General features: G+C 59.6%; 203 protein-coding genes and 4 pseudogenes (1 of these 207 running past the window's edge). 123 read left to right on the top strand and 84 right to left on the bottom strand.

Going from position 1 to position 210,934, the window contains the following annotated elements:
* From AC13RC_RS20295 to AC13RC_RS20280, 4 genes and pseudogenes are all read left to right on the top strand, one after another.
* Positions 1–311 (top strand): annotated as a pseudogene (locus AC13RC_RS20295) (ABC transporter substrate-binding protein); the annotation flags it as partial.
* A gap of 96 nt (positions 312–407) precedes the next feature.
* Positions 408–1,313 carry a carbohydrate ABC transporter permease gene (locus tag AC13RC_RS20290; RefSeq protein WP_371864856.1) on the top strand — a complete coding sequence of 302 codons (906 nt, stop codon included), beginning with the start codon at positions 408–410 and terminating at the stop codon, positions 1,311–1,313.
* Complete coding sequence (locus AC13RC_RS20285) at positions 1,303–2,157, top strand: carbohydrate ABC transporter permease (RefSeq protein WP_488558270.1); 855 nt, start codon at positions 1,303–1,305, stop codon at positions 2,155–2,157. The genes AC13RC_RS20290 and AC13RC_RS20285 overlap by 11 nt, the downstream gene beginning before the upstream one ends.
* An 18-nt stretch (positions 2,158–2,175) precedes the next feature.
* Positions 2,176–3,243, top strand: a complete 1,068-nt coding sequence (locus tag AC13RC_RS20280; RefSeq protein ID WP_488558269.1) for an ABC transporter ATP-binding protein — start codon at positions 2,176–2,178, stop codon at positions 3,241–3,243.
* Between the two features lie 65 nt (positions 3,244–3,308).
* Here the strand turns inward: AC13RC_RS20280 and AC13RC_RS20275 are convergent, their stop codons facing one another.
* A complete protein-coding gene (locus AC13RC_RS20275; RefSeq protein WP_488558268.1) occupies positions 3,309–4,412 on the bottom strand; it encodes an LLM class flavin-dependent oxidoreductase in 1,104 nt (367 codons plus the stop codon).
* A 126-nt stretch (positions 4,413–4,538) separates the two neighbouring features.
* Between AC13RC_RS20275 and AC13RC_RS20270 the strand changes: the two genes are divergently transcribed.
* Positions 4,539–5,096 carry a winged helix DNA-binding protein gene (locus AC13RC_RS20270; protein WP_488558267.1) on the top strand — a complete coding sequence of 186 codons (558 nt, stop codon included), beginning with the start codon at positions 4,539–4,541 and terminating at the stop codon, positions 5,094–5,096.
* Positions 5,097–5,102: 6 nt separating this feature from the next.
* Here the strand turns inward: AC13RC_RS20270 and AC13RC_RS20265 are convergent, their stop codons facing one another.
* From AC13RC_RS20265 to AC13RC_RS20250, 4 genes are all read right to left on the bottom strand, one after another.
* Entirely contained in the window at positions 5,103–6,389 is a 1,287-nt protein-coding gene (locus AC13RC_RS20265; RefSeq protein ID WP_488558266.1) for an ABC transporter permease, read from the bottom strand.
* Positions 6,386–7,072: an ABC transporter ATP-binding protein gene (locus AC13RC_RS20260; RefSeq protein ID WP_488558265.1), complete on the bottom strand. Its 687-nt coding sequence runs from the start codon at positions 7,070–7,072 to the stop codon at positions 6,386–6,388. Before AC13RC_RS20260 ends, AC13RC_RS20265 begins: the two co-directional genes overlap by 4 nt.
* A 4-nt stretch (positions 7,073–7,076) precedes the next feature.
* Positions 7,077–7,541, bottom strand: coding sequence for a hypothetical protein (locus AC13RC_RS20255; protein WP_113350711.1), 465 nt, complete (start codon positions 7,539–7,541; stop codon positions 7,077–7,079).
* Positions 7,542–7,615: 74 nt separating this feature from the next.
* Positions 7,616–9,370, bottom strand: coding sequence for an alkaline phosphatase (locus AC13RC_RS20250; protein WP_488558264.1), 1,755 nt, complete (start codon positions 9,368–9,370; stop codon positions 7,616–7,618).
* 292 nt (positions 9,371–9,662) lie between these two features.
* On the opposite strand from AC13RC_RS20250, the gene AC13RC_RS20245 reads away from it, so the two are divergent.
* The 8 genes from AC13RC_RS20245 to AC13RC_RS20210 all read left to right on the top strand — a co-directional run bounded on the left by AC13RC_RS20245 (position 9,663) and on the right by AC13RC_RS20210 (position 16,169).
* Positions 9,663–10,142 carry an Lrp/AsnC family transcriptional regulator gene (locus AC13RC_RS20245; RefSeq protein WP_488558263.1) on the top strand — a complete coding sequence of 160 codons (480 nt, stop codon included), beginning with the start codon at positions 9,663–9,665 and terminating at the stop codon, positions 10,140–10,142.
* 140 nt (positions 10,143–10,282) lie between these two features.
* The gene (locus tag AC13RC_RS20240) at positions 10,283–10,999 is read left to right on the top strand and encodes an SAM-dependent methyltransferase (RefSeq protein WP_145319123.1); all 717 of its coding nucleotides are present in this window, start codon (positions 10,283–10,285) and stop codon (positions 10,997–10,999) included.
* 169 nt (positions 11,000–11,168) lie between these two features.
* Positions 11,169–12,152 (top strand): TerC family protein, encoded by a 984-nt coding sequence (locus AC13RC_RS20235; RefSeq protein WP_488558262.1) that lies wholly within the window; start codon positions 11,169–11,171, stop codon positions 12,150–12,152.
* A gap of 68 nt (positions 12,153–12,220) precedes the next feature.
* The gene (locus AC13RC_RS20230) at positions 12,221–12,532 is read left to right on the top strand and encodes a hypothetical protein (protein WP_113329502.1); all 312 of its coding nucleotides are present in this window, start codon (positions 12,221–12,223) and stop codon (positions 12,530–12,532) included.
* 48 nt (positions 12,533–12,580) lie between these two features.
* On the top strand, positions 12,581–13,210 hold the full coding sequence (locus AC13RC_RS20225) for an exopolysaccharide biosynthesis protein (RefSeq protein ID WP_488558261.1): 630 nt from the start codon (positions 12,581–12,583) through the stop codon (positions 13,208–13,210).
* Positions 13,211–13,385: 175 nt separating this feature from the next.
* Positions 13,386–14,102, top strand: coding sequence for a hypothetical protein (locus tag AC13RC_RS20220; protein WP_488558260.1), 717 nt, complete (start codon positions 13,386–13,388; stop codon positions 14,100–14,102).
* A gap of 373 nt (positions 14,103–14,475) precedes the next feature.
* Positions 14,476–14,814, top strand: coding sequence for a hypothetical protein (locus AC13RC_RS20215; protein WP_285772581.1), 339 nt, complete (start codon positions 14,476–14,478; stop codon positions 14,812–14,814).
* A gap of 347 nt (positions 14,815–15,161) precedes the next feature.
* Entirely contained in the window at positions 15,162–16,169 is a 1,008-nt protein-coding gene (locus AC13RC_RS20210) for a hypothetical protein (RefSeq protein WP_183808840.1), read from the top strand.
* 481 nt (positions 16,170–16,650) lie between these two features.
* On the opposite strand, the gene repC is transcribed toward AC13RC_RS20210, so the two are convergent.
* The 4 genes from repC to AC13RC_RS20190 all read right to left on the bottom strand — a co-directional run bounded on the left by repC (position 16,651) and on the right by AC13RC_RS20190 (position 21,257).
* Positions 16,651–17,958 (bottom strand): plasmid replication protein RepC, encoded by a 1,308-nt coding sequence (gene repC / locus AC13RC_RS20205; protein ID WP_488558259.1) that lies wholly within the window; start codon positions 17,956–17,958, stop codon positions 16,651–16,653.
* A 155-nt stretch (positions 17,959–18,113) separates the two neighbouring features.
* Entirely contained in the window at positions 18,114–19,115 is a 1,002-nt protein-coding gene (gene repB / locus AC13RC_RS20200) for a plasmid partitioning protein RepB (protein WP_488558258.1), read from the bottom strand.
* 4 nt (positions 19,116–19,119) lie between these two features.
* Complete coding sequence (gene repA, locus AC13RC_RS20195) at positions 19,120–20,313, bottom strand: plasmid partitioning protein RepA (RefSeq protein ID WP_069610191.1); 1,194 nt, start codon at positions 20,311–20,313, stop codon at positions 19,120–19,122.
* A gap of 467 nt (positions 20,314–20,780) precedes the next feature.
* Positions 20,781–21,257 carry a ProQ/FINO family protein gene (locus tag AC13RC_RS20190; RefSeq protein WP_113329495.1) on the bottom strand — a complete coding sequence of 159 codons (477 nt, stop codon included), beginning with the start codon at positions 21,255–21,257 and terminating at the stop codon, positions 20,781–20,783.
* A gap of 922 nt (positions 21,258–22,179) precedes the next feature.
* On the opposite strand from AC13RC_RS20190, the gene AC13RC_RS20185 reads away from it, so the two are divergent.
* Both AC13RC_RS20185 and AC13RC_RS20180 read left to right on the top strand, forming a co-directional pair.
* The gene (locus AC13RC_RS20185) at positions 22,180–22,716 is read left to right on the top strand and encodes a hypothetical protein (RefSeq protein ID WP_488558257.1); all 537 of its coding nucleotides are present in this window, start codon (positions 22,180–22,182) and stop codon (positions 22,714–22,716) included.
* A 264-nt stretch (positions 22,717–22,980) separates the two neighbouring features.
* Positions 22,981–23,364, top strand: coding sequence for a hypothetical protein (locus AC13RC_RS20180; protein WP_488558256.1), 384 nt, complete (start codon positions 22,981–22,983; stop codon positions 23,362–23,364).
* Positions 23,365–23,622: 258 nt separating this feature from the next.
* On the opposite strand, the gene AC13RC_RS20175 is transcribed toward AC13RC_RS20180, so the two are convergent.
* The 4 genes from AC13RC_RS20175 to AC13RC_RS20160 form a co-directional block, all read right to left on the bottom strand.
* The gene (locus tag AC13RC_RS20175) at positions 23,623–24,048 is read right to left on the bottom strand and encodes a DoxX family protein (RefSeq protein ID WP_488558255.1); all 426 of its coding nucleotides are present in this window, start codon (positions 24,046–24,048) and stop codon (positions 23,623–23,625) included.
* Positions 24,049–24,124: 76 nt separating this feature from the next.
* A complete protein-coding gene (locus AC13RC_RS20170; RefSeq protein WP_488558254.1) occupies positions 24,125–24,565 on the bottom strand; it encodes a hypothetical protein in 441 nt (146 codons plus the stop codon).
* 141 nt (positions 24,566–24,706) lie between these two features.
* The gene (locus tag AC13RC_RS20165; protein WP_488558253.1) at positions 24,707–25,582 is read right to left on the bottom strand and encodes an ornithine carbamoyltransferase; all 876 of its coding nucleotides are present in this window, start codon (positions 25,580–25,582) and stop codon (positions 24,707–24,709) included.
* 93 nt (positions 25,583–25,675) lie between these two features.
* Positions 25,676–25,858 carry a hypothetical protein gene (locus tag AC13RC_RS20160; RefSeq protein WP_145634858.1) on the bottom strand — a complete coding sequence of 61 codons (183 nt, stop codon included), beginning with the start codon at positions 25,856–25,858 and terminating at the stop codon, positions 25,676–25,678.
* On the opposite strand from AC13RC_RS20160, the gene AC13RC_RS20155 reads away from it, so the two are divergent.
* The 3 genes from AC13RC_RS20155 to AC13RC_RS20145 all read left to right on the top strand — a co-directional run bounded on the left by AC13RC_RS20155 (position 25,851) and on the right by AC13RC_RS20145 (position 28,905).
* The gene (locus AC13RC_RS20155; RefSeq protein ID WP_488558252.1) at positions 25,851–27,017 is read left to right on the top strand and encodes a GGDEF domain-containing protein; all 1,167 of its coding nucleotides are present in this window, start codon (positions 25,851–25,853) and stop codon (positions 27,015–27,017) included. The two genes, AC13RC_RS20160 and AC13RC_RS20155, sit on opposite strands and share 8 nt — an antisense overlap.
* A 99-nt stretch (positions 27,018–27,116) precedes the next feature.
* Positions 27,117–27,818: a GntR family transcriptional regulator gene (locus AC13RC_RS20150; protein ID WP_113350726.1), complete on the top strand. Its 702-nt coding sequence runs from the start codon at positions 27,117–27,119 to the stop codon at positions 27,816–27,818.
* A 124-nt stretch (positions 27,819–27,942) separates the two neighbouring features.
* Entirely contained in the window at positions 27,943–28,905 is a 963-nt protein-coding gene (locus tag AC13RC_RS20145; RefSeq protein WP_488558251.1) for a dihydrodipicolinate synthase family protein, read from the top strand.
* An 86-nt stretch (positions 28,906–28,991) separates the two neighbouring features.
* Here the strand turns inward: AC13RC_RS20145 and AC13RC_RS20140 are convergent, their stop codons facing one another.
* Positions 28,992–30,029, bottom strand: a complete 1,038-nt coding sequence (locus tag AC13RC_RS20140; RefSeq protein ID WP_488558250.1) for an Ldh family oxidoreductase — start codon at positions 30,027–30,029, stop codon at positions 28,992–28,994.
* Between the two features lie 301 nt (positions 30,030–30,330).
* Between AC13RC_RS20140 and AC13RC_RS20135 the strand changes: the two genes are divergently transcribed.
* The 3 genes from AC13RC_RS20135 (at position 30,331) to lhpI (ending at position 33,500) form a co-directional block, all read left to right on the top strand.
* A complete protein-coding gene (locus tag AC13RC_RS20135; protein ID WP_156090750.1) occupies positions 30,331–30,489 on the top strand; it encodes a hypothetical protein in 159 nt (52 codons plus the stop codon).
* Positions 30,489–31,730: an NAD(P)/FAD-dependent oxidoreductase gene (locus AC13RC_RS20130; protein WP_488558249.1), complete on the top strand. Its 1,242-nt coding sequence runs from the start codon at positions 30,489–30,491 to the stop codon at positions 31,728–31,730. The genes AC13RC_RS20135 and AC13RC_RS20130 overlap by 1 nt, the downstream gene beginning before the upstream one ends.
* A gap of 72 nt (positions 31,731–31,802) precedes the next feature.
* Entirely contained in the window at positions 31,803–33,500 is a 1,698-nt protein-coding gene (gene lhpI, locus AC13RC_RS20125) for a cis-3-hydroxy-L-proline dehydratase (protein ID WP_488558248.1), read from the top strand.
* 46 nt (positions 33,501–33,546) lie between these two features.
* Here the strand turns inward: lhpI and AC13RC_RS20120 are convergent, their stop codons facing one another.
* From AC13RC_RS20120 to AC13RC_RS20100, 5 genes are all read right to left on the bottom strand, one after another.
* On the bottom strand, positions 33,547–34,308 hold the full coding sequence (locus AC13RC_RS20120) for an SDR family NAD(P)-dependent oxidoreductase (protein ID WP_488558247.1): 762 nt from the start codon (positions 34,306–34,308) through the stop codon (positions 33,547–33,549).
* A 13-nt stretch (positions 34,309–34,321) separates the two neighbouring features.
* On the bottom strand, positions 34,322–35,134 hold the full coding sequence (locus AC13RC_RS20115) for an ABC transporter permease (RefSeq protein WP_145319173.1): 813 nt from the start codon (positions 35,132–35,134) through the stop codon (positions 34,322–34,324).
* Complete coding sequence (locus AC13RC_RS20110) at positions 35,134–36,000, bottom strand: ABC transporter permease (protein ID WP_488558246.1); 867 nt, start codon at positions 35,998–36,000, stop codon at positions 35,134–35,136. The genes AC13RC_RS20115 and AC13RC_RS20110 overlap by 1 nt, the downstream gene beginning before the upstream one ends.
* Positions 36,001–36,087: 87 nt before the next feature.
* The gene (locus AC13RC_RS20105) at positions 36,088–37,251 is read right to left on the bottom strand and encodes a polyamine ABC transporter substrate-binding protein (protein ID WP_069610179.1); all 1,164 of its coding nucleotides are present in this window, start codon (positions 37,249–37,251) and stop codon (positions 36,088–36,090) included.
* A 22-nt stretch (positions 37,252–37,273) separates the two neighbouring features.
* Positions 37,274–38,365 (bottom strand): ABC transporter ATP-binding protein, encoded by a 1,092-nt coding sequence (locus tag AC13RC_RS20100; protein ID WP_113350733.1) that lies wholly within the window; start codon positions 38,363–38,365, stop codon positions 37,274–37,276.
* 187 nt (positions 38,366–38,552) lie between these two features.
* Here AC13RC_RS20100 and AC13RC_RS20095 point away from each other — a divergent pair, with 187 nt between their 5' ends.
* Entirely contained in the window at positions 38,553–39,365 is an 813-nt protein-coding gene (locus tag AC13RC_RS20095) for a helix-turn-helix domain-containing protein (RefSeq protein WP_488558245.1), read from the top strand.
* Positions 39,366–39,378: 13 nt separating this feature from the next.
* Here the strand turns inward: AC13RC_RS20095 and AC13RC_RS20090 are convergent, their stop codons facing one another.
* Both AC13RC_RS20090 and AC13RC_RS20085 read right to left on the bottom strand, forming a co-directional pair.
* Entirely contained in the window at positions 39,379–39,657 is a 279-nt protein-coding gene (locus tag AC13RC_RS20090) for a hypothetical protein (protein WP_488558244.1), read from the bottom strand.
* Entirely contained in the window at positions 39,657–40,454 is a 798-nt protein-coding gene (locus AC13RC_RS20085; protein WP_488492683.1) for a DUF899 domain-containing protein, read from the bottom strand. The genes AC13RC_RS20090 and AC13RC_RS20085 overlap by 1 nt, the downstream gene beginning before the upstream one ends.
* A gap of 119 nt (positions 40,455–40,573) precedes the next feature.
* On the opposite strand from AC13RC_RS20085, the gene AC13RC_RS20080 reads away from it, so the two are divergent.
* From AC13RC_RS20080 to AC13RC_RS20070, 3 genes are all read left to right on the top strand, one after another.
* Positions 40,574–41,794 carry a helix-turn-helix domain-containing protein gene (locus tag AC13RC_RS20080; protein ID WP_488558243.1) on the top strand — a complete coding sequence of 407 codons (1,221 nt, stop codon included), beginning with the start codon at positions 40,574–40,576 and terminating at the stop codon, positions 41,792–41,794.
* A gap of 48 nt (positions 41,795–41,842) precedes the next feature.
* Positions 41,843–42,475 (top strand): Vgb family protein, encoded by a 633-nt coding sequence (locus tag AC13RC_RS20075; protein WP_488558242.1) that lies wholly within the window; start codon positions 41,843–41,845, stop codon positions 42,473–42,475.
* Positions 42,476–42,834: 359 nt separating this feature from the next.
* Positions 42,835–43,116, top strand: coding sequence for a hypothetical protein (locus AC13RC_RS20070; protein ID WP_488558241.1), 282 nt, complete (start codon positions 42,835–42,837; stop codon positions 43,114–43,116).
* Between the two features lie 130 nt (positions 43,117–43,246).
* Here AC13RC_RS20070 and AC13RC_RS20065 read toward each other — a convergent pair whose 3' ends face one another.
* Positions 43,247–44,572, bottom strand: coding sequence for an MFS transporter (locus AC13RC_RS20065; RefSeq protein ID WP_488558240.1), 1,326 nt, complete (start codon positions 44,570–44,572; stop codon positions 43,247–43,249).
* A 390-nt stretch (positions 44,573–44,962) separates the two neighbouring features.
* Here AC13RC_RS20065 and AC13RC_RS20060 point away from each other — a divergent pair, with 390 nt between their 5' ends.
* Both AC13RC_RS20060 and AC13RC_RS20055 read left to right on the top strand, forming a co-directional pair.
* Positions 44,963–46,678 (top strand): sensor histidine kinase, encoded by a 1,716-nt coding sequence (locus AC13RC_RS20060; protein WP_488558277.1) that lies wholly within the window; start codon positions 44,963–44,965, stop codon positions 46,676–46,678.
* Positions 46,675–47,979: a sigma-54-dependent transcriptional regulator gene (locus AC13RC_RS20055; protein WP_488558239.1), complete on the top strand. Its 1,305-nt coding sequence runs from the start codon at positions 46,675–46,677 to the stop codon at positions 47,977–47,979. The genes AC13RC_RS20060 and AC13RC_RS20055 overlap by 4 nt, the downstream gene beginning before the upstream one ends.
* A 559-nt stretch (positions 47,980–48,538) precedes the next feature.
* Here the strand turns inward: AC13RC_RS20055 and AC13RC_RS20050 are convergent.
* Positions 48,539–50,134: a DHA2 family efflux MFS transporter permease subunit gene (locus tag AC13RC_RS20050; RefSeq protein ID WP_113329473.1), complete on the bottom strand. Its 1,596-nt coding sequence runs from the start codon at positions 50,132–50,134 to the stop codon at positions 48,539–48,541.
* A gap of 16 nt (positions 50,135–50,150) precedes the next feature.
* Positions 50,151–51,350 (bottom strand): HlyD family secretion protein, encoded by a 1,200-nt coding sequence (locus AC13RC_RS20045; protein WP_488558238.1) that lies wholly within the window; start codon positions 51,348–51,350, stop codon positions 50,151–50,153.
* A gap of 122 nt (positions 51,351–51,472) precedes the next feature.
* Between AC13RC_RS20045 and AC13RC_RS20040 the strand changes: the two genes are divergently transcribed.
* A complete protein-coding gene (locus AC13RC_RS20040) occupies positions 51,473–52,129 on the top strand; it encodes a TetR/AcrR family transcriptional regulator (protein WP_488558237.1) in 657 nt (218 codons plus the stop codon).
* Positions 52,130–52,185: 56 nt separating this feature from the next.
* Here the strand turns inward: AC13RC_RS20040 and copC are convergent, their stop codons facing one another.
* The 5 genes from copC to AC13RC_RS20015 form a co-directional block, all read right to left on the bottom strand.
* Positions 52,186–52,554 carry a copper homeostasis periplasmic binding protein CopC gene (copC, locus tag AC13RC_RS20035; protein WP_113350745.1) on the bottom strand — a complete coding sequence of 123 codons (369 nt, stop codon included), beginning with the start codon at positions 52,552–52,554 and terminating at the stop codon, positions 52,186–52,188.
* Between the two features lie 135 nt (positions 52,555–52,689).
* Entirely contained in the window at positions 52,690–53,286 is a 597-nt protein-coding gene (locus AC13RC_RS20030; protein ID WP_488558236.1) for an SCO family protein, read from the bottom strand.
* Entirely contained in the window at positions 53,276–53,755 is a 480-nt protein-coding gene (locus tag AC13RC_RS20025) for a copper chaperone PCu(A)C (RefSeq protein WP_488558235.1), read from the bottom strand. The genes AC13RC_RS20030 and AC13RC_RS20025 overlap by 11 nt, the downstream gene beginning before the upstream one ends.
* Positions 53,756–53,819: 64 nt before the next feature.
* Positions 53,820–55,193, bottom strand: coding sequence for a PepSY-associated TM helix domain-containing protein (locus AC13RC_RS20020; RefSeq protein ID WP_488558234.1), 1,374 nt, complete (start codon positions 55,191–55,193; stop codon positions 53,820–53,822).
* A 221-nt stretch (positions 55,194–55,414) separates the two neighbouring features.
* Complete coding sequence (locus tag AC13RC_RS20015) at positions 55,415–55,819, bottom strand: hypothetical protein (RefSeq protein WP_173002473.1); 405 nt, start codon at positions 55,817–55,819, stop codon at positions 55,415–55,417.
* A gap of 215 nt (positions 55,820–56,034) precedes the next feature.
* Between AC13RC_RS20015 and AC13RC_RS20010 the strand changes: the two genes are divergently transcribed.
* Positions 56,035–57,129, top strand: coding sequence for a GGDEF domain-containing protein (locus AC13RC_RS20010; protein ID WP_488558233.1), 1,095 nt, complete (start codon positions 56,035–56,037; stop codon positions 57,127–57,129).
* 159 nt (positions 57,130–57,288) lie between these two features.
* Here AC13RC_RS20010 and AC13RC_RS20005 read toward each other — a convergent pair whose 3' ends face one another.
* The 4 genes from AC13RC_RS20005 to AC13RC_RS19990 are packed head-to-tail and all read right to left on the bottom strand — an operon-like array spanning position 57,289 to position 62,344.
* On the bottom strand, positions 57,289–58,410 hold the full coding sequence (locus AC13RC_RS20005; RefSeq protein ID WP_488558232.1) for an ABC transporter permease: 1,122 nt from the start codon (positions 58,408–58,410) through the stop codon (positions 57,289–57,291).
* A gap of 2 nt (positions 58,411–58,412) precedes the next feature.
* Entirely contained in the window at positions 58,413–59,564 is a 1,152-nt protein-coding gene (locus tag AC13RC_RS20000; RefSeq protein WP_488558231.1) for an ABC transporter permease, read from the bottom strand.
* Positions 59,561–61,321 (bottom strand): ATP-binding cassette domain-containing protein, encoded by a 1,761-nt coding sequence (locus AC13RC_RS19995; RefSeq protein WP_488558230.1) that lies wholly within the window; start codon positions 61,319–61,321, stop codon positions 59,561–59,563. Before AC13RC_RS19995 ends, AC13RC_RS20000 begins: the two co-directional genes overlap by 4 nt.
* Positions 61,322–61,333: 12 nt before the next feature.
* Positions 61,334–62,344, bottom strand: a complete 1,011-nt coding sequence (locus tag AC13RC_RS19990) for an HlyD family secretion protein (protein WP_488558229.1) — start codon at positions 62,342–62,344, stop codon at positions 61,334–61,336.
* Positions 62,345–62,477: 133 nt separating this feature from the next.
* On the opposite strand from AC13RC_RS19990, the gene AC13RC_RS19985 reads away from it, so the two are divergent.
* Positions 62,478–63,176, top strand: a complete 699-nt coding sequence (locus AC13RC_RS19985) for a TetR/AcrR family transcriptional regulator (RefSeq protein WP_488558228.1) — start codon at positions 62,478–62,480, stop codon at positions 63,174–63,176.
* Positions 63,177–63,206: 30 nt separating this feature from the next.
* Here AC13RC_RS19985 and AC13RC_RS19980 read toward each other — a convergent pair whose 3' ends face one another.
* The gene (locus tag AC13RC_RS19980; RefSeq protein ID WP_269244838.1) at positions 63,207–64,535 is read right to left on the bottom strand and encodes a peptidoglycan L,D-endopeptidase MepK; all 1,329 of its coding nucleotides are present in this window, start codon (positions 64,533–64,535) and stop codon (positions 63,207–63,209) included.
* 439 nt (positions 64,536–64,974) lie between these two features.
* Here AC13RC_RS19980 and AC13RC_RS19975 point away from each other — a divergent pair, with 439 nt between their 5' ends.
* The 10 genes from AC13RC_RS19975 (at position 64,975) to AC13RC_RS19930 (ending at position 78,226) form a co-directional block, all read left to right on the top strand.
* A complete protein-coding gene (locus AC13RC_RS19975; protein WP_488558227.1) occupies positions 64,975–67,542 on the top strand; it encodes a winged helix-turn-helix domain-containing protein in 2,568 nt (855 codons plus the stop codon).
* Between the two features lie 98 nt (positions 67,543–67,640).
* Positions 67,641–69,335, top strand: a complete 1,695-nt coding sequence (locus AC13RC_RS19970; RefSeq protein WP_488558226.1) for a hydantoinase B/oxoprolinase family protein — start codon at positions 67,641–67,643, stop codon at positions 69,333–69,335.
* Positions 69,332–71,395: a hydantoinase/oxoprolinase family protein gene (locus AC13RC_RS19965; protein ID WP_488558225.1), complete on the top strand. Its 2,064-nt coding sequence runs from the start codon at positions 69,332–69,334 to the stop codon at positions 71,393–71,395. The genes AC13RC_RS19970 and AC13RC_RS19965 overlap by 4 nt, the downstream gene beginning before the upstream one ends.
* 1 nt (position 71,396) lies before the next feature.
* Complete coding sequence (locus AC13RC_RS19960; protein ID WP_488558224.1) at positions 71,397–72,494, top strand: ABC transporter ATP-binding protein; 1,098 nt, start codon at positions 71,397–71,399, stop codon at positions 72,492–72,494.
* A 48-nt stretch (positions 72,495–72,542) separates the two neighbouring features.
* Positions 72,543–73,715, top strand: a complete 1,173-nt coding sequence (locus AC13RC_RS19955; protein WP_488558223.1) for an ABC transporter substrate-binding protein — start codon at positions 72,543–72,545, stop codon at positions 73,713–73,715.
* A 92-nt stretch (positions 73,716–73,807) separates the two neighbouring features.
* Entirely contained in the window at positions 73,808–74,662 is an 855-nt protein-coding gene (locus tag AC13RC_RS19950; protein WP_488558222.1) for an ABC transporter permease, read from the top strand.
* Positions 74,659–75,459 (top strand): ABC transporter permease, encoded by an 801-nt coding sequence (locus AC13RC_RS19945; protein ID WP_488558221.1) that lies wholly within the window; start codon positions 74,659–74,661, stop codon positions 75,457–75,459. The genes AC13RC_RS19950 and AC13RC_RS19945 overlap by 4 nt, the downstream gene beginning before the upstream one ends.
* A 73-nt stretch (positions 75,460–75,532) precedes the next feature.
* Positions 75,533–75,742 carry a hypothetical protein gene (locus tag AC13RC_RS19940; RefSeq protein ID WP_069610151.1) on the top strand — a complete coding sequence of 70 codons (210 nt, stop codon included), beginning with the start codon at positions 75,533–75,535 and terminating at the stop codon, positions 75,740–75,742.
* 325 nt (positions 75,743–76,067) lie between these two features.
* The gene (locus AC13RC_RS19935) at positions 76,068–76,490 is read left to right on the top strand and encodes a TadE/TadG family type IV pilus assembly protein (protein WP_145319254.1); all 423 of its coding nucleotides are present in this window, start codon (positions 76,068–76,070) and stop codon (positions 76,488–76,490) included.
* Positions 76,490–78,226: a pilus assembly protein TadG-related protein gene (locus AC13RC_RS19930; protein ID WP_183808801.1), complete on the top strand. Its 1,737-nt coding sequence runs from the start codon at positions 76,490–76,492 to the stop codon at positions 78,224–78,226. Before AC13RC_RS19935 ends, AC13RC_RS19930 begins: the two co-directional genes overlap by 1 nt.
* Positions 78,227–78,310: 84 nt before the next feature.
* Here the strand turns inward: AC13RC_RS19930 and AC13RC_RS19925 are convergent, their stop codons facing one another.
* Positions 78,311–79,219, bottom strand: coding sequence for a LysR family transcriptional regulator (locus tag AC13RC_RS19925; RefSeq protein WP_488558220.1), 909 nt, complete (start codon positions 79,217–79,219; stop codon positions 78,311–78,313).
* Positions 79,220–79,477: 258 nt separating this feature from the next.
* Here AC13RC_RS19925 and AC13RC_RS19920 point away from each other — a divergent pair, with 258 nt between their 5' ends.
* From AC13RC_RS19920 to AC13RC_RS19900, 5 genes are read left to right on the top strand one after another with little or no spacing between them, the layout of a single operon-like run.
* The gene (locus AC13RC_RS19920) at positions 79,478–80,284 is read left to right on the top strand and encodes a 5-oxoprolinase subunit PxpA (RefSeq protein WP_488558219.1); all 807 of its coding nucleotides are present in this window, start codon (positions 79,478–79,480) and stop codon (positions 80,282–80,284) included.
* Complete coding sequence (locus AC13RC_RS19915) at positions 80,271–80,513, top strand: acetyl-CoA carboxylase (RefSeq protein ID WP_069610146.1); 243 nt, start codon at positions 80,271–80,273, stop codon at positions 80,511–80,513. Before AC13RC_RS19920 ends, AC13RC_RS19915 begins: the two co-directional genes overlap by 14 nt.
* Positions 80,510–81,895, top strand: a complete 1,386-nt coding sequence (locus AC13RC_RS19910) for an acetyl-CoA carboxylase biotin carboxylase subunit (RefSeq protein WP_488558218.1) — start codon at positions 80,510–80,512, stop codon at positions 81,893–81,895. Before AC13RC_RS19915 ends, AC13RC_RS19910 begins: the two co-directional genes overlap by 4 nt.
* A complete protein-coding gene (locus tag AC13RC_RS19905; protein WP_488558217.1) occupies positions 81,895–82,770 on the top strand; it encodes a 5-oxoprolinase subunit B family protein in 876 nt (291 codons plus the stop codon). The genes AC13RC_RS19910 and AC13RC_RS19905 overlap by 1 nt, the downstream gene beginning before the upstream one ends.
* Positions 82,760–83,731, top strand: coding sequence for a 5-oxoprolinase subunit C family protein (locus AC13RC_RS19900; RefSeq protein ID WP_488558216.1), 972 nt, complete (start codon positions 82,760–82,762; stop codon positions 83,729–83,731). The genes AC13RC_RS19905 and AC13RC_RS19900 overlap by 11 nt, the downstream gene beginning before the upstream one ends.
* 75 nt (positions 83,732–83,806) lie before the next feature.
* Here AC13RC_RS19900 and AC13RC_RS19895 read toward each other — a convergent pair whose 3' ends face one another.
* Complete coding sequence (locus tag AC13RC_RS19895; protein WP_488558276.1) at positions 83,807–84,817, bottom strand: GntR family transcriptional regulator; 1,011 nt, start codon at positions 84,815–84,817, stop codon at positions 83,807–83,809.
* Between the two features lie 550 nt (positions 84,818–85,367).
* On the opposite strand from AC13RC_RS19895, the gene AC13RC_RS19890 reads away from it, so the two are divergent.
* The 12 genes from AC13RC_RS19890 (at position 85,368) to AC13RC_RS19835 (ending at position 97,243) form a co-directional block, all read left to right on the top strand.
* A complete protein-coding gene (locus AC13RC_RS19890; protein WP_488558215.1) occupies positions 85,368–86,441 on the top strand; it encodes an ABC transporter ATP-binding protein in 1,074 nt (357 codons plus the stop codon).
* A gap of 48 nt (positions 86,442–86,489) precedes the next feature.
* Entirely contained in the window at positions 86,490–87,389 is a 900-nt protein-coding gene (locus tag AC13RC_RS19885) for an ABC transporter permease (protein ID WP_145319282.1), read from the top strand.
* A 2-nt stretch (positions 87,390–87,391) separates the two neighbouring features.
* A complete protein-coding gene (locus tag AC13RC_RS19880) occupies positions 87,392–88,237 on the top strand; it encodes an ABC transporter permease (RefSeq protein WP_488558214.1) in 846 nt (281 codons plus the stop codon).
* Positions 88,237–89,001: an SDR family NAD(P)-dependent oxidoreductase gene (locus AC13RC_RS19875; RefSeq protein ID WP_488558213.1), complete on the top strand. Its 765-nt coding sequence runs from the start codon at positions 88,237–88,239 to the stop codon at positions 88,999–89,001. The genes AC13RC_RS19880 and AC13RC_RS19875 overlap by 1 nt, the downstream gene beginning before the upstream one ends.
* A gap of 13 nt (positions 89,002–89,014) precedes the next feature.
* The gene (locus AC13RC_RS19870) at positions 89,015–89,782 is read left to right on the top strand and encodes an SDR family NAD(P)-dependent oxidoreductase (protein ID WP_488558212.1); all 768 of its coding nucleotides are present in this window, start codon (positions 89,015–89,017) and stop codon (positions 89,780–89,782) included.
* Positions 89,783–89,881: 99 nt separating this feature from the next.
* Positions 89,882–91,114 (top strand): ABC transporter substrate-binding protein, encoded by a 1,233-nt coding sequence (locus tag AC13RC_RS19865; RefSeq protein ID WP_113329440.1) that lies wholly within the window; start codon positions 89,882–89,884, stop codon positions 91,112–91,114.
* 78 nt (positions 91,115–91,192) lie between these two features.
* On the top strand, positions 91,193–92,296 hold the full coding sequence (locus AC13RC_RS19860) for an ABC transporter ATP-binding protein (protein ID WP_488558211.1): 1,104 nt from the start codon (positions 91,193–91,195) through the stop codon (positions 92,294–92,296).
* A gap of 32 nt (positions 92,297–92,328) precedes the next feature.
* Positions 92,329–93,210 (top strand): polysaccharide deacetylase family protein, encoded by an 882-nt coding sequence (locus AC13RC_RS19855; RefSeq protein WP_488558210.1) that lies wholly within the window; start codon positions 92,329–92,331, stop codon positions 93,208–93,210.
* A 45-nt stretch (positions 93,211–93,255) separates the two neighbouring features.
* Entirely contained in the window at positions 93,256–93,588 is a 333-nt protein-coding gene (locus AC13RC_RS19850) for a hypothetical protein (RefSeq protein ID WP_488558209.1), read from the top strand.
* Positions 93,578–94,627 (top strand): CobW family GTP-binding protein, encoded by a 1,050-nt coding sequence (locus AC13RC_RS19845; protein WP_488558208.1) that lies wholly within the window; start codon positions 93,578–93,580, stop codon positions 94,625–94,627. Before AC13RC_RS19850 ends, AC13RC_RS19845 begins: the two co-directional genes overlap by 11 nt.
* A 16-nt stretch (positions 94,628–94,643) precedes the next feature.
* The gene (locus AC13RC_RS19840; RefSeq protein WP_488558207.1) at positions 94,644–95,861 is read left to right on the top strand and encodes an ABC transporter substrate-binding protein; all 1,218 of its coding nucleotides are present in this window, start codon (positions 94,644–94,646) and stop codon (positions 95,859–95,861) included.
* Between the two features lie 17 nt (positions 95,862–95,878).
* Positions 95,879–97,243, top strand: a complete 1,365-nt coding sequence (locus tag AC13RC_RS19835; protein WP_488558206.1) for an amidase — start codon at positions 95,879–95,881, stop codon at positions 97,241–97,243.
* Positions 97,244–97,319: 76 nt separating this feature from the next.
* On the opposite strand, the gene AC13RC_RS19830 is transcribed toward AC13RC_RS19835, so the two are convergent.
* From AC13RC_RS19830 to AC13RC_RS19815, 4 genes are all read right to left on the bottom strand, one after another.
* Positions 97,320–98,645, bottom strand: a complete 1,326-nt coding sequence (locus AC13RC_RS19830) for an MFS transporter (protein WP_488558205.1) — start codon at positions 98,643–98,645, stop codon at positions 97,320–97,322.
* Positions 98,646–98,983: 338 nt separating this feature from the next.
* Positions 98,984–100,174, bottom strand: a complete 1,191-nt coding sequence (locus AC13RC_RS19825; protein WP_488558204.1) for an aromatic amino acid transaminase — start codon at positions 100,172–100,174, stop codon at positions 98,984–98,986.
* Between the two features lie 17 nt (positions 100,175–100,191).
* A complete protein-coding gene (locus tag AC13RC_RS19820) occupies positions 100,192–101,409 on the bottom strand; it encodes a dihydrolipoamide acetyltransferase family protein (RefSeq protein WP_488558203.1) in 1,218 nt (405 codons plus the stop codon).
* Between the two features lie 2 nt (positions 101,410–101,411).
* A complete protein-coding gene (locus tag AC13RC_RS19815; RefSeq protein WP_488558202.1) occupies positions 101,412–103,490 on the bottom strand; it encodes an alpha-ketoacid dehydrogenase subunit alpha/beta in 2,079 nt (692 codons plus the stop codon).
* A 118-nt stretch (positions 103,491–103,608) separates the two neighbouring features.
* Between AC13RC_RS19815 and AC13RC_RS19810 the strand changes: the two genes are divergently transcribed.
* The 11 genes from AC13RC_RS19810 (at position 103,609) to AC13RC_RS19760 (ending at position 113,142) form a co-directional block, all read left to right on the top strand.
* The gene (locus AC13RC_RS19810) at positions 103,609–104,088 is read left to right on the top strand and encodes an Lrp/AsnC family transcriptional regulator (RefSeq protein WP_069610127.1); all 480 of its coding nucleotides are present in this window, start codon (positions 103,609–103,611) and stop codon (positions 104,086–104,088) included.
* An 83-nt stretch (positions 104,089–104,171) separates the two neighbouring features.
* Positions 104,172–105,062 (top strand): phenylacetic acid degradation operon negative regulatory protein PaaX, encoded by an 891-nt coding sequence (paaX, locus tag AC13RC_RS19805; protein WP_488558201.1) that lies wholly within the window; start codon positions 104,172–104,174, stop codon positions 105,060–105,062.
* Between the two features lie 299 nt (positions 105,063–105,361).
* Positions 105,362–106,366, top strand: coding sequence for a 1,2-phenylacetyl-CoA epoxidase subunit PaaA (gene paaA / locus AC13RC_RS19800; RefSeq protein WP_488558200.1), 1,005 nt, complete (start codon positions 105,362–105,364; stop codon positions 106,364–106,366).
* A 30-nt stretch (positions 106,367–106,396) separates the two neighbouring features.
* Entirely contained in the window at positions 106,397–106,681 is a 285-nt protein-coding gene (gene paaB, locus AC13RC_RS19795; RefSeq protein WP_028745698.1) for a 1,2-phenylacetyl-CoA epoxidase subunit PaaB, read from the top strand.
* Positions 106,681–107,463 (top strand): 1,2-phenylacetyl-CoA epoxidase subunit PaaC, encoded by a 783-nt coding sequence (paaC, locus tag AC13RC_RS19790; RefSeq protein WP_488558199.1) that lies wholly within the window; start codon positions 106,681–106,683, stop codon positions 107,461–107,463. The genes paaB and paaC overlap by 1 nt, the downstream gene beginning before the upstream one ends.
* 9 nt (positions 107,464–107,472) lie before the next feature.
* Entirely contained in the window at positions 107,473–107,997 is a 525-nt protein-coding gene (gene paaD, locus AC13RC_RS19785; RefSeq protein WP_488558275.1) for a 1,2-phenylacetyl-CoA epoxidase subunit PaaD, read from the top strand.
* 22 nt (positions 107,998–108,019) lie between these two features.
* The gene (gene paaE / locus AC13RC_RS19780) at positions 108,020–109,096 is read left to right on the top strand and encodes a 1,2-phenylacetyl-CoA epoxidase subunit PaaE (protein ID WP_488558198.1); all 1,077 of its coding nucleotides are present in this window, start codon (positions 108,020–108,022) and stop codon (positions 109,094–109,096) included.
* A 24-nt stretch (positions 109,097–109,120) separates the two neighbouring features.
* Positions 109,121–109,876, top strand: a complete 756-nt coding sequence (locus AC13RC_RS19775; protein ID WP_488558197.1) for a Phenylacetic acid catabolic protein — start codon at positions 109,121–109,123, stop codon at positions 109,874–109,876.
* A 70-nt stretch (positions 109,877–109,946) separates the two neighbouring features.
* A complete protein-coding gene (gene paaZ, locus AC13RC_RS19770; protein ID WP_488558196.1) occupies positions 109,947–112,004 on the top strand; it encodes a phenylacetic acid degradation bifunctional protein PaaZ in 2,058 nt (685 codons plus the stop codon).
* A gap of 4 nt (positions 112,005–112,008) precedes the next feature.
* Positions 112,009–112,527: an acyl-CoA thioesterase gene (locus AC13RC_RS19765; RefSeq protein ID WP_488558195.1), complete on the top strand. Its 519-nt coding sequence runs from the start codon at positions 112,009–112,011 to the stop codon at positions 112,525–112,527.
* Positions 112,528–113,142, top strand: coding sequence for a phenylacetic acid degradation protein PaaY (locus tag AC13RC_RS19760; protein WP_488558194.1), 615 nt, complete (start codon positions 112,528–112,530; stop codon positions 113,140–113,142).
* Between the two features lie 9 nt (positions 113,143–113,151).
* Here the strand turns inward: AC13RC_RS19760 and AC13RC_RS19755 are convergent, their stop codons facing one another.
* From AC13RC_RS19755 to paaG, 4 genes are all read right to left on the bottom strand, one after another.
* Positions 113,152–113,748 (bottom strand): TetR/AcrR family transcriptional regulator, encoded by a 597-nt coding sequence (locus AC13RC_RS19755; RefSeq protein WP_488558193.1) that lies wholly within the window; start codon positions 113,746–113,748, stop codon positions 113,152–113,154.
* A 106-nt stretch (positions 113,749–113,854) separates the two neighbouring features.
* Positions 113,855–115,162, bottom strand: coding sequence for a phenylacetate--CoA ligase PaaK (gene paaK, locus AC13RC_RS19750; protein WP_488558192.1), 1,308 nt, complete (start codon positions 115,160–115,162; stop codon positions 113,855–113,857).
* Between the two features lie 104 nt (positions 115,163–115,266).
* Entirely contained in the window at positions 115,267–115,710 is a 444-nt protein-coding gene (gene paaI / locus AC13RC_RS19745) for a hydroxyphenylacetyl-CoA thioesterase PaaI (RefSeq protein ID WP_488558191.1), read from the bottom strand.
* The gene (gene paaG / locus AC13RC_RS19740) at positions 115,707–116,495 is read right to left on the bottom strand and encodes a 2-(1,2-epoxy-1,2-dihydrophenyl)acetyl-CoA isomerase PaaG (RefSeq protein WP_488558190.1); all 789 of its coding nucleotides are present in this window, start codon (positions 116,493–116,495) and stop codon (positions 115,707–115,709) included. The genes paaI and paaG overlap by 4 nt, the downstream gene beginning before the upstream one ends.
* A gap of 114 nt (positions 116,496–116,609) precedes the next feature.
* Between paaG and AC13RC_RS19735 the strand changes: the two genes are divergently transcribed.
* Positions 116,610–116,849, top strand: coding sequence for a 3-hydroxyacyl-CoA dehydrogenase NAD-binding domain-containing protein (locus AC13RC_RS19735; protein WP_488558189.1), 240 nt, complete (start codon positions 116,610–116,612; stop codon positions 116,847–116,849).
* Between the two features lie 189 nt (positions 116,850–117,038).
* A complete protein-coding gene (locus tag AC13RC_RS19730; RefSeq protein ID WP_488558188.1) occupies positions 117,039–117,698 on the top strand; it encodes an acyl-homoserine-lactone synthase in 660 nt (219 codons plus the stop codon).
* Here the strand turns inward: AC13RC_RS19730 and AC13RC_RS19725 are convergent.
* Positions 117,688–118,419, bottom strand: a complete 732-nt coding sequence (locus tag AC13RC_RS19725; protein ID WP_113329414.1) for a helix-turn-helix transcriptional regulator — start codon at positions 118,417–118,419, stop codon at positions 117,688–117,690. The two genes, AC13RC_RS19730 and AC13RC_RS19725, sit on opposite strands and share 11 nt — an antisense overlap.
* Before the next feature lie 515 nt (positions 118,420–118,934).
* Between AC13RC_RS19725 and AC13RC_RS19720 the strand changes: the two genes are divergently transcribed.
* From AC13RC_RS19720 to AC13RC_RS19675, 10 genes are all read left to right on the top strand, one after another.
* The gene (locus AC13RC_RS19720) at positions 118,935–119,378 is read left to right on the top strand and encodes a hypothetical protein (protein ID WP_488558187.1); all 444 of its coding nucleotides are present in this window, start codon (positions 118,935–118,937) and stop codon (positions 119,376–119,378) included.
* On the top strand, positions 119,375–119,803 hold the full coding sequence (locus AC13RC_RS19715) for a hypothetical protein (RefSeq protein WP_145319344.1): 429 nt from the start codon (positions 119,375–119,377) through the stop codon (positions 119,801–119,803). The genes AC13RC_RS19720 and AC13RC_RS19715 overlap by 4 nt, the downstream gene beginning before the upstream one ends.
* Positions 119,804–119,819: 16 nt before the next feature.
* Complete coding sequence (locus AC13RC_RS19710) at positions 119,820–120,419, top strand: TetR/AcrR family transcriptional regulator (RefSeq protein ID WP_246661165.1); 600 nt, start codon at positions 119,820–119,822, stop codon at positions 120,417–120,419.
* Between the two features lie 291 nt (positions 120,420–120,710).
* Positions 120,711–120,884, top strand: coding sequence for a hypothetical protein (locus tag AC13RC_RS19705; protein WP_488558186.1), 174 nt, complete (start codon positions 120,711–120,713; stop codon positions 120,882–120,884).
* Between the two features lie 294 nt (positions 120,885–121,178).
* On the top strand, positions 121,179–122,081 hold the full coding sequence (locus AC13RC_RS19700) for a LysR family transcriptional regulator (RefSeq protein WP_488558185.1): 903 nt from the start codon (positions 121,179–121,181) through the stop codon (positions 122,079–122,081).
* A 122-nt stretch (positions 122,082–122,203) separates the two neighbouring features.
* Complete coding sequence (locus AC13RC_RS19695) at positions 122,204–123,349, top strand: TIGR03364 family FAD-dependent oxidoreductase (RefSeq protein ID WP_488558184.1); 1,146 nt, start codon at positions 122,204–122,206, stop codon at positions 123,347–123,349.
* A gap of 5 nt (positions 123,350–123,354) precedes the next feature.
* Entirely contained in the window at positions 123,355–124,158 is an 804-nt protein-coding gene (phnX, locus tag AC13RC_RS19690; RefSeq protein ID WP_488558183.1) for a phosphonoacetaldehyde hydrolase, read from the top strand.
* A 215-nt stretch (positions 124,159–124,373) separates the two neighbouring features.
* Positions 124,374–124,844, top strand: coding sequence for an MEKHLA domain-containing protein (locus tag AC13RC_RS19685; protein ID WP_488558182.1), 471 nt, complete (start codon positions 124,374–124,376; stop codon positions 124,842–124,844).
* Positions 124,845–125,104: 260 nt separating this feature from the next.
* Entirely contained in the window at positions 125,105–125,251 is a 147-nt protein-coding gene (locus tag AC13RC_RS19680) for a DUF1127 domain-containing protein (RefSeq protein ID WP_083258017.1), read from the top strand.
* A 1,009-nt stretch (positions 125,252–126,260) separates the two neighbouring features.
* Positions 126,261–126,770 (top strand): hypothetical protein, encoded by a 510-nt coding sequence (locus tag AC13RC_RS19675; protein ID WP_488558181.1) that lies wholly within the window; start codon positions 126,261–126,263, stop codon positions 126,768–126,770.
* Here AC13RC_RS19675 and AC13RC_RS19670 read toward each other — a convergent pair.
* Both AC13RC_RS19670 and AC13RC_RS19665 read right to left on the bottom strand, forming a co-directional pair.
* A complete protein-coding gene (locus AC13RC_RS19670; protein ID WP_145319362.1) occupies positions 126,764–127,408 on the bottom strand; it encodes a response regulator in 645 nt (214 codons plus the stop codon). The two genes, AC13RC_RS19675 and AC13RC_RS19670, sit on opposite strands and share 7 nt — an antisense overlap.
* Positions 127,405–128,838 carry a sensor histidine kinase gene (locus AC13RC_RS19665; protein WP_488558180.1) on the bottom strand — a complete coding sequence of 478 codons (1,434 nt, stop codon included), beginning with the start codon at positions 128,836–128,838 and terminating at the stop codon, positions 127,405–127,407. The genes AC13RC_RS19670 and AC13RC_RS19665 overlap by 4 nt, the downstream gene beginning before the upstream one ends.
* 284 nt (positions 128,839–129,122) lie before the next feature.
* Here AC13RC_RS19665 and AC13RC_RS19660 point away from each other — a divergent pair, with 284 nt between their 5' ends.
* Positions 129,123–129,770 carry a hypothetical protein gene (locus tag AC13RC_RS19660; RefSeq protein ID WP_488558179.1) on the top strand — a complete coding sequence of 216 codons (648 nt, stop codon included), beginning with the start codon at positions 129,123–129,125 and terminating at the stop codon, positions 129,768–129,770.
* Between the two features lie 382 nt (positions 129,771–130,152).
* Here the strand turns inward: AC13RC_RS19660 and AC13RC_RS19655 are convergent, their stop codons facing one another.
* Complete coding sequence (locus AC13RC_RS19655) at positions 130,153–130,551, bottom strand: DUF1236 domain-containing protein (protein ID WP_145319371.1); 399 nt, start codon at positions 130,549–130,551, stop codon at positions 130,153–130,155.
* A gap of 265 nt (positions 130,552–130,816) precedes the next feature.
* Between AC13RC_RS19655 and AC13RC_RS19650 the strand changes: the two genes are divergently transcribed.
* Complete coding sequence (locus tag AC13RC_RS19650; protein ID WP_488558178.1) at positions 130,817–131,215, top strand: hypothetical protein; 399 nt, start codon at positions 130,817–130,819, stop codon at positions 131,213–131,215.
* Positions 131,216–131,500: 285 nt separating this feature from the next.
* Here AC13RC_RS19650 and AC13RC_RS19645 read toward each other — a convergent pair whose 3' ends face one another.
* The 3 genes from AC13RC_RS19645 to AC13RC_RS19635 all read right to left on the bottom strand — a co-directional run bounded on the left by AC13RC_RS19645 (position 131,501) and on the right by AC13RC_RS19635 (position 134,134).
* Positions 131,501–131,866: a chemotaxis protein CheW gene (locus AC13RC_RS19645; protein ID WP_488558177.1), complete on the bottom strand. Its 366-nt coding sequence runs from the start codon at positions 131,864–131,866 to the stop codon at positions 131,501–131,503.
* 246 nt (positions 131,867–132,112) lie between these two features.
* A complete protein-coding gene (locus tag AC13RC_RS19640; RefSeq protein ID WP_488558176.1) occupies positions 132,113–132,934 on the bottom strand; it encodes a sterol desaturase family protein in 822 nt (273 codons plus the stop codon).
* 156 nt (positions 132,935–133,090) lie between these two features.
* Complete coding sequence (locus AC13RC_RS19635; RefSeq protein WP_488558175.1) at positions 133,091–134,134, bottom strand: helix-turn-helix domain-containing protein; 1,044 nt, start codon at positions 134,132–134,134, stop codon at positions 133,091–133,093.
* 803 nt (positions 134,135–134,937) lie between these two features.
* Here AC13RC_RS19635 and AC13RC_RS19630 point away from each other — a divergent pair.
* A complete protein-coding gene (locus AC13RC_RS19630) occupies positions 134,938–135,708 on the top strand; it encodes a 2-keto-4-pentenoate hydratase (protein ID WP_488558174.1) in 771 nt (256 codons plus the stop codon).
* 186 nt (positions 135,709–135,894) lie between these two features.
* Positions 135,895–136,134, top strand: coding sequence for a hypothetical protein (locus AC13RC_RS19625; protein WP_113329398.1), 240 nt, complete (start codon positions 135,895–135,897; stop codon positions 136,132–136,134).
* Between the two features lie 110 nt (positions 136,135–136,244).
* Here AC13RC_RS19625 and AC13RC_RS19620 read toward each other — a convergent pair whose 3' ends face one another.
* On the bottom strand, positions 136,245–136,970 hold the full coding sequence (locus AC13RC_RS19620) for an SDR family oxidoreductase (RefSeq protein WP_488558173.1): 726 nt from the start codon (positions 136,968–136,970) through the stop codon (positions 136,245–136,247).
* Positions 136,971–137,376: 406 nt separating this feature from the next.
* Between AC13RC_RS19620 and AC13RC_RS19615 the strand changes: the two genes are divergently transcribed.
* From AC13RC_RS19615 to AC13RC_RS19595, 5 genes are all read left to right on the top strand, one after another.
* Complete coding sequence (locus tag AC13RC_RS19615; protein ID WP_488558172.1) at positions 137,377–138,354, top strand: tagatose kinase; 978 nt, start codon at positions 137,377–137,379, stop codon at positions 138,352–138,354.
* A gap of 184 nt (positions 138,355–138,538) precedes the next feature.
* Positions 138,539–139,264, top strand: coding sequence for an SDR family oxidoreductase (locus AC13RC_RS19610; RefSeq protein WP_488558171.1), 726 nt, complete (start codon positions 138,539–138,541; stop codon positions 139,262–139,264).
* A gap of 11 nt (positions 139,265–139,275) precedes the next feature.
* Positions 139,276–140,049 carry an SDR family NAD(P)-dependent oxidoreductase gene (locus AC13RC_RS19605; RefSeq protein WP_113350811.1) on the top strand — a complete coding sequence of 258 codons (774 nt, stop codon included), beginning with the start codon at positions 139,276–139,278 and terminating at the stop codon, positions 140,047–140,049.
* Positions 140,050–140,379: 330 nt separating this feature from the next.
* Positions 140,380–141,720 carry a class I SAM-dependent methyltransferase gene (locus AC13RC_RS19600; protein WP_488558170.1) on the top strand — a complete coding sequence of 447 codons (1,341 nt, stop codon included), beginning with the start codon at positions 140,380–140,382 and terminating at the stop codon, positions 141,718–141,720.
* Between the two features lie 410 nt (positions 141,721–142,130).
* The gene (locus AC13RC_RS19595) at positions 142,131–142,853 is read left to right on the top strand and encodes a L,D-transpeptidase (protein ID WP_488558169.1); all 723 of its coding nucleotides are present in this window, start codon (positions 142,131–142,133) and stop codon (positions 142,851–142,853) included.
* A 58-nt stretch (positions 142,854–142,911) separates the two neighbouring features.
* Here the strand turns inward: AC13RC_RS19595 and AC13RC_RS19590 are convergent, their stop codons facing one another.
* Positions 142,912–143,808, bottom strand: coding sequence for a sugar phosphate isomerase/epimerase family protein (locus tag AC13RC_RS19590; RefSeq protein WP_488558168.1), 897 nt, complete (start codon positions 143,806–143,808; stop codon positions 142,912–142,914).
* A gap of 177 nt (positions 143,809–143,985) precedes the next feature.
* Between AC13RC_RS19590 and AC13RC_RS19585 the strand changes: the two genes are divergently transcribed.
* The 13 genes from AC13RC_RS19585 (at position 143,986) to AC13RC_RS19525 (ending at position 156,580) form a co-directional block, all read left to right on the top strand.
* Positions 143,986–145,056, top strand: a complete 1,071-nt coding sequence (locus AC13RC_RS19585) for a LacI family DNA-binding transcriptional regulator (RefSeq protein ID WP_113329391.1) — start codon at positions 143,986–143,988, stop codon at positions 145,054–145,056.
* The gene (locus AC13RC_RS19580) at positions 145,020–146,027 is read left to right on the top strand and encodes a substrate-binding domain-containing protein (protein WP_113329390.1); all 1,008 of its coding nucleotides are present in this window, start codon (positions 145,020–145,022) and stop codon (positions 146,025–146,027) included. Before AC13RC_RS19585 ends, AC13RC_RS19580 begins: the two co-directional genes overlap by 37 nt.
* 174 nt (positions 146,028–146,201) lie before the next feature.
* Positions 146,202–147,695 carry a sugar ABC transporter ATP-binding protein gene (locus AC13RC_RS19575; RefSeq protein ID WP_488558167.1) on the top strand — a complete coding sequence of 498 codons (1,494 nt, stop codon included), beginning with the start codon at positions 146,202–146,204 and terminating at the stop codon, positions 147,693–147,695.
* Positions 147,688–148,722, top strand: a complete 1,035-nt coding sequence (locus AC13RC_RS19570) for an ABC transporter permease (protein ID WP_488558166.1) — start codon at positions 147,688–147,690, stop codon at positions 148,720–148,722. Before AC13RC_RS19575 ends, AC13RC_RS19570 begins: the two co-directional genes overlap by 8 nt.
* The gene (locus tag AC13RC_RS19565; protein ID WP_488558165.1) at positions 148,715–149,773 is read left to right on the top strand and encodes an ABC transporter permease; all 1,059 of its coding nucleotides are present in this window, start codon (positions 148,715–148,717) and stop codon (positions 149,771–149,773) included. Before AC13RC_RS19570 ends, AC13RC_RS19565 begins: the two co-directional genes overlap by 8 nt.
* Positions 149,770–151,149 carry an FGGY-family carbohydrate kinase gene (locus tag AC13RC_RS19560; RefSeq protein WP_488558164.1) on the top strand — a complete coding sequence of 460 codons (1,380 nt, stop codon included), beginning with the start codon at positions 149,770–149,772 and terminating at the stop codon, positions 151,147–151,149. The genes AC13RC_RS19565 and AC13RC_RS19560 overlap by 4 nt, the downstream gene beginning before the upstream one ends.
* Positions 151,150–151,189: 40 nt before the next feature.
* Complete coding sequence (locus AC13RC_RS19555; RefSeq protein ID WP_069610444.1) at positions 151,190–151,846, top strand: class II aldolase/adducin family protein; 657 nt, start codon at positions 151,190–151,192, stop codon at positions 151,844–151,846.
* Positions 151,847–151,933: 87 nt separating this feature from the next.
* Positions 151,934–152,209: a ribbon-helix-helix domain-containing protein gene (locus AC13RC_RS19550; protein ID WP_095437326.1), complete on the top strand. Its 276-nt coding sequence runs from the start codon at positions 151,934–151,936 to the stop codon at positions 152,207–152,209.
* Complete coding sequence (locus AC13RC_RS19545) at positions 152,196–152,540, top strand: type II toxin-antitoxin system RelE/ParE family toxin (RefSeq protein WP_488558163.1); 345 nt, start codon at positions 152,196–152,198, stop codon at positions 152,538–152,540. Before AC13RC_RS19550 ends, AC13RC_RS19545 begins: the two co-directional genes overlap by 14 nt.
* 177 nt (positions 152,541–152,717) lie before the next feature.
* Complete coding sequence (locus tag AC13RC_RS19540; protein ID WP_113329383.1) at positions 152,718–153,392, top strand: response regulator transcription factor; 675 nt, start codon at positions 152,718–152,720, stop codon at positions 153,390–153,392.
* Positions 153,389–154,840: a sensor histidine kinase gene (locus AC13RC_RS19535; RefSeq protein ID WP_488558162.1), complete on the top strand. Its 1,452-nt coding sequence runs from the start codon at positions 153,389–153,391 to the stop codon at positions 154,838–154,840. The genes AC13RC_RS19540 and AC13RC_RS19535 overlap by 4 nt, the downstream gene beginning before the upstream one ends.
* A 148-nt stretch (positions 154,841–154,988) precedes the next feature.
* The gene (locus AC13RC_RS19530) at positions 154,989–155,654 is read left to right on the top strand and encodes an ankyrin repeat domain-containing protein (RefSeq protein WP_488558161.1); all 666 of its coding nucleotides are present in this window, start codon (positions 154,989–154,991) and stop codon (positions 155,652–155,654) included.
* An 89-nt stretch (positions 155,655–155,743) separates the two neighbouring features.
* Positions 155,744–156,580 (top strand): bifunctional allantoicase/(S)-ureidoglycine aminohydrolase, encoded by an 837-nt coding sequence (locus AC13RC_RS19525; protein WP_113329381.1) that lies wholly within the window; start codon positions 155,744–155,746, stop codon positions 156,578–156,580.
* A gap of 83 nt (positions 156,581–156,663) precedes the next feature.
* Here the strand turns inward: AC13RC_RS19525 and AC13RC_RS19520 are convergent, their stop codons facing one another.
* Together AC13RC_RS19520 and AC13RC_RS19515 are read right to left on the bottom strand one after the other, a co-directional pair.
* Complete coding sequence (locus AC13RC_RS19520; protein WP_488558160.1) at positions 156,664–157,620, bottom strand: pilus assembly protein TadG-related protein; 957 nt, start codon at positions 157,618–157,620, stop codon at positions 156,664–156,666.
* A 228-nt stretch (positions 157,621–157,848) separates the two neighbouring features.
* Positions 157,849–158,076, bottom strand: coding sequence for a hypothetical protein (locus AC13RC_RS19515; protein WP_488558159.1), 228 nt, complete (start codon positions 158,074–158,076; stop codon positions 157,849–157,851).
* A gap of 193 nt (positions 158,077–158,269) precedes the next feature.
* Here AC13RC_RS19515 and AC13RC_RS19510 point away from each other — a divergent pair, with 193 nt between their 5' ends.
* The gene (locus AC13RC_RS19510) at positions 158,270–159,736 is read left to right on the top strand and encodes a glucosamine inositolphosphorylceramide transferase family protein (protein WP_488558158.1); all 1,467 of its coding nucleotides are present in this window, start codon (positions 158,270–158,272) and stop codon (positions 159,734–159,736) included.
* On the opposite strand, the gene AC13RC_RS19505 is transcribed toward AC13RC_RS19510, so the two are convergent.
* Both AC13RC_RS19505 and AC13RC_RS19500 read right to left on the bottom strand, forming a co-directional pair.
* Positions 159,689–160,831, bottom strand: coding sequence for a glycosyltransferase family 4 protein (locus AC13RC_RS19505; protein ID WP_488558157.1), 1,143 nt, complete (start codon positions 160,829–160,831; stop codon positions 159,689–159,691). The genes AC13RC_RS19510 and AC13RC_RS19505 overlap by 48 nt on opposite strands.
* Complete coding sequence (locus AC13RC_RS19500; RefSeq protein WP_488558156.1) at positions 160,828–162,240, bottom strand: lipopolysaccharide biosynthesis protein; 1,413 nt, start codon at positions 162,238–162,240, stop codon at positions 160,828–160,830. Before AC13RC_RS19500 ends, AC13RC_RS19505 begins: the two co-directional genes overlap by 4 nt.
* A gap of 243 nt (positions 162,241–162,483) precedes the next feature.
* Here AC13RC_RS19500 and AC13RC_RS19495 point away from each other — a divergent pair, with 243 nt between their 5' ends.
* The 3 genes from AC13RC_RS19495 to AC13RC_RS19485 are packed head-to-tail and all read left to right on the top strand — an operon-like array spanning position 162,484 to position 167,389.
* Positions 162,484–164,646 (top strand): GumC family protein, encoded by a 2,163-nt coding sequence (locus AC13RC_RS19495; RefSeq protein WP_488558155.1) that lies wholly within the window; start codon positions 162,484–162,486, stop codon positions 164,644–164,646.
* Positions 164,647–164,672: 26 nt separating this feature from the next.
* Complete coding sequence (locus AC13RC_RS19490) at positions 164,673–165,776, top strand: glycoside hydrolase family 5 protein (protein WP_488558154.1); 1,104 nt, start codon at positions 164,673–164,675, stop codon at positions 165,774–165,776.
* Positions 165,777–165,835: 59 nt separating this feature from the next.
* Positions 165,836–167,389 (top strand): hypothetical protein, encoded by a 1,554-nt coding sequence (locus AC13RC_RS19485; RefSeq protein WP_488558153.1) that lies wholly within the window; start codon positions 165,836–165,838, stop codon positions 167,387–167,389.
* Between the two features lie 70 nt (positions 167,390–167,459).
* Here AC13RC_RS19485 and AC13RC_RS19480 read toward each other — a convergent pair whose 3' ends face one another.
* From AC13RC_RS19480 to AC13RC_RS19470, 3 genes are all read right to left on the bottom strand, one after another.
* Entirely contained in the window at positions 167,460–168,344 is an 885-nt protein-coding gene (locus AC13RC_RS19480) for a GNAT family N-acetyltransferase (protein WP_488558152.1), read from the bottom strand.
* Positions 168,345–168,457: 113 nt separating this feature from the next.
* A complete protein-coding gene (locus AC13RC_RS19475) occupies positions 168,458–169,717 on the bottom strand; it encodes an FAD-dependent oxidoreductase (RefSeq protein ID WP_488558151.1) in 1,260 nt (419 codons plus the stop codon).
* On the bottom strand, positions 169,714–170,523 hold the full coding sequence (locus AC13RC_RS19470; RefSeq protein ID WP_113329370.1) for a WecB/TagA/CpsF family glycosyltransferase: 810 nt from the start codon (positions 170,521–170,523) through the stop codon (positions 169,714–169,716). The genes AC13RC_RS19475 and AC13RC_RS19470 overlap by 4 nt, the downstream gene beginning before the upstream one ends.
* A gap of 635 nt (positions 170,524–171,158) precedes the next feature.
* Here AC13RC_RS19470 and AC13RC_RS19465 point away from each other — a divergent pair.
* Together AC13RC_RS19465 and AC13RC_RS19460 are read left to right on the top strand one after the other, a co-directional pair.
* On the top strand, positions 171,159–171,650 hold the full coding sequence (locus AC13RC_RS19465) for a MarR family transcriptional regulator (RefSeq protein ID WP_183808739.1): 492 nt from the start codon (positions 171,159–171,161) through the stop codon (positions 171,648–171,650).
* Positions 171,650–172,333, top strand: coding sequence for a GNAT family N-acetyltransferase (locus tag AC13RC_RS19460; protein ID WP_488558274.1), 684 nt, complete (start codon positions 171,650–171,652; stop codon positions 172,331–172,333). Before AC13RC_RS19465 ends, AC13RC_RS19460 begins: the two co-directional genes overlap by 1 nt.
* A 26-nt stretch (positions 172,334–172,359) precedes the next feature.
* Here AC13RC_RS19460 and AC13RC_RS19455 read toward each other — a convergent pair whose 3' ends face one another.
* Positions 172,360–172,986, bottom strand: a complete 627-nt coding sequence (locus tag AC13RC_RS19455; protein WP_183808737.1) for a LysE family translocator — start codon at positions 172,984–172,986, stop codon at positions 172,360–172,362.
* A gap of 316 nt (positions 172,987–173,302) precedes the next feature.
* Between AC13RC_RS19455 and greA the strand changes: the two genes are divergently transcribed.
* Positions 173,303–173,785, top strand: coding sequence for a transcription elongation factor GreA (gene greA / locus AC13RC_RS19450; RefSeq protein WP_183808736.1), 483 nt, complete (start codon positions 173,303–173,305; stop codon positions 173,783–173,785).
* Between the two features lie 46 nt (positions 173,786–173,831).
* Here greA and AC13RC_RS19445 read toward each other — a convergent pair whose 3' ends face one another.
* The gene (locus AC13RC_RS19445; protein WP_488558150.1) at positions 173,832–174,851 is read right to left on the bottom strand and encodes a LacI family DNA-binding transcriptional regulator; all 1,020 of its coding nucleotides are present in this window, start codon (positions 174,849–174,851) and stop codon (positions 173,832–173,834) included.
* A gap of 107 nt (positions 174,852–174,958) precedes the next feature.
* Between AC13RC_RS19445 and AC13RC_RS19440 the strand changes: the two genes are divergently transcribed.
* Together AC13RC_RS19440 and AC13RC_RS19435 are read left to right on the top strand one after the other, a co-directional pair.
* Positions 174,959–176,152, top strand: a complete 1,194-nt coding sequence (locus tag AC13RC_RS19440; RefSeq protein WP_488558149.1) for a phytanoyl-CoA dioxygenase family protein — start codon at positions 174,959–174,961, stop codon at positions 176,150–176,152.
* Between the two features lie 6 nt (positions 176,153–176,158).
* Positions 176,159–176,968, top strand: coding sequence for an SDR family oxidoreductase (locus AC13RC_RS19435; protein WP_183808733.1), 810 nt, complete (start codon positions 176,159–176,161; stop codon positions 176,966–176,968).
* 177 nt (positions 176,969–177,145) lie between these two features.
* On the opposite strand, the gene AC13RC_RS19430 is transcribed toward AC13RC_RS19435, so the two are convergent.
* The 11 genes from AC13RC_RS19430 to AC13RC_RS19380 form a co-directional block, all read right to left on the bottom strand.
* Positions 177,146–178,300: an alpha-D-ribose 1-methylphosphonate 5-triphosphate diphosphatase gene (locus AC13RC_RS19430; protein ID WP_488558148.1), complete on the bottom strand. Its 1,155-nt coding sequence runs from the start codon at positions 178,298–178,300 to the stop codon at positions 177,146–177,148.
* Positions 178,287–179,033 carry a phosphonate C-P lyase system protein PhnL gene (locus AC13RC_RS19425; protein WP_113350837.1) on the bottom strand — a complete coding sequence of 249 codons (747 nt, stop codon included), beginning with the start codon at positions 179,031–179,033 and terminating at the stop codon, positions 178,287–178,289. The genes AC13RC_RS19430 and AC13RC_RS19425 overlap by 14 nt, the downstream gene beginning before the upstream one ends.
* Positions 179,034–179,046: 13 nt before the next feature.
* Positions 179,047–179,874 carry an ATP-binding cassette domain-containing protein gene (locus AC13RC_RS19420; RefSeq protein ID WP_488558147.1) on the bottom strand — a complete coding sequence of 276 codons (828 nt, stop codon included), beginning with the start codon at positions 179,872–179,874 and terminating at the stop codon, positions 179,047–179,049.
* Complete coding sequence (locus tag AC13RC_RS19415) at positions 179,874–180,785, bottom strand: alpha-D-ribose 1-methylphosphonate 5-phosphate C-P-lyase PhnJ (protein WP_113329363.1); 912 nt, start codon at positions 180,783–180,785, stop codon at positions 179,874–179,876. Before AC13RC_RS19415 ends, AC13RC_RS19420 begins: the two co-directional genes overlap by 1 nt.
* A complete protein-coding gene (locus AC13RC_RS19410) occupies positions 180,782–181,876 on the bottom strand; it encodes a carbon-phosphorus lyase complex subunit PhnI (protein ID WP_488558146.1) in 1,095 nt (364 codons plus the stop codon). Before AC13RC_RS19410 ends, AC13RC_RS19415 begins: the two co-directional genes overlap by 4 nt.
* On the bottom strand, positions 181,876–182,421 hold the full coding sequence (gene phnH, locus AC13RC_RS19405) for a phosphonate C-P lyase system protein PhnH (RefSeq protein WP_152093026.1): 546 nt from the start codon (positions 182,419–182,421) through the stop codon (positions 181,876–181,878). The genes AC13RC_RS19410 and phnH overlap by 1 nt, the downstream gene beginning before the upstream one ends.
* 2 nt (positions 182,422–182,423) lie before the next feature.
* The gene (locus AC13RC_RS19400) at positions 182,424–182,885 is read right to left on the bottom strand and encodes a phosphonate C-P lyase system protein PhnG (protein ID WP_488558145.1); all 462 of its coding nucleotides are present in this window, start codon (positions 182,883–182,885) and stop codon (positions 182,424–182,426) included.
* Between the two features lie 133 nt (positions 182,886–183,018).
* Positions 183,019–183,819, bottom strand: coding sequence for a PfkB family carbohydrate kinase (locus tag AC13RC_RS19395; RefSeq protein WP_488558144.1), 801 nt, complete (start codon positions 183,817–183,819; stop codon positions 183,019–183,021).
* Positions 183,820–183,827: 8 nt separating this feature from the next.
* Positions 183,828–184,667: a carbohydrate ABC transporter permease gene (locus AC13RC_RS19390; RefSeq protein ID WP_246661738.1), complete on the bottom strand. Its 840-nt coding sequence runs from the start codon at positions 184,665–184,667 to the stop codon at positions 183,828–183,830.
* On the bottom strand, positions 184,664–185,548 hold the full coding sequence (locus AC13RC_RS19385) for a carbohydrate ABC transporter permease (RefSeq protein ID WP_488558143.1): 885 nt from the start codon (positions 185,546–185,548) through the stop codon (positions 184,664–184,666). The genes AC13RC_RS19390 and AC13RC_RS19385 overlap by 4 nt, the downstream gene beginning before the upstream one ends.
* Before the next feature lie 9 nt (positions 185,549–185,557).
* Complete coding sequence (locus tag AC13RC_RS19380) at positions 185,558–186,805, bottom strand: extracellular solute-binding protein (protein ID WP_488558142.1); 1,248 nt, start codon at positions 186,803–186,805, stop codon at positions 185,558–185,560.
* A 222-nt stretch (positions 186,806–187,027) separates the two neighbouring features.
* Between AC13RC_RS19380 and phnF the strand changes: the two genes are divergently transcribed.
* The 3 genes from phnF to AC13RC_RS19365 all read left to right on the top strand — a co-directional run bounded on the left by phnF (position 187,028) and on the right by AC13RC_RS19365 (position 190,006).
* On the top strand, positions 187,028–187,786 hold the full coding sequence (gene phnF, locus AC13RC_RS19375) for a phosphonate metabolism transcriptional regulator PhnF (protein ID WP_069610056.1): 759 nt from the start codon (positions 187,028–187,030) through the stop codon (positions 187,784–187,786).
* 101 nt (positions 187,787–187,887) lie between these two features.
* Complete coding sequence (locus tag AC13RC_RS19370; RefSeq protein WP_488558141.1) at positions 187,888–188,709, top strand: class I SAM-dependent methyltransferase; 822 nt, start codon at positions 187,888–187,890, stop codon at positions 188,707–188,709.
* Positions 188,710–188,839: 130 nt separating this feature from the next.
* Positions 188,840–190,006 (top strand): acyltransferase family protein, encoded by a 1,167-nt coding sequence (locus tag AC13RC_RS19365; protein ID WP_488558140.1) that lies wholly within the window; start codon positions 188,840–188,842, stop codon positions 190,004–190,006.
* Positions 190,007–190,011: 5 nt separating this feature from the next.
* On the opposite strand, the gene AC13RC_RS19360 is transcribed toward AC13RC_RS19365, so the two are convergent.
* Positions 190,012–191,961 (bottom strand): FUSC family protein, encoded by a 1,950-nt coding sequence (locus AC13RC_RS19360; protein WP_488558139.1) that lies wholly within the window; start codon positions 191,959–191,961, stop codon positions 190,012–190,014.
* Between the two features lie 165 nt (positions 191,962–192,126).
* Here AC13RC_RS19360 and AC13RC_RS19355 point away from each other — a divergent pair, with 165 nt between their 5' ends.
* Positions 192,127–193,029 carry a LysR family transcriptional regulator gene (locus tag AC13RC_RS19355; RefSeq protein ID WP_488558138.1) on the top strand — a complete coding sequence of 301 codons (903 nt, stop codon included), beginning with the start codon at positions 192,127–192,129 and terminating at the stop codon, positions 193,027–193,029.
* Between the two features lie 7 nt (positions 193,030–193,036).
* Here the strand turns inward: AC13RC_RS19355 and AC13RC_RS19350 are convergent, their stop codons facing one another.
* Positions 193,037–193,963, bottom strand: a complete 927-nt coding sequence (locus tag AC13RC_RS19350) for a cation diffusion facilitator family transporter (protein WP_488558137.1) — start codon at positions 193,961–193,963, stop codon at positions 193,037–193,039.
* 148 nt (positions 193,964–194,111) lie between these two features.
* On the bottom strand, positions 194,112–194,993 hold the full coding sequence (locus AC13RC_RS19345) for a helix-turn-helix transcriptional regulator (protein WP_488558136.1): 882 nt from the start codon (positions 194,991–194,993) through the stop codon (positions 194,112–194,114).
* 123 nt (positions 194,994–195,116) lie between these two features.
* Here AC13RC_RS19345 and AC13RC_RS19340 point away from each other — a divergent pair, with 123 nt between their 5' ends.
* The 4 genes and pseudogenes from AC13RC_RS19340 (at position 195,117) to AC13RC_RS19325 (ending at position 198,658) form a co-directional block, all read left to right on the top strand.
* Complete coding sequence (locus AC13RC_RS19340) at positions 195,117–196,349, top strand: cytochrome P450 (RefSeq protein WP_488558135.1); 1,233 nt, start codon at positions 195,117–195,119, stop codon at positions 196,347–196,349.
* Between the two features lie 29 nt (positions 196,350–196,378).
* Positions 196,379–196,699: a 2Fe-2S iron-sulfur cluster-binding protein gene (locus AC13RC_RS19335; RefSeq protein WP_152093019.1), complete on the top strand. Its 321-nt coding sequence runs from the start codon at positions 196,379–196,381 to the stop codon at positions 196,697–196,699.
* Positions 196,700–196,993: 294 nt separating this feature from the next.
* A pseudogene (locus tag AC13RC_RS19330) lies at positions 196,994–197,875 on the top strand (ABC transporter transmembrane domain-containing protein); the annotation flags it as partial.
* Between the two features lie 3 nt (positions 197,876–197,878).
* Positions 197,879–198,658, top strand: coding sequence for an ATP-binding cassette domain-containing protein (locus tag AC13RC_RS19325; RefSeq protein ID WP_488558273.1), 780 nt, complete (start codon positions 197,879–197,881; stop codon positions 198,656–198,658).
* 14 nt (positions 198,659–198,672) lie between these two features.
* On the opposite strand, the gene AC13RC_RS19320 is transcribed toward AC13RC_RS19325, so the two are convergent.
* The 3 genes from AC13RC_RS19320 to AC13RC_RS19310 form a co-directional block, all read right to left on the bottom strand.
* Positions 198,673–199,719, bottom strand: coding sequence for an isopenicillin N synthase family dioxygenase (locus AC13RC_RS19320; RefSeq protein ID WP_488558134.1), 1,047 nt, complete (start codon positions 199,717–199,719; stop codon positions 198,673–198,675).
* Positions 199,720–199,937: 218 nt separating this feature from the next.
* Positions 199,938–200,453, bottom strand: coding sequence for a P-loop NTPase family protein (locus tag AC13RC_RS19315; protein ID WP_488558133.1), 516 nt, complete (start codon positions 200,451–200,453; stop codon positions 199,938–199,940).
* A gap of 106 nt (positions 200,454–200,559) precedes the next feature.
* Positions 200,560–201,063, bottom strand: a complete 504-nt coding sequence (locus AC13RC_RS19310) for an NUDIX hydrolase (RefSeq protein WP_488558132.1) — start codon at positions 201,061–201,063, stop codon at positions 200,560–200,562.
* Positions 201,064–201,195: 132 nt separating this feature from the next.
* Here AC13RC_RS19310 and AC13RC_RS19305 point away from each other — a divergent pair.
* A pseudogene (locus tag AC13RC_RS19305) lies at positions 201,196–201,582 on the top strand (VOC family protein).
* Positions 201,583–201,869: 287 nt separating this feature from the next.
* Here AC13RC_RS19305 and AC13RC_RS19300 read toward each other — a convergent pair.
* The 5 genes and pseudogenes from AC13RC_RS19300 to AC13RC_RS19280 all read right to left on the bottom strand — a co-directional run.
* Positions 201,870–202,526: a DUF3313 domain-containing protein gene (locus tag AC13RC_RS19300; RefSeq protein WP_113350849.1), complete on the bottom strand. Its 657-nt coding sequence runs from the start codon at positions 202,524–202,526 to the stop codon at positions 201,870–201,872.
* Positions 202,527–202,594: 68 nt separating this feature from the next.
* Complete coding sequence (locus tag AC13RC_RS19295; RefSeq protein ID WP_488558131.1) at positions 202,595–203,932, bottom strand: ATP-binding protein; 1,338 nt, start codon at positions 203,930–203,932, stop codon at positions 202,595–202,597.
* Positions 203,929–204,672, bottom strand: coding sequence for a response regulator (locus AC13RC_RS19290; RefSeq protein ID WP_488558130.1), 744 nt, complete (start codon positions 204,670–204,672; stop codon positions 203,929–203,931). Before AC13RC_RS19290 ends, AC13RC_RS19295 begins: the two co-directional genes overlap by 4 nt.
* Before the next feature lie 391 nt (positions 204,673–205,063).
* Positions 205,064–205,624: a cytochrome b gene (locus tag AC13RC_RS19285; protein ID WP_488558129.1), complete on the bottom strand. Its 561-nt coding sequence runs from the start codon at positions 205,622–205,624 to the stop codon at positions 205,064–205,066.
* Positions 205,625–205,933: 309 nt separating this feature from the next.
* Positions 205,934–206,218 (bottom strand): annotated as a pseudogene (locus AC13RC_RS19280) (helix-turn-helix transcriptional regulator); the annotation flags it as partial.
* 78 nt (positions 206,219–206,296) lie between these two features.
* Here AC13RC_RS19280 and AC13RC_RS19275 point away from each other — a divergent pair.
* The 3 genes in view from AC13RC_RS19275 to AC13RC_RS19265 are tightly spaced (each overlapping or abutting the next) and all read left to right on the top strand, a layout consistent with a single transcriptional unit that may run on beyond the window.
* On the top strand, positions 206,297–209,218 hold the full coding sequence (locus AC13RC_RS19275; protein WP_488558272.1) for a monovalent cation/H+ antiporter subunit A: 2,922 nt from the start codon (positions 206,297–206,299) through the stop codon (positions 209,216–209,218).
* Positions 209,218–209,556, top strand: coding sequence for a Na+/H+ antiporter subunit C (locus AC13RC_RS19270; protein WP_069610048.1), 339 nt, complete (start codon positions 209,218–209,220; stop codon positions 209,554–209,556). The genes AC13RC_RS19275 and AC13RC_RS19270 overlap by 1 nt, the downstream gene beginning before the upstream one ends.
* Positions 209,553–210,934 carry the 5' portion of a monovalent cation/H+ antiporter subunit D gene (locus AC13RC_RS19265; RefSeq protein ID WP_488558128.1) on the top strand. The gene runs 229 nt beyond the window's last position, so the window shows 1,382 of its 1,611 coding nt (coding positions 1–1,382); it begins with the start codon at positions 209,553–209,555; its stop codon lies beyond the right edge, outside the window. The genes AC13RC_RS19270 and AC13RC_RS19265 overlap by 4 nt, the downstream gene beginning before the upstream one ends.

Genomic DNA, 210,934 nt, shown 5'->3' with positions numbered 1-210,934 from the left:
AGCACAAGGATGCCGCATTCAAGGCGCTGCAGGTGCTGACAGGCCCCAAGGCCGCTGAAATCCTTGGCGCGGCCGGACGCGCACTGCCGGCCCGGCTTGCACAGCAGACCGCCTGGTATGACGGCGCTGCCAAGAATATCAGCGGCACACGCGATACGCTGCAATATATATTTGCCCACACCACACCGTTCCGCATCAACGAGAAATGGAACCAGTTCGAGAATCTGGTGATGCAATATGTGCCGCTCGCGCTGACGGGAGACTCGAAACCCGAAGGCGTATTGAGCGACATTCAGAGCCAGCTGCCATAGACCGGACGTCTCGTCGGCCTGCGGCCGGGCTCATCGCTCGACCGCAGCGCCATCGCCGGAAAGGAGAGGCCCATGATGCTGGGCAAGCATACCGACATGATCGCAAGACCAAGGCCACGCTCGCGCAAATGGTTCAGAGGCGAGGGATGGACGGCACTGTTCTTCCTGCTGCCGGGCCTGATCGGCATCGTCCTGTTTCTCGTCCTGCCGATCCTTGCCTCGATCGCGCTCAGCTTCACCAATTGGCAGCTGCTCGGTACGCCGCGTTTCGTCGGCATTTCCAACTATGTGCGCCTGTTTACGACCGACCCGCAATTCTGGACGGTCTTGCGCAACACCCTCTTCTTCACCGTCGAATATCTTGTACTGAACATCATCATCTCGCTCGGGCTGGCGACGTGGATTTCGAGCCTGAAGATCGGGCAGCGTTGGTTCCGGGTGATCTTCTTTCTCCCGACCTTCACCCCACTGATTGCGGTCGCCATGGTCTGGATGTTGATCTTCACCAGCGGCGGGCTTTTCGACAGCCTGATGGCCTCACTATCGCTGCCATTGTCGGGCGTGCTGAACGATCGCACACTTGCCATGCAGGCGGTCGTCCTCACCTCGATCTGGGCCGGCGTTGGCTACAATACCGTTCTCTTCAACGCCGCGCTCGACATGGTGCCCGCAAGTTACCTCGAAGCAGCCCGCATCGATGGCGCGACGGCCTGGGACCGCTTCTGGAAAATCCGGCTGCCGCTGATTTCGCCCACGCTGTTCTTCGGCACCGTCATGACGGCGATCACCTCGCTGCAGGTCTTCGACCAGATTTTCGTCATGACCAAGGGCGGGCCGGGATCGTCGACCGCGACGCTCGGCTATGCCATCTACCAACGCGGCTTTCAGAACTTCCAAATGGGCTACGCCTCTGCCATCGCCTGGGTGATGTTCGCGCTGATCATGGCGCTGACGGCCCTGCAATTCTGGTTCCAGCGCAAATGGGTGCATTATGACGCTTAAATCCGAAGCCAGAACACGCCGGAAGCTGGTGCTCGATGTCGTCAATCACCTGGCAATCACGCTTGTCGCCATCGCCTTTCTCTTTCCCTTCTTCTGGATGGTATCGAATGCAGTGCGCTCAAATGCCGAGGTGACGGCGATACCCCCACGTATCCTGCCCGATATCTTCGAATGGGGTAATTTTGCCGCCGCCTGGACTCAGCTGCCCTTTGGCCGCTTCTTCCTCAACAGCGCCATCATCGCGATCTGCGTGACAGCGATCACTGTCGTCGTCTCCTGCCTTTCCGGCTATGCCTTCGCGCGGCTGAAATTCAGGGCGCGCGAAACGCTGCTGCTCGGTTATATCGGCACGCTGATGGTGCCGCCGCTGATGCTCATCATTCCGCTGTTTCTGATCGTCAACAAGCTCGGCCTGGTCAACACCTTCCCCGGCGTGATCCTGCCGATCTCCTTCGGCACCTTCGGCGCATTCCTGATGCGGCAGTTCTTCCTCTCCATTCCCATGGAACTCGAGGAAGCCGCCAGGATCGACGGCGCGTCCCGCCTACGGATCCTCGTCAGCATTATCGTGCCGCTATCCATGCCAGCGATCGGGCTTCTGTCACTCTTCACCTTCATCGGGCAATGGAACAACTTCCTCTGGCCGCTGATCGTCATGACCGGTGCCGACAATGCTACCCTGCCGGTCGGCCTCACCCTGTTCCAGACGCAGCAAGGCACGCAGTGGAACTATCTCATGGCGGGTGCGACGCTTTCCATGCTTCCGGGCATCTTCCTCGCGATCATCCTGCAGAAGCTCATCTACAGCAGCATCGCCCTCAATGCGGGCATGGGCGGTCGCTGAATTTTGGGAGAGATATTCATGGCGAAACTGACCATTCGCAACGCCATCAAACGCTACGGCGCGCTTGAAGTGCTGCACGGCGTCTCCGTTGCCGCACAGGATGGAGAGTTCGTGGTGCTTGTCGGACCCTCGGGCTGCGGCAAATCCACCTTGCTGCGGATGATCGCCGGGCTGGAAGGCATCAGCGACGGCGAGATCGAAATCGGTGACCGCATCGTCAACGATCTCGAACCCAATGAGCGCGATATCGCCATGGTGTTTCAGTCTTATGCGCTCTATCCGCACATGACAGTGCGCGACAACATGGCCTTTTCTCTGAAACTCGCGCGCCGCAGCCGCCAGGAAATTGAGCAAAGGGTGAACGATGCCGCAGCGATCCTCGATCTCGCCGCCCTGCTCGACCGCTACCCCCGGCAATTGTCCGGTGGGCAGCGCCAGCGCGTGGCAATGGGGCGCGCCATCGTCCGCAACCCCGCCGTCTTCCTCTTCGACGAACCGCTGTCCAATCTCGACGCCAAGCTGCGCGTGCAGATGCGCACGGAGATCAAGACGCTGCACCAGCGGCTTGGCACCACCATGGTCTACGTGACGCACGACCAGATGGAGGCCATGACCATGGCCGACCGTATCGTCGTCATGCGCGGCGGCCATATCGAACAGATCGGCTCACCGCTTGAGATCTACGACGCGCCTGCCAACAGCTTCGTCGCCGGCTTTATCGGATCGCCGTCGATGAATTTTATCGACGGCCTCGTCACCGACTTAAACGGGACGTTGGGGCTGCAGGACGCGCAAGATCTGCATTGGCCGCTGCCGGAAAGCGCCCGCCGCCATCTCGGCCGATCCGTCCAGCTCGGCATTCGCCCGGAACATATTGCCGTCGATACGGATGGCGTGCAGGCCAAAGTCATCATCATCGAGCCGACAGGCTCGGACACGCATCTGCAATTGCAGGCCGGCGCGCAATCAATCGTCGCAGCCATTAGGGACCGTCCCACCGTGTCACCCGGCCAGCCAATCCAACTGAAGATCGACCCGGCAAAGACACATCTGTTCGATCCGTCGAATGGCCAGCGCTTGCATTGAGAATGCTTCTCAGCTTGTGACGGAAGCCCCCGCAGCAACCTTCTCTCCTGATATCCACGATGGATTTAGACCGTCACATGGGGCACTGAAACCGGCTTGCGAATACCGGCCTGTTCGAGCAGCGGAAGAACCCGATCACGGAAATATGGGAATTCGGCATTGTAATCGACAAATGAAATGGTCGTTCCGCTGAAGCCCGCCTTGTGAAGGGCAAGAATACCCTCCGCCACCTGCTCGGGCGTCCCGATGAGCGGGAAACCACCATGTCCGGCAGCCATCCGGTCCCGGATCAATGCCAGAAGGTCATGCGGAAAGGATTGCGCATGCGCGAATTGCAGGCGCACCAGATTGTCGACCGCCTCCCAATCCGCATTGTCCTTTCCGAAATGCTGCAGATAGTCTCGCGCTTCGCCTTCCGTCGGCCGGCAGACCACATGGGCAAAAGTGAGGACACCCAAATTGCGACCGGCGGCTTTGCCCTGCTGTTTCAACTCCGCGACTTCAGTCGTGGAACGGCTCAGATCTATGGCCGGAGTAAACAGAAAGTCTGCATTCCGCACGGCAAAGGAGCGGCCTTGGCCGGAACCTGCAGCGTTGAGGATAGGTGCGCGATGCCCGGGGCGAGGATCGCCAAGTACATTTCTGAGATGAAAGAATTGCCCATCATAGTCAAAGGCCCGATCTCGCTCCCATAGGCTTTTGACGATATCAAACCATTCCTCCGCATAGGCATAGCGGCTTTCATGATCGGCGGGCAGGTCAAGCCCCAACGCTTCGTATTCCGGCTGGTTCCAACCGGCAACTATGTTGAGGCCGATCCGTCCTCGGCTGATTTGATCGATCGTCGCGATTTGCTTGGCGACGACGACTGGATGGTTCGCGGCCGTGTGAATGGTGGCAAAGACGTTGATGTTGTTCGTGCTGGCGAGCAAGCTCGCCGCCCATGTCATGGTTTCCAGCACATTGCCGTGAAAATTGGTGTCGCCGCCATATCCGATCCATCGGGCGATCGGCAACATGAAATCGATACCTGCTTCATCCAGCTGCTGGGCCAATTTCAGATTGTTGTCCCAGGAATTGACCCAGCGTTCCGGCACTTTGGTAACGCTCATGCCGCTGGAGCAATTGCTGGCGAAGGTGCCGAGCAAAAATTGCCCTGCGGCGAACATGGAGTTCTCCGACATTTCGTTCCCTTTATTTTTTGATATAATTTACGATAGAAATTTTATTTGAAACTTGAAGCTTGTCAACTCTCGCCGTCTTGGCGTCACCCCAATATCCCGCAAAGGAAGCATATGAGCACCGAAACCGAAGACCAGAAGGGCCATCCACGCGGCTTGGATCGAAGCTGGCATCTGGCGCAAACACCGCTGCAAGTGGACCTGACCGAATTGGAATTTGCCCTCATGCGCGCGTTCGAGGCCTTCGGACGCTGGCAAACCGAGTGTCTGGCTTCGGTCATTGGACTGGCAGCAAGCGGCCCTGAGAATGCCATGCTCCATATAATTCGCATGCATGATAGGCCTAAATCCATCAAGGATCTCGCGCGCCTGTCCAATCGAGAAGACATCCCGAACATGCAGTACAGCTTGAGAAAGCTGGTCGGTGCAGGACTGGTGGAACGAAAGGGCAGCGGCCGTTCGGGGGTGACATATTCGGTGACAGAAAAAGGTCGAGACGTCACAGATGAATACGCCGCAGTGCGCTCGACCCTTCTGGTAAAAGCTGTGCAAGGCGTCCCGAACCTGGGCCGCCGTTTGGAGGAAGCGTCCAGCACATTGGACTTGATGACCGGGATTTATGAGCACGTGGCCAGAAGCGCAGCGACGCATCGCCGTTTTACAGACGACTAGACTTGCTTAGGCGCGCAGTGCGGCAGCCGGGCTGGAGCGTAGCGCGCTGAACGCCGGCACGATGGAGATGATCGCGGCAACGGCTGCAAAGCCTCCGACAAGCCAGAGATCATTGAAAGAGAAACCGACGGGCAGGCGCACGGCGGTCGCTGCCGCCAGCCTGACGGAGATAACCAGCGCTGCCGCGTAGCCGAGGGCGATACCGAGCAGGATGCCGGCGGCGAACAGGACGAAGAGCTCGCCCCAGACGAGCGTGATGATCGAGCGGACCGGTGTTCCAAGCGCCCGCAAGGCGCCGATCTGCCGGCGCCGCGAGCCGACATGCATGATGGTGACCAGCACGATCGCGGCAATCACGATCGCCTGGGTCCCAAATGCGATCGCCAGCAGCAGGCTGCGGGCATCGCCGAGCGTTGCATAGAGCCTGGTCAACACCTCAGCCGGGAAAATGCCGAGCGTCGTACCCGTGCGGTATTCCTGCCGCAGGCGATAGGCATCAGCAATCGTCTTCGGCTTGACCAGAACGGCCGGAACGCCGGGCGTCTGCACGTCGAAATGCTCGTCGAGCGGCGCATTGGCATCGACATGACCGTGCTCATGGCCTTCTTCGCGCCCGTCGTCATGCTGATGCGGCTCGGCTGCGACATGCACATTGGCTTCGTCGCCATCATCGTCGTGATGGTCCGCGCCATGCATTCCGTGCAACTGCCAGACGGCACGGATCGGCACCAGGATGGCGCGATCCCAGGCTGTTCCCGTCGGCGCCATGCGGCCGGTGATCTTATAGGCGATGGCCGTATGGGTTTCGCCGCCGGTCTCGGCCGTGCCATGCATTGGTTTGACTTCCGCGCCGGTCGGCAAGGCGACATCCGCGCCAACAACCGCTTCGCCGAGACGCGCGAACATCACCCCCTGCGAGAGCGACGGCGAGAGGGACGAAATGAGGCCCGTGGTCGTGCCGACAATCGGATGTCCGTAGGCGGAATCGCCGAAGCCGACCGGTGCCGCCAGTTCGACACGCGGATCACTGGCAAGGCGAGACAGAACGGCACCCTCCATCAGCGGCAATGGCGCCGGCTGCAGGAAAACGGCGGAAAGCGCCAGCTGCGTTTCACTGCCGGCAGCCCCCACGAGCAAATCGAATTTTTCCGCGGCGCGCGCGCTGCCGAGCCGGACAGCCCGCTCCTGCAGAGTCACCGTCACGCTCAGCGCGACCGACAGGGCGATCAGCACCACGACGGCCAGCGCCCCGCTCCAGAAACGTCTGAGGTCGGCAAGGATGAAGGTGATCATTGCGCGGCAGCCTCCTGGCTGTCTTCCTCGATGCGCCCGTTTGCCAGATTGATGCGGCGGCCAAGGCGCTCGGCAAGTGCAGCGTCATGCGTGACGACGACAAGCGTCGTCCCCTCCTCGGCCGAAAGCTGCAGCAAAAGCTCCGCGACATCACTACCCGCCTGACGATCGAGGCTGGCGGTCGGCTCGTCGGCAACGATGACGCCGGGACGCGACAGCAGTGCGCGGGCAACGGCAACACGCTGCATCTCGCCGCGTGACAAGGTTTCGATCTTCTGCTGCGGTCGGGCGATACCGGTGACAGACAGCAGATAAAGTGCGCGTTCCCGCTCCTTGGCCGTAAGGCGCCGCGTCAGCTTGATCGGCAGCACGACATTCTCGAAGGCGGACAGGCCGGGAAAGAGATGAAAATCCTGCATGATAAGGCCGATATTGCGGGCGCGGAACGCATCGCGCCGGCCGGACGACAGGCGTGTGATCTCCGTGCCGCTCCAGGATATGCTGCCATTACCGACATCTTCCAAGCCGGTAATGGCGTTGACGAACGTGCTTTTGCCGGAGCCTGAAGCACCGGTGATCGCAAGCCTGCCGCCCGCCGGCAGATGGAAGCGGTCGATGGCGAGAACCGGCGCGGCCAGGCCGGGAAACTGCATTTCAAGACCGGAGATATCGAGCGCAAGCATGTGTTCAGACGGTCCTGAACGATGCGTCGCGGAGACGCAGCTGGCTGATGAATCCGGTTTCCGGATCGGTCCACGAGCCAAATTCCAGCACGCCCCGCGCCGTAATCGGCGCGTTGTACTGCACGAATGTCTGCTTGGAAGAGAGATAGACGACCATGATGTTGTCGGGCCAATCGGCATCGGAAGAGCAGAACGGGCAGAGCGACATCGGGATTTCCGTGAGCACGAAGAAAGCGGCCTCGGCCTTCAATGGCGGCGCCATGAAGCCATTGATGGCGACTTCCCTGCCGCTCAGCTGCTTCACCTTGTCGGAAAATTCGAGCCCGAGTGGGCCGAAGCTCTTATAGAGTTCGCCGAAGCCCAATGTCTCGGCGGCATTCGCACGTGCCGCAATGCCCATGACCGGCAAAATCGCGGCAGCGGCCAAGAAGCCCCGACGATTGATGGTGGCGATCCTGTCCCCGGACATCGCATATCCTCATGAAAGGTGAACAGACAGGCGGCCTCGAAGCCGCCTGTCATGGTCATACGATCTGTAACAACTTACATCTTTTCGGAGCCGAACGCGAAAGTATCGGCCAGCACACGGTAGACGTCGCTCTGTTCCATGTAGCCACGGAAGCCTTCGGCGCCGGGACCAGCCGCCTGCAGCACGACATCATCGACGGCGTGGACACCGCTGTCTTCGTCCCGCGGAATGTTGCCCTGCACGAAGACGGCACCGGGCACGTCCTTGTAGGCTTCATTGGCGACGTATTCCTTCTTCTCGTTCTGAACGGCCGGCACGAAAGGACCATCGAGCTTCGGGCGGAAGGTCTCGTAGTGGTCTGGACCGTTGTTAGCGGCCATGAACAAGCGACGCGAAACGTCGACGCGATCCGGATAGCCGTCGCCATCCTTGTCCTCATAGTTCGGGAAGCCGGCAGCCGCATAGGTGCCGACCTTCTCGCGCATCTCGGTGCCCTTCTTTTCGTCATCGACGGTGCCGATGATCGAAACGCCATGCGTGTGGTCGCCGGTGACGACAACAAGCGTATCCGGATTCTTGGCCTGAAACTCGCGGGCGACGGCAACGGCCTTGTCGAACTCGATCGTTTCGACCAGAGCGCGATCCCAGTCGAGCGGATGGCTCATCTTGTCGATGGAGGCACCTTCCACCACCAGGAAGAAGCCTTCCGGGTTCTTGGCAAGCTTATCGAGCGCGACCTTGGTCATGTCGACCAAGCCCGGCTGGTTCGGGAACTTGTCGACGGTGCCCTTCTTCAGGAATTCACGATCGAGCGTGACGTCAAGGTTGCCGGTGTGGAAGAGACCAAGCAGCTTGTCCTGGTTGGAGCCTGCAGCCGTCGCCAGTTCGTTCTTGTCGGTGGCAACCGCGTAGCCGGCATCCTTAAAGAGCGCGATATAGTCCTTGTCGTCCTTGCGCTTGGAGCCAGGAACGCTCTTCGCCAGGAAATAGGCCGAGCCGCCGCCGAGCAGGACATCCGGCTTGACGTCGTACATCATGCCGACGATCTCCGCCTTGTCGCCGCGCTTGCGGGTATGGGAAACGAGCGCTGCCGGCGTCGCATCTTCGACTTCGGCCGTGGTGACGATGCCGAGCGACTTCTTACCGGTGCGGCGCAACGCCTCGCCGATCGTTTCGACCTTCGGGTCGTCCAGGCTTGCCGGCGTACGGTCGGCGTAGACGCCGAGGGCGTTGACGGCCGACTTGTGGCCGGTCATGTAGGCCGACATGGTATTGGCGCTGTCGGTGGCAATCGCAGAGGTCGAGGAGGTGCCGATGAAGGCGACCGGCGGGATATCGTCCATGGCAAGACGGCCATTGGCCTTTCCTTCGGTCATGCCCTTGGACATGATGCGGGCGCCGGTTCGGTGTGCAACAGAGAGGCCGTCGCCGAGCAGGAAGATGATGTTCTTCGCCTTCGGCGTGGCCGACGTGCCATAGACATCCCAGTTGACGGACTTCTTCTCGTCGCCGGCCGAAACCTCAACCTTGTACTGGCCGGGCTTTGCGAGCTTGATGCCGCGCAGGATCAGGGCCGATCCGAGTACCTTGTCTTCAGCGCCCTTCTCTTCTGCGACGAAATCAGCCGCCTTGCCGAAAACCGCGTCGTAGCTTTCGCCGTTGACCGTGACCTTCACGTCTTCCGGCTTGACGACCTTGCTGAATTCCACCTTGAAATCGAACGGAGAGCCGGCGAGTACCGTTGCCCGGTCCAACGGATAGACTGTCGCTGCATGGGCTGCGCCGGACATCAAGGCCGCAGACATCATGGCGAGAAGAAGTTTACGCATTTATACCCCCTGCGTTTGGTTGCTTCCCGCTCCCCACTTATAAAAGCCAGATGACAATCACGTAAAATGGAGTCAACTTTCTCAACCGCTAATTCCAAAACGACGATCGATAAGTAAGATTGATTGTGTGTGCCGCATCTAAAATGCCAGCCGAACCTACGGATCAATTCGACACGATCCGCGCAACCTTCGCCATGCAAGCTAAGCCGACATTCATGATGTCAAACTTGCCATCCTCATAAGATAAGCGAATACTACACACGCTTCGTGAGGATTCTCAGAGTTTTGCGCAATGGATGAACAGCTCGACAAATTGGATCTGCGTCTGCTGGAGGAGCTTCAGAAAGACGGCAGATTGACGAACAACGAGCTCGGCGAGCGCATTGCGCTTTCGCCGTCGCAATGCTCGAGGCGACGCACGAGGCTGGAGGCAGAAGGCTATATTCGCAGCTACCAGGCCAATCTCAACCGGCAGAAGCTGGGGCTGGACATGCTCGTCGTCATCTCGGTGACGCTTGCCACCCACAACAGGGATAATGCCCGCCGGTTTTCGCAGCTCATCAACGGTCTGCCGGAGGTGCTGGAAGCCTATGCGCTGACAGGAGAAATGGACTATCACCTGAAGGTCGCCACCCGCGGGCTTACCGATCTCTCCCGTTTCGTCAACGACGTGCTGCTTCCGCATGAATCGGTCCAGCATGTGAAGACGGCAATCGTCCTCGATACTCTCAAGACCTTCGAAGGATTTCCGATCGCCCTGCCGCAAGGCTGACATGGCGCCGGCGTTCGATGGTCGTCGTTGCGCGGCCCTGCCCCACCCGGGATCAAGGGCAAGTTTTGAGGGCTTGCTTTCGGCGCATGCAGCCTTTCCAATCACGCCAAAGACAATATCCTTGGCGAGGACAGGCTTGCATGACCGGCACGGACGTACAGACGCGGCATTTCGAAGAATTTGCCGAAGTCCTGCTCAGATGTAATCATCTATACCATCCCAGCAACGATTCCATTGCCTTGCGCAATGCTGTCGAAAGCAGGCGCCAGATCGAGATATTCGACTATAGTCGTTCCGCCGATGCCTTCACGCGTGCGTTCGGAATGCGAAATTCACTGAAGTGCCTGCAGGTACTTACCAGCCTCGAAGCAACGGTCCACAAATATAGAAGGGTATGCGATCTCGGCTGCGGCTCAGGCGCCTTCAGCCTTGCCTTTGCCTATCTTGCCGGAAATCCCGAGCTCGAGGTTTACGGGCTGGACATATCCGAACATCAGCTCGCTCTCGCCAGGGAGCTGATGTCAGCGGCTGGCCTGCCGGGACGTTTCCAGTTCGAGCAACGAAGCCTGCCGGCGCAGATCGGCTACCTTCCCGACCTGACGATCTCCTCTTACTGGTTTTGTGAAAATGAGCATGTGATCGATGATCCGCTGCTGTTCGACCTTGTGGCCGGACAGGAGATATTGATCGTCGATTATGAAACGATCATCGGCCGCATCGCGACCTGTCTTCCGAAGGGATTCCATATTCTCGCGCGGCATACCGCCCAGGTCGAAATTCCTCCCGCCCTGGCTGATTTCGTCGCGCAGGAAAGGGCAAGCGTTTACGGCATCCATATCGGTCGGACCAACATTTAGACGCTACGTGACATTGCCGTCTTTGCAAAATGCACGCGAACCCTTGAAACGCCAACGTCGGCTTCCCAGCTATTGGCCAACCCGCTGGTCCGGGCCCCTCTGGTGAGAGCCGTCGGCGCTCTTGCGATGTCGGACCTTTCCGACACCGCGCCGACAGGGGTCTTCCGACATGGAAACGTCTTTACTCTTCGTCGAGTGGCTGGGAAAGCCGCTCTGGATGTGGGTAAGCTTCCTTGCGCTCGTCATTGCCATTCTCTCCTTCGATCTCGGTGTGCTGCATAAGGAAAACAAGGAGATCGGCGTCGGCGAGAGCATCAAGCTCTCCGTTCTCTACATCACGCTCGGCCTCGCCTTCGGCGGCTGGGTATGGTGGTATCTCGGTGCCGATTCCGGCCTGGCCTACATGACGGGCTTCGTCGTGGAAAAGACGCTGGCTCTCGACAACGTCTTCATCATTGCCCTCATTTTCGCTTTCTTCGCCGTGCCTCGCCTCTATCAGCACCGCGTGCTCTTCTGGGGTATTCTCGGCGTCATCGTGCTGCGCGCGATCATGATCGGCGTCGGCGCGACGCTGGTGGCCGAGTTCTCCTGGCTGCTCTATGTTTTCGCCGCCTTCCTCATCATCACCGGCATCAAGATGCTGGTCGTGAAGAGTGCCGAGCCCGATGTCTCGAAGAACCCGCTCGTGCGTTTCATGCGCAATCGCTTCAACGTCACCGACAACCATCAAGGCGAGCGCTTCTTCGTCAAGCAGCCGCATCCGCAGACCGGCAAGATGGTCTGGTTCATCACGCCACTTTTCATGGCACTCGTGCTGATCGAAGTCGCCGACGTGATTTTCGCCGTGGATTCGGTTCCTGCGATCTTCGCGATCACCACCGATCCGTTCATCGTCTATACGTCGAATATTTTCGCGATCCTTGGCCTGCGTGCCCTCTATTTCGCGCTTGCCGCCATGATCCACCGCTTCCGGTACCTGAAGCCCGCGCTCGCCGTCGTGCTCGTCTTCATCGGCTCGAAGATCTTCGTCGCCGATATGCTGGGTCTCGAAAAATTCCCGGCCGCCCTCTCGCTCGGGATCACCTTCGCCGTCATCGCAAGCGGCGTCGGCTGGAGCCTGCTGAAGACGCGCAACAAGACCGAAAGCGCCTGATACCGTGAGGTGCCCCGCTCGGGGCACTCCCCTCCCCGCTTCAAACAGATTTCCGACAAGGTACAGACATGATCTCCAATCTCCTCGCAGCCCTTTTTGCAACTTTCGCCCTTGGCCCGCTTCAAGCCGAAATCGAGCGGCATGCCGCTGCCGCCGGCCAACCTGTCGGGATCATCGGGCAATCGCAGGCATGTCTCTCGTCGGAGGTCCCGGCGCTGGCGCAACGCGCCTCCGAAGACACTTTCTGGACGATTTCCACCGTCATCGGCCTGTCGACCGGCTGGAGCAGCCCTGCCGATCTGCTCGACAAAAGCAATCCGGACTGCGCGCCCGTCATCAGGCTTATCCAGGGAAAGGGCGAAGGTGTCGATGAAGCCTGACGCTTTGTGCAATCAAGAAATTCCGGTGACCTCATCTGGTGATGTCCGATGACAGAACAGACTGCCGATACGACTGGGCATGATGACAGGGCATCCACTCGCCTGCACCATCTTGCCAGGCTCGCCCATGAGCAGGACGGCATCTCCATCGGCGAGGTGCTCAGCGGCCTCGGGCACACGAGCATGGCCTTTGCCATCCTCTTTCTGTCGCTGCCGGCACTGATCCCGATCCCAGGACCGTTCGGCATCGTCTTCGGAAGCGCTCTCGCTCTGGTGGCGGTGCAGATCGCACTGGGTCGCCGGACGATATGGCTACCGGCCTTTCTCAGCCGACGCCGGCTTTCGCCCGCAGTCGTGGAACTCATCGTACGCTACAGCGCGCCGATCCTCGCCAGGGTCGAAACCGTCGTTCGTCCGGGCCGTCTGGCCGCTTTCACGGGCGGCACCATGCAATGGCTGCTGTCCTTTCCGATCTTCCTGCTGGCCGTCGCCATTGTCCTTCCGATTCCGCTCGGCAACTATATGCCGGTCGTTGCCCTCGTAGCGATCTCGGTCGCCCTGATGGCACGGGACGGATTGCTGATCCTTGCGGCGCTGTTCGTCTCAGCACTGGCCTTCGTCGCCACGGCCGGTCTCATCCAGTTGGCTTTCACCGGTCTGAATGCAATCGGATCGTAAGCACCTTATCCGGTGAGGAAGACAGCGGATGATTTTGCGGCCAGTTGCCGCGCTTGTCCGCAATAGCCTTTTCGGGTCTTGCCAATAGCGGCAAGCCTGCCATCTATGCCAGCGGCGCATTTCCCAGCCATTAGGTTCCGGCCTGTAAAATCATCAGTGCAGAGGATTTCATCGCATGCCATCAAAGCCCCCGTCATTCGTCCGCATGATTGCCCTCGGCAGCTCCGTCGCCATCGCGCTTGGCGCGCAGACGGCGGCGGCGCAAGAAATGCCGGCTGCCCCTCAGTGGCCCGACACGCCGACCTCGCGTCTGGAAGCACTGGCGATCCTGCAAACCCTGAATGCCGATCTCCTCAGCAATGCCAGTGCCACGCTGACGCTCGATCGCTGGTGTGCTGCGCATAAGCTTGCACCGGAAGGCTCGAAAATCGTTGCGCAGCGCGTGCGCGGTCAGGACAAGCCGGCCGATGATTCAATCCGGAAGCTGCTCGCGGTCGGACCTGACGAACCTGTCGCCTATCGTCGCGTTCGCCTGGCTTGCGGGGATCGTATTCTGTCCGAGGCGGACAATTGGTACGTGCCGGCAAAGCTCACAGCCGAAATGAACAAGTCGCTCGATACGAGCGACATCGCGTTCGGCCGTGCCGTTCAGGCTCTCAATTTCACCCGCACGAACCTGTCGGCAAAGCTCCTTTGGTCGCCGCTCCCGCAAGGATGGGAAACCGGCGCCGATCTGCCGCCATCCGGGAGCGGGTCTCTCGCCTTGCCTTCCTTTCTTCTCGAACACCATGCCGTGCTGAAGCTGCCGGATGGAACACCATTCAGCGCACTGATCGAAAGCTATACCAGCCGGGTGCTGGACTTTCCCGCTCCCCATCTGCCATCGCGATAGGTTCGATCCCGCGCAAAAGCAAACTAGTCGCCGCTCACTAATGCGCAAACCTTTCTCGGCCTTCCATTGAAAGAAGCTCCTCCCGAGCAGTTTGAAACATTGAAGTAAGGTTTCCTTCGGCCACGATGTAGTAGCTTCATCGGCAATATAGGGTGGCGTGATGGTAGTTTTGGACAATGGTTTTTTCTCAAGCTTCGACTGCAGTCATCGGATGGGCGCGATATTTCTGAGCACCTTTCTGATGCAAGCGGCGGTTGTTGCAAGCTTCACCGCACATGTACGCAGGCCGAACCGCTATGGACCTCCAGTAGAAATACTCGACGAAGGCCCGCTCTTCACCCGCCGGCGGATTATAGTCTGGAGCGTGTGGGCAATGATCTTCACTCTGGTTTCGGGAACGTCCGCCCTTCTGCGAACGGTTACTGCGGTTTTGCTGGATTCAACATCGATCATCGAAACGAGTTGCATCGGGCCTTTCCAGAGCGAATATAGGCTCGATCGCACCAAGCTGAACGTCATTTTTGGCCACGATCCGGACTGGCTCGTCAAACGTCCGCTGGAAACAGGCTATCTAGCGATCACGCAAAGCGAGATGCCGCGGCCGATATTCATTCATTTGAACGGTCGTCCTGGCGCGAAGGAACTTATCGAGCTGGCACCAGAGGCAATGGCCGACTATGCCCGCTATCGACTGAGCCATGGAGCTCGTTAGGATTCTTTACCTTTAGCGTAATATCGCAGGCTTGAACAACCGTCCCTCCGGCAAGCCCAGGGCCTTTCATATGCACAACCCTGCCCGAACTCCGCCATATTTGCGCCGCGATCGCTGAAGAAGGCTGGCGCGAACAGGTGGAGTATATCAACGGCAGGCAACAATTCTCTGTGGCTGCCGCGATTTCCGGCATCTGTTAGGATCTCGTTCAGCAAAGCAGCGCACAAGTATGAGTTCTGGATCTAAGCGTTTGGCAGGCGAGCTTGTGGGGCAGGCAGGCTGTCAACATTGCTTTTGACGGCAGCAGCGAATGCCGACCCAGAATATTTGATAGGAGAACTAATTCCGTGCGGTTGAGATATGCCCTTCGAAGCGTCCCCCAGATGCTCAGCCTTTGCTCCCTCGCCCTCGTCATTCCCGCAACATCGCAATCCCTGGCAGCCACCCGGCAGCCGGACATTCCGGCCTGGCTCGGAGCCTATGTCGGTACCGGCGACGGGCAGATCGCTCAACCAGTCCTGCAAAGAGCCCGCGCGCTCTATATGCGGAAGGTGAGCGAAGGCACCGTCAAGAATCCCTGCTATTTCGCCATGGACGCAACTCGTCCAAACACTCCAAATGACGGCAAGTCCGCGGGCCGCTTTTACATCGTTTGCGAGGCGACACAGACGTTCCGTGTCGTTTCATCCGGCCACGGCAGCGGCCGCGATCTCAAGGGCGTCGTCGATTTCGGCAACGGCCGCATGTGCGCCAAGAACTTCGGTAATGCGATGGACTCGAACCTGACGACGGGCGGTTCCTATGTGACGGAGGAGACGAAGACGACCTTCAAGGGCTACTACAAGCTCTCACAAACCAAGGAAGCTGCCTATCTTCGCACGTTCCTCCAGTTCGATGGCGAAGGCGAGACCGCGAATGCTCGCGAAAGGGCGATCGGCGGACATGCGGCCGCCAAGGTTGCGGGCATATGCATGAAGAAGGATCCGCAGAGCCCCTACGCCAACCGGGACGGATATGTTCCGCTCGGAAAGCTGGTGGAATATGCCGGCGGCCGTAGCGACGGCTGCACCAGTTGGGCGGCATCGGATGCCAATCAGATCATTTCCATGGTGAAGGACAATCCGACGACGCTCTACATCTATCCGGAGTCCTCGGACATCAAGGCGATCGCCAAAGCCGTTGCGGCGGGGCGCTCTCCGGCCCAATCCGGATTGTATTGGAACGACTCCTGCTTGAAGGAGATCGGCACGCCTAAGTTCTGGCCGAAGGAAACCCTCGAACCGATCATCGTGCAATACAAGAAGGACCATCCGGCACCGCCTGCCAAGCCGATCCCGATCTGCGACCAGCCGTGATGGTGGCCGAGAGCTAAATCAGGAAATTTGACAGGTGACGGCCGGGATCATTGCCGCGCCTGTTTAAGGGAGCCGGGATGCATTTCTCCTGTCGCGTCCAAATGCCTGCGCGGTAAGCTTGCCTGTGGATACCACAGTGCCGGATCGACGCGAAAATATATGGACATTTGCCGGTAAAAACGGCATAAAAACTTTAGATCGGCGGACGATAAGAACGTCTCCTATGACTTTTTCGGCTGACTTGGCTGAATTTTACACAATCTCTAGCCGATTGATTTCATTGAGATAAAGCCTCAATCAGAAGCTATCCCTCTCTTTCCTGCCGTTAGCCCTATAGGAGGGCCGTGCGCCGTCTTTCGCATCAACCAAAACCGTGGTCGATGCGTCTCAGCAGACTTCATCAGGTCTGCGTTAAACCAGCGCTCCGTATCGAGCTTAGGCGGATCGGATATCGATCTTTCCACATGGAAATTGAAACCGGCTAGGCCACCTTTGGCGCGGTCGTATTTGCCCGCAGAAGGCTCATAAGCATGGGACCGATCGCAAACTCTCCTTTCTCCGTTCGCCGGGTCAGATCGCGAAGATAGCCGCCGGCTGAATTGATGTATGGGGCGCGTTGGAGGATGCAGGCGATGACGGTGGCAGCATTTTCTGTCCCCATGATCCTGCAGGCCTCCTGATAGGCTCCAGGGCTGATATCGAGTGTTGATTTGACGATGATCGAGGCTGCAAGCAGATCACGCCAGTTGTTGATAGTCCCTGCTGGTCCATAGGACATGATGTCTGGACAAGCGCGGAGAATGAGATCCAGTGGGAAGGACTTTAGCTCCATCGCAGTCTCGTTACGAGCTTCAACGCGAAAGCTGCGCATTGTTGAGGATATTGGTTCGATAACGCCCGGAGATGTTGCCGCTTCGGGCGTCTGTGGTGTTGTCCGTGAAAATACGGTCTCGTCCAGTGGCATTTCTTGCTGTCCGGCCTCGGTTTCAGATTCAATTAGGGATTCGGAGTCTGAATTCTGTATGTGCCGCTCATTTTGATAGGGATTGCCGCTTAGTTTCGTGGCTTTTACATGTGTTTCCAATTGGTTGATGATTTGGTCGTGCAGGCGGCAGAGTTTATCCAGGAGAACGTCCAGCTCCATTGCGGTGGGAGATCGCGAAACACCGTCAATCAACGCACGGAAAGCCACGTAGACGGCTTCCCAAGGGCCTTCCACAGCTTCGGCAATGGCAGTTTCGATCAGTTTGGCGATATCGCGTCTGTGGAGGCTAATACGCTCGCGCAAGCTCTGCATATGGAGCCGTTCGGCCGCAACCCGAGCGGCGAGATGCTCGATCTCTTCGGCGCGTGCGAGAAGAGGCGCCAATGAGAAGCCATAGGCCTCATTGAGGTCCCCTGCCCTGCTCCGACGAGCATAACGCTTGCCGTTGGGGCTATCCCTGCGTACCAGAAGCCCGGCAGCGATCAACGCAGCCAAGTGGCGGCGAATGGTCTGCTCGGCCATCCCATGGGCGCGCAACGAGAGCTGCGCGTTCGAGGGAAACACGATCAGGTTGGCGTCATCCGATAGCTCGTTTTTCGGATAGAAGCTTAAGAGCGCATTGAGAACTGCAAGCGCACGATCTGTCACCCCGAGAAGAGGCTTAGCTTCACAGAGCGCGCGATAAATCTTCCATTTGTCGACGGACTTGATGCGCTTCCCATGCTCGGCTCGTCTTTGAGCCATCAACATGGCAAGCGTCATCGGCCGCCGCCCAAAAGGCGTCGTCACATATTCGGCTTCCATTTTCTTTCACCTACGTTGTGGCAAAAGAAGACAGCTCACCAAAACGGCGTCAAAGACTCTTGACTGTGATTCGGGGAAATGCGATTCTCGATTTGCTTAAGATCAGAGAAGGGCTTCCACGACGACGTCGTTTGGGGGCCTTTTTCTTTTGCGGGTTACGTTTCCTTTCCTTGCTGAAACTCGTTGAAGAGAGATTGCAGTCTCTCCTGCACGAACTCGTCAAAACCGGGCGCAGCCTTGCTGTCGAAAACAAAAGTGGCGCGCGCCGGCGTTCGCTTAAAGGTTACCGGAACTCCGGCTATGGATGAGGGAGCTGCAGTGCTCTTGCCAGAAGCGGGCTTACCTGTTGCCAGAGCCAGTGCCTGCTGGAAGCGCTCATCGCTAGACATCTTCCGATAGTTGTCCGCGGACAACTCGGCAATGATCGGCTCGGAAGCGATGCTCTCAAGACGTTCTCCCAGTTCCAGCCAACGTCTGCGGCCGATTTCAGGAGCAGGCCCGATCGCGCTGATAAGCGGCAGAGGCACCTGTCTCGTGACGATCAGCATCTTGGAAAGCGCTGCCTTGTCCACACCGAGTGCGGCCATGATGATATCGCGGCCGAAACCACGCTGCTCGAGGCGCAACGCAAACAGCGCTCGCTCGACATAGGAAAGATTGGTGCGTGCGCTATTTTCCTGGCCCTGACTAACCACCAGCTGGTCATCCGTGAGCTGACGGACGACAGCGCGCACTTTGATGCCGAGTTCCTTCGCGGCTGCCAGACGACGATGACCGTAGGCAACCTGGAAGCGCCCCTTGGACTCCGGATGCGGCCGCACAAGGATCGGAACCTGCTGGCCGTGCTCGCGTATTTGCTCAACCAGTTGGCCGAGATCAATGGGATCTATTTCGAGGCGATCGGTAACGAAGGATCCGTCGATGACATCGGGATCGATGTCGACGACCGTCTGCCCTTCCGCCAACTGCCGTTCGAGGTCGCTGGCGCGCTCCATCTTCTCCGTGATGTTTCCGAGTGTCCGCGTAATGCCGCCCACCGGACCACCACCCCTCGCCTGCGGCAGGAAGCCTGCAATCGGACGATTGTCCTTTGCCGCTGGCGCATCCGTGCGCGCCGTGTTCGGCGCCGAGATTTCAAGAAGGTTTTTGCGCGCCATCTATTTATTTCCTTCCCCAGGTCAGGCGAAGATGCATCTCGATCTCGCTGTTGACGAGATTGAGCGAATCCAGAGCCCGGTCGTAGGTACCCCTGGTGAATTGGGCACGATCGACCTCATAAAGCGTTTGTTTGGTGACACCGGCATCGGCGACGGCCGTCGATTTGACCATGGCATTCTGCAGCATGCGATTGCCGAAGATGGCTCTCATAAAGCCTGTCATCTGGCTTTGCGGCCCGTCGTTCGGTTCGAAACGAGTGACGAGATAGCGCATCCAGTCGTAGCTGGTGCGCCCGCCGGCATTCTCGACCACGGACATAAGCTCGCTCGTCATTGTCAGGAACTGCGACATCGACATGACGTCGAGCATCTGCGGATGAACGGTGATGAGGATCGACGTTGCGGCGCAGAGCGCAGACATCGTCAGGAAACCCAGCTGCGGCGGGCAATCGATGACAACGACATCGTAGAAACTTTCGATCTCGGTCAGAACCTCACCAATGCGAGCAAAGAACATAGTCTCCGCACGACCTGCCGCCATTGCGCGCGGCGTTTCGTGCTCGAACTCCATGAGCTCGAGATTGCCGGGGATCAGATGCAGGTTCGGCGTATAGGTCGAGCGGACGATATCGGCGATTGGACGCGGCTCTTCATAGCGGATGGCGCCATAGAGAGTTTCATTTTCACCGACATCGAGTTCCGGCTGATGACCGAAGAGGGCAGACAAGGAGGCCTGCGGATCGAGATCGATGGCCAGCACGCGATAGCCCCTCAGCGCCAGATATTGGGCGAGGTGAGCGGCGGTGGTGGTCTTGCCCGAACCGCCCTTGAAATTCATGACCGAGATGATCTGGAGCTTTTCCGACCCTCTGCGCCAGGGAACATATTTGGGTGTCCCGTTGCGCTCATCCAGTACCTTGCGGATGCGGTCCATATCCTCGGCGGCATAAAGCCGGCGCCCATTGGAAAGCGGGTCGGGTCCATGGCCTTCGGCTGCAATCTGGCGAAGATAGCCCTCACCGATGCCGATGAAGGCTGCAGCTTCGGCCGGCGAAAACATCCGCATAGTTTTCTGTGACTGAGGCGGGAAGATCTTTGCCTGATGTTGCTGGAGCTGATAAGACAATTCCTGCGCATCTGTCGCCAGAAGCGTTGGAAGGTGCTCTTGATCTTCTTGTAGCACGAGACTCGGCTGCATGGTTGTTTTCCCAATTAACTGCGCAATTGTGACAGAATGCTACTGAACTACGCAGTTACAATATGCTCCGATTCGTGTCCGTTTTACAAATGCTTAGATAAAAGGCAGTTTTTGATGCGTTTTTACGCATCAACAGCGTGCAGCGACGTTCGATCCGATGCCGCTTTACTATTTCGGCGATTTAGGTGCGGCCGATCTGGATAGCGATTCGCATCCCGATTTTCATGGACGAACGGCGAGTGGTCCGCGGACCACTTTCGCTGAAGGCCAACAGGATTCTGGATTGATCGCGTCCAAGCGTGTCACTTCATGAATGAGCTTGATGGGCCGGTAGTCCGCGGACTACTGGGACGCAGCCGGAGCTGCTGTCAATTGCATCGCCGCACCACCACGCCAAGGGCGCAGCGTTTCCATTACGGTCGTTACAATGAAGGCGAGGAGGATATGAGGCGATGCGCCCAGGCGCATCAGCGGGCGGCGCGATCGGAGCGTCGGCCGAGGAGGGAGGCTCGAATGAGTTCTGCTTTGCTCAAAGCTGGCGGTGGTGGCGGCTCTTCGCGTTGGGCCGCAGCCTTAGCCTGCGTTTGGCGCAGCGTGATCAGGCGCTGCTGTGCGGCAAGCCTGTCTTCGGCCGAAAGCGGCTCGACGGGATTGCCGGCAAGATCGTGCCGCATGGAATCCGGCTGGGCGCAGGCATGATAATATCGTTTGGAATGCAGAAACGCGCTGGTGGAGCGACGCAGAGACATGACTGGCACGTCAGGTTTCAAAAGCGGACGGATTTCATTCCAGAGGCCAAGCGCAAAAGGACGGATAGGGTCGCCGGCTTTGGCGGGTAGGATAGCGATGGGGCGAAGCAAGAGCGTGTTGATCGCGGCTGCCTTCTTGACATCGAGTTCGGTCGCCACGATCGGCTCGCGATTGGTTGTCCAAGGTTCTTCCATCAAATCGTTCCTCTGCGTGCAATTCCATTACGGACTGATTGTGAAGTGATTTTGACGGGATGGCAAAGAAATCTGTCCCGCTTGTTCGCCCTCACGCCAAGCCGACGTTCATATATGAGATGGTGCAGCCTGCAGCAAGTTTTTGGTTAACGAGATTTTTATAGTTGGACGGCTAGCTTTCGCGAAGCCGCGATAGGTAGCGCGTACGCGGCGCATCTTCCCTCAATCCCGAATTTGTAACAAGCTGCCTGCGAAAATGTCGCAGGGTTCTGGTTTGCGCGGGTTGGTGTGTTCAAAAGGGGAGGGGCCTTTTATTCGGGCGGCTGCAAACCAAATGCTAGCGGAGCAAGTCACGGTCAATAGGCGATGGGTCGACGGTACTCCTTATATTTGCGGTTGTTCAGGTTGCCTGGTGAAGCTGCGTCCTTCGAATGGTCCGCGCGGCGTGGTGTAACAGAGTATTGCATGGGTTTGGCCTTCGCTGCTCCACGCCAGCGGTTGGCTTCAAATGTCCGAGGCTCTTCATTGCAATTCTCCGGCGCCGAGTAGCATCTTTCATCGGCAAGGCAGCGAGGGAGCATTCGTATTTGAGGGATGCTGCAGACGGAGAAGCGGTTGCAAGAATGAAGCCATCGAGGGCAGGGGCGGGTATCGCGCGGGAACGCGCAAATCGCGTCTTGCGTCGTCAAGCCAAACCGATGCCCTTCGGTCCATTGAAGAGGGCTGCTCTATATCAGGGTGCGTTTTCTCGCAGGTTGAAGCACATTCCGCAACCGTCGTCATCTAATCTGTGAGCCCGGTAAAAAATCTGGAGATAGTTGCTATGGGCGGCTTGGCTGGCGGCGATCGTAGCGGTAGATACAGCAGCACGGTCGACACGATCCAAGTTCGAACGGCTCGTCAGTCATTGGGGGAAGTCTTCTTGAGCATAGCAGCATCCCTTTCACTGGGCGTCGTTGTTTCACTCACGCTCGGTTCGAGTGCGTTTGCTTTCGACAAAGCTTCCTTCTTCGACGCCGCCCTTTGCAAGCCGCCTTATTCGACTGCCAGCACGACAAAGATGTATGATGAGGCTGAAAAGCTCGCGAAGGCGGATACGTCGCTCATGACGGCTGCCGTATACAAAATGTCTACGGACTTTGGCCGCCAAGGCTTCAAGACGAGTGAAATCGTCTTCGCCGGAACGAGCTTCGGCATTCTGGTCGAGGGCTTGCGGGCGGACGATCTGGCTAAGACCTATCACCTGACACCGGATGGGCTTGGCAATCTCCTCGGCACCGCAACGAAGTCATATGGGCGCGCTTTGCGCAAGGCTGAGCAGCCCGCGGCCGAGATGGGAGTAGTCTCCGTGGTCGCCCGCGAATCCGCGGCCTTCCCGGGCAAGACCCTGCTGGCTTGCGAGTTCGTCTCGCATGAAGACCTCGAAGCCATGAAGAGCATGCAATCACCGCCGAAGTAGTGCGCGCCAGGGTATGGGGCCGCTGCTTTTTCCTACGGTTGGAAGGCAACGGCAATGGTCCTCCGCGGAAGAGGAACCTTGGGGCGCAATCTGTTTCTCCGAAGTGGCTCTCGGTTCGAGAGTTCGGTATCGGGTCTCTCGGATTGCCAAACCCGATTGCAGAGATGCTGGCGTGTGGCGGAAGCAAAATCTTAAATAGCTTCGGCTAAGCGAAGTATTAACCATAATCTCAAGCTATTGTGAAACCTGCGGTTTGACGCTTCCATGCAGCAGCAACGTACGTGGGGCAAATTTCTGGCAATGCAAAACCGCCTCGCTTTGCGCAGGCGGCTTTCAATTGCGATGGATGGTGAAACCTGTTTATCTAATGAGAAATTGCAAGTGGCTGGACAGCAAAAGGCTGCGTTTGAGATGGCCCCTTATCTACTATTATTTTTCATCTTTGTCACATGCGGCCTCGTCAATATGACGCGCCCTCGCAATTCTATTAGACCAGTGAGTGACCGAGACATCGAAAACGCTTACAAAGCTGCTTTCAAAATTGAATCCAGGGAGACGGTAGAGCGACGAAAGCTCGTAGGCCTCCTTTTGGTGATTGCATTGCTAATCGACATGCTCCTCATCGTGTGGATAGTTCGCTTCGCCTAGAAGGTGGGCTTGCTAAACGGGGACGGGGTGCCCAAGTGCGCGGGGTGGCGCCATCTCACAAATTATGTGGGATAATCTGGAAAGCGCATTTATGTCTCCAAATCTGCTTCACCTATCGCAGTATCGGTTCGTCGAGGAGAATTCCAAGCTGCTAGCGCTCATGATATGACCGATGTGCTGCAAGTTTGCGCCAGCGGATTACCCATCTCCCCTCAACACGGAATGGTGCGGTCAGCTTCAGATCACGCTGAAGCGGCGTCATATCCTTTCCGACCAAGGCGTCCACCTGAGGGCAAATACGTTTCCCGGCCCATGCACGGCGGCGAAGAGCAGTCCCGCTACGAAAACGAAGTGATCCACGAAGAAGCCGAATTCAGCTTGGTTGCCGGCCCAACGGCCCGGACCATGGAATGAGAATCCAAGGAAGATGACATACACGGCTGCAACGAGCGTAGCCGGGACGAACAAAGCACCGGTCAAGAAAGCAACGGCAAGCAGCACTTCAAGGATTGCGGCACACCAAGCCAAGAATAATGGAAATGGAAAGCCGGCGGCAGCGATGTAGCTCGCAGTCGCGCCCATATCCATAAACTTGAACGAGACGGCCATCACAAAGACGGCGGTGAAGATGAGGCGCGCGATGAGAACGGCGGCTGTCTGCCAAATTGATTGAGCGTTTTCCACGATATCCCTCCAGGTTGACGCGGTTGATATTCCAAGGACGGCCAACCGAAGGTGATTCCGACAGGGAGGATGAGAATTATTTGCCGGACTCCCGTGATTGTCCGCTTATGCCGGAAGTATGGCTCGTAATGACGTAGCGATCGTTCTCGTCGAGTGCGTCCGGATCCACCAGAACGACGGAAGGCTCTCCGGCGCCGGATATCAGAATGAAAGAATAGGGATTCGTTGTCTCGTCGTTGGCAACCAGGAGCGATCTCTGGAGCAGTCGTGCCAGTTGGCTGGCAGCGTCCAGAAGAAGCGGCGGGTGCAGATCACTGGAGTGATAGATGCTGATGGTCTGCGAATAGTCATCGAAAGCTTCCGACGTCACGAGGCATGTTGCCGGCATATCCGCGATTTGCACTATGTCGTGGATTACGTCCACGCTGTCGGTATCGACACTGAGTACAGTCGCGATGGAACGCCGCAGAAGATCATCGTCAGCATGCTTTTCAAGAGCGGCATCAAACCAGATCATTGTCCGCGGTTCCGATTTTCAGGATTTATGTCACGCAGGCGCCTTTATAGCCAAAGCTCTTCCGTCGCTTCAAAGTTCGAAAACCAATCAGAGTCGTGGTCGCTATTTGCGTCGCATCGCAAGACATGTCGTCATCGACGATTACGACGTCATCATCCACTCAATCAAGGCATTCTGGGCATGAAGCAAAAATGCCTTGGCCAATCGGCTTTGGCAGGCTGTATGCAGCATTGCATCCGCCGTCAGTTCCTGACCTCTCGTGACTGGCGGGCATGGCAAAAAGATAGCGCCTTGCTTTCCTTCGTTGAGAAGCGAAGCCGACACCCGATACTCAGCCAACGCATCTTCTTCTGCGTCCGTTGGCCATGAATCGGTAATGATGACGTCCGCATCGAGCAGATGGCGAATGTCCCTGCTGCTTTCAAAATTCGAGTTCAGAAGGTCCGGGTCGGCGACGTGCCAGCGCTCCGGATAGACCTGGACGACGTGCATCGGCATCGATCGTGATGCCTCGACCCATGATCTCAATATATTGGCGTCTGGCGCAATTCCGACAACCTTGAGGCCATCAAGCGTTCCTCTTACCCTCTTGATATAGGCAAGATCGCCAAGCGTTTCGCAAGGGTGGTTGGTTCTTGTTCGGGCATTGATAACGGGTGCTTCTGCGGCGGCTGCAAGCTCATGTAGAGTAGCAAGCTCTTTTGTCCTGACGACAAGAAGATCAAACCAATTATCGAGGTAGCCCGCTAGATCGGCTGTGGGTTCGCGAGTACTGAAGCTGATGGGAGGTTGAGCAGATATGCCGCCCATCGCCTTCACGCCGAGATCGAAAGCGGTCGTGTTTCTCCATCCCGTGTCGTCGACAATGATGCCTACACGCTTGCCGAATAGGGCTTGTGGCATCGTGCGTTCATGCCAATGCTTCGCAAGTTGGTCCGCCCGGTCAATAATCCCTAGGATAACGCTCGGGGGCAACGAGTGAAATTCGAGAAAATCTCTGTTCGACATAAAACTCATAGCGTGTCCAAGGTTGAATTCGGCAGCTTTCTGCAACGGAGGCGAGGCGTTTACCCTAGGCAGTTTTCGATCCGGCGCAATGGCGGAGAAGCGTCAGCCGACCGGTGCTGCCTTGATGCCAGTCCCGCCCATAGTGGTGATCTGCTTTCGGCGAAGACTTATCGCAGATGCTGCTTTTTCAAGATCTTTAGCAGCCCCATTGGCAAAATCTTTAGATCGTTCGGAGTATTGAGGCGGCAATGCTTTCCGGCTGCTTTGGTAGTTTTCGATGATCAATGAATTAGATATGCCGACGGTGCTCTTTCTCCAAAAGACATCCTATATCGCTGGTGCGGTGACTTTGGGTTATCTGAAATATAGCTCGAATGAAAGCCGCGGCGTTGGTCTGCTTGCCTCAAGTTTCGTAATTCTCGCTGCGGCATCAACATTGGCCGGATATGCCGAAACCTATCCGGCATTCTATGCGCCTCTCAGCCTTATCAATCTCGTTTGCGCCGTGCTTGGATATTCGCTGCTCGGCTCATCTTTCGTAGTGATCAGCGATCCCGACAGAAAGGTGATACCGGCTCTTGCATTGCTGCCTGCGCTGCTGACTTTGCTTGTCGGAGCTTTCACGGCATTTCATTTGAACAATACATATCGGGCGGTGACATTCAATTTCCTCGGCAGCGTGATGCTTGCCGGCGCGGCGATCGTCATATTCAAGGATTCCTTCCGCGAACCACTGCCGATCAGAAAATTCGTTGCCGCAATATTATTGGCCTGCAGCCTGCTATCGCTGATAATGGCCTTCGAGTTCTCGTTCCATTCCTTTGTCCTTCTCGATGTGGCGAGCGGCTTCCTGCTGATGATCCTTTCCAAGTTCGTGCTGGCGCTGTCGATCGTCATTTTCATAAGCGAGCGCCAACAGATAAAACTCAGACAAACAGCCGAGCGAGATGGCCTGACCGGTCTTTATAATCGCCGCTTCTTCAACGAGAACGCTTCCGCACGGCTTCGCGATGGAGATGCCATTCTTTATCTCGATATCGATCACTTCAAGCATTTCAATGATCGCTGGGGCCATGCGGCGGGAGATGAAGTTCTCGTTGCAGTATCGCGAACGATAGAGGCGATCCTGCCGTCGTCCGCCATTTTCGCGCGGCAGGGAGGAGAGGAGTTCATAATCTTTCTTCCTTTGAAAGCAGGAGAGCCGCTTATCCAGGCCGAGCGCATTCGAGAAGCTGTTCAGCGAACCCGATTTCCGGATCTCGGTGCCGATGTGGTGGTGACGACGAGCATTGGCATTTCGAAGGTGAGCCGGGAATGCAGGTCTCTTGCCGAGCTTTGTCGCGAAGCGGATCGTGCCCTCTATCTGGCGAAGGCAGGCGGACGAAACCGGGTCTGTGATGCGAGCAGCAACTTTGTCGCTGAAGTTTACGTTCGCTCGGCGTAATCCTCGATTTTTGGTAAAGGCCCCGAATGCCGGGAAGCGGCGTTGATTTAGCTGGCATGCCCCTTTATTTCTCACGCTGAAAGAAGAGGTCAGTTAGCTATGGATAATGAAACAAGCCTCCGAAACGAGCGCAAGCGCGGCTCCGGCGTGAAGGTGGTCTATGATATCCTGAGGGACGAAATTCTGGATCTCGAATTGCCGCCTGGCAGCCCCATCGACGAGGTGCAGCTTTCCGAACGCTTCGGCATGTCGCGCACGCCGATCCGCGAGGCGCTCGTGCGGCTGGCAGGCGAGGGGCTGATCGATACGCTGCCCAACCGCTCGACCATGGTCTCGCAGATCGATTTTCTCAACATGCACAGCTATTTCGATGCGCTGGTGCTGATGTATCGGGTGACAACGCAGCTTGCCGCCAAATATCACCGTCCGGAAGATCTCGAAGGTGTGCGCGCGCTTCAGGCTGAATTCGCCGATGCCGTCGAAGCGCAGGATGCGCTCGCCATGATCTCCACCAATGCTGCGCTTCATCTCGCGATCGCCGAGGCTGGCCGCAACCCCTATTTCACCAGCCTCTTTTCGCGATTGCTAGATGAGGGCCGGCGCCTCCTGCGCCTCTATTACCAATCCTACGACGATCGTCTGCCGCGTCGTTTCGTCGAGGAGCACGATGAAATCATTGCCGCTGTCGAGGCGCGGGATACGGAACTTGCCGAGCGCCTTGCGCGCGAACATGCTGAGCAGATCGTCGCCCAAATCCAGAAATTGCTGATGCGCGGGGATCGTCTCGACGTCAGTCTTTGATTTGCATATTTCTTGTCGACAAAATAAATACAAAGGTATATCAATGCTGCGAAAACGGTGAGGCGCGGCGGCGGATGCTGCTGGGCTGATAGCCGATCCACCCCCGGCCCAAGAGGATAGAAAGATGAAGTCCAGCATTTTCTCCGGGGTGATCCCGGCCTTGATGACTCCGTGCAAAGCCGATCGCAGTCCCGATTTCGATGCGCTGGTGCGCAAGGGCAAGCAGTTGATCGCCGAGGGCATGTCGGCTGTGGTCTATTGCGGCTCGATGGGCGATTGGCCGCTTTTGACCGATGCGCAACGCATGGAGGGCGTCGATCGTCTGGCCAAAGCGGGCGTGCCCGTCATCGTCGGCACCGGCGCCGTCAATACGGCATCGGCCGTAGCCCACGCCGCCCACGCCCAGAAGGTCGGTGCCAAGGGGCTGATGGTCATCCCCCGCGTGCTGTCGCGCGGCTCGGTGATCGCTGCCCAGAAGGCGCATTTCAAAGCGATCCTGTCGGCCGCACCAGATCTTCCGGCCGTCATCTACAACAGCCCCTATTATGGTTTTGCAACGCGCGCCGATCTCTTCTTCGCGCTACGCGCTGAACATGCCAATCTCGTTGGCTTCAAAGAGTTCGGTGGCCCGGCCGATATGCGCTATGCCGCCGAAAACATCACCAGCCGCGATGATGACGTGTCGCTGATGATCGGTGTTGACACGGCGGTCTTCCACGGCTTCGTCAATTGCGGTGCAACCGGCGCCATTACCGGCATCGGCAACGTGCTGCCGAGGGAAGTCATTCATCTCTGCAACCTCGCCCAGGCCGCAGCCAAGGGCGACGTCGATGCACGCCAGCGCGCGCTCGAGCTGGAGCAGGCGCTTGCCGTTCTGTCTTCTTTCGATGAAGGTCCGGATTTGGTTCTCTTCTTCAAGCATATGATGGTCCTGAAGGGAGATAAGGAATATGAGCTGCACTTCAACGAAAGTGACGTCTTGAACGATAGCCAGCGCGGCTATGTCGAGGCGCAGTTCAAGCTTTTCAATACTTGGTATGCCGAGTGGAGCAAGCTTCCGGGTGCCGTGGAAAAGTACAAGGCCTAAGCTCTTACGATAGCTTAGATGCAAGATGGGAGAGGCCCCGCGGGGCCTCTTTCATTATCTTCCGTCGGCCGCCACTTACATTTGGTTCAGACCACTGCGTCTAGGCCGAGTTCCTCAAGGCGATCGAGTTGCCGGATTTCCTCCGCTGTCAGCGGGATACCGTCCTTTTCCGCGCGAGCGCGGGCGGCAAAGCGGCGTTGCGACGGCAGGCGCGCGCCTTGGCCGACAATCGCTTCGAACAGCACTTCCGCACGGGCGAGCGGATTTCCAGGTCGACCAGCAGCGAAGGCCTCCGGCGAGAAGGCGACGATGAGTTCACCATGCCGCGGTGCGAAGGCCGTGGAGCCGAGATAATCGAGCGCCTCGCGGCTGGTGAAGTCGCCGATCATGATGCCGGCCAGAAGCTCGATCATCGTGCCGATCGCCGACCCCTTATGCCCCCCGAACGGCAGCATTGCGCCGGCCAATGCCGCCTCCGGATCCGTGGTCGGTTGGCCCTCGGCATCGATCGCCCAGCCCTCGGGGAGGGGCTTGCCGGCGCGCCGATGCAGTTCGATCTCGCCGCGGGCGGCAACCGAAGTCGCGAAGTCGAAGACGTAAGGCGGATTATCGAGGCGCGGCCAGCCGAAGGCGAAGGGATTGGTTCCGAGGAGCGGCGCTGTGCCTCCGGCGGGTGCCACCGTGGAATAGCTCGGACACATGGCAAAGGCGGCAAGGCCTCGATCCGTCAGGGCTTCCACCTCCGGCCAGAGCGCTGCGAAATGCGTGCAGTCGTTGATGGCGAGTGCGGCAATGCCGAAGCGGCGAGCCCGTTCGGCAAGCACAGGCATGCCGAGCTCGAAAGCAGCATTGGAAAAGCCGCTCTTGGCGTCCACCCGCACGATGGCGGAATCCTCACGCTTTTCCAGCAGCGGCACCGCATCCGGCCGCGCCTTGCCGGCCTTGACCGCACGCAACACGCCTTCGATGCGGTAGATGCCGTGCGACTTGCAGGCGTCACGTTCACCGGCGACGATCACCCGCGCGATTGCACCGGCCTGCTGCGCATTGATGCCGGCTATTAAAAGGATCGCTTCGACACGGCCTCGCAGCGCATCAGGCGTCAGGGTGATCACGTCAGTCAATTTCGGTTCTCCCATATTATGCTCGCTTGCATCATAGACTTGAAAATTATAAATACAAAAAGAATACAAAAAATCGACATGCTATGCCGTCGCGCTTTTCGGCTTCAGCTAAGGAAGGCCAGTGAATTGCCGTCACCCGCAAATATCTGGTCGCTGCAGCCGAAGAAATGACGGTAAAACGGATCCGCACCGGCGTTGCCGAGACGTTCTTGATCCTTCCGACAAGAACGCTTGCCATGGCGCCGGAACATATGTTGTCTGATGACGTAATATTCGCGCTTGATCCCGCATCGGAGGAGGGATGACCATGATCTGCCTAACGCTTGGACCAGCGCCTGCTCGCGATGTCTCCGATCGCGTTGCCTCTTTCCACCGGAGCGTCATGACCGAGATCGGCAAGTCCGAACAGATTTTCGGCGCGCCGCAGTATCAGCAGAAATCTCTCGCGAGCGTGCGTTGATGGCAAAACCGGACGTTATCGTCATCGGGGCCGGCGTCATAGGCCTATCCGCCGCGATTGCGGCTCAGTCGCGCGGTTTGAGCGTCGTTGTCGTCGACCGCGAGGGGCCGGCCGCCGGCGCTTCGGCCGGCAATGCCGGTGCCTTCGCCTTCACGGATATCCTGCCGCTGGCGTCCCCCGGCATCTTGAAAAAGGCGCCGAAATGGCTCCTCGATCCGCTGGGGCCACTCTCGGTGCCGCCTGCCTATGCACTCAGGATCGCGCCCTGGATGTTTCGGTTCTGGCGTGCCTGCCAGCCCTCACGCGTGGCCCACTCCACGGCGGCGCAGACAAGCCTGATGGATCTTTCCAAGGCCGAACTTGAGCCTTTTCTCGCCGCGACGGAGACGCTCTCCATGCTGCGCAAGGAGGGTAATCTCCAGGTCTATGAAAGCGAGGCGGAATTCCGCGCTTCGCTGCCAGGCTGGGAGGTTCGCCGCAGTCACGGCATCGAATTCCAGCATCTGAAGGCCGACGAGATGGCGGCGATCCAGCCCGGGTTGGCGTCGCGCTTCATCCTCGGCACCTTCACGCCAGGCTGGTATTCCATTGCCGATCCCAAGCTTTACACGTTGGCGCTGGCCGCGCATTTCCGCAGCCGCGGCGGCGTCATCGAGACATCGGAGATTTCGTCGCTTCGGGCGCTTCCGGTTGGGGTCGAGGTGGTGGCTGCGGATGGAAAGCTGCGCCAGGCCGGCAAGGTCGTCCTAGCCGCCGGCGCCTTCTCGCATCGGATCGCCAAAACGCTGGGCGAGCACATGCCGCTCGAAACCGAGCGCGGCTACAACACGACGCTTCCGGCCGATGCCTTCGACCTGCGCACGCAGATCACCTTCGGCGGCCATGGCTTCGTCGTCAGCAAACTTTCGACCGGCATTCGTGTCGGCGGTGCGGTGGAGCTGGGCGGATTGGCCTTGCCGCCGAATTTTCGCCGTTCCGAAGCCATGCTGCAGAAGGCGCGCACTTTCCTGACCGGTCTCAAGCCGGAAGGTGGCGTGCAATGGATGGGCTTCCGCCCATCGCTGCCCGACAGCCTGCCTGCGATCGGCAGCGCCAAGGCGACGCCGGACGTAATCTATGCCTTCGGCCATGGTCATCTCGGTTTGACCCAATCGGCCGGCACGGCGCGTATTGTCGCCGACCTTTTGACACGGCAGGCGCCGGCGATCGATCTGACGCCATTCTCGCCGCAACGCTTCTAATGCAAACAGACATGCCGATGTGCATTGCCACATCGGTGCTTACAATCCTCTCGCATATGGACCCACGATGAAATGAACGACACGGCATCGGCTCGCAGCATCATGGGCGGCACGGCGGAGGGCCGCGTCATCGCCACGCAAGAGGCCCTCAGCTTCTGGGGTGGGGTCGATCCGGCCACCGGAAAGGTCATCGATATCCATCATCCGCTGCATGGCGAATGTCTCACCGGCGCAATTCTGATGATGCCTTCGAGCCGTGGCTCCTGCAGCGGCTCCGGCGTGCTGCTCGATCTCGCGCTGACAGGCCGCGCGCCGGCTGCCCTGATCTTTTGCGAAGCCGAGGATGTGCTGACGCTCGGCGCACTTGTCGCCGCCGAAATGTTCGGCCGGCAGCTGCCTGTCGTGCGGCTCCATCCGGATGTCTTTGTGCGCCTGGTGCAGGCAAAAACGGTCAAGGTCGAAACCGCTGCCGTCGTCGCAGATGGCGAGACCATGCCCCTTTTGCCACCTGCTATCTCCGGGCTTTCCTTGACGCAGGCCGACCGGTCCATGCTGGAGGGCGACGAAGGCGTTGCGGCTGCTCAGGCCATGCGCATATTGACCGCCATGGCGGCTCAGCAGGGTGCCACTTCCCTTATCGACGTGACGCAGGGCCATATCGATGGCTGCATCTACGCAAGCCCGGCCAACCTGACCTTCGCCGAAAAAATGGTTGAGCTCGGCGGGCGTGTGCGGATACCTACCACCATGAACGCCATTTCGGTCGATCGCGCCAATTGGAGATTGCAGGGCGTGCCGGAGGATTTTGGCGATCCCGCCGCGCGGCTCGCGGATGCCTATGTGCGCATGGGCTGCCGCCCGACCTTCACCTGCTCTCCTTATTTGCTCGACGGCGCACCGGGCGCCGGGGAGGCCATCGGCTGGGCGGAGTCCAATGCCGTCATCTTCGCCAACAGCGTGCTGGGCGCGCGCACCGCCAAGCATCCCGATTTCCTCGATCTTTGTATTGCATTGACAGGTCGCGCGCCGCTTTCGGGCGTATATCTGGATGAAAATCGCAAGGCGACGCGTATCCTCGACGTTGAACTTTCAGAAGGTCGCGACGATGCTTTCTGGCCGCTCATCGGCTATCTTGCCGGAAAAGCGTCTCCCGATCGCATTCCGTTGCTGCGTGGTCTTGCCGCCGGACATCCGTCACGCGACGACCTGAAGGCGCTCTGCGCTGCCTTTGGCACGACGTCTGCTGCTCCCATGCTGCATGTCGATGGCGTGACGCCGGAGGCTGTCGATGCTCACGATCCGAATGCCGATCGCCTGACTATCACACGCGCCGACATGGCAGCCGCCTGGAAAATACTGAACGAGGGGCCGGAAGCCGTCGAGCTTGTCGCCATCGGCAGCCCGCATGCCTCGCTTGCCGAATGTCATGCGCTCGCCGATGCCTTTGCCGGCCGCCGCCGCTTGCCTGAGGTAATGGTCATCGTCACGGCAGGACGCGATGTCATCGCTGCTGCGGAGGCGGACGGGACGCTGGCGCGGTTGCGGGCCAGCGGCGTGCAGGTTTTGCCCGATCTTTGCTGGTGCTCGATCTCGGAGCCGGTCTTCCCGCCCGGCACGCGTGCGGTCATGACCAACTCGGGCAAGTATGCGCATTATGGTCCGGGCCTCAGCGGACGCGCTGTGCGCTTTGGCAGCCTTGCCGATTGTGTCGAGGCGGCTGTCGTCGGGCGCGTTGCAGCGGGGTTGCCGGACTGGCTTTGGGAGGAATGACAGTGCACCGTTTCCACGCATCGGTGCGACGTTTTCGTCCGTAAGCCTAGACGACCGTTTCGCCGCCATCGACGACGAGGATTTGTCCTGTCATGTAGGAGGAGCGGTCGGAAACGAGGAATAGGATCGGCTCGGCAATTTCCGACACATCGGCCCATCGTCCGAGCGGCACTTTCTCGGCGATATAGTCTTCGATAGCACCGCGGCCGCCCATCTGCGTGATGAACGGCGCGTTGAAAGGCGTGTCGACCCAGCCGGGGCAGAGCGCGTTGACGCGGATACCGAAGCGGGCATAGTCGCCGGCCATCTGCCGGGTCATGGCGATGACCGCATGCTTGGAGGTGGTGTAGGCGATCATCTCGCGGTCATAAAGTACGCCTGATGATGACGAGGTGTTGAGAATGACACCCTTGCCGGCCTTCTTCATGACCGGCATGACGAAGCGTGAAGCCATGAAGTGCGCCCGCACATTCAGGTTCCAGGACGTATCGAAGCCGGAAACAGCGACCTCTTCCAGATTGCCTGCAACCTGAGCGCCTGCGTGATTGTGCAGGATGTCGATGCGACCATGTCGCGCGGCGATCTTTGCGACGCCGGCCTCAAGCGCCTGATCGTCCATGACGTCGACGACCAGGCTTTCGGCGCTGCCACCCGCCCCGGTAATCTGGCGCACGGTCTCCTCGGCATTTGCCAAGTCGATATCGGCGACGACCACATGCGCGCCTTCGCGCGCCATGATCAGCGCGCCGGCGCGGCCGATGCCGGAGCCGGCTCCGGTGACGATTGCGACCCGATCCTTAAGTATCATGATGTTTCCCTGGTCAGTTTGTCGTTGTCTTTTCGCGCATCAGGAAACGCGCGATGAGAATGAGGAAGAGCGATGCGATCAGCACCATGGTCGCGATCGCGTTGATCTCCGGCGTGACGCCGCGGCGGATCGAGGCGAAGACATAGATCGGCAGCGTCGTGTTCGATCCTGCGACGAAGAAGGCGATGATGAAATCGTCGAAGGAGAAGGTGAAGGCGAGCAGGAAGCCGGCGAGGACCGACGGCATGATCTGCGGCAACACGATCTGCCGGAACGTGGTCAGCGGCGTGGCGTAGAGGTCGCTGGAGGCTTCAACGATGTCACGGCCAAGGCTTGCAATGCGCGCCTTCACGATCATCGTCACCAGCGCCATGGTGAAGAGGCCGTGTGCCGCGATAATCGAGCCATAGCCGAGCGCGAATTTCGGCGGCTGATCGCCAGGCCAGACGGCCGCGATCAATGGGTTGATGATGCCGAAGACCTCGACGAGTGCCACCAGCGTCGCAATGCCGATGACGACACCAGGCACGACGATCGCGGCGGCAAAGAGCCCGTCGAAGACTGCGCGGGCACGAGGACCGAGCCGTTCCAGGCCGATTGCTGCCATCGTGCCGAAGACCGCCGCAAGTGCTGCGCTGGTGAAGGCGATGATGAGGCTATTGCGCAGCGCTTCCATCAGGAAGGTATTGGACAGCGCCCGTCCGTACCATTGCGTCGAAAAGCCGGTGAATTCGCTGGCATTGCGGCCGGCGTTGAAGGAGAACAGGACGACGAGCGCGATCGGCGTATAGAGAAACAGGTAGACGAAAGTAACGAGTGCGCGCATCAGACGAGATCCACCTGGCGCGTACCGGCAACGCGCCAAGCAATGCGCATCGCGACTACCAACACGATGACGACGACGGCAACGAGCGTTACGGCGATCGCCGATCCGAACGGCCAGTTACGCGATTGCAGGAAGAGATCGACAAGCGCATTGCCGATGAAGAACACCTTGCCGCCGCCAAGCAGCTGCGGGATCAGATATTCGCCGAGCAACAGGATCGTCACCAGAGCAACGCCCGTCATGACGCCAGGCAGTGATAGCGGTAGCGTGATGCCGAAGAAGGTCGATATAGGCTTGGCGCCGAGATCGGCGGATGCCTCTAGCAGTCGGCGGTCGAGCTTTTCCAAGCTGACATAGATCGGCATGATCATCAGCGGCAGATAGCCATAGACGATGCCGAGCAGCACGGCACCGGGCGTGTTGATGAGCCGGACATTCTCTATGCCCAGGAATTCCAGCAGATGCGGTATGCCGCGTGCGCCGAGCAGATACATCCAGGCGTATGTGCGCACGAGTAAGCTCGTCCAAAAGGGAACGACGACCAGTGAAACGAGCAGCAGGCGGCGTTGCGGGCTGGCCTTGACGGCCAGATAATAGGCGACCGGATAGGCAACGAGCAGGCAGGCAGCCGCACCAATCGGCGCAAGGATCAACGTATTGACGAAAGCTGCCGACCGCAAGCCAAGATTGGCGAATTGCGCGAAGGTGAAAGCTGCCTGATAGCCACCTTCGGGTGCACGCTCACCAAAGGCAAAGACGATGATGGCGATGAAGGGCAGCACCAGGAAGACGAACAGCCAGATGCTTGCCGGCCCGACGAGGGCAGCGGTCACGAGGCGCCGTTTGGTGGCTGGGTTAAGGGGCATCGAGAGGTTCTTTGTCCGCCGGTGCTGGGAAGGAAGCCGATCCCTTACCGTCGTCATGGTGCAAGGGATCGGGTCGAAGAAAAGTGATCAAGCCGACTTGAAGCGTGCCATCAGTTCGGCGCGGCTCGGATCGGTAAGCGTGACGGCGGCACCGAATTCGAGCGGCGTCAGCGAGGCTTCATCCGGATAGACGATCTTGTTCGAGGTGATTTCCTTCGGCAGGAGCTCGATCACACGGCTGTCGGTGGTCGGCGCGCCGTTGGCGATGTGCTCTTTCACCGCATTCTTCGGGTCCATCAGATAGTTGAGCAGGGCATAGCCTGCCGCCTTGTTGGGTGCATCCTTCGGGATCGCGTAATAGTCGGTCCAGATCTCGCCGCCATCCTTGCCGAGCACATATTCAAGCTCGGGCATGTCGCGGTTGAGCTGCGCGCCGTCATTGGTCCAGCACATGGTCAGCCAGGCATCGGTCGAACGCATCGACGGCTGATAGTCGGAGTTGATGGCAAAGAGATGCGGCTTGACCTTGATCAGCAGCTCCTCGGCCTTGGCAAGTTCTTCCGGCTTGATCGAGTTGAAATCGTAGCCGAGGGAAACGAGTGCGCTGCCGATGGTGGTCAGCTGATAGTCGTGGACCATGGCGCGGCCGTCGGCCTCGGTCTGGGCGATCTCGAAGAAATCCTTCCAGCTCGAAAGCTTGGTCTTTATCTTCTTGGTGTTGACCGAGAAGCCTGTCGTGCCCCAGTTCTTCGGCACGGCATAGGTCTTGCCGTCGATCTGTCCTTCCTTGGTAAAGCGCGGGCTTTCCGTTGCCTGGCTGAAGTTCGGGATCTTCGACAGATCGAGTTCCTCGATGAGGCCGAGCTTGTGATAGGTCGAAATCGTGTAGTTCGTCGGGACGTAAAGAGACCAGCCGGAGGCGCCTGCCTGCAACTTGGCGAGCATTTCCTCGTTCGAGCCGAATACGTTGACCTCGACGGCAACGCCGGTTGCGGCCTTGAAATTCTCGAAGGTTGCAGGGTCGTGATAGTTCGGCCAGGTCGCGATCGACATCTGCGTGCCGAGTTCGCCGGCGGCATAGGCGGGTGTCGACAGCGCGCCAGGGACGCGCGACAGGACCGCCGTTGCAAGGCCGAGGCCGGTGATATTCAGAAAGTGACGACGGCTGATAGAGCCGCGCTTCAGGCGCATGAATTCGTCCATGAAGCCTTCGGCTGAAATCGGAAGGTTGTCTTTGTAATCCTTGCTCATGATGCTGTTCCCTTGTTTTGGCTTATGCATTCGATGCTGGAAAGACATGGAGGGCCGTGGGGTCGAAGCCGAGGAAGACCTCTTCGCCCGGACCCACGAGATCGCTGTCGTTCATGCTGCGGCGATCCGACGTGATCAGGAAATCGCCGAGACCGGGGACGGTGACTGCGTATTCGGCTGACGAGCCCAGGAAGATGCGATGCGTCACCGTGCCCTTAAAGGACGTGCCGGATGTAGCCATGTCGCGGCTGAGATGGATTGCCTCCGGGCGCAGAGCCGCAATTGCCGCGCCCGGTGCCAGTCGCTTGCCGGACGAAAGCGCCGAACCATCCGCGAGGCGAAGCGTTTCGCCATCGGCTTCCATCGTCGCCTCGATGCGATTGGTCTTGCCGACGAAATCGGCGACGAAGAGATCGGCCGGGCGATCATAGACTTCCTGCGGGGTGCCAAGCTGGCGAATGCGCCCTGCGCTCATGACGCAGACGATATCGGCCATCGACAGCGCTTCTTCCTGGTCGTGAGTGACAAGAACGAAGGTAATGCCGAGCTCGCGCTGCAGCGTCTGAAGCTCGATCTGCATGGCCGAGCGCAGTTTCTTGTCGAGGGCCGCCAGCGGCTCGTCGAGCAGGAGCACGGAGGGACGGTTGACGATGGCGCGCGCGAGCGCCACGCGCTGCTGCTGGCCGCCGGACATTTCATGGATGCGCCGCTTGGCGAAACCGCCGAGGCGAACCATCTCGAGCGCTTCGGCGACGCGCCGGTCGATTTCGGCACCGCCGATCTTCGGGCGCATCTGCTTCAGCCCATAGGCGACATTCTGGGCGACGTTGAAATGCGGAAACAGCGCGTAGTGCTGGAACACCATGTTGACCGGGCGCCGGTAGGCGGGCACGCCGTTCATCTCGCGTCCGTCGATCAGCACCGTGCCTTCGCTCGGCTGTTCGAAGCCGCCGATCATGCGCAGGCACGTCGTCTTGCCGCAGCCGGAAGGGCCGAGAAGCGCCAGGAATGCGCCTTTGGGCACATTGAGATTGATGTCCGTTACGGCGGTCACGGCGCCATAGCTCTTTGTGACCGAACGGAATTCGATATCGTTCGTTGAAGCGGATGCCACGTCTGTTCCCTGCGGTTGGTCGGCAGTCTTGATCTGCCTTATTGCCACCGTCGTTAAGGAAAGAGTAAGCCCGAGCTTCTCGCGAGGTATATACCCCGAAAGAGGTATTTTCGTGCCAAATGCTTCGTGGGAGGTGTATATAGGGATTGCGCTCAAATGCGCAGGGCGGCAGAGGGGGATCCGTCGCATGAGCACCGACCTTGAAGGGCTGTTTGCCGCCTTCAACGCCACGATCGGCCGATCGTCGATGACGGATGCCGAATTCGGAGAGACGTTCCGTCAGATGATGGCGGCGCTGGTGCGGTTCGATTACGTCGTCGTCTTCGCCTATCGCGGCAAGGAGCGGCCGATCGATCTCTACAGCACTTTCGATCCCGGGGAACATGTCGTCTTCGTCACGCTCTACCAAGCCGGTCCCTATCTGCTCGATCCATTTTATCACACGGCGCGTGAACGCCGTGAAGGCGTGCTCAGGATGCGGGAGCTGGCGCCGGACCGCTTCTTTTCCAGCGAATATTACCGGACCTATTACGTGCAGACCGGCTTGGCCGAGGAAATCGGCTTTTTCGTCAATGTCGACGAGGACATTACGATCGTCCTCTCATTGATGCGACGCGAGAGGACCGGGGTTTTTCCGCCTGCGGAATTTGCGACGCTCAAGAAGGTCGAGCCGCTGGTCGCAAACATGGTGAGATACTATTGGTCCGGCCTCGCCTCGCGCTTCGATGCGCAATTGGCGGCGGGCAGCAGGGGCCGGCGCAGGAAGGGTGAGAACGAGACTGTCCCGCCAGCGGAAGCCGTCTGGCGGGATCTCAATCTGACGAGCCGGGAGACTGCCATCGTCGAGCTCGTTTTACAGGGGCATTCGTCGGAATCGATCGGCCTGAAGCTCAATATCTCGACGGGGACGGTGAAGGTTCACCGCCGGAACGTCTATCGCAAGCTCGGCATTTCATCCCAGACCCAGCTGCTTTCGCTCTATCTCAAGAATCTCGCATAGTTCGGTCGAGACTCTAGCCCGACATACGCGCACCATTTCCATTTCTCGCAAGCAGCTTCAGCCAGGGACCGCAATGGAAGAAGGTCATGAGCAGATACATCGGCACCATCCCGCCGAGCATCGAGCTGCCCTGTGTGGAACAGATCATGTCGCCGGTTGAACCATAAGCGGATAACACGGTCATCAGGGCGAAGCTCGGCGCGGCGGCCAACGCCAGCAGCCGGCCGGCGATGACGGGCAGGGTAGGGGCGGTGCGGCCGCCCCTCTCACCGATTTCGGACGAGACGGACATCAGTTTGCTCCGTACCGATCGTGGTGCTTCCACCATACGCCGGTCTCGTTGCGTCCGAGCGGGGCGCGGTCCAGCCACTGATACATGCCCCAGAGCCCGTCAAGCCCGCGGGCATAGGAGGAGTAGGTATGATAGATGTCGCCGTCCTGCATGGCGAAGGCGCTGACGCCAGGCCGGTCGCGCGTGTAGGTCGGGACATCCGTCCCCGTCATTGACGCCATCAGTTCGACTGGGCCTTCGCTGCCGCGCAGCTCCCATTGCTGCATCGTCTTGCCCACCTGAGCGTCGGGTATTGGAGGCTCGCGGCGATAATTATATTCGATGCCGCCGTCGCGCTGTTCCTCCGGCGTGAACCAGACATTGAAATCATGGTTGAAATCGCTGTTGGCGGAAGAAGCCCAATCGAAAGCCCAGCCCATGCGCCGCTTGAACTCCTGCAGCTTCGCGAACGGGGCACGGGAGATGGCCGAGAAGGCGACATCGTGATTTTCAAGATGTACGGCGATGCCGTTGAAGCCGTCTGCGATCGATGAGCAGGATGGGCAGCCGGCCGTGTAGTCCGGTCCGAACATGAAGTGATAAACGAGAAGCTGCGAGCGCCCCTTGAAGAGGCCCGAGAGCGGAACGACACCCTGGTCGGTCTCGAGCCGATAGTCCTTTTCCACCTTCACCCATGGCAATTCCTGACGACGGGCGGCGATCTCGTCGCTGCGCCGCGTCAGCTCTTTTTCTTGCTCCAGCAGGGAAAGCCGTGCCGAAAGCCATTCCTTGCGCGTTCCGGTCCTATGCGTCGTCATGGTTCATCTCCTCTTTGTGTCAGGTCTGTCCTTGTCGGCGCTGCATCTTGCCAGCCGATATGCGATAACTTACCGCTAGGGGCGTAAGGGGTGGGAGTTACAAGTGTGACGGGATTTCGATGGATTCGTTGATCGTCGCGGCTGCCCAGGCGCTTGCATCAGGCGACGTGCTGGGCGCGCTGAAGCGCGTCGCGCTGCGCGACGACGCCCCGGCGCTGGCACTGCGCGGCATCGCAATGGCGCAGCTGGGCGACCTTGCCCGCGCGAAGGTGTTGCTGAAGAATGCCGCGCGCGCCTTCGGCCCGCGCGAGGCGGTTGCCCGTGCTCGCTGCATCGTGGCCGAAGCCGAGATCGCCCTTGTCTCGCGCGACCTCGGCTGGCCCGAGAAAGCGCTGGAGACGGCACGGGCCGTTCTCGAAAAACATGGCGATCAAATCAACGCCGCCCATGCCCGCAATCTGCAGATACGGCGTCTGCTGCTGGTCGGTCATCTGGACGAGGCCGAACGGCTGCTGGCAAAACTCGATGCGTCGCCGCTGCCGCCCGCTGCAAAGGCGAGCCATGAACTGGCGGTTACTGGCATCGCCATCCGCCGCCTGCGCATTCAGCCGGCACGCGCCGCTCTGGCGCGCGCCGAGGAAGCGGCCGGCAAAGCGGGAATCCCCGCGCTTATGGTCGAGGTCCGCGATGCGGCGCGCGCGCTCGATGAGCCGGCGGCACGCCTGTTTGCGCAGGGGCGGGAAAAGCCGTTGTCGCTTGACGAAGTCGAGACGCTTCTGGCGTCCGATACCTTGGTTGTCGATGCCTGCCGCAATGTCGTGCGCAGCGGTGGAGACATCATCTCGCTTGCGAGCCGGCCGGTGCTCTTTGCCCTGGCACGCGCGCTGGCCGAGGCGGCACCCGACGATGCGCCGCGGGAGCTGCTGCTTTCCCGGGCATTTCGCGCCCGTCACGCCGATGAATCCCATCGGGCCAGACTGAGGGTTGAGATTGGCAGGCTTCGCGCCGCCCTAGAACTGCTTGCCGATATCAATGCGACACAGCACGGTTTTGCGCTGACGCCGCGAGGAAAGCGAGATGTCGTGGTGCTGGTGCCGCCTGTGGAAGTCGAGAATGCCTCGCTGCTTGCCCTGCTGTCGGATGGAGAATCCTGGTCGAGTTCGGCGCTATCTATCGCGCTCGCGATAAGTCCGCGCACGGTGCAGCGCGCGCTCGACGCACTTGCCGCGGATGGGATGGTGCAGGGCGTCGGCAACGGCCGGGCTCGCCGCTGGATGATGCCGCCGGTTCTTGACTTCCCGTCAACATTGTTACTCCCGGGACCACTGCCGAGCGACTAAGCTTTTGCATCATCGACACTCAACCAATCCCGACTGGAGGATGCATCCATGAAAAAATCCCGAGCGGAAATCATTCGCGAATACGGCCCCTTCGACAATGCGCCGCGTGTAAACGGCGTCACTTTCGACGGGCAGCACGTCTGGTTCGCCTCCGGCGAAAAGCTGCATGCCCTGAACCCGGAAAGCGGGGAGCAGGTGCGCACGATCGACGTCGCCTCGCACGCTGGCACCGCTTTCGACGGCCACCATCTCTATCAGATCGCCGAGGACAAGATTCATAAGGTCGATCCTGGAACGGGCAATATACTCTCCACCATTCCCGCACCGGGCAATGGCGGTGATTCAGGTCTTGCCTGGAGCGACGGCAGTCTGTGGGTGGGGCAGCATCGCGGCCGCAAGATCTACGAGATAGACCCGGAGACCGGCGCCATCCGCCGAACCATCGAATCCAACCGTATCGTCACCGGCGTGACATGGGTGGATGGCGAGCTATGGCACGGCACCTGGGAGGGCGACGAAAGCGATGTCCGCCGCGTCGATCCGGTGACCGGCGAAGTTTTGGAGCAGCTCGAAATGCCGGAGGGTACCGGCGTTTCGGGGCTGGAATCCGATGGCAAGGACCGTTTCTATGCCGGTGGCGGCGGCAGCGGCAAACTGCGAGCAATCCGCCGTCCGCGCTGAGTGGTGGCAACGAAGACATCCTGCGCCTGGAATCGGTCGATCGATCCCAGGCGCTCGGTTTTGGAAAGAGTTGACTTACGTCTCCGGCTTAAAAGATCGCATCCCGATTACGACCGGATAGCGCGACTTTGAAGTTCGACGAGCCATAAACGGAGCTCCGGGCTAGATCCTGCGATCGCCATCTCACGCATTTTGAACCAACCGCAATGCCATGCGTTTCCAACATGGAAGCCATGCCTTGCCGGCTTCGGCTTTCATTGCCATATTTCACTTACCAACCGCATTTCAATCATTCCAAGTTGCGAGCCGCGCCGATCCTGACGGATGTCGTGAATGGTCAGGCGCGCCAAGGAGAAGTCATGAGTGAGATCACGAAAAGTCTTGGCGAAATGAACTTGCAGGAGCGCGCCGATCTTATGGCGGCCGTCGCGGATGTACTGCAAGCCACCGCCGAAGAGGCCGAGGAGGATGGCGATACGCTTGCCGTCACCAATTCGCTGTTCCTGGCATGTAATCTGCGCGGCTGTTCGTCCGATCTTGGCCCGAAAGATCTGAAAGCGGCCGAACTGCTGCTGGAGCAGGGGATTACTTTCATTCACCTGCTGAACGGGCGCAAGAAAGGCCGTACGCTGGTACATTGACGCAATAAATGGCCGGCGCGGCGGCATCCATCCGATTCAGGACGTACGGATGGATGCTTTGCGCGGTTTGCTTTCCCGTACCATCGGGCCGGCCTTCTCCGGCCGACATGACGATGGTTGCGCGATCGTCTCAATCTTCCTGAATGGCGCTGTCTTTGGCCGTATCCCGCATGAAGAGATAGACGATGAGCGAAATGCCGATCATCGCGGTCACGTACCAATAGAAACCCTGTTCCCAGCCGCTGCTCTTGAATTTCAACGCCACGAATTCGGCTGTGCCGCCGAAGAGTGTGTTGGCCAGCGCATAGGGCAATGCGACGCCGAGAGCCCGGATATGAGCAGGAAACAGTTCCGCCTTCACGACGGCATTGATCGATGTGTAGCCGGTGACGATGACCAGTGCGCCCATGACGAGCAGCCCGGCGAGGAATGGATCCCTCGTGGTTTCGAGCGCCGAGAAGATCGGATAGGTAAACAGCATACCGCAGAGACCGAAACCGATCATCAGCGGCTTGCGGCCGATCTTGTCGGAGAGGCCACCTGCAATCGGCTGCAGCAGCATGAAAATGAACAGCGTGATTGCGTTTATCTCGCTCGACGTTTCCCGGCTGAACCCCGAGGTGTTGACCAGGAATTTCTGCATGTAGATCGAATAGGCGTAGAAGGCGAGCGTGCCGCCGGCCGTCAGCAGCATGACGAGCGCGGTTTCCTTGGGGTGCCGGGTGATGAGCATCCAGAAGCCGGATTTCTGTGTATCGCTTGCGCGTGCATTCTTGAAGCTTTCGGTTTCTGCCAGGCCGCGGCGCAGCCAGAAGACCACGACTGCAAGCGCTGCTCCCATGAAAAAGGGAATGCGCCATCCCCAGGCATTCAGCGCTTCCGTCGTCATCGCGGCCTGCAACAGGATCAACAGTGCAATGGCAAGAAGCTGACCTGAGATCAGCGTGACATACTGAAAGGACGAGAAGAAACCGCGACGCTGGCGGCCGGCCATCTCGGAGAGGTAGGTCGCGGAGGCGCCATATTCGCCGCCGACCGACAGGCCCTGCATCAGACGGGCGAGAACCAGAAGTGCCGGCGCCACCACGCCGATGGTCTCATATCCCGGCGTCAGCGCGATAATTAGCGACCCCGCACACATCAGCGTCACCGAAAGGGCGAGGCCGGCTTTGCGGCCCTTGCGGTCGGCATAGAGCCCCATGATCCAGGCGCCGATCGGCCGCATGACGAAGCCGACGGCAAAGACAGCCGCCGAATTCAACAGCTGCGCCGTCTGGTCGCCGGCGGGGAAGAAATGCGGTGCGAAATAGAGCGCGAATGCAGCATAGACATACCAGTCAAACCATTCGACCAGATTGCCGGTGGAACCGCCGATGATCGATTTCAGGCGTTGACGCCGCGCGGCTGCTTCGGTCGCCGCCGTCGTCGTGATGGTATCTTCTAATGTATTCAGCATTGTTCCTCTCCTCCCGTTCTCACTTCGGATCGTCGTTACGCGGCGATGGCGCAGCAAACGACGGGTTTGTCAGGAGAGCCCTATGCATTTGGGCGGCTGGCGGTCGGCCATTTAAGGCGCCATCGGCAATACCGTAGCTCGACCCAGTAGCCGACTGTTCTGCGTATTGAAGGTCCACTCTCCCAGTGATCCTATTGATACGTGGGGAAAACGTGAGGTGCGAGATTTTAGGAGAGGTCAGGATATTCTATTGATATAATTCACTTTTCCTCGGACGTGCTGCCGATTACAGGGATATGGTGCGCAAGATTTTGCATGACTATTTCGGAGTTTGTGCAATATTCTGCACATATGAGGGGATCAAGTCTGAAGCGAATTGTGCTGTTGGTGGTGGCCAGTTTGGCCGCTGCTGCAGCCATTTGGTGTTCGGCCCTTTTGCTTGCGCGTCAGGATGCGCTGAGGCGGCTGGATGCGGAGGCGAACGGGCTCGCGGTCCAGCACATTCGCCTGCTTGACAGTGAGCTCGCGCGGTTTCGGCTTCTTCCAATCGTGCTTGGCGAATATCGTGATCTTGGCGAGGCGCTCGCGAGCCCCACAACGGACGCTGCCCGGCGGCTTGATGAAAAGCTTGGTTTCCTGGCGCGGGAAACCGGCGCCTATATCATCTATCTCGTCGATCAGAAGGGGCTTGTCATTTCCGCGTCGAATGCGGGGACCGAAGATAGTTTCGTTGGCAAGAACTTCAGCTTCCGCCCCTATTTTTCCGAGGCGCTGAAAGACGGCACGGCGGAATATTACGGCGCCGGAGCGATCAGTGGACGGCCGGGCCTATTTCTGGCCCGCAGGGTTGGCGATGCCGCGGCTCCCATCGGAGTCGTGGTCGTCAAATTCGAGTTCGATGCGGTATCGCGGATTTGGGCCAACGACCCCGGAAAAACGTTTGTGGTCGACGAGCATCAGATCATCCTCGCCGCGTCCGAGCGGTCACAGGTGCTGACGACGCTTGCACCTCTATCGTCCGAAGTCCGGGTTGGCATCGCCGCAAGCGGCCAATATCGCGACGCCGCCCTTGGGCAGGGAAATTATCTTGCCGAGGATGCCGGTCGCATACGCGGTCCACGAGGTCGGATCATGATCGCTGCCGAGCAGCCGGTGGGCGGGACACATTTGCGTCTCCTGCATCTTCTCGATACCCGTGCGGCGCTGCAGGAGGCACAGGCGCGCGCCTGGCTGCTGGCGTTACCCGTCATCGTCGGTTTGGCCGTCGTTGTTGCTGCGATCTGGTGGCGGATGACCCGGGCGGCCAGGGCAGCGGCTGATCGGCGAGCGCTTGAGGAGGCCGTCGCCGCACGCACGGCCGAGCTGCACGAGGAGATGGCTGAACGTGCGCGCGCCGAGGACCGATATCGCGATGCTCGGGAGGAACTTGCCCAGGCGAACCGGCTTGCTTCTGTCGGTTCGATCACGGCGGGGTTGATGCATGAAATAAACCAGCCTGTCGCGACCATCCGCACCCTTGCCGAGAATGCGCGCCACCATCTCGCGGCCAATCGTCTCGATCGCGTTGGCGCCAATCTCGATGCCGCGGTCGAGGTGACGGCGCGTATCGGGACGATTACGCAGGAGATGCGACGGTTTTCGCGCAGGGGGCGGCGCGCAGCAGCAGCGGAACCGCTCGATGCCATCATAGCGGGCGCCTTGCTACTGGTGGGGAATCGATTTCGCAAAGCCGGCGTGCGGCTGGATCTGCCGGCGAAAGGGCTGCCGCATGTGCTTGCCGAGCGGGTGCGGCTGGAGCAGGTTATCGTCAATCTGCTGCAGAACGCTATCGATGCAGTTGCCGGTCTCGAGGATCCGCATGTTGCGCTGCTCGTGGACGCCGCCGGAAAGGATATGGTGAAACTGACCGTCGCCGATAATGGCCCCGGCATCGATCCGGCATTGGCCAAGGAGATATTCCGCCCATTCATTACCGGCAAGCCCGATGGGCTCGGTCTTGGGCTCGGGATCGCGCAGGACATTATGAACGATCTCGGCGGATCGTTGACTATCGGTTCGTCGCCGCTCGGCGGCGCGGCATTCGTAATGACTATGAGGCGGGCATGACCCTGGAAGCGTCGCAGAAAATCCTTCTGGTCGAGGACGATGGTCCCTTCAATGCAGCGCTTACCGATTCCTTCGTCATAGCGGGCTTCGACGTGGAGACGCATGGTGATGGGCAATCTGCGTTGGCAAGTCTTGCAACCGCATTGCCCGGTGTGATCGTCAGCGATATCCGCCTGCCGCGCATCGATGGGCACGATTTGCTGGAAGCCGTGCTGGCGCGCGATCCGGATTTGCCCGTTATCCTGATGACCGGCCACGGCGATATCGCCATGGCGGTCGGCGCGCTGAAACAGGGCGCCTACGATTTCATTGCCAAGCCCTTTGCCACCGATCACCTGATCGCATCCGTGCGCCGGGCGCTGGAAACGCGCCGCCTGGTGCTGGAAAACCGGCGTTTGCGACAAGCTGCCGCAGAGGCGGAGGACGCAGCGCCGCTTCTCGGCCAGACGGCGGTCATGGCACGGTTGCGCGAGACGATCCGCCAGGTCGCAAACGCCGACGTGGATGTCCTGATCGAAGGCGAAACGGGGACCGGCAAGGAACTCGTGGCTCGGCTCATCCACCGCTGGAGCAGGCGGCGCGCCCGCAGCTTCGTCTCGGTCGATTGTGCCTCCCTGCCGGACGCGATCGCCGACGAGGTCCTGTTCGGAAACCGCGCCCGGCGCGGACGTATTGCCGAGGCAGATCGCGGCACGCTGTTTCTCGACGAGATCGATAGCATGTCCCCCATGCTGCAGGGACGGCTTCTGCGCGTTGCCGAGGAACGCGAGCTGCCTTCGGTGAGCGGCGAGTCGACCCCTGTCGATCTTCGCATTGTCGCTGCGACGAAGAACGCTCCGCATGGCTCGGTGGCTGAAAACCGCGTTCGCGTCGATCTGCTCTATCGGTTGGAAACCGTGCGGATCCGTATTCCGCCCCTGCGGGAGCGCCGGGCTGATATCGGACTGTTGTTCAGCGCCTTCCTCGACGAGGCCGCCCGCCTGCACGGCGTGCCGCGTCCGCCCATCGATGCCGCGATGGAGGCGCGATTTCTAACCGACGACTGGCTGGGCAATGTCCGGGAGCTGCGCAATTATGCGACCCAAGTGGCGCTTGGCCTTGCCTCCGCTCGCAGCCAACCTTCCGTGGAGCTCGGCCTCTCCGATCAGATGGATCACTTCGAGGCAAACATTCTGCGGGCCACGCTGGAGAGATATGAGGGGGATATTTCCGAGGTTGCGCAGGCGCTCAAACTGCCGCGCCGAAGTCTCTATGCCCGTCTGCAACGCCACGGCATCAATCCATCGGCCTACCGTAAGTGAGATCAGTCGCAAGTCGAGAGTGAGAGGGCGAGTATAGTTTACTTCCTCAACTTGATGGCGTGATGCGTATTGAGTGTAATTTTCTCCATATCTGTATAGATGTGCGATGTATAAAATAGATAACGATGTATTAATCATAATTATTCTGCATAAAATAGAGAATAATTAATACATGTTAGGATATTGTGGCTCGCCTGCATGATGCAGCAGTTAAATTAGAGAGCTATGATATGCTTGATTTGCCTAAAGTGATGCAGCTATTACTATTTGCAGCCGTTATATTGTTATTTTTCCGCTGGGTCGTCGAGGACATGAACAGGTAGCCGCTTTGGGCGCCTGAAGAACCAGCGCCGCGCGATTTGCTTCTTCAGTTCACCGTTTCCCTGTCGTCCCGTCCGGACCGCTTGCGTCTCTATTCGGCAAACTGACGGGGATTGAACAATAGCGCCCGGGGTTTCCGGACGCCATTGAGGCGCATCGTATGATTGTCATGGTACAGACGCAGATCGCTCTTACCAGCTTCAGGCCATACGGTATCGCGTGCATGAACCCGCATGGTTCAGTGGGCACCTGCGCCGCCGCCGGCTTGGGGACGCTTGGTGAACAGCATAGTGATCGCTGCGATGGCGAGCACCACGCCGATGACGGCGAAGGTGTCGCTGAAGCCCATGATCAGCGCCTGTCTCTTGATGATCTGGCCGAGGGCGATGATCGCCTTCTGCTGGGCTGCCTGATGGTCCGAAACTCCATGCGACAGGAAGTAGCCGGTCATCTGGTCGATCCGCTCGCGAACCTCGTCACGGGCAAGGGTTACGGATTGGCCGATGATGTTGGAGTGGAACTGCTCGCGTTTGGTCAGGATGGTCCCAAGCGAGGCAGTGCCCACGGCGCCGCCGAGGTTGCGCAGCATGTTCGTCAGGCCTGAGGCCGCGGCAGCGTCCGCCGGAGCAATTCCTGCTGTCGTGATCGCCGTGACGGGCGTGATGACGAAGGCCTGGCCGATGGCGCGAACGATGTTCGGAATGAAGAACTGGTCTCCGGCATTATCGGCGGAAAGCGTGACGTTCATGAAGCAGCTAAGCGCAAAGACCGCAATGCCGAAGAAGGCAAGCCAGCGCACATCCACCCGCTTCATCATCAGCGGAACAAGGGGGATCAACAGCAGCTGCGGCAAGCCCGTCCAGGCAAGGACGTTGCCGATCTGCTCGGCATTGTACTTCTGCACCTGGCCGAGATATTGCGGCAGGATGTAGACCGTCCCGAACAGCGCGACACCGACGAGAATATTGGCAAGCACGCCCAGCCCGAAATTCCTTTGCTTCAGCAGCCGCAATTTCACCAGCGGCTTCGAAACCTTCAGTTCGATGATAATGAAGAGCGTCAGGAACACGGCCGCGACGATGCTGAGCCTGACGATGAAGGGCGAGGAGAACCAGTCGTCCTTGTTGCCTTCTTCAAGCACGGTTTGCAGGGCAGAGAGGCCGATCGCCATCGTCACAATACCGGCCCAGTCGCCTTCGCGTAGCAATTTCAGCTGCATGGGCTGTTTGTCCAGCGTTAGGGCAAGTGCCACGACCATGATGGCGCTCGGGCCGGCATTGATGAAGAAAATCGTCTGCCAGCCGTAATTCTCGGTCAGATAGCCGCCGATCGTAGGGCCGATAGCCGGAGCGAAGGTGACGGACAGCGCGAAGATCGCCAGCCCCAAGGGCTGCTGCGGCTTCGGAAGCTTCGTCAGCACCATGGTGAAAGCCATCGGGATCAGCACGCCGCCGGCAAATCCCTGCAGGCCGCGAAGCACGATCATCGTTCCGAGATCGTGGGCAAAGGCGCAGGAGAGAGATAACAGCGGAAACAGTACCGAGTTCACCAGGATATAACGGCGAAATGAAAAGACGCTGCTGAGATAGGCGGTGAGCGGAATGACGACGATCTCGCCGATCAGATAGGAGGTCGAGATCCAGGCGCCATTATCAACTCCGGTGCCGATGCCCCCCTCGATATCGAGGAGGGAGGCATTGGTGATCTGGATGTTCAGGATCGCCATGAACGCGCCGATCATGCCGGCCAGCACTGCGATCCATTCTCTTGTCGATGCGCGCGGCTCTGCCGCTGCGGCCGGCATCGCGCGGCCATCCATTGTGATGGTGGACATTGTGGGGCTCCCGCCGTCAGTTCCGCTGTGCGGCGTCTGCTTTGGTGTTGATACTCGGCTCGACGGACATTCCCGGGCGAAGTTCACCGCTATTCATGGTCTGCGGGTCAAGCGCAATCCTGACCGGAATTCGCTGAACGACCTTGGTGAAGTTGCCGGTCGCATTGTCCGGCGGCAGCAGGGCGAATTCCTGTCCGCTTGCCGGCGCAAGGCTGTCGACATGACCATGGAAGACCTTGCCGGGGAACATGTCGACTTCGATATCGACAGGTTGGCCGGCATGGACGTTCGTCAGCTGCGTCTCCTTGTAATTGGCGACGACATAGGCCTGGTCGGTTGGCACGAGCGACATCAGCTGCGTTCCCGCCTGGACATATTGGCCGATGCGCAGCGTACGGTTGCCGACGGTGCCGTCGACGGGAGCCGTGATGGTCGTATAGGAAAGGTTCAGCTCGGCCTGGTGCTGGACGGCCTGACTTTTCTGCAGGGCGGCGGTTGCCTGTGCGATCTGGGCTTTCAGAAGTGCAACCTGTTTGACGGCACCTTCCAGCGTTGCGGTATCCCTGACGATGGAAGCCTGCGCCGCGGCGATCTGCGATGCGGCCTGCTGCGCGGTCTGCACGGCCGCATAACCGTTGGAGGCGAGGCTGGCGTAGCGCTTGTTGTTCTGCTCTGCGAAGGTTTCGTTGGCCTTGTCCACATCCAGCGTTGCCCGGGCTGCGGCGATCGTCGACTGCTGAATATCCAGCGAGGCCTGCTCAGCCTCTATGGTCGCCAAAGCCGCGGCGACATCGGCCCTTGCCTGGTCAAGTGCAGCCCGGAAGTCACGGTCGTCAATGCGGGCGAGCGGCTGGCCGGCCTTTACTGTCTCATTGTCCTTGACCAGCACTTCCGCCAGATAGCCTGAGATCTTCGGGGCGATCGAGCTGTTGTCGGCCTGGACATAGGCGTCGTCGGTCGACACCTCGAAACGGCCGTTCTGCCAATAGTCGTGCCCGTAATAGCCCACGGCGGCGATAATGGCGATCGCGCCCCCGCCATACAGCAGCCGTCGCGGCGTCTTGCTACGCTTTGCTGCAGTATTGCCGTCCGCCTGGTCTTGTCGTGCCTCCGGACGGGGCTCGGCTGTTATGCCTTCCTTGGCTTTCGCCTCAACAGTCCCCTGCGCCTCGCTGGAAGGGCCTTCGGACGTTACGATATGCAGATTGTTAGCCATGTACTTGCTCCTGACAACGGTCGCTGCCGGGCAGGGGTAGCGGCCAAGTTCATTTTAGAAACTTGCTGTTTTCCAAAATAAGCGCTATAAAATCCAAGTCAACTGTATTTTGGAAAATATCTATGCTCCTAAATCAAAAAACCACGAAACGACCACGAGGACGGCCGCAAGTCCGCTGTGATGACGACACCAAGGCGATCGTGCTTTCGTCTGCGCGCAAGCGTTTTCTGGAGGCGGGCTATGCCGCTGCATGCGTCAACGACATCGCGCAGGATGCGGGAGTATCGACCAAAACAGTCTATCGGCTGTTCGAAAGCAAGGGCGAGATCTTCAATGCCGTGATTACGGATCGCATCGCGCGCTTCAACGTCGAGGTGGATCAGGGCTTGCTCAGGCACACGGATCTGCATCATGGGCTGGAACAGATCCTGATTGCCTACGGCCGTCTGGCACTGGACCCTGAAACCATCGCGATCAATCGTCTGGCCGTAGCCGAGGCTGATCGCTTTCCCGAAATCGCGGCCTCCTTCTACGAACGGGCGATCAAGGCCTCGACCGTGGTTTTCGAGGTATGGCTGCGCAGCCAGCACGATAAGGGAGCGATTAGAATTGCCAATATCCCCCTCGCGGCCGGCTTCCTCAGGGGCATGATGACCATGGAGCCGCAGCGGGCTGTCATGCTGGGCCAGCGCGAGGCTCCTGACGATGAGGAAATAAGAACCCGCGCGACCGAATGTGCGGCGATCTTCTTGCAGGGCTGCATTTCCGGCTCGGCTTGAGCCGGAAATGGAAGGGCGAATGGTGTCCGCGCAATTGCGGGCAGCCTTCGGACCGGTCAAGGCGCAATGGTGAAACTGTAGCTCCCGTTGGTTTTGTGGCCGTCCGTGGAGAGCACATGCCATTCGACCGTGTACTTGCCGGCCGGCAATTTGTCGGTCAAGGGCACCATCAGCGTGGTGCCGCTGTTCATCAGCATGCCTTCTCCGGTCTTTACGCTCGCCTTGTCGGGGCCGGTGACCTTGACGCCGCTGAATTTCAGATTGAGGCCTTCCGAGAAAGTCAGGTCGAGCTCCGATGGCGCGGTCTTGACCGTGCCGTCGGCTGCCGGAACGGCCGACTTCAGATGGGCGTGTGCCATGGCCTGGCCGGCAAAGGCGATGCTGATGACGCCGGCAGCGAGGAGCAATTTCTTGATCGGGGGCATTTGGTTTCCTCATCCTGTTGATGATCCGAAGAAGGTCTGCGGATCGTATGATGGCGATCGCTCGATCGCCGATATCCGTTACGGGCAGAGCCGGACGGTATTTCCATTTCCCAGTGGTGCTTACGCGCCACGGAATTAATCCTGCCGCAGCAGATTTCGGATCTTCTGCAGCGCGACATCGTTGTTTTCCTGATAGGCGATGGTGCCTCTGAGATTGCCGCCGGCATCGACGAGCAGCACGGAGGCGGTATGATCCATGGTATATCCACCGTCTGGGCTCGGCACCTTCTTGGCATAGATGCGCCAGCCCTTGATGGCCTTCTGCATTTCGGTGGGATCACCCGTGATCCCGGTGATGCGGTCGGTAAAATTGCCCGTGTAGCTATGCATGATCTCCGGCGTGTCGCGCTCCGGGTCGACGGTAAAGAAATAAGCTTTCAACCCATCGGCCTGCGGTCCGAGCGTCTTGAACCAGCCCGCCATGTCGTAAAGCGTTGTTGGGCAAACGTCGGGGCAATGCGTGTAGCCGAAATAGACGAGCGAGGGATGGCCCGACAGGGCCTTTTCGGTGATGGGGTCACCGCGATCGTCCGTGAGCGTGAAGGCTGTGCCGGGACCGCCCGTGGCCTGTACCTCAGGCAACACGAGGAACGTTGCGTAGCCGATCGCGCCCGCACCGGCGACAAGCATAAGGGCGACGGTGGCTGCAACGAAACGTCGTCTATTTGACATGGGACGTCCCCTTGTTCGCCGCTATCGATCCGACCGGGAAATCGACGTCGACAGAGCCGGCTTTTTCGAATTTGAGCGTTGCTTTCACCGTCTGGCCCTGAAGGAAGGGCTCGGCAACCTTCATGAACATGAGATGATAGCCGCCGGGTTTGAGTTCGACGGTCTGGCCGGCCGGTATCGGCAGGCCGCCGGCAAGCTCGCGCATGATCATGACCTCTTTGTCCATCTTCATCTCGTGAATCTGGACTGTTGCGGCGCGCGGTGAACTTGCAGCCACCAGCCGGTCGTCGGCGCCGCCCGTATTCGTGATGGTCATATAACCGCCACCGACGGGAGCTCCCGGCACCATGGCGCGAACATAGGGCGCGGAAATGGTGAGATTGCCGATTTTGACATCGTCGGCACAAGCGAGGGAGGAAGAAAGGAACGCCAGCCCGAAAGCGGCAAGGGCAAAAATCTGTCTCAGCATGATCGATATCCTTGATCCGGAAAAGGAGCGGACAGGCGAAGCCTTTGGGCTCCGCCCGGTCTCGTCAGGAAAAGAAACGCCGGAGCGGTGGCACGAAACGAACCACGAACCGGTCGAGGAGCAGCATCGCGACGATGGCGGCTCCCGTCAGCGGGAAGGCCACCCCGAAGACGATGGCGATGAGCCAGAGGCCGACATAGACGGCCTTCTGCGGCGGCATCGGCGGCACGCCGAGACGGCCCGATGGCCTTCGCTTCCACCACATGGTCGCAGCCGTCACGCAGCAAAGAACGATGGCGAGACAGGCGGCCAGCATCAGAAGCTGGTTGAAAAGGCCCCATTCCTGTCCCTGATGGACGTTGATGCCCCATTCGATGGCCTTGCCGAGCGCCGGATACTGGTCATAGGAAATGTCGACGAGCGGCTTGCCGGAATATTGATCGATGTGGACGGTGCGTTCCTTGCCGAGGTCGCCGAAATAGTGACTTGCGGTATAGACGCCGGTCGGATCTGAAGGGATCGCAAGATCGGAGCCCGCAACCATGCCCAGGCCGTGCATGATGTGGACGGCCTTGTTCAGGCCGATCGGCCTTGACGATTGCGCTGCCGCGATATCGGAAAGCGGAACAGGCGCATTCTCGACCACCCAGCCGGCGCGGCTGACAATATCCTGTGTGACCTTCGTCGATTTCGGCACCTCGTCCCAGACCGCAGCCGGTGTTCCGAGATTATTCGCCGTCAGCCAGGCATTGACATTGGCGCCCCAGTAACCGGACCATGGCATGCCGCTGAAGGCCAGGAAGAAGATGAGGATGCCGGCAAGGGCCCCCGTCACGGCATGCAGGTCGCGCCAGAAGACGCGCCGGGACGGATTGCCGCGAACCGTGAGCACGCCGCCGCTCTGCTGTCGCGGCCACCACAGATAGATGCCGGTCACCACGAGAACGAGGGCAAAGCCCGCGACGATCTCGATGAGGCGATTGGTCCATGTCCCGAAATATTCGAGGCTGTGGATACGCTTGACGACCCAGCCGAATTCCTGTTTCGAGCCGACCGCTCCCAGAATGCTGCCGTCATAAGGGTTGACGTAGACGATGGTTGATTGGCCGTCCTTGGATACCGTTACCCAGGCAGAGCGGTTCGGTGCCGACGCTTCGTGATAGGAGGTTGCGCGGGTGCCGGGAAAGGCCGCGAGTGCCGCATCGGCGATCTGCTGTGGCTGCAGCATCGTGCCGGTCTCGGCAACAAGGTAGCGATGCGAATAGAAAGTGTCGGCAATCTGATCCTTGAACAGATAGAGCGAACCGGTGATCGCCAGATTGAGCATGAAGGGAATGACGAGAAGGCCAGCAAAAAAATGCCAGCGCCAGATCGCGCGATAGAGCGACATATTATGGTGTGCTGCGGCTGCAGGCTCTGCAGCGGTAAGGGCAGACATGAAATCCTCCGAAGATCGGTAGGCTGCCATGATCGATCTGGGGAGGGGCGGCGATGGTTCGCCATTTGAGGTGAGCTTGCTTCACTTAAGCAGCCGGACCAATCGGCGCCGCCTTCTTCGGCAAAGTACAGTCAGGAACACCAATCCTCAGATTTTACGACCAAAGGGTCGCGATGCGGCAGCGTTGACGGCGAGCGTCACGGCGAGGCCGCAGCGCCGGTTCAGCCAACGATGTCGAGGAGGGGAGGCGCTCTCGGTCCTGTGTTCGGCGGATAAAGCTGGCGGTGGAAAGCCTCCGATCTTGCGATGACGGTTTCTCCGCGCGGTGAGGCAAGGCACTCGCAAATGTCGGTCGGAGGCGTGGGCAGCATCGCAGCGGACGCGATCCGGCATGCCTCGCATCCAGGCGCATAGGCTTTCCCATGCACCTTGCCGTCGGCATCCTTGTAGGTGACGCAGAGGATGGGCAGCGATCCGTCCGGAAGCCTGTACTGGGCAAGCTCGATTGGGGATACTTCGTCCGCTATTGCCACGATCGGCTGATGGGCGAAGCCGACAAGCAACAATGCAACGGCGCAAAGAATGCGCGTGCTCCACTGTCCTATACGCGAAATTGTCTTCCGCATTCTTGTCCCCACCACCGCATTCGCGGATAAGGTTTCACTCATAGGGCAGGCCTATCACAAGCGCAATGCGTCAATTCGTGCCGTGATCCTGCCGCACTGCCGATCGATGAGAAGCATATAAACTATTTTTAGAGATCGCATGGTATCTCGTAAGGACTTCGACCATGCCGCCACAGCTCATCCATTGCGGCGCGTAGCGAAGACTGGGAATAGCCATGGAAATCGAAACACATTTGATCTCGCTAATACGTGTCCTCGGCCAGGTGGCGATCATTGTCTATGCCTATTCCTGGGTCATCCGTATCGTCGAGCGCGGCGCTTTGAAATCCGTGGCCGTCGGGCTGCTGTTCGGGCTGGTCGGCATCCTGTCCATGGGCGATCCCATCCAATGGATGCCAGGTGTGATCCAGGATGGCCGGTCGATCCTCCTTGTTCTTACGCCGATCTATGGTGGCCTTCTAGGAACCATTGTCGCTGCGGTGATGATGGCCCTGTTTCGGTTCATGGTGGGCGGCATGGGCGCCGTGGTCGGCGTTGCCGGCATCGTGATTGTTGCGGCCGTGGGCTATGCGCTCAGTCTGCTGCCGCGGCAATGGACCGGCACGGGCTGGCGGCGATCGGCCCTGTTCGGTCTGGCGACCTGCTCATCCATTGTGGTTGTCTTCCTTTTGCCGTGGGCGGTTGCGCACGCCCTGCTCCTCTCGGCGACACTTCCGGTGACGATCGTCAATATCCTCGGCGTCATGCTGCTGTCAGACCTGCTGCAGCGGGAGCAATATCGCATCGGCATACAGCGTGCGCTGGAGAATGAAGCGAGCCTCGACCCACTCACAAGGCTGCCCAACCGCCGCGTGCTGCAGCGCGAAGGCGATCGATGCAGCAAGGAAGCGGGTACGCGGCGCATCCCTTTCTCGATTATCATGCTCGATATTGATCACTTCAAGAAGATCAACGACAGCTGGGGCCATTCCTACGGCGACACCGTTCTGGCGCGGCTGGCCGATGTTATCAGGCAAACCGTGCGCAAGACCGATATTGCGGCCCGCTATGGCGGCGAGGAGATCGTCGTGTTGCTGCCCAACACGGACATGAGGGCTGCGGCTGCCGTCGCGGAGAAAATTCGCAAGGACATCGAGGGTACAAGCCTGATGTTCGAGCAGGAAGCCGTCCATGTCACCGTTAGCATCGGTATTGCTTGCTCCCTTGAGCCGACGACGGATTTCAAGCATGTGCTCGAGGCTGCCGATAAGGCACTCTATCGAGCGAAGGCGAGTGGAAGAAATCGGGTTGAACTGGCGGAGGCCGCATAGGCCGGCTGTCATTCTTCGGCGATGAGCACGGCATGCTTTCCCGCATTTCCCGGCAACTCGCATGCGCGAGGATCTGCTGCAGGAAGCATCCCGGCAGACAATGCATGATTTCGCCGCCCTCGATCCCTCGGAGCGATCACGGGAAAAACGCGATGTGGTTCAGTTCAAGCGGTGGCGGAACATCCAGGCGGCAACCGGCATCGTCGCGGCGGCGATGGCGACGAGTGCCAGCATATCCGGAAACAGCGCGTCGATGCCGGCACCTTCGAGATAGACGCCGCGCGTGATGCTGATCGCGTATTTCAGCGGATTGATCATCGTCGCATATTGCAGGACTTCCGGCATGTTGTCGGTCGGCGACATCAGACCGGAGAGCAGCATGAACGGCATCAGGAAGACGAAGCAGAGGATCATCGCCTGCTGCATGTTGGCGGCAATCGACGATAGGAATAGCCCGAAGCCGATGGCCGCGGCAAGGAAGAGGCTAAGCCCGAGATAAAGCGTCAGGAAAGAACCGGCAAACGGGATACGGAACCAGAACAAGGCCACCAGCAGGATCGTCGATGCCTGGGTAATGCCGACGATCATCGAGGGAACAGCCTTGCCGATCATGATTTCGGTCGGCGTGAACGGTGCCACAAGCAACTGATCGAAAGTGCCTTCCTCGCGTTCGCGCGCAACGGACATGGCCGTCAGCATCATCGTCATCAGCATGGTGATGGTCCCGATGAGCGAGGGGACCATGCTCCATCGCGTTTCCAGTTGCGGGTTATACCATGCCCGCGTCGTGACCCTCATGCTGCTGTTGGAACTCCCCTTTTGCGCCAGCCAGTCGGAGGTGAAGTCGCTGACGATCGTGTTGGCATAGCCTTGCGCAATGCCGCTGGTGTTGGAATTCCTGCCATCCGCGACGACCTGCACCGTGCCCGTGGTGCCGGTTTCCAATTGTCGTTCGAAATCGCGCTCGATGACGATGATGAGTACGGCTTGCTTGGTATCGAGCAAGCGGATGGCCTGTCCGGTCTGCGTCAGTGTCGCCACCCTTTCGAAAATGCCCGATCCCTCGAGCTTTGCTACGAGGTTTCTCGATGTCGTCGTCCTGTCCTGGTCGACGAGCGCATAGGGAACATGATTGAGATCGTAGGTGGCGGCGTAACCGAAGATCAGGCATTGCAGGATCGGCGGCACGACAAGGCTTGCCCGGCTTCTCGGGTCCTTCAGGATAACGAGAAGTTCCTTGCGGATCAGGGTCAGGATGCGCAGAAGCGATGCGATCAACATGGCTATGCGATCCTCTTGCGGGTCATGCGCACGGCAAGGGCCAAAAGTGCTGTCGCCATGCCGGCAAGCACTGCGGCATTGGGCAGGATGACGCTCCAGATATTGCCGGCGAGAAACAGGGTTTGCAGCAGGGTAACGAAATATCGGCCGGGGAAGATATAGGTGATGATCTGCACGGCCCAAGGCATGCTCCTCGGATCGAACATGAAGCCGGAAAGCATCATGGCTGGCAGGAAGGTCACGAGAACTGTGACCTGGCTGGCAATGAACTGGCTCTTCGTGATTGAGGATATGGCAAGGCCGAGTCCCAGCGCGACGAGAAGATAGAGCATGGATACGACGGTCAGGACCAGCAACGATCCGCGAAGCGGCACGCCAAAGAGAAGCCGGCTGCCGACGACGCAGAGCGCAAGGCCCGCAAGCCCCAGAAGAAAATAGGGGACGGTCTTGCCGAGCAGGATCTCCGTCGAGCGCACCGGCGTTACGAACAGCGCTTCAAAGGTGCCGCGCTCCCATTCCCGCGCCATGACGAGGGCGGTCAGCAGCGCGCCGATCAGCGTCATAACGAGGACGACGAGACCAGGGACGAGGAAATAGCTGCTGTCATTGGCCTCGTTGAACCACAGGCGGGATTCGATCGTGACGCCGCTGCCGCCGGCCGTCCCTTTGCGCGAGGTTTCCTTGGCGGCCCAGACGCCAACGGCCGCTTCGGCATAGCTCAGCGAGATGCGCGCCGTATTGGCATCGCTGCCGTTGACGACGGCCTGAACCTCGCCACTGCCTTGAGCAACCTTCCGCGAGAAATCCGAGGGAATGCGCAGGATCGCCCGCACTTCGGAGGACAAGAGCATCCTTTCTGCCTCCGCCATCGTCTTGACGGGCTTCGGGGAGAAGTAGCTTGAGAGCTCGAAGGCCGAAGCGAGGCTGCGCGCCTCGGCTGAATTTTCTTCCATGACGATCGCGACGGGAACGTTCTTGACGTCGAGATTGATGCCGTATCCGAACAGGATCAGCAGGGCCACGGGCATGACGATACCGATCGCAATGCTGCTCGGATCGCGCAGGAGCTGCCAGGTTTCCTTGCGGATGAGGGCGCGAATGCGGCGCAAGGCTGCGCGCAATCTTTGGCCGGAGCTGTCTTTGGACTGGTTCATGCCGCCTTCTCCATTTTCCGATGGCGCTCCTTCTCGACGATCGCAATAAAGGCCTCCTCCATCGTCGCTGCCGCCTCGCCGTGCGCTCCCGCGTGAGCCCGGATTTCGACCGGTGTTCCCTCGGCCAGGTTTTTGCCGGCATCGAGGATGATGATTCGGTCGCAATATTCGGCCTCTTCCATGAAATGCGTCGTCACGATGATGGTGACGCCCTGTTCGGAGAGGGCAGTGATCCGTCCCCAGAATTGCCGCCGTGCCAGCGGATCGGCGCCGCTGGTGGCCTCATCAAGGAAGAGAATATCCGGTTCGTGCAGCAGCGCGGCGGCAAGCGCCAGCCGCTGCTTGAATCCGCCTGGCAACTGTCCGCTTGGCAGCTTTGAGAACTGGTCGAGTTCGAACTGGCTCTTCAGGGCGCCGATCCTGTCCTTTCTGCGCCGGCCGCGTAAGCCATAGGCGCTCGCGAAGAATTCCAGATTTTCGTCGACGCTGAGCTGGCCGTAGAGCGAGAATTTTTGCGCGACATAACCCAGTTTTTCTCGTGCCTTCGCGCCTGCCGTCAGGAGGTCGGAGCCGGCGACCATCAAGGTGCCGCCGGTGGCCGGAAGCAGGCCGCAGAGCATCCGGAACGTCGTGCTCTTTCCTGCGCCATTCGGACCGAGGAGGCCGTAGACCTCACCTTTGCGGACGCTGAAGCTCACATGGTCGACGGCCGTGAAGTCCCCGAATTTGCGGAGGAGGCCACGCACCTGCACGACCGTTTCATCGCCGTTGCGACGGTCGGATGGCTGGCCGCTGTGTGTCTGGCGCTCGGCGTCGCCGACGACGGCGGAAAACAGCATCATGAAGGCGTCTTCGAACCGGGGCGCGACGCTCTCGGTATCGAGCTCAGTCTCATCCAGCCGCAGCGGCTCGCGCGTCTGCTCCGGCTTGCGCACGATCCGGACGCGGCCGGCTTCCGGCACGGCATCCACAATGCCGGGCAGCGCGAACAAGCGCGCTTGCAGCGATCTAGCCGGCATGTCCTCCGGACCTTGTACCATGAAGCAGCAGCCATCGGCCTTTGCCGTAATCTCTTCCGGCGGCCCCTGATCGAGGATTTTGCCCGCATGCATCAGCACGGCATGTTCGCAGCGTTCGGCCTCATCGAGATAGGAGGTTGCCACGATCACCGAGAGCCCGTCCTCCCTGACGAGCTTGAAGACGATCTCCCACAGCTCGCGTCGCGACAGCGGATCGACGCCGACCGTGGGTTCGTCGAGAAGCAGCAGTTCCGGCGCCCGCACCAGCGTGCAGGCAAGGCCGAGCTTCTGCTTCATGCCGCCGGATAATTTTCCCGCCGGCCGCTCCTTGAAGCGACCGAGCTGCGTCATTTCGAAGAGGCGCGGATAGGTCTCGTCACGCTGGGATTGCGTCACGCCATGCAGATCGGCGTAAAGATCGAGGTTCTCCTGAACGCTCAGATCCTCGTAGAGGCCGAACTTCTGCGGCATATAGCCGATCCGGTCCTGAACGCGCTGCGGTTCCCTAGCAATATCGACGCCGATCACCTGCAAACTGCCTTCATCCGGCGCGATGAGGCCGCATGCCAGGCGCAGCAATGTCGTCTTGCCGGCACCGTCCGGGCCGACGAGGGCGGTCAGCGCTCCCTTGCGGACGTCCAGCGAGACATCGGCAAGCGCCTCCACCATCTCGCCGGTGTCGCGGCGAAAGGTCTTGCGGACATTCCTTGCTGTGACCGAGAGATCGCCGGCGCTCATGGCATTCCCACTCTATTGCTGCTGTGCGGTTGCGACATTCGCCTGCTCGCCGGGAAGCGGCCGGACGGTTGCCGGCATGCCCAGCCGCAGCGCGTTATCGGGATCGTCCACGAAGACCCTGACTTCATAGACGAGACTTGTGCGCAGCTCTTCCGTCTGCACCGATTTCGGCGTGAACTCCGCAACCGAGGAGATAAAGCCGATCCACCCCGGGATCGCCCGTCCCGGCAGCGAATCCACGCTGACGTTAGCCTTCATACCGGGACGAAGCATTCCAAGCTGTGTTTCCGAGACATAGGCGCGCACCCATTTCGGGCTGATCGTCGCAAGCGAGAATGCCGCTCGCGTGGGTGAGGCCATCTCGCCGGGCTCGATCAGTCTGGACTGCACGATGGCGTCGACCGGCGCTTTCAGCTCGGCATCGGCAAGCTGCTGGTGCAGAAGCGCGACATTGGCTTCCGATGCATGCAGCTGCGCTTCCGCCTCCTGAATGTCCTCGACGCGGGAACCGACGACAAGCAGATCGAGCGCCTTCTGATTGGCGACGACCTTGGCGTCGGCAACGGCGGCGGCAGAGCGCGCCTCATCCAAAGCCTGTTGGCTGACGGCGGCCTTGGGAGCAAGCGCGTTCTGGCGCTCGAACTGGGCGCGGGCATTGACCGCTTCCGCCTTGGCGGATTCGAGATTGGCGCGGGACTGCGCAATCTCTTCCGGACGATTACCGTTCTTGAGGCGCTCAAGATTGGCCCGCTGGCTTGCTGCCTGCGCCTCGGCCTGGGCGACCTGGGGCTGAAGACGGCTCGTATCCAGCCTGGCGACGACCTGGCCTTTCTTGACTTGCGCGCCCTCTTCGACAAGGACTTCGGCGACACGTTCGCTGCCGTTGAAGGCGAGGGTAAGTTGCCGGAAGTCGATGTTTCCATAGAGAGCAAGCTCGTTCGAGCCGTTGTCCCGATGGAAATACCACCAGGCTCCGCCCGCGGCGGCGATCAACAGGAGCAAGATGATGATGACGCGCTGCATACTGTATTTGAACTCCAAAGAGATGCCAGCTTTGATGAAACGAACGGTGACCGAGATCGATCCGCGGGACGATTATAACACTTGTCAAATTCAAATTTCAAATTAATATTTGAATTAATAGAAGGCGAAAGCAATGGCCAGAGGCATAAGACGAACGGCGCGATCTCGAGATCGGCAGGACGGGGCTGCCACGCGGATAAGCCTGCTTGAGGCGGGCGGCGCCGTCTTCGCCGAATTCGGCTTCGATCGCGCGACTGCAAAGGAAATCGCCTTGCGTGCGGGAACGAATGCGGCGGCGGTCAACTACCATTTCGGCGGCATCGAGGCCTTGTACGAAGACGTTCTTGCCGAGGCGCATCATCGCCTGATGAGTTACGATGTGCTTGCCCGCACGGTGGGCGCGGACATCGAGCCGAAGGAGAAGCTGCGCCGATTTATCGGGTTGCTGGTCAAAGTGGTGCGAACCGGCAATGAGCACTCATGGCCGGCCAAGGTGATTGTCCGCGAACTGATCGCGCCGACGCCGCACATCGACAAGCTGCGGCGCGAGGAAATCGAGCCCAAGAAAGGCCTGCTGTTCGGCGTCATCGCCCAGATCATCGGCGTGGCGCCGGACCATCCGCTCGTTGCTCAGGCGGCGCTTTCGACGATGGCGCCATGCTTCATGCTGCTGGTAGCCGAAAAGCGCGTGTCCGAGATCATTCCGGCGCTTGGACGGGAAGCGACCACGGATGAGGAGCTGGCAGACCGGCTCTTTCGCTTCACGCTTGGCGGCCTTACCCAGCTCTCCCTGCCAGTACAGGGAGCGGGATCACCGGAACAGCCGAGCTGACTCCTGGCAAATCGCGCCTCGGGAAATGCTTCAGCCTTCGAAACCGAAACGTTCGACATCGAAGTCGTCGCCATCGTACGCTCCGGCCTGGGCCTCCGCCATGTCGTCATGCATCGGAATGGGCGCGCTGACGAGGCTCGGGAGCGTCATGTCGACTGCCATGCCCGGCGGTTGCAAGGCCCAGGCGACGATGGCTCCGGTCGACATGGCTCCGACGCCGCCGGATACGTCCTGCACGGCAGAGCTTGGCAGCCGCTCCATTGGCTGCATCTTTGCCATGGCGCTATCGGCTGTATTCTTCGCATTGTCCGAAACTACGAGCTTTCCGGCGTCGCTGCGTCCCACGATCAGGCTGGCGAACACAGCGGGAGGGGCGGGTCTCCCCGGTGCGGCCGTCGGGACAACGACGATGCTGCTGGTCGGCCGCCAAGCCGGCAGCGGAACGGCATAGGCCGCAAGATCGGCAAAGGGCTGGCTCTTGTTTTCTTCGGTCACTCGCTTGCTGAGCTGAAGCTCCAGTCCAGTCAGGGCCCGGCTCCTGGGCGTCGGCAGCATGCTGGTGAGAAGGCTGCGGTCGGGCGTGTCATTGCGCGACGCTATCGATGACCCGGCGTCGTCATCGTCATCCACGACGGCTGCGATCCTGCTGCTCATTTGAGATGGCCGCTTTTTGGATTGGGCGACCGCCACATCATAGCCCGGCAGCGGTCTGCCATCTGCCGGCACATGCAGCGTCTGCCCATTCGGGAAAAGCCGCGCGAGTTCCTGGCGCGACATTCTCGGCCAGGCTCGCACCCTGCCGACATCGAGATGCACGAAGGGCGAGCCCGAATTGGGATAGAAGCCCACGCCGCCGATCTGCATCTGCATGGCAATCGCGCGCAGGCTCGCAAGCTTCACGCCGGGAATGTAAAAATCCATCGCCTTGCCGAGCGTATGCTGGCTGTGTTTGGCAACGCCGGAGCTGCGCGAGCGGTTGCGCAGCATGCTGTTGGTCGAGGGAGAGCGGTAGGCCGAGACGACGTGAATGGCCTCGTTGGCGCCGCTGCGGCGATAGACCTCCCAGACGAGATCGAGCAATTCCGGATCGATCCTGGTCGGCTCGTTCTTTCGCCAGTCGCGTAAGAAACGATTGATTTGAGCAAGGCCCCGCGGGTCATATTTGCCGCCGCGTTTGAAGACGATGGTCGCTCTTTCCCCCGTGTGGGTGAAGAAGAGCTTGAGTGCCCGATCCTCGGCCGCCGCGGTGCCGGCAAAAGCACCGAGCGCCAGCATTGCGATCAGCGCCACCCGGCAAGCGACGAATGAGAAAGTCGTGGCGAAAACCGTCGCCGGAATGGAAAAGATCACGTGATGCACGGATACGACTTTCGCCCTTGCTAAGAGAAACAGAAATCAGAGGCGCCGCGTCCGCGGCATCGCTATACCCTCCAATTATGGTCAACAAATCCCTAACGGACCGTTTATAGGTGGAAACGGCAAAATTTTGTCCGTTCGAGCGCATTCATAGGGCGGCGGAAGTCACCTCCAGCCCTGGCGACCCTTATTCCGGAAAGCTTCAGCTGTACCGTTGCAATTTTGTGAGGGCATCAACCAGTGCCTGTAAGGCGCCGTCTTTCGAAAGATGGGGAAAACCCGGCTTTGCAAACGTTTTCGCGTGGGTTGCAAACTGCCGGCCAAGACAGCATCATCCCGCCCCATGAGTGGACAGAATCGATTTGCTCCCCCATCAAGCGGGCAGCAAACAATCAGACGTAGCGACCTGTTGCGGCAGCTCCGGCGGGCCGGACTGCGCCGTTTGACGACCATTGTCGCACCTGCCGGGTATGGCAAGACCTCTCTTGCCGTTCAATGGTACGAGCTGTTGAAGGAGGATGGTGTCAAGCTCTGCTGGGTGTCGCTCGATGCCGAACATACCAATCAGGAAGCCTTTCTGCTCGCGTTGATCGATGCCCTGCAGACGCTGCTTCATGAGGATGGCGCGGATGCCGGCAACCTGCCTGCGGCGGCATTGCTTTCCGTGCTGGCGACGCGCCTGCGCAAGATCGAGGGGCCGCTCGTCGCCTTTCTCGACGACTATCATTTCGCCCAGACGGATGCGACCGAAGCGCTGATGGCGAAGATCCTCGCCGACCTCTCGCTCGAACATGTCAAGCTGGTGCTGGTCAGCCGCAGCCCGCCGCGCTTTCCGCTCTCCGCATTGCGGTTGCGTGGTGAGTTCAAACAGTTCGGTGTTGCCGAGCTTGGCTTTACCGATGCCGAAGCGGGAGAGCTTTTCGCCGGTAAGGGCACTCATCTGACAGAGGAACAGGTGGGTTCCTTCAATCGCCGGACCGAAGGCTGGGCGGTCGCGCTGCAGATGGTGAGCTTGCTCGTATCGGAATCGGAGGAGAGCGACAGCATTCTGGCTTCGTTCGATGGCGGCGGTGCTGATATGGGCTCTTACCTGTCGGAGCAGGTGTTCGAACATCTGCCTGAAGACATACGTGAGTTTCTCATCGGCACGGCCGCCCTTCCGGCCTTCAATCATTCGTTGCTCGAAGCCGTGCTGGAAAGCAGAGAGCAGGCGGATCTCAGCGAGAGGCTGGCTGACTACGCACTCCCGGTCACACTGCTGGCAGGCCCCGGCAACTGGATGCGGTTTCATCCGGTCTTCAACGAGTTCCTGAAGAAGACCGCCAGCCGCAGGGGTATCGATGCCAATCTTGCGCTCAATCGTGCCGCCCACTGGTTTGAGGCGCAGGGCGACATAGATCGGGCCGTGCATCATGCGCTTGCGGCGGGCGACGCCAATCTTGCCGCGCGCATCGTCGAAACAGCCGGCGGCTGGCGGCGTGTCTATGCCACCACCCGCGGCGGCGCGACGCTCTTTCAGGCCTTGAGCGGACGCGCCTCGGAAATCGATCTCGTCCGCTTTCCGCTTGCAACACTCGGGCTCTCGATCTTCAACGCCAAGGCGGCGCAGCTTGCTGCGGCCAATCATTATCTTGTCATCGCCGAACGGGCCGCTGCTGCAGACCCGACCTTGGCAAAGGACCTGCGCGTCGTGCGCATCCTTCTGGCGCTTTATACGGATCACTGGGCGACGGCGGCCGATCTTTCCGCACTTGAAGATGATTTGCGGCAGCCGGATGGAATGGAGCTCATTCATCGGGCGCTGGCCCTCAACATGCTTTCCTACAATTTCCTGATCCGCAGCGAGCTTGACCGGGCATTGCACTACGGGCATCTGGCCATTCGCGCCTTTCGCGACGGTGGCGCCGATTTCGGCGCCATGCACCTTTATACCCATATCGGCCAGGCCTTCTTTCTCTCCGGTGATTGTGCGAGCGCTCTGTCGGCCTACGAAGAGCTGATCTGCGAAGCGCAGACCAATATCGGTCCGGGCAGCGATCTCGATGCCGTCGGCCAGGTATTGAAGGCCGAGGTTCTGTCGATGCGCGGCGAGGCGGAGCCAGCGGCAGAGATGCTCGGATGGGCGCTGCCTCACCTTGAGCTTCATGATACCTGGTTTGACCTTCTGGCTGCGGGCTTCATGGCCGAGCAACGGATCCTGCGCATGCGCGAGGATTTGCTTTCCGCCCATGCAGCGATGGATCGCATTCGCGCCGTGGCACGGCGGCGCGGCTTCGATCGGCTGACGCGACTGATTGACGGCGAACGTGCCATGCTGCTCATGGCATCGGGCGATCTCGATCAGGCAATCCGGCATGCCGAGGCCAACGGCTTCGGCATGCAGGCAATCGTTTCAGACCGCGCCAATGCGCTGGCCATCCATCTGCGCGGAGCCACGCCGGCGATCTTCTGGACACGCGCCTACCTGGCTCTTGGCGAGAAGGCCAAGGCGCGCGAGGTCTTTGATCAGTTCAGGATGGGTCAGTCGCAACGTCCGCATGTCCCGCGCGCGATCGAGCTTGCTCTCATCGAAATAGGGATCCTTCTTGCGGAAGGCCGCGCGGATCTCGCCGCCGCCAGCCTTTCCGATCTCGTGTTGACGACCCCCCTCGACGACTACCGGGCGCTGCTTCATCTCGATCACTCCGCGGGACTGGGCGAGCTTCGCGCACTCGCCAATCATCCAACTATCGCAAACGTTCCTCGAAAGCGTCTCCAGTCTCTGCTCATGAGTGGTGAGACGGTGCACGAACCTGCCGCCGATGATGGCGGCTATGCCTTCACCGGCCGGGAACGCATGGTGTTGGAGCTGTTGAGTTCTGGGCTTTCCAATAAGGAAATCGGCCGGAATCTGGCCTTGTCCGACAATACGATCAAGTTTCACCTGCGCAATATCTTTGCCAAGCTCAATGTCTCGACGCGGACTGCGGCCGTGACGGCAGCGCGTCAAAAGGGCATGCTCGATCGCTGACCTACCCGTTCGGGTAGGTTTTGAGGCGCCCGCCCACCCATCGGGAAGGCTATCGACGGACGAAAAAACACCTAATCTGCACGCGTGCGAATATAATAATGAGGGGAAGATTCGTGATCGTCGTCGATCCGGTGACGCAGGAGATTATCGAGGGCAAGCTGGCAGCCACCGTCGACGAGATGGGCGTGGTCATGGCCAGGACCTCGATGAGCCCGGTGATCTATGAAGTGCTTGATTTCGCCTGCGGTCTCCTCACCCGTGACGGTGAACTCGTGGCGCAGATGAACGGCATCACCCTGTTCACCGGCACCTTCGGCACGCAGGTCAAATCGCTGATCGCGCTCTACGGCGATGATCTGGAAGATGGCGACATCCTGCTTACGAACGATCCCTATTCCGGCGGCACGCATGCCTGCGATTTCGCCATCGTCAAGCCGATCTTCTTCGGTGGCCGGATATTGGCCTATGCCATCAATGTCGCCCATTATCTCGATGTCGGTGGCTCGGTTCCAGGTTCTCTTGCGCCGAACGCCACCTCCGTCTTCCAAGAGGGACTGAGGCTGCCGGGCGTCAAAGTGGTGCGCAGCGATCGCTTCTCGGACGAAGTCCTGCGCATCATCCGCGAGAATGTCCGTCTGCCCGAAGTCGCGATCGGCGACCTCACGGCTCAGGTGGCGACCGTCCGTGTTGCTGCGCGCCGGATGGGCGAGCTTGCGCACAAATATGGCACCGATGTCGTCAAAGCCGCGTTTAATCACCTCCTGTCGGTCAGCGAGAAGCAGGCGCGCGCCGCCATAACCGCATTGCCGGACGGGATCTATGAGGCGGAAGATATCATTGACGGCGATGGCGTCACTACCGATCCTATTTCGGTCAAGGTTGCCGTCACGATTTCCGGAGATCGCCTGACGGCGGATTTCACCGGTTGCCCGCCAGCCGTCGCAGGCCCGATCAATTGTGCGGCGGGCGCGCTGCAGTCGGCGGTGCGCACCATCTTCAAGGCGCTGGTCGCACCACAGGCACCCTCCAATGAGGGCTGGTTCCGGCCGCTCTCCGTCATTGCGCCGAAAGGTTCGGTTTTTACCGCCGAGAAGCCTTCTCCGACGGGCTGGTATTATGAGGGTTCGGTGCATGCTTCCGAACTCGTCTGGAAGGCCCTTGCAAAGCTTATGCCGGAGCGCTTTTCCGCCGGTTCCTATACAAGCCTCTGCGTCCTCTATGTTTCCGGCAAGGACGAGGCGGGGCAGCCATTCATCCATATCGAGCCGCAACACGGCGGCTGGGGCGCGAGCAGGGACGGCGATGGCGCCAATGCGCTGATCGCGCTAACCGATGGCGATACCTACAATTACTCCGTCGAGGTCATCGAAGCCCGCTTTCCCTTGCTCGTGCGCCGTTATGGGCTGAACGTGGAAGGGGGATCGGGTGCGGGCCGCCGTCGCGGAGGTTTCGGTGTCATTCGCGATTATGAAATCCTCGGGGACGGTGCTTCCGCCTATTGCAGCTTTGGGCGAACGGATACGCCTCCCTGGGGAATAGAAGGTGGTAAATCCGGCAGCATCAATCTTCTGCAGCTGAAAGAGAGCGGCGGAAAGGTCCGTAATTTCGGCCGCGAACCGCATATCGAGCTGAAGCGCGGCGATCTCGTGCGGATCATTACAGGCGGCGGCGGTGGCTGGGGTGACCCGGGTGCTCGCGAACGGGAACAGGTCCGTCGCGATGTCGAAGATGGCTATATCACCAGCGAGATGGCGCGCAGCCTCTATGGATATGAAGAGGGTATGGCGTCATGATCAGACTGGCGACGGATGTAGGCGGTACCTTTACGGACCTCGTCGGTTATGATGAGCGCACGGGCGAGATCTTTACCGCCAAGAGCCTGACGACCGTTCACGACCAATCCGAAGGTGTGCTTGCGGCAATCGAGCTTGCCGAGAAGAAGGACGGGCTTTCGGCGCGCGACGTGATTTTCTTCGCGCATGGCGGGACAACCGTCATCAACGCGATTACGGAGCGAAAGGGCGTCCGCACGGCGCTCGTGACGACCGCCGGCTTTCGCGACGTCTTGGAAATCGGTCGCGGCAATCGCCCCGATCTCTACAATCTCCAGTTCAAGAGCCCGGAAGCCTTTGTGCCGCGCAGCCTGCGCTTCGAGGTGCGCGAACGCATGGATGCCAAAGGCCGGGTGCTAACGCCCATCGAGCTTGGCGATATCGAGCTGATCGTCCGTGAATGCCGCGCTCGCAAGGTCGAGGCGGTCGCCGTCGTCTTCCTCCACAGCTATGCCAATCCCGAGCATGAGATCGCCTGTGCCAAGGCGATTGCCGAAGCGCTGCCGGATGTCACGGTTTGCGCCAGCCACGAGGTTTCCCGTCAATGGCGGGAATATGAGCGTTCTAATACGGCCGTGCTTAACGCCTATGTGCAGCCGATCATCAAGCGCTATTTTGCGCGGCTTGAAAGCGCGCTGACCGAGCGCGATCTCACCTGCCCCTATTATGCCATGCAGTCGAACGGCGGCATCTCCACATTCGATCAGGCGCAGACGAGCCCGCTGACATTGGTCGAATCCGGGCCGGCCGGCGGTGTGGCGGGTGCCGCGCGTATCGGCACCGTGCTTGGCGAATCCGAAGTGCTGTCGCTCGACGTCGGTGGCACGACGGCGAAATGCTCGCTGATCCACGATAGCCGCCCGACGCTTGACAGCGAATACAAGCTCGAGCACACCCGCATCGCACCCGGCTATCCGGTGCAGGTGCCGGTGGTCGATATCGTCGAAATCGGTGCCGGCGGCGGCTCGATTGCCCGCATCGATGAGCGCGGAGCGCTCTGCGTCGGCCCGGAAAGTGCTGGCTCGACACCCGGGCCTGCCTGCTATGGCCGTGGCGGCGACAAGCCGACGCTATCCGATGCTTTGCTGACGCTTGGCATCTTCGATCCGGCAAGCTTCGCGGGCGGCCAGATGCAGCTCGATAAGTCCAAGGCTGCGGCGGCAATCGCGACGGTTGCCAAGCCGATGGAGCTATCGGTCGAGGATGCGGCGCTCGCGATCGTCGAGATTGCGCATGCGTCGATGATCAACGCGTTGAAGCTGGTAACCGTCCAGCGCGGACACGATCCGCGCGATGCCGCTTTCGTCATTTCCGGGGGTGCAGGGCCGGCGCTTGCCGCCCGCCTCGGGCGCGATCTCGGCGTTAAGATGACTGTGGTGCCGCCGCATCCCGGCATCTTTTCGGCCTGGGGAATGCTGGCGGCGGAGCCACGGGCCGATTTCCGCAGCACGTGGTTCTCGCCCCTTGGTCCTGAAGCCGTCAGCAATCTGAAGCGTCGTTTCGACGAGCTGAAGCGTGAGGCAGTCAGATATTTCTCCAAAGGCGATGCGGCGGAGATACGCTACGCCTGCCGCGTCGAAGCCCGGTATCGCGGACAGGAGCACGGCGTCTTCGCCCCCTTCGAAATGGAAGACGATGCTGAAAGCTTTGCGGAACGCTTCCATGCCGCGCATGAGCGCGCCTATACCTTCTGCCTGCCAGGTTCGCCGGTCGAGATTACCATGATCCATCTGGAGGCAGTGCTCCACGGCCCGGTCATTGCCATTCCGAAACTCGATGGCGCCGGCCGGTCGCTGGATGCAGCCTTCAAGGGGTGCCGCGAAGTCTATTTCGGCGGAACGACCGGTTGGGTGTCCTGCCCCGTCTACGAGCGCACGCGGCTCCCGTCTTCCGAGAGGATTGCCGGCCCGCTCATCATCGAGGAGGCAACCGCGACATCGCTGGTTGTTGCCGGACAGGAACTGGAAGTGAGCGAGGAAGGCTTGCTGCTCATCCGCGAATGTGATGGGGGACGCGTCTAGTATGGCGATAGCGATCGGTCTCGACCATATCGTCAGAAATTACGGGCCGACGCGCGCCGTCGACGACGTGACGCTCGACATCAGGGCAGGGGAGTTCTTTACGCTGCTCGGCTCGTCCGGTTGCGGCAAGAGCTCTCTGCTGAAGCTGATCGGCGGCTTCGACAAGCCCACTTCGGGACGTGTGTTTTTTGACGGAAAGGACATGGCTGACGTTCCGGCCAACCGCCGGCCGGTGAATACCGTCTTCCAGTCGCTCGGGCTCTTTCCGCATATGAATGTTGCCCAGAATATCGGCTATGGGCTGAAGCTGCGCGGGTTGTCCGGTGCCGCCCTGAAAGGCAAGGTTGATGGCGCACTGGACCTCGTCGAACTTTCGGGTTTTGCGGATCGCAACGTCGATCTTCTCTCAGGTGGCCAGCGCCAGCGCGTCGCGCTAGCGCGCGCGCTCGTCATGGAACCGGGTATCCTGCTGCTCGACGAACCTCTGACCGGGCTTGACGAACGGCTGCGTCAGCAGATGCGCGACGAATTCGGCCGTCTTCACAAGCGTACCGGTGCGACATTTATCCTGGTCACCCACAATCAGGACGAGGCGCTCAGCCTTTCCGATCGGATGGCTGTCATGCACAAGGGGCGGATCGAGCAGACCGACGTACCGTCGCGCTTCTTCGAGGCGCCGGCCAATGCCTTCGTTGCCCGTTTCGTCGGCATCGATACGCTCCTCAGGCCCGAAAGCATTTCGGTTTCAGGCGGCAGGGCTCTCGTTACGATTGCGGGACAGCACATTGGTGCAAGCTTTTCCGGAGCGGCGCCTCCGTCCGATGCGCTTGTTGCAATCCGCCCAGACCGAATTGAGCTGATCCCGGCTGCCGACGAGGCTGCCGAAATAATTGAACTTAAGGTTGTCGAAAGCATCTATCGCGGACTCAGCCATGACGTTACGCTCGCTTTCGCCGACAGCCAGCGCGTGGTGTTAACGACTAGCGCGGACGCAACTCCGCCCTTGCCGGGCGAAAGCGTGCGCGTGTGTCTGAAGCCAGGCGCTGCGCTCCTGATCGATCGTTCCGGAATACCGGCTCTGGCTGGAGGCGATGAGTAGAACCCGAATAGCTGACACAAGCGAAAAATGAGGGAAGGGAATGACACGATGAACAAGAGCAATAATCTCGTCTCCTCCGCCTTGAGGAGTAATATGCAGCGCCGTGACATGCTCAAGCTGATGGGTGCGGGTGCGGCCGCACTCACCGTCGGCGGGCTTTCTGCAACGACTGCCATGGCCGATGATGCTACGGTTGCATTCTGGGGTACCGCCACGCTCGATATCGGCGACAAATGGCAGGAGTTTACTCGCCAAAGTGGCGTTTCGCCTGAGTTTACCGATAACGGCAACGATGTCGGGCCGGTGGTCGCGCGCCTTGCCGCCGGCAATGCCAACGATCTCTTCGATGTCGGCGGCTTTCAGGGCGGCGCCGAGCGCGAGCTTGCCAAGCAGGGCCTGATTGCCCCCTGGGACGTCTCCAAGATCTCGAATTTCGCCGGCATCTGGCAATGGGCCAAAGATATCCCGACCTTGACCTATGAGGGCAAGCAGTACGGTATTCCCACCGTCGTCAACGCCGACTCCATCATTTATCGCCCCGACAAGCTCGGCAAGGTCGACAGCTATGGCGTCATCTTCGACCCCAAGCTCAAGGGCCGGGTCGCGATGGAAGATGCGTGGATCAACAGTGCCATCTTCACCGCCATCTATCTGAAGGAAGCCGAGAACAAGCCGATCAAGGAGCCCGGCAACCTGACGGAATCCGAGCTCGGCCTCGTCATGGAGTTCCTGATCAAGCACAAGAAGGATGGCCAGTTCCGCACTTTCTGGAACGGATGGGAACAGGGCGTGCAGCTGGTGGCGAACGAGGAAGTCGACGCTATGACCGGCTGGGAGCCGATCGTCTATGAAGGCCGCAAGCGCGGGCTGCAAGTGGAGTATGCAGCTCCCGTCGAAGGCTACGAAGGCTGGGGCAACAATACGGTACTGCTGAAGGGCGCCACGGAGCGCGGCAAGGCCGACGTCGCCCACAAGTTCGTCGATGGCCTGCTTGCGGGCCTCTATGGCTGCGAGCTCGGCAAGGCGCGCGGCTATCTCGTGCCGACCGACAACAACCTCGCCTACGCCAAGGCCCATCCGGATGAATACAAGGCCGAGGACGTTGCCAAGCTTGCCGAACATGTGAAGGCCAAGTTCTCCGGAAAGGTCTACTGGCAGAATTGCCGCCCGGACAATTTCCAACTCTACGAGGAGTGGTGGCAGAAGCTGCGCAACGCCTGATTTAACATGATGGATCGGGGCTGGCGTATCTGCCGAGGGAGAGGCCGGTCCCGAGCCAATGCGATCAACGCCGAGAGAAGGAGGGTTAGACGATGAAAACACCAGTTCTATTGCTTGCTGCTCCGCTCGCGGCGATCATACTGCTCGGCCTTGCGCCGCTCGTTCTTGTCGTGGTCTGGAGCTTCTGCGCCTGGGATTCCGCCACCTACTGGATCAAGCCGGAATTCAGCCTCGCCGCCTATGGCGCCATTCTGGAGGCCGGGCGCTGGAGCGTGTTCCTGTCCACCCTTGGCAAGGCGTTTCTGACATCGGCTATCTGCCTCGTCATCGCTTATCCCACCGCCTATGCGATGTATTTCCTGGCGGGCCGCACCCTGTCTGTGGTGCTTGCGGCCCTGCTGACGATCCCGTTTTTCACGTCCTATCTCATTCGTTCCTTCTCCTGGCGCTTGCTGCTCGGCCGCACCGGTGTCATCAACACGCTCCTTCAGCAGGCCGGCATCACGGACGCGCCGCTCGACTGGCTGCTGTTCAGCGATTTTGCTGTCATCGTCGGACTGATCGCCTCCTACCTGCCGTTCGCAACCTTCCCCATCCTGCTCTCAATGCGCCGTGTCGATCCGATCGCGCTGGCGGCGTCGCGCGATCTCGGTGCCGGATTCTGGACGATGGTCCGCACGGTATTGCTGCCGCTGACCTATTCCGGCGTCTTCGCCGGCTTCCTGTTCGTCTTCGTCATGGTTGCCGGCTCCTCGACGGAGGTGCAGATGCTCGGCGGCGCTGGCGCTTCAATCGTCTCGGTGATGATCAACGACGTCATGCGCGTCGCCAATTTTCCGCTCGCCTTTGCGATTTCGACGCTGATGCTCGTCATCGTCTTTGGGCTGGTGCTGATCGGGGATGCCCTGTTCGGCCTCTCCTCACTATTCGAGGAGCGAGGCCAATGATCGTCAGAGAAGGAGCGACCCCGCGCATCGTCATCTGGGCGCTGACCATCTTCGGCCTCATGGTGATCTATGCGCCGCCGCTTTACCTGCTCGGTGTCTCGTTCAATCCTGCACTGCAGCCGGGGCTGCCGCATTTCTCCGACATCACCCTGAAATGGTACCTTGCACTCGGCTCCGAAAGCGCGCTCGTCGCCGCGCTCGGCCAGTCGATTGTCATTGCGCTTGCGACGGCTGTCATTGCGACGCTGCTGTCGCTCGGCGCGGCGCTGGCGCATCGCGAGCTTCATCGTGGACGCAGCCTATGGTTTTTGACTGTGCTGCTGCCGATGTTCGTACCCGGCGTCATCCAGGGGCTGGCACTATCGACGGTGATCAGCCGCGCCGGTGTGAAGGCATCGGCTTTGACTGTCATTGCCGGCCATCTTCTATGGGCAATGCCCTTCGCCTTCATCGTTATCCTGACGAGCTTTGCCGCGGTCAAACGGACCTACCTGATGGCGGCGGACGATCTCGGTGCCGGCCGCTTCCGGCAGTTTTGGGATATTACCCTGCCATTGATCCGGCCGGGTCTCGTCAGCGCCTTCATCTTTTCGTTCCTGCTGTCCCTTAACGAATTCACGCGCGCCTTCTATCTGGCAGGCCGCCAGAACACCTTGCCGGTCGTGCTGTTCGGCAAGATGAATGCCGGTGCGTCGCCGACAATCTATGCGATGTCCGGCGCAATCTTCCTTGTTTCCAGCGTCTGCGTGGTGACCGTGGCACTGCGTTCGCTGCTCATGCAACGCCGAGTAGGGTGATCGATATGCAAATAGGACTGACAAGTCGCAAGTTCCGCCCGCCCTTAGACCTCCATCAACGGGAGTATAGAGGATGAAACAAGAATCGAAACTGATGGCGCTGATCCGCGCGGGAAAGAGGCAGGAGGCACTTGACATGGTCGAGCGGCTGAAGGCGGCGACGCAATTGCTACCGACGTCTATCAAGGTGGATCGGACAGGCGCCGTCACCTATTACAAAGGAAACTGCCGTTTCGTGAGAAACATTCAGGGCGGCTGGGATCTGGTGCCGAAGAAGAAGTAAATGTCTGCTGTTGATCGGGGCAGCCAACAGGCCAGCGCTGTCGAAGGTACGGCGCGGGCGAGACGCAGCGGTTGGAAAGGACAGATTTCCATCGACTGCAAATGGAAGGTCATGGTGCCAATATTCTGGCAAGCTTTTCATGCTCGGAGTTTTGCCAAGACTGCTATTCCCCAGTGAAATAATGATTTGGTTAAGTATTCGATATCTTTAAGATATAAATAATATTAGAAAATATCTTATTTAGAAATATAAAATTAACGTCCGAAGCCTAAGGTCTCCTCGACTGTCATCGCGCAGATGAAGGTCGATTGAAGGAGACAGGACCATGTATCGTGTTTCTCATTTCAACAGGGAGAAAGAGGGCGCCGCAGCAGTTGAATTCGCTCTCATCGCGCCGCTTTTTTTCCTTCTGCTTCTCACGCTGGTTGCCTTTGCCATCTATCTTACCGCCGCTCATTCGCTGCAGCAATTGACGGCCGACGCTGCCCGCACGGCAATCGCCGGGTTGTCGGCGGACGAGCGAAGCCAGCTGGTTCAAAGCTTCGTCACCAATTCGACGATCAACGACGCTTTCATCGACAAGAGTAAGTTGACGATAACCGTCGCCACCGACCCAACCAATGTCAATCAATTCACAGTCAGCGCCAGCTATGACGCGTCGGATCTTCCGATCTGGAACCTCTATACCTTTGCGATGCCGGATCAAACCATCCGCCGCTATTCGACCATCCGGCTCGGAGGTCTCTGATGCAGCGGCTTCTCGGTCGGCTCGCTTCTCTGCGGGACAGGCGAGGAAACGTCGCCATCACGACTGCGCTCGTCTCGCCCCTCATCCTCTATTGCCTTGGCCTCGGCATCGATTACGGCATGATGACGCTGCAGCAACGGCGCCTGCAGCAATTGAGCGACATCGGCGCGATATCGGCTGCTTCCGATATCGCAAATGCGCGGACTGCGCTTCTGAACAATCTCCAGAGCAATGGCACGACCGCGGCAGTTGCCTCGGGCAGCAACTATATGACGAGCAACGGGCTCGTCACCGCAGCTGCGGCCAACTCCGGTCAATATGAGACCGTGGCCAATCTGGTCCTCGGCACCTACACGGCAGATACATCGATCCCGCTTGCAAACCGCTTCTCCTCTACGGGAACCTCGCCGTATGATTCCGTCAAGGTGACATTGACCCAAAAGGCGGTGATGCCTTTCGCTTCCGCCTTTGCCACGCCGCCGACCTTGAGCGCGACGGGCACCGCGTCCAGCGAGCGCCTGGCTGCCTTTTCGGTGGGATCGCGGCTTGCGAGCCTCAATGGCGGTATTCTGAACCAGCTCCTTGGCACGTTGCTAGGAACGCAAATCTCTCTGAAAGTCGCCGATTATCAGTCGCTTGTCAGCGCGAATGTCAATCTTCTGAGCTTTCTCAATCTGCTGGCTACGGATCTCAAGCTTACTGGCGTGAGCTATAACGAGCTTCTGGCAACTGACGTCACCTATGACAAGATTCTCGGCGCTCTTGGCAAGTCGACCAATCTTTCGACCGGAGTCGTCACCCTCATCAACAATCTCGGCAAGACGCTCGGCACAACGAAGCTGACCGTCAAGCTGCAGGATATCGTGAATCTCGGTCCGTTGGGGAGCAATGTCGTCGGCACCTCCCCCAATCTGACGGCCACCATGAACGTGCTGGATCTGATCTCGGCGACCGCAATGGCTGCCAACCAGCAAAAACAGATCGCGATCGATCTCGGGGCTGCTCTGCCAGGCGTCGCGACCGCGAAGCTGACGCTGGCGATCGGGGAAATGTCGCAGCAGACGCCGGCCCTTGCCGTGGGCGCTCCGGGCACGATCGTTCGTACGCCGCAAGTCCGTGCGGCGCTCGAAGTCGCCGTCACCGGCCTGTCGCTGATCGCCGGATTGAAGCTCAGAGTTCCGCTCTATATCGAGCTTGCTCCCGCGGAAGCCAAGCTTGCCTCGATCACCTGTGTCGGCGGCTCCATGCCAAACGCGGTCGTCGGGATAGACGCCGTGCCCGGTGTTGCCGAGGTAGATCTTGGTGACGTCAATACGTCTGCTTTCGTAAACTTCGGCTCCGAGCCGCGGGTAACGCCGGCTGCGATCATCGATTCCCTTCTTCTCAAAGTGATTGCGGGTGCGCAGGTCGATATCGCCAATATGAGCCCGACACGATTGAATTTTCAGCCGTCGGAGATCTCGGCAGGTACGATCAAGACGGTTTCCACCAGTACTGTCCTGACGTCCACGGTCTCGTCGCTGCTGAAAAACGCGACCATCACCATCCAATTGCTCATCTTGACCATTGGAACGCCGTCGGGGGTGCTTTCAGCCGTTGCCGATACGCTATCGGTCGTGACGGCGCCCCTCGATCAGGTTCTGTACGGCCTACTCGGCCTACTCGGTCTTGGTATCGGGCAAGCCGATGTGAGCGTTACCGACGCAAGATGCACGCAGCCTGTGCTGGTACAGTAACGGCTTCGCGGCGCCTATGGTCGAGCCGCGCGCACCAAATCCGGTTTTACCTCGAACGAGGAGCTCGATTGCCAACCGATCGGATCAGGAATTCGTGCCCGGCAGGCTGTAGGCCTGCTGGAAATAACGCCTGAAGGCAAGCATTGGCTGGCTGAACTCGACATTGGCTCGCCACGCGAGCCCCACATCCATGGGCGGAACCGGGTCTTGTATGTTCACGGTCTCGATGCGCCTTCCCTCCAGCGACCAGGGGCGGTGCACCATGTCCGATAAAATAGCGACGCCGAGGCCGTTCGCCACCATCGATCTGACGGCTTCGATCGAACTGGTCCGCAGGAGCACCTTTGGTTGATAGGGGCTTCGGCTCCAGTAGCGCAGCGAAGAATGTGCCGCCTCATCGACCGTCAGCATGATGTAGGGTTCCTCGGCGATTTCACGCAGACTGATGCCGTCGCGACGCTGCAGCTCGTGGCCGGCCGGCAGCCAGAGACGCCTGACCGAACTCAGAAGCGTCTCGGTCATCAGCATCGGATTGAGGATGTTCGAGGTCAGCAAGACCGAAATGTCGTAGCGGTTGGTCAGCAAGCCTTCCTCGATTGACTCGCGATTGACCTCGTAGAGCTGGATTTTCAGCTTCGGATAGAGACGGCGGATACGCTCGATATGCATCGGCAGGAAATAGCCGATAACGGTATAGGTCGCGGCAACGACGAGCTCGCCTTCGATGTCGCTGCTGACGAGGTTGAGATGGGTCGCCTCGTCGACTTTGGCCAGAATTTCATAGGCATGGGACAGGAATTGCCGGCCTGCCGTGGTTAGATCCATACCCTGTGGCGTGCGGTTGAACAGAGAGACGCCGACGGTAAGTTCGAGATCCTTGATCGCCGCAGTGACGGCAGATTGGGAGATCGACAGGCTGACGGCCGCGTGCGAGATCTGTCCATATTCCGCCGTCGCGACGAAGTAGCGAAGCTGCCGCAGGCTCAAGCTCATGATGTTCTTCCTATCTATTTATCTGAAAACACCAGCTGCGATTCAGATTTAATGAATCTAAAACGAGCTGATTTTCGACAAAAGCGTGCGCAATTCTAATATGTAATTGATATTGCAATATATTTCATGACGCAATTTTAAGCATAGATATCAGTTTATCAGATATCATGCCTTTGAAAATTGTATTTTTCAAAGGCAGCCTTTGCCTCTAGCGTTCACATATTGGTCCCATTGGGGCGCAGGTGCGAGGGAAGGCATTTGAAGGAAGTTGTCGATATCAATTGCGACATGGGGGAGGCCTTCGGCCGATGGCGGATCGGCGATGCGCATGACGAGGAGCTTATCTCACTCATCAGTTCGGCCAATATTGCCACCGGGTTTCACGCCGGCGATCCCAATCTCATGGACGAGACCGTGCGGCTGGCAGCCGCCCACGGCGTCGGCGTCGGTGCTCATCCCGGCTACAATGACCTCCAGGGCTTCGGGCGGCGCAAGATCAACGGTACCAGCCGCGAGATCGTCAACGATCTGATCTATCAGGTCGGTGCGCTGCGCGAGTTCGCCAGACGCTATGGCGTGCCCGTGCAGCATGTGAAGCCGCATGGCGCTCTCTATATGGAATTGGCGGCGAACGCCGATCTCTCGCAGATATTCATACAATATATGCGCACCGTGGCGCCGAATATGTTCGTCTTCTGCATGGACGGGTCGGCCACTTGCCTTGCTGCTGAAGAGGCGGGCCAGCCTGTCGTGCGCGAGTTCTACGCCGATCGCGATTATGGCGATACGGGCTGGATCGTCTTTACCAGGGATGTCGGTCGCCCCGACCCCAAGGCAATTGCCCGCAAGGTCGTGAGAGCCTGCGCCGAAGGCGTCGTGCGGACCGTCAACGGTGCGGATATTCCGATCACTTTCGATTCCATCTGTTTTCATTCCGATACTTTGGGTGCGCTCGATATCGTGCGCCACATGCGAGAAGCGCTCATTGTCGAGGGTATCAGGATTGCACCCGTTTCACAGATTTTGAACAGCGACGCAGCGCGGAGGTCCCATGAGCAAGCTTGAGATCAGATCACCCCTTCCGGGAACCTTCTATCGGGCTTCCTCCCCGGACACGCCTCCCTTCAAGGCTGATGGCGACGCCGTTGTGGCCAGCGATACAATCGGTCTTATCGAGGTCATGAAAACCTTCCAGCAGATCCCTGCTGGGCTCGATGGCAAGAACATCACCTTTCTCGTCGATAATGAAGAGCCCGTCATGGCCGGCCAGATCATAGCGGAGGTGGACCCATGACGATCCGCTCCGTTCTGATCGCCAATCGCGGCGAAATCGCCGTCAGGATTATCAGGGCTGCCAAGGCGCTCGGCATCCGAACGGTGCAAGTCCATAGCGCCGCAGATGCCGACATGCTGGCGGTCAAGCTTGCGGACGCAGCAATCGATATCGGCTCGCCGGCCCCGAAGAAATCCTACCTGAACATCGAAGCCATCCTTTCGGCAGCGCGGTCCGCGGGCGTGGATGCCGTTCATCCGGGCTATGGGTTTCTGTCCGAAAACGGAGATTTCGCCGATGCCGTCGAGGCTGCGGGCATGATCTTCATCGGGCCGAGCGGCGAAGCCATTCGATTGCTTGGCGACAAGGTGGCAGCCCGCGAGATTGCGAAACGGGCCGGCGTTCCGACAGTACCGGGAAGTGATGGTCGCGTGGCAGATATTGCGGCTGCAGAGGCGATTGCCGAACGCATCGGCTTTCCCGTCATGATCAAGGCGGCCGCCGGCGGCGGTGGACGTGGCATACGTATCGTGCAGTCGCTCGCTGAGCTCAGGGAGCAGTTTCCGCTTGCCTCTGCAGAGGCGGCGGCCGCTTTCGGCGATGGCGGCCTCTACATGGAGAAGGTCATCACCCGCGCCCGCCACATCGAGGTGCAGATTTTCGGCGATGGACGGAATTTCGTCCATTGTTTCGAACGTGAGTGCTCGCTGCAACGTCGCCGTCAGAAGGTGTGGGAGGAAGCGCAGGCCTCCACGCTGCCCGATGACATCAGGCAGCGCCTTTGCGCCAGCGCCGTCGCCCTTGCGGCGGAAGTTGGTTATCGCGGCGCAGGCACCGTCGAATATCTCTACGACGAGGATAGCAGGCAGTTCTATTTCATCGAAGTCAATACCCGCATCCAGGTCGAGCATCCGGTAACCGAAATGATTACCGGCATCGATCTGGTGCAGGAGATGTTCAAGGTGGCCGGCGGCGCTCCCTTGTCACTGACGCAATCCGATATCCGGACGCGCGGTCACGCCATCGAATGCCGGATCAATGCCGAAGACCCTGCGAGGGGCTTTCTGCCGGCGCCCGGCACTGTGACGCGGCTCTCGATTCCGGAAGGCGAAGGCATCCGCTTCGATACAATGCTCTACGCCGGCTATACCGTGCCGCCCTTCTACGATTCCCTGCTTGGCAAGCTCATCGTCTGGGCCGAGGATCGCGATGCCTGCCTCGACAGGTTGGCCGGCGCTCTTTCCGATCTGACGATCGAAGGCTTGCCGACGACGATCCCTCTGCATCTCGCGCTCGCTCGCGATCCATCCGTGCGCAAGGGAGCATTCCACACGCGTTTTCTCGAAACCTGGCTGGAGACCGATTTTGCCGCGGTTGACGGCGTATCGGCGGAGGTTGCCTGATGCCAGCTCGCTTTACGCTCGGAGGTGACGAGCATCTTTTCGTCGAATGCAGCGACGAGATGTCCCTCGAAGCCTTCTTCAAGAGCCTGTCGATGGCCAAGGGGGTGCGCGAGAGCGCCATCAAAGGTGTCACCGAAATCTGCCCTGCCAACGCCTCCTTTCAGATCAAGTTCGATCCCGACATAATCAAGCCGGACGATCTCCTGCGCGAGGTCAAGGCAATCGAGGGCGAGGCTGAAAAGGCGGAGCCGGTCATTACCACCCGCATCGTCGAAATCCCTGTTTTCTACAATGATCCCTGGACGCATGAGACGCTGATGCGCTTCCGCGAGCGGCATCAGGAGCCGACGGGGACCGATCTCGACTACGCTACCAGGATCAATGGCTATGATACGGTCGAGGACTTTATTTCGGCTCATGCCGGCTCGCCCTGGTTCGTCTCGATGGTCGGCTTCGTCGCTGGCCTGCCGTTCATGTACCAGATGGTGGAGCGGCAGCGGCAGATCGAGGTGCCGAAATATCTGCGCCCGCGAACCGACACACCACGGTTGACGGTGGGACACGGCGGCTGCTTCGGCTGCATCTATTCGGTGCGCGGGGCAGGCGGCTATCAGATGTTCGGCATCACGCCGATGCCGATCTTCGACCCCACGCAAACGACGAGCTATCTCCGCGATTTCATGGTGTTCTTCCGTCCCGGCGATATTGTGAAATTCCGGCCTATCGATCGTGACGGCTATGACCAGGCGGTCGAGGATGTCGACAAGGGCCGCTTCGCGCCGCCGATCCGCGACGTCAGTTTCGATCTCAGGCAATACCAGGCCGATATAGACGGCTACAACGCCAGGCTGGAGGGCGCGCTGCATGGCCATTAAGGTTCTTCATCACGGCCTTTCCACCACGATTCAGGATCTCGGACGGCCCGGCTATTTTCATCTCGGCATTCCCGTTGGCGGCGCCATGGACCGTTACGCCATGCGGGCGGCAAATCTTCTCGTCGGCAATGATGAGGGTGCGGCCGGTCTCGAAGCCGTCTTCATGGGGCCAAAGCTCCAATTTCTCGACGATGCCCTGATTGCGGTTACCGGCGCCGACATGCCCGTCAGGATCGATGACGAGCTCCAACCGGGATGGACGGCACTCAAGGTCAGGGCAGGGCAGACCGTAAGCTTCGACTTTCTGAGGTCCGGGGCGCGGATCTGCATTGCGGTGTCGGGCGGCATCGATGTTCCCGAAGCGCTGGGCAGCCGGTCGACCTATGTGATCGGCGCCCTCGGCGGCCTGAATGGTAAGGCTATCGCTGCCGGAGATGAGCTTCCCGTTGGCTCCGGTTCCATGAAGAACGAGGGGCTATCCATTGCCGAGGAGCTGCGCCGCAAGCCCGGTACCCCGGCGGAGCTCCGGGTTCTGCCCGGGCTCTATTGGGATCGGTTGACAGAGCAAACGAAGAGCAACTTCTTTGCCGACCAATGGAAGGTTGCGCCGGAGGCCGATCGCATGGGGTATCGCTTCCGCGGCGGTCGCAAGCTCGAATTCGTCGAGCGCAAACAGCCTTTCGGTGCAGGCTCGGATCCGTCGAATATCGTTGACAGCTGCTATCCATATGGCTCGATCCAGGTGCCGGGCGGAACGGAGCCGATCATTCTGCATCGCGATGCTGTCTCCGGCGGCGGCTATTTCATGCTGGGAACGGTGATCTCGGCCGACATGGATCTGATCGCGCAACTGCAGCCGCATACGCCGACGCAATTCGTGGAGGTCACCATGGATCAGGCACTAGCGGCGCGGGCGGGCCGGCAAGCATTGCTTGCGCGCCTTCGTGCTGCTCTGGCGTAAGGGATCAAGCGGATGGCTGCCCCTTCGATCCCGCGTTTCCAGCACAGATGGCATAGGTCAGGGATCGCCTGCATCTTACTCGAGAACGCGGGTGAGATAAGCAGCCGTCACGCCGGGACCGGGGATGATCGCGACGATTTTCATCTGCGCGATCGTGCGGTCGACGGAGGCTTCGAGATGGTTTTCCATCATCGCCGCCGCCGCCTTGACGGCACCGCGCAGAAGCAGTTCCGCGATCAGGCGGAGCTCCGTGATGATGGCGGGATCTCCGGGCAAGCCGAGGCGCCGCAGCAATCGCTCCGTCGCCGTGACGGGCAGCAGGTTATTGCGGATGGATTCCTTCAGCCGCTCGTTCGGCGTCGCAAGGATGCAGATGTCGATGAAGTCGGCATGGATAGCTTCCAGCGCCGCAAGATGATCCGCCGGTTCGTGTCGTTCGAGATCGGAAAGGCGCAGAAACAAATCGTTCAACCGCTCCCGGTCGACGCGGCTGGCTCCCGCGACCAGCGCCTGCGGCTCCAGCATGCCGCGCAGGCCGTAATGATCCTTGATCATCTGCGCCGTCAGCGGGCCGGCGATCCAATGGGACGACTGGTTCTTGCGCACGAGGCCACGCTCGCGCAGGCGCGTCAGCACATCGCGGACGACGGTGCGGCTGACGTTGAAATGGTCGGCGAGCTCGATCTCGATGATGCGGTACTGGCCGAAGACGACGCAGCCGGCGACATCGGCCTCGACAGTATTGTAGATGCGTTCCCAGGAGGCGCGGCTCTGCAAGGCTTCGTCTGCGTGGCGCGGGATGGTCAGGCCGAGGGTCTTGATATCGGTGCGCTTCGGTTCGATGCCTTGTCCGGCGGGGCCGACGAGATAGCCGCGTCCGTTGAAGCGATGCACCAGACCTTCGCTCTCCAGCGTCTGCAGCGCCCTCTGCACGGGCGCGCGCGAAATCTGCAGGATGTCGGCGATCGGTCCTTCGAGCAGCACCACGCCCTGCGGCAGCGTGTTGTCCTCGATATTGCCACGCAGAACATCCTCGGCGATCTCGTAGCGCTTTTGCGCATTGGGGCGCGCACGGTTTTCGATCATCTGATGCAATGGACTCACGTCGTTCTGATGCCTCACTCTTACGCGTTTTGTAATTCTAACATAGCGCAAAAATAAATGACTATTGAATACAAAATATGTTTTATACGCGAGCGCGGTGAATCTCTTTTCGCTGGTTGTTGACCCATGGCGCCGCGATTGGCGCTATTTTCTGAATGTTGTCCGGGTGCGGCGCGTCACGCTTTGGCGTCCGTAATGGCTCCTTTATTGCCAATTTTGCGCGGAGGCGAGGGTGCTCGCCAGCATCGCCGCCTTCCGCCGGTCGCCCTCGTTTAGCTCGTGTTTCTGGGTTCGGCATTTTCACGAAAAAGTCTATTGAATACAAAAATCATTTATGTAATGCTCATCATCAAGGTGCTCGTCAGAAGCGCCGCAGGTGGAACTCTTTGAAACGCCAAGGAACATCTCTTTGACGCGCATGTGATCATGCGCGAACGCAGGCAGACGTCTGAAGGTCCGGATACTTGTGATCCGGGCGAAGGCGGAACTTTGCCCGAAGGATGGTCCTTGCCTTGAAACTGGTGGGAATTCGGTGTCGACCGTTCTTCAGCTTAGTCAAGTCACCAAGGCCTATGGCGCGGCGCCCGCGCTGGACAGGATAGATTTCTCTTTGCCCGACAATGCCTATATCTCGCTGCTAGGCCCGAGCGGCTCCGGCAAGACGACACTGCTGCGCGTCATTGCCGGCTTCGAGGAGCCGGATGCCGGCTCGATCCTCTTCCATGGCAAACGGCTCGATGGCGTCGAGCCGCATGATCGCGGCATCGGCTTCGTCTTTCAGAACTTCGCTCTGTTTCCGCATCTTTCCGTTGCTGAAAACGTTGCCTTCGGCCTGCGCAATCGCAAGATCGATCCGGTGACGGATGCGCGCGTGCTGGCAAAGCAGGTCCAGGACATGCTGTCGCTGGTCGGCCTCAAGGGGTTTGATGACCGCGCCGTCACGCAGATCTCGGGTGGGCAGCGCCAGCGCGTCGCCCTGGCACGTACACTGGTGACGGAGCCGAAGATGGTGCTGCTGGACGAACCGCTCGGTGCGCTTGACGCTAATCTGCGCGGCCGTATGCGCAGCGAACTCAAGATCATCCGCGAGCGCTGCGGCGTGACCTTCCTGCATGTTACGGGCAGCGAGAGCGAAGCTTTGGCGATGGGAGATCTCGTACTCGTGCTCGATCGCGGTTGCATCGCGCAGGCCGCCGCCTCGGATGTGGTCTACAACAGCCCGGCAACGGCCTCGGTCGCCCGCTTTCTCAATTGCTACAATCTCTTTGCCGGCAATGTCGTCGAGGATGCTTTTATCGGACCGGCCGGCCGCTTCCCTCTGAATGGATCGCGCCGAAAAGCGCTGCAGCCGGCTTATGCGATCCGCTACGACCGCGTTTCGATCCGCTCCCGCGATGCGGTGCTCTCGGATGACGAAGTGCGCATCGAGGCGGATTTCATCGCCAGCGAATATTCCGGTGCGGCGGTCAACTCCTTCTTTGCGCTCGATGACGGCCACGTCTTCGAGGTCGAATCTCATCTGAGCCATGCCCGCCCGCCGGCCTTTGTCGAAAAGGATCGCTATGCGCTCGTCTGGAAGAAGGAGGATGCCCTTGTCTTCGGCTGATGTGACTTTTTCCAACCCTTCCGCCGGACCCTCCAAGGAGAGCGAGAGATGACCATGGTCGCGACATCAGAGGAAGCCGTGCAGGAAGGCGCGACTGTGCGCCGAAGATCGAGCAAGACATTCTGGCTTCTGGCGCCGGGCATAATCTGGATGGTGGCCTTCCTCGTCCTGCCGATGCTGATGATGGTCTATGTTTCTTTCTGGACGCAGACGACCTTCAAGATCGAGCCGACACTGACGTTGCAGAGCTGGGTCACCTTCCTGACGAGCCCCACCTATCTCGGCGCGCTCTGGACGACGATCCGCATCTGGTTGCTGGTGCTGGTATCGACGCTTATTGTCGGCTATCCGGCGGCGCTCTTCGTCGGGCTTCTCATCAAGAACAAGACGCTGCAGACCGTGTTGCTCGTGCTCTGCGTCATCCCGTTCTGGACCTCCTTCCTGATCCGTGTGCTTGCCTGGCGGCCGATGCTCGGCACCGAGGGCGCCATCAACATGATCCTGATGAAGCTCGGCATCGTGCAGCAGCCGATAGAGGTGCTGCTGTTTTCGGAGCTGTCCGTGATCATCGGCATGACACAGATCTACTGCGTCTTCATGGTCGGGCCGATCGCCTTCATGATGGGTCGCATCGACGCCTCCGTTATCGAGGCGGCGCAGGATCTCGGTGCCGGCTTCTGGCGCATCTTCCGCACCATCATCCTGCCGTTGTCCATGCCGGGCGTGGTGGTCGGCGCGATCTTCGTCTCCGTCATGGTTCTCGGTGAATTCGCGACGTCCGCTGCCCTGTCCGGCCGCAAGGTCAATCTGCTCGGCAATATCATCGTCACGCAGGTCGGCTCGCTGAAATGGGCCTTTGCCGCGGTCGCCGGCGTTGTCCTGACGATCATCATGGGAGCTGTTGTCGCAGCCCTGCTCAAGGTCGTCGACCTCAGAAAGGAGCTCTGATCATGAATGCCGGCGGCATCAAGCTTGGCCTGGGCGTCTATACGACCCTCTTTTTGATCTTCCTCTACGGACCGCTCGTCGTCCTGGCGATCCTGTCGTTCCAGACCGGTCCAGAGGGCGGTCCGCAATTTCCGATCATCGAATGGTCGACCTACTGGTATCGGCATCTCTTCGGTCTCACGCCGCCGTCGCGCATCGCACCGTTGCCGATCGATCAGGCGCTGATCCGCTCGCTTTTTCTGGCGCTGATGACCATGATCGTCTCGACGGTGCTCGGCGTCATGTCCGCCCAGGCCTTTCGCCGCAAGTTCCGCGGCTCGGGCGTCGCCTTCTATCTGATCGTTCTCGGCATGATGGTGCCGGGCGTGCTTGTCGGCCTCGGCATGGCGCTTGTCGCCAACGCCTTCGGCATCGATCGTCACTGGTGGAGCACGGCCTTCGTCCTGCACGTCGTCTACACCTTCCCCTTTGCTTTCCTCGTCATGCTCGCCATCTTCAACAGGTTCGATCCGAGCATGGAGGAGGCCTCATGGTCGCTCGGCGTCACGCCGGCACGCACCTTCCGCAAGGTCACTTTTCCGCTGATCTTCCCGGGCGTGCTTTCGGCCATGCTCTTTGCCTTCACGCTTTCCTATGACGAGTTCTCACGCACCCTGTTTGCTTCCGGCCGCGAGCTGACGCTGCCGCTTGCCATCTACGGCACCTTCTCCGTCGAGGTGCATCCGAACGTTTTCGCTTTCGGGGTGCTGACCACGCTGTTTTCCTTCGCGCTTCTCGGCACCTACGCGATCCTGATGGGTCTGTCGGTCAGGCGCGCCAAGCGCGTCCCCATCCAGGAGGACGCGTGATGGCTGAGAAGGCATCCGCCACGATCTCCGCTCCCCTCTCTGCCATCGTCACCGGCGCCGGCTCGGGTATCGGCCGCGCCATTGCGCTGCGCCTTGCCACCGACGGCTATGCTGTTCTGGTCAACGATCTCTCGGGCGACCGGGCCGAGACTGTTGCCTCGGAAATCACCAAGGCGGGCGGTGTGGCAACCGCGATCGCCGGCGACGTCGCACGGCCCGAGGATGTGGCGACTATCCATGCGGCTGCCAAGGCCTCGCACGGCGACGTCGCCCTTCTCGTCAACAATGCCGGTATTGCGCATCAGGCAGCATTCGAAGACCTCGAGCTTGAGGATTTCGACCGGATGTTTGCGGTGCATGTGCGCGGCACCTTCCTGATGACCAAGGCCGTCATGCCGTCGATGCTGGCGCGAGGCGAGGGCGTCATCGTCAACGTCGCCTCCCAGCTCGGGCAGATCGGCGGTGTCGAGCTGGTCCACTATTCCGGCGCCAAGGCGGCGATCATCGGCATGACCAAGGCACTCGCCCGCGAGGTTTCCAGCCGCGGAGTGCGCGTCAACACCGTAGCGCCGGGGCCGATCAACACGCCGCTGGTGCGGGGTCTTTCCGAAGAATGGCGCGAACGTAAGAAGCGCGAACTGCCGCTCGGCCGCTTCGGCGAACCGGAAGAGGTGGCGGCGACCGTGGCGTTTCTGGCGTCGCCGGCAGCGAGCCTTTTCGTCGGCCAGACGCTTGGGCCGAATTCCGGCGATGTGATGCTCTGAGGGAGACAAGCAGATGGATAGTTGGGAAAAGCGGGTGGTCATCGTCACGGGTGCGGGCATCGGTATCGGCCAAGCGACAGCAAAGGCGTTTGCAGCGCTCGGCGACCATGTCGTCGTCACCGATATTCTCGAAAAGGAAGGTGAGGAGACCGTCCGCGACATCCTCACCAGCGGCGGCTCTGCCGAATTCCATCTCTACGACGTCCGCTCGACAGAGGCCGCCAACCGGCTTGTCGCCAATGTCGAGGCACGCTTCGGCAAGATCGATGTCATCGTCGCCAATGCCGGCATCGCCCATCGCACACCTCTTGAGAAGCTCACCGACGACAAATGGGACCTGACCATGGATGTCGACCTGAAGGGTATCTTCAAGCTGGTGCGTGCCGCGGTACCCGGCATGCGTGCCCGCGGATCGGGCAGTATCGTCGCGCTCTCCTCGATCATGGGCGTCGCCTATGGCTGGGACGAGCATGTCCATTATTCGGCGGCGAAATCCGGGGTCGTGGGATTGGTGCGCGGGCTCGCCGTCGAGCTGGCGAAGGACGGCATCAGGGTCAACGGCATTGCGCCGGGCTATATCCGCACAGCCCAGCTTCTTTCGGAAGAAAATTCGCTCGGCCCAGCAGGCGCGGAGAAGGCCGCCGAGTTCATTCCGATGGGCCGGCTGGGTGAGCCGGAAGACATCGCCGACGTGATCGCATTCCTCGCCTCGAAGGGCGCGAGATACATGACCGGCCAGGTTCTGGTCGTGGATGGCGGCCTCCTTGTGGGGCGGTACTGATCGCCATCGTCCCGGCACCGACCGGATGAAGGGCGATACGGCAATGAAGCAGGCCCGCAAAGGGCACAAGGGAACAGCAATCAGCACTGGAGAACAGATATGTCCAAGATGGAAATGAACAGACGCTCTCTGTTGAAGCACTCCGCCGGCGTGATGGCGCTCGCGATCGGGGGCGGAACGCCTTTTCTGTCGTCGCGAGCGGCCTACGCCCAGGCTGCGAACCTTGCCAAGGAACAGTTGCGCACCATCGGTCTCTCGGTCACGGTCCAGGAGCGTATCCTTGATGAATTCCGCAAGGTGAGCGGCGTCGGCCAGACCTCGGGTACAGCGGCGACCTTTCCGGACGCACAGACCAAGATCCTGTCCGGCTCCAAGGATTACGATTGCTGGGAGATCATCGGTGAGCGCTTGCCCTCGATCGTCATGACCAACAATGTCGAGCCGGTTCCGGCCGCTTCCTTGAAGAACTGGGCCAATATCCGCGATACCTTCACCACGCCCTCCGACAAGTGGGAGCCGAAGCAACAGATCGTCGGCCAGATCTGGGCCGATGACGCCAAGACCACGCTGAACATGGTGCCTGCGGTCTACAATTACGATTCCATCGGCTACAATCCGGACGTTCTCTCCGCGGAGGAAGCCAATACCTGGTCGGCGATCTTCGATCCGAAGTGGAAGGGCAAGTCCGGCCTCAATACCGATCCGCTGATCGCCTTCGGTCAGGCGATCATGGCCATGAACACGCTTGGCCTTCTGAACGTCAAGAATCCCGGCAATCCGAGCACGGCCGAGATCGACGAAGCGGCGAAGTTCCTCGTTTCGAAGAAGAAGGACGGGCAGTTCCGCGCTCTGTGGGGTGACTTCGGCGAGCTGGTCAATCTGATGGCATCGGGCGAGATGGTCGTCTGCGACGCCTGGCAGCCGGCTGTCATGGCGGTCAAAGCCCAGGGCAAGGCATGCAAATATGCCGTGCCGAAGGAAGGCTATCGTGGCTGGGCGATCGGCCCGTCGATGATCGCAGGCACGCCGAACAAGGAAGCCGTGATCGCCTATGCCGATTACTGGCTCTCGGGCGAGCCCGGCATCACCGTTTCGGAACAGGGCTATTATTCGCCGTCGACCAATATCCAGAAGGTCATGGCGCCGGATAAGTATGCCTTCTGGTACGAGGGCAAGCCTTGGGTCGGTGCTGCCGAGCGCGGCATCAAGGAAGGCGACCTGCGCGACGGCGGCTCGCTGGCGGAACGCGCCAAGAACGTTGCCTACTGGCACCAGTGGCCGGATGAATACGACCATCTCGTCCAGAAGTGGGATGAATTCCTCAATGCCTGATCCGATGGCTGCTGCCAGCTATCCTATGCCGCGCGGGGAGGCGATGTCCGCCTCCTCGTCCACGCCCGGAGATCTCCCATGATATATGACTTGGAACTCATCGATGTCGGCAAAGTCTATGACAATGGCACGCCCGCGGTCATCGACTTCAATCTGTCGATCAGGAAAGGCGAATTCATCGCCTTCCTCGGTCCGTCGGGCTGCGGCAAGACGACGACGCTCCGCATGATCGCCGGCTTTGAAAGCATTTCCTCCGGCGACATGATGATCAAGGGCGAGCGCATGAACGATGTCCGGCCGCAGAAGCGGCCGACATCGATGATCTTTCAGAACTATGCTTTGTTCCCGCACATGACCGTCCGGCGGAATGTCGGATATGGTCTTGAGGTCAAGGGCATGGCGAGGGCCGAACGGGATGCCCGGGTCGATCGTATTCTCGCGACTCTCGGGCTGGAGGATATTGCCGATCGCAAGCCGGACAAGCTTTCCGGCGGCCAGCGCCAGCGCATCGCGCTTGCCCGCGGCCTTGTCGTCGAGCCGGATGTGCTGCTTCTCGACGAGCCGCTGGGTGCTTTGGATGCCAATCTGCGCAAGGCCATCCAGAATGAGCTGAAACTGCTGCAGAAGAAGCTCGGCGTCACCTTCGTCTTCGTCACGCACGCTCAGTCCGAGGCGCTGGCGCTGTCCGACCGCATCGTCGTCATGAACCAGGGCAGGGTGGAGCAGATCAGTCCGCCGGCTCAGCTCTATACGCGTCCCGATACGCCATTCGTGGCGCAATTCATCGGCCGCAATACCATCTTCGAAGGCGAGGTTGCCGGCACGCAGGCAGACAGCACCCTTGTCTCGACCGCGTTCGGCACGCTGTCGGGCTGCGCCAATGGCGGCCTCTCCAGCAAGGTCAATATCGTCATCCCCTCGGAGGCGATCGAGGTTCATGCGGCGGGCGGCTCGGCGCGCGAAAATCTCGCCCGAGCTTTCGGCGGCAATGTGGTCGGCGCACGCGTCGAGCGCTTCGACGTGGTCGGCCATATCTCCAAGATCGGCATCAGCCTGCCTGATGGCCGAGGTCTGGCGCTGGAAGCGCATGTCGACAAATACCGGCCCGGCGCCTTTCTCCCAGGCACCGAGGTCATGCTTACCTGGGATCCGGCCGACGCGACCGTCATCCCAGCTCATTGATTACAGAAATTTAAATCGAAGGAGGTCATCCCATGGCAAAGGAAATCTTGTGCAGTTTTGGCGTCGACGTCGATGCCGTCGCCGGCTGGCTCGGCTCTTATGGCGGCGAGGATTCGCCTGACGATATCTCGAGAGGCCTTTTTGCCGGTGAAGTCGGCAGTCTGCGTCTGGTGAAGCTCTTCGAACGCTTCGGCATCAAGACGACTTGGTTCATTCCCGGCCACTCGATCGAGACCTTCCCGGAGCAGATGCAGGCCGTGGCCGATGCCGGCCATGAAATCGGCATCCATGGCTATAGCCATGAAAACCCGATTGCCATGACGCGCGAGCAGGAGACGGAAATCCTCGACAAGTGCATCGAACTGGTCACCAAGCTTTCCGGCAAGCGCCCGACCGGTTATGTCGCACCGTGGTGGGAATTCTCCAATGTGACCAATGAGCTGCTTCTGGAGCGCGGCATCAAGTATGATCACTCGCTGATGCATAATGACTTCACGCCCTATTATGTGCGCGTCGGTGATAGCTGGACGAAGATCGACTATTCCCGCAAGCCATCGGACTGGATGGTGCCGCTGAAACGCGGCCAGGCGACCGATTTGATCGAAATCCCGGCATCCTGGTATCTTGATGACCTCCCGCCGATGATGTTCATCAAGAAATCGCCGAACAGCCATGGCTTCGTCAATCCGCATCACATCGAGCAGATGTGGCGCGATCAGTTCGATTGGGTCTATCGCGAGATGGATTATGCGGTCTTCCCGATCACCATCCATCCCGACGTCGCCGGCAGGCCGCAGGTGCTGATGATGCTGGAGCGGCTCTATGCGCATATGGTCAAGCATCCCGGCGTCAAGTTCGTGACGATGAATGAGATTGCCGACGATTTCGCAGCCCGCTTTCCGCGCAAGAAATAGCCGGCTAGGCTGAATAACCCAGTGCATCTCAAGGAGGCGATTGCCATGTGTTCACTGTGCGGCGTGCTCGGCGGCAATGAGCACTGGACGGATGCCGCGGCACGGCCAGGCGTCTTCACCCGCAATCACGCAAGCTTCGACCGGCGGCGTGAGCGAGTCGAGCGCGTGCGTGCCGCCAACGAAATGCTTTCGGGTTTCGGCCTTATCCTCTCCGATTGGCAGGGCGCCTCCTTCGTCCTGTCGACACGAACAGGCAGGAGTGAGATCATCGAGGATCTCGGTCATCTCTGGCCGGCGGCCGAAAGGCTCGTCGGCCGGCCCTGTGACCCTCTCGACCTTGCTTTCGTCGCAAGGATGGAGGCGCGGCATGTCGATTGAGGCGGGCGGCTTCCTGCCGATCAATCTGCTGACAGGCTTTCTCGGTTCCGGCAAGACGACACTGCTCAAGCGCATCCTGGCGGATCCGGCCTTCGCCGATACCGCCGTGCTCATCAACGAATTCGGCGAGATTGGGCTGGACCATGATCTCGTCGAAAGCGTCGAGGGCGAGATGGTGCTGCTGCGCTCTGGCTGTGTCTGCTGCACGGTGCGGGGTGAGCTTGCCACAGCACTCAAGGAACTTTACTCCCGCCGCGAGCGCGGGCTGGTGCCACCATTCCGGCGCGTCATCATCGAAAGCACCGGCCTTGCCGATCCTTTCCCCGTGCTTTCGACCATCAAGGCCGATCCGGTACTTCGGCACCATTTCTGCGCCGGCAACGTCCTTACGACGGTCGATGCGGTGAACGGGCTGCGTCAGCTCGACACCTATATCGAATCCAACAGGCAGGCAGCGGTCGCGGATCGGTTGATCGTGACCAAGACCGATCTTCAGGCCGATCGTGGTGAAGGCGACCTCCATGCTCGCCTTCGAACGCTCAATCCCGATGCCCCGATCCTGATCGCGGCCGATCCGCATCTCGATCTTTCCTCACTTGTCGCGGTCCAGAGCAACATCTCAACAAGCGGCCTGTCCCTAAGCGGCTTTTACTGCGAGGAGCCAGTGCAGCTCGTCTCATCGGATGGCGCGCCGCATCAGGCCGCCATTTCTTCGATTTCGCTCGTCATAGACAGGCCTGTCGATTGGACCGCTTTCGGGCTCTGGCTGACCATGCTGCTCAATCGGCATGGCGAACGGGTGCTGCGTGTGAAGGGTATTCTCAATCTCAGCGGTGAGGAGCGCCCGGTTGCGGTTCATGGTGTCCAGCATCTGGTTCACACCCCGGTGCACATGGACGGATGGCCCTCGGAAGACCGCGCTTCGCGACTGGTCTTCATCCTGGATGGGCTCGACGGCACTCTCTTGAAACGCTCCTTCGAAGCCTTCACATTGGCGCGCGTGCCTGCCGCGTCTTACCCGATCGCTGCGGCGCGATGAGACAATTGGGATCTCCATGAACAAGCATGAATCCGTCGCCAAAAGCATGTCTGCTCCCGCTTTGCATCTGAAGGGCCGGCCGCGCCTGCGCGTACTCGGCACAGCGATTTCACTGCTGGAGGAACTGCGCCTGCGCGCGCAGGAGGATCTCGGCATCGACGTGACATTCGACAACAACGACTTCCTGACAACGCAGTACAAGGCGGCCCGCGAGCCGGAAACCTACGATATCTACGACCAGTGCTTCCACAATCTCGATATCGTCTGGCACTGGCGCGCGATCCAGCCTGTGGACACGCAGCGCATCGTGCTCTGGGATGAGGTCAACGATCTGACGAAGACCGGCCATATCGGCCCCAACCCGCGAATGGGGCTTGGCGATGTGCCGGCGAAAAAACTCTTTGTGCAGCCGAACCTCGCTCTCGGCGATACGCCGTCGCGCTTCATCTCGATGCTGCCGACGACGCATAATTTCGACAGTTTCGCCTATCGGACGGATCTGGCGCCGAATGGTGTTGGCATGGATTCCTGGGGCGCGCTCTTCGACGAGCGCTGGGCAGGCAGAGTGGCGCTGGTGGATGAGCCCGCCATCGGAATATTTGACGCTGCGCTCGCAGCACAGGCCGCCGGCCTCATGTCCTTCGACGATATCGGCAATATGTCCATTCAGGAGATCGACCAGCTGATCGATCTCCTTGAGGAGCGCAAGAAGGCCGGCTTTTTCCGGGATTTCTGGAAGACCGCCGAGGATGCGGCGCGGCTGATGATCGCCGGCGAGACCAGCGTCCAGAGCATGTGGTCGCCCGGTATCGGCATCCTGAATTCGAAGGGTGTCCCGGTCGAACAGGCCGTGCCCGCCGAAGGCTATCGCGCCTGGCATGGTGGCCTCTGCCTTTCGAAACACTTGAACGGCCGCCTGCTCGATGTCGCCTATGACTATCTGAACTGGTGGATCTCGGGATGGCCGGGTGCTGTGGTCGCGCGGCAGGGCTATTACATTTCGACGCCGCAGCGCTCACGGCAGTTCATGACCCAGGCGGAATGGGATTACTGGTATGAAGGTGCGGCGGCTACCGAAGACTTGCCTGGCCCGGATGGGCAGATGCGGATCAGGAAAGGATCGGTGCGCAGCGGCGGATCTTATTGGCAGCGCGCCAATTGCATTGCCGTCTGGAATACGACAATGGATGAGCACAATTATCTCGTGCGCCGCTGGATGCAGCTGGTCGGCTGAAGAGGAGAGCAAGGGCTATGACACAGACACATCTCGGCAAATCGATCGCCCAACTCTCGGTCCTGATCCAGTCCGGCAGTCTCGATCCGGTCGCGCTGGCCGAGGAGACCCTCGATGCGATCCGGACCTACAAGGATCAGGCGATCTTCACACGGCTGTTGGAAACGCGCGCGAAGGAAGAGGCGGCGGCTTCGTCCCGACGGCTGCGCGAGGGGCGTTCGCGCGGGCTGCTGGATGGTATTCCGGTCGCCTGGAAGGATTTGTTTGCAATCGCCGGCCTGCCGACCACAGCCGGATCGATCGTGCTTGCGGATGCAAAGCCCGCGCAGGACGATGCCGAGGTCGTCAAGGCATTGAAGGCTGCGGGCATGGTGGCTGTCGGTCGGGTCAATATGAGCGAGTTCGCCTTTTCCGGCCTCGGCCTCAATCCGCATTACGGTACCCCGCTAAACCCGCTGGCGATCGATGTCGCGCGCATTCCGGGCGGTTCGTCTTCCGGTTCTGCTGTCGCGGTTGCAGCAGGTCTCGTGCCGGTCGCGATCGGCACGGATACGGGCGGCTCAGTGCGCATACCGTCTTCCTTCAATGGCCTTGTCGGCTATAAGGCAAGCCATGGCCGCTACAGCATGGACGGCGTCTTTCCGCTGTCGACCAGCCTCGACTCGCTTGGGCCTTTGTGCCGCAGCGTCCAGGATGCGATCTGGGTCGATGCCGCAATGCGTGGGCGCTTTGTCCCCGAGGTGGAGCGAGCCGAAGCCGCCGGACTTTCCATCGTGGTGCCGACAAATATCGTCATGGATGATGCGCAGGATGGTGTCCTCGCAGCTTTCGAGGCGACGCTGGCGAGATTGAGCGCCGCTGGCGTTAAGATCCGACGAGCTGCCTTTCCAGCTTTCGAAAGGCTCTTTGAGCTGATGGCTGAGTACGGGCCGCTGGTTACTGCCGAGGCCTTCGTGCTGCATCACCGCCGTCTGGCAGGACCGGAAGCCGCTTTCATGGATCGGCGTGTTGTCGCGCGGACACGCCTTGGAGAGAAGACGACACTGGTCGGCTATCTGGAAACACTCAAAGTGCGCAAGCAACTGGTCAAGGAAGTGACTGACACGCTTGGGCCAAACGAGTTCATCGCCTATCCGACGGTTGCCCATGTTGCGCCGGCGCTTGGCCCCTTGGAGGCGGATGACGAGCTGTTCGTAAAGATCAATGGCAGAACACTGCGCAATACGGCAATCGGCAATTTCCTCGATTGGTGCGGCGTCTCCCTGCCTTGCGGCACGGGTGAAGCAGGCATGCCGGTTGGCTTCCTGCTGTCGGCGCCGAGAAACCATGACGAGCGGCTGTTGGGCGCGGCGCTGGCGTTGGAAGAGATCGTCGCGGGCTAACGTTGCGCGGCGGATTTGCCGCATCCTATCGATCCTCGCTCACTATCGCGGGGCGAGGATCGAAAGCTCTCTTCCTTCAATGCGAACGGCTGGCACTGGCAGTCGGCTCGGCGTCGACGATCCAGCGGCGGTGCGGGCCGAGCGCGATCAGTAGCACGACAGACAAGAAGCAGCAGCCGGCGAGGATGTAGAAGCCGATATCGCCATTGCCTGTGGCTGCGTCAACATAGGCCTTGATCTGCGGCGAGGCGAAACTGCCGAGATTGCCGAGCGAGACAATGAAGGCTATGCCGCTAGCAGCACCGACGCCCCCGAGATAGCGGGTCGGCAGGCTCCAGAAGACCGGCTGCGAAGAGGCAAGGCCCGGAACCGCGATGCAGGCCGCAATCACCATCACCCACGGATTCATCGTTAGGCCGATCGTTCCTAGCGCGATGGTGCCTGCCGTCAGCATAGCGATGCAGACGATGCGATGGTTGTCATGCTTGTCGGCATAGACGGTGAAGAAGCGGGTTGCGAAAAGCGCGCAAAGCCAGGGTAGGCCGAGCAGCACGCCGACCCAGGTATTGACGCCGCCGCCGAGCGCCTGCGCCAGCCGCGCCGGCAGGTAAAAGGTGATCGGGCCGACACCGATCTGGATGAACAGGTAGATGCCGATGAAGGCGAGGACGCGCCAGTCTTTCAGCACGCTGAAGACCGAGTGCTTCACTTCGGAAAGCTTACTGCGCTCTTCTGCCTCGATAACGGCATTCAGCGCGTTTTTCTCCTCCGCCGTCAGCCATTTCGCTTCGTTTGGGCGGCTCGTCAGGAAGAAGAGGGCTGCGATGCCGACGACGGTTGCCGCCAGGCCTTCGACCGCAAACATCCATTGCCAGTTGGTGAGGCCAAGGACGTCGTGATGGGTGAGCAGCCAACCGGAGAGTGGTGCACCGATCACCAGCGATAGGGGAATGCCGAGATAGAACAGGCCAGTGGCGCGCGCTCGCTGCTTGGCGGGGAACCAGTAGGTCAAATAGAGGAGAACGCCCGGATAGAAACCGGCTTCGCAAACGCCGAGCAGAAAGCGCACGATGTAGTAGCTCGTTGGTGTGTGGGCAAAGACCATGCAGGCGGAGACGATACCCCAGGTAATCATGATCCGGCTGAGCCAGAGGCGGGCGCCGACGCGCTGCATGATCAGGTTGCTCGGCACTTCGAAGGTGGCGTAGCCGAGATAGAGAATGCCGGCGCCGAAGGCATAGGCTGCATCCGAAATACCGGTATCGGCCTGATAAGCCACCTTGGCGAAGCCGACATTGGATCGGTCGAGAAAATTCAGGATCAGCATCAAGCCCAGAAAGGGCAGGAGACGAATCGTCGCCTTGCGCACGGCGCTTTGCAGCGCCGGATTGTCGTTTGTCATAAGTTACTCCTCCCAAAGGCAGAATGCCTCGTAGCGAGACCCTCGCGGACAAGGCATGCCTTCATGCTTAAACCGGATCTCGATCTGGCTATTGACGTGACAGCCAAGCCTGACCGCCATCTTGCATATACGCAGATTATATTTATGTATGAAAAGGTCAATAGGCGCGAGCCCACACGCGCTCGGTCCGCTTAAGGGCAGAGCATAGCGTTCGGGCAGCAGTGGAATCCGGATGCTTGTGCCGAGTTGGATGCGCGGCAAAAGCTACGGGCCGGCGAGCCGATTGGCGCGTCGCAATCACGTCTCTACGCGAAACGCCGGGCTATTTGGGCGTATGTTCAGGCAAGATAGGGACCGACGCGCTCCGCGACGGATGCGACATCCGTAACACGCATCCCTGCCACGTTGATCCTGCCGGAATCCGGCATGTAGATGCCGTGTTCGGCCCGAAGCTGCCGGACATTTTCCGGAGCGATCGGCAGAAGGGAGAACATGCCTTCCTGCGAAGTGATATTGGCGAGATCGGGACGGAATTGTGCAAAGGCTTCGGCGGCGGCACGGCGGATTTCGGCTATGCGGTTGCGCATTTCGCTGAGTTCATCGACCCAGGCCTGGCGCCGCGACGGGTCCTGCAGGATCGCGGCAACAATAGCAGCCCCATGCGCTGGCGGCATGGAATAGCTGGCGCGGGCATAGCTCGCCAGATTGCCGATGCCCTTGTTCAACGGCGCCTGCTGATCGCCGAAGAGATAGACCGCGCCGGTGCGCTCCCGATAGAGTGAGAAGGATTTGGAGCAGGAGACGGCAACCATCGCCTCGCCGACCGCTTCGATGACATCGATCATGCCTGCTGCATCTTCGACCCGGCCGTGACCGAGGCCTTGATAGGCATTGTCGAAGAGCGGCAGCAATCCTTTGTCGGCGACGATCTCGGCGATGTCGCGCCAGTTCTGCAATGATAATCCTGCGCCTGTCGGATTGTGGCAGCTCGTTTGCAGCAGCACGGCATCGCCGGATGCTGCGTTGCGCAGGGTCGTCAGCATCTCGTCAATGAGAATAGCCTGCTTGCCGATGTCAAAGAAGCGATAGGTTTCGACCTGAAGGCCGACCGCGGCAAAGATCGCCTGATGGTTGACCCATGTCGGTGTGCCCATCCAGATCTTGCGCCGCTTGTCGAGGGCAAGCAGTTCCGCAGCCAGACGCAGAGCGCCGGTGCCGCCAGGGGTCTGAATTCCCGCGACTGGCTTGCCGCCGTGGCGTTCACCGAAGATTTCGCCGGCCAGCGCGCGCAGAAAAGCATGATCGCCCTCAGGGCTGATATAGGATTTGGACTCTTGGGTTTCCCAAAGATGGTGCTCGGCCGCCTTGACGGCTCTCATGACCGGTGTGTGGCCCGTTTCATCGCGATAGACGCCAACCCCGAGGTCGGTCTTTCCGGATCGCGGATCCGCCGCGAACTTGGCAATCAGTTCAAGCAGCGGGTCGGGCTTCTGTTCCGTAAGGCTATCGAAAAACGCTGTCTTGTTCATTTGCTCCTCCCTCGTGCTCATTGCGGCCAATCCTGCAGAACCCGCACGAATTCCGTCAGCCACGCATTCGTTTGATGCCCATCCAGGGAGCGATGGTCAATCGTCAGGGACACGTAAGCCATCGGGCGGATCTGTATCGTATCGACCCCGTCGACCTCCCGTACCACGACGCGCTTTTCCAGCTTGCCGATGCCGAGGATGGCGGATTGTGGCTGGTTGATGATGATCGGGGATGCGACCAGCGAGCCGGAAACGCCATGATTGGAAATGGTGAAGGTTCCGCCTTTCAACTCCTCGCCCTTCAGGGCGTTGGAGCGTGCCCGGTTCGTCAAATCCTGGAGCCTTGCGGCAATCGCCTCCAGCTGGAGATTCTGCGCCTGCCGGATGATCGGCGCGACCAGGCCCTTGTCGCCCAATGCGATGCCGACGCCGATATTGACATCGGCGAAGATCTCCAGGCCGTCATCATGCCACTGGCTGTTGACTTCGGGTACGAGTTTCATGGCCGCAACGGATGCTGCCACGAAATAGGCGGTGTAGGAGAGGTTTACGCCCTCGGCCTTCAGGCGATCTTTGTTGTTTTCGCGATGACGCATGATCGCCGTGAAATCGGCCTCGAAAATGGCGGTGACCTGCGGTGCCGTCGCCAGGGATTGGGCCATATGCCTTGCGATCGAAAGCCGCATAGCGGAATGGGGAACGATGCGAGATTTGCCGTCAGCCGCGGCTGACGGCGAGGTCTGTCCAGCCTCAGTCTGCTGCGACACTGACGCAGATGGATGCGGCCTGGCGGTTTCCAGCGCATGATCCATATCGGCTCGTGTGACCCGTCCGTCCCTACCACTGCCCTTCAGACTAGCCGGGTCGATCCCGTATTCTTCGGCGGCCTTGCGAACGGCAGGTGAATAATAAGCGGCGGCGAAGGCCGTGGCAGGTGAGGCCGACTGTATCTGCAACGGAACCTCGGCCAATAGCGCTGCACCACCGTTTGCATTTTCGATGCTCATCCGTCCGAGGATCGCGCCGGGCGTGGCATCATCGCCATCCTCCATCGCGATTTCGCTGAGGATGCCGTCGCATGGCGCCGGTATCTCTTGGGTGACCTTGTCGGTTTCCAGCTCGACGAGCGCATCGCCTTCCTTGACATGGTCGCCGATCCGCTTCAGCCAGTTTCGGACAACCGCTTTCGTGCCCTCCTGTTCGATCGGAGCCGTGATTTCGATGATACCAGTCATCCCTAAAACTCCAGTATGTCGGCAATGCGCTTGGCGATCCGGTCCGTCGAGGGCACGGCCCAATCGAGAAGAGCAGGATTATGCGGGCTTGGAATATCGGGCATGGTGAGCCGGGAGACCGGCGCATCGAGATCCGTGAAGGCTTTGTCCGCAATGACGGCGGCAATCTCGGCACCGAAGCCCGCGACTTCGAGGTCCTCGTGGACGATGAGGCAGCGATGTGTCTTGGCAACCGAAGCGAGGACGGCTTCCCGATCCCAGGGCATCAATGTGCGGAGATCGAGGATATCGGCAGAGATACCCTCGGCTGCTTCCTCGCAGCGCTGCACCATGGCGCCCCAGGTGACGATGGTGATATCGCTGCCGGTTCGTGTCCGCTTTGCCTTGCCGAAGGGCAGCGCGAAATTATCGCCGGGATAGGGACGCCGGGCCCAGGCGTCATCGAGCATGGCCCGATGCTCGAAGAAGATGACGGGGTCATTGCCGCGGATCGAGGTGCGCAACAGGCCGACCGCATCTTCGGCGTTCGAGGGAACGGCGACCTTCCAGCCAGGTTGATGGACGAAGGCCACTTCGTTGGTTTGGCTGTGCCAGGGGTCGCCGCATTTGAAAAAGCCGCCGGGCATGCGCACCACGACGGGGGCGGCAAAACGGTTGTTGGTGCGCCAGCGAATAGTGCCGCAATCGTTCAGCTGTTCGGTCGCCGGTTCGGCATATTTCCGGAACTGGATTTCGGGAACGGGGACGAGCCCGGCGAGCGCCATGCCAACCGCACGGCCGATGATGCCCTCTTCGGATAGCGACGTATCGAAGACGCGCTCGTTGCCGAATTTTTCCTGCATGCCCAGGGTGACGGCGTGGACGCCGCCTTTTGGGCCGACGTCCTCGCCGAAGATTACGACGCGCTCGTTGATCGACATCTCGTGTTCGAGCGTTCTGCGGATTGCTGTGACCATGTTGATGCGCGGCCCGGACGTCTCCGGTTCGCTTGTCGTCGCCGGTGCGGAATAACCCATGGGATGCTGGCCGCCCATCGTCTGCATGTCGCCGTCGAAGAACACATGGCGGGTCACGGAGGAGGGGTCGGCGACCGGCCTCTTTTCGGCTTGCGCACGGGCGTTTTCGGCTGTCTCGCGCGCGTCGCTTTCGCAGACATCCCATTCCTGTGCTGTCATCACGGCGGGAACGAGGAAATCTTTCAGGCGCGGCAGGGGATCGCGCTCCCATTCGCGCCTCACGGTTTCCTCGCTCTTGTAGGCCTGCGTGTCCTGAAAACTGTGGCCCTCAAGGCGCGGAACCGTGAGCCTGAGAAGCGCCGGCTTGCGTTCGTCACGAACGAAGGAGACGGCATCCTGCACCAGATGCGCAGCTTCGGCGGGGTTGCAGCCGTCGCCATCGAAGATTGCGAGGTTTTTCCAGCTCGCGAGATTGGCGGCGATATTCCCTCCCGGCGTCTGCACCGTCGAAGGCACCGAGATGCCAAAGCCATTGTCCTCGATATAGAACAGCATCGGCAGTGCTTGCGTGGTTGCAGCGGTCAGCGCCGACCAAAAGCCGTTCGAGGCAACCGAGCCGTCGCCGCCAAGCACGACGCCGATGTCGCGTGCGTATTCCGTGCGCCCGAGCGTGGTGGCATAGTATTTCATCGCCTGTGCCCAGCCGGCCGTCGGCGTGTATTGCGCACCGACGCCGCCGCACATGGGCAAGGCCGAGGCGCCGGAACGGTTTGGATAGTTGAAGACGACACCGATGTCGCGGCCGTCGGAATAGCCGCCGGCGCGGCCCATGGCTGAACCCAGCGCATCGGCCGGATCGACGCCAAGAGAAAGCAGAAGTGGCCGCGAGCGATAATAGCCGCAGGTCGCGTCGTGCAGGCCGGTCAGCTGCATTCCAAGAAGGATTTGCGCCATGTCATGGCCGCGTGCGGAAAACTGGTAGAGAACCTTCTTTTCCGGAACGAGGCGCTTCTCCTCCATCTCGTCGAGAGCCCGGGAGAGATGAACGAGATAGGCAACCTTGCGCCAGTCGATGTGATCGTCGGGCGAGTTCCGCTCGTGGCTTTTGAAGGCAAGCTGGGCCATGTGATCCTCCTACAGATGGCTCAACTATTTTAATTCAAGCGTCAGCTCTATTCCTTTCATTTTGACAGGCTTTGTCGTAGCTTTTGAAAGACATGTTTCATAAGTGGCGGATTTCTGAATGGAAGATTTCGATCTTGATCACGTCGACAGAGCGATTCTGCGCGTCCTGCAGGAGGAAGGCGATATCAGTCAGGCGGCGCTGTCAGAAAAGGTCGGCGCATCGCCTGCCTCTTGCTGGCGAAGGATCAAGGCATTGGAAAGCGCGGGCGTGCTCGGCCGGACGGTTCGCCTTGTCGATCCCGACAAAATCGGCAAGGGGCTGAATGTCTTCTGCCAGGTCAAAATGAAGACCCATGATCCACCGACCCGCCGCGATTTCGAACAGTTCATCGCCAGCTATCGCGAGGTGCTGGAATGCTACTCCATGTCGGGAGAGTGGGATTACCTGATCCGCGCGGTTGTTGCCGATGTCAGGGAATATGAGGGGCTTTTGATGCGGGGTATCCTGACCCATGAAGCCGTGCTGAGCTCGTCGTCGCACTTCTCGCTGAAATGCGTCAAATACACCACGGCGTTGCCGACGAATGTGTCACGATAAAGCCTCTGTCCGTACTCGCCTTGAATAGTGCGAGCGTCTCACGCTAATAAGCCCTAATAATTCAGATGCGGAGCAGGGTTGGAGTGTCGGCTGATAACGTCAAACTCGGCCATGATTTGAGCGAAGCGGTTGCGGCGCTCCTTATCAACTTGCCGATAAAAGCGGCGAGCTTCATCGTGACAATCTACGGCGATGTTATCGAGCCGCGCGGGGGCGTCGTCTGGATCGGCAACCTCATCGAGACGTGCAAGAGCGTCGGGATTACCGAGACACTGGTGCGGACCGCAGTGTCGCGATTGGTTGCGGCGAGTCAGCTTGTGGGCGAGCGCGAAGGGCGCCGCAGCTTCTATCGGCTGACCGACGCCGCTCAAGCTGAATTCGTCGAGGCTGCCAGCCTGTTCTATGGGCCGCAGCCCGCGGTTCGATGGCAGTTCGTCCTCATCAACGGACCTGCGCCGGAAGAGATTATGCAGGGCCTTGAGCGGGAGGGGTTTGCGAGGTTGAACCCGCGCCTGGCAGTGGGAACGCATCCCGCACCGCCCCTGCCGAGCAACGTCGTCGTCTTCGACGCGCAGTTGGCGACCGAGAACGGCGCATTGCGGGAATTTGCCGAAGAGGCCTGGAACCTGCCGCGTTTCGCAGAGGCCTATCGCGAATTCATTGCCCGGTTCGGTTCATTTTTCAAACGCGGCGGAAATTGTGCCGCGCTATCGCCGTTCGATTGCCTGATTGCGCGGCTGCTGCTCGTGCATCAATATCGCCTGATCATGCTGCGTGAGCCGCATCTTCCCAAGTCTGCGCTGCCGGATAATTGGCCGGGCGAGGAGGCGCGGCGGCTGTTCGCCGATCTCTATCTGCTTTTGTCGAAAAAAGCCGATGCTTATGTTGGCCGCCATTTCATCAATGAGGCAGGCAAGCTTCAAGAGACCACGCCGGCGAGCCAGAATCGGCACGAACGTCTCAAGTCCCTCTGAAGGGTCAATCCTCTCAGTAACATAGCGAAGCAGTTGCCTCGCTGCACTCTTTGATAGTCTAAAATGTCACAAAAAATTTGGAAAATTCATTTGTACTGTGACATATCTCATGTTAATACAGTGACCGATCGGTCGGTTAATGCATTTGCCGCGGGATCGCTGTTTCGTGGAGGAGAACGAGAAACAGGCTTATACTGGCGGTGCCGTAACGCGGCGGCCTTGCTGATGCGCTTCGAGACAACCCCGGGCCTGCGATCATTCTCGAGCGCGTCGGACGCGCGAAGACGGAGGAAAGATCAATGTATGCACAGATGGTGAAAACCGACGACGCCCGCATCCGCTCCCTCGACGAGATGGATCCCCAGGAGCGCGCCTTTCAGGAGCGCGTCGATGCCGGCCAGAAGATCGAGCCGAAGGAGTGGATGCCGGAAGGGTACCGCAAGACGCTGATCCGCCAGATCAGCCAGCATGCTCATTCCGAAATCGTCGGTCAGCTGCCGGAGGGTAACTGGATTACCCGTGCTCCGACGCTGGAACGCAAGGCGATCCTGCTTGCCAAGGTGCAGGACGAAGCTGGCCACGGCCTGTATCTCTATTGCGCCGCCGAGACGCTCGGCATCAGCCGCGACGAGATGTATGAGCAGCTGCATTCCGGCAAGGCCAAATATTCCTCGATCTTCAACTATCCGACGCTGACTTGGGCTGATATCGGGGCGATCGGCTGGCTGGTCGATGGCGCCGCCATCATGAACCAAGTTCCGCTGCAACGCTGTTCCTACGGCCCCTATTCGCGGGCCATGATCCGCATCTGCAAGGAGGAAAGCTTTCATCAGCGCCAGGGCTTCGACATCCTGATGAAAATGGTGAGGGGCACACCGGCGCAAAAGGCCATGGTGCAGGATGCGCTGAACCGCTGGTGGTGGCCGTCGCTGATGATGTTCGGCCCTTCGGACGATGCCTCCGTACATTCGGCCCAGTCGATGGCCTGGAAGATCAAGCAGAATTCCAATGACGAGCTGCGGCAGAAATTCGTCGACCAGACGGTACCGCAGGCGGAGTACCTCGGCCTGACCGTCCCCGATCCCGATCTGAAGTGGAACGTGGAAAAGGGTGGTTACGATTTTGGCGAGCCGGACTGGGAGGAATTCTTTAACGTGATCGCCGGCAACGGCCCCTGCAACGCGGAACGGCTGAATGCCCGCAAACAGGCATGGGACGATGGCGCCTGGTTCCGCGACGGTCTGACGGCGCATGCCGAAAAGGTGGCCGAGCGCCGCGTTGCCGCAAAGATTGCCGCCGAATAAGGCGGCTCGAAAGTTCAGGGAGTGAGAAACATGTCCAGCGAATGGCCGCTTTGGGAAGTCTTCATCCGTGGTCAGCATGGCCTCAACCATCGCCATGTCGGCAGCCTGCATGCGCCCGATGCCGAGATGGCCATCAACAATGCCCGCGATGTCTATACCCGCCGCAACGAAGGGGTCAGCATCTGGGTGGTGCGATCCTCCGACATCACCGCCAGCGCGCCCTCGGAAAAGGGCCCGCTCTTTGATCCCTCTAATTCCAAGGTCTATCGCCACCCGACCTTCTTCGACATTCCCGATGAAGTGGGGCATATGTGATGGCGACTGCTACCCTTGAGCCGGTGGCCGCTCAGGCCGATCTCGTCGAATTCCTCCTGCGCATCGGCGACAACACGCTGATCTTAGGCCACCGCGTTTCCGAATGGTGCGGCCGCGGACCGGCGCTGGAAGAGGATATCGCGCTCGCCAACACGGCGCTCGATCTCATCGGCCAGACGCAGCTCTGGCTCACTCTGGCGGGCGAGGTGGAAGGCAAGGGCCGTTCGGCCGACGAACTCGCCTATCTGCGCGACGGCTACGAGTTTCGCAATATCCTGCTGGTCGAACGCCCCAATGGCGATTTCGGCAAGACGCTGATGCGGCAATTTCTGTTCGACGCCTGGCACTATCTGCTGCTGAAAGCGTTGAAAGGCTCGGCCGACCGACGCGTTGCTGAGATCGCCGAGAAGGCTTTCAAGGAAGTCTCCTATCACCTCGATCGCAGCCGCGACCTGATTATCCGCCTTGGCGACGGTACGGCCGAAAGCCATCGTCGCATGCAGGAAGCCTTGGACGAACTCTGGCCCTTCACCGGTGAAATGTTCGTTGGCGATGCCGCCGATGCGGCACTGGCACAGGCCGGCGTGATCCCGGAACCGCAAAGCCTCAAGGCGGGCTGGGACGAGATCGTCTCCGATACACTTACCGAAGCGACGCTGAAACGCCCGGCAGATGGCTACATTCACAAGGGCGGCCGGCGCGGCGTTCACACCGAGCATCTCGGCTATCTCCTGGCCGAGATGCAGTTCCTGCAGCGCGCCTATCCGGGCGCGACTTGGTAGGAGGCTGACATAGTGACCGCGCTGCATCCTTCGGTCGACGAGGTCTGGCACTGGCTGTCGGAAGTGCCGGACCCTGAGATACCGGTGATTTCGCTGACCGATCTCGGCATCATCCGTGATGTCGAGTGGCGGAAAGATACGCTTGTCGTTACGGTGACGCCGACCTATTCGGGCTGTCCCGCAACGGCGGTGATCAACCTCGATATCGAGCGTGCGCTTGCCGAAAAGGGTCTCGATCGGGTGCGTCTCGAGCGCCGGCTGTCGCCGGCCTGGACGACGGACTGGATCAGCGCCGAGGGCCGAGAAAAGCTGAAAGCCTATGGCATTGCCCCGCCGATCGACGGTACGGCGGCCGACGGCATCCTGATGAAACGCATCGACCGACTTGCCGGCGGCTCCAACCTCACGATCGCCTGTCCGCGCTGCGGATCCGTGAATACCGAGAAGATCAGCCAGTTCGGCTCGACGCCCTGCAAGGCGAGCTATCACTGCACCGACTGTCTGGAACCGTTCGATTACTTCAAGTGCATCTGACCCATAGGGAGAGGGCCCGCTCATGGCACGTTTCCATCCCCTGACCGTCACCGATGTGCGCCGCGAGACGCGCGATGCGGTCGTCGTCACGCTTGCGCCATCCGAGGAGCATCGGGCCGTCTTCGATTTCACGCAGGGCCAGTACCTGACCTTCCGCCGCAAGTTCGATGATGAGGAGCTGCGCCGCTCCTATTCGATCTGCGCCGGCAAGGATGAAGGCGTATTGAAAGTCGGCATCAAGCGCGTGGACGGCGGCTGTTTCTCGACCTGGATCAACGAAAAACTGAAAGCGGGCGACACGCTGGAAGCCATGCCGCCGATGGGAGCCTTCTTCACGGCGATCGAGCCGGACGCGGCAAAACACTATCTCGGCTTTGCCGGCGGCAGCGGCATCACACCGGTTCTCTCGATCATCAAGACCGTGCTGGCGCGCGAGCCACGCTCGGTCTTCACGCTGGTCTATGCCAACAGGCAGATCAGCTCGATCATGTTCCGCGAAGAGCTCGATGATCTGAAGAACCTCTATCTCGGCCGCCTATCGGTGCTGCACATTCTTGAAAGCGAAGCGCAGGAAATCGATCTTTTTACGGGGAGGATCGATGCGGAAAAATGCAGGGCGCTCTTCAAGAGCTGGATCGATATCAAGTCGGTCGCGACAGCCTTTATCTGCGGTCCCGAGCCGATGATGCTGGCAATTGCCGCGGCGCTGCGCGAGCACGGCATGCGCGACGACCAGATTAAATTCGAACTTTTCGCCTCCGCGCAGCCCGGCCGCGCGCGGCGCAAAGTGGAACAGGCCGCCGGCGCGGACCAGGACGCGGCGTGCGAGGCGACGGTCACGCTCGACGGCGCGACGCGAACGTTCAAATTTCCCAAGCATGGCCAATGCCTGCTCGATGCCGCGCTCGAAAATGCGATGGACGTGCCTTACGCATGTAAAGCCGGCGTTTGCTCCACCTGCCGCGCCAAGATTCTCGAAGGCGAGGTGGAGATGGAGGTCAACCATGCGCTCGAAGATTACGAGGTGCGCCAGGGCTATGTGCTGACCTGCCAGTGCTACCCGCTCACCGACCGCATCGCCGTCAGCTACGACCAATAGGATCGCATCGAAGGGAGGAATGAGATGTCCGAGACGATGCCGATCGAGCAATATCTGCAAGAGGGTGGGATGCTCTCCTCGCCGGACAATGTGTCTCCTCGCTATCGCGGCGAGCTCTTGCGTCTGATGGCGAGCTTTGTCGATAGCGAACTGGCCGGTTCCGCCGGCTTTGCCGATATCATCAACGATGCCCCAGGCATTCAGGAGCGCATTTCCGCAGCACGCATCGTGCTGGAAAAGACCGATCATGCCGGTCAGGTCCTGAAGATCATGGAGACTTTCGGCGTCGATGGCGAGCGCTATGCCATCCACCATCCATGGGCGGTGCGGCTCGCCCGCGACGCCGATATAGGTGCTGTGAGGCACGGCGGCGATATGCGGCTTGCCGTGTTCCACTACCCGCTTGAAGGTTGGATGGATGCAGTCGTCATGAATGTGCTCATGGGTGCTGCCAGTGTCGTGCAGTTGAAGGAGCTGGCGCGCGTCTCCTACCAGCCGCTGGCCGAAACCTTCCGTGCCATCCTGCCGCGCGAAAGGCGGCACGCCGAACTCGGTACTGCCGGTCTTGGCCGCATCGTCGCCGCTGATGAGGGGCGGGCCAAGGCGCGCGCTTCCGTCGCCTATTGGTATCCCCGTGTTGCCGCAAGCTTTGGCCATGCCGGCTCGGCACGCTTCGAAATATTGTCGCGCTTCGGCCTGCGACATCAGCCCAACGAAACTTTGCTTGCGGAATGGCGTGACGATGTCGATGCGCAGCTCTCTGCGCTCGGCTTGATCTAGGTGATTCCAGGAAAGCCGCATGGCGGTTTCGGTTCGGGATTGCCGGAAAAGATGAAGGAAGGAAACACGGATGAACATCATGGCAAACCAGCCGCGCCGGCTTGAAAGCTATGTCGGGGGCACCTGGGTCGCCGGCGCCAAGGAAGGCGTGCCGCTGCTTGATGCGTCGACCGGCGCGCCCGTCGCGTTCATCGATTCCTCCGGTATCGATTTCAAGCAGACATTAGTCCATGGCCGCGACAAGGGCGGACCGGCACTGCGGCGCCTATCCTTCCATGAGCGCGCCGCAATGCTGAAGGTGCTTGGGCAGGCGCTGCTCGAGAGGAAGGAAGAGTTCTACGCGCTCTCTACGGCGACGGGTGCCACGCGTGCGGACAGCTGGGTCGATATCGAAGGCGGCATCGGAACCCTGCTGTCCTACGCTTCCAAAGGTCGGCGCGAGCTGCCGAATGCACGCGTGCTGCTCGATGGCGATGCGGAGCAGCTCTCCAAGGATCAAAGCTTTTCCGCCCAGCATATCCTAAGCCCGCTGCAGGGTGTTGCCGTTCACATCAATGCCTTCAACTTCCCCTGCTGGGGCATGCTGGAAAAAATCGCGCCGACTTTGCTTGCCGGCGTTCCCGCCATCGTGAAACCGGCGAGCCAGACAGCCTATCTCTCCGAGCTGATGGTTCGCCGTATCATTGAAACAGGCCTGCTGCCGGAAGGTGCGCTGCAGCTTGTTTGCGGCTCGGTTGGCGATCTCCTCGATCATGTCGAAGGCCAGGATGCGGTGACCTTTACCGGCTCTGCCGCAACCGGCCAGCGTCTGAAGATGCACAGGGCGATTATCGAAAACTCCGTGCGTTTCACCATGGAGGCCGATAGCCTCAATGCGGCCGTTCTCGGTCTCGATGCTGCTCCTGGCACGGAGGAGTTCGATCTCTTCGTCAAGGAGGTCGCCCGTGAGATGACGGTCAAGGCCGGACAGAAGTGCACCGCCATCCGACGCGTCATTGCGCCCCGTTCCTATAGTGAAGCGCTGATTGCCGCGTTGAACGACCGCCTCGGCAAGATGGCGATTGGCAATCCGGCCGATGAGACTGTTCGTATGGGGCCGCTTGCAAGCCTCGGCCAGCGTGAGGAAGTCCGCGCTCGCATTCGGGATCTCGCCACCGAGGCCGAGATCGTCGGCGGCGATCCCGACAATCCGCGCGTCACGTCCGGCGATGCCAGCGCCGGCGCCTTCCTCAATCCGGTTCTGCTTTATTGTGACAGGCCGGGCTCGGCGCGTGCCGTTCACGATGTCGAGGCCTTTGGCCCCGTCAGCACCGTCATGCCCTATGATACGGCGGAAGAGGCGGTCGATCTGGCACGGCGCGGCAAGGGCAGCCTCGTTGCCTCCGTCTTCACCAACGATCCGCATTTTGCCGAGGAAGCGGTTCTCGGTCTGGCACCGTTCCACGGCCGCGTCATGATCGGCAACCGCTTGAGCGCCAAGAGCTCCACCGGTCATGGTTCACCGCTGCCGGGCCTCGTTCACGGCGGTCCCGGGCGTGCCGGCGGTGGCGAGGAGCTCGGCGGTATCCGTGGCGTGAAGCATTACATGCAGCGCACTGCAGTTCAGGGCACGCCGCGTCTGCTCTCGGCCGTGACAGGACGCTGGATGGATGGGGCGGATGCGCGCACCGGCAGCGAGCATCCGTTCCGCAAATCGCTTGCCGAGCTAAAGGTCGGCGATCAGCTCGTCACCGCCACGCGCACCGTCACGCTCGACGATATAGAGCACTTCGCCCATTTCACCGGCGACACGTTCTATGCTCATATGGACGAGGAGGCGGCCAAGGCCAATCCGTTCTTCGAGGGCCGGGTGGCGCATGGCTATCTCATCGTCTCTTTCGCGGCAGGCCTTTTCGTCGATCCGGCTCCAGGCCCGGTTCTCGCAAATTATGGGGTCGACAATCTCCGCTTCCTGACACCGGTCAATCCGGGTGATACGCTCCAGGTGCAGTTGACCTGCAAGGAGATCAATCCCCGCATCAATGCCGAGCACGGCGAGGTGCGCTGGGATTGCAAGGTGACCAACCAGCTGGATGCCGTCGTCGCGCAATATGACGTTCTGACGATGGTAGCGAAAACAAGAGAGTGAATGCATGACGACGATTGAGCAAGACCCGCATCGCCTGGAAATGACCGTGCTGATGACGCCCGATATGGCGAATTTCAGCGGCAAGGTGCATGGCGGCGCCCTTCTGAACCTGCTCGATCGCGTTGCCTTCTCCTGTGCGTCGCGCTATTCCAAGCAATATGCCGTGACGCTGTCGGTCGATCAGGTGCTGTTCAAGGAGCCGATCAATGTTGGCGAACTCGTCACCTTCCGCGCCTCGATCAACGATACCGGCCGTACCTCCATGGAAGTCGGCATAAGGGTGGAAGCGGAGAATATCCGTTCCGGCCAGCGCCGCCACACCAACTCCTGCTATTTCACCATGGTTGCCGTCGACGAGGCCGGTCGCCCGGTTCGAGTACCCGAGCTGGTGCCGGTAACATCAATTGATATCCGCCGTCATAAGGCAGCCCAGCTTCGCCGCACCTTGCGCCGCGAATTCGCGCAGCGGCTGGAAGCGGTAGCCGAAACCGGTCGCGACGTGGAAGGTTTGGGAGCCGACTGAATGGCGCAAATCTATTCCTATGACGGCTTGATCCCGGTCATCGATCCCTTAGCCTTCGTGCATCCGGCCGCAACCGTCATCGGCGACGTTATCATTGGCCCGGCCTGTTATGTCGGGCCGGGCGCCGTGTTGCGCGGCGATTTCGGGCGCATCGTGCTCGAGCGCGGCTCGAACGTGCAGGAGACCTGTGTCGTCCATAGCTTCCCGAATCTGGAAGTTGTGATCGGCGAGGCGGGGCACATCGGCCATGGCGCTGTGCTGCATGGCTGCCGCATCGGCGCCAATGTCATGGTCGGCATGAATGCCGTCATCATGGATGAAGCCGTTATCGGCGAGAATGCGATCGTCGCTGCCATGGCCTTCGTCAAGGCCGGCGCCGAAATTCCGGCTAACAGTCTAGCTCTGGGATCGCCGGCGCGCGTCGTGCGTGAGCTTACGGCAGATGAGATTGCGTGGAAGCGCCAGGGTACCGCCATCTATCAGCGCCTCGCACTGGAGGCAAAGGAGAAGCTGACGGCCGTCGAGCCGCTCACCGCGGCCGAGCCTGATCGCCGCCGCGTCCGCGCGCCGGAATATGATCCTCTTATTCTCGAACGGATGAAGCTCGGCGATTGAGGCGCGATATCAACGGACGGCCTTGACCCCTTCAAGGATGAGGGTGGTGGCGATATCGGCATATTCGTCGCGGGTGATCGGGCCGTTGGGACGGAACCACATATACACCCAGTTCATCATGCCGAAGAGCGACATGGTGACCGGCATCAGCAATGGCTTGTTCTTGTTGAGATCAGGGTTGAGGTCCTGGATCACACTGGAGAAGCGCTTGACGATGCGTCGCTCGATCGTCCTGATCTCCGACAGCTGTTCCGGCGAGAGCGCATGCGTGCCGTTAAGCTGAACCTGATGTTCGTTGTCCGCGCCTTCGTAATTTTTCAATACGGCTTTCACGAGCAGGCGCAGCCGTTCCTGCGGCGTTACATCGGTGCGATCGGCTGCTTCGATTGCGCTTTCCAGCTCTGTCAGATGCGTCTGCACGATATCGAAGATCAGCGCATCTCTGCCGGGATAGTAATGATAGAGCAGGGCCTTCGAGACGTTGCTGTGCGAGGCGATCATCGACATGGAGGCCTTCTCCATGCCAACCTCGGCAAAGACCGCCGCAGCGCTTGCCAGGATGCCGCGCTGCTTTTCCTCGAAATCAACTGCGCGCGTGCGTGCCATGTGATCCTGCTCTGCTCATTGCCGATTGACCTTATCCATGCCTAATGGTCGATGCTTCCTATACACGATCAAATCCTTGTCGGGCTATCCGCTACGACACCAATCATTATTTCGGGCGGTTGTCGACCACACGCTTTGCCTTGCCCTCCGAGCGGACAACGCCGCCCGGCGGATGCACGGCGATCTTCGTCGAGACACCGACCACGCTCTTGATGTGATGGGTGAGTTCCTTTGCCGAAACGCCGCGCGCGATTTCGTCCGCCGCCTCCAGCGTGCATTCGACATGAACGGTCATGTTGTCCATGCGGCCGGAGCGCGTCAGCTCGATCTGGAAGTGCGGCGAAAGCCCGCGGCATTTGAGGATCTGCTCCTCGATCTGTGTCGGGAAGACATTGACCCCACGCAGGATCATCATGTCGTCGGAGCGCCCCGTCACCTTTTCCATGCGGCGCATCGAGCGTGCCGTGCCGGGCAGCAGCCGCGTCAGGTCGCGCGTGCGGTAGCGGATGATTGGCAACCCTTCTTTGGTCAGCGTCGTAAACACCAGCTCGCCGAGTTCGCCATCTGGCAAGATCGCGCCGGTGACGGGATCGATGATCTCCGGATAGAAATGGTCTTCCCAGATGTGCAGCCCGTCCTTGCTCTCGACGCATTCGCTGGCAACGCCCGGACCTATGACCTCAGACAGGCCATAGATGTCGACGGCATGCATGTCGAAGGCGTGTTCGATTTCCTCGCGCATGGCGTTGGTCCATGGCTCTGCGCCGAAGATGCCGACGACAAGCGAACTTTCTCGGGGGTCGATGCCCTGGCGGCGGAATTCATCGAGGATGGACAGCATGTAGGAGGGGGTAACCATGATGATGCGCGGCTTGAAATCCTGGATCAGCGTCACCTGCCGTTCCGTCATGCCGCCGGAGACAGGGACGACCGTGCAGCCGAGCTTTTCCGCGCCGTAATGTGCACCAAGGCCACCGGTGAACAGGCCGTAGCCGTAGGCGACATGCACCAGATCGCCGGCCCGGCCGCCAGCGGCCCGGATCGAACGCGCAACGACGCTCGCCCAGGTATCGACGTCCTTGGCGGTATAGCCGACGACGGTCGGTTTACCTGTTGTGCCGGAGGAAGCATGGAGCCGGGCAAGCTTTTCGCGCGGCACCGCGAACATGCCGAAAGGATAGGTGTCGCGAAGATCCTTCTTGGTGGTGAAGGGGAATTTGGCGAGATCGGACAAGGCCCTCAGATCGGAGGGATGCACGCCCGCATCATCGAAGCGTTTGTTATAGAAGGGCGAATTCTCATAGGCATGGGTGAGCGACCACTTCATGCGTTCGAGCTGCAGCGCGGAAATCTCGTCGCGCGAGGCTATCTCGATCGCTTCCAGCTCGCTGGCTCGCGGAGAAAGGTTTTCCATGAATGTCTCCTCCAGAAATGCTTGTCCTCTTGTCTCTTCCCCATTCCGGCCGGAGCACCGCTGCGCATTTTTCCGGGTAATGCTGTGCGCTGCCGGCATGAACCCTATTCCGGCAGAAGCGTGCCCTTGACCGTTCGCGAGTGGCCGCGGAATTCCGCAATCTGCTCGCCCTGCTGATTGGTGATCGCAATGTCGTAAATTCCGCCGCGGCCGCGGCGCGACACCTCCCGCGCCGTCGCCCTCAGCAGGTCGCCCCTGAAGGCTGGCGCGATATAGGTCACCGAACAGTGCTGGGCGACGGTGCGCTGGTTGTAGCTGTTGCAAGCGAAGGCGAATGCCGAATCGGCAAGCGTGAATATGTAACCGCCATGACAGGTGCCGTGACCATTCGTCATCGCTTCGGTGATCGCCATCGAGAGCGTAGCCTCACCCGGTGCTACTGCAAGCAGCTCCATTCCGAGATGGCGGCTGGCATTGTCTTCGTCCCACATGGCTTTTGCGCAGGCTTCGGCAAGCGCCTCTGGGGAAAGCGTGTCGGCCATGCTCATTTGCCCTTGAACTCCGGCTTGCGCTTTTCGAGGAAAGCCGTGACGCCCTCGGCATAGTCGGCGCTGCGGCCTGCTTCGCGCTGAAGGTCGCGTTCAAGATCGAGCTGTTCGTCGATCGAATTTGTCGCTGCCGCCTGAATGGCGCGCTTCGTCAGGCCGAGGCCTTTTGTTGGGCCGGCGGCGAGCCTGATGGCAAGCGCCTTTGCCTCATCCATCAGCGTTTCATCGTCTACCACGCGCCAGATCAGGCCCCAACTGGCCGCCGTTTCCGCATCCAGAGGCTCAGCCGTCAGCGCCAGCGCCTTAGCGCGGGCTTCGCCGATCAGCCGCGGCAGGTTCCAGGTGCCGCCGGAATCCGGCACGAGGCCGATTTTCGCGAAGGCCTGGATGAAGCGGGCGGAACGGGCGGCGATCGTGATATCGCAGGCGAATGCGATATTGGCGCCGGCGCCGGCGGCAACGCCATTGACCGCGCAGATTACTGGCTTTTCCAGACTGCGAATGAGGCGAAGCAGGGGATTGTAGAAAGTCTCGATCGTATGGCCGAGATCCGGAGTGCCTTTGCGCGGATCGCGATCGCCGAGATCCTGGCCGGCCGAAAAGCCACGACCGGCTCCCGTCAGGAGAACCGCGCGAACATCCGCATCCTGATGTGCACGCTCGAAGCCGGCGCGCAGCGCGAGATGCATTTCCTCGTTGAAGGAGTTGAGTTTGTCGGGTCGATTGAGCGTGAGGCTCAAGACGCCATCGGCAAGCGCCGACAGAATGGTGTCGGATTCGGACATGTTTCCTCCCTGCCGCCCTTTCGATGGCGACGCAAAACTCTTGCATAAACCGACCGGTCAGTCAATTATAAATGCAATGATTGACATGAGGACCATGACCGTCAACGTTCACGCATGAAGGTGCGATGGCCCTCATCGTCCTATCTTGATCCGGATGAAATTAGCGAAGGACTTGTGCAGCCGGAGCGCTTCTTGAGGCTGCATTTCTTCGGTCCCGCCTATGTCACGAAGCTTCTGAAGATTGTGCCGGCCGGGAAAACGGTCACGGAAGTCCTGGCGATCGGCTTAACACTGGCGCGGCTGCCCGATGTATTATGGGCAAACCCGCGGCCTTGCCGAAATCGTTGCGCTTGAAAGTCGTTAGCGCGCCGAATGTCCGCAAGCCCTGCATGCCGACGGGAGAGGTCGCGGGAGCGGTGGAGCCTCTGCCTTGCTCCGCACCCCTCGATTCTAAAGGCTACTCGCGGTCACGCAATCTGGCGGAATCGATATATTGAAGCCTGGCTCCAAGGTGCTTTGTTAAGGCAAAATTTGGAGACGCTGATGCTACAGATACTGACCCGACGAGACCGCAATGCGGCGTCCTCGTATTTCACTCAGATGTTCCGCGCCCGCGCGCTCGTCTTCCGTGATCGAATGGGGTGGGATGTCAACGTTGAAGGTGGTTTGGAGATTGACCGCTTCGACGACGAGCACGACCCCATCTACCTGGCCGTGAAGGAAGAGGACGACGAGCTTACGGGTTCGCTGCGGCTGTTGCCGACAACGAGCGAGACGATGCTTTCGAGCGAGTTCCAGCATTTTTTCAACGAGGATCTCGATATCTGCAGCCCTTCGATCTGGGAGTGCACCCGGTTTTGCGTGCATCCTCCGCTCCAGGCCGGACATCCGTCGTCGCAGACAGCCGCCGTCGAACTGCTGTCCGGTCTTTGCCGCCTGAGCTTGAAATCGGGCATCGAGCACATCATGGGCGTCTATGATGCATCGATGATCGGGGTTTACCGAAAGATCGGATGGTCGCCGACGCCGCTTGCGCGTTCGCGGCCGGAGATCGGCAACCTCTATGTCGGCCTCTGGGAGGTGAACGAGGAGTCCGATCAGCGGCTTGAGCAGCGGCTGAGGACGATGCGCGGCAAGGATGACAGGACCCCCATCTTGCAATTCGCATCTTCGTCGCCGGGGAATATTCAGTTCAGCTTTTGATGAGCTCAAGCGAAATTGCTTTCGCAATGGCCTGATTTGTGGTGCTGACGTGAAGTTTGCGGCGGCCGGAGCTGAGATACAGGCGCACGGCGCTTTCGGAAATTCCAAGAATGGATGTGATCTGCTTCGGAAGCAGGCCGTGCGCCAGCAGTTCCAGGCACTCGGTTTCCCGCTTCGAAAGCTTGCGTCCGATGCTTTGTTCTCGCAGACCGGACACGATCAATGACTGCTCATGCAGATAATAGGCGATCACCTGCAGATCGCCTATTATGCTGTTTCGCAATTGCTCCCAGTCGCCGCTTTTCAGATTTGAGGTAACTGTAAAAAGCGATCGCTCGCCGTGAGGCCCTCGAACGACCAGCGTCAAGCCGTAGCGCCCGACATCAAAGGCTTCGGCTTCGCGGAAAAAGGAGATGCTTTGCGGCGACTTCAGATCGAGGGTCGACCAGTCGAAGGGCAGAAATCCGTTGCGTCCGGCTTGAACAACGGGATCGATCGAGAAGTAATCGTGCGCTATATATGTGTCTACCCATTCCGGCGGGTAGGTCAGCAGGAGAAGCGGGTTTTGCTGCGACAGGGCGGCGATTTGCGTCACATGAAAGGCTGCGTTTGCCAGGCCGTATAAAGAACAGAACTTGAATAAGAACTGTCGCAATTCATCGATGTCATTTGCCTGAGCTATCTCAGACAAGCAATGAGATTGACGTGATCCTGTCAACATAGTCTCACCATAGAAGCCGAAGTGAAAGCGGTGCTCGGGCCATGCGCAGCGCGTCTGGGATGTCTTTCAAAGTTTGAAGGTCATCCTGGCGCTCCGGCCGCACTCTCAGCTATTCAGAAGCCAACTTTTCGCGGGCATGATTGGGCTCTTAAAATTGTCGAAAACATAGTCGCTGCCAATCATATGAGGGTTGTGTTGTCGCACCTTTGGATACACGCGGAAGATACAGGTCCAGTCCCCTCGCCATATGTCCATACGCGCCATATAACGTTTCGCCAAGCGCGCGCTGCTTCCCACGCGACCATGCCGGTTTAAGGCCGGACAGGGTGCAAGCTCCATAATATCAGGCTCGAAGAATGTCCTTCCTTTACAAATGACCGACGGTCAGTCATATATGTGGGCTATCACTGTCAGGTTTTAAGGGGCATGCGAATGGTCGTTCGTATTGAGAATGTGGGAGGCTCAACACAGAGCGACGCCTGCTTCCGATTTGCCGCATCGAGGGGTATCCGGTCATGATCCGTCACGATCTCAGCCATTGGCCGCTCGTGCTTTCCGCCGCTCGCGGCGCGATGTCGCTCGATGAGCAGCTCGCCTTCTTTTCGGATTGGGACGCCTGGCTCGATCGCGGCGAATCCTTTTCGACATTGCGCGTCTTTACCGATGCCGAGGCGCTCAAGCGGCCTGAGGGCGGCGCAAAGGATGCAAAGGTCTGGCTTCAGGCCAATGGCGAGCGGATCAGGCAGTTCGTCATCGGCATGGCGACCGTCGTACCGTCGGAGGCTCTCGAAGAGATGAGCCGCATGGATGCCGAAAAGCTATTCGGAATTCCCGCGCAGATGTTCGATGACGTCAATGAGGCGGCGATGTGGCTTGCTTCCCTTTCGGCAGCGCAAGGAAGACCACTGGACGTCGGTGGGGCGCTGCGAGGTCTGGCAGCTTTGCGCGGGCTGTCATGAGCGGGCAAATATCGATGTTGCCCGAGGGTGATGAGACTCATTGGCCGCTCGCGATACTGGTCGCCGAAACGCCGCTTGATGTCGACGGCATGCGCGCGGGCCTCGATATGATCGAGAGCTGGCTGAGACGCGAACAACCTTTTGCTCTCCTCCTGGTCGCGGCTTGCGGATGCGCGTTTCAAAGAGATGTGGCTGTGCTGCCCATGCTGGCGCAGCGGCTGGATCTTGTTCGCGAGGCGCTTTGCCGCTCCCTTCTCGGGGTCGCAGTTGTCGCCCCCGCATCCGCGCTCGATGACGCTCGGCGCAGTCTTGCTCGTCTTCCGCTCGATATGCCGTTAGAAGTCTTTGAAAAGGGCTCGCTTGCGGTAAGGTGGTTGTGCGCATCCGCTCTCTCGCCAGCGGGTATCATCATCGACAGCCTATGAACAGCGAGGAGAACCCGTGACCGTTACAGATCGTCCGCGTCCGCGCACCAAGCCGCCGGAAATTCGCCGTGAGGAATTGATGGATGCCGCGCAGAGACTGTTTCTGGAGAAGGGGTTTGCCGCGACCAGTGTTGCGGAGATCGTCGATGCCGCAGACGTCGCCAAGGGTACTTTCTACCTTTATTTTCAGACCAAGGACGATGTCCTTAAAGCCCTGCAAGCGCGGTTCGTCGAGCTCTTTTGCGAGAGGATCGATGCCGTCGCCAGAGCGTCCGCCTCTGACAGTTGGGTGCGGCGGCTCGACGTTTTGATGGAGGCCTGCGTTCTCGGCTATCTCGACGAGGTCGCGCTTCACGATCTGGTATTTCAACAGTTTCAGCCGACGAAGCGGGACATGAAACGTGCCAATCCTCTTGTCAGTCGCCTCACGTCCTTCCTTGTCGAAGGTCATGCTGCCGGCGCGTTCGCCTTCGTCGATGCCCGGCTCACGGCCGTCATGCTGTTCAATTCCATGCACAGTGCGGTGGATGACTGTCTGGCCGATGGATCGGATGTCGACCGGCGGAGGCTGGTGGCAGCCGTTACCGACTTCTGCCGACGCGCCGTCAGCCCCTAAGACGAAAGAAATGGCGGCGAGAGACGTTGGACGAATGGAAGCACCCCCTTCGCGGAGGAAAAAGCAGTGCGTATGATGTCTGTCTCGGCAGGGCCAATTGCGCAAATGGTCGGTACGGTGGGTCTTCTCGCTGCCGCCCACATGGTGGCGTTTTGGAATGACCGCTACCGCACTTTTGCAGAGAGAAGTGTGGGCTGATGACGAAGGCGAACTGAAGCCGGGATCGCTTGATAGCCTGTGTTGCACAGCCAAGCACGACGCGCGGATGCGCCTGAATAAATGGGGAGGGCAATGATTTGGAATCTCGAAGTCATTGTGGCCATCATCGGCAGCCTCGGTGCTGCCGGTATTGTCCTGTGGCAATTGGCGGACCCCGGCCGCCGCAGAAAGGAGACACGGGAGCGTAAGGATAACACCGACGCGATTGTGGAAGAGGTGCGGCAAACCCGAAACAAGGACGACTAGGATATAGCTCAGGCTTCCATCACAGTCTTTCAACCAAGTGAATGCGCGAAATTGCCTCACTGCATGCGGATATGATCCCCGCTAGAAATTGATGCGCTCCGGGCTTTTGGCGACAATGATCCTAGGGGCGGCGACATTGATCGCGCTATGGGGACTGTCGCGGCTTTCCAACAGGTCGGTGCTGCGCTGAAGCTATTTCGCATGGACATCCAGCCCAAAGCCGGTTGCCTCCTCGGGATACGCGACTTATTGAAACGGACAGCCGTGCGATTTCTCCAGGTGAGGCTTTGTAGAATGCCGTCTGTCACGCTTGCGCAAATGAAGGCCGTCGAAGCTTTGGCGCGCACGGGAAAGTTTTCCCGTGCAGCCGAGGATTTGGGCATCAGCCAGCCCTCGGTTTCGACGCAGATCCAGTCATTCGAAGAGCTGTGCCGCACGCGCGTCTTCATTCGGGATGGGCATAATGTCAGCGTCGCGCCATCGGCAGTCGATCTGATCGCCAAGATCCGGATCACGCTGAAATGCCTGAACGAGGTCGATCGCGCGATCACCGACACCACGTCTTTGAACTCGGGCACGATCTCGATCGGCTTCAGTGCGCATCGCCTCATCATGCCGGTCCTGATGGCGTTCGTCCGCGAATATCCTTCGCTGCGCCTGACGACACGGGGCGGGCCTTCGCTCGATCTCGCAGACGCCGTGCTGCGCGGCGAGCTCGATGTCGCCGCTATCTCGCAGGTGGCGCCCGACAGCCGTTTTTCCTCCCTGCGCCTGCATGAATCGCGCGTGGCGATTTATGGCCGCAGAGGCGATCCGATGCTGGCCAAGGGCCGGCTGACGCTCGGCGATCTCGATGGCCGCGATATGGTGCTCTGGAACAAGGCGTCCGGCACTCGCACGCTGCTGGAGGATGCGGCGAACAAGCGGGGCATACGCCTGAAGCCGGTGCTTGAAGTCGCGACGCTTGACGTTGCCTATGCTGCGGCGGCTGCCGGAATTGGGTTGGCGATCTCTATCGAAGGCGAGGTTCCGCCCGATGACCATATCGAGGTCGTGCCGCTGGTCGAGCCGGAGCTGGCCATCGGCCATTACCTCGTCACCCTGCCGGAATGCCGCGATCACGCCGCTATCCAGGCGTTTTTCGATGTCGCCAAGGAGCACGCGCGCGAAGTCGATGGCGGGATGCCTTCGAGTTGATTTTAAACTATAGGTAAATCATATAATTTTTTATGATTTATAATTCTGTTATATCATTTTGCTAGTGTTTGCCCTATAGGCTGACGGTTAGGCTCGATGCCGGCCGAGGAAAGGGTAACGATATGGCGAATGGATACGATCTCGCGGTTGTCGGTGCGGGTATTGTCGGCATCGGCGTGGCATTGGCGGCTGTGCGCCAGGGCAAGAAGGTCGTCGTCATCGAGCGCAATGCCAAGGCGGTCGGTGCCTCCATTCGCAATTTCGGCTTCGTGACCATTAGCGGGCAGAAGGCGGGCGCCCATTGGGAGCGCGTCATGCGGGCGCGTGACATCTGGGCCGAGATTGTCGACAAGGCGGGCATCGCGGTCATCCATCGCGGCCTGGTCATGCCGGCGCGTCGCTCGGAAGCCGCCGTGGTTGTCGACGCCTTTTTGAAGACACCGATGGGCGAGAAGTGCCGCCTGATGACGAAGGCCGAGGCTGGCGATCTCGTGCCGAGCCTGCGTTTGGATGGCGTCGAGACCATTCTTTATAGCCCGCATGAGCTGCGTGTCGAATCTTCGGAAGCGCTGCCGAAGCTCGCAGCCTGGCTCGAGGCTCGGCACAAGGTCGATTTTCGCTGGAACACAGCCGTCCGTGCCATCGAGGGAATGCGGATCGAGACCAGCCACGGCGGGATCGAAGCGGAAGCCGTCGTCGTCTGTCCCGGTGACGATTTCTCGACGCTTTTCCCGGATGTCATCGCCAAGCATAATCTCATGATCTGCACATTGCAGATGCTGCGGGTGGCGCCCGCTCAGCCGAGCCGGTTCGGCGCCGCCGTGATGTCGGATATGAGCCTTGCCCGTTACGAAGGCTTTGCCCAGCTGCCGGAAGCGGAAGCACTTGGAAAGCGGCTCGATCGCGAAGAGGCCGAAAGCCGCGCCGCCGGCATCCACCTGATCGCGGTCCAGTCGGCCGACGGTTCTCTCGTCGTCGGGGACAGCCATGTCTACGGCAATGCGCAGCAGCCATTCGCCAGCGAGCGCTTCGACCGGCTGATCCTCGATGAGTTCGATCGCGTATTCGATCTGCCGGGCCGCACCGTCGTCAACCGCTGGATCGGCACTTATGCCTCGTCGAAGGAGCGGACGGTGCTGGTCGAGCGCCCCGCCGATCATATCCGCCTCGTGATGGTGACGGGCGGAACCGGCGCCTCGACCGGCTTCGCCCTCGGTGAGCAGGTCATCGACGACCTCTACGCTTCGACATCTCGGTCTTGGGAGTGAAATCAGTGAGCCAATTGAAAGCCGTTGTATTCGACTGGGCTGGAACGGTCATCGACTTCGGATCCTTCGCCCCCATGGGCGTCTTCGTGGAAGTCTTCAGCCGCTTCGGCATCGAGGTCACCATCGCGGAAGCGCGTGAGCCGATGGGGCGGCCGAAATGGGATCATATCGACGCCATGCTGAAGCAGCCTCGCATCCGCGAGCTGTGGGCCACGCGTCATGGCAAGACACCGACGGCAGCCGATGTCGACGCGGTCTACGAGGTCTTCGTGCCGATGAACGAGGAGGTGGTGCATAAGTTCGCCGATCTCGTGCCGGGCACGACCGAAGTTGTCGGGACGCTGCGCCAGCGCGGGATGAAGATCGGTTCCACGACGGGTTACACACGCTCGATCATGGAGCGTGTCCTGCCGCTCGCGAAAGAGCAGGGCTATGAGGTCGACAATCTCGTCTGCGCCGGCGACCTGCCGCATGGCCGGCCGACGCCGATGAACATGTACAAGTGCTTCCTCGATCTCGATGTCTGGCCGGCGCATGCGGTGGTCAAGGTCGACGATACCGGTGTCGGCATCGATGAAGGCGTTGCGGCCGGCTGCTGGACGGTCGGCGTCGCACTGAGCGGCAATGAGGCGGGTCTCACTCCGCAAGAGATCGCCGCTATGGCGCCGGATGCGCTCGCCAAGGTTCGTGAGCGTGCAACCGGCGTTCTGAAGGCACGGGGCGCGCATTATGTCATCGATACGGTTGCCGATCTGCTGCCTGTCATCGATGATATCGAACGTCGGCTGGCCGCCGGCGAACGACCGTAATTTGGTTGGTGTTCAGAGCTGGCAGGGCTCTGTTGCGGCAATCTCGTCCTTGGGCACGCTGTCGGTAACTTGTTCGTGCTTACTTTGGAGACCCTGGCTTCGCGGTGTGGTTGATGATGGATATTCGCGTCTTCCCGCTTGCTCTGCTTTTGATCTCCCACGCAATTTGATAGGTATCGCTCCCGTCGATGCCCAGAATGGTAGGAAGGGAAGAGATGACTGATAGGCCTGAAAGCAATACTGTCGATTTATCGGTTGACGAAGCCTTTTTTGAACTTCTGACCGGCAGTTTTCAACGCATTGTGGGCTCTTCCTTGATTGGCGAGGGCGCGGGGCCGGATTGGCTCTATTGCGACGCGCCGTTTGTGGTCCTCGCCCATAATACGGACGCCGATCCGCGTTTCGTCTACGCCAACAAAGCCGCGCAGAATTGCTTCGAATACTCATGGGACGAGTTTATAACGCTGCCCTCGCGGCTTTCGGCCGAGCTTCCCAATCGGGCGGAGCGTCAGCAGTTGCTGGACGCGGTGACCCGTAACGGCTTCATCTCCGACTATCGCGGTCTGAGGATTGCGAAATCCGGACGACGTTTCTGGATCGATGCCGGTATCGTCTGGCAGCTCGTGGACCGAGATGGCAATTTGCGCGGGCAGGCTGCAACCTTTTCCAAATGGCAGGATGCATAGGCCGTAGGATAGAGATTGACGGTTCAAAAGCTAAGTTCGCTTCATCGGGGCCGCAACAGTCGCGGAAGGTGGCGATCTGTCAGTGAAATCCAAAGCCGATCGCATTCTCGAATATGGTGGTAAGAACCAGCACGTGTTCATCCCGCCAATCTTATGGTCATGAGCCTTGCAAAACCGGCATGGCTATCGTGCAGGCATGTGCATTTTATTTAGGCGGATAAATGCCTATCTCCTGCGCATCAGCAAAGGAGACCGTAAAAATGAGAGTATTTGAGAAGATCAAGCGCTTTAGCGAACAGCGCAGAGCCATACGCGAGCTTTCCGCCCTCGACGATCATGTCCTTCGTGATCTCGGTATTGCCCGCTCGCATATCCCCTACGCCGTCAGCGGCGCCCGCGGCAACTAAACCATCTTTTCGAGCGCATGCCCCGAGGTATGCGCCGCCGCAAGAGACCTTTGGGCGCGCGCCGTCATCGCCCCTCTTTGACAAGCAATAGCCAGTAGAAGCCGCAGCTCGTGCCGTGATCCCTGGTGGCATCGAAGGCGATCGCCCGGCACTTTCTCTTGACGCGGCATTGGCAATTCATGCCAGTCGCCAAGTCGGCAGACGATCCGGAACGCAGCTGATTGCGAAGGTTTTTTCGCTATTATCGTCGCGGCTGCTATGGCGAAGTTTTCAGGCGGCTTTTTCGCAGCTGCCTTTCATGTTCTGTTTTGCGCAATATTCGAGTTCGATCTCGAGCAGCCTTATTGCCTTGGCAAGTGCATCCTCGGCCTCTGCGAATAGCTGTGGCTTATGCCCCATTCTCGCTTCGCCGTAGTTTCTGGCTCGCAGCAAAACGAGGTCAGCCAAAGCGATGCATTCCGGCGTTGGTCGGACAAGGTTCAGGCAATATCGCAAATTGATTGCGACCTCGAGAGCGAACTCGGTTGCCGAGAAATCCAATATCGCGCCTGGCGGCGCGGAGCGAGCTAGAAATATCCTCCAGTGTTGGGTCATCGCAGTACCCCTCTTTTCGGATCGATCGCGCGGGCATCGATATATTGAGTGCCAATTTTTGCAAGGGCACTATTGGTTCCCAACCATGGCATTTTGCATTGGCAGGGCGTCGGCGTATCCGCAGTCATATCGACCAGAGGAAGTCGTTTTCAATAATGCAATCATGCAATTGGGCTTCGGTCCAGCTCCTTCCTGGACGTTAGTCTGACGATATCCCGGCGAAAGGTCTTGGCTTCGATTGCTGAAGTCCAAGCAGAGGTCTCTCCGTTTGATAAGACTTGACCCCTCGCGGTGTTGCGGCGATTTGATATGGGATCAGAGATATTTGCCAGTCGGCGATAAATGGCGGCGCTTTCGGGCCAGGGAGCGACGAACATTCGTCGCCGAAGCCAACCGGAGCCTCAGGAGGCCGTAGGTGTCATTGCGTCGAAAGCTCATTGCTGCTTTGCCATGCCTGTTGTTGACTATGGTCAGCACAGCACTCCCCTACACCATTAAAATTCACGGCGCTTCCGCGATATTTGCACAACAAATAGTGGAGGCAAAAGGGGGTAACGGCAATGGCGGTGGCAATGGTAACGGCGGCGGAAACGGCAATGGGGGAGGCAACGGGAACGGCGGTGGCAACAGCGGCAATGGGGGTGGGAACGGCAACAACGGCAACGGGAATGGAAATGGAAACGGAAACGGAAACGGTAATGCCAATGGCCGTTCATCCGCAACCAAGAGCGCTACCCAAAGCCAGGTCGATTCCGACCAATCCTCCGATGATGGCGACGGATCGATTACCGTTCAACACAAGGATGGCATGAGCGAAAATATAAAGAGCGGGCGGTATGTGATGAAGGATTCAAAGGGCCGCACCATCGTCAACCGCAATGCGACGATCGCCGACGAGCAGCGGCTTAAAGCGTTCCTTCACTGACGGCGCCTTTCGAGTTCATCCCTGAATGCCATCGCAGCTTCCGTTCTGTTGCTCACTTCCAGCTTGGCGAAGATCTGGGTCATGTGATGCTTGATGGTCTTTTCATGCAGATCGAGCTTTAGCCCGATATGTTTGTTGCTCAATCCGGCAGAAGCCAGTTCAAGGACCTCCCGCTCGCGCTCCGTCAATGCGCTGAAGGGATTGATCTGGGCACCAGATCCGTTATCCGAGATCAGACGCGCCGATAGCGTCGGTGCGACATAGCTGTCACCCGCAGCAATGCTGCGAAGGATATCGGCGAGGGTCCGTGATCCGACGCCTTTGAGAACATAGCCTTTCGCGCCGCTCTTGAGCGCCGCCATGACATCGTCGCTTGCCTCGGAGACTGTCAGCATCACGATCTTCTGATCGGGTATCTGCTCGAGGATGAGAGAGATGGCATCCAGCCCTCCTCCCGGCATGGAAATGTCGAGCAGCAGGATATCCGGGCGGTGTTCCGCTGCTATGCGCAGCGCATCCTCCCTGCTGCTGCCCTCACCCACAATACTGAACCCATCCATTTCGGTCAGGCTCCGGATAACGCCCTCCCTGAAGAGAGGGTGGTCGTCTACGACCGCCAAACTGATTGTAGCTGTCATGCCTGCTCCATTTCCTCGATGTTCAGGGACATGCGAACGATGGTTCCCCGGTTCGACGACAAAAGTTGAAAAATACCGCCGAGACTTTCGACCCGGTCCCTGAGGCCGGCAAGGCCAAGCTTTTGCGGGCCGACCTCCTTCGGGTCAAATCCCGGCCCTTCATCGGCAACCTCGATCACGATCTGGCCGTCTTTGAAGGTCTGCACGACCTTTTGCCCGATTCCGCCGGCGTGGCGATAACCGTTGTTTAAGGCTTCCTGCACAAAGCGATAGACGCATATTTTTGCGGAGGTCGAAAGGTGTGTCGGCGTTGTCCCGACCATCAGCGGAACGGCGACGCCTGTGCGTTGTTCGTGGGCACGGATTGCCCGTTTCAAAAGATCGGTCAGATTGTCCGTCTCGATGTGCGGTAGCATCAGGCCGCTGCAGACGCTCCTGATTTCGGTCATGGCGTCGTCAAGGCTGGATTTGATGGTCTGCAGCGACGCCTCGCGCTCCTCTGGCGAGGTGGTGGAGCTGATGAGGGTCTGGCTGTCCAGCCGCAAGGAGGCATAGGCGACCAATTGGGCGGGGCCGTCATGCAGGTCGGCGCCGATACGGCGCAAATAGCTCTCGTTTAGCGCGGCCGCACGCTGGGTCGCGCGTTGAACGCGGGCACGCAACGCCTCATTCTGTTGAAGAAGCGTCGACAGTTCGCCGATGCGGCCGTTGAGCGCCTTGCGCTGATTGTCGATGGTGCGGCTGCCACGCAGGACGATGATCGACAGAAGAGCGAAGAATGTCAGAGTGAACAAGGCAACGACAAGCCAGCTCAGCAGGCGGGCCTGAGTGAGACTCCCTTCGAAATCGTTGGCAATCTCGTAAAATTCGGAAACGGCAACGACTTTGCCCGACCAGGGCTGCAGTACGGGATTGTAGATTTCCAGGAGCGGTTTGCCGCTATTGCGTTCGGCGACGCTTTCCACGTCGTCGATCCGGTTGAATTTGGCAACCATTCGGCCGGAAAAGGCCATCTTCAGGCTATCTGACAGCGGAAATCGCTTTCCGGAAAGATCCTTGTTGTTGGAGTAAAGAATCGTCCCGTCATTCCGCCATAATCGGAACGAAAACAGCCGTGTGCCAAGCGCGCCCTGGCCGAGCGTTTCGTCGAGAGCGCGGGTGACGGTATCGTCGAGAGCCTGGGTGGTTTGCATATCCGGCAGAAGCGGGGCGATAACGCTGTCGACATAGAGCGCCGTCGTCGCCGCAGAATTGCGCGTCACCGCATTCTCGATGAGGGCGGCAACGAAAGAGCCGACCACGAGCATCGCACAGAGCGCGACGAGGCCGCCGGCGAGCAGGAACTGTCTGGCCAAAGATTGGGAGTTCCAGCGTTCGATAAGACTTGCCAGAGATAGTTTGTATTTATGGTTTGCTCGCAGAACTGGCATAATCAGCACTGATCTCCCAACCCTGTATAGCTATCCCAGTGGGATGGAGTGTCAACTGTTACAACGTTGGCACCGGCCGCCTCGTCCCGTGAAGAGGGTATTGCTATCCGGCGCGCACAATCTAAGGGACCATCGGGCAGGATCAATCAGACAATGGTCCTAATGCTCAAAGCATAGGTCGGACCCATGTAGAAACCTGGGATTTCGGCAATATTCTAGTGCGCAGTGATTTGCTGGATACGGCCGCTGCTGCGAGTGGTGGACGCTTTATGAAGGAAATGCGCATGAAAATCCGTTCCATAATCGGTGCAACAAGTCTCGGCCTGGTGCTTGCAGTCGCTCCCATGGGAGGAGCTACGGTCGGTTTCATGCAGACGGCATTCGCCAAGGGCGGAAACGGCGGCGGCAATGGTGGCGGCCATGGCGAAGGAAATTCCGGTCATGAAAAGTCCGAGAGCGACGATTCAAGCAGCACGTCGACGAGCGCGGCGACTGCGCAGGCTGCCTCATCGTCATTGCAGGCACATCACCTGGACAAACATTCCGGAGCTCATAGTGCAAGCTCGAAGACGCATGTTTCGAAGCCCGACAAGGGCAGGCTTAGCTCGCTCAGGAGAGACTATCACGCCTACTTGAACTCGAAAGACCCCAAGATGGCGGCGCTCTCGGCCTATGTGAAGGCATATGCGGAATTCGAAATGCAATATGGAACGACGGCAGTGCCGACGGATCCAGCCCTCAGCGACAACGCCCTGCGTTCGGCGCTCGCGCAGCTATCGAACAAGCCGGTGACGGACCAGACACTCGCTGAAGCAAAGAGCATTCTCGGCATCGGAACAAACAGCGGCAAAATCGCCGAAGTCCGTGATGCCCTGGAAAGGAAATCCGAAGCCGCGGCACCCTCCGAGAGCAGTGCGGCGACTGTCAATTGAAGGCGCTGCACCAGCAGCGTCTTGAGGTGAGCACGCCGGTCGCCGGGCACTTTGCGACACGAGGTTTCTGCGATCATCTCTCACAAGTTTGGGTTCACGAGTTTGGCGTCGATGCACGCCTTTCCCTAGCCGGTCCGCCCACCGGCTCTATCGCCGGGTCGGGCCTTCCGCCCCAGACGCTGCTCGATCCGGCGATAGGCAATTTGCTGCGTGATGCAGGCGGCCAAGTTTAGAATATGGTGCGCAAGGGGTGCTGCCTGTGGAAGCCACTGTGAAAAACTCGGAGCTTCGGGTAGCGCTGCAGACCGGCCGCTTTCTCGTTTCGGTCGCCCATGGGGAACAGGGGGAAGGGTGGAGAGCGGCTTCCCGCTCCCCACAATGGTTAGTTCAGAATCTGGATAACCTTGCGTGAGGAAGGCTCGACGATCACGCGCTCGTGGTTGACGACTGCATAGGCATATCGCGGATTCTGCGGAACTGTGCGAACAACGACAGTGTCCGGTAGGGGCTTGCCGACGACCACTCTCTCGTGGACGATCGTGCCCTCTTCAGGCAAGGGCTGTTCGCGGACATAGGTGACCACCTTCTGAGGCGGCGGATCGATGGCGGTGCCGACAATGGCGCCAGCCACGCCGCCCACGGCGGCCCCGACCGGACCACCGACAACGGCTCCGGTGACCGCGCCACCTGCAGCGCCGGTGACGGTCGACGATTGGGCAAAGGCACATCCGGCGGTCAGGCCAAGCGCGAGTGCCGCAACACTAAGTACTTTCGTTTTCATCAGAATCTCCTTTCACCTTCTCTTCGTCCGTCATTGACGGAGCTGTCGGTAAAACAGAGCTTCGGCGCAGTCGGTTCCTTTCCTTGGGCTTCAGTCGAGTGGCATTGGGGCGGGGGTCGCACGATGCGTTGGACCAAAGCCTCACGCGGACGGTCCTCATCGGGAATATGCGGAAATTCATCACGCTCACAGTTGATTCCGGTGATGGAATACAGAGATTGACTGCCTGCAGCCCTCTGTTCGCAATGCCGGAACCGGCTACTGGATGTCGACGGATACAGGAAGCCAATCCGACAAAGGCTTGCGATCGCCGCGCATTCCCGGCGGAGCGATCTCAATCCGTCAATGTGCGGCGCGGCTCGAAGAAGCCATTGATACGTTTCGCTCCGTAGTCCAGGTGCTCGGCAGGTTTGCACATATGATCCCGACCAGCAGGATTACGGAGACCAAACCAACCAATGTCTCCCATGACTGCCGGCGAAACGGCAGCGGCCAGCGCGATCGGGATATGTTCGGATCATACAGCATTCATCAGCTCCATATCCAAGGGAGAGCCGCCAGCATCGACGTGGCCGTTCCGGTTGAGACCAAGGCTATGATCGCTCTCTTTTTCTGGCACGCGTTCATCTATCAAGTTTATGTCCGTCGAATTCCGAATGTCTAGTACCTTGATCGACAATATCTGGTAACGAAGCCCCTTGCGATTGCTGGATCTGCCAATTTAAGTGAAGTATGGAGAAAATATTTCCGAGATTGGTCGTTATTGCCGCGACATGAGGGCGTGCATGGCTTTAGTCGTGCGCTATGTTGAAAATCTGTTCCGGAATTCGGCCGCGGCAGGTCATAGTGTACAGGAAGTGCGGCAGGTGGCTCCTGCGAAGAGATGACTTTCTTCATGGCTTGCGGAAGCGCGTTCCCAGCCGCCTTCTTTGGCATCGGGAAAGCGACGCTATACGGCTACACGCTCGCGGCCGAAAATGTCGAGTTCCGAAAGGCGGATGGCTTCGCTCGCCGCCGACGTGCTGCCGATGAATTCGTCGATCAGAAATGCGACGTAGCCGCCAGTCGTCTTGATGATGGCGATTTCACAGCTCCTTGAGGGCTTGTTGCCCATCTTCGTCGCCAGATCGTAGACCGGCACCAATTCGCCACGATATGAGGTATGACCGAGCGCGCGGCGCGTATCGTCGCTATCGCGAACTGGGCGCCAATTATCCGCCCGGGCGACAATCGTGCCGTCGATGAACGTACATAAGGTGTCATGCACGCGGGCTGCCATCGCTGCACGGCGACGAAGAAATGCTGATATAGGCATTGAGCACTTTGTCCCCTTCGGGACTCCCCATTCAAAAGTGCAATCGTCTGAGGCGAAACCCATTCCAGGATGCCTTGGCACTGTCATGGTGCCGCCGAACCTTGTCCGGCCAGACACGTTGATGGTAGAGCCATGGTCTTGATGAGCGCTTTTAGGTTTATCTAAAATTCTAACGAAGGCGCGTTTTTAGACCGAGCATTGGGCTGAAAGTGTGAGGAAAATCCTGGAATTGAAACAGCCGGCGTTCTAGCTATGTCTGCCGCGTCGAAACGGTCGGACGAGAAATTCGGCCAAGTTTTGCGGCTCCCGGATATTGGGCAAGCCGACATCGGGCCATTCCGCGGCCTTCGGATAATAGGCGGTCCCGAACAGAATGTCCCAGATCGCCGAGCCGCTGCCGAAATTCTTGTTGAAGTGCTGTCGCTCGACCGAATGGTGAATACGGTGAAAGCGATTGTCGGGAAAGACGTAACGAACCCAGCCTAGATTCAGTCGCGTCGAGCTATGCTCGAAATAGCCTTGCCAGCGCACGAAGAACACCCAAATCCAGGGAACATAGTCCTGTTTGAAATTAAAGAGCAGCGAGACGGGAATGATCAGAAACGGAATCCTGAAGATCTCCTCGCTGAAATGGTGGTTGCTGTTGAAGGCGCTCATTTCCTCGAGCGAATGATGCTCGGCATGGAAGCGCCAGAAGAAGCTATTGCTATGCTGTAGCCTGTGGAACCAATAGTAGAAGAACTCGCTGACCTGCAGAACGAGAAAAGAAGCAGCTATGGCGCCCAGCAGATGGAGTGGCCATGCATTCGAAAACTTCGAGAGGAATGTTAGGTCGATCGCAAACAGCGGCTTTATGCCGATGCCCGCCCAAAACCAGTAGAAGAGTGTCAGGCTTGCCTTGGTTATGAGGATGTTCGTCACGCAGAAGATGGCGCCGCGAAGCCTCGATACATAGGTATAGCGAGACTTCGGAAAGATGATCTCTGCGGCGAGCAACAGGAACGCGACCGGAAGAATGCGATCGGTGTACTCCTCCATGAAATCAAGCAATTGAAGCAAATTTTCCATTGTCAATTTGCTATCCACGGAACGACGGAGGAGGCGATATCCTCCCTTTATCCGGGAATGGCGGTTGCTTCAACTTGATGATTAAAAATTGGTTAAAGCCATGCCGGCCGGATTGGAGAGAGGTTAAACACGTTCTGGATCGTGCCCGATCGCGATTCAGTCAGCTGTTGGCGCGGCTGTGGACTGGGAGGATTTGCGCGACTTGTCGCGCCATTCGAGCGGTGTGGTATCAGTGACGCGCCGGAACTCGCGATTGAAGTTCGACTTGGTCTGAAAGCCGACATCGAACATGATTTCCGTCACCGGCTTCCCGGTTTCGGCCAGCAGCGTGCAAGCTTCCGCGATCCGGTACTCGTTGACATATTGCGAGACGTTTTTGCCGGTCGCGCGGTTGATGGCTGTGGAAATCTGCCGGGCGGGAATCGCAAGCTTGCGCGCCAGCCGGTCGAGATTGAGATCGACATCGCGATAGGCGTGTCTTTCCTTCATCAGCGTCTGTACGGCATCAAGCGTCTGGGTGTCCTGCAGGATTTCAGGCGGCAGGACAGCCCCTCCCTTGTCGATGGGCGCGTGGCTGCGGCTGGCTGCAGCGGCGGCTGTGGCCAGGATGGCCAGTCCCACGAGATTTCCGAGGCTGATGACCTTCAACGCATATTCACCACCGGCCCAGGCGAAGTCCAGCCAGATGAAGATATCGACCATCGCCGACAAAAGAAGAGCGTCGGCAGCAAAGAGGACGGCCCGATAGGTCGGACCGGCATTTTCGAATGGCGCGAGGCGAAGCGCGTCCGTGCCCGAGCGCATGAGAAGCAGGATCGCCGCGGCATAGCCGATGTCGATCAGTACGATGGCGATATCGATCGCGTCGCGCCACACCGCGATCAGCACGATAATGAGCCCTGCCGGCAGCGCATGCAGGCTGATCTGCTCAAGTGGGGAGAGCGAGCTTTTGCGCACCAGTCTCGAGACGCCGAGATAGGCAAGTGGCGCCACCATCGCGGCCGCCACCGGCATGATATACATGGCGGGCTGAACGGCATAGCCCCATCGCAGACCGGAAAGCGTGGATTGAAACGCACTGAGAAGGATCAGTGCCTGGAAAGGCAAATTGGGTGGTGCTTCATCGTCTCGAGCCTTTACGGCTGCAAAGAGAACGACGAGCAAAATGGCGACGACAAATGGAAATGGAATGAAGAGCATTGATCGGTTCGTGAAGGATTGGCAGCGATTTTCCAGCCGATCATGCCGAAAGATACACTGCGCGGCGACCTCAAACATGATTGAGGTCATCAAAATCCTGGGGAGGGGCGCCGCCCGGAACGAGGGCGGTCAATTTCGCTGGATCCCGCTACCTTATCCGCTTCTCCTATTCGCGCCAAAACTCCGTTACCTCCTTTCCCGGATGCCGTGAACAGAGGAGCGAAACAATATAGGTGCGTTCAAAAATGGACGCAGACAGGCGGGCCGATTCTCCATAGCGTCGGCCTCGATCGTGCATTCGGTGCTCTGCCGGTACTGGTTGGTCCCCGTTGTACGATCCGGCAGAATCCGCCTGTGCTTGCCCGGTCGCGGTGTGGATGGATTGCCTTCAGGCCGCGCGCAAGAAATCCTGAGCGGACCCTGGCGTCATAGCCAGCAGGACGATCTGAAACGCTGCGGCCGATGGCATCCAATATGGCTATGTCGGCTTTGAAGCCATAGCGGCTGTGGCTCGATGCTCTCGGACCGCGCACCCATTATGCTGTTCGATGCCATGACGTCCGCGTCCTTGCCGCAGTCTCCTGACCGATACGGCTTCCACTTCGAGCGTCGCTTCGCCGCCTGGCGGTCTCAGCCAAAGCGGCAGCGGTAAGGCACGGAACGACGGGATGCCACATATCATTCAACGAGAAAAAGCGATCACTATGAGATTTTAATTTTTTCGCGCATTGCGCCGAATGGAACGGCTATGCGTGTCGAGCCATTTTTGCGTGAAAGCCAGTTGTCGAGATTGGAGCGCGAAGATGTATTTCGAATTGAAGGATACCACAGCCGATCTTCTGGCGAAGTGTCGCCGTCACGAAGAACTTTGCGATCTTCCGCTCGATCTGATCGTCTCTGAAGATGAGGCTTACGACATCCAAGCCGCGGCGCAGGATGCACTCGGCTTTGAGCGCAAGGGCTATGCGATTGTGGGAACGAGCGCTCTGTCCTGCCGGACGCTCGGCCTCAAGGGGCCGATCTACTCAGAAATTCCGTCTTCCGCCTTGCAAAAGAGGGCGCAAAGCTTTCGTCTGCCGCCGGGAACCATTGGAATACAAAGCGAGTTCGTTTTCACGATGCTGAGGTCATTTCCGGACGAAGGCGAGCAAATCTCCCTCGATAGCGTGACCGAGGCGGTCATGAGCTGCCGCCCTGCAATCGGGGTCGTCGGCCGCCGGACGCGGCGAGCGTTTGCCGGCGCAAACGCTGCGATTGCGGATTTTGGCCTGCATGTCGCGACGCTCTGCGGCGACCATGCCGCAAATATGGACATCGGCGCTCTTTCGAGAATCGAGGTCACGGCGTTTCTGTTTCGGCAGACCATGGTGTCCGGCAGCTCGTCGGCGGTCATGGGCAATCCGCTGAACGCGGTTGCGTGGCTTGCCGCGGCGCTTGCGGCAAATGGCAGGCGGTTCGAGCCGAGCGATATCGTGGCGACCGGCTCCTGCACTGCGGTCCTCCAGGTCTGCGCCGGCCAGCATTTGGCCGTCGACTTCGGGCCGCTCGGCCAGGTCGAATGTGTCTTCAATTAAAATGAATCAAAAATCGAAAGGACGGATAATGCGGCCGCAGCGAAAGCCATTCGTGGTCGAGATCAAGAAGAACAGGCGTCCGCGCTCGAAATCCTCTCTTGAGCAAGCGACGCGTGAGCGCACGCGCGCGCAGAAAGGTGCTGGGGCGAGTGTGGGCCTGACCCTTCAGCGTGGGGATCGGAGCTGATGGTCAGTCGGAACATTCCTCACGAATATTTCCTGCTTTCCGCAACAAGGGAGGAAGGCCCTGTTGTCGGCTATGTCAACGGCAAACCTATTTCGGCTGCCGTCGTGGATAGAAACGGCAGCCGCTACCGGTTCGTCGGCATTGCCGTTCGGGATCGCGAAGGCAGGCTCGACGTCCTGACGCTCAGGCAGGGAGAATGGATCGTCGCGCCAGATCTGATCTATGAGGCGGCAGCCTGATGCCAAGCCTTCCAGGCGTTCCATAGCATCAGCTCCCGGTCGAATATCTCAGCCTCTTCGGCGACTTCCATCCGGTGTTTGATCTCTATCAGGATGCCGTGGATATGATCTCAGGCGATCATATAGCCGCCATCGATCGGCATGGAGATGCCGTTCACCATGGCCGCTGCGTCGGAAAGCAAGAAAAGGATTACCTCCGCAACCTCTGCCGGTTCGACAAAGCGGCCGGCCGGAATGCGATCGCGCATGGGTGCTGCCTTTTCGGGATCGCTCCATGCCTTGACCGCCATCGGTGTCAGCGTCACCGTCGGGTGCACGCCGTTGACGCGAATACCCTTGGGCGCCAGTTCCCTGGCCATCACGCGCGTCAGGCCGTCCAGACCGCCCTTCGATGCGCAATAGGACGCATGATCCGGTATGCCGATAAAGGCGGCAATGGAGGAGACATTGACGATTGCGCCGGGAAGGCCTCTGCCGATCAATGAGCGAGCGAATTCCTGGGCCACGATCATCGGCGCGCGGGTGTTGACCGCATGCAGATGGTCGAAGGCTTCGACCGTGGTCTCAAGGAACGGCTGCAGCTCGGTCGTGCCTGCGCAGTTGACAAGATAATCTGCCGGAAGCGCAGCGATTGCTGCCTCACGTGTTCTGTCGGCGCCGGCAAGATCGACCTGAATGGCTTCGCAACCCAGTTCATTGCGCAAGGAAGCGACGTCCGCTGCGCTTCTGGTCAGCGCCACGACATGAGCGCCGCGCTTTATCAGCATTTCCGCCGTCACTCGACCGATGCCCTTGCCTGCGCCGGTGACGATCACTCTCTTGCCTTCGAAACTCATCGGAACTTCCTCTTTCGATCTCCTGCCTGTTTGCCGATCGAAGATGCGAATGCAGCGGGGGTCAACATGAAAATGCAGCGTTCTATCCGAAGCGAACCGAATTTCTCGCCGGGCGGAAGCATCCGCAAACAGCGCAAGCCGCCGAATTTTACGGCGTCTGTTCCGGCGATCCATAATTGCCGCGTCGAAGGGTCGCGCTCGCAAGCCGCTGGAATCATGCTTGAATTCATTGCGAATGCTGAAATCGCCACGAAAGAGAAGAATGCTTCTGGTCCGACGCTCAACGCGGCATATATGTTTCGCCAGTGTTTCTCTTACTGGAAAACAATCAGTCTTGCGATGAGGATGGAGCGCAACGACACGCCGCCGCGGATTGAGAACAATAGGTATCGAAAGCAGGATTGCAATGAGTTCAGTACTGGCACCCGACCAGCTTGGCCCAACGGTCTGCGTCGGGGAAATCCTCGTGGAAATCGTCGCCACGACGGTCGGCAATGGTTTCATGGAGGCACAACCGCTCGTCGGACCGTTTGCGAGCGGCGCGCCGGCGATCTTCATTTCCCAGTGCGGTCGGCTTGGAGGCAGCGCGGCAATGATCGGCGCTGTCGGCACCGACGATTTCGGCCGCGTGAATCTCGAAAGGCTCAAGGGCGATGGCGTCGATATCTCGGCAATATCCATCGACCCGGATTATCCGACAGGCAGCGCCTTCGTTCGCTACCGCGAGGACCGTTCCCGCGACTTCATCTATAATATCGCGACGTCAGCGGCTGCTCGCTTTGGCTGGAGCGAAGACGTCAGCAATCTCATCGACCGTGCCGGACACCTGCATGTGATGGGTTCGGCGCTATCCGTTCCGAGCGCGTGTGAGGTGATCGACAAGGCTGTCGATATCGTCAAGACCCGCGGCGGCACGCTTTCCGTCGATCCGAACATTCGCAAGGAACTCAAGCTCGACGAGGCGACCGAACGGCGGTTTGCCCGGCTCGTGGCTATGGCCGATCTGCTGCTGCCCTCCGGGGAGGAGCTCGAGCGCGCGGCCGGCGTCGAGGGCGAAACCAATGCGATCCGCCGCCTGTTTGAAATCGGCGTCAAGGAAATCGTGCTGAAGCGCGGGGCTGATGGCGCGACTTATTACAGCAGGGAAGGCGAGCGCATCGATGCGCCGGCCTTCATCGTCGCGGAAATCGATCCGACGGGTGCTGGCGATTGCTTCGGTGGCGCCTATCTCACTTGCCGACGGCTCGGCATGCCGGCGGCAGACGCCCTGACCTATGCGGCTGCGGCGGGTGCCCGCAATGTCACAGTCGTCGGTCCGATGGAGGGGGCCGGCACCCGAGAGCAACTCGACGCGTTCATCGCAACCACGGAAAGACGTTCCTGATGCGGATCCGTTCCGTCGAAGGGGCGGGGTTTGGAGGTACAGGCTGTTCGACGACGGCCGCTCCATAGGCGCGATTGACCTGATCGCACTGTGGATGTCGCAGACTGTCTCGATCTTTGCCAATGAATACCCGGTCTGCAGTGCCGGTAAATGATAGCTGTTTTAATCCAAGGAGGAGGAGACCATGGACGAATTGAAGGGGAAAATCGCCGCGGTGACCGGTGCGGCATCGGGGATCGGGCTGGCCTCGAGCGAGGTCATGATTGCGGCGGGAGCGAAGGTCGTCTTGATCGATCGCGATGAGAGAGCATTGGCATCGGTGTGCGAGCGCCTGGGCGAACTTGCCATTCCGCTGGTCGTCGATCTGCTCGACGCGGAGCAGTGCGCCGGGCTGCTGGAGGGCATCCTTGCCAAAGTCGATCATCTCGACATCTTTCATGCGAATGCCGGCACCTATATTGGCGGTGACCTGGTGGAAGCCAATCTCGACGCCATAGACAGGATGCTTAACCTCAACGTCAATGTCGTCATCAAGAATGTCCGTACCGTCGCGCCGCATATGATCGGGCGCGGTACGGGCGATATCATCGTCACGAGTTCGGTCGCAGGCCATTCGGCCATTCCTTGGGAGCCCGTCTATTCGCCCTCGAAATGGGCAATGACCAGCTTCGTCCAGGCCATGCGGCGCCAGCTTCTGAAGAGCGGTGTTCGAGTCGGTTCTGTCTCTCCAGGCCCGGTCATCAGTGCCTTGCTCGCCGACTGGCCCGAAGAAAACCTGCGCAAGGCCAAGGAGGCCGGCGCCTTGATCGAGCCCAAGGAAGTCGCAGATGCCATCATGTTCATGCTGACACGTCCGCGCAACGTGACGATCCGCGACGTCGTGGTTCTGCCGAGCGCCTTCGATATTTGAGGAGCAAAGCCATGGGTTATCAGGAGAAATTCCGGCTCGATGGCGAGCGGGCTGTGGTTACGGGCGGTGGCCGCGCCATCGGCCTTTGCTGCGTAGAGGCACTGGCTGAAGCTGGCGCTGCAGTCGTCGTCATCGAGCGTGACGAGGCCGACGCACGGGGAGCTCTCGCTTTACGGGAGAAGGGTTACGACATCGATGTACGGATCGGCGATGTCACGGACTCCGCGCGAATGGAGGCGATCGCCACGGAACTCGTCGATGGCGGCAGTGCCGCGACGATCCTGGTGAACAATGCTGGGATCGGTCAGAGCGGCATACCCTCGCAGGATGTCAGCGACGCCGATTGGCTGCGAATGATGGATGTCAATGTCAATGGCGTTTTCTGGTGCTCGCGCGCCTTCGGCCGCCACATGATTGCTCAGAAACGCGGCGCCATCGTCAATCTCGGTTCGATGTCCGGAATCATCTGCAATAGGCCGCAACCACAGACGCCATACAACGTCTCCAAAGCGGCGGTCCATCATCTCACACGGTCGATGGCGGCGGAATGGGCGGAGCATGGCGTCCGGGTGAATGCCGTGGCTCCTACCTATATTGAAACGCCCATGGTGATGGCGGTCGAGGCCAATCATGAACGCATTCCGGTCTGGCTTGCCGATACGCCGATGGGGCGGATGGGAACGCCAGAGGAAGTCGCCAGCGCGGTTCTCTTCCTTGCATCGGGCGCTGCCAGCCTGATGACGGGCGCGATCGTCAACGTGGACGCCGGCTTCACCTGCTGGTAGGTGTGTCCCGCGTCGGAGTGCATTCCCTCCGCGTAACGCAGCTCGGCAGAGGCGATGCTATACGGCTTGCATTCGGCTGTCGCGCACCCTTTGCCGCCGGGAGAGGTCTCACATTCCGGCAGCCGGCTGGCTATATATAGCCGGAGCAGTGATCCTGCGGAGGGCGCGAGCATCCTTGTAGGCGCGTTTGAGCTTACTCAACCTTGATGTCGCAAATGATCTGGATATTTTACCAGATTAAGTAGTACGCTTTCGATACCGGTACGGGATTCTTCGCCACCCCTCAGGCCAGGAGATCACCGTCGAGGAAACGATAAACAGGTAGTTGTCATGTTCCTAGAAGCAGCTCTTTCCCGCTTGATCAAAATCGGAACGCTCACGGTCACTTTTCCGGACGGTTCCACGCGCAGTTTCGGTACGGGATCGGAACCGCATGCAGCGATGAAAATCAACACCGCCCGTGCAAAACGCCGTCTGCTCCTCAATCCGGCTCTGGCGCTGGGCGAGGCCTATATGGACGGCGAAGTCGAACCGGCTTCCGGCGATCTTTACGAGATGGTGGACTTGCTCGCCCTCAACATGATGGAAGGCGGGAGCCATCCCTTCGAGAAGCTGATGGAAAAGGTCCGATGGCTGCGCCGAAATCTCGATCAATTGAATTTCGCCGGTCGCTCGAAGCGCAATGTCGCGCATCATTACGATCTCGATGCGCGGCTCTATTCCTTGATGCTGGATGAAGACCGGCAATATTCCTGCGCCTATTTCCCGGTCGGCGACGAGACTCTGGAGGAGGCTCAGCTCAAGAAGAAGCGGCATATCGCATCGAAACTCATGCTCGACCGCCCGGGCCTCGAGGTTCTGGACATTGGCTGCGGATGGGGCGGCATGGCGCTCTATCTCGCCAGGGAGTTCGGTGCTCGGGTGACGGGTCTTACGCTTTCGGAAGAGCAATTGCTGGCCGCACGAGCCCGCGCGAAGGATGCCGGGCTGGAGCATATGGTCACGTTCGAACTGCTGGATTATCGCTCCTGGACGCGTCCGGTCGACCGCGTCGTCTCGGTCGGCATGTTCGAGCATGTGGGCATCAACCATTACAAGACTTTCTTCGACAAGATCCGCTCCGTGCTCAAGGAGGACGGTGTCGCGCTGATCCATGCAATCGGTCGGGCTGATGGTCCCGGCAGCACGAATCCGTGGATCGCGAAATATATCTTCCCTGGCGGCTATTCGCCGGCGGTCTCCGAGGTCCTGTCCGTGGTCGAAAAATCCGGTCTCTGGACGACCGACATCGAAATCCTGCGCCTCCATTATGCCAAAACACTCGAGCAGTGGCGCGACCGCTTCATGAAGAACAGAAGCACCCTGGCAAAACTCTATGACGAGCGGTTCTGTCGGATGTTCGAATTCTATCTTGTCGGGTCCGAACTTGCCTTCCGGCGTATGGGTCACATGAACTGGCAACTGCAACTGACGAAGAACGTTTCCGCTCTGCCGTTGGCCCGTGACTATATGGTCGATATCGAGCGGGCGCGGGCTGTCATTGCCGAGCAAGGGAGGGCAGGGCCGATCGAAGCTGCGAGCGCGCGGGCAAGGCGAGATCTGACCTTGCATGACGAGCGCAAATCCCGCCAGCAAAATCAATCTGGAGCCGAGTCCTCGCGGAACCTTTAGAAACCACTTGCAGTCCGGCATGAGGATTGGCAGGACATGGGATACAATGTCCTGTCCGGCCATTCCTTCAGTAGCTAGCCGACACATATCGCAATGTCGCGGCGAGCAAGTGCCTCCGTGCAATCAGCACGTTTGCGCATCGGTAAGGCGGCAAGCGCCCAATACACTCGCGGAAACACAAGATCGCTGTGGCTTCTGGCCCACACTCGTCGATTGAGTTTGCAGGGTCATGGTATTGGCGAACTTGTCATCACAGGTCCCGAGTGGCTATGAGGTCATCACCACTTAATGATGAGACATGTCGCCTCTTTCGGCCTCATCCGTCGAAGAGGCGATATCAATATGCGGGGTTTGTTAGGACAGGAATGCGCTCAACCAAGAATGAAAAGACTCTTTCCCGGCGGGCTTTCATGCTGGGGTCTATCTCTGCGACGGCAGCGCTTGCGGGCTGTGCCACCACCGCCCCGGTTCCAACTCCCATTGCAGCTCCGGTTCGTATGCCACCCGTCGTTCCCGTGGCGTCAGAACCTCAGAGCGTCGTCACACCCGATCCCGAACTCGAAGCACGCTATGCCTCCGTGGTCGATGGCGGTCATGTCATTCCGGCGGTTCCCTACCGAAAGCTGGACCCGAAGTTTTATCGTCAGCGCGTTCCTGATCCGACCGGCGAGGCGCCCGGTACAGTCGTTGTGGATACGGCATCGAGGTTTCTCTATGTCGTGGAGCGCGGCGGTACGGCCATGCGCTATGGTGTCGGCATTGGCCGCGACGGCTTCGCATGGCAGGGTGAGGGGATCATCCACTGGCGGCAGCATTGGCCGCGCTGGAAGCCGCCGGGCGACATGATTGCCCGCAAGCCGGAACTCGCGAAATATTCGGTTGCCAATGGCGGAATGGATCCGGGCATCAAAAATCCTTTGGGTGCCCGCGCCCTCTATATCTTCCAGAACGGCAAGGACACGCTCTACCGCCTGCATGGCTCGCCGGAATGGCGCTCGATCGGCAAGGCAGCATCGTCCGGTTGCGTTCGCCTGATCAATCACGACGTCATCGACCTCTACGAACGCATTCCATACCACGCGCGCATCGTCGTTCATCAGACGCCGCTTCAAAGCAAGGCGATTTCTGCCTGAGCGAAATCGGCTCCCTCGATAGGCGGGAGCCGATGCTTCGGCACGATGGAGTGCCGTATCACGGAAGACGGCTGCGCTGCTGGCTTTGACGCTGGGCCTCCTGCGCGGCCTTGAGCTGCGCCTTCGTATACATCAGCGCATGTTCGGCAAGGTCGCGGCCATCATCCCAGAGGTTGCGCCAGATGCCGAGAATGCCTTCGAGCGGCTGGCCTACAACGCGGGAGGAGAAGGATTCGAAGGTGATCGGTCCCTGGTAGCCGGAACGGACGAGAGCCCTGAAAACGCCGGTAAGATCGATCGTGCCCGAGCCCATATAGCCGCGATGGGAATCGCCGGTATGGAAATAGCCGAGATAATCGCCGGTTTCGAGAATGGCGGCCTGAATATCCGATTCTTCGATATTCATGTGATAGACATCGAGATGCACCTTCACGTTCGGCATGCCGATGCGCTTGCACATCTCCACCGCCTGGGCGGCCGTGTTCAGCACGTTGGATTCGTAGCGGTTTACCACCTCCAGAACCAGCGTGATGTTGCTTTTCGCCGCCGTCTCGGCCACCTGGCGCAGGATGTCGACCGATTGCGTGACGCCGGCAGCTGTCGTCGGCTCGCTATATTTGCCGAAAGCGGAATGCAGAATGCCGCCGATATATTCGCCGCCGCAATCGCGGCAGACGGCGATCGCCTGTTCCAGCCTTTCCTTGCCGCGCCGACCCTTCTCCTTGTCGCCGCTTGAGATATCGGTTTCAAAATCGAGACCAAGCGAGAAGTTAATACCGATGCCGTTCTTCTCCAGCTGCCGGCGGGTGAATTCCGGATCGATCAGGCTTGGGTCGAGCGCTGGTGCCTCGATGAAATCATAACCCACCTCGGCGCTGTTTGCGATTGCGCGGGCGCATTCGTCGCGGCTCCAGCCTGCCTCCCATACCAGCGCGTGAACTCCCAGTTTGTTCATGCTCGTCCTCCCGATTTCGTGGATGCAAAAAACATTTGCTGCAATGCGAAAGACATGAATCGTTTTATACTTAGAAACGCTCACGTTGACACCAAAGCTATGCTGGTATAGCTTACAATAAAACGTTTCACCAGAATTTTCGTAGTATCAATCTGAGATTATTGAAGGGAGGGCAGAATGTCGAAATCGCGAACCCCTTCCATCAAGATGGTGGCCGACAGGGCAGGTGTCTCGGTAGCGACCGTTTCGAACGTCCTCAATGGCAAACCCACGGTCTCTCCGGATTTCGCCAGGCGCGTGAACGACGCGGTGCGTGAGCTTGGCTATGTCGTCGATCTCGGCGCATCGCGGCTGCGCTCGCGCAAGGCACAGCTTGCCGGTGTCGTGGTGCCGGATCTCACCAATCCGATGTTTGCCTCCTTCGTTTCCACGCTGGAGCATCTGGCGCGTCTCGACGATTACGATCTGGTGGTCGTCTCTGCGCGCAACAATGCCGAGGAAGAAGCCGACCGGCTGCGCAAGATCCGCTCATGGCGTCCGGCTGGCCTGATTGTCATCCCCTGTGATGGCGCCTTTGCGGAACGCTTGCCGAACGGCTTCTTTGCGCCGGTCGTATTGGCCGACCGTATACCCGATGCGGCCGGCTTCGATTTGATCGCGGTCGACAATGGCCCGGCTGCCGGCGCGATCGCGGCCCATCTCGACAGGCAGGGTTATGGTGATTGCCTGGTTCTGGGCAGTAGCCTTTCGATCACCAATGTTCGCGAACGCTGGGAGGGCGTGCGCGCTGCGGCCGGCCGTATGCATGTCGAAATGCTGGAAATCGGCATAGATGATGCCAATGGCGCGCAGCGCCTTGAGGAGCGTCTGCGTCAGCGTCCCTTGCCTGGCGCGCTGTTTTCGCTCGACCACGGCACGACGCTTCTGACGTACCGCACCATGGCGGAGATCGGGCTTTCCGTGCCCGGCGATCTCGCCTTTGCAAGCTTCGACGATATGGAATGGATGAGGCTGGTCGCACCCGGCATTACGGCGGTGCGTCAGCCCATCGAGGAAATGGCCGAGCAGGCCTGGGCGCTTCTGTTGCGACGTATGACCGGCTTCGGAGGAAAGCCGGTTACGCGGCGCCTGCGCTGCGCCGTCGAGATCCGCGGTTCGACGCCGCGGAGCCCGCTTGAGGAGGCGGGTAACACGAAACTGGGAGGAGAAAAATGGAAGTTACAAGACGAACCCTACTCGCCGGAATAGGTGGAGCTGTCGTCGCCGGCACTCTGGGCGGCACGATCGGCGTCGCACAGGCGGCCGAGCCGCAAGTCGGCGTCGTGGTCAAGATCGGCGGCATTCCATGGTTCAATGCCATGGAAGTCGGCATCAAGAAGGCGGCACCGGAATACAAGGCCAATGCCTGGATGGTCGGGCCGACGCAGGCCGATGCCGCCCAGCAGGTGCGTGCGATCGAAGATCTGATCGCCCGCAAGGTCGCTGTCATCGGCATCGTGCCGAATGACTCCGCTGCCCTCGATCCCGTTCTCGGCCGTGCGCGGGCCGCAGGCATCAAGGTGCTGGCCCATGAAGGGCCGAACCAGAAGGAAGCCGATTGGGACTTCGAGCTGACGACCATCGAAGGCTATGGCCAGGCCCATATGGACCTGCTTGCCAAGCAGATGGGCGAAGAAGGCAAATATATCGTCTATGTCGGATCGCTGACGGTTCCCCTGCATAATGCCTGGGCCGATGCCGCGATCGCCTATCAGAAGCAGAAGTACCCGAAGATGGAAATGCTCGGCGATCGCTTCGGCGTGGCCGAGAGCCTGGATGACAGCATAAAGACCACGCAGGACCAGCTTCGCGCTCATCCGGATCTCAAGGGCATCCTGACATTCGGTTCGCAAGGTCCGATCGGTGCGGCGCGCGTTCTCGACGATCGCGAAAAGGCGAAGTCGATCGCGCTCGTCGGCGGCTTCTCTCCGGGGCAGGGCGTCAAATACGTCAAGTCCGGCACCATCCGCGGTGGCTTCATCTGGAATCCGATGACGGCGGGCGAAATCTTCGTTCAGCTCGCCTCCCTGCTGGCTGCTGGCAAGGAGCCTACCGACAATATGGAGCTGACCGGCGTCGGCAAGGTGCGTGTCTATCCAGACAAGAAACTCATCCAGGCCCAGAAGCTCGAGTCGCTCGATAAGGAAAATATCGACCGGCTCGTAGCGCTTGGTCTCTAAAGCATTTCCAGGAAAAGTGCGCAGCGGTTTTCCGTCCGGAATGCGTAAGGAACCAAGAGGATAGAGCTTTTCCGCGATGAGAAGAGAAGCGGAAAAGTTCTGACAGTTCCTCCCGAGGGCCGGCGGCAGGCTCCAAGCCGCCGCCGGCCGATTCATGGCAATCGGAGTGGCTCGATGAGCGACGAAATTCCGTTTCTGCGTTTGACCGGACTGTCCAAACGGTTCGGCGGCGTGCGGGCATTGGAAGAGATCGACTGGGACGTGCGGTCTGGCGAGATTCATTGCCTGGTCGGCGAAAACGGCTGCGGCAAGTCGACCCTCATCAAGACCGTGGCCGGCGTGCATCCGCCTTCGGCGGGTATGATCGAAATCGAGGGCGAGGCTGTTCTTCCGCTTGATCCAGCACGCGCCAAGGCTCTGGGAATTCAGGTGATTTTCCAGGACCTGTCTCTGTTTCCCAACCTGTCCGTTGTTGAAAATATCGCCATCGAAAGTCATCTCGACCGGCTGGTAAAACCGGTCAACTGGAAGCGAATGCGGGAGAAGGCAAGCGCTGTCCTTGCCAGGCTCGGCTTTGCGCTCAACCTCGATCTCGTGGTTTCCGATCTTTCGGTGGCCGAGCGCCAGATCGTCGCGATCGCACGCGGCCTGGCAGCCGAGGCACGACTGATTTTCATGGACGAACCGACAGCGTCGCTGACGCGGGCCGAGGTCGACCGCCTCTTGGGGATCGTCGGACGGCTCAAGGCGGACGGTATCGCCGTCGTCTTCGTTTCCCACCGGCTCGACGAAGTCGTCGAGATCGCCGAGCGGGTCACTGTCATGCGCGACGGCCGCAAGGTCGGCACTTGGCCCGCCGATCAAATGAATGAAAAGAAGATCGCTCATCTGATGACGGGGCTCGATATCGATCACGCGATCGTTGCCCGCAACATGGGTGAGGCGGCGCCTATTCTGGAAGTCCATGGTCTGTCGCGCCGCGGTGAGTTTGCCGATATCGATTTCACTCTGCGCCGCGGTGAGGTGCTCGGCATCTCCGGATTGCTGGGATCGGGCCGCACCGAGGTTGCACTGACGCTATTCGGCATGCATCGGGCCGAAAGCGGCAGCATTCGTCTTGAGGGCAGGGAGCTTGTGCTTCGCTCCAATCGTGATGCCGTACGCGCGGGTATCGCCTATGTCTCCGAGGATCGTCTGAGCCTCGGCGTCATCCTGCAGCAGTCGATCGGCGACAACATCATGCTCGCGATCATGCGGGGCATGGCAAACCGGCTGGGGCTCATTCCCGATAAATCCCGCAGGCAACTCGCCGAGGATTGGATCAAGCGGCTCGCCATCAAGGTTCCCTCGGCCGATCGTGCCGTGCAGACCCTTTCGGGCGGCAATCAGCAGCGTGTCGTGCTGGCGAAGTGGCTTGCGACGCGGCCGAAGGTGCTGATCCTCGATTCCCCGACAGTCGGCGTCGACATCAAGAACAAGCAGGGCATCTATGATGTGGTGGCCGAACTGGCCCGCCAGGGCGTCGCCATCATCCTCATTTCCGACGAGGTCTCCGAGCTCTTTGCGACCTGCGATCGCATCCTGCACATGCGCGCCGGCCGCATCGTCGGCGAAGCGGTGCCGGGTGACGTCAGCGAGGCTAACATGAAGGAGCGCATCTATGCGTGAGCACAGTCAAACGGCCGGACCATCCTTTGTCGCGCAATTGAAGCGGCGTCCCGAAGCGTGGCTTCTGGCCGTCATTGCCGCGGTCGTGATCGTCTTTTCCCTGACGGCGCGCGATTTCCTGACGCTCGCCAATATTATCGATCTGCTCGAAACCTATTCCGTGCAGGCGATCATGGCGATGGGCCTCTTCGTCGTGCTGGTTTCGGGCGGCATCGACATATCCTTCGCGGCGACCGCCTCCGTAGCGCAATATTGTGCGGCGCTGCTGGCAACACAGTTCGGCTTCTCCGCGCCCGTCGTCATTGGTTTTGGGCTGGCGATCGGCGTCGGCCTGGGTTGCCTGAATGCACTTCTGGTTCATTATGTGCGCATCACCTCGATCATCGCCACGATCGCCATGATGAGCGTCAGTTTCTCGCTGCTGATGTATTTTTCCGGTGGCAAGTCGATCTATACATTGCCGGATTGGTGGACGAACCGCATCGTCTTCTGGCGCATGGAAACGGCATCGGGCGACATCGTTCGCGTGACGTTGCCGATCGTCGCGATGGTGGTGGTGACCCTGTTCACCTGGGCATGGATGACGCGCTCGTCCGTCGGGCGGCAGCTCTATGCGATGGGCGGCAATGCGGAGGCGGCGCGACGGATCGGCATGAATATCGGCCGGCTGCAATTCGTCGCCTATGGCTATCTCGGGCTGATGGCGGCGGTTGCCGGCCTGCTGCAGGCCCATCGGGTCGGCGAAAGCGTGCCCAACGCCATGTACAATACGGAACTTGCGGTACTGTCCGCCGCTGTCCTTGGCGGTGCCAGCCTAACCGGCGGCATCGGCACCGTGCCCGGCGTGCTGCTCGGCATCGTGCTTCTGGCCGTGCTGCAGAATGGGCTCAATCTGCTCGGCGTCTCCTCCTATTTCTTCCAGATCGTCATCGGCATCACTATTCTGGTCTCGACCTCGATCACCGTCATCAGCTCGCGGCCGGGCCGCCGCCATCGCCTCATCGCGGGAGCGTCGTCCAATGGCTGAACCTCCGCTTCTCTATAACATCAACAACAGCCTGGCAGACCTGATGACGCGTATGCGGACAGGCATTCCTGGTGCCCACACCGGGCTTGTCGTCCTTCTGGTCTTTCTGGTTGCCGGCTTCTCCCTGTTCATTCCGAATTTTGCCTCACTCGGCACGCTGCAATCCTTCATGTACCAGCTGCCGCTGCTGGGCCTTCTGTCCCTGGCGATGATGGCGCCGTTGATCACGGGCGGCCTCAATCTGGCGATCATCGCGACGACCAACCAATGCGCGCTGCTGATGGCCTTCATCATGCAGAGCCTGATCACGCCCGATAGCGGCACGGGAGCGGCGCTCGCCGTGATCATACTGGCGCTTCTGGCCGGCCTTGTGCTTTGCCTGCTCATCGGCCTTATCACTGGCACGCTCATTGCCTATACCGGCGTTCACCCCATCCTCATCACCCTCGGCACGAAATCGCTGATCGACGGCATCAGCATCTATCTGACCCGCGGCATGGCACTGTCAGGCATACCGGACGGCTTCAGCCGCATCGGGACGACGACGATAGTAGGAGTGCCGCTGATCTTCCTGCTGCTGATCGTGGTTGCTGTCATCGTCAGCCTCATATTGCGACGTACCGCCTTCGGCATCGCCTGCGCCATGATAGGTTCCAATATTGAGGCGGCGCGCTATTCGGCGATCGATACGCGCCGGGTTCTGGTTGGCGTCTATGCCATGTCGAGCCTGATCTGCTTCTTCGCCGCCCTGGTCATGCTGGCAACCTTCAATTCGGCAAGCGCGGATTATGCGCAATCCTATCTGCTGGTAACGATCCTTGCGGCTGTGCTTGGCGGCATCGATCCCTTCGGCGGCTTCGGCACGGCCGGCGGGTTGATGCTGGCGCTGGCGATCCTGCAGGTCATCTCCTCGGGCTTCAACCAGTTCGGCCTCAGCAATTACCTGACTGTTGCGATATGGGGCGGCATTCTCATCTTCGTCGCTGCGGTTCAGACGGCTCGGCCCTACCTGATGTGGCTGCTGCCGACACGTTTCTTCGGTCCAAAATGAGCATCGTTGCGGTTTTCGACATCGGCAAGACGAATGTGAAGCTGTCGGCGGCAACGGATGACGGCCGCGTATTAGAAACGCTGTCGACGCCGAATATCGTGAAGGATGGTCCGCCCTACCGCCATCACGATCTCGACAGTCTGGAAGACTGGCTCATCGATAGCCTGACGGAGCTGGGACGCAGGCACGATATAGGCGCGATCATTACCTGCGCGCATGGGTCCGGCGGCGTGCTGGTCGACCGACAAGGTGCTGCAATGCCGATGATCGACTATGAGCAGCCGATCCCCGCGGATGTCGAGGCGCGGTACAGGGCAATTGCCGGCTCCTATCGCGAGAGGGCAAGCGCCATCATGCTGGGCGCGGCGCATCTCGCGCGGCAGATGTTGTGGCAGGAAATGTATTGGCCGGAGACCTTTGCCGCGGCCAGCGCCTATCTCGCCACGCCGCAATATTGGGCGTTTCGCCTGTCCGGCGTGCTGGCAAGCGAGGTGACGAGCCTGGCGGCGCAATCTCATCTGTGGGCATCGGCCGATGGCCGGCCGGCATCGCTCGTTGCAAGCCGCGGATGGCAGCGTCTCATGCCGCCGATGCGGCGGGCATGGGAAACGCTCGGCCCGTTGAAGCCTGAGCTTGCTGAGCGATGCGGCCTGAAAGCGACGACGCGTATCCTATGCGGCGTGCATGATTCCTCGGCCAATCTATACCGTTATCAGGCGGCCGATCTGTCTGATTTTACCGTTGTCTCCACAGGTACCTGGATCGTTGCATTGAGCGATCGCGGCGATGTCGATTTCAGCGTCGAGCGACCCGGCCATTCCTGCAATGCCGATGTCTTCGGAAACCCGACACCGGGTATGCTGACCATGGGCGGTCGGGAATTTTCGACCGTCGCCGCAAAGGCTTCGGGTCCCGCCTCGTTGCAGGCCCTTCGGAGGATCGTGGCGTCAGGTACCTTTGCACTTCCGACATTCGGCTTGGACGACGGGCTTTTTCCCGGCACAGCCCACCGCGGCCGTCTCGAAGGCCCGCTTGCGGAGGAGGAAGGCGTCCGGTTCACGCTCGCAGTGCTCTATTCGGCGCTGCTGACAGCCGCCTGCATTCAGGACCTTCCGCCCACGGAGACGGTCGTGCTGGACGGCAATTTCGTCGTCGATCCCCTTTATGGCGCCATCGTCGCGGCCTTCCTGCATAATCGACGCGTGCTCGTCAGCCGCAGCACGACCGGAACGGCGACTGGCGCCGCCATGCTGGCATCCCATGAAAAGCGTGCCTCACCTGCAGCGCTGGCGGCCGAAGCACCCGATATCTCCAGCCTTCCCGAACTTTCATCCTACCGGCACCGCTGGCAAACCCTGATCAAGACAATGGAGTGAGATCGTGACGACTTATGACGACAATGCCCTGCGCGAAGACATGGTGGCGATCTGCCGCCGGATGAACGCATCCGGCATCAACCAGGGAACGGCCGGCAACGTGTCGGTGCGGAATCCCAAGGGATTTCTGGTCACGCCAACCTCTCTGCCCTATGACATGATGCAGCCAAAAGACCTGGTGCAGATGTATTTCGATGGCAGCTACGAGGGCGAGCGCCGGCCATCGTCCGAGTGGCGGTTCCATCGCGATATTCTCGCGTCCCGCGAGGATATTGATTGCGTGCTCCATTGCCACTCGGTCTATGCCACCACGCTCGCCGTACACCATAAGACCATTCCGAGCTTTCACTATATGACCGGTGTAGCGGGCGGCACGACGATCCGCTGCGCCCGCTACGCCACCTTCGGCACCCAGGCGCTTTCGGATGCTGCGATCGAAGCGCTGCAGGATAGGCTAGCCTGCCTGCTCGGTCAGCACGGACAGATCTCGCTCGGGAAGACGCCGGCCGCCGCGCTTGCGCTTGCCATCGAGGTCGAAACCCTCTCCCGCCTTTATGTGCAGGCGCTGACACTTGGCGAGCCGCCCATTCTTGACGACGAGGAAATGGCGCGCGTCATCCAGCAGATGAAGAACATGAGCTATGGACAGGCGCCGGATTTGGATGGGGTCAACGATGTGGCAAAGCGGCGGCAATAATCCCTCATCGCCTTCAATCGTCTCGCCGCGAAGTCTTGACATGTGTGCGACTGAGTAGCACCTTAGGCGCCTGAAGGAGATTATCCCGTGAGCGTCAAATCGTCGATATCGTTGACCGATCAGCAGGATGCATTTGCTCGCTCGCTTGTCGAGACGGGCCGCTATTCCAGCCTGAGTTCGGTTCTCCAGCAGGGCCTGGAACTGCTGCGACAGAAAACGGAAGCGGAAGCGGCCGAGACGGAAGGGCTGCGCAGGCTCATTCAGCGCCGCGTCGACGGACCGAAGATTCCGGCTCAGGACATGGAAGAGCGGATCGAGAGCATGATCGAACGCAAACGGCGAGCTCTTCGTGTGGAGCCTTGAATATTCCAGGGATGCCGAACTCGATTTCGAACTGACCTTCGATCATCTGTTTGCGGCCTATCTCGATCTTGGAGACTCGTCTGGGGAAGCACTAGAGCGCGCGGCCAGCCGTATTCGCGAACTCCGTCGGGAAAGCGATCGGTTGGTCGAGACCCCATATATCGGAACATTGCGGCCGGATATCTATCCTGGCATCCGTTTCCTGCGGCGCGACAAGGCAGCCGTCTGGTTTCTGCCGATCGAGGAACGCAAAACGATCGTCGTTGCGGCGATTTTTTTTGGCGGTCAGGATCATATCAGGCGGATGCTGGCGCGCATGCTGCAGCGATAAGGCTTCAATTGTCTGCTCGAATGGGGTTTCCGGCTTCGAGCAGGGTCATTTCTTATTGGTTGCGACCCATTGGCTCCATCCTGATGCCACTTCCGCAATCTGCGTGTAATGTAGCCGCAATCTTTGGCTGTCAGTGGGGGCGAAGGACGGCAATCGCCGTCCTTTGGGGAAAAGTCATTGCGAATTCTGCTGCTTGAGGATGAGCCCGAAATGGCCCGCGCGCTGCTTGAAGCGTTGCGGCGTCGCGATGTACTCGCCGACCATGTCCGAACGATTGCGGATGCCGATGCCATGGCCCGCGTTGGAACCTATGACGTCCTCGTGCTGGATCGTCGCCTGCCTGACGGCGAAGGACTGGATCTCGTGGCGGCGCTGCGTCAGCGCAAGCATCCCGTCCCGATCCTCGTGCTGACGGCGCTTGGCAGCGTCGATCACCGCGTCGACGGTCTCGACAGCGGTGCCGACGACTATCTTGCAAAGCCTTTCGCGATCGAGGAATTGCTGGCGCGCTTGAGAGCTCTCCAGAGACGAGGGCCGACGGTTTCCGACAGATATCTGACTTTCGGCAATCTGAGCGTCGATCCGCGCACCAATGAGATCGTCGTCGGCAGCGCGCTCGTCGAGTTCCCGCGACGCGAATATCTGGTGCTGGAGACGCTGATGCGCCGTCCGAATCGCATCGTGACGAGACCGAACCTGATCGAAGCGGTTTACGCCCTTGAGGACGAAATCGGATCGAACGCTCTGGATGCGCATATCTCGCGCATTCGAAAGAAGCTGCTTCTGGCCGAAGCCACGGTCGAGATAAGAGCGGTGCGGAACATCGGCTATCTGATCCGGGCGAAGGCATGAACCCGGAACGCAGCCGATCGCTACGCTGGGGACTGATAAAACGCCTGATCGTCCTGCAGGCCTTTCTTCTTGTTCTTTTCTTCGTCCTTCTCGTTGCCTGGCTCTGGATCATCAATCCGGAGCTGGAAGATGCCAATGAAGAGGCCGTTCGCGTTGTCGCTCAGCAGATTACAAGGGATGATGACGGGCAGTTGCAGGTGGCCGAGACGCAGGAGGTGATAGAGCTGAAGCAGCGCTATCCGGACCTCTGGTTCATGATCCGCGACCATAAGGGAGTACTCTTCCAATATGGAGAGATGCCGGCCGCCGCTCTCAACGAGAGCTTTCCGTGGACGATCGAGCGAATCAGGGTCGAAGCTGCCAACGGCGTGCATGCCACGGTCGAAAACCGGGAGACGTCCATCGGCCAGCTGCAGATCATGGCGGCTACCGAACGCGGCTTTGACAATGATGGCTTGAATGTGTGGATCAACATGCGCGTCGAGATGGCCAGGGGACCCCATGGCGAAATCGAATGGCTCAAAATATTGCCGGCGCTTGCATTCGTCACCTTGATCGGCGTCGTTCCCATACTGGCGTTGACGGGCGTCGCGACGCTGCTCGTCACGCCACGTGCCGTCGGCCGGTCGTTGAGCGGGCTGGTGGAGACGGCAACGCAGGCGCAGGCGATCGACTTCGACAGCCGTTCGGCCCGCCTCGAGCGCTCGAAGGTGCCGACCGAGATCATCCCTCTGGTCGACGCGTTCAACCATGCCCTCTCGAAGCTGGATGAAGGGTATAACAGGCACAATCGCTTTCTTGCCGATGCCGCCCATGAGCTGCGGACGCCGATCGCGATTGCACGGACACGGGCGGACCTTCTGCCCGATGCCGAAATCAGTCACCAGCTTCGGGACGATATCGACCGGCTGTCCCGCGTCGCCCATCAACTCCTGGAGATGCAGGCGATCGGCGTGGTCGAATTGCGTGCAGAGAAGAAGGATCTGAATGTGCTGGTCGAAACCATCGCCGCCGATCTTGCGCCGATTGCGATGGACGCCGGCTATGATTTCGACTTCGAGCCGAGCCCCGAGGAAGCGGTCTTCGTGATCCAGACCTCGACGATAGAAATGGCTGTGGTCAATCTGATCCGGAATGCGATCGACCATGCCGGAGGGAAGGGCTCGATCGTCGTTCGCGTCGGCGCCGGCGGCACCATAGATGTCTGCGACGAAGGTCCCGGCATACCGCTGGCGGAGCGCGGTCGCGTCTTCGAGCCGTTTCGCCGCATCAACGCCAGTTCATCCGGCGCGGGGCTGGGGTTGAATCTGGTCAAGAAGGCCGCCGAACTGCATGGTGGACGGGTTTCGTTTCTAGACACCGGCCATGGTTTTTGCGTGCGGCTGCAGATCGGCTCCATACCGCCGTCGGTCGTGGTGGCGGACATGGGCTGGCGACAACAGCGCTAAATGTCGATCCTAAATCGCGGATGCTGGCTATTGCAGCGCAAAATCCTGAAACTGTTTTTATTTTCTCAGCGGTCAGGGCTCGGATATTTGATTTTCCGACGCCGGGTTCCCTGCTAGGTTTCGGGGAGAGGCACCACCGGGATAAGGCATGTTGAAACTTTTATTGTCGGCTTTGTTCTTCCTGACGGCTGTCTGCACTTCTTTTCTTGCCTTCGGCGACACGATGGATCTTCGACTGCATAAGGCTGCCGCAACCGGTGACGTCGCGGCCATCCAACAATTGCTCGATAGCGGTGCCGCCATCGAGGCTCGGAATGCAAAGGGCGCAACGCCGCTGTTGGTCGCGACGCACGCCAACAGGGTGGACGCTGCGCGAGCGCTGATCGAGGCGGGTGCCGACGTCAATGCCAAGGACGATATTCAAGACAGTCCCTATCTCTATGCCGGCGCTCGCGGCCATCTGGATATTCTCAAGCTGACGCTTGCGCATGGGGCGGATCTCGAGAGCATTAACCGCTATGGCGGCACGGCGCTTATTCCCGCCTCCGAACGCGGCCACGTCGAGACCGTCGACACGTTGATCAAGGCGGGTGTCAACGTCGATCACGTCAACCGGCTGGGGTGGACTGCCCTGATCGAGGCCATCATTCTCGGCGATGGCGGTTCGCGTCATGTTGAGATCGTCAGGCTGTTGATAGATGCAGGCGCAAACGTCAATCTGGCCGACAATGATGGCGTGACGCCGCTGCGTCATGCCCGCAGTCGCGGTTATGATGGGATCGTGAAATTATTGGAGGTGGCGGGGGCGACATAACGAGACGCTCCGACTTCAGGTACTATGCAATACCACGGGGAGGCACATGCCTCGGTCTCCCGAAACGATGAGAATGAAGGGCTTGGACAATGGAAAGAAAATACTATTCCTCTCTTGGCGGCCATCCGCCGCAGAGCGATCTGCTGACGGGGCGAGCCGTATTCACGGAGGCCTATGCGGTCATCCCCAAGGGAGTGATGCAGGATATCGTCACCAGCTATTTGCCCTTCTGGAACGATACGCGCTGCTGGGTGATCGCAAGGCCGCTTTCGGGTTTTGCCGAGACCTTTTCGCAGTATGTCATGGAAGTGGCGCCGGGCGGCGGCAGCGACCGGCCGGAGCAGGATGCCGAGGCCGAAGGCGTGTTATTCGTTGTCGACGGCGAGATCGAACTCACCTTGCCCTCCGGCAAGCATGTTCTCCAGCCGGGCGGCTATGCCTTCCTGCCACCGGGCCTGAAATGGTCGCTGCACAACCGCTCCGGCGCTCATGCCCGCTTCCACTGGGTGCGCAAGGCATATGAGGCCGTCGAGGGGCTGGCTCATCCTGAACCGCTCATCTTGAACGAGAAGGATATTACGCCGTCCGCCATGCCGGGCACGGAGGGGCGCTGGGCAACGACCCGCTTCGTCGATCCGTCCGACCTGCGGCATGACATGCACGTGACGATCGTCACTCTCCAACCCGGTGCTGTCATTCCCTTCGCGGAGACCCATGTCATGGAGCACGGCCTCTATGTACTGGAAGGCAAGGCCGTCTATCGCTTGAACCAGGATTGGGTCGAAGTCGAGGCCGGCGACTTCATGTGGTTGCGCGCCTTTTGCCCGCAGGCGTGCTATGCCGGCGGTCCAGGTCCGTTCCGCTATTTGCTCTACAAGGACGTCAATCGCCACATGACGCTTCGTCCCTTCGGCGCGCGCCGTTAAGCCATGCGGTTTTACGACAAGCTCGGCGCCCATGGCGCCGGCTTAGGGTCATCGATACGGCCGGTCGTCAGCTTGCCGTCGCATCAGTTCGTGAGGCGCACGGCATCGCCGTCGGCCGAGGAACATTGCGACGAGATCGTATAGAAAAAGTCCTGTCGATCCCAACCGCCGCCATCTTCCCAGGCGTGTTTTTGTGCGGCCTGGCAGCCGAAATAATTCTCGATCGGCAAGGTGACGCCTTTGGGAAGTTGGCTACCGTCGACGAAGAGATAATTCGACGTATTCGGATCATCTGTCCGCAGGGTCAGATCGTATTTTGTGCCGGCCGAGTTCTTGCTGTTGCAGTTCACGGCGTTGTTGTTCGAGATGGTCGCGGCCTGGCCAGGTGGACAGCCATCATCCTTGACGTCCATCTGCAGTACGAGCTTGGTATATTGGCCCAGCGTAATCGGGCCGGACGGGACGGCAGTCATGGTGCCCTGGCCACCGTTGTTATGGGTTGTCGGCTGATAGGTTACGGTGCCGACCACGGTTTCGGCCGTTGCATTGGGTCTGACGACACGGATCGTGATGACTTTGTAGTACCATCCTTGCGCCTGTGTCGGGGTGATGGTCACGATGTCAGGCTTTGCCGGCGCCGTGGCTTGGGAGTTCACGCCGATGTCGACGCTGTTGATATTGACGATGCGCATCAGATTTGTCGGCACCGCTCCGGTCAAACTGACCGAAATGATGCGTCCGTTTGCCGTGATAGTATAGCTAAGGTTGGCAGGTGTCGTGTCCGCGTAGGCGGTGATGAAGCGTGTGGCTTCTGCCTGCGCCGCGGCAAGGTTGGTACCATCGAAGATCTTGCCGCCGGCCAGAGCGGCACCATCGGCGATTTCCTGCAAATTCGTTCGCTGATGTACCGCAGATGCGTAATCCACTGCCAAGCCTGCAGCTGCAGCCAGCGGGACTGCGATCAACGCCGTCAATGTCGCGAAATTGCCAGCACGATCCTTTGTCAGGCGGTCAAATTGCTGCAAAAAGCGAGTGCTCATTATTCCTACCAGAAAAAGCCTGAACTTTGGTCGGAGAATGGGCAAAATATATAAAGACGTGGTTTAGAAGGAGACTCAAGTTGTAGCCATAGGCAGCATTTTTATGCTGATATTCAGGTGGAAAAGACTTTCTGATACTTTGATGATGCTTTGTGTCTACGGGGATTTATCTGTGGTAGATATTGAGAATCTCAGCAATCTGCGGTAAGTATTCGCCATGCATTCTTGTCAATTCGGGTCGTCTGGTTTTTGCGCTTCGTCGTCAGCCGGCAGGCCGAGATCGATCAGCGTTTGGCTGATGTCCCGGCGCGCTGCGAGGTAGATCGGGCTGGTATTGCGAGCGGGCAGGGCGATATTCGCGGCTGTCGAGCCTGGCCTCAGTTCCAACCCCTTCGCCAGAGCTAGTCTGGCTTCGTCAATTCGGCCCAATCGTTGATAGGCGGTCGCCAAAAGCATATGCGCCCGGCCCGCGCCCAGCAGCCACCATGGGTGCTGCGGTCGTCCGAATTTACTTACGGAAATTCTTCTTGACCGGTAGACGTGCAATTCTCCAATACAACCTTAGAATAACGGGAAAGTAAGCTTTCCCGAATAAATGTAGTTCCCAGGCCTCAGAAGCTTCGCCGATGCTGCGGCGGATGGGAGCGTCATGCCGTCGATCGATATCATCGTGCCGAAATCCGCGCCTCGTCGCTGGCAGGAGATCGTGATCCGGCGCCTGCAGGCAGACGGCCACGACATTGCCGTCTCGCACGCAGCCGGGTCGGAAGCGTGGCCGGCAGCGGTCAATGCCGCTTTGGCTCTCGAGCGAACGATCTTCCGCCGGCGCGATCCGGCGCTTGCCGCTCCTCTATTGGAAATTCCCACGAGTATTCGCATCCGCCCTGCTGCATTTCGGCTGGATCTTGCCGGCAATGCTGCGCCATCGGATATTCCGACCATCACGTTGCGGTTCGACGGATCGCGGTCGGACCTGTCGGTCCCGATATCCGTCGCCGCCGGCGCCTTGCCCGTCATCGAAACCGTCCTGGATGGAAAGAGGGTGATAGGCCGAGCGCGGCCGATGATCGACAAGCGGGAATCCGTCTCGCTCGGTGTCGAAGATGTCTTGGCACGTGCTATCACGCTTGCCGTTTCCACCGTTCGTGCCCTTGCCGAAAACCGCCTCGCTATGAACGAACCCGTGTCCACAGCGCCTGAAAATCCTGCTGCTGGAATGCTGGAGTTTGCATCTTCATATGCGGCCAGCGCCCTGCCACGCCTAGGTCGGGAGGTGATACGGCGCGCACGTTTTCGTCATGCGCATTGGCGCGTCGGCTATCGCTTTACCGATGGGCCGGGTGTGGCAAGCACCTGTGGACTCGGCGACGGCTGGTCGGAGCTGCCGGATGCGGGAGACCGTTTCTATGCCGATCCCTTTCCATTTCAATGGCAGGATCGTTCCTTCCTGTTCGTGGAGGATTATCCGCATGCGACCGGCAAGGCGGTCATCTCCGTCGTACCGTTCGATGCCGCCGGGAAGCCTGGAGAGCCGCGATGCGTGCTGGAAGAGCCTTACCATCTCTCTTATCCGCAGGTCTTCGAGCGCGATGGTGCAATCTGGATGCTTCCTGAAGCAAGTTCGGGCGGAAAACTCGTCCTCTATCGCTCCATCCAATTTCCGGATCGCTGGGCTCCCGAAGCCGTGCTCATCGAAGGAGAGATTTCCGATGCGACACTCCTCGAACATGGTGGACGACTCTGGCTGTTTGCGACTGACCGCGATGGTTATGGCAGCACCTCCGATACGCTCGCGGTCTTCCATGCACACCGGCTTGCCGGCCCCTGGACGCCGCATGTGCTGAACCCGGTTTTCATCGATCGTCGCATGGCGCGCCCGGGCGGCGCTTTCGTCCGCGAGAGGGATGGTATCTATCTGCCGGTCCAGGACGGAACGCTCGGCTACGGCGGCGGGCTCGGTATCTCGCAATTGCTGGAGCTGGATGAAAAGACGGTTCGACTGTCGTCACCCCGACCGATCGCGGCGCATGGTGATTGGCCCTATCCGAAAATCCATACGCTCAATCGCTCAGGCCGACTGGAGGTTATCGACGGGATTGCAGCCGTGCGGAAGTGAGCGGGACAGAAGCAGCGCTTCGTAGCCGGCGCACATGCGCGCCGGCGAATATTGTTCCTTCAGCTGCCGTCCGGCAGCGGCAAGCCGAGCTGCAAGGTCGGGCCTGGCGATAAGTTTAGCAAGTCCATCAGCCATGCCCTTGGCATCGGCTTCGACGAAGAGCGCGGCGGCTTCGCCATCATCCGTGGTCAGCACTTCCCGCAGCACATCGAGCTTGCTGGTGACCACCGGCAGTCCGGAAATGGCTGCCTCGACGGCGGCAAGGCCAAAGGTTTCTGTCAAGGACGAAAAAGCATAGGCGTCTCCCGTTGCGAGGAATTCGAAGATACGCGAGGGAGGTACCTCGCCGACGAGATGCAGCCTGTCGGCGACGCCATTGTCCTTAGCAAAAGTGACGATCGCATCCTGCTCGGGGCCGGTGCCGGCGATAGCGATATGAATGTCGGGCAGATGGGCGAGGGCACCGACGAGCGCGATCTGGTTTTTCGATGGCGCCATGCGGCCGGAAGAGACGGCAAGCCATGCCTCTCGGGGCAGGCCAAAGGCGGCGCGCGCCGCCGCCTTGTCGAAGGCGACCGAGGGTGCAGGAACGCCGTGGTCAATGCGTGACGTCCGGCGCCGATAGGCTTTCGGGAAGGTGTCGAACTGTGCCTCCGTCCAGCGCGAATTGACGACGTTGGCATGATAGGCGCCGAGCGTGCCCATCAACTTGTCAACCTGCGTCAGGATCCCCCTGACGCCTCGGGTCTGCGGGGCGCCGCTCTGGTTTGCAATGATGAGGTGTGCACCGGCGAACCGCGCGCCGATGGTGCCGAAAATATTGCCGTAGTGCTGGAAGGTGATGACCGCCTCCGGCCGAGCTTTGCGCAAATAGACGGCAAGTCCAATCGCCGCCCGCATCTGGCCTGGAAGACCATGTGGCGGCTTGGTGAGGATGAAATCGGCGTATGGATCGCCGTCGTAGACTTCGGTTTTCCTATACATGAAGACTGTCCGCACATCATGGCCACGCGCGCGCAGTCCCTCGCCGACCATATCGGAAATCCGCTGTGCGCCACCGGCTTCCGCTTGTGTCTGGACCTGGATGATTTTCATGAGCGGCCTTTCAGGAAGGAGCGAGCGGCAAGCGCGTCCTCGCCGGCAAGAAAGCCGAGGATTGACGGGTTGATGCCGATGGTGCGGCGCGCGATGAACACGGCGGTCACGCACCAAACGATGATCGTACCGGCGATGGCGAGCGCCGCGCCGATCGGGCCGAGCCAATAGGTCAGCACCGCCGTTGCACAGAGCCCGAAGGTGTTGACGATAACAAGCAGCTTGAAAAGCGCGTGCTGGAGGCCCGTCAATTGCATAAGGATTTCGGTCGGCCCGCAGGCGGTGCCGATGGTCGCGCCGATGCCGAAGATGATCAGCGTCACCTGCATCGTCGGCGTGGCATAGGCGTGATTGAAGATCGACAAGATCAGGTTGCCGAAGACCAGGAAGGATACCAGTACGCATAAGGCGATGATGAAGCCACCCAAAGCTGCGAGGCTGGTGATACGCTGCACATGTGCCCTGTCCCCAGTGTAGAAGGCGGCGGAGATCTGCGGCGCCAGCGCCTGGTTGATGCCGTTGAGTGCGAGGACGACCAGCCGCATCGTTCGATCCGCGACGAAAATCGCGCCAGCGGCCTCTGGGCCTAGAATGGCCGCGACAAGCAAGGTGCTCGCCTGGCTGAGCGCAGGCGGCAGCGCCGTGACGCCCCAGAGCCCGAACGTCACCGTCTTGAATTCATCCTTCTGTTCTGTCGTAAGCGGGCCGCGCTGCGCGCGCATCGTATCGCGAAAAAGCACGAATGTTTGCGGCGCGATCATGAGGAGCAGCAACCCGGCTGTCAGGTAGGTTGCGGTAACCGCGCTCATCCTCATCTGCATGAAATGGGCAAGCACGAAGACGGGGATTGCTACTGCCCGCCAAATGACATCGCGTGGCAGCAGGGCGAAGATGAGCGCATTCTTGGCGCGAAGGGCGCAGGCGACGAATTCCGACCAGCCGAGCGCGAAGGCCAATACCATGGTCGCCACGCAGATCGCCAGCCATTCGGGCGTTTGTGTGCCGACGAATGGCAAGAAACCGATGACGAGAATGAACAGGCTGAAGCTCGCAAGCCCCATCAGTGCGACAAGGATGGAACGGGCCATCATGCCGTTTGCCGAATTCAGATCGTTATTGCCTGCATATTGCGGCCAGAACCTGAGCACTGCGCTTTGCTGACCGACGATGGCGAAGAAGGAGACCAGGCTCGCTCCGGCATAGGCGGCGCTATAAAGACCGAACTGCCGCTCATCGGTCGTCATGGCGACGGCGACGAACATCAGGAACGAAAGGCCGGCACTGGCGAGCTTGATGGCACCGGCAACGGCGCCGCTCCTGGCAAGCGCGCCGATCGACAAGCGCAGGTTGCTCGCAGGCGGCGGCGTTTCGGCCGATATCGTATCGCTGCTGCCAGCTTTCTCACCCAACGCACTGACCCTGTGTTGATTGCTGTCGACCGAATGGTCTGCAATGCCTGAAATAGAATGTATCTCTAATATCGTAAGTACTGATGCTTGCGCCAGAATGAAGTCGCAACATGGTTACTTGCGATGTCTCAAGTCGATCACACGCTCTGGTGTAAATTCAACGGATGATTAACATTATTCACTAATACTGAATTTAGTGATGTGCGATGAGCCGGAGACCCGCGGCCCGCGGAGAGGAACAGGATGAAGCCGTTTAACATTGACGAGCGCTCGCTTCCGCCGCTGTTCGATGTCGGTGCCGTGTGGACCATCCTTTGGCAGCGCTGGCTGACCGTGTTGACGTGCACCGTTGCCGTGCTTCTATTGACGCTGGCTTACCTTGCCGTGGCAAAGCCGAGCTATACCGCGACAGCTTCCGTTATGATCGATCCGCGCGATCCGCGCGCGACGAATCTCAACAATGTCCTGCCCGGCATCGGCAGCGATAGCGCGGCCATCGCAAGCCAGGTGTTCGTCATTGAATCGCGTGACCTTCTGATGAAGGTCTTTGAGAGCGAGAACATCGAGAACGACCCTGAATTTTCGGCAGGCGGCGTCCTGTCGCGTATTGGTCTCGCTTCACATCCCACGAAGGATTCGATCTTCAAGAATTTCCAACGTGCCGTCACAGTAGAGCGTGCCGGGCTTACCTATGTCATCGATGTCAGTTTTGCATCCCGCTATTCCGACAAGGCGGCGCGGATCGCCAATGCCATCGTCAATCGCTATAGGGCCGGTCTGTCGGGTGAGCGGGAGACTGCAAACAGCGACGTGAATTCCCTGCTTGCAAGCCGGATCGGCAATCTTCAGAAGAACGTCAGCGATGCCGAGCAGGAGGTCGGAGATTTCAAGGTCTCGCATCAGATCCTCGATGCTTCCGCGGGCGGCACGCTTCAGTCTCAGATAGACAAGCTTACGGATCAGCTGATCGGCGCGCGAAGTGAGGCCGATCAGGCCAAGGATAAATATGCTCAGGCAGTCGCCGCAGGCACCTCGCCGGCAGGACTTGCCAAGCTTTCGGAAATCCTTTCCTCCGAAGCCACGGTCAAACTTCGCGAGAACTACAATCAACGGGCCGCCGATCTCGCCAATTACGAGGCCATGTATCAGCCGCGTCATCCGATCGTTAAAAGATTGCGATCCGAGTTGGAGAGGATGCAGAGTCTTATGGCCGTCGAGGCGCAGCGGATTACTCGGGAATTGAAGGCAAAGTCCGACCTCGCTGGACAGAACGTCGCAGCACTCCAGGCAAAGCTCGATGATCTCCGCCAGAAGCTGGACAGTTCGAATGCTGCGCAGGTGCAGTTGCGGCAGCTGGAGGCGAAGACGAAAGCGGCACGCACGGTCCTCGACGATTTCCTGAAACGCGCCGAGGAAACATCGCAGATGCAGGGCCTGCAGCTGCAGGAGGCCCGGGTGATCAGCGCCGCCGCTCCGCCGGTACAGCCGACCTGGCCGAAGCCGCTGCTCCTGTTGCCGGTCAGCGCCGCGCTCGGTCTCATCATCGGCTGCGGTCTTGCCCTCGTGCGCGGACCCAAACATCAGCCGGAACAGGATCCGACAGGCCCCATAAGACGTAGCCTCCTTGACGTCGAGCCCCACAAAGACCCTTCGCCGGAAATCGCAAAGACGGAGCCGGCGCCGGTCCATCTTGGTGAATATCGGCTTCCGGGCGTTGCCGGCGTCGGTGCCTATCTCAGCATCCGCGCGATGCGAAGACGCTTTTTTCAGGCCGGAAACGAAGCTTTTTCGCGGGATGTGCTGCAGCTCATGCGGCGCATCATTCTGCATCTGAGAGAGCATCCGAAGCCCTATGTGCTGCTGGTCTCCTCGCTGCACACGCCGCTGGCGGCGAGACTTGCGGGCGCTATGGTCGGCCTTGGCCTCCAACAGGCCGAACAGAATGTGCTCGTGGTCGAGTTCGGAGACCTGCCTGGCTTGGGAGCGCCGGCGCGCAGCGGTAACGGCGTCTTCATCAGCGGGGCGAGCGGCCTGCGGACCGTCGTGTACAACAGGCCCGTGGCCGAGAATTCGGAACCGTCGGTGCGCCTTGGCCTCGACGATATATTGACCACTGCCGGCTCGTTCGATTTCGTGCTTCTGATGGGGCCTTCCATCGTCGATGACAATTGGGATCCAGCGCTTTTCGCTGAAGCGGATCTCATGCTTTTTGCGCTCAACCCTGCCGAGGAAGCGGCGGAAATCGCCAATATGCTTCGTCAACGGCTCGACGCCGATCAGATTGGGCGCAGCGCCACGCTGACAATTGCGCCGGAGAACATCGATACGCGCCGTAGCCAGATGGTGCGACCCATCCGCTCGACTGACGATGGAGGGCAGGGTGATCGAGTCTCTGCAAGGGGATGAACGAGGGACGCGGCTCGCGATCGACGATGATATCACGCCGAAGCGCTCTCAAGCTGGCAGGCGGCTCTATTCTGGCTGCTCTCCCGGCTGCCGGCGCGGCGCGTGCGGCGGCCAGGCCCATCGTACCCTCGCGTGGCATCAATCTGCCCGGCTGGTTCGATAACAGCGATGGATTGGCGCCAAGCGAGCCGGTCCTCGAAAAGCTTCGCCAAGCGGGATTCGAGACGATCCGCTTGCCGATCAATGGCGATCTCTTGCCGGCAACTGATACGGCCGCGCTCCGTCGCATCGAGGCCGGCGTGACCGACCTTAATCGGCTGGGTTTTTCGGTCCTTGTGGACATGCATCCCTCTGAAAGTCTGCACACGGCTCTCCGTCAGGATTTCGAGGCCGGCTCGCAAAGGGCGGCCGCCGCCTGGATGGCGTTAAGCAGCGTTGTCGCGAACCTCCCGGATGATAAGGTCTATCCGGAGCTCTTGAATGAGCCGCCCATGCGGAGTGACGCGTGGCTGCAACTGCGGGATAGGCTTGCCGAGGTCGTACGATCCAAATGCCCGAGCCATACGCTGATCTGGGGGCCATCGCCCTCTCAGGGCATCTGGGAAATAGGCGAGACGCCGCCGCTCGCCGACGATAACCAGATCGCCGCCATTCATTTCTATGCGCCCACGGCCTTCACCCATCAATGCGAGACATGGGATGCATCTCCGCTTGCGCGGATTTCGAATTTGCCTTTTCCGGCTACCATCGAAACGCCTCTCGTGCAGGAGAGCATCGGCAAGCTGCGCGCTAACGGGGATGAGCAGGCCGCAAACCTCATTGAGGAGCAATTGGCGACGCCCTGGACAGAAGCGGCGATCGCTTCCGAATTCGTGAGGCTGAGGCGCTGGTCCGAGACGCATGACTGCCCCGTCATGATGAATGAGTTCGGCGTGCTCAACTTCTGTGTCGATGCCGAAAGCCGCAGGTTCTGGGTTCGGGCCGTGCGGCAAGCGGCAGAGGCCAATCAGGTCGGCTGGGCCTATTGGGAGCTCGATCAGGGTTTTGGCATCATCGAGAGCCGGCGCAGCGCCGAAGGTTTTGACGTCGGCATGATCGCGGCACTTCTGGATGGCCGTGGCGGAGGCTGAAATGCTGAGGAATATGGCAGTGAGGAACGACAACTGATGCGGACGAATGGAGTTTGGCGATGAGCATTACGGGACATCGCGCCGGCTTCGCGGCGGGAGGCGTTAGTTCGCTGCGCTCGGATGCGGTCTTCCACCTCTGCATCGCTATTCTCGCGGTCATTGCTACCGTTTCAGCCTTCGCCGTCTGGACGCCTTTTGGGGTTGCCGCGACATTTGCCTTGACGCTCGTCCTGTCCGTCGCTCAGCCCGGCTGCATCCCGATCGTCATCGCCTGTTCCTTTCTCTACCAGAACCTCGTGGTCGCCTGGTTCACCCCCTTTGTGCCGGATCACAACACGTTCGATGCGCTGCGCGGCGCCAATTTCGTCATTCTCATGACTGCGTTTGGCGCCTTCGTTATGGCCTCTTTCCAATACCGCGTGCGGGCTCTGACGGAATTGCGGCCCTGGCTGATGTTCAGCTTTATGCTGTGCGGCATTGTCTGTTTCTATCTAGCGCTTGGGGCCGTTCATGGCGGACCGAAGGATGCCGTTATCTACTTCCGCAATACGATCACGCCGCTTGCATGCTTCCACATCGCAATTCTGGCAGCCAGTCTCTATCCCATTGATCTGCGCAAGGGCATCTTTTGGCTCTGCGCCATTGCCATCATATACGGCTATCTGGAACAGATCTTTCGGATGGATTTCCTGAGCCTGTTTCACGGCGATCTCTATATTCATCGTGGCCTGAAGGCTCAGATCGAGGCCGGTGTATGGGAAAAGAAGCTGCGAGAGACTGGCTTCGTGCTTCGCGGCATCGAAGACACGATGATGACGACCTTCTTCAACATCAAGCTGTTCAGTGACCTGTTTCCGCCGATCTTCCGCAATGGCGGCCCGAACTTTCACCCCATCAGCTACGCCTACGGCTTGAGCATCATGTCTGCCTGGCTCCTCTTCAGAGGCCGTTGGCTGCTGCCGATTGCTGCCCTGCCACTATTGCTTGTCATAGGCTCGAAAGGAGCGACGTTCATGTTGCTGGTGGCGATCGGTGCCCGGCTGATCTATCATCCATCGCGCGCGGAACTGACGCTTCTTGCCGTCATCGCGCTTGCCGTCGTCTGGACGGCCGCCGCTATCCTCTTCGGCGCCACCCATGGCGATTACCATGTTCTCGGCCTGATCGCGGGCGTTCGCGAATTCCTGCACAATCCGTTCGGACAGGGCCTCGGCATCGGCGGTAATCTTTCGAGTACGAGCCTCAATCTGGATTGGGACCGGGCACAGGATGAAGGCGTTGCATCCGTGCCCGTCGAAAGCGCGGTCGGCGTCATGCTTTATCAGATGGGTGTGGGCAGCTTTGTCTTCTTCGGCTTTCTTGCCGCGCTGGCCCTATCGGCGCGCAGGCAGCTGATTGCTACCGGCGATCCGGATTTTCTCTTCGCTTTCGTCGCGGTCGTCACGATCGCGTCCAATGCCGTATTGCAGGAGGAGGCATTCTTCTCTCCGCTTGCGCTCGGCTTCTGCCTCCTGCTTGTCGGTGTTTCTTTTGGAACGCGCTGGCGCTCGCTCGGCATTTCGCGAAGAATGGTCAGCCAGTCGGGCGAACACATGCCATCGCCCTCGCTGTAACGCGGTTAATCTTCAATCCGCCTGAGCGCGCGCAAATTCCAAAACCCCGCCGCCGGCTCTTTGTCAGGGATCAGGAGCCGAAGATGACGAGTTCCGTGAATGTCAGGTCACCAAGCGAGGGCGGTTTCGGACCTTTGAAATATTTCGTCCCGCTTCCGGCGAAATAACGCCCGATGAGACCGGGCACCGGCCCGTTCGCATCGACGACGCAGAGAAATATGCCTTTTCGCAGAAGATGGCGCCCGAGCGCGCCGGCGCACCGGCTAAGCTCCTCAGGGGTGCGGCTGTAAATCACCTGGGCACTTGGAACGATGCCGTGGAAGATACGGCGTGTCTTGAATACGAAGGGAAAGGCTTCGTCACCGTCGACACAAATCAACGACAGGCATCCGAGCGCCGCATGCTGGAGAAGGATCTCCCTATCGCCTTCCGAGAGCATCGACATTTCCGGAAGATCGGAGCGGGCTTCAAGCACACGATAAGTCCGCCTCGCAGCACTCAGCATCGGCAGAAAGGCGAGCTGCCCGTCCGCATAGCGGCGAAAGCCGAGCGCTTCGTTGACCTTTATCGTCCCTGGCGCCGGAGAAACGTTGATGAAGGTGACGTTCTTTCGTCTGAGCGCCGCAATCACCATCTTGCCGGCGAAAGCGCGATATTCGGGATCGACGGACCAGCTCGACAAATTGCAGCGGAGCTCTTCTCCTTCCAATCCCTCGTGCCGAAAATAAAGCGCCAGCAGGACACCGACGATGCGTCCGGACATATCCAGAACGAAGCCGTATTTCGGCAGGTCGGGCACGAAAGGCCGCTTTTCCATGCGCGCGACGGCGCGCTCCCAATAGCTTCGATCGCGTGTTGGAAAATTTCTGCGAAGACAATCGATGATGCCATCCCAATCGCTCTCTTCGATTGGTCGGCAAGTAAGTCCAGGAGGAAATGCGCCTAAAACTGCCATGATCAACTCCGTAATATTATCGGTATAGGATTGCATTTTTCACATGTTGGAAACATGCACTATTTCCATGAGTGAATATTTCCTGAGACCGCATTTCGTGCTTGCGAGCTCGGCTATGCCATCGGTTCCGAGTTCAGCGCAGCGGATCGCAGTGCAGACTTGGCGCGTATCGCCTTCGCCTTCAGCTGATGAAGCTTTGTCGCAAGAGCGGGGCTTATGTTTTCGATGCCGTATAGGATGTGCCGCCGTGTGAAATGGAACTGGCGGCGCAGATGCCACCCGACATCGGTCTTCGCCGTTAGATTGAAGTGGTGATCGGCCATTTGCACCGAACTGATGTCCATATCAAGCTTTTCTGGGTCGTCATAATAAGCGGCGATCTTGGTGTGATCGATGGCAGTTTCTGTCATCCATTGCGGGATATATGTGCAGCACAGGCGCTCTACATCGGTCAGAAGCCGGCTGACGCCGAGTCCGCTTGCCGGACAGGAGGTCAGATAGGCATCTCCGATCAGCACGACGCCATCCTGTCGGCAATTGTCGGCAGCTGTTATATCGGTCAGCCAGCTATCGACTCGGCTGCTGATTTCAAAATCGCCAAAGGTGTCGACAAGTGACGGCAAGGCGGCCGTGAGCATTCCTTTCGGATCGTCATGCAGCGACTTGACCCATGGATCTCGCGGGTCTCGGAACAGAAAGAGATTGGCTCGTGTCGTTCCAGGGACCGGAAATAAATTGAGATGGGCGATTCCGTCGCCGTCGCCATGATAGGTCAGGGCCGTATGGCGAAATCTATTGGATCGCAGCGGACGAATGTTGAAGCCGAATGCCAGCGGGCGTCTATCGTTAATCTGTCGGTGCAGAATCCCGAGATCCCGGCGCAGGGTATCGCCCATGCCCGTCGCGACCACCAGCAATCGCGTGGTGATTTCGTCCTGACCAAGGATCGATATCCGTTGGTGCGCTGCTCCGATCCGCAAAGCGCGGACTTGGCCGACGACGAAATTCACCGTTTCAGGCAGCGCGCTCCGCATCGCCATGACGAGCCTGTTGTAGAAAAATCCATAGTGCTGGCCGTATGTCCGGTCCACCACGCGCCCCTTGTGCATGTTGACGATTTCATCGAAGGGTACGGCGGCAGTCGACAGAGGTGCAAATAGCTGAAGTCGCTGAAGTTTTTCGATCGCCTCGCCGGCTATTCTTTCAACGCGGAATTCCTGGGGAAAGACGCGATTACGATCGATGAGTGTCACCCGATATCCCGCTCGGCCGAGCAGGCAGGCTGCTAGCGTGCCGGAAAGCCCGCCGCCGACAATGGCTATGTCTGTGTCCGTTTCGCTCGTCGGCAGTTCGGAATATCGCCTATTCATCATTTCGAATACCTCAGGATCGCATAGATGGCGTAGGGGTTGGTCGTCAGGTAGCGCCAGAACAGGCGGCGAGGTTCCATCAGCATCCGCCAGAACCATTCGAAACCGGCTCTCTGGATCCAGATGGGCGCCCTCTTCGTTCTCTCCGCCAGATGGTCGAAGAGGCCGCCTGATGTCTTGATGATGCCGACATTGGCAAGTCGCGCAGCAAAATCATGCACGAAAATCTGCTCGCGCGGCACGCCAAGGCCGATCCACAATATGTCGGGGGCGAGTGTGTTGATCTCGTCAAGCTTCCGTTCCAGGGCTTCTCCGGCAAGGTAGCCGTGGCAATGGCCCACGATGCGCAAGCCGGGATAGCGAGTTTGCACGGCGGCGACGGCTTCACGGTTTGCCGTCTCGGTCGCTCCCAGGAGATAGAAGCTTATGCCTTCCCTTTCGGCCAGTTTGGCGACATCGTGAAAGAGATCCGTTGTTGCCACGCGCTCGGGAAGCTGCACCCTGCAGAGTAAGCGTGAAGCCATCACGAGGGGTTGACCGTCGGCCAGGATCTGATCCGCCTGCTGGAAGAGTTTGGCGATATTGGCATCGGCATGAACGCGTGCGACGACCTCGCCATTGGCTGACGTAAAATAATAGGGCCGGCTGTCGCGGCGGCGTCTGCGCGCGACATCGATCATGAAGGAAGCAGCATTGCGTCGATTGACGACAGTGATGGGCAACCCGCCGATCAACACGCTTGGAAGCGCGGGCGGATAGTCTTGCGCAGGAATGGCGGCTCCATGTTCGGGCGCGTCTGCCGGCTGCATTTGGCTCTCCTGATTTAAGATCTGCTCTTCGGAAACAAGATGCGCACCAGTAGCGTCCGACCCGTTGTAGCCGGGTTTTTGAACGCCATTCGTGGTTGAGTAAGCTCTTCCTGAATATCTTTGAGAGTCTGTACCAATATCTTGCACAACCATTACCTCCGCTTGCGTAATGGTTAGCTAATATGAGTCGGAAAGTTAAGGCGTTTATTATTATTCAGTTAATATGTAAATTTCTAAATAAATAATATGCGCATAAACTGAACTTAACGTGAAGTTAAATCTCTCGTCACACAGCGAGTATTTCAGAATTATTTCAACATGTTAATTGGTTGCTGAATAATTCCGTTCGCGTGGGAACATCGAAAGCATCGCAGCGGCTAGCTCATGGACGGAGGAGCGCGTCAGCTATTCCTCTCCCTTGAAGGGTTATGTCGCGCGTTCCAGATTCAAACAGTATACGACCTTAGCGTTAGTCCACCTTCGAATGGCAGCGATGTGTAAAGGCCGGGACTGCTCGATGAGTACAATCATTGAGATCGTATATCCGTATCCTCTAAGTGACCGCCAGCGGGCTTGATTGCAATTGAATAACGCGTTATATAACAATTTATGTAAATGGAGGAATGGGGGTCGATTTGACTGAAGATATTGTGAGGGCGATGGGGTTCCTCTGTCTTGGCAGCCGGTTTCGCCGGATCGGCGAGCGTCTGCAGGCCGATACGCAGCAGATCATGGAGGAGCTGGGCGTCTCTTTACAGTCCGCCCAGTATCCATTTCTCGCCGCCATCGATCGCGCCGGGCCGCTGACGATCGGCGAACTTGCCCAGGCCGTCGGCATCACTCAGCCGGGCGCGACACGCACCGTCTCGCAGCTTCTGGAATTGGGCTATGTCGACATGCAGGCCTCGATCGAAGACCAGCGCCGCCGTCTGATCTCGCTGACTTCCAGGGGGCAGGAGCTCGTCGACTATTCGAAAAAATTCGTCTGGCCGCGCATAGAACAGGCGGTCCGAGAGCTCTGCGGTGACCTTTCAGGGCCGCTATTGCAACAACTCGCCGCGATCGAGGACGGACTTGCGGAAGCTCCGCTCAGGCGACGCGGCACCCTCGGCAAGGAGCAGCAATGATGAGCCATATTCTCGATCGTCCGATTTGGAGTGCTCTTGAAACTGCCCATGCATCACTAGCGGAGGGCAATGCGCTTGCCCGCCGCTATCCACCGTCCATCGTGCCCTTTGCGGCGTCCGCGGACAATTCGCCCGAAAGTCTCGAGGCCCTGGCGAGGCTGCCTTCGGGAGAGGAGGTCATGGCGATCGTCGAGGCGGAGCCAATCATCGTTCCTGAAGGGTTGGTGACCCTTTCCAGTGCCAGGCTCGTGCAGATGATGGCGGAGCGCCCTTCCGAGCGAGTCTCGGACAGTCGGGTCGTGCCGCTGACGGAGGCCGATGCTACGGATATGCTAGCGCTTGCTACGCTGACGAAGCCTGGCCCCTTCACCTTGCAGGCCCAAAGCCTCGGCTCCTTCTGGGGCGTGAAGATCGATGGGCGCCTTGTCGCCATGGCAGGTCAGCGCATGCGCCAGACAGGATTTGCGGAGCTGAGCGGCCTCTGCACTCATCCCGATTTTCAGGGGCGCGGCCTCGGCACCTTGCTCTTCCGTTTCGTGGCTGGTGAAATCGCGGCCCGCGGCGAGACTGCCTATCTGCATGCTTATACCACAAACACGCCGGCCATCGGTCTCTACGAAGCGATGGGCTTCCGCATCCGCTCGGAGATGAACTTGTCAGTCGTCAAGCGGCAGCAGCTTTGATCTTCCGGTTGTCGCCGTAAGGGCGGTCACTGCTGTTGCAGCGCGAGCCTCAGGCCCAATGCCATATAGATTGTGCCGATGACCTTTCCCTGCCATCGGCCGATGGTGCGGTTGCGCCGCAGCCAGCCACCAATCGAGCCGGCACCGACCGCCAGAAGCGAGGTCACGCCGATGCTGAGCGTCACGAAAATGGCTCCCAGAAGCGCGAATTGCGCAATGACGGATCCGCTTTCCGGATGGATGAACTGCGGCAGGAAGGCCAGGAAGAAAAGCGCAGTCTTCGGGTTGAGTATCTCCGTGAAGAAACCCTGCCGGAATGCGCGCATGGGGGTAATAGCCTGCGCAGTCGGCAGATCGATGCTGCCGCTTTTCTCGATAAAAGCCTTGAAACCCAGATAGATCAGATAGATGACGCCGGCATATTTGACGATCTCGAAGGCCAGCGCGGATGTGGCCAGCAATGCCGACAATCCGAAGGTCGCCATCATCGTATGGAAGAGATCGCCGGCGGCTATTCCAACGCCCGTTGCCAATCCCACGCGCTTGCCGCCACTGACTGCCCTGGCGAGCGTGAGTAACGTGGCAGGTCCTGGAATGACCATCAGACCAAGCACCACCAATATATAAGTCGTCAAAACACCGAGGCTGATCATCGATCTCTCTAAAGTTGAGTGCCGTTTCAAAGTCCCCGCGACATGGAACTTTGTATCCGCCGTTGTTAGCTGGCTTGAAGACTAGTCGTTTTAGAGATCGTTGCAACGAACATGTTGGCGATGTCCGCTGGCGGGAATCCGGCCTCTTCGGTGATCTGGGCTTTCTATCGGCTGTTCTATTCCTCCAGCATTGCCATCTGGTCTATAGTACGGGGTCGATTTGCTTCCTGTGGTTAAAGACAGGTCATCGAAATTGTTCATGGAAAAAGATCCCGACGGGATTTCAAGGTTTAGCGCTTCGCAATGGAGTTTGAAATTGAGCACTGCGTTCATGAAGGAAGAAAGCGCTGAAACGGCCGCCGAAACCGTGTTGCCCGACCGGCCGATTTCTCCGCATCCGAACCACGTCACCGAGGCGGGACTGAAGGCTCTGGAATTGCAGCTTCAGGACGCGCGCAAAGCCTATGAAGCAGCAAGCGCGATCGAGGATATAAACGAACGCCGGCGGCAGGCAGCTATTCCATTGCGCGATGCGCGCTATTTCGCGGAAAGGGTCCGAACCGCCGAAGTCATGCCGGCGCCGGCCTCGTCCGAGGTCGTCGTTTTCGGAAGCACGGTCACCTACAGCCGTGAGGATGGCCGCGTGCAAAAATATCGCATCGTCGGGGAGGACGAGGCCGATCCCAAGGCGGGATCGATTTCCTACGTCTCGCCGGTCGCAAGATTGCTGATGGGAAAGACGGTTGGCGATATCCTGACCCTTGGCAAGGAGGAGCTGGAGATCACGGCGATCGAATAGCGGTCTTTCCGCGCGCCCTCTTTCTGCGCACGCCTGCGGTTTTCGATCAATGCGGCGGTTCGAACGGCGTTGCGATCGCGACCCTCGACGGTGCTACCTGAAAATCTGCCGGCAGCATCCGGTGATAGGCGAGCATGAGCTGACAGGCGCTACGAGCGTCATGGCGCAGATCGTGGTGAATGACGAAAGTGATCTCGCCGGCGGCGAGCAGCCCGATATTATCTTGATCGAGATCGTGGGCTGCAAAGACCGTGCATTCGCGCCGGGCCTCGGTAAAGGCTTTCAGGATGGCACGATTGCCACCGCCAGCGGAGTAGACCGCGCGGATGTCCGGCTCGCGTTCCAACGCATCGCGGACGAGCAGTTCCGTCGTGCGGTCGACGCCGAACCCTCCGGAAATTCGGACGACCGAAAGATGGGGGAATCGCTCCGCAAGAGTATCGCGAAATCCGCGCTCACGCTCGTCCTCGCCGGCAAAAAGGCTGCTCGAGAGCGTTACCAACACTTTGCCCGCTCGTTCGCCGGCCATGCGGCCGAGCAGATAGGCGGCGGTCGCTCCTGCCATACGATTGTCCATGCCGACGTAGCCGATACGGGAATTTTCAGGCAGGTCGGTCACCAGCGTAACAACCGGGATCCTTGCTGCCATGAGTTGGGCAGCGAAATCGGCAATGGCCTGCGTCGACGCGGCCTTGAGCACCACGCCGTGGCTGCCGCGCCGGCGTATGGCACGCAGGATGGATAAAAGCTCGGCCTCGCTCATCGTCTCGGCCACATGAAAGCGCGCGAAAAATGATGCGGGCCGCATGCCGGGCAATTCCGCCTCAAAGGCCTCGCGGACGGCCGACGAGAAGCGCTGCGGCGTATCCATGACGACATCGATGACGAGCCGCCGCCCTGCCAAGCCCGATTGCACATATTGCCGCTCCAGCTCGGCAATCGCGGCTGCAACCCGCGTGCGGGTCACAGCACGGACGCCCTCGCGTTCATGCATGACACGATCGACGGTCGCGAGGCTGAGCCCAGCCTGTAGCGCAATATCTTTCAAGGGAAAGCGCGATTTCACGGTCACTCTTTCTGAGGTGTTTTTGAGGTGTTTCCCGTCTTTCTCATAGGCCGGTGCGGGACTACGATCAACCTCATAGTCCAACGTCATTTTGGGAGGAGAACACCATGGACGCTCAGACGCTCGCCAGCCGGCGCAGCCGGAAGGTCTGGCTTTCGGCCGATTGCGGCAATTTCGATACTTTCAAAGGCCTGGTGGAAAAGACCGCCGATCCGGCCGACTGGCCATTGGCGGCGGGGATCGAGAAAAACATCCTCATCTATGATGGCGACAAGGTTCGCAGCGCCGCCGAGGATGAAGACGAACGTCGCGCCCTGATGGCCGAGTGGGTGGAAGCCTTTACCTCAGGCCCAGGCGTCGTCGTCATCAAGAACGCCATGCGGGATACGGCGGTTGTCGATCGCGCAACCACCGTATTCGAAGCCATCGTCCGCGAGGAGAAAGAGAAGGGCAAGGGCGCCGGCGATCATTTTGCCAAACCCGGCGCCAACGACCGCATCTGGAACGCACTGGAAAAGCATTGCCTGGCGGACCCGGAGAATTTTGCTCGCTATTACGCCTCGACGGCGGTCGCCATGGTGTCGGAGGCCTGGCTCGGCGTCGGCTATCAGATGACCGCACAGATGAACCGGGTCAATCCGGGCGGCACTGCGCAGAAGCCGCACCGCGACTATCACCTCGGCTTCATGTCGCCGCAGCAGATGCAGGCCTATCCGGGCCACATCCATGCCGTTTCGCCGCTGTTGACGCTGCAGGGCGCGGTCGCGCATTGCGATATGCCGCTCGAAAGCGGGCCGACGCTGTTCCTACCCTATTCGCAGACCTTCTTCGAAGGCTATATCGCCTTCGGCCGGCCGGAATTTCAGGCCTATTTCGCCGACCGTCACGTGCAATTACCGCTGAAGAAGGGCGATGCCGTCTTCTTCAATCCGGCAGTCATGCATGGGGCCGGCGACAATGTCTCAAAAGACATCTACCGCATGGCCAACCTCCTGCAGGTGTCCTCGGCCTTCGGGCGGGCGATGGAGAGCGTCAACCGCAGCCGCATGTCTGTCGCAGTCTATCCGGCGCTGGTCGCCGCTCTCGATGCCGGTGCGCTGAGCCGCGCAGAAGCTGCGAACGTGATCGCATCGACGGCTGAGGGCTATGCCTTCCCGACCAATCTCGACAGCGATCCGCCGGTCGGGGGCCTCGCGCCGAAAACCCCGGCGCAGATCATGGCGGAGGCGATCAATGCCGGGACGGATGCGAAGCGATTTGCCGAACTCATCGCCGCCCATGCCGCACGCAGGGAGGCTTGAGATCGTATGAGCCGACTGGATGGAAAATTCGCCGTCGTGACCGGCGGCACGCAAGGCTTAGGCGCGGAAGTTGCCCGGCTGTTTGCCGAACGCGGCGCCGCCGGCCTGACGATCTGTGGGCGCAGCACCGCCAAGGGCGAGGCCAAGGCGCGTGAGATAAATGACCGCTATAAAATACCGGTCGCTTTCGTTTCAGCCGATCTCGGTAAGGTGGACGATTGCCGCAAGGTCATCGCGACCGCCGTGGAAAAATTCGGCCGCATCGATGCGCTCGTCAATGTCGCCGCCATCACCGATCGCGGCACCATTCTCGACACTGATCCGGATCTGTTCGATCGGATGTTCGCCGTCAACGTGCGTGCCCCGTTCTTCCTGATGCAGGACGCGATCAAGAACATGATCGCCAACGGCATCGAAGGCACGATCGTCAATATCTCCTCGATGTCGGCGATGGCCGGGCAGCCTTTCATCAGCGCCTATTGCTCTTCCAAAGGCGCGCTCGATACGCTGACCCGAAATACGGCCTTCGGGTTGCTCAGGAACCGCATCAGGGTCAACGCGCTCAATATCGGCTGGATGTCGAGCGATGGCGAGGATCGCATCCAGCGCGAATATCACGGTGCCGCCGAAGACTGGCTGGCAAAGGCGGCCGCCGAACAGCCGTTCGGCCGTCTGGTCGATCCGGCCGAGGTCGCACGCGCCGTCGCCTTCCTGTCATCGGAGGAATCCGGCCTGATGACCGGCGCCACGATCAATTTCGATCAATCGATCTGGGGCGCCTATGAAGGCTCGCCGCATCCGGAGAAAGCGATGTAAGCCACGCAGATTGGCGGGAGGGAATACCCTTCCGCCAATGGGTAGGCACCACTCGTTCCTTCTCTCCATCGGGGAGAAGGGGTTATGTGGCAGCGACTTCACGTCACTGCAATGCCCTTAGGCGATGACCGGATGCTATATACCAGGGCGGATTGCCCACTGGTCTTGCCTTATGGCTTAAAAGCTCTTGATGGTTCCGTCCGACCAGATCATCTTGCCGCCGCGGATCGTGCCGTGCACCCGCGGTATCCGGCCGCGTTCTGCGATGACCAGATCGGCGCGCAATCCTTCGGCGATGCGGCCGCGATCATTCAGGCCCAGCGCCCTTGCCGGATTGGCGCTTGCCAGCGCAGCGGAGGCAGGAAGGCCGCCCTTGCCGACTTCCGCGAGCGCGATCACGGCCGGCAGAATGGCCGATGGGTGATAGTCGCTCGCAAGGATATCGAGCACGCCGGCTTCATAGGCTTCCCGCGCGGAAAGATTGCCGGAATAGGAAAGGCCGCGCAGCGCATTCGGCGCGCCCATGGCCGTCGCCAATCCCAGCCGCCTTGCTTCGGTGGCCGTCGCAATATTGATCGGAAACTCGCTGATTGCCGCGCCGAGGCTGTGTAGCAGCACTGCCTTCTCGATGGTGTCGTCATCATGAGATGCAAGGACGACGCCATGTTCGCGCGCCAGTTCCGCCAAGCCGTTGATGATGTCCATGCTGTCGCCATGCTCGGAGCGGGCCGCCATGCGCTGTTTCACGAGTTCTGCTGCCTGTGCCTCGCTGATCTTCTTGGCCTTTGCCGTGTTGGCGATATGCAGCTCGATATCGCGATATTGTCCCTGGCCCGGCGTGTGATCCATCAGCGAAATCAGGTGCAATGCGCCGGCGTCGATCAGGGTCTTTGCCTCTCTCAGCGCAGGCAGGAAGGTCACCTCGAAGCGGCCATGGACGCGGTGGTCGATCAAAAGCTCTTCGCGCATCGATGCAAGCTTTTCGATCATGGCGTGGGTATGCTCGATGGAGCGGATATGGCCGTAAGTTGCCGGTGTGAAGGCGACCGCAGCATAGGCTGTCGTCACGCCGTTGGCAGCGAGCATCTTGTCGAGGTCGTAAACGCCGAGTTCGAGCGGCATGCGGACATTGACGCGCGGCTCCACACATTTTTCGATCATATCGCCATGCATGTCAACAAAACCGGGCAATAGAAACCGGCCGTGGCCGTCTATTTCAGCCCCGTCGACAGGCCGCTCGCTGATTTCAGCGATCAGCCCATCTTCGATCCTGATGGCACCGCGCTCGATCACGCGATCCTGCAATATAATTTCGAAATTACTCAGCCACATCGTCTTGCTCGTCCTCGATCTTGATGGCTTCCAGATGAAGTTCCCGGTCGATCAATGCCCTTACATCCTCGGGATGATGAAAGACACCGATCATTGCAACGCCGGACGTTTTGAGCTGCGCCAATCTTTCGACCAGCGCCTTGCGGGCGGCATGATCGAGCGATGCGGTTGGCTCGTCGAGCAGCAGCAGACGCTGCGGCAGGATGAGCGCGCGAGCCAGATTGACCTTCTGCTGCTCGCCACCGGAGAAGGTCGAAGGATAAGCCGACCAGAGCTGCTTCTTGACGCCGAAAGCATCGAGCCAACGCCGCGCCTCGGCCAAGGCTTCGGAATGCGACGTGCCGGCAAGCCTCAGCGGCTCGGCCACGATCTCTTCGGCGGCAACGCGCGGGCGAGCATTGAGGAACTGCGTGACGAAGCCGATTTCCCGGCGGCGCAGCACGGCAATGTCGACATCGGCGGCTGTCGCGAGATCTATGATCCCTTCCTGCGTGTGATAATAGACGTGGCCGGCCCGCGGCAGGTAGGAGCGATAGAGCGTGCGCAGCAACGTCGATTTGCCAGCGCCGTTCTCGCCCTTCAGCAGAATGAATTCGCCTGTGTGAAGGTCGAAATCGATATTCTCGAAGGCAAACAGCGTGCGCTTGAGATGGTGCATTTCGAATTGCTTCGAAAGGCCCTGGACGCGCAGCACCGGGGGGGTGGTTTGCCGGGCGGAAACCTGAATGTTCATCTCGCGCGTTTCCTCAAAGCTTGGCGTGAACGAGCTGCTGCGTATAGGCGTGCTGCGGATCCTGAAAGATCTGGTCGGCCAGACCCTGTTCCACAACCTTGCCGCGTCGCATGACCATAACCCGGTCTGCCATCGTGCGTATGACGCCGAGATCGTGCGAGACCAGAACCATGGTGATCGAACGCTCGCGCTGCAACCGCTTCAGCGTATCGAGGACCAGCGCCTGAACGCTGACGTCGAGGCCGGTCGTCGGCTCGTCGAGCAGCAGGACGGCCGGCTCGAGCGCGATTGCCTTGGCGAGCTGTACGCGCTGCTGCATGCCGCCGGAAAGCTCGTTCGGTCGGGCATCCATGCGCTCGATCGGAAATTCCGACGCGTCGAGCGATTGGCGCGCCCGTTCGCGCAGCTCGGCAAAATTGCGATTGCCTGAAATCAGCAGGCGTTCGGCGACGTTGCCGCTGCTCGTGTGGTTCATCAGCAAGCCGAGATGCGGGTTCTGATAGACGATGCCGATGTGATGCGCCCGCAGCATTCGCCGCTCGAAGCGGTCGAGCGTAAAGAGGTCGCGGCTCTCGTGCCCGGGAAGAGCAAGATTATAGGTGCCTGTGTCGGGCGTATCCTCAAGGTTCATCATCCTCAGAAGCGTCGACTTGCCGGAGCCGGATTCGCCGACAATGCCGAGCACTTCGCCCGGATAAACAGTCACATCGACGCCGCCGAGCGCGGTGACGTCGCCATAGCTGCGCGCAATGCCGCGCATGGTCAGGATAGGCTCGGCCAGCATCAGCCGCGGCGGCTGGCGGGTCAGCTCTGCCGTTTGAGTGGGGTCAAGCGCGGCCATCAGTCCATCCTTCCATTCTTGTACCAGGTCTCGCCGATCTCGACCGCTTCCGCTTCGGATTTGCGGATATGCTTCACGCCGAAATGGCTGTCGGACAGTTCGTATTGCGAGGAACCGTCTTCCTGCGGAAGCTCGTTCATGAAGAAGCCGGTGACATTGCTGCGGTAGCAAGTCTTGTCCTGGTGATCTTCGACGCGGTACGGCACGTCATCGAAAACGAGCGGCTCGACGCGCGTATAGGGCGGCACGGCGAAAATGCGCTTCTCCCGGCCGGCGGACAGGATTGTCAGGTGGTCGGCCTGATTGAGCTTGGGCACGTCCCAGCGCGGGATCGGCGATGGCGTCATCACATGCCGGCCGTTGACCATGCTTGGATAGCTGGACCCTTGCATGATCCGTCCCGATTTGACGAGCTGTTCGTAGAGCACCAGCCACAGCTGCCCATAATCGGCATCGCCATGCATTTCGCGGGCGACGGACATATCCGGCTGAACGGGGCGCAGTGGTTCCGGGTTCGGAACCTGCAGCACCAGGACCTGATCCTCGCGCAGCTTTTCCTCCGGAATGCGGTGGCGGGACTGGATGATGGTTGCGGCCATCGTGTCTTCCGTCTCGACGGCACCACCGACCCGCGCCACGAACTTGCGGATGCTGCTCGCATTCACTGAATCGTCTGATCCCTGGTCGATAACTTTGACGACGGATGTGGGCTTGAGCAGCGTCAGCGTCACCTGCAGTCCGCCGGTTCCCCAGCCGCGGGCGATCGGCACTTCGCGGCTCGCATAGGGCACCTGGTAGCCGGGAACGGCAATCGCCTTCAGGATGCGGCGGCGCATTTCGCGCTTGGCGGATTCATCGAGGAAACCGTAATTGAAGGCCATCCAGGGCTTGGTCAATTCCTGAAGTTTCATAGCGCAGCCTCCTCCTGTTGCGGGGCGAGCTTTTCTGTCACGGCTGGTTTTGCGGCGGCAGCGTCCTTGTCCGTCTTGACGCGGCGCAGCGCGTCGAGGGTCGATTGGAACGTGACGTAATGCGGAAGCTTGAAGTGAATGCAGAAGCCGGAGCTTTCGACCGGCTCGGTGTGATAGAGTACGAATTCCTCATTGGCAGCCGGGTGCGGGTCGGGCTGGTTGGAGGCAAGGTCGAGCGTTGCCGCCGCGATCACCTTTACCTCGTTCCAGCCAAAGGTCGCCGAAAAGCCCAGCTGCAATTCCTTCGCCTTGGAAATGACTTCGGTCTGGCTCACACGAACGCGGCCGGCGCTGAAGATTGTACCCGAGGGATGGCGCAGGCGAACTGGCGCATAGGTCAGACGCAGCTCGTTGACGGTCGGATGCACAGCGCTGTAGCCGCGCATGGTGGCATAGCCGAGCGCCAGCGTGCCGCCGGTGTCGGCGCGGGCCAAGCTCTGGAGTTTGTGGGCGCGCGCTGCCGGGAACAGCAGCGGCTCGCGCGTCAGATCGGGGATTTCCTCAGGCGCGACGGTTTCGACCGGATGGTCCGGAATAAGCCCTTGCGCTTTCTGCCAGCTGGTGAGCGACGGTTGCGTCGCCGGCGCCGGCTTGGCAGCCGGGATCACCGGTTCCGGGACATAATCATTGCCCTGCAACACGTCGACCTGAAGCAGGCGGTGGGAGTAGTCCAGCGTCGGCCCCAATATCTGGCCGCCTGGAATATCCTTGAAGGCGGCTGAGATGCGGCGTACCGTCAGAAGATCCGGCTGATTGACGGGTTCGGCGACGGCGATGCGCGGCTGCGTCGTGCGGTAGGCGCGTAGCAGCAGGATCGCTTCGCAGAGATCGCCGCCGGCCTGGGCGAGCGCCAGCGCCGCAAGGTCTGGCTCATAAAGCGAGGCTTCGCCCATCAGCCGGTCGATGAGATAGGGAAGGCCGTTTCGAACCGCCTCGACGCGCTCGCGCGTGATCGGGCCGAGATCGGCGCGGAAAAGCCGTTCCGCCTGTTCGATGGCGTATTCGCCGCCGCGGGTTGCTACATAGGCCATCAGAGCACCTCGATTGTCGTGGAACGCGGAACACCAAGCATGCGTTTGCCGTCGACGAGATAGAGATCCCAGCCGAGCGGGTAACGGATTGCTTTGGCACGCATGTGCCAGAAGGCGGGATCGATACCGTCGATCTCGATCGTCACGCTGTCCTTGATGCCGGGGCCGGTGAGACGCAGTCGCTGTCCGGAGCCAAATTGCGCGGGGGCAAACAGCGTTGCGGCGTCATCGGGATACAGTAGGCTGCCGATGCGCAATGTCGACAAGGCTTCGACAGCTTCGGAGGAGCCGATAGCAGTAAAGACATAATCCGCATCGGCAAGCGGCATTCGTCTCGCACCGGTTGCGGTCATCTTTAAGTCCAGCAACGGATCGCTTGTCACATGGAAGCTGCATTCGCGATCGAGCAGGCTTTCGGCAAGCGGCCAGAAGCCTTCAGTGGGTAGTTCACGCGGCTGACCGGGTCGGCTCAGCGCCCACATGAGTTCTTCGAAGGTGGCGTTGGTGCGGGTATCGTCGAGGGTGGGCAGGAGATTGTTGGCCATGGTCAGAATGTCTCCATCTGCACGCGGGTCGCCTCGACTTTTTGCAGGAGCTGCCGGTCTTCCTCTTCCTGATGGCGTCGTTCGGCATTCAGGAGCTCAAGGATGAGAGCGGCCTGATGATTGGCAGCGATCGCGGCATCGATCACAGCCATTCCCATGGCGTGTTCGAGATCCCGGCCGACCACGGCGCCATAGCCTTCCACGGCGCGATCCGGCACGCGGATATACGCTTCGGACACCAGAACTTCGCCGAGATGGAAGGCGGTGCTGCGAACGGTATCGATCAGCGGCAGCATGGCAAGACCGGTACGATTCACGACGACATCGACCTCGCCGAGGGTGTCGAGCACCTTTTCGGCCGCAGCCTTGATGTGCGCCGGGCGGCTTGCGGCGAGAATGTCCAGTGCCTGCGCATGCGTATAGGATGCGTTGACCGGGTTACCAGTCTTCTCCTCAGTCATCATCTTTTCCTCGGGCATCAGGATTTGTTCGGGGAATGGGGCTCCAAAATATTCGAATGATTACTATAGTCATTCGAATGAATTGTCTATGGCATTTTGCCTTGCTCGAAGAGATTTTCGGGGTGCCGCGAATTCCCTAGGCGCTGCGCCGGCGCAGCCATTCCGCCGTGATGCGGCTTGCTTCCCGTGCAGCGGCCGCCGGTGCCTGCCCCTGCAGCAAGGCGAATAGAAAAGAACCGGCGAAACGGTCGCCGGCACCAATGGTATCGGTCGTGTCGACCTTTGTAGCCGGTTCGACTTCTAGCGCCTGCAAGCCGTCAAACAGCGTAATCGGGCGCGTGCCGTCGGTGAGCACGAGCATCTTCAGGCGCGAACCGGCGATTTGGCCGGCCCTCTGCCAGGCGATATTGAGATCATCCGGAATATCGTCGCGCGAGGAGATGACATAGTCTGCCGGTCGCGGCGTTGCCGGCCGCAGCGGAAATTGCGAGAGGACGAGCGGCTGCGCGCTGATCTGTTCGACGAGGCTTTCGTCGAGCGCGAGCGCGTTGATATAGACGCCTGCACCCGACAATTTACCGGCTGCCGTCAGCGGCTGAGATCGCCCGGTCGGTGCGAGGATCGTCCGCTCTCCACTCGGCTCAAGGAAAATTTCCAGCGGTGCCGTCTTTCCGGGTGCCATCATGATGTATTCGGTATGGAAGCCGCTCGAGGAAAGGGATCGCAATGCGGTTTGCCCTTGTTCGTCCTGCATCAGCCTCGAAACGATCGCGACGTCCGCTCCCAATTCCAGCAATTGCAGGCCGGTATAAAAGGCGCCGCCGCCGAGGCGGGTCGTCCGGGACGAAAATTGTATGCGTCCGCCCGGAACCAGCGGTGCATCCAGCTGCCATATGCGATCGTGGTTTACCGATCCGATTACGATTACGCGGGGCATGCATCCGCCTATCTGTCATCAATGCCTGGTGCCAGCGCATCGACGATGAAACGCTGCGCCAGCAGGAAGATCAAGAGAACGGGGACGATCGACAACAGGCTTGTTGCCATCAGTGGTCCCCAGGCCCGCTCGGCGCCCTCCAAATCGGCGAAGGCGGCAATACCCGTCGTCAGCGTCTTCTTGGAGGCATCATCGAGTACGAGCTGACCCCAGAGATAGATGTTCCAGGCCCCCATGAAGGAAATCACCGAAAGGGCGGATATTGCTGGAATGACATTGGGGATGCCGATCTCGATGAATTGCCGCCACAATCCGCTTCCATCCATGCGTGCCGCCTCGAATATCGAAGCGGGAAGCGACCGGAAAGCCTGCCGCATGTAGAAGACATAGAAGCCGATATAGGGGATCGATGGGATGATCATCGCGCCATAGGTGTTGAAGGCCTGGAGCTTCACCACGGCGATATAGGTCGGAATGATCGCCAGCACGTTTGGAAAGGACATGGTGGCGATAACGAACCAGAACAGCGGCTGCCTCCCCTTGAATTCGAGTCGCCCGAAGGCAAAGCCGGCAGGCACGGAGAGAGCGAGCTTTCCGGCGGTGATCAGGGTGGCGGTCAGCATGGAATTCCAAAGCCACATCCAGATCGGATGACGGCTTGCGGCGATGGCGAAATTCGAAAGCGTCGGATTTTCCGGCCAGAAACGCACGGCTCTCGCCATGATCATGTCGTTTGGCGTGAAGGCCGCCGTCACCATCCAGACGAGCGGAAACACGGTGACGATGCAGATTGCCATGAGCACGACATGGAGCAGCAATCTGTGAAGCTTGTGACCGATATCGCTCATCTGTAGTGCACCCGCTTCTCGCTGACACGGAACTGGAGCCAGGTGATGGCGAGCACGAGAACGATGATGATGACGGCAACGGCGCTTGCCGGCCCGAACTGGAAGAACAACAGACCCTGCTGCCACAGGAAATAGAGAAGGCTCGAGCTTCTGCCCGCCGGTCCGCCATGGGTCAGCACATCGATGACGCCGACAATGTCGTCAAGCACATGGAAGAAGGTCGTGACACTGATGAAAAAGGCCGTCGGCGTCATCAGCGGCAGGCTTATGTCGAAGAAATGCCGCGTCGAACCTGCACCGTCGAGCTCAGACGCCTCACGCAGCTGATGCGGCAGGTTCGCGAGCGCTGCCAGCCACAAAAGCATGTTGAGGCCGAAGGTCTTCCAGAAGGTGACGAGGCTGACACAGAGGAGCGCAAGGTTCGGATCCGTATGCCAGCGCGATGGCGAAACGCCGAAATGGCCGAGCACCTCGTTGAAGAGACCGTTGACCGGATTGAAAAGCCAGGACCAGGCAACGCCTGCCACCGAATAGGCGACAATCGTCGGCAGGAACAGGCTGCCACGATAAAGCCCTTGCAGCGGATTCTTGCGCACCGAATGCAGCATGAGCGCGAAGATCAGTGGGATGACGATCTCGGCCGGGATGAGGACGACACAGTAAAGCAGCGTATTCCAGGCCGCCATGCGGAAATCTGGATTGTCGAAGATGGACGCGTAGTTATCGACGCCGACAAAGCGGATGTCTGCCGACAGCAGATTCCAGTCGACCACCGATAACAACATCGACGCTATCAGCGGGCCATAGAGGAATATCGCCACGGAAAAAACGGCTGGCCCCACGAAGAGGTAGGGGGCCAGCGATCGAAGACGAAATGGCATGATGCGAACCTATGCCGAAATCAGCCCAGCAAGCTCGTCATGAGCGCCCTTGATACCGTCGGCAACCGTCGTTTCCTTGAGCAGCATACGCGAGACCCACTTGCGCCACACGGCCTGTCCTTCGAGGCCGCGCTTGCCGGGCCAGATCGTCTCTGCGGTCAGGCCATCGCCGAGCTGAGCCGCCGCCGGCTTCATGAACTCGTTGATGAGCGGAATGTCGTGCGTCGACGTGTTGAGGTAGCCGGTCTGAGACCAAAGCGTCTGGCCTTCCTTCGATGCGCAGAATTCGAGGAAGGCTAGAGCGGCCTCCGCCTGTTCCTTGTTGCGCGTGTAAATGGCAAGGAAATTGCCGCCGCTGTTCATCTTGCGCTGATGTCCCGGAAGCCCCGGGAATTTGGCCGTGACAGCCTTTGCCGCACCGAAGGGGAAGGTGACGGCGGCGGTCGAGCTGGTCGTGCAAATCGCAAGTGCGCCGGACTGGAACGCGGCCGTCTGCTCCTTGTCGCTGACGGGCAGCCAAAGCCCTTCATGGGCCGGGGCGCAATATTCGGTCATGCCGGCGATGGCTTCCGCGCTGTTTAGGGCTAACTTGCCGTCGGGATCGATGATGAAGCCGCCGGCATTCTGGATGAAGGACTGGCTCGTCCATTCGTTGTTGGAGAGGGAGATCGGCGAGCGATAGGTCGGATGCTTGCCTTTCAGGGCCGCATCAAGCTTGCGGGCGCTTTCGTAGAGCCACTTGGTATCCGGTGTTTCCGGTAGATTGGGATCGAGGCCGGCAGCCTTCCACATGTCGCTGTTGATATAGGTTATCGGCGTTGACATCGCCCAGGGAAGACCGATGACGGCGCCGTCGATGGTGACCAGTGGTAGGACCGACGGGCGGAAATTGGCGAGGATTGCCTCTGCCTTTGCGGAATTGATCTCGCGAAGGTCGCGGGCGCCGAGCGTGCGCTTGGCGAAATAGCCGAACTTCCAGCCGGTGATCATCATGGCCGGCGGACGGCCAGCGGCGACGCTCGCGACCGCCTTGGCGGTCACGGCCTCGTAGTCGCCGTCGAAACGGTTGGTAACGGTTATGCCGAGCTGCTTGGCATTGAAAGCGTCGACAACCTTCTGGAACGGCTTGTCGGAACCCCAGGTGCTCGAAATCTCGATAGCCGCGTCGGCGGACCGGGCCTTGCCGGTCAAAGCGATCGATGTGCCGATGACTGCGGTCGTGCCCGCGATAAATTGACGACGATCAAGTCTTACCATCTTATCCTCAATATCCGAATGATTAATAAAACATTCGGATATTTACCTAACGATGGCGAGTGACACCCATATGAAGGAAAGCGTGGCTAAGAGCTAAAGCTCGAGGGCAAAATTGACTTTGGCTGCTGTTTGTTGGATTTCCGATATCGGGCACAGATTGAAAATCGATGCTGTAGCCGATATATGACATTCGAATGACATGGTTGAATTCGGAAGGCAGGCATGGAGAAGAAATTGCTGCACGGGCAATGGCAACAGGTCGAGAGCGATATTGCGGAGGATATCCTGACCGGTCGCCTGTCACCAAAGGCGCAGCTTCCGACGGAATCCGACCTGATGGAACGTTTCGGCGTCGGACGGCACACCATACGGCGCGCCATTTCCCGTCTCGAAAGCCGGGGGCTCGTGCTGGTCGAGCAGGGGCGCGGAACCTTCGTCAGGGATAGTCGACTCGATTATCGCCTGTCCGAACGCACGCGCTTTTCCCAGAACCTGCTCGATCAAGGCAGAGAACCGCTCGGTCAGGCCATTCATGAGGAGGTTGTCCCGGCTTCGGAATTGATCGCAGAGGCTTTGCGGCTTCCACTTGGTGAGCCGGTTTATCATATTGTCCGCCGCGGCTTTGCCGACGAGGAGCCGATCAACTATTCGCATGCTTACTATCCGGTGCGCCGTTTTCCAGGTTTCGACGAGGCGCGGCGCAGCGGGCGAAGCGTCACCGTCATTCTGGCCGAATACGGTATCCCCGACTATATCCGCCTGCGCACGGATATCGTCGTCCGTCTGCCGACAAGCGAAGAGGCGAAACAGCTCTGCCAGTCCATGTCTCAGCCGGTGGCTGTGTCGAGAAAGGTGGACGTCGATCTCAAGGGCACGCCGATTTCCTATTCGGAATCCGTCTGGCCGGGCGAGCGCGTGCAATTCTCCATCGACAACACCAGCCAGCTTCTGGACGTGCTTGCGCGCGGTGACGCGGGCTGAATAGACCGGTTCCGCGCGATTGGGTCTCTTCAGAACCTGAATGACGCGTCTGCTGCGATATGCTAGTATCGGGCTTTCTCAGGCGCGCAGCGGGTGATGCGATGTTGGAGGCAGACAAGCTATTCGCTGGCTCGATTCCGGAAAATTACGACCGCCATATGGTGCCGTTGATTTTCGAGCCTTACGCGGCAGATATAGCCGAGCGAGCAGCGTCCTTGCGGCCCGACGCAGTGTTGGAAATCGCTGCAGGCACCGGCGTTGTCACCCGCGCATTGGCGCCGAAATTATCCCCCGGTGCAAACTACGTCGTCACCGACCTCAACCAGCCGATGCTCGATTACGCCGCCTCGCGGCAGGCTCCCGACAGCCGCATCACATGGCAGCAGGCGGATGCCCAGTCGTTGCCCTTCGAAAATGCATCCTTCGATCTCGTCTTTTGCCAGTTCGGCGCCATGTTTTTTCCGGACCGTATCTCGGCCTATCGCGAGGCAAAGCGCGTTCTGAAGCCCGGTGGACATTTCCTCTTCAACGTCTGGGACCGCATCGAAGAGAACATATTCGCGGATGATGTCACGAACGCGCTTGCCCGGATTTTTCCCAACGATCCGCCACGCTTTCTGGCGCGCACTCCGCATGGCTATCACGATGTGGATCGGATTCGCGGCGATCTCGAGAACGCTGGTTTCTCCGAAATTGTGATTGAAACGAGGGCCGAGCAAAGCCGGGCATCTTCGCCGCGTCTTCCGGCCGTCGCTTATTGTCAGGGAACTCTGCTTCGTAACGAAATCGAAGCCAGAGAAGCGGAGAAGCTGGAGGCTGCGACCGACTATGTCGCCGCCGCAATCGAAGCCAGACACGGTAGCGGCGAAGTTGCTGCTAAAATTCAGGCACATATCATCCTGGCGACGGCTTATCCTGCCTAATGTCTGAAATATTAACTGAAGAATAACTATAATCTAAAGCAGGGTTGCCGATTTATGCATGCGGCGACGAGTTGTTATATTGTCGCGGATACCAAATGGAGATCCAGGGCAATATTCGCTGAGCTTTCCGGTGAGGTTTCATAAGGAAATACCTGAGGGACGAGATGCGGGCGGCAACGCCGGCAAATCCGATCATATGCTCTTGAACCTTCAGGTGCTGCGCGCGCTCGCAGCCTCTTCCGTGGTCATCGCCCATGCTCTGCACGAAACAGAGATCCTTGCAGCAGCGACAGGACGTGCAGCGGTCGATGGCTCTGCCTGGAATCTCGGTTTCGGCGTCGACATCTTCTTCGTTCTTTCCGGCTTCATCATGACCCACACTGCGGCATCGGAGTTCGGCAAGGGCGGCGCTCCGCTGCATTTTTTTTTACGGCGTTGCGCTCGTGTCGTCCCCCTTTATTGGCTTTTGACGAGTATCATGCTGCTTGGCGCGCTCGCGGCACCCTCGCTGCTCGTCGTTCCCGTCGGCTCCATATCCCATGTTCTCGCCTCCTATTTCTTCATTCCGTCTGGGCGTGGCGTGGGGGAGATCAGGCCGGTGCTCGCGCTTGGCTGGACTCTGAATTACGAGATGCTGTTCTATGTGTTCTTCGCACTGGCGCTCCTTTTGCCGATAAGGGTGGGGGTCATCTGGCTGTCGGTGCTCATGGTCGGCATGGCGCTCGTCGGAAATCTCGTTGACGCCAGCCATGTCCAGATAGCATTCTGGACGAGCCCGATCATTCTGGAGTTCCTGTTTGGCGTCTATGTCGCTCTGATTTTCCGCAGCGGCGTGAGGATCGGCAAGGGTATTGCGTTCGGGCTCGTGGCCATAGGGCTTCTTGGCTTCGTTCATGTCTCCACGCTTTGGAACGATGCGGCCTTGCCGCAATTCCTGCGAAGCGGTTTGCCTGCGGCTCTGTTCGTTCTTGCGGCCGCAATCGGTCCTGTTTTGCCTCATAAGAGACCTGTACTCTGGAGTGTCGCTTTGGGAGATGCCTCCTATAGCCTCTACCTCGCCCATCCCTTTATCCTGCGACCCATGCGAGCCATTTGGGCGAAAGTGATCGGAGGGGCTCTGCCGCTTGGTTTGTTCGCTGGCTTCTCGACGCTCGCTGCTGCCCTGCTTGCCCTGGCGCTCTTCAGAGGTATCGAGAAGCCGCTTACGCGCCGCGTGCAGAGCGTTGTGCTCGGCTCGGCACGGCGCAAGCGGATATCGGCTGGGGCGCTCCCGGCAGCGGATACCGAGAGTGCCTGACGCTTTCAGGCGGTTCGCTTTTGGCGAAGGTAATCGACGTGGTTCAATGCCGCCGAGGCGATCGTGTCGAGCTGGGTCGCAGCACGGATCAGCGTGTGGCGGGTCGAGATGTCGGGCTTGCTGATCCAGTAGGAAAGATGTTGGGCGGCCGCGCGCGAGACTTTTGCAAGACGAGCCGGATCGCCGCGGCCGAGCTGACGCAGCACGACGTTCAGTGGTTTGGCAAGATGAGGGTGCTCTCTTGCCAGTTCGGCGAGCGTGATCGCAGCCTCGCCGATCGCAAGCGCGGCAAGCATTCCCCTTAGGTCGTCTTCCGCCTGTTTCTCGGGAATGCCGGCATTCGCCGCCGCCTGGCCCGCCAGGCGGTCGGCCGTCCTGCTCAGCCAATGCTCTCTCGTCCAATGGGCCGGAGACCGGCCGATATCCGTCAGATCGCGCAGCGTGGCGCGTTGCAGGCGCTGCCGCTTTGCCGGCAGGTCGGATGGAAAGAGCAGCGTGAAGACGAGTACGCCCGCTCCCACACCAAGGATCAGCGCTAGGGTGCCGTTCATGAAAGAAGCCGCATCGGCGCGGCCGGTATTATCTGGGCCGACCAGATCTAGAAACAGGAAGGCAAAGCTCGTTGCCAGGGCGGCAGTGCGGACGTTGCGCATGGCAAGCCCGGTTGCAAACATGATGATGCCGATGACCATGGCCAGTTCAGTAAAGTCCGACAGCATCGGCAGGATGGCGAAATTGCAGATCGCTGCCGCAATTACCGCGACGAGCCCGCCTTTGAGGAAACCCATTCCGCCGACTACCGGATTGGGCCGTGTGGCAAACAGGGTGCAGATGACACCGAGAATGACAATGAAGCTCGGGCCGGATGGCCAGGCGGTTGCGATCCAGAACCAGGATCCGATGACGATGGCGACGAAGGTGCGAATACCGTTTTGAACTGCGTCGCGATGATCGACGTGGAAGGAGAGCCTTAGCCTTGAGGAGGGGGCTTTCTCGTCCGAAAACAGGGCCTGGCGCGTGAGTGCGCCATGGGCGGCTTCAAGCAGCCTGTCGAGGTGATCCAGGATCAGAAGCCGAGGCGGGATCGCATGATCGGAGTCAACAGTAGTTTCGGAGAGTGCAGTCCGAACATCTGCCCGCAATGCGGCAATGATATTGGGAGCGACCGGTGATGCCGAGCCGATAGCGTCGAGTGCCATAGCTGCTTTCTCGACGAGAGGTTCATCGAGATCCGGTCGCTCCGCGAGATGCTCGCGCAGAGACTGGGCGATCGCCATCTGGGTCAGCATTGCGACTGCGGCGCCGCGTAGATGGCCCAAACGGCTGCGTACGGAACGGGAGCTTGCGGCGGCATATTCCGCAGCGGCATCCAGCTCCAACGCGCCCGTCAGTAGCCCTTGGAAACCCGAAGTGTTGCTCTGGCCGCGCAATGCGCGCGCGCAGAGATCGGAGACCTGGCGGAGATATGTTGTCAGGCGGTTCTGGGTCTCCTGCAGCGGCGTGCCAGGCGCGAAGACGGTGGTGAAAACCGCTTCCGTCATGATCCCCAGGGCGATGTAGATTACCCGTGCCACCGCAATGTCGAAGACCTCCAGCGGCGAACCGATGGAATCGAATGCGACGATAGCCGCGGTGTATCCTGCCAACACGGCACCGTAGGCGCGAAAATTGCGCAAGCCTGTGGCGAGCGCCGTGCACAGTCCCAGCCATAGAGCGAGCGACAGAATGAACAGCTCCGGCGCCTGCATGAAAAGCGCGACCATGGCCACCGCGGCAACGGCCCCGATGATCGTGCCCAAAATTCTGTATTGGCCTTTTGAAAGGCTCATGCCGCGGTTGGATTGAGCAACGATCCAGACCGTCATCGGCGCCCATTTCGGATCGTCGAGATTGAGCAGGAAGGCGATGTAGAGTGCTACGAGCGACGCTGCGGTCGTTCGTAGCGCGAAACCCACTGCCGGTCGCGTCAATCACGGTGGCAACGCAAGCTCATGTGCCAAGGAGCTGAATAGTCGTGCTGAGTTGAGAGGTGCCACGGTCATGCGCCCAGCCATAACGGTATGGACGAATAAGGATAATGGCGTAAATTCAGGATATATTGTTGCTGAAAACGGTAGAATATGTCCAGGGACCTCGAGAGCATTCGGATTTTTCTGCGCGTTGCGGAACGCGGCAGTTTCACCGCCGCCGCGACACAACTGCGGCTGCCTTTGACGAGCCTTAGCCGCCGCGTAAAACAGCTCGAGGACGATCTCGGCGTTCAATTGTTGTATCGCACGACCCGGCGTGTATCGGTCACGGATGCCGGGCGCGACTATTACGAGCGTTGCATCAGGGCGGAGGAGATCCTGGAGGAGGCGGACCAGACAGCACGCGCGGTGCGCATCGAGCCGCAGGGTATGCTGCGCGTCCTCATGCCCTATACGCTCGGCCTGAGTGTCGTGGAGCCAAGACTGGGCGAGTTTCGGCAGAACTATCAAAAGGTGCAGCTGGCCCTGACTTACGACAATTATCCCCTCGACCTCATCGAGCACGGCTTCGACGTGGCACTGCGAACGGGACCGCTCTCCGATTCCGGCTATTCTGTGCGCACGCTCGGTCGGTCTCGCGCCCACCTAGCCGCAAGCCCCGCCTATCTCGACAGGTTCGGCCGACCGGAACGTCCACAGGATCTTAGAGAGCATGCCGTGATGATGATGGGCGCCGGCACATCTTTGGCGACGGTGCGCTTGCTCGACGAAGCCAGCAATGTGGCCGAGGTCATCGTCAAGCCGATCCTGATGTCGAACGAGGTAACCACCATCATCCGCCAGGCCGTTGCCGGTGCAGGCATAGCGCTGGTATCGCCTCAACTGGCCGCGCAGCACTTTGCGCGCGGCGAACTCGAAGCGGTTCTCCCGCAATGGCAGCGAGCCGATGATATCGAGCTCAACGCACTCTTTCCAAGACGCGCTACGTCGGATCGAAAGGTGCGCAGTTTCGTCGATTTTCTCGCCGAAGTGTTCAAGGATTGGCGGGGGTAGCGGCTGCTCAATCCGCCCATTCCGGATCCGTCGTAAAAGCGATCGTCAGCCAGCGGTCCGGCCCTTCGTCGCCGATCGCTTCACCGATTTCGTCGCGGATATGGTCCCATTCCTCCAGCTTCTTCGCCGGTCCATCCGGTGGAACGATGAAGTAGAGTTCGATCTGCTTGCCGCGGCCGACCCGCGCGACATAGGAGCGGTAGGATAAGAAATTGTAGCGTCGAACTATGTCGGTCGCGACGCGATCGACATGCTCCCGAAGATCCGCAGGTGTCACGAGCAGGATGTCGGCGAATGCCTGCTTGATCGTTCCGATCGGCATGGGAATGACGATGAGGCAGACGAGAGCCAGAGCGACCGGATCGACATAAGGCGACATCCACTGCAGCTTCGTTCCCTGGATGAAAAAGCCGAAGATGAAGGCGAGGAGCAATGCGCCGCTGAGGCTGCCGGTCATGATCCAGGCCTTGGCGTCCAGTGCGATGAAATTGGATCTGAGCGTCTTGTTCGCGCGGTTGCCATAGGCCGCCATCAGGAAGGCGATGATCATGGTCAGCACCGCGTAGATGATGGCTTGATCGAAAGAGAGATGACGGCCGCCGGCCATGATGCTGCCGATGGCGTTGATCAGGGCATAGACCGCGGCTCCCGCCAGGAGGACGCCATTGAGGCCAAGCACCATTGGCTCGAGGTGCCAGAAGCCCATGGTGAAATGCTTGGCGAATTTGCCGGTGGGTGTCGTGTTCGTCGCGGAGGATATGATCAGATTGGAAACGATCAGCGCCACGATCGTCATGCTCGCATCGGTAAGCGCGTAGACGCCATCAAAGACGATCGCATAGGAGCCGGAGAGAATGCCGAAGACGATACCGGCGATGGCCAGAACGAATGTCACGATGATGGAAATGCGCAGGACGCTTTGTTCGGTCGTCACTTCTTAATCCCCAGCTAAAGCGCGGCATGCATTTCGAATAATCTGGCATGCACGACAGACTTCTATCGCGTCATATGTCCCAAGCCAATCGAGATGGTTCAGTCATGAAATACCTCTTCAAGCGTAAGCTGAGAGGCACTCAATCGCCTCAGGATCGGCGTGGTCTGTCGTTTTCGCCCTGCCGTCTAAACTCGCTCGGCGTGACGCCCACCAGCTTCTTGAAGTCACGGGCAAAGTGGAATGGATCGGGGTAGCCGCATCTGGCGGCGATCTTGCCGATCTGCTCATCCGTTATCACCAGCAACCGCTTGGCGGCGTTTACGCGCTCGTGCCGCAGCCAGTCGATAGGCGTCGTTCCCGTTCTCTGACGGAAGCGTCGGAACAGTTGGGCTTGGCTCAGATTGGCGGCGGGCGCGAGCTCTGCAACCGTCCAGGCGCGTGACAGATCGGCTCGAACCGTCTCCATGACCCGCTGCAGGCGCTGAACGGCGCCGCCAACGTCACTATTGTAGGCCCGCCCCGATACCAATGAAGAGATCAACTGGGCGAGCAAGGCGAAGCACTGGCTCTCTGCAAAGAAGCCTCTTCCTTCCACTTCACCGAGGATTCCCTCGAACATGCCTTGTAGATTGTGCACAGCCTTCATGTCGAAAACCGGATTGGCGACCACGCCAAGGCTGTCAAACAGGGTATCGAGCCCGTATCCGACGAAGCCCACCCATAGATAGGACCAGTGCGCATGGCGTGGCTCGCAGCGATGCGAATACAACATTGAGGAGTCCAGCCAAGCGATCGTCCCTTCATGCAGCTGGCTGGAGACTCCGTTGACCTGCAACAGGCCTTTTCCGCTGAGAGTAAGGATCAAAGTGTGATGGTTGAAGCGGTGGGCTATCGGCATTTCCGCTGGCGTGCAGATCCGGCGTCCGGCGGCGAGAAGCGTGTAGGGAAAGGCGCGGGACAACTTGCCCGGAGTCTGAAAGAAGACGTCGTCAAGGGGGAGGGTTGCTGGTGAAGTCGCTTTATCGGTCATGGCGACCTAACCCTATTGGGTAATGAGAGTTTTATCCATATGGCTGCGGTTGGCATCCATGTCTTTTCATGCTCTGCCGCTGTATTCTACGGTGATAAACCAGAATGGACAAAGGTCCTGATCATGCCGACGGCAACCCCAGCATTCGATCCGCTCAGCCAAGCGTTCACTGACGATCCCTATGCCGCCTACCGTGAGCTGCGCGCCACTCCCGGTCCCGTCTATTACGAGCATTTCGACATATGGCTGCTGTCGCGCTATCAGGATGTGGCCGTTGCCGCCGCTGACAAGACGCTCGTGCGCTCGCTCGAATTCTTTCTTTCCCCGGAGGAGATACAAGAGCAGAAGGTTCGGCAGAATTGGCACGACATGCCGAACCATTCGCGCTTCGTGCAATTCAGCCTTCTGGATTCCGATGGTGAAATCCATGACCGGCTGCGCCGCAAAGTGTTCCGTGAATTTACCCCGGCACTCGTTGCGCGACAGCGCGGCATGATACAGGATTTCGTCGACCGCCTGCTCGACCGTCTCCTGCAGGCAGGTACGATCGATTTCGTGGAAGATCTCGCCTCGCAGGTTCCCGGGCACATCATCGGCTCCGTGTTGGGCGTGCCCGAGGAATATGCCGGGCAGCTGCGCAAGTGGTCGGAAGAGGTCGTGCAGTATTTCGATGTCGATCGCAGCGCCGAGCGCAAGGCGATCGCCGAACGCGCGACGACGGAATTCTACGAACTCCTCAAGGAACTCATCGCCGAGCGTGTACGCAATCCGCGCGACGATCTTCTCTGTCGGCTGACCGAGGCGCATGTTGCCGGCGAGCTGACCGAAGACGAACTCGTGTCCACCTGCATGCTGATCCTCATGGCCGGACATGGCTCGACCATCGATGTGCTGGGTAGCGGCATGCATGCTTTGATGCAATATCCCGATGCTCTGAGCAAACTGCGGGAAACCCAGGCCGTGATGCCGACTGCCATCCAGGAAATGTTCCGCTTCGAGTCACCGCTGCCATTCTTTCATCGCTACCTGACGGAAGAAAAGACGATTGCCGGCACGCCGCTGCCTAAGGGCACGAAGATCGGCCTGCTCTATGGCGCGGCCAATCGTGATCCGGAGCAATTTGACTCACCCGATGTTTTCAATGTCGAGCGCACCCCTAACCGCCATCTGGCCTTCGGCGGCGGCGCGCATTTCTGTCTCGGCAATCATCTCGCGCGGCTGGACATGGAGATCATTTTCTCGACGCTCCTGCGACGCACCCGCGCGATAGAACTGCTGGATGATAGTCCCGCCTACAAGCGCGGGCTCTCGGTGCGCGGTCCGCAACGTCTGGATGTTCGTCTTATTGCCGCGTGAACGGGCTTACCGAAAATATGGAGAATGCAATGTGTGAAATCGTGTTCATCGATTCCGCTGGCCGTGAGACGCGTGTTAAGGCACAGGAGGGTGAAACTCTGATGGCTGTGGCCGTCAGGAGCGGCATCGATGGCATCGTGGCACAATGCGGCGGCGCCTTGGCCTGCGGTACCTGTCATTGCTACATCGAGCAACCTCATCTCGATCTTCTGCCGCCGCCTTCCGAAGAAGAGGCGACGATGATCGAATTCGTGATGGAGCCGGCGCCGAACAGCCGCTTGAGCTGTCAGATTCTCGCAAGCAGCGTCATCGACGGCATGCGTGTCGTCGTGCCGGATAGTCAGCACTAGGGCAGGCACGTCGATTGCGGGCGAGACGGATTCCCGGGTTCGTATCCGCAGTTCCCGGTAAAGAAAGATCATCATTGCGTTTGGGCCGCTCCTTCTGCCGGAGCGGCTCTTTTTGTAGTCACGTCCTAGGTGATTGCGATCGCTGATATATTATTATTCATGAGTATTGAAGTATAGATTTTTGTCGCTTATAGGTTGTGCCTGCGATTCCTAAGGCTTCTCCCTTCGCCGAATCTGCTGCGCCATATGTCGGCGTAGAGCAAGCCTCATCGCCCAGAGGTCAGGTTGTTTTTGATGGCTGAAAAACCCAGAATTCTTGAGCCGATCAACGAGATCCTGCACGCCTATTGGAAATCTGATCACAGGATGCTGGTGATCTGCGCGGTCGTTGTACTGCTCTCCGGCGTCAGCAGTGTAGCCGCTCCCTATGTCTTTTCCCGATTTATCGACCGCTTACCGCGAGATGGCGCTATTTGGGGCGTGCTGCAGGGCTTGCTGGTCTATGCTCTGTTGCTGGGGGCGTCTTCCGCTCTCCAGCACATGGTTCAATATCTTTCGCTGATGAGTTCCCAGAACCTGGGCTTCATTGCGAGAACGCGCTTCTTCGAGCGCATCTTAAAAAAGACGGCTGCCTTCTTCATCGAGCACAATCCGAGCGAAATCTAGACCGCGAGTGCGGGTGGCAGCAGTGCTTTGACAATGCTTGTTCAGCTCGGGCTCATCGTTTTCATCCCCGGTCTTATGCAAATTCTGCTCACGCTTTTGACGCTCGGCGCACTCATCGATATGCAAGTAACCCTGATCGTCGCAGCTTATGGTGCAACGACGATTGCGCTCACTTTGATCTCCGTTCGCCGTGCGCGCGTCTTTCTGGATAAAGCGATAGAGGCTGGCCAGGAAAACGCGCGCTTCGTCGGAAATGCGATGAACGCGATGGAGACGCTTCGTTACTTCGGCAGCCATGACTGGATGAAGCGGCGTTTTACGGCCAAGGCGGCGGAGGTTAGGGACGCCTGGCGTGGCTACGTCCTGCAGCGCGTCGGCTATATCGCAGTACTCGGACTGGGGCTTTCGGTGCAGTTCGCAGTGACCTTCCTATTGCTACTGCCACGTTATAACGCCGGCGAGGTGACGGTCGGCGATATCGTCCTGTTCAATACCTTGTTGCTTCAACTCAACATGCCATTCGACATGATGGCACATACGATCGACGACCTTGCACGCTCGCGAGCGACGCTGGCGCCAATGGCAGGTATGTGGCAGGCGCCGGAAGAACGCCAGGTGTCGCAGGCCAGGGCCTTTGCAACGCGCGATGGGCGGCTGGTGTTTGACAGGGTTGGCCATGCCTATGGGAACGGCCGCGGCGTGGCAGATGTCAGTTTTGAGGCGGAGCGTGGCGGGATGACATTTCTCGTCGGCGAAACCGGTTCCGGCAAATCCACAATCTTCAAGCTGGCGCTGAAATCGATCGAACCGGATTCCGGCCACATCCTCATCGACGGCATCGACCTTACCTCGATCGATCGCGCCGACTGGTACTCGGCGGTTGCCGTCGTCCCGCAGGACGCCATTCTGCTCAACGAAAGCCTTGCGGAGAACATTCTGCTTGGCCGACCGAGAGATGAAGGGCGGCTGCGCCTAGTGGCGGAGAAGGCGGCGATCCTCGACTTCATCGATGCTTTACCAGAAGGTTTCGAAACCACGGTCGGCGAGCGCGGACTGAAGCTTTCCGGAGGCGAGCGTCAACGCATCGCGATTGCGCGCGCTCTTTACGGCGATCCAGCCATCCTCTTTCTCGATGAGGCAAGTTCGGCGTTGGATGAGGCGACGGAGCGCGACATCATGGAGCATATCCGCGGGCTTGCTCGCGACGTCACGGTGCTAGCGATCACCCACAGGCGTTCCGTGATCGCTCCAACGGATAGGGTGGTGAATATGAGCCAGCCTGTCCAAGCATAGGCCATCGACCAGTCTTACTTCAGCTGTTCCGATGCCAGGAGATCGGCATAGTGGGCGCGAGCGACATCCGGGTGGGAACGCAAGCGGCTCTTCAGCTGGTTCTGACCAACTTCGCGGAAGATCGGGTTCAAGGGGTCGACCGAGATGCCGCGCTCCGATCGTTTCAGCTCTTCCGGCAACTCGATGACGGGGATCGTCGCATCCGGTCGGGAACCGAGGAAGAAGGCGACGGAGAAACGTTCGACGCCGGCAGGCGGTGCGATGACGTCATGCACGTCGGCGCGCACGAAGCCGTTCGTCGCAAGCTCAAGCAACTCGCCGGTATTGATGACGAAGGTGCCCGGCACCGGCGGTGCGTCGATCCAGACGCCGTCTTCCGTGCGCACGCGCAGGCCGGGCGTGGTGTCCTGGAGCAGCACGGTGACGAAGCCGCCATCCTTGTGAGCGCCGACGCCCTGATCCGTTTCAGCGACGTCGCGGCCGGGATAGCGGATGATCTTCAGAAGCTGCGAGGCCTGCGGCTCATAAATATCGGCGAAGACGTTTTCTTGCTGGCCGAGAGCTGCGGCGATCGCCTTCAGCACGTCGATGCCGATGTGCGTCACCTCGGCCTGATAGGCAAGCAGCAGAGGCTTGAGTTCCGGCAACGCCTCCGGCCACTGGTTCGGTCCCTGGAGGCGCCGCCAAGCCGGCGTGTCCGGACCGATCTCGAAGGGTGTACTTTCGGTGTTGATGTCGAGCTGCTCGCGCCAATCCTGTTCGCCGCGGGTACGCTCCTGACCGGCACGATTGTAGCCGCGGAAGTGCGGTGACTTGACCATCTCGATCTTGAGCTTTTCTTCCATGGGCAGCGCGAAGAAACGCTTGGCCGTTGCGACCACATCGGCAATCAGCTTGGGATCGACGCCGTGCCCCGTCAGATAGAAGAAGCCGTGATCGTAGAGCACCGTGCGAAGCTCTGCGATAAAGGCCTGATGTTCTGCCGGCGAAGCATAGAGGCGCTGGAGATCAAGCGTTGGAAGCGATGCATCGGAGCCAGTCGGCGTGGTATGGCGGGGCAATGAGGTTTCCTCTTCGAAGCTCGTCTTTGTTTTCGGACCGCAATGCCATCGCCTGCCGTGTCCGAGCCTGCAAATGGCTCTTATGGTTAACCAAGGCTAAAAGCCCATCGTTATCAAAGCAAAGAAGATAATCTCAAAGATCGCTGATCTTTTGGAATGGTTTTACGGTCGTCGTTCTCGCGACTGCCGCTTATCTGAATAGTCATCAAGGCCGCAGTTCACCCCAATTCCTTCGTAAGCGCATCCAGCTCATCGACACTGCCTATCCGTGTCAGCGCCTTGCCGGCATTTTGCGCTTCCGTGCACAGGCGGCGAATGTCGGGCATCCAGTCTTGCTCGATTTCCCATATGGTCCGGAACAGATCTCGCGTCGGTGGCATGGCCGAAAGTCCGCCGGGCGCGTTTTCGATCGTGCCCGACTGCCAGGCGATCTGCCGCTCGGCCGCGAGCCAGAAATGCATCCAGAGCGGCATATCGATGAGGATGATCTCGGTCGCGCGATCTATCCGTGCCGGGATCGAATTCTTGTGCCCCAGGCCATCGATGACCCAATTCTCACCCGATAGGATCCGTTCATGCTGCTCGGCATAAGTCTCGATCGGTGTGGGAATCCAGCCTTCCTGCCAAAGCAGCCTGTCGATCTCGAAATGGGGAATCGCGTGGCGCTCGCTCAATTTGCGGGCGAGGGTGGATTTCCCACCGCCTGCATTTCCCAAAATGGTGATGCGCGACATTGGATGACGACCTGACGATTCGAGCCTATCGGAAACTCGGCAAACATGCCGGAGCTTTTATGAAGCTATTTCCTTGCTGTTGCAATTGATGCAGACGGCGGGAGACTCAGGCTGCGTCGCGCCGCACGAAATGCTGAATGCCAGCGGGATTGGTGACGATGAGGTTGCGAATGGGAGTTGGCACCAGGTCGAACGGGTCGAGCCCGGCCAGTGTGGAAGGTGCCCAGCGAAATTCGAGGTCGGCACTGCCGTCCTTGACCCGATGGACGATTTCCGTTTCGTGAAACGGAAATGGCTGCAGCAACTCCGCCTCGTAATAGACGCTAACTTCGTGAACACGTCGTCCGGCAAATTCGAAGAAATTTTCGATGATGAAGCGTAAAGGTCCGATGGTCGCCTTGCAGCCGATTTCCTCTTCGATTTCACGGGCAAGTGTCTCGGCGCCTGCCTCATGAAACTCCACCCGGCCGCCGGGCAAAGACCAGAAGTTGTCCGTGAGTGCGCGGTGAATTAGGATATGATCGCCGTGGCGGATCAATGCGCCGGCGCGCAACTGAAAGCGGGATTCTCCCGAATCCATGACGATCATGGTTCGTGCGGTTTCTGCCACGGGCGGCCTCCGATTGCGAGACGAGATGGAAATCATTTGCCAGATACCAGCATCCGGTTCTCAGATATAGTGAAGCAGTTTGAAGGTTGTTTTTCGTTTGCTTCGTTTCCCCTAATCGAGCAGGTCCTGGCGATGCGTTTCGTAAATCCAATTCCCTTCGTCAGCGATATCGAGCGTTCGAAGGCGTTCTACTGTGAGCTGTTGGGCCTCAGGGTTTTGAATGACTTTGGCAGCTTCGTGCTGTTTGAAACCGGCTTTGCGATTCATGATGGAAAATCGCTGGAGCAAACGGTCTGGAGGGAAAGCAGCGAAGCATCCTAACCCTATGGGCGGCGAAACATCCTTCTCTATTTCGAACATGAGGACGTGGATGCTGCCTTCGAGGCGATAGCGCCGCATGTCAATCTCATTCATCCCATCGAAAGGCAGGAATGGGGGCAGCGCGTATTCCGCTTCTATGATCCTGACGGTCATGCGGTGGAGATCGGCGAACCGCAACCGGACCTGATGGCCGGTTGATCCTTGCTGCCGTTAACCTGAAGCGACGGAGAATGGAAATGTCATTCGTCTCCTAGTGCGTCGGGGATATCGGGTCAAGGATGTGCAAGACGTCGGACCACGCTATCTGGTTCGAGCATGGAGAGACGGAGACGACTTGCTGGTGAGCGTTTCGCGTTCCGGCGAGATCGTCGGCGTGGTTCACGACCGCGGCTGAGGACGTCTATGACGGGCGAAAGGCAGTGCAGATGCATTGCCTTTCGCTCCTATCTCATTGGATCATACACATCCTGCGACCCTGCATCCGTCTACCTCGTTCGGGTCAGAAGATCTGCAGCGCCCTTGTCTATTGCAACATAGGAGGCCTTCAGATTTCCGAACGACGCTCCAAGATTGAGCGCGCCCGGATATTGCTTGGAGACATAGGCAAGCAACAGGCGGTTGGATGTCGAATCAAAGATCTCGACCGCATAGGTCGCCGAGCCGGTCATCGATCCCTGTTTTCCGCGCGCCGCCTGGACGGTATTGTAGACGCCGCCGGCGATATCGAGATGCGAGGCTGGGCCAAGCACGGTATTGGTCGCCTCCGCACCGGCAAGCGTCAAGCGCAGACGCAGCGTGCTAGGGCCAGGAATGGCGGTCATCGAATAGCGTTGGGCAAGTACACTGCTGAACTTGTCATGCATATAGCGCGCGAGGTTCTGCTTGTCCTCTTCGGGCATGTTTGCGAACTGGCTGTCCTTGCCTCTATAGATGGAGACAGGCTCGACGATGATCTTGTCATAATGGTTCCAGTTCACGACCACCTTGTAGCTGAACGGTGCCCGGCCGGAACTGTCGCTCGGATCAGGTCTCAATTGCGCCGCTGATGCGAGGCCTTGATAGACCATGGGTTCGGAAGTGGCGCAGCCTGCTGCAGCAAGGGAAATGGCCGCCAATGCAAGGCATGCGGGAAGGGACTTCATGGAGAGCTCCTGGAGTGTTTTTGCGATCTCCTTGTAAAGTTTGCCCTTGTTGGGTTGTGTTCGGATTTTTATGAAAATGTTGCGGCATTGCCGATGCCGGAATTGGCAGGCAGGCGTATCACCACGGCCAAGCCGCTCGGCTTGCTGTCGCGCAATTCAAAACTGCCTCGATGGCCGATGGTGATGATTCCATGTGCAATGGAAAGCCCGAGGCCGAAACCACCGCCATTCCCGCTCGGCGAACGCGCCTTGTCGGCCTTGAAGAAGGGCTCCAGGACCTTCGGCTTCAAGTCGTCGGCAATGCCGGGGCCATCATCGGCAACCGTGATGACGACCGAACCGTCTTCGTCCTCGGCAAGCGTGAGATCGATGCGGCCGGCATGGCGGGAGGCATTGTCGATCAGGTTCGATATGGCTCTCGATAGCGCCCGCGGCCGGCAGATATAGGGCAAGCGCCGCGGTCCGGCGAAAGTGACCTCGATGCCGGTATCGGCAAAGTCATCGGTCACGGTTTGCAGAAGGCTGGACAGCTCGACTTTCTTCAAGGCCTCGACCTCGCCGCCGAGATAAGCGAGGCTTTCGTTGATCATGCCGGAAAGCACATCGATGTCTCTCAACATTTGTTGCCGCAAATCCGCTTGCTCGCAACGCTCGGTGCGCATTCTCAGTCGCGTCAACGGTGTGCGCAGGTCGTGGCTAATGGATGTCAGCATGCGGGTGCGCCCAGCCACCAGCTCGCGGATGCGTTTGCGCATGAGGTTGAGCGACGTTGCGAGGCTCCGCAGCTCGGCCGAGCCACGAACGTCGAAAGGTTCGTCAAGCTCGTCATCGGAGCGCACACCTTCGGCTGCCTTTGCCAGATTGACGATTGGTCTTCCGATCAGCCATGCGGTCAGGATTGCCAGAATGGCTGCGGGGGCAACGATCAGCACAAGATTGCCGACCACGGCGGGGAGGACCCATCGTGTCGTGGAAAATTCTGGCAAGGCAAATACCAGGCTGCCATCTCCGGCTTTGACCGTCAAAGTCTTCGGATTGTTCCAGCCCATGAAGCCGTAAGGATCGAGAAAGAGATTGTAATCGAGCAGCCGGCGCACGGCGCCGGCTATATCCTGCGTCGTGATTGGCGAACCTTCGGTCTGTTCACCGGTCGCCCTCCAGACATTGACGCCTTGCGCCCTGAACCTTGAAAGGATGGCGTCTCCTTGCGCTTCATCTGCCGAAAGCGCGAACTCCTTTGCGATGGTTTCGATGCGGCCTGCAAAAAGTCCGACTTCGACACCTTTGTCGAACCGGCCGCGAACGAATGGTTCGGTGCCGGCCGTTATGGTCGTGACGATGGTAGCAAGCAAAATGGTGAGAATGGCGATTTGGGTGCGGACTGATGATCGGGATAGCCACTTCACGGCAGATACTCGACATTCGCGGCGAAAAGATAGCCCCCAAGCCGCACGGTCTTGATGAAGATCGGCTCCTTCAGATTTGGTTCTATCTTTTGCCGAAGACGGCTGATTTGCGCGTCAACGCTGCGCTCGACCGGACCTGCCGTTCCCGCATGTGTCATTGACAGCAGCTGTTCACGGGTCAGGATCTGGTTCGGATTGTGACAGAAGGCAAGCAGCAGATCGAATTCGGATGTTGTCATCAGCACCTCGGCCCCCTCGGGGTCCACGATCCGCCTGCTTCTTGGGTCGATCATCCAGCCTGAAAAGGTCATCTTCGTAAGCGGCTTCCGCTCCGATGTCTCCGCACCATACGAAGCTCTGCGAAGAAGCGCTTTGATCCTGGCGACGAGTTCCCGCGGGTTGAACGGCTTGGTGACATAGTCGTCTGCTCCAAGCTCAAGGCCGATGATGCGGTCGATATCCTCCGTGAGCGCGGTCAGCATCAGGATCGGGATCGTTCCGGCCGACCTCAGGCGCCGGCAGACGCTGAACCCATCTTCTCCGGGCAGCATGGCGTCGAGAATGATGAGATCGAACGGGTGCCTTTGCAATATCCTGTCCATCTCCGCGCCGCTTCGCACGGGCGAAGCGCGCAAGCCACGATCCTTGATCAGCTCGACTAACATGGTTGCAATCTCGTTATCGTCTTCGACGACGAGAATATGATGTGAAGGCTCAACCGTCCTCATGCGCGCAACCATGTTTGTAGATCCTGATCCTTCGCCCGTTATCCGCGTGCCGGAGTAAACCTTACGCTGCCTGAAAGGGCTGGAAGATGGGCCGAGAGCAACCAGCGATCGATGACTTTCGAAGGAAAATCTCGCAGATCATATCCTCGGCCGTCCATAGCAGAAGGAATTATAGCGGCGTGTTAGAAAATATTACAATATGTTGCAGGCGGTTCCCCGTCGCTGCTGCGCAGAACTGCCTTTTAAGGCGATTGGCGGGTCTTGCGAGCATCAGCAGTCGGAATGCCATCACTGACAAACCGAAGGCTGCGGAAACTGCATAAAAACCGCATATGGTGGGGACGGCGAAGATCTGAGCCATCCACTGCAAAGCCGGCGCGCTGCTTGCGTCACAAAGATCGATTCAGAACAACATTCTCTTCAGGACCTCATCCTTGCGCACGAAATGGTGCCAGAGCGCTGCAAGGATATGCAGACTGACGATAGCATACAGGCAATAGGCACCATATTCGTGGATCTCGGCGGCGGCTCGCTCCAGGCCCTTGTCGTGTGGCAGCAGGTTGGGCCATTGGAAGAGGCCGAACCATGGCAGATCATGACCGCCGGCAGCAGATGTGGCGTAGCCTGCAAGCGGCATCAGGATCATCAAGATGTAAAGCAGGATATGCGCGCCGCGGGCGGCATAGTGATTGAAGACGCCAAGCGGCCGTTGATAGGCAGGTTCACCCAGCGAAAGCCTGAGCGGCAGGCGGATGGCGATGAGAAAAAGCGCCGTCATGCCGAGGGACTTGTGTATGTCGAGAAGGGCGCGACGCAGGGGTATGCCCGGGGTGAGGTAGGAACAATAAAGGCCGATGACGAGCGCTGAAATGATGACGATGGCCATGAGCCAATGCAGGAGCCGTTGCGACGATCGGTAGCGGGCGGTGGATGTTTCTGCTGTGGTCCCTGTCGTATTGGGCATGGGTTTCTCCGGGCGTCTTGGGGGTACGGCGCGGATGCGGTAATCGGTTGGAATATGGCTGAATTGAGGGCCTTTCCGTTCACCTTCCCGCGAGCGGACTTCCATCGGCTACGCGCGAGGTAACGCCGGCGAAAGGCTTCGGCTTGCATAAGCGACTTTATGGTCGGAAGTTGTGCCGGCCGCGTCCAGCGCTATCCGGCACTATTGTTCCGGCTTAGGCGGCGTCCGGTTTCTTTCGCCGGCGCTGGAAAGGATCTCGCAGCTTTCCGTATGCGTCGGCGCTGGCGCTTCGGCGACCAGGGCCTTCGTACAAATGCCGATCTCATGTCCTTCGATCCGGAAGAAGGCGATTCCTCCGGCCTCGAGCGCCAGGCGCAACTGCGCCTCAGTCGCCCGATGCAGGCTATGACGATTGCCTTCATAGTCACGGATCGTACTGCGCGATACGCCGGAGCGGTCGGCAAGATCCGTCTGCGTCCAATCGAGGAAGCCGCGGGCTGCCCGGCAGAGCGCTGGTGTCAAAATCATCGCCATCTTACCTTGACGCAGGGTTCGAAGCTGCCCATATTGGGCGATATCTATCATATAGGACATAATACACCGGATTTCTAGGGGTTTTGCCGTCGTGGCAGTCCGGCGTGATCCGGCCAAGCGAAGGAATGACGTTTTGGGATAACTGGCGAGCCTGTTTTTATTCTAGCACTTTTGGCCCTGCCGTTTATCGGAAGTCTTCTTTCCGTATGCCTCTTGCGCACACAGTCGCGGCGTGGCCCGGCCTGGATCGCCGGGACTGTCACATTTCTGGCGCTCTTGATTTCCGCAAGCTTCTATCCTGCCGTCAAGGACGGCGGCATTGCCCGCTACAGCATAGAATGGCTGCCGCAGCTCGGGCTTGATTTCAGCCTCAGGCTGGATGGTTTTGCCTGGCTGTTTTCGCTTGTCATCACCGCCATCGGCTTTCTCGTCATCGTCTATGCCCGCTACTACATGTCGGAAGAAGACCCGGTTCCTCGCTTCTTCTCTTTCCTGCTCGCCTTCATGGGGGCGATGCTTGGCATCGTGCTTTCGGGCAATGTCATTCTGCTCTCGATCTTCTGGGAGCTGACCAGCATCTTCTCCTTCCTGCTGATCAGCTATTGGCACAATACCGCCGCCGCCCGCGACGGCGCCCGCATGGCGCTGACGATCACGGGGATCGGTGGGTTCTGCCTGCTGATCGGGCTGATCCTGCTCGGCCATATCGTCGGCAGCTACGATCTGGACAAGATCCTGGCATCGGGCGATATCATCCGTAACCATCCGCTCTATCTGCCTGCGCTGATACTGATCCTGCTCGGCGCGCTGACGAAGAGCGCGCAGTTTCCCTTCCATTTCTGGCTTCCGAACGCAATGGCGGCGCCGACGCCCGTCTCCGCCTATCTGCATTCGGCGACGCTGGTGAAGGCCGGCGTCTTCCTGCTTGCACGCTTCTGGCCTGTTCTCGCCGGCACTAACGAGTGGTTCTACATCGTCGGGGCCGCCGGTATCATCACGCTGCTGCTCGGCGCCTATTTCGCAATGTTTCAGCAGGATCTCAAAGGGCTGCTCGCTTATTCGACGATCAGTCATCTCGGCCTCATCACCACCTTGCTCAGCCTCGGCAGTCCGCTAGCGACGGTTGCCGCCATCTTCCACATGCTGAACCATGCGACCTTCAAGGCGTCGCTGTTCATGGCGGCCGGCATCATCGATCACGAGACCGGCACACGTGACATGCGCCGCTTGAGCGGTCTATTCCGCTATATGCCGTTCACGGGGGCACTTGCGATCGTCGCGAGTGCTGCCATGGCTGGCGTTCCGCTACTCAATGGTTTTCTGTCGAAGGAAATGTTCTTCGCCGAAGCGATCGAGACCCATGCCGATTCCATCCTCGATCGCATGCTTCCCTATGTGGCGACGCTGGCGAGCGCCTTCAGCGTTGCCTATTCGCTGCGCTTCATTCAGACGGTGTTCTTTGGCCCCGCGCCGACCGATCTGCCGATCGCCAAGCCGCACGAGCCGCCGCGTTGGATGCGTTTCCCGATCGAACTGCTCGTCGTGGTATGTCTGGTCGTCGGCATCGTTCCGGCGCTTTCGGTGGCACCTTTCCTGCATGCGGCTGTGGTCAGCGTTCTCAACGCCGATACGCCGCAATACAGCCTCTCGCTCTGGCATGGCTTCAATTTGCCGCTCGTGATGAGCATCGTCGCATTGGTCGGCGGCACGGTATTCTATTTCGCCTTCAAGGATTATCTGTCGCGATGTGACGACGGCCCACCCATCTTCCGCCGCCTGAAAGGGCAGCGAATTTTCGAGCGGGTGCTGGTCGAAGTCTCCTGGCATTGGGCGAGAACGGCCGAAAAGCGGATCGGCACGCGCAAGCTCCAGCCGCAGCTTCGCTGGGTCGTCGTGACAGGGTTTGCTGCCGGCCTGCTGCCGCTTTACCTGTCCGGTTTCGAAGCGAAGCATTTTTCTTTTCTGGGTGCCGATCCGGTCTTCGCCGCGGTCTGGGCTATCGGCATTTGCTTGGCGATTGGCACCGCCTTCTTTGCAAAATATCACCGGCTTGCCGCCTTGGTGATGCTGGGCGGGGTTGGGTTGATTGTCTGCATGACATTCATCTGGCTGTCGGCGCCGGATCTCGCCATTACCCAGCTTCTCGTTGAGATCGTCACGACGGTTCTCATCCTATTGGGCTTGCGCTGGCTGCCGAAGCGGACGGAAGGGATCGACGATACGGTCGATTTGCGCGCCCGTTTCCGCCGCTTCCGCGATCTGGCACTCGCCGTCATCTGCGGCGTCGGCATGATGTTCATTTCCTACGCCGTCATGACCATGCCCGTGCCCGATGCCATCGCGAATTATTTCCTCGAAAACGCCTATTCGAAGGGTGGCGGGCGCAACGTCGTCAACGTCATCCTCGTGGATTTCCGAGGCTTTGATACGCTGGGCGAAATCGCCGTTCTCGGCGTCGTCGCCTTGACGGTCTATGCGCTGCTGCGTCGTTTCCGACCGGCGCCCGACAGCATGGAAATGCCGGAGCAGCAGCGAATCCAGAACCGTTTCGACGAGGAACGGCCGGAGCGTTCAGCCGGCGATACCGTGCGCGACTATCTGCTGGTGCCCTCCGTCATCATGCAGTGGATGTTCCCTTTCGTGATCGCCCTGTCGGTCTATATCTTCATGCGGGGGCATGATGCGCCAGGGGGCGGCTTCTCGGCCGGCTTGACGCTCTCGATCGCCTTCCTGCTGCAATATCTGGCCGGCGGTACGCGCTGGGCGGAGGATCGCATTCGCATCCTGCCGCTGCGGTGGATGGGCGCCGGGCTTCTGATCGCAACGGCGACGGGTATCGGCGCCTGGTTCTTCGGCTATCCGTTCCTCACCTCGCATTTCCAGTATCTCGACGTGCCGTTGATCGGCAAGGTTCCGGCGGCAAGCGCACTGCTCTTCGATCTCGGCGTTTTCCTGCTTGTCGTGGGATCCACGGTTCTGATCCTCGTCGCGCTTGCGCACCAGTCGATCCGTATCAACCGCTTGCGTGCGCTTGATGCCGACAAGGCAAAGGGGGATTGATGGAACTCATCTTGTCCATTGCGATCGGTGTGATGACAGCCTGCGGCGTCTGGCTGATCCTGCGTCCACGCACCTATCAGGTCATCATCGGGCTGTCGCTGCTCTCCTATGCCGTCAATCTCTTCATCTTCGGCGTCGGCGGCGTGAAGACGAACGTGCCGCCGCTGCTTGGTGACGGCACGGCAACGCGCGCCTTGGCCGATCCGGTTCCCCAGGCCCTGGTGCTGACGGCAATCGTTATCGGCTTTGCGACGACGGCCCTGTTCCTGGTCGTGCTGCTTGCCTCGCGCGGCCTGACCGGTACGGACCACGTCGACGGACGGAGTGACCGGAAATGACAGGCTGGTCACATCATCTCATCATTGCGCCGATCCTTGTTCCGCTGATTGCGGGCGCATTGCTTGTGTTCATAGACGAGCGTTCGCGCACGCTGAAGGCACTCATCAGTCTGGCGGCAACGCTCCTGCTGGTAGGCATTGCACTTGCACTCTTCCGTGCCGAGGGCGGATCGCCGGGGCTGGAGCGCGCCTATCTCCTCGGAAACTGGAGCGCCCCCTTCGGCATCGTGCTCGTGCTCGACGGCTTGTCGGCACTCATGCTGCTGCTGACATCCATCGTCTCCGCCGCCGCGCTGATATTCTCGCTGGCGCGCTGGCACGCGGTCGGTGCGCATTTCCACACCATGTTCCAGCTGCTGTTGATGGGGGTCAACGGCGCGTTCCTGACCGGCGATCTCTTCAACCTCTTCGTCTTCTTCGAGGTCATGCTGGCGGCGTCCTACGGCCTTCTGCTGCATGGCTCCGGGCCGCTGCGCGTCAAGGCCGGCATGCACTACATAGCCGTCAATCTGGCAGCCGCATTGCTCTTCCTCATCGGTGTCAGCCTGATCTATGGCACGGCGGGAACACTGAACATGGCGGATCTTGCTGTGCGCATTCCGGAAATGTCGGCTGACCGCCGCATGCTGATGCAGGCGGGCGCCGGCGTGCTCGGCATCGCATTCCTCATCAAGGCCGGCATGTGGCCGCTCTGCTTCTGGCTGCCGACAGCCTATAGCGCGGCATCTGCGCCGGTTGCGGGCATATTCGCGATCCTCAGCAAGCTTGGCATCTATGTCATCCTCCGGCTGACCATGCTGCTGTTCAGCGCCGGCCCCTCCGCGGGCTTCGGCGCGACCGTGCTTCTCTATGGCGGGATGGCAACTCTGATCTTCGGAACGGTCGGTGTTCTGGCGTCGCAGGCGCTTGGCCGGCTTGCCGGCTTCTCGGTGCTGGTCTCATCCGGCACGCTGCTGATGGTAATCGGCATCAATGACGGCTCCATCTCGTCCGGCGCTCTGATGTATCTCGTCAGTTCGACGCTGACGATCAGCGCCTTCTTCATGCTGATCGAGCTCGTCGAGCGCGGGCAGGATGCCGGCGCCAGCGTACTCGCCGTCACGATGGAGGCCTATGGCGATGCCGAGGAGAAGGAACCGGCCGAAGGCGATGGCGTGACCATGCCCGGCACCATGGCGATGCTCGGCATCTGCTTTGCCGCCTGCGGCATTCTGCTCGCCGGCCTGCCGCCTCTTTCCGGCTTCGTCTCCAAGTTCGCCATGCTCTCGGCCATGATGGGAACCGGCGCGATCGGCATTCCGCCGAGCGCTGCGGTATGGGTGCTGATCCTGCTGGTCATTCTCTCCGGCATTGCCGCCCTGATCGCCATGACACGGGC

The organism is Martinezella sp. CNPSo 3890 (assembly GCF_057784455.1).
Note: the sequence above shows the minus strand (reverse complement) of the source record. Positions and strands in the feature narration are given on the sequence as shown.

Bases quoted from the DNA above. Each gene is read 5' to 3' on its own strand.
- AC13RC_RS19495 (WP_488558155.1), top strand. From the start codon at position 162,484: ATGAAGCCGTTTAACATTGACGAGCGCTCGCTTCCGCCGCTGTTCGAT.
- paaZ (WP_488558196.1), top strand. From the start codon at position 109,947: ATGAACATCATGGCAAACCAGCCGCGCCGGCTTGAAAGCTATGTCGGG.
- AC13RC_RS20285 (WP_488558270.1), top strand. From the start codon at position 1,303: ATGACGCTTAAATCCGAAGCCAGAACACGCCGGAAGCTGGTGCTCGAT.
- AC13RC_RS19585 (WP_113329391.1), top strand. From the start codon at position 143,986: ATGTCGAAATCGCGAACCCCTTCCATCAAGATGGTGGCCGACAGGGCA.
- AC13RC_RS19300 (WP_113350849.1), bottom strand. From the start codon at position 202,526: ATGAAGTCCCTTCCCGCATGCCTTGCATTGGCGGCCATTTCCCTTGCT.
- AC13RC_RS19340 (WP_488558135.1), top strand. From the start codon at position 195,117: ATGCCGACGGCAACCCCAGCATTCGATCCGCTCAGCCAAGCGTTCACT.
- AC13RC_RS19880 (WP_488558214.1), top strand. From the start codon at position 87,392: ATGAATGCCGGCGGCATCAAGCTTGGCCTGGGCGTCTATACGACCCTC.
- AC13RC_RS19930 (WP_183808801.1), top strand. From the start codon at position 76,490: ATGCAGCGGCTTCTCGGTCGGCTCGCTTCTCTGCGGGACAGGCGAGGA.
- AC13RC_RS19625 (WP_113329398.1), top strand. From the start codon at position 135,895: ATGGTCAGTCGGAACATTCCTCACGAATATTTCCTGCTTTCCGCAACA.
- AC13RC_RS20080 (WP_488558243.1), top strand. From the start codon at position 40,574: ATGGATTCGTTGATCGTCGCGGCTGCCCAGGCGCTTGCATCAGGCGAC.
- AC13RC_RS20165 (WP_488558253.1), bottom strand. From the start codon at position 25,582: ATGAGTTTTATGTCGAACAGAGATTTTCTCGAATTTCACTCGTTGCCC.
- AC13RC_RS20130 (WP_488558249.1), top strand. From the start codon at position 30,489: ATGGCAAAACCGGACGTTATCGTCATCGGGGCCGGCGTCATAGGCCTA.
- AC13RC_RS19515 (WP_488558159.1), bottom strand. From the start codon at position 158,076: ATGCTTTTGGCGACCGCCTATCAACGATTGGGCCGAATTGACGAAGCC.
- AC13RC_RS19810 (WP_069610127.1), top strand. From the start codon at position 103,609: ATGGAAGATTTCGATCTTGATCACGTCGACAGAGCGATTCTGCGCGTC.
- AC13RC_RS19925 (WP_488558220.1), bottom strand. From the start codon at position 79,219: ATGAGCTTGAGCCTGCGGCAGCTTCGCTACTTCGTCGCGACGGCGGAA.
- AC13RC_RS19430 (WP_488558148.1), bottom strand. From the start codon at position 178,300: ATGTGGCTGAGTAATTTCGAAATTATATTGCAGGATCGCGTGATCGAG.
- AC13RC_RS20015 (WP_173002473.1), bottom strand. From the start codon at position 55,819: ATGCGGAAGACAATTTCGCGTATAGGACAGTGGAGCACGCGCATTCTT.
- AC13RC_RS19620 (WP_488558173.1), bottom strand. From the start codon at position 136,970: ATGAGTTTCGAAGGCAAGAGAGTGATCGTCACCGGCGCAGGCAAGGGC.
- AC13RC_RS19670 (WP_145319362.1), bottom strand. From the start codon at position 127,408: ATGACAGCTACAATCAGTTTGGCGGTCGTAGACGACCACCCTCTCTTC.
- AC13RC_RS20005 (WP_488558232.1), bottom strand. From the start codon at position 58,410: ATGTTGATCGCATCGCTTCTGCGCATCCTGACCCTGATCCGCAAGGAA.
- AC13RC_RS19815 (WP_488558202.1), bottom strand. From the start codon at position 103,490: ATGGCCCAGCTTGCCTTCAAAAGCCACGAGCGGAACTCGCCCGACGAT.
- AC13RC_RS19655 (WP_145319371.1), bottom strand. From the start codon at position 130,551: ATGAAAACGAAAGTACTTAGTGTTGCGGCACTCGCGCTTGGCCTGACC.
- AC13RC_RS20145 (WP_488558251.1), top strand. From the start codon at position 27,943: ATGAAGTCCAGCATTTTCTCCGGGGTGATCCCGGCCTTGATGACTCCG.
- AC13RC_RS19435 (WP_183808733.1), top strand. From the start codon at position 176,159: ATGAGCCGACTGGATGGAAAATTCGCCGTCGTGACCGGCGGCACGCAA.
- paaI (WP_488558191.1), bottom strand. From the start codon at position 115,710: ATGAGCATGGCCGACACGCTTTCCCCAGAGGCGCTTGCCGAAGCCTGC.
- AC13RC_RS20110 (WP_488558246.1), bottom strand. From the start codon at position 36,000: ATGCCCCTTAACCCAGCCACCAAACGGCGCCTCGTGACCGCTGCCCTC.
- AC13RC_RS19610 (WP_488558171.1), top strand. From the start codon at position 138,539: ATGGACGAATTGAAGGGGAAAATCGCCGCGGTGACCGGTGCGGCATCG.
- AC13RC_RS19490 (WP_488558154.1), top strand. From the start codon at position 164,673: ATGATATCACGCCGAAGCGCTCTCAAGCTGGCAGGCGGCTCTATTCTG.
- AC13RC_RS19390 (WP_246661738.1), bottom strand. From the start codon at position 184,667: ATGAGCGATATCGGTCACAAGCTTCACAGATTGCTGCTCCATGTCGTG.
- AC13RC_RS19615 (WP_488558172.1), top strand. From the start codon at position 137,377: ATGAGTTCAGTACTGGCACCCGACCAGCTTGGCCCAACGGTCTGCGTC.
- AC13RC_RS19535 (WP_488558162.1), top strand. From the start codon at position 153,389: ATGAACCCGGAACGCAGCCGATCGCTACGCTGGGGACTGATAAAACGC.
- AC13RC_RS20240 (WP_145319123.1), top strand. From the start codon at position 10,283: ATGACCGGCACGGACGTACAGACGCGGCATTTCGAAGAATTTGCCGAA.
- AC13RC_RS19775 (WP_488558197.1), top strand. From the start codon at position 109,121: ATGTCCGAGACGATGCCGATCGAGCAATATCTGCAAGAGGGTGGGATG.
- AC13RC_RS19640 (WP_488558176.1), bottom strand. From the start codon at position 132,934: ATGGAAAATTTGCTTCAATTGCTTGATTTCATGGAGGAGTACACCGAT.
- AC13RC_RS19680 (WP_083258017.1), top strand. From the start codon at position 125,105: ATGAGAGTATTTGAGAAGATCAAGCGCTTTAGCGAACAGCGCAGAGCC.
- AC13RC_RS19590 (WP_488558168.1), bottom strand. From the start codon at position 143,808: ATGAACAAACTGGGAGTTCACGCGCTGGTATGGGAGGCAGGCTGGAGC.
- repB (WP_488558258.1), bottom strand. From the start codon at position 19,115: ATGGCGCGCAAAAACCTTCTTGAAATCTCGGCGCCGAACACGGCGCGC.
- AC13RC_RS19705 (WP_488558186.1), top strand. From the start codon at position 120,711: ATGATTTGGAATCTCGAAGTCATTGTGGCCATCATCGGCAGCCTCGGT.
- AC13RC_RS19990 (WP_488558229.1), bottom strand. From the start codon at position 62,344: ATGCAGCGCGTCATCATCATCTTGCTCCTGTTGATCGCCGCCGCGGGC.
- AC13RC_RS19830 (WP_488558205.1), bottom strand. From the start codon at position 98,645: ATGACAAACGACAATCCGGCGCTGCAAAGCGCCGTGCGCAAGGCGACG.
- AC13RC_RS19415 (WP_113329363.1), bottom strand. From the start codon at position 180,785: ATGAAACTTCAGGAATTGACCAAGCCCTGGATGGCCTTCAATTACGGT.
- AC13RC_RS19765 (WP_488558195.1), top strand. From the start codon at position 112,009: ATGACGACGATTGAGCAAGACCCGCATCGCCTGGAAATGACCGTGCTG.
- AC13RC_RS19270 (WP_069610048.1), top strand. From the start codon at position 209,218: ATGGAACTCATCTTGTCCATTGCGATCGGTGTGATGACAGCCTGCGGC.
- AC13RC_RS19660 (WP_488558179.1), top strand. From the start codon at position 129,123: ATGAAAATCCGTTCCATAATCGGTGCAACAAGTCTCGGCCTGGTGCTT.
- AC13RC_RS19385 (WP_488558143.1), bottom strand. From the start codon at position 185,548: ATGCCATTTCGTCTTCGATCGCTGGCCCCCTACCTCTTCGTGGGGCCA.
- AC13RC_RS19970 (WP_488558226.1), top strand. From the start codon at position 67,641: ATGAGGGGAAGATTCGTGATCGTCGTCGATCCGGTGACGCAGGAGATT.
- AC13RC_RS20115 (WP_145319173.1), bottom strand. From the start codon at position 35,134: ATGCGCGCACTCGTTACTTTCGTCTACCTGTTTCTCTATACGCCGATC.
- AC13RC_RS19965 (WP_488558225.1), top strand. From the start codon at position 69,332: ATGATCAGACTGGCGACGGATGTAGGCGGTACCTTTACGGACCTCGTC.
- paaA (WP_488558200.1), top strand. From the start codon at position 105,362: ATGTATGCACAGATGGTGAAAACCGACGACGCCCGCATCCGCTCCCTC.
- AC13RC_RS20215 (WP_285772581.1), top strand. From the start codon at position 14,476: ATGATCTTCACTCTGGTTTCGGGAACGTCCGCCCTTCTGCGAACGGTT.
- AC13RC_RS19575 (WP_488558167.1), top strand. From the start codon at position 146,202: ATGAGCGACGAAATTCCGTTTCTGCGTTTGACCGGACTGTCCAAACGG.
- AC13RC_RS19370 (WP_488558141.1), top strand. From the start codon at position 187,888: ATGTTGGAGGCAGACAAGCTATTCGCTGGCTCGATTCCGGAAAATTAC.
- AC13RC_RS19955 (WP_488558223.1), top strand. From the start codon at position 72,543: ATGAACAAGAGCAATAATCTCGTCTCCTCCGCCTTGAGGAGTAATATG.
- repC (WP_488558259.1), bottom strand. From the start codon at position 17,958: ATGGAAGCCGAATATGTGACGACGCCTTTTGGGCGGCGGCCGATGACG.
- paaC (WP_488558199.1), top strand. From the start codon at position 106,681: ATGGCGACTGCTACCCTTGAGCCGGTGGCCGCTCAGGCCGATCTCGTC.
- AC13RC_RS20045 (WP_488558238.1), bottom strand. From the start codon at position 51,350: ATGGCTAACAATCTGCATATCGTAACGTCCGAAGGCCCTTCCAGCGAG.
- AC13RC_RS19760 (WP_488558194.1), top strand. From the start codon at position 112,528: ATGGCGCAAATCTATTCCTATGACGGCTTGATCCCGGTCATCGATCCC.
- AC13RC_RS19475 (WP_488558151.1), bottom strand. From the start codon at position 169,717: ATGATGAATAGGCGATATTCCGAACTGCCGACGAGCGAAACGGACACA.
- AC13RC_RS19635 (WP_488558175.1), bottom strand. From the start codon at position 134,134: ATGCTCTTCATTCCATTTCCATTTGTCGTCGCCATTTTGCTCGTCGTT.
- AC13RC_RS19735 (WP_488558189.1), top strand. From the start codon at position 116,610: ATGAAGGTGCGATGGCCCTCATCGTCCTATCTTGATCCGGATGAAATT.
- AC13RC_RS19840 (WP_488558207.1), top strand. From the start codon at position 94,644: ATGAACAAGCATGAATCCGTCGCCAAAAGCATGTCTGCTCCCGCTTTG.
- AC13RC_RS19510 (WP_488558158.1), top strand. From the start codon at position 158,270: ATGCCGTCGATCGATATCATCGTGCCGAAATCCGCGCCTCGTCGCTGG.
- AC13RC_RS19420 (WP_488558147.1), bottom strand. From the start codon at position 179,874: ATGGCCGCGCTTGACCCCACTCAAACGGCAGAGCTGACCCGCCAGCCG.
- AC13RC_RS19995 (WP_488558230.1), bottom strand. From the start codon at position 61,321: ATGAGCGCCGGCGATCTCTCGGTCACAGCAAGGAATGTCCGCAAGACC.
- AC13RC_RS19940 (WP_069610151.1), top strand. From the start codon at position 75,533: ATGAAACAAGAATCGAAACTGATGGCGCTGATCCGCGCGGGAAAGAGG.
- AC13RC_RS20155 (WP_488558252.1), top strand. From the start codon at position 25,851: ATGATCAATGAATTAGATATGCCGACGGTGCTCTTTCTCCAAAAGACA.
- AC13RC_RS19700 (WP_488558185.1), top strand. From the start codon at position 121,179: ATGCCGTCTGTCACGCTTGCGCAAATGAAGGCCGTCGAAGCTTTGGCG.
- AC13RC_RS19945 (WP_488558221.1), top strand. From the start codon at position 74,659: ATGATCGTCAGAGAAGGAGCGACCCCGCGCATCGTCATCTGGGCGCTG.
- AC13RC_RS20000 (WP_488558231.1), bottom strand. From the start codon at position 59,564: ATGAACCAGTCCAAAGACAGCTCCGGCCAAAGATTGCGCGCAGCCTTG.
- phnH (WP_152093026.1), bottom strand. From the start codon at position 182,421: ATGGCCAACAATCTCCTGCCCACCCTCGACGATACCCGCACCAACGCC.
- AC13RC_RS20170 (WP_488558254.1), bottom strand. From the start codon at position 24,565: ATGATCTGGTTTGATGCCGCTCTTGAAAAGCATGCTGACGATGATCTT.
- AC13RC_RS19505 (WP_488558157.1), bottom strand. From the start codon at position 160,831: ATGAAAATCATCCAGGTCCAGACACAAGCGGAAGCCGGTGGCGCACAG.
- paaK (WP_488558192.1), bottom strand. From the start codon at position 115,162: ATGGAAAACCTTTCTCCGCGAGCCAGCGAGCTGGAAGCGATCGAGATA.
- AC13RC_RS19985 (WP_488558228.1), top strand. From the start codon at position 62,478: ATGGCCAGAGGCATAAGACGAACGGCGCGATCTCGAGATCGGCAGGAC.
- AC13RC_RS20085 (WP_488492683.1), bottom strand. From the start codon at position 40,454: ATGACGACGCATAGGACCGGAACGCGCAAGGAATGGCTTTCGGCACGG.
- AC13RC_RS19525 (WP_113329381.1), top strand. From the start codon at position 155,744: ATGGAAAGAAAATACTATTCCTCTCTTGGCGGCCATCCGCCGCAGAGC.
- AC13RC_RS20290 (WP_371864856.1), top strand. From the start codon at position 408: ATGATCGCAAGACCAAGGCCACGCTCGCGCAAATGGTTCAGAGGCGAG.
- AC13RC_RS19595 (WP_488558169.1), top strand. From the start codon at position 142,131: ATGCTGGGGTCTATCTCTGCGACGGCAGCGCTTGCGGGCTGTGCCACC.
- AC13RC_RS19630 (WP_488558174.1), top strand. From the start codon at position 134,938: ATGTATTTCGAATTGAAGGATACCACAGCCGATCTTCTGGCGAAGTGT.
- AC13RC_RS20030 (WP_488558236.1), bottom strand. From the start codon at position 53,286: ATGTCAAATAGACGACGTTTCGTTGCAGCCACCGTCGCCCTTATGCTT.
- AC13RC_RS19905 (WP_488558217.1), top strand. From the start codon at position 81,895: ATGCCAGCTCGCTTTACGCTCGGAGGTGACGAGCATCTTTTCGTCGAA.
- AC13RC_RS20150 (WP_113350726.1), top strand. From the start codon at position 27,117: ATGGATAATGAAACAAGCCTCCGAAACGAGCGCAAGCGCGGCTCCGGC.
- AC13RC_RS20275 (WP_488558268.1), bottom strand. From the start codon at position 4,412: ATGTTCGCCGCAGGGCAATTTTTGCTCGGCACCTTCGCCAGCAATTGC.
- AC13RC_RS19935 (WP_145319254.1), top strand. From the start codon at position 76,068: ATGTATCGTGTTTCTCATTTCAACAGGGAGAAAGAGGGCGCCGCAGCA.
- AC13RC_RS19915 (WP_069610146.1), top strand. From the start codon at position 80,271: ATGAGCAAGCTTGAGATCAGATCACCCCTTCCGGGAACCTTCTATCGG.
- AC13RC_RS19835 (WP_488558206.1), top strand. From the start codon at position 95,879: ATGACACAGACACATCTCGGCAAATCGATCGCCCAACTCTCGGTCCTG.
- AC13RC_RS20245 (WP_488558263.1), top strand. From the start codon at position 9,663: ATGGATGAACAGCTCGACAAATTGGATCTGCGTCTGCTGGAGGAGCTT.
- AC13RC_RS19755 (WP_488558193.1), bottom strand. From the start codon at position 113,748: ATGGCACGCACGCGCGCAGTTGATTTCGAGGAAAAGCAGCGCGGCATC.
- AC13RC_RS19645 (WP_488558177.1), bottom strand. From the start codon at position 131,866: ATGCCTATATCAGCATTTCTTCGTCGCCGTGCAGCGATGGCAGCCCGC.
- AC13RC_RS19720 (WP_488558187.1), top strand. From the start codon at position 118,935: ATGATCCGTCACGATCTCAGCCATTGGCCGCTCGTGCTTTCCGCCGCT.
- AC13RC_RS19460 (WP_488558274.1), top strand. From the start codon at position 171,650: ATGAGCCATATTCTCGATCGTCCGATTTGGAGTGCTCTTGAAACTGCC.
- AC13RC_RS19485 (WP_488558153.1), top strand. From the start codon at position 165,836: ATGAGCATTACGGGACATCGCGCCGGCTTCGCGGCGGGAGGCGTTAGT.
- AC13RC_RS19950 (WP_488558222.1), top strand. From the start codon at position 73,808: ATGAAAACACCAGTTCTATTGCTTGCTGCTCCGCTCGCGGCGATCATA.
- AC13RC_RS20250 (WP_488558264.1), bottom strand. From the start codon at position 9,370: ATGCGTAAACTTCTTCTCGCCATGATGTCTGCGGCCTTGATGTCCGGC.
- AC13RC_RS19480 (WP_488558152.1), bottom strand. From the start codon at position 168,344: ATGGCAGTTTTAGGCGCATTTCCTCCTGGACTTACTTGCCGACCAATC.
- AC13RC_RS19665 (WP_488558180.1), bottom strand. From the start codon at position 128,838: ATGCCAGTTCTGCGAGCAAACCATAAATACAAACTATCTCTGGCAAGT.
- AC13RC_RS20105 (WP_069610179.1), bottom strand. From the start codon at position 37,251: ATGAGCAAGGATTACAAAGACAACCTTCCGATTTCAGCCGAAGGCTTC.
- AC13RC_RS19910 (WP_488558218.1), top strand. From the start codon at position 80,510: ATGACGATCCGCTCCGTTCTGATCGCCAATCGCGGCGAAATCGCCGTC.
- AC13RC_RS20065 (WP_488558240.1), bottom strand. From the start codon at position 44,572: ATGCTGAATACATTAGAAGATACCATCACGACGACGGCGGCGACCGAA.
- AC13RC_RS20270 (WP_488558267.1), top strand. From the start codon at position 4,539: ATGAGCACCGAAACCGAAGACCAGAAGGGCCATCCACGCGGCTTGGAT.
- AC13RC_RS20090 (WP_488558244.1), bottom strand. From the start codon at position 39,657: ATGTCCGTCTCGTCCGAAATCGGTGAGAGGGGCGGCCGCACCGCCCCT.
- AC13RC_RS19530 (WP_488558161.1), top strand. From the start codon at position 154,989: ATGTTGAAACTTTTATTGTCGGCTTTGTTCTTCCTGACGGCTGTCTGC.
- AC13RC_RS19900 (WP_488558216.1), top strand. From the start codon at position 82,760: ATGGCCATTAAGGTTCTTCATCACGGCCTTTCCACCACGATTCAGGAT.
- AC13RC_RS20020 (WP_488558234.1), bottom strand. From the start codon at position 55,193: ATGTCTGCCCTTACCGCTGCAGAGCCTGCAGCCGCAGCACACCATAAT.
- AC13RC_RS20260 (WP_488558265.1), bottom strand. From the start codon at position 7,072: ATGCTTGCGCTCGATATCTCCGGTCTTGAAATGCAGTTTCCCGGCCTG.
- AC13RC_RS20135 (WP_156090750.1), top strand. From the start codon at position 30,331: ATGACCATGATCTGCCTAACGCTTGGACCAGCGCCTGCTCGCGATGTC.
- AC13RC_RS20095 (WP_488558245.1), top strand. From the start codon at position 38,553: ATGAGCACCGACCTTGAAGGGCTGTTTGCCGCCTTCAACGCCACGATC.
- AC13RC_RS19650 (WP_488558178.1), top strand. From the start codon at position 130,817: ATGTCGACGGATACAGGAAGCCAATCCGACAAAGGCTTGCGATCGCCG.
- AC13RC_RS20120 (WP_488558247.1), bottom strand. From the start codon at position 34,308: ATGATACTTAAGGATCGGGTCGCAATCGTCACCGGAGCCGGCTCCGGC.
- AC13RC_RS19560 (WP_488558164.1), top strand. From the start codon at position 149,770: ATGAGCATCGTTGCGGTTTTCGACATCGGCAAGACGAATGTGAAGCTG.
- AC13RC_RS20255 (WP_113350711.1), bottom strand. From the start codon at position 7,541: ATGTCCGGGGACAGGATCGCCACCATCAATCGTCGGGGCTTCTTGGCC.
- AC13RC_RS19875 (WP_488558213.1), top strand. From the start codon at position 88,237: ATGGCTGAGAAGGCATCCGCCACGATCTCCGCTCCCCTCTCTGCCATC.
- AC13RC_RS19455 (WP_183808737.1), bottom strand. From the start codon at position 172,986: ATGATCAGCCTCGGTGTTTTGACGACTTATATATTGGTGGTGCTTGGT.
- AC13RC_RS19555 (WP_069610444.1), top strand. From the start codon at position 151,190: ATGGTGGCGATCTGCCGCCGGATGAACGCATCCGGCATCAACCAGGGA.
- AC13RC_RS20180 (WP_488558256.1), top strand. From the start codon at position 22,981: ATGCAGCAGCAACGTACGTGGGGCAAATTTCTGGCAATGCAAAACCGC.
- AC13RC_RS19440 (WP_488558149.1), top strand. From the start codon at position 174,959: ATGGACGCTCAGACGCTCGCCAGCCGGCGCAGCCGGAAGGTCTGGCTT.
- paaE (WP_488558198.1), top strand. From the start codon at position 108,020: ATGGCACGTTTCCATCCCCTGACCGTCACCGATGTGCGCCGCGAGACG.
- AC13RC_RS19570 (WP_488558166.1), top strand. From the start codon at position 147,688: ATGCGTGAGCACAGTCAAACGGCCGGACCATCCTTTGTCGCGCAATTG.
- AC13RC_RS19565 (WP_488558165.1), top strand. From the start codon at position 148,715: ATGGCTGAACCTCCGCTTCTCTATAACATCAACAACAGCCTGGCAGAC.
- AC13RC_RS19325 (WP_488558273.1), top strand. From the start codon at position 197,879: ATGCCATTCGACATGATGGCACATACGATCGACGACCTTGCACGCTCG.
- AC13RC_RS19730 (WP_488558188.1), top strand. From the start codon at position 117,039: ATGCTACAGATACTGACCCGACGAGACCGCAATGCGGCGTCCTCGTAT.
- AC13RC_RS19425 (WP_113350837.1), bottom strand. From the start codon at position 179,033: ATGAACATTCAGGTTTCCGCCCGGCAAACCACCCCCCCGGTGCTGCGC.
- AC13RC_RS19885 (WP_145319282.1), top strand. From the start codon at position 86,490: ATGACCATGGTCGCGACATCAGAGGAAGCCGTGCAGGAAGGCGCGACT.
- AC13RC_RS20190 (WP_113329495.1), bottom strand. From the start codon at position 21,257: ATGGAAGAACCTTGGACAACCAATCGCGAGCCGATCGTGGCGACCGAA.
- AC13RC_RS19355 (WP_488558138.1), top strand. From the start codon at position 192,127: ATGTCCAGGGACCTCGAGAGCATTCGGATTTTTCTGCGCGTTGCGGAA.
- paaB (WP_028745698.1), top strand. From the start codon at position 106,397: ATGTCCAGCGAATGGCCGCTTTGGGAAGTCTTCATCCGTGGTCAGCAT.
- AC13RC_RS19470 (WP_113329370.1), bottom strand. From the start codon at position 170,523: ATGCAGCCGGCAGACGCGCCCGAACATGGAGCCGCCATTCCTGCGCAA.
- AC13RC_RS19960 (WP_488558224.1), top strand. From the start codon at position 71,397: ATGGCGATAGCGATCGGTCTCGACCATATCGTCAGAAATTACGGGCCG.
- repA (WP_069610191.1), bottom strand. From the start codon at position 20,313: ATGCAGCCGAGTCTCGTGCTACAAGAAGATCAAGAGCACCTTCCAACG.
- AC13RC_RS19315 (WP_488558133.1), bottom strand. From the start codon at position 200,453: ATGTCGCGCATCACCATTTTGGGAAATGCAGGCGGTGGGAAATCCACC.
- AC13RC_RS20025 (WP_488558235.1), bottom strand. From the start codon at position 53,755: ATGCTGAGACAGATTTTTGCCCTTGCCGCTTTCGGGCTGGCGTTCCTT.
- AC13RC_RS19850 (WP_488558209.1), top strand. From the start codon at position 93,256: ATGTGTTCACTGTGCGGCGTGCTCGGCGGCAATGAGCACTGGACGGAT.
- AC13RC_RS19820 (WP_488558203.1), bottom strand. From the start codon at position 101,409: ATGACTGGTATCATCGAAATCACGGCTCCGATCGAACAGGAGGGCACG.
- phnF (WP_069610056.1), top strand. From the start codon at position 187,028: ATGGAGAAGAAATTGCTGCACGGGCAATGGCAACAGGTCGAGAGCGAT.
- AC13RC_RS20040 (WP_488558237.1), top strand. From the start codon at position 51,473: ATGCTCCTAAATCAAAAAACCACGAAACGACCACGAGGACGGCCGCAA.
- AC13RC_RS20280 (WP_488558269.1), top strand. From the start codon at position 2,176: ATGGCGAAACTGACCATTCGCAACGCCATCAAACGCTACGGCGCGCTT.
- AC13RC_RS19725 (WP_113329414.1), bottom strand. From the start codon at position 118,419: ATGTTGACAGGATCACGTCAATCTCATTGCTTGTCTGAGATAGCTCAG.
- AC13RC_RS20235 (WP_488558262.1), top strand. From the start codon at position 11,169: ATGGAAACGTCTTTACTCTTCGTCGAGTGGCTGGGAAAGCCGCTCTGG.
- AC13RC_RS19410 (WP_488558146.1), bottom strand. From the start codon at position 181,876: ATGGCCTATGTAGCAACCCGCGGCGGCGAATACGCCATCGAACAGGCG.
- AC13RC_RS20265 (WP_488558266.1), bottom strand. From the start codon at position 6,389: ATGATCACCTTCATCCTTGCCGACCTCAGACGTTTCTGGAGCGGGGCG.
- AC13RC_RS19380 (WP_488558142.1), bottom strand. From the start codon at position 186,805: ATGGTAAGACTTGATCGTCGTCAATTTATCGCGGGCACGACCGCAGTC.
- AC13RC_RS20225 (WP_488558261.1), top strand. From the start codon at position 12,581: ATGACAGAACAGACTGCCGATACGACTGGGCATGATGACAGGGCATCC.
- AC13RC_RS19865 (WP_113329440.1), top strand. From the start codon at position 89,882: ATGTCCAAGATGGAAATGAACAGACGCTCTCTGTTGAAGCACTCCGCC.
- copC (WP_113350745.1), bottom strand. From the start codon at position 52,554: ATGCCCCCGATCAAGAAATTGCTCCTCGCTGCCGGCGTCATCAGCATC.
- AC13RC_RS19400 (WP_488558145.1), bottom strand. From the start codon at position 182,885: ATGATGACTGAGGAGAAGACTGGTAACCCGGTCAACGCATCCTATACG.
- AC13RC_RS20055 (WP_488558239.1), top strand. From the start codon at position 46,675: ATGACCCTGGAAGCGTCGCAGAAAATCCTTCTGGTCGAGGACGATGGT.
- AC13RC_RS19605 (WP_113350811.1), top strand. From the start codon at position 139,276: ATGGGTTATCAGGAGAAATTCCGGCTCGATGGCGAGCGGGCTGTGGTT.
- AC13RC_RS19695 (WP_488558184.1), top strand. From the start codon at position 122,204: ATGGCGAATGGATACGATCTCGCGGTTGTCGGTGCGGGTATTGTCGGC.
- AC13RC_RS19825 (WP_488558204.1), bottom strand. From the start codon at position 100,174: ATGAACAAGACAGCGTTTTTCGATAGCCTTACGGAACAGAAGCCCGAC.
- AC13RC_RS19345 (WP_488558136.1), bottom strand. From the start codon at position 194,993: ATGACCGATAAAGCGACTTCACCAGCAACCCTCCCCCTTGACGACGTC.
- AC13RC_RS20050 (WP_113329473.1), bottom strand. From the start codon at position 50,134: ATGTCCACCATCACAATGGATGGCCGCGCGATGCCGGCCGCAGCGGCA.
- AC13RC_RS19520 (WP_488558160.1), bottom strand. From the start codon at position 157,620: ATGAGCACTCGCTTTTTGCAGCAATTTGACCGCCTGACAAAGGATCGT.
- AC13RC_RS19285 (WP_488558129.1), bottom strand. From the start codon at position 205,624: ATGCCCAATACGACAGGGACCACAGCAGAAACATCCACCGCCCGCTAC.
- AC13RC_RS19845 (WP_488558208.1), top strand. From the start codon at position 93,578: ATGTCGATTGAGGCGGGCGGCTTCCTGCCGATCAATCTGCTGACAGGC.
- AC13RC_RS20220 (WP_488558260.1), top strand. From the start codon at position 13,386: ATGCCATCAAAGCCCCCGTCATTCGTCCGCATGATTGCCCTCGGCAGC.
- AC13RC_RS19395 (WP_488558144.1), bottom strand. From the start codon at position 183,819: ATGCCCCGCGTAATCGTAATCGGATCGGTAAACCACGATCGCATATGG.
- AC13RC_RS19715 (WP_145319344.1), top strand. From the start codon at position 119,375: ATGAGCGGGCAAATATCGATGTTGCCCGAGGGTGATGAGACTCATTGG.
- AC13RC_RS20010 (WP_488558233.1), top strand. From the start codon at position 56,035: ATGGAAATCGAAACACATTTGATCTCGCTAATACGTGTCCTCGGCCAG.
- AC13RC_RS20230 (WP_113329502.1), top strand. From the start codon at position 12,221: ATGATCTCCAATCTCCTCGCAGCCCTTTTTGCAACTTTCGCCCTTGGC.
- AC13RC_RS19860 (WP_488558211.1), top strand. From the start codon at position 91,193: ATGATATATGACTTGGAACTCATCGATGTCGGCAAAGTCTATGACAAT.
- AC13RC_RS20070 (WP_488558241.1), top strand. From the start codon at position 42,835: ATGAGTGAGATCACGAAAAGTCTTGGCGAAATGAACTTGCAGGAGCGC.
- lhpI (WP_488558248.1), top strand. From the start codon at position 31,803: ATGAACGACACGGCATCGGCTCGCAGCATCATGGGCGGCACGGCGGAG.
- AC13RC_RS19855 (WP_488558210.1), top strand. From the start codon at position 92,329: ATGGCAAAGGAAATCTTGTGCAGTTTTGGCGTCGACGTCGATGCCGTC.
- AC13RC_RS19335 (WP_152093019.1), top strand. From the start codon at position 196,379: ATGTGTGAAATCGTGTTCATCGATTCCGCTGGCCGTGAGACGCGTGTT.
- AC13RC_RS19290 (WP_488558130.1), bottom strand. From the start codon at position 204,672: ATGGTTGCGCGCATGAGGACGGTTGAGCCTTCACATCATATTCTCGTC.
- AC13RC_RS19895 (WP_488558276.1), bottom strand. From the start codon at position 84,817: ATGATCGAAAACCGTGCGCGCCCCAATGCGCAAAAGCGCTACGAGATC.
- AC13RC_RS19600 (WP_488558170.1), top strand. From the start codon at position 140,380: ATGTTCCTAGAAGCAGCTCTTTCCCGCTTGATCAAAATCGGAACGCTC.
- AC13RC_RS19580 (WP_113329390.1), top strand. From the start codon at position 145,020: ATGGAAGTTACAAGACGAACCCTACTCGCCGGAATAGGTGGAGCTGTC.
- AC13RC_RS19685 (WP_488558182.1), top strand. From the start codon at position 124,374: ATGACTGATAGGCCTGAAAGCAATACTGTCGATTTATCGGTTGACGAA.
- AC13RC_RS19870 (WP_488558212.1), top strand. From the start codon at position 89,015: ATGGATAGTTGGGAAAAGCGGGTGGTCATCGTCACGGGTGCGGGCATC.
- AC13RC_RS20075 (WP_488558242.1), top strand. From the start codon at position 41,843: ATGAAAAAATCCCGAGCGGAAATCATTCGCGAATACGGCCCCTTCGAC.
- paaG (WP_488558190.1), bottom strand. From the start codon at position 116,495: ATGTCCGAATCCGACACCATTCTGTCGGCGCTTGCCGATGGCGTCTTG.